162 protein-coding genes and 2 riboswitches (1 of these 164 cut by a window edge) are annotated in these 182,687 nt (G+C 38.0%); of the genes, 47 read left to right on the top strand and 115 right to left on the bottom strand.

Translation table 11 applies throughout. The features are described 5' to 3' along the window. The 10 genes from BN999_RS15400 to BN999_RS15445 form a co-directional block, all read right to left on the bottom strand. Nucleotides 1-151, bottom strand: the 5' portion of a protein-coding gene (locus BN999_RS15400) for a 3-hydroxybutyryl-CoA dehydrogenase (protein WP_176482001.1). It extends 695 nt beyond the left edge of the window; 151 of the gene's 846 nt are visible here — the first part of the coding sequence; it begins with the start codon at nt 149-151; the stop codon falls past the left edge of the window. 451 nt (nt 152-602) lie between these two features. Continuing rightward, complete coding sequence (locus BN999_RS15405; RefSeq protein ID WP_096272774.1) at nt 603-1,790, bottom strand: acetyl-CoA C-acetyltransferase; 1,188 nt, start codon at nt 1,788-1,790, stop codon at nt 603-605. 130 nt (nt 1,791-1,920) lie between these two features. After that, nucleotides 1,921-4,029: a (Fe-S)-binding protein gene (locus tag BN999_RS15410; RefSeq protein WP_096272776.1), complete on the bottom strand. Its 2,109-nt coding sequence runs from the start codon at nt 4,027-4,029 to the stop codon at nt 1,921-1,923. 339 nt (nt 4,030-4,368) lie between these two features. Next, nucleotides 4,369-4,926 (bottom strand): cysteine hydrolase family protein, encoded by a 558-nt coding sequence (locus BN999_RS15415; RefSeq protein ID WP_096272778.1) that lies wholly within the window; start codon nt 4,924-4,926, stop codon nt 4,369-4,371. Nucleotides 4,927-5,204: 278 nt separating this feature from the next. Next, entirely contained in the window at nt 5,205-5,441 is a 237-nt protein-coding gene (locus tag BN999_RS15420) for a hypothetical protein (protein WP_096272780.1), read from the bottom strand. Between the two features lie 110 nt (nt 5,442-5,551). Next, on the bottom strand, nt 5,552-5,836 hold the full coding sequence (locus tag BN999_RS15425; RefSeq protein ID WP_096272781.1) for a hypothetical protein: 285 nt from the start codon (nt 5,834-5,836) through the stop codon (nt 5,552-5,554). Nucleotides 5,837-6,002: 166 nt separating this feature from the next. Continuing rightward, nucleotides 6,003-6,881 (bottom strand): alpha/beta fold hydrolase, encoded by an 879-nt coding sequence (locus BN999_RS15430; RefSeq protein ID WP_096272783.1) that lies wholly within the window; start codon nt 6,879-6,881, stop codon nt 6,003-6,005. Nucleotides 6,882-7,111: 230 nt separating this feature from the next. After that, nucleotides 7,112-7,705 carry a DUF2441 domain-containing protein gene (locus BN999_RS15435; RefSeq protein WP_096272785.1) on the bottom strand — a complete coding sequence of 198 codons (594 nt, stop codon included), beginning with the start codon at nt 7,703-7,705 and terminating at the stop codon, nt 7,112-7,114. A gap of 311 nt (nt 7,706-8,016) precedes the next feature. Continuing rightward, entirely contained in the window at nt 8,017-9,687 is a 1,671-nt protein-coding gene (gene argS / locus BN999_RS15440; protein WP_096272786.1) for an arginine--tRNA ligase, read from the bottom strand. Then, nucleotides 9,687-10,115: a DUF1934 domain-containing protein gene (locus BN999_RS15445; protein WP_096272788.1), complete on the bottom strand. Its 429-nt coding sequence runs from the start codon at nt 10,113-10,115 to the stop codon at nt 9,687-9,689. Before BN999_RS15445 ends, argS begins: the two co-directional genes overlap by 1 nt. A gap of 152 nt (nt 10,116-10,267) precedes the next feature. Here BN999_RS15445 and BN999_RS15450 point away from each other — a divergent pair, with 152 nt between their 5' ends. Together BN999_RS15450 and BN999_RS20345 are read left to right on the top strand one after the other, a co-directional pair. Then, nucleotides 10,268-12,310 (top strand): transglycosylase domain-containing protein, encoded by a 2,043-nt coding sequence (locus BN999_RS15450; protein WP_096272790.1) that lies wholly within the window; start codon nt 10,268-10,270, stop codon nt 12,308-12,310. A 294-nt stretch (nt 12,311-12,604) separates the two neighbouring features. After that, on the top strand, nt 12,605-13,054 hold the full coding sequence (locus BN999_RS20345; RefSeq protein WP_141249080.1) for a hypothetical protein: 450 nt from the start codon (nt 12,605-12,607) through the stop codon (nt 13,052-13,054). Nucleotides 13,055-13,177: 123 nt separating this feature from the next. Here BN999_RS20345 and BN999_RS15460 read toward each other — a convergent pair whose 3' ends face one another. The 4 genes from BN999_RS15460 to BN999_RS15475 form a co-directional block, all read right to left on the bottom strand. Beyond that, nucleotides 13,178-13,669, bottom strand: coding sequence for a hypothetical protein (locus BN999_RS15460; RefSeq protein WP_096272794.1), 492 nt, complete (start codon nt 13,667-13,669; stop codon nt 13,178-13,180). A 72-nt stretch (nt 13,670-13,741) separates the two neighbouring features. After that, nucleotides 13,742-14,242, bottom strand: coding sequence for a YwhD family protein (locus BN999_RS15465; RefSeq protein WP_096272795.1), 501 nt, complete (start codon nt 14,240-14,242; stop codon nt 13,742-13,744). A gap of 74 nt (nt 14,243-14,316) precedes the next feature. Continuing rightward, nucleotides 14,317-14,820: a YwgA family protein gene (locus BN999_RS15470; RefSeq protein WP_096272797.1), complete on the bottom strand. Its 504-nt coding sequence runs from the start codon at nt 14,818-14,820 to the stop codon at nt 14,317-14,319. 6 nt (nt 14,821-14,826) lie between these two features. Then, entirely contained in the window at nt 14,827-16,128 is a 1,302-nt protein-coding gene (locus tag BN999_RS15475; protein ID WP_096272799.1) for an HD domain-containing protein, read from the bottom strand. 102 nt (nt 16,129-16,230) lie between these two features. On the opposite strand from BN999_RS15475, the gene BN999_RS15480 reads away from it, so the two are divergent. Further along, the gene (locus BN999_RS15480; protein WP_096272801.1) at nt 16,231-17,088 is read left to right on the top strand and encodes a lipoate--protein ligase family protein; all 858 of its coding nucleotides are present in this window, start codon (nt 16,231-16,233) and stop codon (nt 17,086-17,088) included. Here the strand turns inward: BN999_RS15480 and BN999_RS15485 are convergent. Next, nucleotides 17,085-17,732: a Type 1 glutamine amidotransferase-like domain-containing protein gene (locus BN999_RS15485; protein ID WP_096272803.1), complete on the bottom strand. Its 648-nt coding sequence runs from the start codon at nt 17,730-17,732 to the stop codon at nt 17,085-17,087. The two genes, BN999_RS15480 and BN999_RS15485, sit on opposite strands and share 4 nt — an antisense overlap. An 813-nt stretch (nt 17,733-18,545) precedes the next feature. Then, a complete protein-coding gene (gene pta, locus BN999_RS15490) occupies nt 18,546-19,517 on the bottom strand; it encodes a phosphate acetyltransferase (RefSeq protein WP_096272805.1) in 972 nt (323 codons plus the stop codon). A gap of 278 nt (nt 19,518-19,795) precedes the next feature. Between pta and hemQ the strand changes: the two genes are divergently transcribed. From hemQ to BN999_RS15510, 4 genes are all read left to right on the top strand, one after another. Further along, nucleotides 19,796-20,545 carry a hydrogen peroxide-dependent heme synthase gene (hemQ, locus tag BN999_RS15495; protein WP_096272807.1) on the top strand — a complete coding sequence of 250 codons (750 nt, stop codon included), beginning with the start codon at nt 19,796-19,798 and terminating at the stop codon, nt 20,543-20,545. A 372-nt stretch (nt 20,546-20,917) separates the two neighbouring features. Beyond that, nucleotides 20,918-21,340 (top strand): cell wall hydrolase, encoded by a 423-nt coding sequence (locus tag BN999_RS15500; RefSeq protein WP_096272808.1) that lies wholly within the window; start codon nt 20,918-20,920, stop codon nt 21,338-21,340. Between the two features lie 27 nt (nt 21,341-21,367). Next, entirely contained in the window at nt 21,368-21,832 is a 465-nt protein-coding gene (gene gerQ / locus BN999_RS15505) for a spore coat protein GerQ (RefSeq protein WP_096272810.1), read from the top strand. Between the two features lie 118 nt (nt 21,833-21,950). Then, on the top strand, nt 21,951-22,202 hold the full coding sequence (locus BN999_RS15510) for a hypothetical protein (protein ID WP_096272812.1): 252 nt from the start codon (nt 21,951-21,953) through the stop codon (nt 22,200-22,202). Here the strand turns inward: BN999_RS15510 and BN999_RS15515 are convergent. The 3 genes from BN999_RS15515 to BN999_RS21095 form a co-directional block, all read right to left on the bottom strand. After that, on the bottom strand, nt 22,197-22,565 hold the full coding sequence (locus BN999_RS15515) for a DUF423 domain-containing protein (protein WP_096272814.1): 369 nt from the start codon (nt 22,563-22,565) through the stop codon (nt 22,197-22,199). The genes BN999_RS15510 and BN999_RS15515 overlap by 6 nt on opposite strands. An 18-nt stretch (nt 22,566-22,583) precedes the next feature. Next, complete coding sequence (locus BN999_RS15520; RefSeq protein WP_096272816.1) at nt 22,584-22,880, bottom strand: YwdI family protein; 297 nt, start codon at nt 22,878-22,880, stop codon at nt 22,584-22,586. Between the two features lie 133 nt (nt 22,881-23,013). Then, complete coding sequence (locus tag BN999_RS21095; RefSeq protein WP_255247490.1) at nt 23,014-23,145, bottom strand: hypothetical protein; 132 nt, start codon at nt 23,143-23,145, stop codon at nt 23,014-23,016. Nucleotides 23,146-23,479: 334 nt separating this feature from the next. Between BN999_RS21095 and BN999_RS15525 the strand changes: the two genes are divergently transcribed. Further along, entirely contained in the window at nt 23,480-24,826 is a 1,347-nt protein-coding gene (locus BN999_RS15525) for a YjiH family protein (RefSeq protein WP_096272818.1), read from the top strand. 111 nt (nt 24,827-24,937) lie between these two features. On the opposite strand, the gene BN999_RS15530 is transcribed toward BN999_RS15525, so the two are convergent. Together BN999_RS15530 and ku are read right to left on the bottom strand one after the other, a co-directional pair. Further along, a complete protein-coding gene (locus tag BN999_RS15530; protein WP_096272820.1) occupies nt 24,938-25,930 on the bottom strand; it encodes an acyltransferase family protein in 993 nt (330 codons plus the stop codon). An 892-nt stretch (nt 25,931-26,822) separates the two neighbouring features. Further along, entirely contained in the window at nt 26,823-27,665 is an 843-nt protein-coding gene (ku, locus tag BN999_RS15535) for a non-homologous end joining protein Ku (protein ID WP_096272822.1), read from the bottom strand. A 107-nt stretch (nt 27,666-27,772) separates the two neighbouring features. Between ku and BN999_RS15540 the strand changes: the two genes are divergently transcribed. Then, nucleotides 27,773-29,581 carry a DNA ligase D gene (locus BN999_RS15540; RefSeq protein ID WP_096272824.1) on the top strand — a complete coding sequence of 603 codons (1,809 nt, stop codon included), beginning with the start codon at nt 27,773-27,775 and terminating at the stop codon, nt 29,579-29,581. 91 nt (nt 29,582-29,672) lie between these two features. Here the strand turns inward: BN999_RS15540 and BN999_RS15545 are convergent, their stop codons facing one another. From BN999_RS15545 to BN999_RS15565, 5 genes are all read right to left on the bottom strand, one after another. After that, the gene (locus BN999_RS15545; RefSeq protein ID WP_096272826.1) at nt 29,673-30,905 is read right to left on the bottom strand and encodes a hypothetical protein; all 1,233 of its coding nucleotides are present in this window, start codon (nt 30,903-30,905) and stop codon (nt 29,673-29,675) included. Nucleotide 30,906: 1 nt separating this feature from the next. Next, nucleotides 30,907-31,452, bottom strand: a complete 546-nt coding sequence (locus BN999_RS15550) for a sigma-70 family RNA polymerase sigma factor (protein ID WP_096272828.1) — start codon at nt 31,450-31,452, stop codon at nt 30,907-30,909. 314 nt (nt 31,453-31,766) lie between these two features. Then, nucleotides 31,767-33,161: an L-cystine transporter gene (locus tag BN999_RS15555; protein ID WP_096272830.1), complete on the bottom strand. Its 1,395-nt coding sequence runs from the start codon at nt 33,159-33,161 to the stop codon at nt 31,767-31,769. A 204-nt stretch (nt 33,162-33,365) separates the two neighbouring features. Next, nucleotides 33,366-33,806: an OsmC family protein gene (locus BN999_RS15560; RefSeq protein WP_096272831.1), complete on the bottom strand. Its 441-nt coding sequence runs from the start codon at nt 33,804-33,806 to the stop codon at nt 33,366-33,368. Between the two features lie 40 nt (nt 33,807-33,846). Further along, nucleotides 33,847-35,028 carry a chromate transporter gene (locus BN999_RS15565; protein ID WP_096272833.1) on the bottom strand — a complete coding sequence of 394 codons (1,182 nt, stop codon included), beginning with the start codon at nt 35,026-35,028 and terminating at the stop codon, nt 33,847-33,849. A 184-nt stretch (nt 35,029-35,212) separates the two neighbouring features. Here BN999_RS15565 and BN999_RS15570 point away from each other — a divergent pair, with 184 nt between their 5' ends. After that, a complete protein-coding gene (locus BN999_RS15570) occupies nt 35,213-36,178 on the top strand; it encodes a DUF4003 family protein (protein ID WP_096272835.1) in 966 nt (321 codons plus the stop codon). 67 nt (nt 36,179-36,245) lie between these two features. Here the strand turns inward: BN999_RS15570 and BN999_RS15575 are convergent, their stop codons facing one another. Continuing rightward, a complete protein-coding gene (locus BN999_RS15575; RefSeq protein WP_096272837.1) occupies nt 36,246-36,611 on the bottom strand; it encodes a DUF488 domain-containing protein in 366 nt (121 codons plus the stop codon). 50 nt (nt 36,612-36,661) lie between these two features. Further along, a complete protein-coding gene (locus BN999_RS15580; RefSeq protein ID WP_096272839.1) occupies nt 36,662-38,395 on the bottom strand; it encodes a phospho-sugar mutase in 1,734 nt (577 codons plus the stop codon). A gap of 186 nt (nt 38,396-38,581) precedes the next feature. Here BN999_RS15580 and BN999_RS15585 point away from each other — a divergent pair, with 186 nt between their 5' ends. Together BN999_RS15585 and BN999_RS15590 are read left to right on the top strand one after the other, a co-directional pair. After that, a complete protein-coding gene (locus tag BN999_RS15585) occupies nt 38,582-39,670 on the top strand; it encodes an AI-2E family transporter (protein WP_096272841.1) in 1,089 nt (362 codons plus the stop codon). Between the two features lie 44 nt (nt 39,671-39,714). After that, the gene (locus tag BN999_RS15590; RefSeq protein ID WP_096272843.1) at nt 39,715-40,281 is read left to right on the top strand and encodes a hypothetical protein; all 567 of its coding nucleotides are present in this window, start codon (nt 39,715-39,717) and stop codon (nt 40,279-40,281) included. Between the two features lie 19 nt (nt 40,282-40,300). Here BN999_RS15590 and BN999_RS15595 read toward each other — a convergent pair whose 3' ends face one another. Then, entirely contained in the window at nt 40,301-41,149 is an 849-nt protein-coding gene (locus tag BN999_RS15595) for a GNAT family N-acetyltransferase (RefSeq protein WP_096272845.1), read from the bottom strand. A gap of 127 nt (nt 41,150-41,276) precedes the next feature. On the opposite strand from BN999_RS15595, the gene BN999_RS15600 reads away from it, so the two are divergent. Further along, nucleotides 41,277-41,456, top strand: coding sequence for an SE1832 family protein (locus tag BN999_RS15600; RefSeq protein WP_096272847.1), 180 nt, complete (start codon nt 41,277-41,279; stop codon nt 41,454-41,456). 66 nt (nt 41,457-41,522) lie between these two features. Here the strand turns inward: BN999_RS15600 and BN999_RS15605 are convergent, their stop codons facing one another. Beyond that, complete coding sequence (locus tag BN999_RS15605; protein ID WP_096272849.1) at nt 41,523-43,361, bottom strand: cation:proton antiporter; 1,839 nt, start codon at nt 43,359-43,361, stop codon at nt 41,523-41,525. A 295-nt stretch (nt 43,362-43,656) separates the two neighbouring features. Here BN999_RS15605 and recQ point away from each other — a divergent pair, with 295 nt between their 5' ends. Continuing rightward, nucleotides 43,657-45,801, top strand: a complete 2,145-nt coding sequence (recQ, locus tag BN999_RS15610) for a DNA helicase RecQ (RefSeq protein ID WP_096272850.1) — start codon at nt 43,657-43,659, stop codon at nt 45,799-45,801. 98 nt (nt 45,802-45,899) lie between these two features. After that, the gene (locus tag BN999_RS15615; protein ID WP_096272852.1) at nt 45,900-46,226 is read left to right on the top strand and encodes a hypothetical protein; all 327 of its coding nucleotides are present in this window, start codon (nt 45,900-45,902) and stop codon (nt 46,224-46,226) included. A 192-nt stretch (nt 46,227-46,418) separates the two neighbouring features. On the opposite strand, the gene BN999_RS15620 is transcribed toward BN999_RS15615, so the two are convergent. From BN999_RS15620 to BN999_RS15635, 4 genes are all read right to left on the bottom strand, one after another. Beyond that, nucleotides 46,419-47,123, bottom strand: a complete 705-nt coding sequence (locus BN999_RS15620) for a DUF421 domain-containing protein (protein ID WP_096272854.1) — start codon at nt 47,121-47,123, stop codon at nt 46,419-46,421. A gap of 81 nt (nt 47,124-47,204) precedes the next feature. Then, the gene (locus BN999_RS15625) at nt 47,205-47,987 is read right to left on the bottom strand and encodes a class I SAM-dependent methyltransferase (RefSeq protein ID WP_096272856.1); all 783 of its coding nucleotides are present in this window, start codon (nt 47,985-47,987) and stop codon (nt 47,205-47,207) included. Continuing rightward, nucleotides 47,975-49,861 carry a S41 family peptidase gene (locus tag BN999_RS15630; protein WP_096272858.1) on the bottom strand — a complete coding sequence of 629 codons (1,887 nt, stop codon included), beginning with the start codon at nt 49,859-49,861 and terminating at the stop codon, nt 47,975-47,977. The genes BN999_RS15625 and BN999_RS15630 overlap by 13 nt, the downstream gene beginning before the upstream one ends. A 140-nt stretch (nt 49,862-50,001) precedes the next feature. Beyond that, entirely contained in the window at nt 50,002-51,246 is a 1,245-nt protein-coding gene (locus tag BN999_RS15635; RefSeq protein WP_096272860.1) for an aminopeptidase, read from the bottom strand. Nucleotides 51,247-51,448: 202 nt separating this feature from the next. Between BN999_RS15635 and BN999_RS15640 the strand changes: the two genes are divergently transcribed. Further along, nucleotides 51,449-51,781 carry a winged helix-turn-helix transcriptional regulator gene (locus BN999_RS15640; protein WP_303621466.1) on the top strand — a complete coding sequence of 111 codons (333 nt, stop codon included), beginning with the start codon at nt 51,449-51,451 and terminating at the stop codon, nt 51,779-51,781. A gap of 511 nt (nt 51,782-52,292) precedes the next feature. Here BN999_RS15640 and hutG read toward each other — a convergent pair. From hutG to cls, 7 genes are all read right to left on the bottom strand, one after another. After that, the gene (gene hutG, locus BN999_RS15645) at nt 52,293-53,249 is read right to left on the bottom strand and encodes a formimidoylglutamase (protein ID WP_096272862.1); all 957 of its coding nucleotides are present in this window, start codon (nt 53,247-53,249) and stop codon (nt 52,293-52,295) included. Continuing rightward, nucleotides 53,246-54,454: an imidazolonepropionase gene (gene hutI / locus BN999_RS15650; RefSeq protein ID WP_217988494.1), complete on the bottom strand. Its 1,209-nt coding sequence runs from the start codon at nt 54,452-54,454 to the stop codon at nt 53,246-53,248. Before hutI ends, hutG begins: the two co-directional genes overlap by 4 nt. Nucleotides 54,455-54,503: 49 nt before the next feature. Continuing rightward, nucleotides 54,504-56,156, bottom strand: coding sequence for a urocanate hydratase (gene hutU, locus BN999_RS15655; protein ID WP_096272866.1), 1,653 nt, complete (start codon nt 56,154-56,156; stop codon nt 54,504-54,506). Beyond that, a complete protein-coding gene (gene hutH, locus BN999_RS15660; protein WP_096272868.1) occupies nt 56,149-57,675 on the bottom strand; it encodes a histidine ammonia-lyase in 1,527 nt (508 codons plus the stop codon). Before hutH ends, hutU begins: the two co-directional genes overlap by 8 nt. Nucleotides 57,676-58,543: 868 nt before the next feature. Further along, nucleotides 58,544-59,965 carry an alanine/glycine:cation symporter family protein gene (locus BN999_RS15665; protein ID WP_096272870.1) on the bottom strand — a complete coding sequence of 474 codons (1,422 nt, stop codon included), beginning with the start codon at nt 59,963-59,965 and terminating at the stop codon, nt 58,544-58,546. 132 nt (nt 59,966-60,097) lie between these two features. Then, nucleotides 60,098-60,613, bottom strand: a complete 516-nt coding sequence (locus BN999_RS15670) for an acyl-CoA thioesterase (RefSeq protein WP_096272872.1) — start codon at nt 60,611-60,613, stop codon at nt 60,098-60,100. A 29-nt stretch (nt 60,614-60,642) separates the two neighbouring features. Beyond that, entirely contained in the window at nt 60,643-62,079 is a 1,437-nt protein-coding gene (cls, locus tag BN999_RS15675) for a cardiolipin synthase (protein WP_096272874.1), read from the bottom strand. Nucleotides 62,080-62,233: 154 nt separating this feature from the next. Between cls and BN999_RS15680 the strand changes: the two genes are divergently transcribed. Next, a complete protein-coding gene (locus tag BN999_RS15680) occupies nt 62,234-62,785 on the top strand; it encodes a short-chain dehydrogenase (RefSeq protein WP_096272876.1) in 552 nt (183 codons plus the stop codon). Here BN999_RS15680 and megL read toward each other — a convergent pair. Next, nucleotides 62,757-63,971, bottom strand: coding sequence for a methionine gamma-lyase (gene megL / locus BN999_RS15685; protein WP_096272877.1), 1,215 nt, complete (start codon nt 63,969-63,971; stop codon nt 62,757-62,759). The two genes, BN999_RS15680 and megL, sit on opposite strands and share 29 nt — an antisense overlap. 769 nt (nt 63,972-64,740) lie before the next feature. Between megL and rarD the strand changes: the two genes are divergently transcribed. The 6 genes from rarD (at nt 64,741) to BN999_RS15715 (ending at nt 71,542) form a co-directional block, all read left to right on the top strand. Continuing rightward, the gene (gene rarD, locus BN999_RS15690; protein ID WP_096272879.1) at nt 64,741-65,652 is read left to right on the top strand and encodes an EamA family transporter RarD; all 912 of its coding nucleotides are present in this window, start codon (nt 64,741-64,743) and stop codon (nt 65,650-65,652) included. 69 nt (nt 65,653-65,721) lie between these two features. After that, nucleotides 65,722-65,839, top strand: a riboswitch (SAM riboswitch). Nucleotides 65,840-65,940: 101 nt separating this feature from the next. Beyond that, nucleotides 65,941-67,644, top strand: a complete 1,704-nt coding sequence (locus BN999_RS15695) for an O-acetylhomoserine aminocarboxypropyltransferase/cysteine synthase family protein (protein WP_096272881.1) — start codon at nt 65,941-65,943, stop codon at nt 67,642-67,644. Nucleotides 67,645-67,665: 21 nt separating this feature from the next. Beyond that, on the top strand, nt 67,666-68,712 hold the full coding sequence (gene metX, locus BN999_RS15700) for a homoserine O-acetyltransferase MetX (RefSeq protein ID WP_306419014.1): 1,047 nt from the start codon (nt 67,666-67,668) through the stop codon (nt 68,710-68,712). 4 nt (nt 68,713-68,716) lie between these two features. Then, nucleotides 68,717-69,724, top strand: coding sequence for a homoserine dehydrogenase (locus tag BN999_RS15705; RefSeq protein WP_255247491.1), 1,008 nt, complete (start codon nt 68,717-68,719; stop codon nt 69,722-69,724). Nucleotides 69,725-69,998: 274 nt separating this feature from the next. Next, nucleotides 69,999-70,886, top strand: a complete 888-nt coding sequence (locus tag BN999_RS15710; protein ID WP_096272886.1) for an SGNH/GDSL hydrolase family protein — start codon at nt 69,999-70,001, stop codon at nt 70,884-70,886. Nucleotides 70,887-70,906: 20 nt separating this feature from the next. Then, a complete protein-coding gene (locus tag BN999_RS15715; RefSeq protein WP_096272888.1) occupies nt 70,907-71,542 on the top strand; it encodes a YpmS family protein in 636 nt (211 codons plus the stop codon). Between the two features lie 67 nt (nt 71,543-71,609). Here BN999_RS15715 and BN999_RS15720 read toward each other — a convergent pair whose 3' ends face one another. Next, entirely contained in the window at nt 71,610-72,221 is a 612-nt protein-coding gene (locus BN999_RS15720) for a hypothetical protein (RefSeq protein WP_096272890.1), read from the bottom strand. A 228-nt stretch (nt 72,222-72,449) separates the two neighbouring features. Here BN999_RS15720 and BN999_RS15725 point away from each other — a divergent pair, with 228 nt between their 5' ends. Then, nucleotides 72,450-74,072, top strand: coding sequence for an ABC-F family ATP-binding cassette domain-containing protein (locus BN999_RS15725; RefSeq protein WP_096272892.1), 1,623 nt, complete (start codon nt 72,450-72,452; stop codon nt 74,070-74,072). 516 nt (nt 74,073-74,588) lie between these two features. Here the strand turns inward: BN999_RS15725 and BN999_RS15735 are convergent. Continuing rightward, nucleotides 74,589-75,533: an L-threonine 3-dehydrogenase gene (locus BN999_RS15735; RefSeq protein ID WP_096272896.1), complete on the bottom strand. Its 945-nt coding sequence runs from the start codon at nt 75,531-75,533 to the stop codon at nt 74,589-74,591. A 23-nt stretch (nt 75,534-75,556) separates the two neighbouring features. Continuing rightward, on the bottom strand, nt 75,557-76,747 hold the full coding sequence (locus tag BN999_RS15740) for a glycine C-acetyltransferase (RefSeq protein ID WP_096272897.1): 1,191 nt from the start codon (nt 76,745-76,747) through the stop codon (nt 75,557-75,559). A 235-nt stretch (nt 76,748-76,982) separates the two neighbouring features. Here BN999_RS15740 and BN999_RS20755 point away from each other — a divergent pair, with 235 nt between their 5' ends. Then, nucleotides 76,983-77,120 carry a hypothetical protein gene (locus BN999_RS20755; protein WP_176482004.1) on the top strand — a complete coding sequence of 46 codons (138 nt, stop codon included), beginning with the start codon at nt 76,983-76,985 and terminating at the stop codon, nt 77,118-77,120. Nucleotides 77,121-77,172: 52 nt separating this feature from the next. Here BN999_RS20755 and BN999_RS15745 read toward each other — a convergent pair whose 3' ends face one another. From BN999_RS15745 to BN999_RS15825, 17 genes are all read right to left on the bottom strand, one after another. Next, a complete protein-coding gene (locus BN999_RS15745; protein ID WP_096272899.1) occupies nt 77,173-77,922 on the bottom strand; it encodes a 3D domain-containing protein in 750 nt (249 codons plus the stop codon). A gap of 461 nt (nt 77,923-78,383) precedes the next feature. Further along, on the bottom strand, nt 78,384-80,267 hold the full coding sequence (gene opp4A / locus BN999_RS15750; RefSeq protein WP_096272901.1) for an oligopeptide ABC transporter substrate-binding protein: 1,884 nt from the start codon (nt 80,265-80,267) through the stop codon (nt 78,384-78,386). Nucleotides 80,268-80,460: 193 nt separating this feature from the next. Beyond that, the gene (locus BN999_RS15755) at nt 80,461-81,366 is read right to left on the bottom strand and encodes an ABC transporter permease (RefSeq protein WP_096273209.1); all 906 of its coding nucleotides are present in this window, start codon (nt 81,364-81,366) and stop codon (nt 80,461-80,463) included. A 16-nt stretch (nt 81,367-81,382) separates the two neighbouring features. Then, complete coding sequence (opp4B, locus tag BN999_RS15760; protein ID WP_096272903.1) at nt 81,383-82,345, bottom strand: oligopeptide ABC transporter permease; 963 nt, start codon at nt 82,343-82,345, stop codon at nt 81,383-81,385. Between the two features lie 4 nt (nt 82,346-82,349). Further along, a complete protein-coding gene (locus BN999_RS15765) occupies nt 82,350-83,282 on the bottom strand; it encodes an ABC transporter ATP-binding protein (protein WP_096272905.1) in 933 nt (310 codons plus the stop codon). Beyond that, nucleotides 83,269-84,288 carry an ABC transporter ATP-binding protein gene (locus tag BN999_RS15770; protein WP_096272907.1) on the bottom strand — a complete coding sequence of 340 codons (1,020 nt, stop codon included), beginning with the start codon at nt 84,286-84,288 and terminating at the stop codon, nt 83,269-83,271. Before BN999_RS15770 ends, BN999_RS15765 begins: the two co-directional genes overlap by 14 nt. Nucleotides 84,289-84,806: 518 nt before the next feature. Next, nucleotides 84,807-86,639, bottom strand: a complete 1,833-nt coding sequence (gene opp4A, locus BN999_RS15775) for an oligopeptide ABC transporter substrate-binding protein (RefSeq protein WP_096272909.1) — start codon at nt 86,637-86,639, stop codon at nt 84,807-84,809. Between the two features lie 203 nt (nt 86,640-86,842). Continuing rightward, nucleotides 86,843-87,745, bottom strand: a complete 903-nt coding sequence (locus BN999_RS15780) for an ABC transporter permease (protein ID WP_096272911.1) — start codon at nt 87,743-87,745, stop codon at nt 86,843-86,845. Nucleotides 87,746-87,772: 27 nt separating this feature from the next. Next, the gene (opp4B, locus tag BN999_RS15785) at nt 87,773-88,735 is read right to left on the bottom strand and encodes an oligopeptide ABC transporter permease (protein WP_096272913.1); all 963 of its coding nucleotides are present in this window, start codon (nt 88,733-88,735) and stop codon (nt 87,773-87,775) included. Between the two features lie 4 nt (nt 88,736-88,739). Next, nucleotides 88,740-89,672 (bottom strand): ABC transporter ATP-binding protein, encoded by a 933-nt coding sequence (locus BN999_RS15790; protein WP_096272915.1) that lies wholly within the window; start codon nt 89,670-89,672, stop codon nt 88,740-88,742. Further along, nucleotides 89,659-90,672: an ABC transporter ATP-binding protein gene (locus tag BN999_RS15795; RefSeq protein WP_096272917.1), complete on the bottom strand. Its 1,014-nt coding sequence runs from the start codon at nt 90,670-90,672 to the stop codon at nt 89,659-89,661. The genes BN999_RS15790 and BN999_RS15795 overlap by 14 nt, the downstream gene beginning before the upstream one ends. 830 nt (nt 90,673-91,502) lie before the next feature. Continuing rightward, nucleotides 91,503-92,483: an ABC transporter ATP-binding protein gene (locus BN999_RS15800; RefSeq protein ID WP_096272919.1), complete on the bottom strand. Its 981-nt coding sequence runs from the start codon at nt 92,481-92,483 to the stop codon at nt 91,503-91,505. Beyond that, nucleotides 92,476-93,504, bottom strand: coding sequence for an ABC transporter ATP-binding protein (locus BN999_RS15805; protein ID WP_096272921.1), 1,029 nt, complete (start codon nt 93,502-93,504; stop codon nt 92,476-92,478). The genes BN999_RS15800 and BN999_RS15805 overlap by 8 nt, the downstream gene beginning before the upstream one ends. Before the next feature lie 14 nt (nt 93,505-93,518). Beyond that, entirely contained in the window at nt 93,519-94,442 is a 924-nt protein-coding gene (locus BN999_RS15810) for an ABC transporter permease (protein WP_096272923.1), read from the bottom strand. Next, a complete protein-coding gene (locus BN999_RS15815) occupies nt 94,442-95,377 on the bottom strand; it encodes an ABC transporter permease (RefSeq protein ID WP_096272925.1) in 936 nt (311 codons plus the stop codon). Before BN999_RS15815 ends, BN999_RS15810 begins: the two co-directional genes overlap by 1 nt. A gap of 472 nt (nt 95,378-95,849) precedes the next feature. Further along, on the bottom strand, nt 95,850-97,556 hold the full coding sequence (locus tag BN999_RS15820; RefSeq protein ID WP_096272927.1) for a peptide ABC transporter substrate-binding protein: 1,707 nt from the start codon (nt 97,554-97,556) through the stop codon (nt 95,850-95,852). Nucleotides 97,557-97,878: 322 nt separating this feature from the next. Continuing rightward, nucleotides 97,879-98,787, bottom strand: a complete 909-nt coding sequence (locus BN999_RS15825; protein WP_096272929.1) for a DUF1002 domain-containing protein — start codon at nt 98,785-98,787, stop codon at nt 97,879-97,881. A 233-nt stretch (nt 98,788-99,020) separates the two neighbouring features. Between BN999_RS15825 and BN999_RS15830 the strand changes: the two genes are divergently transcribed. From BN999_RS15830 to BN999_RS15840, 3 genes are all read left to right on the top strand, one after another. Next, nucleotides 99,021-100,217: an MFS transporter gene (locus tag BN999_RS15830; RefSeq protein WP_096272931.1), complete on the top strand. Its 1,197-nt coding sequence runs from the start codon at nt 99,021-99,023 to the stop codon at nt 100,215-100,217. 381 nt (nt 100,218-100,598) lie between these two features. Further along, complete coding sequence (locus BN999_RS15835; protein ID WP_096272933.1) at nt 100,599-101,963, top strand: MATE family efflux transporter; 1,365 nt, start codon at nt 100,599-100,601, stop codon at nt 101,961-101,963. A 72-nt stretch (nt 101,964-102,035) separates the two neighbouring features. Next, nucleotides 102,036-102,281, top strand: coding sequence for a DUF1450 domain-containing protein (locus tag BN999_RS15840; protein WP_096272935.1), 246 nt, complete (start codon nt 102,036-102,038; stop codon nt 102,279-102,281). Nucleotides 102,282-102,557: 276 nt separating this feature from the next. Here the strand turns inward: BN999_RS15840 and BN999_RS15845 are convergent, their stop codons facing one another. The 7 genes from BN999_RS15845 to BN999_RS15875 all read right to left on the bottom strand — a co-directional run bounded on the left by BN999_RS15845 (nt 102,558) and on the right by BN999_RS15875 (nt 109,936). Next, complete coding sequence (locus BN999_RS15845; protein WP_096272937.1) at nt 102,558-103,730, bottom strand: iron-containing alcohol dehydrogenase; 1,173 nt, start codon at nt 103,728-103,730, stop codon at nt 102,558-102,560. A gap of 13 nt (nt 103,731-103,743) precedes the next feature. Next, complete coding sequence (locus BN999_RS15850) at nt 103,744-104,121, bottom strand: RidA family protein (protein ID WP_096272939.1); 378 nt, start codon at nt 104,119-104,121, stop codon at nt 103,744-103,746. A 57-nt stretch (nt 104,122-104,178) separates the two neighbouring features. Beyond that, nucleotides 104,179-104,784 carry a lysozyme family protein gene (locus BN999_RS15855; protein WP_096272941.1) on the bottom strand — a complete coding sequence of 202 codons (606 nt, stop codon included), beginning with the start codon at nt 104,782-104,784 and terminating at the stop codon, nt 104,179-104,181. A gap of 136 nt (nt 104,785-104,920) precedes the next feature. Further along, complete coding sequence (locus BN999_RS15860; protein ID WP_096272943.1) at nt 104,921-106,267, bottom strand: MATE family efflux transporter; 1,347 nt, start codon at nt 106,265-106,267, stop codon at nt 104,921-104,923. Between the two features lie 103 nt (nt 106,268-106,370). Beyond that, a complete protein-coding gene (locus BN999_RS15865; protein ID WP_096273210.1) occupies nt 106,371-108,317 on the bottom strand; it encodes a TRAP transporter permease in 1,947 nt (648 codons plus the stop codon). 52 nt (nt 108,318-108,369) lie between these two features. Continuing rightward, on the bottom strand, nt 108,370-108,900 hold the full coding sequence (locus BN999_RS15870) for a DUF1850 domain-containing protein (protein WP_096272945.1): 531 nt from the start codon (nt 108,898-108,900) through the stop codon (nt 108,370-108,372). Nucleotides 108,901-108,991: 91 nt separating this feature from the next. Next, nucleotides 108,992-109,936, bottom strand: coding sequence for a TAXI family TRAP transporter solute-binding subunit (locus BN999_RS15875; protein ID WP_096272947.1), 945 nt, complete (start codon nt 109,934-109,936; stop codon nt 108,992-108,994). Nucleotides 109,937-110,237: 301 nt separating this feature from the next. Here BN999_RS15875 and BN999_RS15880 point away from each other — a divergent pair, with 301 nt between their 5' ends. Next, a complete protein-coding gene (locus tag BN999_RS15880; RefSeq protein WP_096272948.1) occupies nt 110,238-111,857 on the top strand; it encodes a long-chain fatty acid--CoA ligase in 1,620 nt (539 codons plus the stop codon). Between the two features lie 269 nt (nt 111,858-112,126). Then, on the top strand, nt 112,127-113,419 hold the full coding sequence (locus BN999_RS15885; protein ID WP_096272950.1) for a hypothetical protein: 1,293 nt from the start codon (nt 112,127-112,129) through the stop codon (nt 113,417-113,419). Nucleotides 113,420-114,040: 621 nt separating this feature from the next. Here BN999_RS15885 and BN999_RS15890 read toward each other — a convergent pair. The 5 genes from BN999_RS15890 to BN999_RS15910 all read right to left on the bottom strand — a co-directional run bounded on the left by BN999_RS15890 (nt 114,041) and on the right by BN999_RS15910 (nt 121,529). Further along, entirely contained in the window at nt 114,041-117,211 is a 3,171-nt protein-coding gene (locus BN999_RS15890) for a DEAD/DEAH box helicase (protein WP_096272952.1), read from the bottom strand. A 360-nt stretch (nt 117,212-117,571) separates the two neighbouring features. Then, nucleotides 117,572-118,768, bottom strand: coding sequence for an MFS transporter (locus BN999_RS15895; protein ID WP_096272954.1), 1,197 nt, complete (start codon nt 118,766-118,768; stop codon nt 117,572-117,574). A 685-nt stretch (nt 118,769-119,453) separates the two neighbouring features. Then, complete coding sequence (locus BN999_RS15900) at nt 119,454-119,723, bottom strand: hypothetical protein (protein WP_217988491.1); 270 nt, start codon at nt 119,721-119,723, stop codon at nt 119,454-119,456. Between the two features lie 530 nt (nt 119,724-120,253). Further along, nucleotides 120,254-120,781: a hypothetical protein gene (locus BN999_RS15905; RefSeq protein ID WP_096272956.1), complete on the bottom strand. Its 528-nt coding sequence runs from the start codon at nt 120,779-120,781 to the stop codon at nt 120,254-120,256. A 202-nt stretch (nt 120,782-120,983) separates the two neighbouring features. Continuing rightward, complete coding sequence (locus BN999_RS15910; RefSeq protein ID WP_096272957.1) at nt 120,984-121,529, bottom strand: hypothetical protein; 546 nt, start codon at nt 121,527-121,529, stop codon at nt 120,984-120,986. Nucleotides 121,530-121,855: 326 nt separating this feature from the next. Here BN999_RS15910 and BN999_RS15915 point away from each other — a divergent pair, with 326 nt between their 5' ends. Further along, the gene (locus BN999_RS15915) at nt 121,856-122,362 is read left to right on the top strand and encodes a YcxB family protein (RefSeq protein WP_096272959.1); all 507 of its coding nucleotides are present in this window, start codon (nt 121,856-121,858) and stop codon (nt 122,360-122,362) included. Nucleotides 122,363-122,390: 28 nt separating this feature from the next. Here BN999_RS15915 and BN999_RS15920 read toward each other — a convergent pair whose 3' ends face one another. The 3 genes from BN999_RS15920 to BN999_RS15930 form a co-directional block, all read right to left on the bottom strand. Next, nucleotides 122,391-124,580 carry a glycoside hydrolase domain-containing protein gene (locus BN999_RS15920; protein ID WP_096272961.1) on the bottom strand — a complete coding sequence of 730 codons (2,190 nt, stop codon included), beginning with the start codon at nt 124,578-124,580 and terminating at the stop codon, nt 122,391-122,393. Nucleotides 124,581-124,973: 393 nt separating this feature from the next. Further along, complete coding sequence (locus tag BN999_RS15925) at nt 124,974-125,447, bottom strand: hypothetical protein (RefSeq protein ID WP_096272963.1); 474 nt, start codon at nt 125,445-125,447, stop codon at nt 124,974-124,976. 305 nt (nt 125,448-125,752) lie between these two features. Further along, a complete protein-coding gene (locus tag BN999_RS15930; protein ID WP_096272965.1) occupies nt 125,753-126,352 on the bottom strand; it encodes a superoxide dismutase family protein in 600 nt (199 codons plus the stop codon). A gap of 106 nt (nt 126,353-126,458) precedes the next feature. On the opposite strand from BN999_RS15930, the gene BN999_RS15935 reads away from it, so the two are divergent. Continuing rightward, nucleotides 126,459-126,836, top strand: a complete 378-nt coding sequence (locus tag BN999_RS15935) for a PH domain-containing protein (protein ID WP_096272967.1) — start codon at nt 126,459-126,461, stop codon at nt 126,834-126,836. Between the two features lie 49 nt (nt 126,837-126,885). On the opposite strand, the gene BN999_RS15940 is transcribed toward BN999_RS15935, so the two are convergent. Both BN999_RS15940 and BN999_RS15945 read right to left on the bottom strand, forming a co-directional pair. Then, nucleotides 126,886-127,392 (bottom strand): DoxX family protein, encoded by a 507-nt coding sequence (locus BN999_RS15940; protein WP_096272969.1) that lies wholly within the window; start codon nt 127,390-127,392, stop codon nt 126,886-126,888. Between the two features lie 62 nt (nt 127,393-127,454). Further along, entirely contained in the window at nt 127,455-127,961 is a 507-nt protein-coding gene (locus tag BN999_RS15945) for a DoxX family protein (RefSeq protein WP_096272971.1), read from the bottom strand. Between the two features lie 343 nt (nt 127,962-128,304). Here BN999_RS15945 and BN999_RS15950 point away from each other — a divergent pair, with 343 nt between their 5' ends. From BN999_RS15950 to BN999_RS15975, 6 genes are read left to right on the top strand one after another with little or no spacing between them, the layout of a single operon-like run. Further along, nucleotides 128,305-129,033, top strand: a complete 729-nt coding sequence (locus BN999_RS15950; RefSeq protein WP_096272973.1) for a hypothetical protein — start codon at nt 128,305-128,307, stop codon at nt 129,031-129,033. A 13-nt stretch (nt 129,034-129,046) separates the two neighbouring features. Continuing rightward, on the top strand, nt 129,047-129,772 hold the full coding sequence (locus BN999_RS15955; protein WP_096272975.1) for a hypothetical protein: 726 nt from the start codon (nt 129,047-129,049) through the stop codon (nt 129,770-129,772). A 9-nt stretch (nt 129,773-129,781) separates the two neighbouring features. After that, on the top strand, nt 129,782-130,192 hold the full coding sequence (locus tag BN999_RS15960) for a GntR family transcriptional regulator (RefSeq protein ID WP_306419015.1): 411 nt from the start codon (nt 129,782-129,784) through the stop codon (nt 130,190-130,192). 1 nt (nt 130,193) lies between these two features. After that, a complete protein-coding gene (locus BN999_RS15965) occupies nt 130,194-131,057 on the top strand; it encodes an ATP-binding cassette domain-containing protein (RefSeq protein ID WP_096272979.1) in 864 nt (287 codons plus the stop codon). 12 nt (nt 131,058-131,069) lie between these two features. After that, complete coding sequence (locus BN999_RS15970; RefSeq protein WP_096272981.1) at nt 131,070-132,002, top strand: ABC transporter ATP-binding protein; 933 nt, start codon at nt 131,070-131,072, stop codon at nt 132,000-132,002. Continuing rightward, a complete protein-coding gene (locus BN999_RS15975) occupies nt 131,995-133,230 on the top strand; it encodes an ABC transporter permease (RefSeq protein ID WP_096272983.1) in 1,236 nt (411 codons plus the stop codon). The genes BN999_RS15970 and BN999_RS15975 overlap by 8 nt, the downstream gene beginning before the upstream one ends. 559 nt (nt 133,231-133,789) lie before the next feature. On the opposite strand, the gene BN999_RS15980 is transcribed toward BN999_RS15975, so the two are convergent. Further along, complete coding sequence (locus BN999_RS15980; protein WP_096272985.1) at nt 133,790-134,581, bottom strand: RDD family protein; 792 nt, start codon at nt 134,579-134,581, stop codon at nt 133,790-133,792. A gap of 79 nt (nt 134,582-134,660) precedes the next feature. On the opposite strand from BN999_RS15980, the gene BN999_RS15985 reads away from it, so the two are divergent. Beyond that, nucleotides 134,661-135,641: a stage II sporulation protein M gene (locus BN999_RS15985; protein ID WP_096272987.1), complete on the top strand. Its 981-nt coding sequence runs from the start codon at nt 134,661-134,663 to the stop codon at nt 135,639-135,641. On the opposite strand, the gene BN999_RS15990 is transcribed toward BN999_RS15985, so the two are convergent. From BN999_RS15990 to BN999_RS16015, 6 genes are all read right to left on the bottom strand, one after another. Beyond that, entirely contained in the window at nt 135,619-136,965 is a 1,347-nt protein-coding gene (locus tag BN999_RS15990) for a DUF58 domain-containing protein (RefSeq protein WP_255247492.1), read from the bottom strand. The genes BN999_RS15985 and BN999_RS15990 overlap by 23 nt on opposite strands. Further along, nucleotides 136,928-137,857 (bottom strand): AAA family ATPase, encoded by a 930-nt coding sequence (locus BN999_RS15995; protein WP_096272991.1) that lies wholly within the window; start codon nt 137,855-137,857, stop codon nt 136,928-136,930. Before BN999_RS15995 ends, BN999_RS15990 begins: the two co-directional genes overlap by 38 nt. After that, on the bottom strand, nt 137,854-138,972 hold the full coding sequence (locus BN999_RS16000) for a DUF4350 domain-containing protein (RefSeq protein WP_096272993.1): 1,119 nt from the start codon (nt 138,970-138,972) through the stop codon (nt 137,854-137,856). Before BN999_RS16000 ends, BN999_RS15995 begins: the two co-directional genes overlap by 4 nt. Before the next feature lie 16 nt (nt 138,973-138,988). Further along, nucleotides 138,989-139,636 carry a DUF4129 domain-containing protein gene (locus BN999_RS16005; protein WP_176482005.1) on the bottom strand — a complete coding sequence of 216 codons (648 nt, stop codon included), beginning with the start codon at nt 139,634-139,636 and terminating at the stop codon, nt 138,989-138,991. Nucleotides 139,637-139,658: 22 nt separating this feature from the next. After that, complete coding sequence (locus BN999_RS16010) at nt 139,659-140,573, bottom strand: hypothetical protein (RefSeq protein ID WP_096272997.1); 915 nt, start codon at nt 140,571-140,573, stop codon at nt 139,659-139,661. An 838-nt stretch (nt 140,574-141,411) separates the two neighbouring features. Further along, nucleotides 141,412-142,188 (bottom strand): 3-hydroxybutyrate dehydrogenase, encoded by a 777-nt coding sequence (locus BN999_RS16015; RefSeq protein WP_096272999.1) that lies wholly within the window; start codon nt 142,186-142,188, stop codon nt 141,412-141,414. A gap of 179 nt (nt 142,189-142,367) precedes the next feature. Here BN999_RS16015 and BN999_RS16020 point away from each other — a divergent pair, with 179 nt between their 5' ends. Then, nucleotides 142,368-143,207, top strand: a complete 840-nt coding sequence (locus BN999_RS16020) for an N-acetylmuramoyl-L-alanine amidase (protein WP_096273001.1) — start codon at nt 142,368-142,370, stop codon at nt 143,205-143,207. Between the two features lie 58 nt (nt 143,208-143,265). On the opposite strand, the gene BN999_RS16025 is transcribed toward BN999_RS16020, so the two are convergent. Both BN999_RS16025 and BN999_RS16030 read right to left on the bottom strand, forming a co-directional pair. Further along, on the bottom strand, nt 143,266-143,736 hold the full coding sequence (locus BN999_RS16025) for a GyrI-like domain-containing protein (RefSeq protein WP_096273003.1): 471 nt from the start codon (nt 143,734-143,736) through the stop codon (nt 143,266-143,268). 81 nt (nt 143,737-143,817) lie between these two features. Then, on the bottom strand, nt 143,818-144,846 hold the full coding sequence (locus BN999_RS16030) for a MerR family transcriptional regulator (protein WP_096273005.1): 1,029 nt from the start codon (nt 144,844-144,846) through the stop codon (nt 143,818-143,820). A 123-nt stretch (nt 144,847-144,969) separates the two neighbouring features. Here BN999_RS16030 and BN999_RS16035 point away from each other — a divergent pair, with 123 nt between their 5' ends. Both BN999_RS16035 and BN999_RS16040 read left to right on the top strand, forming a co-directional pair. After that, nucleotides 144,970-146,214 (top strand): hypothetical protein, encoded by a 1,245-nt coding sequence (locus BN999_RS16035; protein ID WP_096273007.1) that lies wholly within the window; start codon nt 144,970-144,972, stop codon nt 146,212-146,214. A gap of 350 nt (nt 146,215-146,564) precedes the next feature. Further along, nucleotides 146,565-147,344: a TerC family protein gene (locus BN999_RS16040; RefSeq protein ID WP_096273009.1), complete on the top strand. Its 780-nt coding sequence runs from the start codon at nt 146,565-146,567 to the stop codon at nt 147,342-147,344. 200 nt (nt 147,345-147,544) lie between these two features. Here BN999_RS16040 and BN999_RS16045 read toward each other — a convergent pair whose 3' ends face one another. The 3 genes from BN999_RS16045 to BN999_RS16055 are packed head-to-tail and all read right to left on the bottom strand — an operon-like array spanning nt 147,545 to nt 151,210. Next, nucleotides 147,545-148,588 carry a ribonucleotide-diphosphate reductase subunit beta gene (locus tag BN999_RS16045; RefSeq protein WP_096273011.1) on the bottom strand — a complete coding sequence of 348 codons (1,044 nt, stop codon included), beginning with the start codon at nt 148,586-148,588 and terminating at the stop codon, nt 147,545-147,547. Continuing rightward, nucleotides 148,569-149,003, bottom strand: a complete 435-nt coding sequence (locus BN999_RS16050; protein WP_255247493.1) for a flavodoxin — start codon at nt 149,001-149,003, stop codon at nt 148,569-148,571. The genes BN999_RS16045 and BN999_RS16050 overlap by 20 nt, the downstream gene beginning before the upstream one ends. After that, a complete protein-coding gene (locus tag BN999_RS16055; RefSeq protein WP_096273015.1) occupies nt 148,991-151,210 on the bottom strand; it encodes a ribonucleoside-diphosphate reductase subunit alpha in 2,220 nt (739 codons plus the stop codon). Before BN999_RS16055 ends, BN999_RS16050 begins: the two co-directional genes overlap by 13 nt. Before the next feature lie 120 nt (nt 151,211-151,330). Further along, nucleotides 151,331-151,511, bottom strand: a riboswitch (cobalamin riboswitch). 147 nt (nt 151,512-151,658) lie between these two features. Between BN999_RS16055 and BN999_RS16060 the strand changes: the two genes are divergently transcribed. Next, a complete protein-coding gene (locus BN999_RS16060) occupies nt 151,659-152,384 on the top strand; it encodes an SIR2 family NAD-dependent protein deacylase (RefSeq protein WP_096273017.1) in 726 nt (241 codons plus the stop codon). A gap of 351 nt (nt 152,385-152,735) precedes the next feature. Here the strand turns inward: BN999_RS16060 and BN999_RS16065 are convergent, their stop codons facing one another. The 17 genes from BN999_RS16065 to paaA form a co-directional block, all read right to left on the bottom strand. Further along, nucleotides 152,736-153,530, bottom strand: a complete 795-nt coding sequence (locus BN999_RS16065) for an ABC transporter ATP-binding protein (protein WP_096273019.1) — start codon at nt 153,528-153,530, stop codon at nt 152,736-152,738. A 1-nt stretch (nt 153,531) separates the two neighbouring features. Next, nucleotides 153,532-154,512, bottom strand: coding sequence for an ABC transporter permease (locus BN999_RS16070; RefSeq protein ID WP_096273021.1), 981 nt, complete (start codon nt 154,510-154,512; stop codon nt 153,532-153,534). A gap of 125 nt (nt 154,513-154,637) precedes the next feature. Continuing rightward, nucleotides 154,638-155,645: an ABC transporter substrate-binding protein gene (locus BN999_RS16075; RefSeq protein WP_096273023.1), complete on the bottom strand. Its 1,008-nt coding sequence runs from the start codon at nt 155,643-155,645 to the stop codon at nt 154,638-154,640. A gap of 176 nt (nt 155,646-155,821) precedes the next feature. Continuing rightward, nucleotides 155,822-156,832, bottom strand: coding sequence for an alpha-ketoacid dehydrogenase subunit beta (locus BN999_RS16080; RefSeq protein WP_096273025.1), 1,011 nt, complete (start codon nt 156,830-156,832; stop codon nt 155,822-155,824). Nucleotide 156,833: 1 nt separating this feature from the next. Next, nucleotides 156,834-157,889 carry a pyruvate dehydrogenase (acetyl-transferring) E1 component subunit alpha gene (gene pdhA, locus BN999_RS16085; RefSeq protein WP_096273027.1) on the bottom strand — a complete coding sequence of 352 codons (1,056 nt, stop codon included), beginning with the start codon at nt 157,887-157,889 and terminating at the stop codon, nt 156,834-156,836. 149 nt (nt 157,890-158,038) lie between these two features. Continuing rightward, entirely contained in the window at nt 158,039-159,007 is a 969-nt protein-coding gene (locus BN999_RS16090) for an NAD(P)H-dependent flavin oxidoreductase (protein ID WP_096273029.1), read from the bottom strand. A 13-nt stretch (nt 159,008-159,020) separates the two neighbouring features. Further along, entirely contained in the window at nt 159,021-159,797 is a 777-nt protein-coding gene (locus BN999_RS16095) for an enoyl-CoA hydratase-related protein (protein ID WP_096273031.1), read from the bottom strand. A gap of 695 nt (nt 159,798-160,492) precedes the next feature. Next, nucleotides 160,493-161,689 carry a thiolase family protein gene (locus BN999_RS16100; protein ID WP_096273033.1) on the bottom strand — a complete coding sequence of 399 codons (1,197 nt, stop codon included), beginning with the start codon at nt 161,687-161,689 and terminating at the stop codon, nt 160,493-160,495. Continuing rightward, a complete protein-coding gene (locus BN999_RS16105; protein WP_096273034.1) occupies nt 161,686-162,561 on the bottom strand; it encodes a 3-hydroxyacyl-CoA dehydrogenase in 876 nt (291 codons plus the stop codon). Before BN999_RS16105 ends, BN999_RS16100 begins: the two co-directional genes overlap by 4 nt. 103 nt (nt 162,562-162,664) lie before the next feature. After that, the gene (locus BN999_RS16110) at nt 162,665-164,185 is read right to left on the bottom strand and encodes an aldehyde dehydrogenase family protein (RefSeq protein ID WP_096273036.1); all 1,521 of its coding nucleotides are present in this window, start codon (nt 164,183-164,185) and stop codon (nt 162,665-162,667) included. Between the two features lie 37 nt (nt 164,186-164,222). After that, nucleotides 164,223-164,999, bottom strand: a complete 777-nt coding sequence (locus BN999_RS16115) for an enoyl-CoA hydratase/isomerase family protein (RefSeq protein WP_096273038.1) — start codon at nt 164,997-164,999, stop codon at nt 164,223-164,225. 5 nt (nt 165,000-165,004) lie between these two features. After that, nucleotides 165,005-165,775, bottom strand: coding sequence for an enoyl-CoA hydratase/isomerase family protein (locus BN999_RS16120; RefSeq protein ID WP_096273040.1), 771 nt, complete (start codon nt 165,773-165,775; stop codon nt 165,005-165,007). Beyond that, nucleotides 165,768-166,073: an EthD family reductase gene (locus BN999_RS16125; protein ID WP_096273042.1), complete on the bottom strand. Its 306-nt coding sequence runs from the start codon at nt 166,071-166,073 to the stop codon at nt 165,768-165,770. The genes BN999_RS16120 and BN999_RS16125 overlap by 8 nt, the downstream gene beginning before the upstream one ends. Nucleotides 166,074-166,103: 30 nt before the next feature. Then, entirely contained in the window at nt 166,104-166,607 is a 504-nt protein-coding gene (gene paaD, locus BN999_RS16130) for a 1,2-phenylacetyl-CoA epoxidase subunit PaaD (RefSeq protein ID WP_096273044.1), read from the bottom strand. A 51-nt stretch (nt 166,608-166,658) separates the two neighbouring features. Then, nucleotides 166,659-167,480 carry a 1,2-phenylacetyl-CoA epoxidase subunit PaaC gene (gene paaC, locus BN999_RS16135; RefSeq protein WP_096273214.1) on the bottom strand — a complete coding sequence of 274 codons (822 nt, stop codon included), beginning with the start codon at nt 167,478-167,480 and terminating at the stop codon, nt 166,659-166,661. Continuing rightward, the gene (gene paaB / locus BN999_RS16140; RefSeq protein WP_096273046.1) at nt 167,477-167,830 is read right to left on the bottom strand and encodes a 1,2-phenylacetyl-CoA epoxidase subunit PaaB; all 354 of its coding nucleotides are present in this window, start codon (nt 167,828-167,830) and stop codon (nt 167,477-167,479) included. The genes paaC and paaB overlap by 4 nt, the downstream gene beginning before the upstream one ends. Nucleotides 167,831-167,847: 17 nt before the next feature. Next, the gene (gene paaA / locus BN999_RS16145) at nt 167,848-168,837 is read right to left on the bottom strand and encodes a 1,2-phenylacetyl-CoA epoxidase subunit PaaA (protein WP_096273048.1); all 990 of its coding nucleotides are present in this window, start codon (nt 168,835-168,837) and stop codon (nt 167,848-167,850) included. 282 nt (nt 168,838-169,119) lie between these two features. On the opposite strand from paaA, the gene paaX reads away from it, so the two are divergent. Continuing rightward, complete coding sequence (gene paaX / locus BN999_RS16150; protein WP_096273216.1) at nt 169,120-169,953, top strand: phenylacetic acid degradation operon negative regulatory protein PaaX; 834 nt, start codon at nt 169,120-169,122, stop codon at nt 169,951-169,953. Nucleotides 169,954-170,725: 772 nt separating this feature from the next. Here paaX and BN999_RS16155 read toward each other — a convergent pair. Continuing rightward, the gene (locus BN999_RS16155; protein ID WP_096273050.1) at nt 170,726-171,142 is read right to left on the bottom strand and encodes a PaaI family thioesterase; all 417 of its coding nucleotides are present in this window, start codon (nt 171,140-171,142) and stop codon (nt 170,726-170,728) included. Nucleotides 171,143-171,492: 350 nt separating this feature from the next. On the opposite strand from BN999_RS16155, the gene BN999_RS16160 reads away from it, so the two are divergent. Continuing rightward, a complete protein-coding gene (locus BN999_RS16160) occupies nt 171,493-172,485 on the top strand; it encodes an NAD(P)/FAD-dependent oxidoreductase (RefSeq protein WP_096273052.1) in 993 nt (330 codons plus the stop codon). Between the two features lie 51 nt (nt 172,486-172,536). On the opposite strand, the gene BN999_RS16165 is transcribed toward BN999_RS16160, so the two are convergent. Genes BN999_RS16165 through BN999_RS16180 form a run of 4 tightly spaced genes read right to left on the bottom strand, consistent with a single transcriptional unit; the run spans nt 172,537 to nt 176,213 of the window. Next, nucleotides 172,537-172,740 (bottom strand): hypothetical protein, encoded by a 204-nt coding sequence (locus BN999_RS16165; protein WP_096273054.1) that lies wholly within the window; start codon nt 172,738-172,740, stop codon nt 172,537-172,539. Nucleotides 172,741-172,752: 12 nt separating this feature from the next. Continuing rightward, nucleotides 172,753-173,484: an aspartate/glutamate racemase family protein gene (locus BN999_RS16170; RefSeq protein ID WP_096273056.1), complete on the bottom strand. Its 732-nt coding sequence runs from the start codon at nt 173,482-173,484 to the stop codon at nt 172,753-172,755. A 39-nt stretch (nt 173,485-173,523) separates the two neighbouring features. After that, on the bottom strand, nt 173,524-175,017 hold the full coding sequence (locus BN999_RS16175; RefSeq protein ID WP_096273058.1) for a Mur ligase family protein: 1,494 nt from the start codon (nt 175,015-175,017) through the stop codon (nt 173,524-173,526). Between the two features lie 11 nt (nt 175,018-175,028). Further along, nucleotides 175,029-176,213, bottom strand: a complete 1,185-nt coding sequence (locus BN999_RS16180) for a carboxylate--amine ligase (RefSeq protein ID WP_096273060.1) — start codon at nt 176,211-176,213, stop codon at nt 175,029-175,031. Between the two features lie 306 nt (nt 176,214-176,519). Here BN999_RS16180 and BN999_RS16185 point away from each other — a divergent pair, with 306 nt between their 5' ends. Then, nucleotides 176,520-177,776 (top strand): GGDEF domain-containing protein, encoded by a 1,257-nt coding sequence (locus tag BN999_RS16185; RefSeq protein ID WP_096273062.1) that lies wholly within the window; start codon nt 176,520-176,522, stop codon nt 177,774-177,776. A gap of 74 nt (nt 177,777-177,850) precedes the next feature. Here BN999_RS16185 and asnB read toward each other — a convergent pair whose 3' ends face one another. Both asnB and rlmN read right to left on the bottom strand, forming a co-directional pair. Then, nucleotides 177,851-179,653 (bottom strand): asparagine synthase (glutamine-hydrolyzing), encoded by a 1,803-nt coding sequence (asnB, locus tag BN999_RS16190; RefSeq protein WP_096273064.1) that lies wholly within the window; start codon nt 179,651-179,653, stop codon nt 177,851-177,853. Between the two features lie 107 nt (nt 179,654-179,760). Next, entirely contained in the window at nt 179,761-180,828 is a 1,068-nt protein-coding gene (gene rlmN, locus BN999_RS16195) for a 23S rRNA (adenine(2503)-C(2))-methyltransferase RlmN (protein ID WP_096273066.1), read from the bottom strand. Nucleotides 180,829-181,513: 685 nt separating this feature from the next. Here rlmN and BN999_RS16200 point away from each other — a divergent pair. Beyond that, nucleotides 181,514-182,533, top strand: coding sequence for an LLM class flavin-dependent oxidoreductase (locus BN999_RS16200; protein WP_096273069.1), 1,020 nt, complete (start codon nt 181,514-181,516; stop codon nt 182,531-182,533). The last annotated feature ends 154 nt before the right edge of the window (nt 182,534-182,687 follow it).

Here is a 182,687-nt window from a genome sequence, read left to right on the forward strand (position 1 = left end):
CACGAGTTAAAAGTTTCTCAATATTGTTCATGCCCTTTTCTAACGCTGCTTCATTCATATCATTTAAATAAACATCGAATCCAGATTGTGCACAGACCTGGGCAATTCCAGCTCCCATTTGTCCAGCACCAATTACCATTACTGTTTTCATGTGATGCACCTCCTGTTTTTTTGTGGAATGAGGCAGTGGGCTTGTGACCTTGTGGCCGGAGCTTATGACTGGTTGCCTCGAGCTTGTGACCTTCTGGCCGGAGCTTGCGACCTCTTGCCACGAACTTGTGACCTTCTGCGCGAAGCTTGTGACCTCTTGGCCGGAACTTGTGACCTTCTGCGCGAAGCTTGTGACCGCTCGGCCGGAGCTTGTGACCAACTGCCACGCGCTTGTGACCAACTGCCACGTGCTTGTGACCTTTTGGCCGGAACTTGTGACCTTCTGCGCGAAGCTTGTGACCATCCCCTCTGAACATGTGCCCTGCAACCTGGACCTTATGACCGTTAGCCCGAACCATGGGACCTCTCTACCGAATCATCTGCCCGTCTCAACGCAACATATGCCCAACACCCAAACTATTCCTCATCCCAAACCAAATCCTATTAATCTACTACTCCGCTGGTACCTCAATCAAAATAGCATCGCCTTGACCGCCTCCGCTACAAATTGCAGCGATTCCTAGTCCGCCACCACGACGTTTTAATTCGTGGATTAGTGTTAAGATGATACGGGATCCACTTGCTCCGATTGGATGACCTAGTGCTACTGCTCCACCGTTAACATTTACTTTTTCAGGATCTAGACCAGCTATAACGCCACTTGCAAGGGATACTGCGGCAAACGCTTCGTTAATTTCATATAAATCAATATCATCTTTGGTATAGCCTGTTTTTTCTAGTAACGCATTAATGACGATTCCTGGTGTTTGTGGGAAATTCTTTGCTTCTACGGCTACTTCCGCATGACCTAGAACCGTTGCTAATGGCTTTTTGCCAAGACTTTCAGCTTTTTCTTCTGACATTAACACGAATGCTGCTGCACCATCATTAATGCCAGGTGCATTTCCTGCTGTGATGGTTCCATCTTTATCGAATGCAGGTCTTAACTTTCCTAATACTTCTAAACTAGTATCTTTTCTTGGTGCTTCATCTTTATCTACTAAAACTGGTTCACCTTTACGTTGCGGTATTTCAACTGAGATAATTTCATCGTCAAACTTTCCATCTTCCATTGCTTTTATCGCACGCATATGACTGCGGTATGCCCATTCATCTTGTGCTTCACGAGTTAGATTAAATTCTTCGGCAGTTGAGTTGCCGTATGTTCCCATATGAACACCTGTGAAGGAGCATGTTAAACCGTCATGAATCATCATATCCACTACACGTTTATCCCCCATGCGGTTACCCCAGCGTGCATCTGGTAAAATATATGGTGCATTGCTCATGCTTTCCATTCCACCAGCCACAACAACCTCTTCTTCACCGAGTCGAATTAACATATCTGCTAATGTGACACTACGAAGGCCAGAAGCACAAACCTTGTTGATCGTTTCTGTTTTTACATCCCAAGGGAGACCTGCCTCACGTGATGCTTGACGGGATGGAAGCTGTCCTTGACCACCTTGCAGAACATTCCCCATAATTACTTCGCCTACTTCAGTGCCATCGACGCCAGCTCTTTCTAATGCCGCCTTGATTGCTTTTCCACCTAATTGAGATGCAGTCAGTGATTTTAAGGCACCACCAAATTTTCCAAATGGCGTTCTTGCGCCAGATACAATAACTGATTTTTTCATTATTATTTCCTCCCACTTTTATATTTTCTATGTTGTCATTCCTTATGTCACAACGATTGAACGCTCGCTCAGTCCTTATTCTGAAAATAAGAGGGGTAATCCAACTTGCTTACCCCTCTTTTCCCTGAACTTATGCGGTCTTTACTTCTTCTTCGACTAAAACGGATAATGCTAGAATTTCTGCAACATCCATTGTACTGATATCTTCTTCTACTTCTTTCGCCTTTGTTCCATCACTTAACATGGTTAAGCAGAATGGACACGCACTAGAAATCATAGTTGGTTCAACAGCTAATGCTTGTTCAGTTCTGGCTACGTTAATACGGCTTCCTGTTGTTTCTTCTGTCCACATTAAACCACCACCAGCACCACAGCACATCGCATTTTCACGGCTACGATCCATTTCTACCAGTTCTAGACCTGGTATTGCGGAAAGAATCTCACGTGGTGGATCATATACGCCATTATATCTTCCTAAATAACAGGAGTCATGATAGGTTAATCGTTCATTAATGGCTTTGGTTGGTTTTAATTTACCTTCCATAACTAAATCATAAAGCATTTGTGTATGATGGTAAACCTCCGCCTCATACCCGAAGTCCGGATATTCATTCTTAAAAATATTGTATGCATGTGGGTCAATTGTTACGATTTTTTTCACTTCATTTTTCTCAAATTCTTTAATGTTCTTCTCAGCAATTTCTTGGAACAAGAATTCATTTCCGATACGTCTTGCTGTATCACCGGAGTTCATTTCTTTGTTCCCTAATATTGCAAAGCTTACACCAGCTTGATTCATAAGTTTTGCGAATGCAATGGCAATCTTTTGACTGCGTGCATCAAATGAACCCATAGAACTAACCCAGAATAAGTATTCGAAGTCTTTTCCTTCTTTTTTTAATTCTTTAACAGTAGGAATGTATGCTGTTTCATCGGTTTCACGCCATTTAATACGGTCTTTCTTCGATAAGCCCCAAGGGTTACCTTGACGTTCAATATTCATAACCGCACGTTGAACATCCGCATCCATCTTTCCTTCTGTCATCACTAAGTAACGCCTTAAATCAATAATCTTATCTACATGCTCGTTCATTACTGGACATGCATCTTCACAGTTACGGCAAGTTGTACAAGCACTGATTTCTTCTTCTGTTATAACATCACCAATTAGGCTGATTGTTTCCATTGTAGCTGCCGCTTCATCTTTAGCAGTTTTGGCTAATTGATTTCCCTGTGTTCCAGCAAATGCATAGGATGGAACCCAAGGTGATTTCCCTGTAACTGCAGCGCCTTTTTCAGTCAAGTGATCACGAATTTTAACCATTAAGTCCATTGGGGATAGCATTTTCCCTGTTCCTGCTGCCGGACAAACATCTGTACAACGTCCACATTCTACACAAGCATAGAAGTCAATCATCTGTACTTGTTCAAAGTCCTCTACTTTTCCAACTCCAAAGGATACTTCTTCTTCACTTTCTTCATCAATATCAAAGTCTAGTTTATTCAGTTTACCCGGCACACGCTTACTTAGGAATACGTTGATTGGTGCTGCGATTAGGTGTGCGTGCTTGGATTGTGGTACGTAAACTAGGAATGTAAATAATGTCAGGTTATGGATCCACCAACTAGCAAAGAATATAACCATGGCAGCAGTTGGGGATACGAAACCACCAAATATAGTGGCTATTAAACTAGCAACTGGTTCTGTCCATGTTGCAGAATGCCCATGCCAAATCTGCGACATACCATTTCCAACTAATACAGATACCATTAACGTTCCGATGAATATTAATACTAAACCAGCTTTAAGCCCGCGCTTTAAGCGCACTAGTTTCTCAATATAACGGCGATAAAATGCCCAAATAACCGCTACTAAAATGGTTAATGTTACGATTTCCTGGAAGAACGTAAATCCTGGGTATAAAAATCCAAACGGTAAATGATTCCCAGGTGAAATACCTTTTACAATAAAATCAATGGCACCGAATTGAACGAGAATAAATCCGTAAAACATCATCACGTGAATGATACCGGACTTTTTATCCTTTAATAATTTCGACTGTCCAAAGACAATCTTAATAATTCGGTTTACTCGTTCTTTAATTTCCCCATCAAACTCCGATTTTTTTCCGAGTCTAATGTAGGCTACCCTTGTTGCTATTACTCTACCAAACAAGTAAAGAGCATAGAGTGTAACGGCGATAAATAATAGCGTGTTGATTAATAAGAATACTTCCATTAGCTGCCCCTCCTACTGAAGTTCTTTCTCCTAATGTATTAATTTTCTTGCAAAGAATACCATCTAAGGTTAAAATGATAGCGATTCCAATTATTTGAAAATAAAAAACAATGCTTCATTTACTACTATAAATTATGAATGACTATTCAGTCAACCTGTTTTTTATGGATATGCTTTATTATTTGGATATATGAATGTTCTTCTCTTACTAATTTTTATGATTGGTGTCCAAAGGGAACCTTCTTCCTCACCCTCACAAAAATTCCATTAATTTAATTGTAAAAAAATAACCCAATTCCTTAGTAGGAAATTGGGTTATTTCTATATTATATTCTCATTTTATCTAAATGTATCGTGAGTTGGATGGAATAAGTCTTCTACTGCATTTCTAACAATAGAAAAGTGTTCCACATTGTAATGACCATGAAGTGTTTCATTATGGTGCTTAATAATTTGTTCTGCACTTAAAGTATCGCTGTCTGTTGTTGAATGACCATCACCAACTAATGTAACATCAAACCCGCTTATAGTAGCCGTTCTCACTGCACTGTCTATACAGTGTTGAGTTTTACACCCCATAATAACAACATGCTCAATATTTTGATCTTTTAAGTGATTTAGTAGTCCTGTTCCATAAAAAGAATTTGTTGCAGATTTATCAAAGACCTCTTTATCCGAAGGCACATTAATTTTATCGTGAATCTGAAATCCTTTACCTTTCCCTTCTGCAACATCTAAATCCCTTATAAAGACAACTGGAACATTGTCTTGTTTTGCTTTTTCAATTACTAAATTGATATTCGTAATAAGTTGCTCTTTATTAAGAACAGCACTTTCTTCATGATTTCCATCCATTAACTCCTGTTGAGCATCAATAATTAACAATGTTTGATTCAAACAATTTTCCCCTTTCAATTTTCGGGAAACGCTATATATTACATTTATTTAGACGTATCCCCCGTAGTCTTATTCATGCCAATAACTTCATTGTTTGCCATAATATCTACCTCCTTAGTTAAATGCGTAAAAGTAGGTGTCTAAATATTTAGACAGTTAAAATTTTAACATAGATTCTTTCAAAATAATACTCTTAAAATGGAGAGTTTTTTATCTATTACACAAAAAATACGGACCATCAATTTGATGATCCGTATATCACACTTGCACCCATTAGCTTAATATGAGGGTGAATAAATTCTATCTGTATCTGTGTCAATAACAAATTCAACTTCAACATCAACGTCAAAAGGTAATGGTTCAAAGTTGTGTAACTTACAAAATACATTAGGAAGGTCTTTTATATCATAGGTTAACTTTTTCGCTTGTAAATATTTTTGCTCTAGCTGTTGTTTGGAACATTTTTTACCTGTAAGTAGAACTTGATGATAATAACTGTCAATTTCAATAATCATAATATCACGACTGGTCGCTAATCAGTCTTATAGCTTAGATTTTTATCTAAAGGCCCGTTAGCTAAAAAATCACACAATAATTGCTGTTATAAAGATGTGACAATAAGTCATTATTTCGTTCCTTTTCGATCTAAAAGAATAGGTGCTATATTTAGTAAGATAGAAACAATAGTCAGAAACCACAATGCTCTTTCCATACTAGGTACAACATCCATTAAAGCCGCCCAATCTTCCACCTCTACCCATGTCGATACAAGACTGTACTCTGCACACAGAGTTAATGCTGTGAATGATAATCCTATCGCCATAGCAAGCTTATAATCCTTTCCTGCTTTATACAAATAAAGATTTATAAAGGTTGCTACTATTGCTATAACCCCTAATATTACCCACATAAGTATACCTCCATAAATTCGTGTTACAATACCAATGTGCATCATCTATCTTTTTCATTGCTTTTTTTAGACATTATTACGTCAAATCTTATTTTATAGTAAGTACCCTTACTTTTGTGATTTTTCATTTAAACAAACATACCCCGTTAGTTGACAAATAACCATTTTACAATTGTGATATCATTCTTTCTATTGTTCTAATGATGACATCTGGTCTATCTTTATGTATTTCATGGTCACTACCATCTGCAATTATCAGTTCACCCTTATTAGTTAAATGTGATAGTTCAATCTGTAAATCTCTCCATACCTCTTCGTGTAGAAATGCTTCTTCCTTTGGGATACCATGCTCGATAAAAGGTTTAGCTGATAACTCTTTGTCTCTTGCTATCACCATCAATGGTATAGTAGGGAATTCGCCTAATTCAACTATTAATTGGCTACTTCTTTCCCAATTCATAAATTCGTTTGCAATGGTACGAAATAAGGTAGGGCTGGTAATAAAGTTCTTAAAACTTTCAGTGTCTTGCTTGAGTAAATTACTTTCATATTCTTCAATCATATTTGTAAACATTTGATATAGTTCTTCTTTTGACTTTTTTGATGAATCTATGTTGCTTTCAATCATTTTCTCTAAAGAAATCATAGAATACATGACCGGGAGATTTAGGTTATATAAGCGTTTGAAGTTTTGTGATGTCGCATCTACTAAAATGATTCCTTTAAGCTTTTCAGGAAACATTTTTGCATATTGTTGAGCACATAGACCACCGAAAGAATGTCCTATTAAAATAAACGGTTCTTCAATATGTAGTTTCTTAATCAGTTCATTTAGTTCCATTGCAATATTGGAAACGGTTCTTTGTTTCTTTGACGCTCTACTATTACCGTATCCAGCTCTATGATATATAACAATTTTATAATTATCTTTTATCTGCTCTAAAAATGAAAACCAATTATAAAAAGAATTACCTATTCCTATTTCTATAACAATGGTAGGTCCTTTTTCACCAATGACTAGATGTTCAAGTTCTAATTCATCCATATAAATACTCCTTTATAATTGCCATATCATTTAATAAATGAGGGACTTCAACTAACTAAATATATTTCTACTTACAATAGCCCGGCATGTATAAAATCTTCTAACACAATATTAACATAATATTCCAAACGCATTATAGAGTTGTTAACCATAATAAAAAGGTGACCTTCTTAGGTCACCTTCTTTTAGAATTGCACTAGTTGAACGATACTTCTCTTTTAAAAAACTTTTTATGCAGGAAAATCATCCATAATTTCTACGACTTCAATCTTTCCATTTATCAATAGTTCAGGAAGTTCGTTACTAATATTGCCGTTCCAATATTCTCTTGCTTGTTCTATTTTTTTAGAGAATGAAGTTCCGTCTTCTTTTGGTAAAAGATCCCCATCCCCTTCAAAATAATTCCCAACAACTTTTAATTTAACAATCTGCAATACCTTACGATTGAAAGAATCAAATATTTGTTTCCATTTCAATACATCCTCATAAGTTTTAGCAGCGTATAAGCAGGATAATCTGGAAGGGTATTGAGAATACTCTTTTAATCGAACCATTTCTACTATCACTTCTCTAATAGCTCTAGTTGTTTGCCCAATATATCTAATAGCTGTATCCGCATTTTCTTTATCTAAATATAAACCTTCATTGGTGTATTGACACTGTAAAATTTGAATAAAATCTTCACCTTTAGAATTTATTTGTTCCTTTTCAAAGAAGAATCGATATAAGGAATTATATTGATTCTCATCAAAGTTGATTACCTGCCCAAGACTCATTTTATTCCTAGTAACAATGTGATAAGCAAAGAATTGGTTTTCTCCCATAGTTAATCTCCTAAAATTTATATATTTTTCAGTGCTTTATTCAACTAAACTGCCCATAGTTTCAGTACTTTTCTTCAAAAACTCTTATCTGATATTAACATATTTTGTTAATATATTTTAAATTGCATTTCAATTTCTTCAATAGATTACCCCTGTTAATTACCGCTAATAATCTCATACAACCACTTATACAATATAAAAAATAGTGCTAAACCTTATGTGATTTAGCACTATTTTTGTAATGTACTATTCAATTTTCTTCAAATAAACTGAACTACTAAGAAAAAGCAGGTTTTAAATCTACTAACTTCCTACATCTTCTCTGGTGCATTTACACCAATCAACTTCAACGCATTCGCAATCGTCGTTCTTACTGCCTTCATCAATGCTATTCTCGCATTGGTTAATTCAAGATGATCGGTATCCAATACTTTCTCTGCATTGTAGAAACTGTGTAGTAAGGAAGCTAGATCAAATACATATTGCGTGATTTTCTGTGGTGCATGTTTATCAGCCGCATCTACGATTACTTGTGGGTATTCTCCCATTTTCTTAAGTAGATCTAGCTCTTTTTCAGAAGTTAGTAATGACGAATCAAACGTTTGTTTGAACTCTATACCCTTTGCTTCTGCTTGTTTTAGCATGGTACAAATTCTTGCATGTGCATATTGTACATAGTATACCGGGTTGTCATTAGACTGAGAACGCGCCAGTTCCACATCAAAGTCAAGCTGAGAATCATTCGAACGAGCTACGAAGAAATAGCGCACAGCATCAATTCCTACCTCATCCATTAGCTCTCTAAGTGATACGGCATTACCAGTACGTTTGCTCATACGAAGCTTTTCGCCACCATCAAATAGGTTTACCATTTGAATGATTTTTACATCCAGTTTATCTGCTTCATACCCAAGTGCTTGGATTGCCGCTTTCATTCTTGGGATGTACCCATGGTGGTCAGCTCCCCACACATTGATCAGTTTATCAAATCCGCGGTTTAATTTGTTTTGATGGTAAGCAATATCCGGTGTTAAATACGTAAATGCCCCATCATTCTTTACTAGCACACGATCTTTATCGTCACCGAAATCTGTTGAACGGAACCATGTCGCACCGTCTTTTTCATAAATATAGCCGCCTGCTTCTAACTTGGTTAGTACATCTTTGATTTCATCATTCTTATAAAGACTTCTTTCAGAGAACCAATTGTCAAAATGAACACCAAAGTCATTGAGGTCTTTCTTGATCTTCCCTAATGTATACTCTAGTCCGTATTCTTTAAAGAATGCTAGACGCTCTTCTTCTGATTTGTTAGCGTATGTTTCCCCATGTTCAGCTGCTAGTTCTTTTCCAATTTCAATAATATCTTGACCACGGTAGCCATCTTCCGGCATTTCCGCTTCTTGCCCTAAGGCTTGTAGATATCGTGCATTCACGGATAATGCAAGATTATCAATTTGGTTTCCAGCATCATTGATATAGTATTCACGCTCTACTTCATATCCTGCAGCATCTAACACACTACATAAAACATCCCCAAATGCTGCCCCACGAGCATGCCCAAGATGTAGGTTTCCAGTTGGGTTTACGGACACGAACTCAACTTGCACTTTATTGCCTTTACCATATTCCGTTCTACCGTAATTTTCCCCCGCTTCTAATATTGTCGGGATTAAATCAGTCAAAAAGTCATTTTTCATGAAGAAGTTTATGAATCCAGGACCTGCAATATCCACTTTTTCCACAGAAGCTTTGGATGCATCTAAATGTTCTACGATAGCTTCTGCAATTTGTCTCGGTGCTTTCTTTGCGATTCGTGCTAATTGCATCGCGATATTGGTCGCAAAGTCCCCATGTGACTTATCCTTTGGCTTTTCTAGTATAATATTTGGAATTTCAGCTTCTGTCGCAAGTTCCGCTTTCAGAACCGCTGCATGGATTTCTTCTTTTAAATTGGTTTCTGTTTGTGCTAAGACGTTCATTATGCGTCCTCCTTATTAATGGTAAGTGTTAGCTTATGTTTACGTTCCTGTTGTCCGTTCAATTTTACCGTGTAATCAATTATTAGTTGCCCCTCTTGTTGAATGTCCATCGCTTGATAGTATAGAGAGTTTGTATAAGTTTCCATATGTATGTTGCCATGTGGATGTGTGTAGACATTTTCCGTTACTTTCTCCATACGGAATTGTTGATTCATGGAGATGATTCCTGACCTTTTGATATTAACCTTTTCCGGATGTATTGTGATGAAACTTTTAATCAGATGATTATCCTCTGTCTTCTCTTCAAAGGTAATCACATCCATCTTGTCTTTTCGATAAAACTTTCCAATTTGTTTACTTGAATTGGTTTCTTGTTGGCCATTGTCTTCAATAACCGTTTGTAAATGAATTCTAACTTGTTGTTCCAAAATTGCACGCCCCTACCTTGCTCGTATTTATCTATTATAGCGACAACTGAAGCCCGTTTTCAATATATATAATTAGAAGTTTATTTCCCTGAATATTCACCCATAATGATAATAATTGACAGATTACGACAAAACCAGATGGAGTCTTGCATATGGAGAAAAAATCCCTACGAAAAAAGATTAACCGTATTCTATTAAAAACAGTGTTTGGATTTACTCTAACAGCGGTATCTGCTGTTCTATTGATATACCTTGTAGCCCTTATACTTGGACCACCTAATTTAATGAATGAACAAAATACGATTTATTATAGCATAGACAATGAGGTGATTGGAGAAGAACAAGGTGTAGAAAATCGATATTGGGTGGATCTTGAGAAAATGTCTCCTTATGTTATTGATGCAACATTAATGATAGAGGATCAACGATTTTTCCAGCATAATGGCTTTGATATCAAGAGAATTCTTGGTGCTATTCTGAAGGATATTAAAACAATGTCCTTAAAAGAAGGAGCCAGTACCCTTACCCAACAGTATGCCCGAAATCTATACCTTTCCCACGAAAAGACTTGGACAAGAAAATTAAAAGAAGCATTTTATGCGATACGACTCGAAATGTATTATTCAAAGGAAGAGATTTTGGAGGGTTATTTGAATACGGTCTACTACGGTCATGGAGCATACGGGATTGAAGCTGCAAGTATACATTTTTTCAATAAATCAGCTAGCGAACTGACTATTGCAGAAGCTGCCATGCTTGCCGGAATTCCGAAAGGGCCAACTTATTATTCTCCTTTAAATGATTTGGAACGCGCAACCAATCGGCAAAAGCAAATTCTTTCCGTAATGAATGAAGAACATGTCATATCAGAAGAAGATTTTTATTTGGCAAGTCGAGAAAACCTGGTATATGCCGATCCAAAGGAAAGAAAGAAACTTACGATTGGCCCCTACTTCCAAGATACTGTGTTGACGGAAGCCGCTAATCGGTTAGATATTGATCAGGAATCTGTACGGTCAGGTGGGTATCAGATTTATACTACATTAGATATCGATATGCAGGAAAAGTTGGAAAAGAGTGTAGCTAATACAATGGCTGACACAAGTGAGATGGAAGTTGGTGCTGTTGCGGTAGACCCAAAGAATGGCGCTATTCGTGCATTAGTTGGTGGGCGCGACTACCGCCTGAGTCCCTTTAATCGAGCAATCCAAGCAAAACGAATGCCAGGTTCCACATTCAAGCCATTTCTATACTATGCAGCATTAGAAAATGGCTACACTGCAACTACCATGCTAACGAGCAAACCGACTACCTTTGAAATTGAGGATGGCCAAGTCTATCAACCAAGTAATTTCAACGGGTATTATGCAAATGAGCCTATTACCTTAGCCCAAGCCCTGGCCGTATCGGATAATATTTATGCGGTAAAAACTAATATGTATTTAGGTGTAGAAACCTTGATTGATGCGGCTAAAGAGTTCGGGATATCAAGCGACCTACCATCCGTACCATCCCTAGCCCTCGGAACAGCAACAGTAACCGTGGAAGAAATGGTCTCCGGGTATGGGATGCTTGCGAATGGGGGGAAAAAGATTGATGGCCATACAATCGAGAAAATTGTGGACCGCGAAGGTAAAACAGTCTATGAACGTGATGATAGTAAAAAAGAACAAACACTCGATCCACAACATGCTTTTATCTTAACCCAGCTTATGACAGGAACATTTGACGAGTCATTGAACGGCTATATGTCAGTTACTGGAATTTCATTGGTCGATCAATTATCCCGCACATACGCTGGAAAAACCGGCTCAACCGATTCCGACACTTGGATGATTGGATATAGCCCATCACTCGTAGCTGGAGTTTGGACAGGGTATGACGATAACCGAACAATTACGAAAATGCCAGAAAGATCCTATTCCAAGGATATATGGGCAGACTTCATGGAAAGTGCTCATCAAGATATACCTGAAGAAAACTTTAAAGCACCAGGTGGATTAGTTGCCGTTCCAATCGACCCAGCTACCGGCTTACGCGCAACACCACACTGTCCAGTAAGTACCGTAATGTTCTTTGAAAAAGGCACAGAGCCTGATTACCACTGTTCCGAACACTTTTACGGGGAATTAGAGCATGACACTGAGGAGGAAAAAGGCTTGTTTCAGCGGTGGTTTGAGGTGTTTTTTGAGTGATGTGAGTTGGTGCTGGGTGTTTGGTTGGGCGTGGCGGGCGCATGGTCGGGAGCTTCGGGGCGCATGATTGGGGCTGGAGGGCTCATGTTTGGGTGTTTCGGGTGCATGGTTCGGATTATTGGGCACATGCTTGGGCTTGATGGGCTCATGTTCGGGGCTGGTGGGCACATGATTGAGCGTAGCGGGCACAAGGTCCGGCACTTTAGTCACATGGTCATGAGTTTGGGGCGCATGGTCAGGTGAATTGGGTACAAGTTTGATTTATTCGGGCGCATCTTCCTGATTAATGGGCACATGCTCGGTTTATTCGGGCGCATCTTCCTGATTAACGGGCTCATGCTCGGTTTATTCGGGCGCATCTTCCTGATTAACGGGCTCATGCTCGGTTTATTCGGGCGCATCTTCCTGACTAACGGGCTCATGATCGGTTTATTCGGGCGCATCCTCCTGACTAACAGGCACATGCTCGATCTTTTAGGGCGCATCTTCCTGATTAACGGGAACATGCTCGGTTTATTCGGGCGCATCCTCCTGACTAACGGGCACATGCTCGATCTTTTAGGGCGCATCCTCCTGACTAACAGGCACATGCTCGATTTTTTAGGGCGCATCCTCCTAACTATCGGACACATAACCGGCTTGCCCCAGCCACAGCCCACGTCCCACACAAATCTAACCCAACAAAAGAAGCCGACGTACTGCAAGTGTCCAGCTTGCAAGTCGTCGGCTTCTTTTTTGTCCTAGTAATACATGAGTAAGCCCATGTACTAATTAGTTTACAAATTTCTGACGTAAAGTACAACATTTTAGTTAAAGTTTCATTATTCAGACACAAATTAGTCACTTTTAGCTTTTTTCCCTTGTTTTTTACTTATTCATAATTACTATGTCCTCAATAGTTGGTTCTGTGTAGTTATAGGATACCCAGTAACTTTTAGCTAGCGTTACGCCTTCCACCGGGCTATCTATATAGGAAACGTACCGTGCTGGTACACCCTTTACTTCTACTTGTTCTATAGAGGAATCTTCAGTTTGAACTACTGTTATGTATGGTGTTTCCCCATTTCCAACGACCATGGTTCCCGCGAAAAGTGATTCTGATAAAATTAGATTCAATCCCTCCTTATTCTGCTTTAAAACAGAAACGCTTAAAGTACCTATTCCAGTTTCTCGGTAAAATACAAATACATAATCATCTTTTAGGTCGTAATCAATTATGACATCATACCCGTTGTTCAAATTCTTATCTAATTCTTTTTTAATTTGCTCTTCAAATGTGACCTCATGCTCTTTTGACTCTGTGCAAGCTGACAATGAGAGCACTAGCCCCATTAACATAATAAATTTAATGATTTTCACTGTTTCCCCCCTCATCCATCCTAATACAAAAAAAGACTAGCAACTTTTTTCTAGCTGCTAGTCCATTAAGTATTATGCTAAGCTATTTTTTAATTCATCCGTAGAGTTCTCCCAGAAATCTGGTTTAAACTCTTTTAAGAAGTCTCGTAGTAAATGTCTGGAATGTTCATCCATGTGATCGACAATGACATGACCCTTTAGAGATTTTTCCATATGTTTCACATGTTCACCCATTGATTTATAGGCGATTTTATTTGGGCGGTCCACTCGGATTTCACATCCCGTGACACCTGCATAAAATGGTCCGTTTTCATTTCGTTCTACATTCACCCACACGATCCAATACAGTAAGCCGTTTGGAACCTTGGATTTATCTCCTTGCCATTTTACTCGGCGTTCTACTTCACTGCGGGCATGCATGGCACCCATGTCTACATAGGCTTTATTTTCATTTGGATCTACAATGACGGATGACATATTTTCTAAGCTGATTGCTCCTACACCGTACCCGCCATGTCCGTCATTGGAGTCATCTTTTATTATCGTAAATTGATTCTTTTTTGGTTCGCTCATTGGTCAACCTCCTATACAAACTCATTATCCCTTATTGTAGCATAGCCAGGTAACCAATTTCACCTTTCAAAAACTTAGTGTAATTTTAGACCTAATTCACCGATTAGCTTCCAGGCTTCCGACATTTCTTCGTCGCTGTATTTCTGCTTCGGCTTTACTGCATGTACTTTGGACTCTACTTCGTCTTTAGATAAGTCTTTGAAATAAAGCATGGTAGACACAAGTTCAAGAAAGCGAGAACTCTTGCCCTGAAGTAATTCAATACTTTCTGTGCAATTTGGCATATTCACAGAAAACTGATTTAAGAATTGGGTGCCATCATTTGTTAGCGAATAATGATATTGAAAATAATTGCTCTTTACTTCTTTCTCTTCGTTGATGAATCCTAAGTTACATAACTCTTCAATGCGTAAAGTTAGTTCTTCTGAGTATGGACCGTAAAAATGGAACTGAAATCTTTCCTCAAATGGAATGCCAAATGATTGTAAAATATATACCATCTTCTGCAGTTTTTTTCTTCCGGTAACCTGCTTTGCTTCAGAAAAAAACTGCATGAGCTTTGCGTGATTTTCAAGCATGTATGATTACATCTCCTTGTGATATAGAATTGCTGTAATTTCTTGTACGATTTTTTCATCTTCAATTGCATATAAAAAGTCTTTAGGGAAATATAATTTATGATCGGTTCGTTTTTTACCCGAAATAGATTCGACAATATCCGAATGCCTCGACAGTTCTTTCAATGCACCATTCGGCATTAGTAAGTGAATTGGAAGTCTCTCTTCTTCTTCACCTGGACGGTAAAAGTCATATGGTAAATCGGAAGAAGAATCTACTACTAAATAATAATCTGGGTCTATTCCCGCTTCCTTAAATAATTGAATTAGCCGCATCAGATCATTGATTTGTTTATTCGGATTAAACTCGACATATTTAAACAAACGTCGATTCATGAATCGTTCACAAAGGTCACGTAGAACCTTATCATCTTCCTCTTGCCATAGTTGGAAGTAGTAATGAACAATCGATTCATCTAGTTTTAAGTACTCGTCCAAGGAAACATTTCCTAGGAAAAAGGATAGAAAATGTGTCGGTTGTAATTTGAAATTATAGTTAGATTCATACAAGTGTTTGGCACGATGAAGTATCTTCGTTAAAATAACCTCCGCACTTCTTGTCACTGGGTGGAAATATACTTGCCAGTACATTTGATAACGGCTCATAATATAATCCTCTACCGCATGCATTCCAGACGATTTAATCACGACTTGATCCTCAATCGGACGCATGACACGTAATATCCGTTCCATATCAAAGTGTCCATAGCTTACCCCTGTAAAATAAGCATCGCGTTGCAAATAATCCATGCGGTCTGCGTCAATCTGACTGGAGATCAAGCTGACCACTAGTTTATTAGAATGCGTTTTTGCGATTACATCTGCCACTTCTTGAGCAAATCCAGGGCTTACCTTCTCTAAGATTTTATGAACAACTGTATCACCCAGAATGATAGCTTGTGTATAGTACTCATGGTCCAGCTTGAATACTTTTTCAAAGGAATGAGAGAATGGTCCATGTCCGAGGTCGTGAAGTAATGCTGCACACATGCAGAGAAGTCGGTCATCATTATTCCAATGAGGTCTATCTTGGAAGTTATTAATAATTCGACGGACGATTTCATAAACCCCTAAGGAGTGATTAAATCTACTATGTTCAGCCCCATGGAACGTGATATTGGTCGTTCCTAGTTGTTTGATTCTACGAAGGCGTTGGAATTCCGGTGTCGCAATCAGGTCCCATATCACACGGTCACGTACATGCACATACCTATGTACTGGATCCTTGAATACCTTTTCCTCAATTAGTTGCTCATCTTTATAGGCCACACTATTTCAACTCGTTTCTATCAGGCGTTTTTGTTATTATAATTATATAATAGATACTCAAGGGAAAAAAGACATATTTCGGAACTTACGAAGGAGACCATCATGAAAAATTGGCAAGACATCATACACCATACGACATTTAGATACATAGATCATACAGATGAAAAATATTTTCATCATGTGTCGAATACTGCTCTAGCATCTTTTGCAATTGATGATGCACTGGCTACTTCCGTTAGTCTGGAACAGTCGCCACCCACTGTACGATTATGGGTACATCCAAAGACCATTGTGCTTGGTATTCCGGATGCTCGTCTGCCTTATATTGAGGAAGGCGTCAAACTTTTAGCAAGTCATGGATACCATGTGGTGGTACGGAATTCCGGCGGTCTTGCTGTTGCGTTGGATGAAGGGGTACTGAATCTTTCCCTCGTCTTACCGGGTGTGAAGCATTTATCGATTCATGAATGTTATGAGGCTATGGTTAGCTTAATCCAATACATGTTTCAAGATGTGACACAGGAGATAAAAGCCTATGAAATTGTCGAATCATACTGTCCAGGAGATTATGATTTAAGTATTGATGGAAAGAAATTTGCAGGGATTTCGCAACGACGTGTAAGGGATGGTGCAGCCATTCAGATTTATCTAGATATCGAAGGAAACAGCCATGACCGGGCTTCTCTTATTCGTCAATTCTATGATATAAGTAAAAAAGGGGAAGAAACAAAATTCGACTACCCTACTGTCAATCCCGATGTAATGGGTTCCCTGTCGAATCTGACCGGAAAACCGTTAACTGTAGATGACATAAAGCAACGTGTTTTGTCTACCCTGCAAGAATTAAGTGAAGTTGTCGAAATACCTTTTTCAAGTGATGAGCTGGAAGTGTTTGAGAAAAGGTATGAGCAGATGATAAAAAGAAATGAAAAGATAGCGGAATGGCAAGAGGAAGCTTAATCAATCTGTATTAAGCTTCTTTTATTGATGGAATAAACGCCCCCACCCTCGATTTCCTGCAGACTATCATTTTTAAAGTAAAGACCTGTGTTCTCATCGATGCCATAATTGTAGGTAGTGGGGATATCACTAGTAATCTTTCTTAAATGAGCTTCCTCATTCCATTGAGTGAAGTGAACGGCAAGCATTGTGTCTCTGAGTAATCCTAATCCAGCTCGTTTGTAATATTCCCTACGCCCACTATCCCGAGCTGAAATAACACAGACCTCTGGACTAATTAAGGCACCAGCTGAGAATCCAGCAATTGGCTTTCCCATTAGATATGCTCCCCGTACTGCTTCAGAAATAGGAGTGTCTACAATATTTTCTGCATATCTAATGGAATCCCCACCACATATAATAATCCCTTTGCTCTGGTTTATTTGTTCAATAGCTTGTTCCACGGGTGTAGATGGAAGAGGGATGTAGGAAAAGTTGTGATGATGATTTTCTTCTAAAAGATCCGTATATCTAGGAATGATCGGTTCTCCGCCATCTAAGAAAAGAATAGCAATGGTACCTCCTTTGCTTAACTCTACAAATTTTTTGGCAAACTTATTGGTAAAGGGTGATCCCCCACCAAAAAGAAATATATACTTATCCATCACAAGTCCCCCCTTTTATGATTCTCTAAAGTAATTTTTCTTTGCTTGTATCCGCAGAGTTTGTCACTATTTTTAATAGAGACTGTGCGGTAAGTAAGTATTATGGATAGCGCAACTGACCTGCTACGGAAATACACTCCGCTTTTACTGCCAGCACAGGGGCGACATCTGCTCGAAAAGACCCTCGCAGTGTCTACCTTGCCGCGGGCGGCTGGTGAGCCTCCTCAGAGCTAAAGCTCCCCGCGGGTCTCACCGATGCCTATCCTCCCGCAGGAGTCTCCGTGTATTTCCTTCGCTGAGATAGAGTTAACAAAAATGAAAGTACCACGTAAATCCAAGACATGATTCATATACTTACAATAATTAGAAAACTAAACTAGCGCAAGTAGAATACGGAGACTCCTCGAAAATAAAGAGCAATTTTCTTCGTGCGATGATTATGCTGCCGAAGCCTTCCTTGGGACTGCGATTACTCGCCCCACCGAAAACCATTGTCCTGCGGGAATAGCACGTGTCCGAAGACCCCGCAGAGGTGAACTTTCCTCGAGGAGGCTGAGGCCGTGCCCGCGGAAAGCGGAGTATTCTGCCGGAGCGGTAGCTCCAAGCTTCACTAAAGTTGTATGATTATCGCACAATCTTTATCTACTATTTGTTAGATTAAACTAACTGAAAAAACAACAATCTTTTAGAAAATAGCTATTCCTTTAAATGTAGCTTAAAATACGTTCATGTCAATACATTCAAGCTCTAACAAGATTAAAACTGAAACAAAAAAAGCTCGCAACAGATTCCTATCGCGAGCTTTCAACATTATTAAAGCGCCTGTGCAGCTGTAATTAACGCCAAATTATAAACATCTTCTGCACTACATCCACGGGATAGATCATTTACCGGTTTATTCAACCCTTGTAAAATTGGTCCTACCGCTTCAAATCCACCAAGTCGTTGTGCAATCTTATAGCCAATATTCCCTGCTTCTAAACTTGGGAAGACAAATACATTCGCATCCCCTTTGATTACAGCATCTGGAGCTTTCTTTTCCGCCACACTTGGGACAAATGCAGCATCAAATTGGAATTCTCCATCAATCACTAAAGAAGGATCCTTTTCTTTCGCTAATTGCAATGCTTCGACAACTTTTTCTGTTTCCGGGGATTTCGCTGAACCTTTTGTTGAAAAGCTTAACATGGCAACTTTCGGGTCCACACCGAATAGTTTTGCCGTCACGGCGGATTCAACAGCGATTTCAGCTAGAGCCTCACTATCCGGAGCAATATTAATTGCACAATCCGCAAAAACATACTTCTCATCCTCGCGTACCATGATGAAAACACCGGATGTTCTCTTGACGCCCTCTTTCGTTTTAATAATTTGCAGTGCTGGGCGCACAGTATCAGCAGTAGAATGTGCTGCACCACTCACCAGACCATCCGCTTCATTCATATAAATTAGCATGGTGCCAAAGTAATTCTCATCTAGTAGCATTTTTCGAGCATCTTCTTCTGTTGCTTTCCCTTTTCGACGTTCGACAAATTGCTGTACCATCTCATCAAATTTCTCATAGCTATTAGGGTCCAGTACCGTAATTCCTTCCAGATCGACAGATAATTCATCCGCCTTCTTCTGAACTTGATCTGGGCTACCAATCAAGATTGGCTGAATAATTCCTTCTTTTCCTAATCTGCTAGCTGCTGTAATAATCCGCTCATCTAACCCCTCTGGGAATACAATCGATTTATTTTTACCACTAACTTGGGATTTAACTTCTTCAAATAAATTACTCATCTTCCAACCTCCATATATCGTATGTTCTTAATATGTATCAACTATATAAAAAGTTGCATATTACTTTTGGTCCAGAGTTCATGATAGTACAATTATTTGTCTATGTGAAACGATTGGCACCTTGATTAGTTATGACAATATCGTGACAACCATAGCAAAACCCCGTTACATTAGGGTTTCACCCAGTTTAACAAGAAGTCTCTATTCATGATTATGACTTTTAATTGTGATATAGTAAACTTATGGAAAACACTTTAACTTATTAAGGAGAGATACATATGGTAGAAGCTGTCGAAACAATGGATGGTTGGTATAGCCTACATGATTTCCGTACAATAGATTGGAGTTACTGGAAGAACGCCACTAAAGAAGAACAACAAGAGGCCATTGCAAGCTTTCAAGCACTTGTAGATAAGTGGGACGCTGTTGAAGAAGCAAAGAACGGATCTCATGCGATGTACAAAATTGTAGGACAAAAAGCAGACTTAATGTTCATGTTCTTACGTCCAACCATGGAAGAATTAAATGACTTAGAAACGGAAATAAATAAATCAAAGTTTGCAGAATACTTAACTCCTGCACACTCTTATGTTTCTGTTGTGGAACTTTCTAAATATCGCCCTAGTAAGGATGGTATTGACCCTGAAACATTACCAGAGACACAAGCTCGTTTAAAACCAATCCTACCAAAATGGGAACATGCTTGTTTCTATCCAATGGATCGTCGTCGTGTCGGTGATGAAAACTGGTACACATTAGAAAAAGATGTACGTGGTAAAATGCTTTATGAACATAGTAAAACCGGTCGTAAGTACGCTGGTAAGGTAAAACAAATTATCACAGGTTCCATCGGTCTTGATGACTGGGAATGGGGCGTAACACTATTTGCTCATGAGCCATTACAATTTAAGAAAATTGTCTATGAAATGCGCTTTGATGAAGTAAGCTCACGCTATGGTGAGTTTGGTGAATTCTTCGTAGGTAATCTACTGAAGAAAGAAGGTATTTTTGATTTAATGGAAGTTTAACTCAGAATTTGGAGGCTTTCTGTTTCGACAGGAAGTCTTTTTTTATTGGGAATTTATCCTTTTCTTGTAGAATATTATCGTTCTTGTCTATTGCTGAAGAAATTTGGAAAAACGACAAAGCCTAAATTCAATCAGTGTTCAGATCAGAGTAGATATGTTCTAATAAACTAGTTCAATCCCATTACTATTAGTAACACTTTACCTTTTCAAAGATTATGTTAACCTCCTGGAAAAGCTTTTGAATAAGGCTATACAATGCCCTCCCTCATCTAATCCAGATAACTTTTTCCTAATTATTTTCTCTAGTCATATCACTTTCCGCCCACTCATACATATAATCATAGTAGACCTTGGATGAAATGAGGTGTACACATGGCAGTAATCAAACACAACACAAGTGACATTGACTTATTAGCACGTTTAATGAGAGCCGAAGCAGAAGGTGATGGAGTACAAGGAATGCTTTTGGTTGGCAATGTAGGTGTTAATCGTGTTCGTGGAGACTGCCTAGATTTTAAGGACATTCGAAATATTAACGATATGGTTTTTCAAAGTCCAGGTGGTTTCGAGGCAACAGTGAAAGGATATTTTTATCAACGGGCTAGAGAATCAGAAAGGCGGTTAGCTCGTCGAACCATTAATGGTGAAAGATTTCATCCCGCAACCAATTCATTATGGTTTTTTAGACCGGAGGGTAGCTGTCCAGCTCAGTGGTATAACCAATGGAACAGTGGAAGATTCAAATCCCATTGTTTCTATGCCCCTACTCAGGCAGATTGTCCAACGGTATTTTAGATTAAATATATTTAGGAGGGTTTTTAGATGACTGACAACCAAGGAAAGTCACAACACAGTGCAAATTTTGGGCAACAGCCTTATTATTATTTCCCGCAGGCATCCCCAGCTTTTTATCCAGTATATAACCAACGTACATTCCCACCACAACAACAAGGGCAAGGACAGCAGCAACAACAATCTCCTTTTATTAATGTACCGGGAATGCTACCTGCAGAACAATCTTATATCGAAAACATTTTAAGATTAAACCGTGGTAAAGTAGCAACGGTTTATATGACATTTGAAAATAATGCAGAATGGAATGCGAAGATTTTTAGAGGTGTTATTGAGGCAGCAGGCCGTGATCATATCATACTTAGTGATCCGCAAACCGGAAAGCGTTACTTACTGTTAATGGTATATCTTGATTATGTGACGTTTGATGAAGAGCTAAACTATGAATACCCATTTGGTAGTAATGGACAAATGGCAACCTATAATCCGCGCTAGTACACCGTGTGAAAATGGGAGATTTTCTTCTAGACAAAAAGCAATAGGATGGTACTAAACAAGCTGTACCATCCTTTTTTACATAGAACTCAATTAAGAACGTAGTGAGGCGATATCCATGCGACATCCATATGAAAAGTTTATTCGTGGTGAGCTGGTTGCCATTGGGCTAGCTCTACTTTTTGGTCTAATTGCATTAATTCAAGGGATATTCTTACTCATCATCCTTTGTCTGTACTGTATTGCAGTAAGTCTTGCCTTTGATGGATTAATTGGTATGAATATGCGAAATCAAACACACGGAGTAAAGCAATTAGTAAGAGCACTTCTCCTCTTTCTATTTGCCACATTCTTATTGATCTTTTTATAAGAATTTCATTACCGTGTATCCAAGTATTATCCACCCGATTAAGAATGCCAGCCCACCAATTGGTGTAATCATAGCAAATGTTTTAATACTCGTTGTGGAGTAGATATATAGACTACCAGAAAAGATAATAATCCCAATAAGGAATAGCCATCCTGCTGCAGCAAGACTTCCTGATTGGAATTTCAATCCGATTAACCCTGTTACCAATAACGCAACGGTGTGAAACATCTGATACGTAACAGCTGTATCCCATGTACCAAGTGCCTTTTCAGACACTTTTCCTTCTAAACCATGTGTTCCAAAAGCTCCAAGGGCAACAGCTAAAAAGCCATTAATAGCTCCAAGTATTAAAAATATCTTCATCTTTCTTTACACTCCCTATTAAAAATCAAATAATGAATCTCCATTTGCATCATCTTCATCGAGCTCGATTGACTTTCTATATGTCGATTGTGGCTTCTGACTTGTTGTTTTCCCCAACATTGTTTTTAATTCCTCTTCACTTACTTCAGGTGACTCGACTGTAGTCATTACGCTTTTTTCCTCTGGTAAAAATAAATCACATAATAATCGTATATTTTCTATATGCTTCAGCATTTCGGCTTGATCTTGTTTTCGTTTCGCCTGCTCTAATTCGTGCATCATTTTTTGCAAGATTGTATTGTTTGCTACCGCCACGTCAGACACTCCTATCTTCATTAACCATACTTCTTTATCATACCGAAAAGTTAATATCTGAGCAAAAATAAAAAGCCTTGATTACTTCAAGACTTCCACTATCATCATATAAGGGATTGGAACAATCCAACCATTATGCAGGTTGTTGGTTATTCTCTTTTAAATAGCGATTAAAAACCCATTGCAAAAACTTAATTTCTTCACTAGTTAACTGCCGCTCTAATTTTTTTTCAAAGTCTTTATACATTTGCAAGTAGTTTATCATACGCTATTTGTCCCCCAATCTATGTACTGTTACTCATATCATACAATTGTTTGAATATATGCGCAATACAATTTTGTTAATTGGTTAGTTATAACTAATAAAAACGTTACTACTTGCATTTTAAGTATGATAATCAGTACTTTTGGCTCTCAAACAAATGTTTGTTTATAAGGTATACTTGGCTTACTTATCGCTAGCGTTCTATTCTACAAATCTATTAGGTTAATAAAAATACATTTTGACAAATATATATGCGAATGATTATACTAGTAAACGTGATAGAAAAAGCAAGAATACAACATACTAATAAGATAAAGATATAAGGTGGTTCATCATGAAGAAAACCTACACATTGGGAGAAAATCTAAAATTTATCATACCTTCTATTATTGGAATCTTACTATTTATTGTTCCAATTAAAACAGACGGTGGCTTTACAATCCCCATTGCAATATTAGCCAATTGGGTACAAGACAAGTTAGCGGACCATTTATCATTTATCATGATGATTATTATTACCATTACCGCAGTTCTTACCGTCATTGCTCGAGTAATTGGCCGAGAAAAAATGGGTAAGACACCATTCTTTCAAAACCTACTACATGTCAATTGGTTTTGGACCATTGCTAGAGTACTTGCAGCTGTTTTTGCCATTATGGTTTATTTTAGAATTGGACCAGAAGCAATACATGGAGAAAACACTGGTCAATTATTACTAGATAGTTTATTACATGTCTTATTTGCTGTATTTTTATTCGCGGGTATCTTCTTACCGCTATTAATGAACTTTGGATTAATGGAACTGTTTGGGACACTGACAACCAAACTAATGAGACCATTGTTTAAATTACCAGGTCGTTCCTCCATTGATGCATTGGCATCTTGGATTGGTGACGGAACGATTGGAGTACTCTTAACAAGTAAGCAATATGAGGAAGGCTTTTATACGAAGCGAGAGGCTGCTGTAATCGGAACAACCTTTTCCGTTGTTTCCATTACATTCTCCTTAGTTGTTATTGATCAGGTTGATCTAGGACATATGTTTCTTCCCTTTTATTTAACCGTCCTTGTAGCAGGTCTAATCGCCGCCTTAATCATGCCTAGAATCCCTCCTCTCTCCAGGAAGGCAGATACGTATATTAATGGGAAAGCTGATGGGGTTAACGAGGAAATTCCAGACGGATATAATTCATTTACCTATGGGTATGAAAAGGCTGTTAACCGAGCAAAGAAGGAATCTAGTTTTTATCAGTTCATTAAGGAAGGCTGTCAGAACGTCTTAGACATGTGGATGGGTGTAGCACCAGTCGTAATGGCACTTGGATTAGTTGCACTGATCATTGCGGAATATACACCAGTTTTCCAGTGGTTAGGAATGCCATTCATTCCGCTATTAGAACTGATGCAGGTACCATATGCAGAAGAAGCTTCACAAACCATATTAATCGGTTTTGCAGATATGTTTTTACCTTCTGTTATTGGCGCTTCGATTGAGGCTGAGATTACTCGTTTCATTATCGCGGCACTTTCCGTTACACAATTAATCTATATGTCAGAGGTCGGTGGGCTTCTGCTTGGCTCAAAAGTTCCTGTTTCCTTTAAGGACCTTGCTGTCATTTTCCTTTTACGTACGTTGATCACATTACCTGTTATTGTGCTTATCGCGCATATGATTTTTTAATATTAAATGCAAAAAAACCAAACCTTGGCATAGGTTTGGTTTTTTCTTTATTTCTTCTAGAAAAAGGGGGGCTACTTATATATACGCAAAAAGTCGTGCAAAAGTTTCAAATTACTCCGATGTTTTTAGTTTTTTTCTTAATAAACTGGTTCTACATTCGATTAGGGGCTGACTGAACGTAAGGACTGGTTTACTAGATAATAATAGAACAATAATAGCTGAAACTCCTGCTAGCCCAAGTACATCCAATACATTATTCACTTCAAATACATCATATGCACGGAAGTACTGGATGATAAATCCATGCAATAAATAAACATATAACGTTCTTTCTCCTAATTTCGTCATGTTGAACCGCATTGTCGGTACCCACGCTAGCACACTAGCTGCCATGATGGTAGAAGTCAGATAAACAAGTAATCTGGCAATGCCACCAAACTCTTGCATACCTAAATCAAAATAGGATTTCGATGCTAACAGCCAACCCGTGTTAATCTCTGGTGCGATGTAAATAGCCACCGCAAAAAAAGCCATAACAACGAGAGAGGTTATCTTTACACTTTTCCGCTTCAGTAGCATAATATGCTCTTCTTTTAACCAAAATCCTAATAGGAAAAATGGGAAGAAGACAAATGTCCTGGATAAACTAAATGAGTGCCCTATTGCTGCTAAATATCCTACTGAAATCCCAAGCAAAACAGCTACCGATAAACTTGCATAGATTGGAAAACGTTTAAATAAAATCAACAACATATGCCAACAGAATAAACTGATTAAAAACCAAAGTGACCAATGTGGATAAAAGATATCTGTTAGCCAATTTGATTTTCCGATAACGTAATAATACGAAGAATAGATTAATTGAAATACTACATATGGAATTAATAGCTTTTTAGCTAGTTTTGCAATATATCCTTTATCCCCAAATCCTTTCGCAAAGAATCCAGCTAAAAAGATGAATGCTGGCATATGAAACGTATAAATCCACGTGTACAACGTATTCATACCAACAGATGCCTCAATAAAAGGCTGAATTAAATGCCCAAATACTACTAAGAAAATAAGTAGCACCTTAGCATTATCAAAAAACGGGTTACGTTCCATGTTGCTCATTCCTTTACTGTAATTTTCTTTCGGGGTACTACCTTTCTACCCATATCAGTAAAGGAATACGCATTGTCCAATGCGATTTATTGAGGTTGTAAAGGACATGTAAACGCAATGAAAGATTGATATTGGAATGTAATGGGTAAATTTGGTGGAATTGGGGAGTGGGTTGGTTTTTTGGGTTGGGCGCGTGGGTTGGCTTTTGGGTGGATGGTATTCTTGGACGGTCGCATGGTCTAGCATTTTGGGGTGATGTGTTCTCGGACGGGCTCATGGTCTAGCATTTTGGGGCGATGGTGTTCTCGGGCGGGCACATGGTCTGGCTTTTTGGGACGATGCTGCTCTTGGAAGGTCACATGGTCTAGACTTTTGGGGCGATGATGCGCTCGGACGGGCACATGGTCTAGACTTTTGGGGCGATGATGCTCTTGGATGGTCACATGGTCTAGACTTTCGGGGCGATGATGCGCTCGGACGGGCACATGGTCTAGACTTTCGGGGCGATGATGCTCTCGGACGGGTACATGGTCTAGACTTTCGGGGCGATGATGCTCTCGGACGGGTACATGGTCTGATCTTTTGGGGCGATGATGCTCTTGGATGGTCACATGGTCTAGACTTTCGGGGCGATGATGCTCTTGGAAGGTCACATGGTCTAGACTTTCGGGGCGATGATGCGCTCGGACGGGCACATGGTCTCACTTATAGGGCAGATGATGCGCTCAGACGGGCGCATCTTCTCTCTTCTCGGGCAGATGCTACCCTCAATCGGGCGCATCTTCTCTCTTCTCGGGCAGATGCCACGCCAAAACGGGCGCATGCTCCCACTACACAAAATCACCCCTCACCCCAAACCAAAAACCCCCACCATACGTGAGGGTATCCACCGCTATCCTTGTGCTGCTTTTTTCTTTGCGGGTGCTTTTCGTTTCTTTGGTTGAGTTGGTTTGGGTTTGTCCTTTTTGGCACGTTCCAATGATGCTTGTAAGGCTTCCATTAAATCGGTCACATTATCTGGTTTTGCTTTGTCTTTTGCAGTGGTAGTTTGATCTGCATTTTTCTTTTCTTCAATTAGATCTAATAATGCGGTACGGTATTCATCTTTATATTTTTCTGGTTCGAATTCTGTTGTTAATTGGTCAATTAGCATTTTGGCCGTGTCTAATTCTTTTTTTGCTGTTTCTACATTTTCCGGTACATTGGGGACTTCATTCACGTCACGGACCTCATCTGGGTAATGAATTGTCTCTACAACAATGGTGTTTTTATAAACACGAATGACAGCAAGCTGTTCTTTAGAACGAATCATCATTTTAGCGACTCCGATTTTACCGGTATCTTCTAAGGCAGCTCGAAGTAAGCCATATGCTTTACTTCCCCCTTCATTTGGGGATAAATAATAACTTTTTTCAAAGTATATCGGGTCAATGTCTTCTAATTTTACAAAATCAATGATTTCGACAGCTTTGTCTTCTTGCTCCTTTTTTAGTTCGGCAAGATCTTCTTCATCTAGAATGACGAATTTATTTTTGGCATATTCATAGCCCTTGACGATATCATCAGTCCCCACTTCTTTTTCGCAAATCGGGCATACTTTTTCATATTTTATCGGTGATTTACATTCTTTATGCAGTTGCCGCAGTGAAACATCCTTATTCTCTGTTGCTGCATGCATTTTTACAGGGATATTCACTAGTCCAAAACTAATGGTCCCCTTCCACATGGTATGCATCACAACACCTCCCTTTTCCATAGTTTGTCGAACTCAAGCCTTTTTCATTCTCAACTGATTATTTTCTTCGCGTTTAACTCATCTTAATACGGAAGGGAGTTTTCCAGATGGATGTGATGAAACCAATAGCGACAACTGATATACCAACAGATGGTGACTTTATATACGAGGTAAAATATGATGGCTTTCGTTGTGTACTCTATTGGGAGAAAAATGGTTCGGTTAGACTGATTAGTAAAAACAAGCATGATTTAACCGCACAATTCCCTGAGATCGTTATGTTTTGCCAGGAATTAGAGGATAAAGTTAGCGATTTTATCCCTCTCCAATTAGATGGTGAATTAGTTATTTTAAACAATGCCTACCAAGCGAATTTTTCTCGAATTCAAAAGCGTGGTCGTTTAAAAAATAGTGAATCGATAAAGAAAGCAGCACTAGAAAGACCAGCAAGTTTGCTAGCTTTTGACCTTTTGCAATTATCGGGTAAAGACTTAACTAAGAACCCTTTTGATAAAAGAAAAGAATCCCTTTCCGCTTTTTTCGACAAAGCAGAAATTCGTCGGGATATGTGGAATCGAATTGGATATGTCGAGTCTTTTCAAAACCCAAATGAATTATGGAAATTAATCTTTGACCATAAGGGCGAAGGAATGATTGCAAAGCGAAAAAAGAGTACTTACGGCACAGGAAAAAAGCATCGAGATTGGTACAAAATTAAAAATTGGCGGGTAATCCATGGATTCTTGACAGCTTATGACAGCAAAAATGATTATTTTGATGTTCAGGTTTTTGATAACAATGGATTACATTCTGTCGGAAAATGTAAGCACGGGATCGACGGAGAGGATTTTCAGACGGTTAAAACGTTATTTTTGAAAAATGGAGAGAAAAAGGGTGTAAACTACTATCTCCCACCAGCTGTTTGTGCGGAAATCCATACGCTAGATATTTATCAAAATGAATTAAGAGAACCGGAATTTCGTCGCATTGCTCCTGAAATCAAAGCTGATGAATGCACGACGGAAAGGCTTCAACTGGATTTGGCCATGCTCCCTGATTCTATTGATTTTGCTAATACAGATAAATTATATTGGCCAGATGTGCCGTTCACCAAAGCAAATTTCTTAGCTTATATGCGGGAGATATCACCATACATGTTACCTTTTTTAGAGAATCGAGCTCTTACAACGATTCGTTGTCCGGATGGTGTCGACGAGGAATCCTTTTATCAAAAGCACCTCCCCTCTTATGCACCTGATTTTATAAAAGGGGTTGGAACAGGGGATGAAAAATTAATGGTCTGCGATTCTCTAGAATCATTAATGTGGTTCGCAAACCACGGGACACTCGAGTTCCATGTTCCATTTCAAGACACTAATAGCGACCAGCCTAAAGAAATCGTATTTGACCTCGATCCACCAGGTAGGGAAAAGTTCGAATGGGCGATTAAGGCAGGGTTACTTATAAAGCAGGTCCTAGATAATTTGAATGTCATTTCTTTTGTTAAGACCTCTGGAAATAAAGGGCTTCAAATACATATTCCCATACCAGAAGGAAGCATGACATATGAGGATACAGGTGTTTTCACCCAAGCCATTGCCTATACGATAGAGAACCAACACCCCGATTTATTTACTACGGAACGAATGAAGAATAAACGGAATGGAAGGCTATATATCGACTATGTACAGCATGGAAAGGATAAGACCTTAATTGCCCCTTATTCGAGTAGAAAAACACCAGACGGGACGGTTGCTACTCCATTATATTGGGAGGAAGTGACTGAGGATTTAAGGCCAGAGATGTTTACAATTGAGAATGTAGTGGAGCGAGTACAATATTTGGGATGTCCTTTTCGTGATTACTTTCAGGTCGGGCGGGTGCAGAATCTGGATAGAGTATTGAAGTTGATATAATAGTGCTTGCTATATCCATAAAAAGGAAGAATGAGGCTGAGAAAAAGAGTTTAATTACCTACCAGCCTCTTTCTTTCATGATATTTAAAGACTATTGACTCTTATTAATCATCTCAAAATAATGATTCATCGTAGTTCTTAGTTCATTAAATGAATTCTCAAGTGTTAAATCATCCAATTCACTTACTCTCATTTTCTCAAATACAACATCGGTAATTTCTACTATTTTTTCAAGCTTCTTTTGCTCATTTTTTGAATCAGTCAGTTCTAAAAAATGTTTAGCATAACCATTTGCAGTTGTAACGATATGTTGCTCATACGTATACTTATCTGTTGATTCCAATAGCTCTTTATTTTCACGATTTAAAAATATTACATATTGTGCAATGAACTCATCTACTGAATAAAATTCAGGTGCAGGTAGTACATTTGGGTTAGTTTTAGCTAATTCTTCTATTTCATCTTGACTCAAAACGATCCCCTTTTCCGTCTCAGGAACTTCCAAGCTAGCTACATTAGCTAATTCCGTCGCGGTATGGAAGTCGCTAATAAGATTTAACACATTGTTAAAAAGTTGATATGCTTCTTCTTTGTCACTATTTAATAATGCTTTGGATTCTTCTAAATAATTTATTGTCTTATCAACCCATTCTTCAATTGAATTATAGTTATCAGAGTACTTTTTAACTTCATATAGATGCTCTAATTCAAGTTCAATGAATCCTAGTCGGTCCCACTGATAGGACTCTAAATCAATTTCTGCTTTAAGATTGGCTACGTGACCTAAAATTACCCCTAGGATTTGGTCTTCAGTTGGTTCTGATTGCCCAATCTCCGGGTCATACCCCACACCTATAAACTGCTTTGTAGGAACATGAAATTGATATCCGTTTTCATAATATAGAACATTTAATTCTTCCTTCACAATTCCTTCTGTAGGCAACTCATATCCCTGAAATATTTTGATAATAGCTGCATATTCTTCTATTAAATCCTTATTCTCTTGAATAAAATTAGATTCATTTTTAGTGCTAGAATCGCTCTCTGGTAATTTCACACTAGAACCTGGTTCATTATTTGTTGAAGGATTTTCTGGAGATTCTGCTGTTTCTCTATTATCGTTTGTAATATTTACTAGTAGAATGAAGGCAATTAATATGGTAGTAACTACACCTAATAAAGTAGGCATTAGCCTGAAGTAAGAAGGGCTCTTCTTTTTCCTTGTATTACACTTTATGCTAAGTACTTTCCTTTGGCTTTCCGTTGTAAAGATTGGGTCTGACCCTATAATAGAATCGATACTATCCTTTACATTATTATGCATATTAACCTTCCTCCCTTCTATAATCATGTAACCTTTCACCTATCTTTTTTCTTGCTCGAAATAGTCTTGTTTTAACTGTGTTCTGCGTAAGTTCTAATAAATGGGAAATTTCTTCAATTGATTTTTCTTGATAATAAAACAATATAATTACTTCTCGAAATTTAACAGGTAAGCTTAGTATGACTATACCTAATTCTTGTTCCTTCTCTTTTTCGATAAGTTTCTTGTCAGGGGATAGCCCGCCATGGGGAATAGACTCTTCAATTCCTTCGCTCTTAAAAAAAAGGGTACGTATTGACCACCTTCGCAATTCATCACGGCATCTATTAATCGTAATTCTATACAGCCATGTTTTTATCGCGGACTCTCCACGAAATTGATCAATCTTCTGAAAAACTTTTATAAAAACGTCCTGAACAATTTCCTCTGCACGCCCTCTATCTTTAACATATGTAAAAGCAAGCCGAGCTAAAGCTTCACCATGTTCCTCCATGAGTTGCTCTATTAATAATTCTGGATTATTTATTTTCGAGTTGTTATAAGACAAGTTACTCCCCCTCAAATCCTGCCATGTATCCTATTACACTATTTAGACGCAGAAAAACAATTTTGGTTCCCATAAAAACTTTAATTTAAACATTCACATTGAAACTTTTTCGGTTATTTCTTTGTTCCTTAAATGTTAACATAGAAGGAATAAAATGGAATCCATTCAACATTTACTAAATACTGGACATAAACATAAAAAGTGCAGTCCAACTCAGGTTGCTAATTGGACTGCTACTCTTAAATGTGATATTTTCAGTTTGAGCTCTTTAACAAACTAAAAACCGCTCCTATCTAGGAGCGGCCTTTTTTATATTAAAGTGATTTAGCTTCTTCAATTGCCGTTTTATCATTGAAAACTTTTGTATTAAAGTTTCCTAAGATACGGGAAGTTAACGTACCAGATACCATAGATCCATTTACGTTAAGTGCTGTACGACCCATGTCGATGAATGCTTCGATAGAGATTAGTAAACCAGCTAAACCAACTGGTAATCCCATAGAAGATAGGACGATTAGTGCTGCAAATGTAGCACCACCACCAACACCAGCGATACCAAATGAACTAATTCCAATGATTAGAACTAATTGTACTAGGAATTCTAGTGAGAACGGATCAATACCAACAGATGGTGCGATCATTACTGCTAACATAGCTGGATAAATTCCGGCACATCCATTTTGCCCCATTGTTGCACCGAATGATGCTGACATATTGGCAACACCTTGTTCCACACCAAGTGCATTTTTTTGTGCTGAGATATTTAAAGGTATCGTACCAGCACTTGAACGTGATGTGAATGCGAAGGTTAGTACAGGTAATACTTTCTTCAAATAGTTGATCGGATTCAAACCAAATACTCCGACTAATACTAAGTGAAGGATAAACATAACTCCTAATGCTACATAAGAAGCTAATACAAATTTACCAAGTTCTAAAATACCTGCAAAATCTGTACTTGCAATCATATTAGCCATTAACGCTAAAATACCGTATGGTGTTAAACGTAATACCAATGTTACGATTCGCATAACGACTGCGTAGATTGCATTAACTATTTTAGTGAACATTTCTGCTTGCTCAGGGTTCTTTCTTCTAACCCCAAGAACGGCTATCCCAACGAAAATGGAGAAGATAACCACCGCAATAACTGAAGTTGAACGTTGACCAGTCATATCAAAGAAGATATTAGACGGGATAAAGTTCAAAATACGTTGTGGTGTAGATACTCCTTCTACTTGAGTTGAATAACGCTCCTCAAGTGATGCTGCACGGTCTTGTTCCGCTTGCCCTACCGTAATTTCTTCTGCATTTAAATCAAAGATTGCAGCTGCACCAACACCAATTAATGCTGCTACCATGGTCGTTGTGATTAAAATTCCGATAATCCAGCCAGCCATTTTTCCTAACTGTGCTGTTTTTTCAAGGTTTGTAATTGCTTGAATGATGGATACCATAACTAACGGTACAACAATCATCATTAAGAAGTTGATGTAGCCTCGACCAACAATATTAAACCAATCTGTTGTCATCGCCACTATTTCAGAACCACTACCATAAATCCACTGTAATGCAGCTCCAAGTAAAACCCCTAATCCTAAACCAGTAAATACTCGTTTAGAAAACGAAACATGTTTACGTTGCATGTAAACTAATAAACCAATTAATGCTAATAAAATAACAATATTTAAAATGACCATTAAGTCCATGTTATTTCCCCCTGTATAGTTTTTTAATAAAGTATGCATCTTAAATAGGTATCGACACTATAAGTATATTAATCCGATAAAATTAGTATGCTTTAATAAGATACAACGGTTCATAACTTGTGTCAAGAGAATAATTTCGGCAATACTTACAAAAGGTAATTAAAAAGAGCACCCTGTTTTAATTAGAGTGCCCTTGATACGGAATTATATAATTTTCTCCTCTAGTGCCAGTTCTACATTCCCTTGGATGGCTCTAGAGATCATACAGTTCTTTTCTGCTTTTTGGACAAGTTTTCGTAATAAGGTATAGTCCTTTTCACTCGCATTATTTGTCAGTGCCACGGTAGGACGATGAATAATTTTCTTATACGTAAAAACGCCATTAGTAACATCGACAATACCTTCTGATTCTAAAGACATTTCTTTTAATGGTAGATTTGCTCTTTCAATCATAGCAGCGAGTGTAATGATGTAGCAGGTTGCCGCTGCTCCAAGAAGCATTTCATCTGGATTCGTTCCCACTCCAGGTCCTTCCATTTCAGGTGGTATGGAAATTTTAGTTTTTAAATTTCCTGCTTCAATATAACCTTCACTGTTTCGACCACCTGGCCAGTCTGCTTTTAAATGAAAATGATGTTCTGCCATTCTAACTCACCTCTAGTTACCATTCTAAGTTAATTCCATATCAAATGAAAAGGTAATGCATAACCTCACCTAACACTACTCCGATGATTACGATTAACCATGCAGGGGTTTTCCAGAAATACATGAGTGCAAATAAGATAGCAGCTAATGAAAAGCTAGCGGCATTTGTAATAGAGCTTGTGAATACAGGATCATAGAATGCAGCAAGTAATAATCCTACTACTGCGGCGTTCACTCCAGTTAATATCCCTTGAAAGCTTTTGTATTTACGAAGTTCACTTAAAAATGGTAGTGCACCAACAATTAATAAGAAAGATGGTAAGAACATGGCGATTGTTGCAATGACCCCGCCTAGCAAGCCACTGATCATGGTTCCCAAATAACTGGCAAAAGTAAATAAAGGTCCAGGTACTGCTTGTGCCATCCCATATCCTGCTAAAAACTCACTACTTGTCAGAAGACCATTTGGTACTACTTCTTGTTCTAATAGTGGTAAAACTACGTGTCCGCCACCAAACACGATGGAACCAACACGGAAGAATGTATCAAATATGCTAACGTATGGATTATTTACTACCTGAGCCATAATTGGTAAACCAATTAGTAATACTACTAATATGGATAAAGAAATTACACCTTGTGTCTTCGTTATGGATACGGAAAAAGTCTTCACCTTTGACTCTGCATCCTTTGAAAACATAAAGTAACCTAAGATTGCAGCACCGATAATAACCGAGATTTGAACAATTGCGGATGGAAATAAGAGCAATATTAACATCGCGATCACCGCTATTGCTATTCTAGGCTTATCTGGGGTTAATTTTTTCCCCATTCCGAGGACCGCATGGAGGACAACTGCAACGGCTACTATTTTCAAGCTAGTAATCCATGTCGCATCTCCAAGTGAGAAACTTTGAAAAGCTAGTGCAAATAAAATTAACACCAGTACAGACGGCATGGTGAAGCCAAGCCAAGAAACTACACCACCAAAGAAGCCGCCACGTAGCATTCCTATTGCTATCCCTACCTGACTACTAGCGGGTCCGGGTAAGAATTGACATAGGGCAATAATATCGGCATAGGTTTTATCATCTAGCCATTTTCGCTTATCAATATACTCATTTTTAAAGTATCCAAGATGAGCGACAGGACCTCCAAAAGAAGTAAGTCCAAGCTTTAAGGATGTTCCTAAAATCTCTAATAAGGAATTCTTCTGTTTCATATGTACCTCCAAAAATAATTGCTTTTTCTAAGTTAACATATAATGCCGCAGATAGCTTTAAAATTTACACAAAATTTACAATAGGAAATCCACTAGTTGTAGGTTGAAACTTTTCGGCCAAATAATCCGTATAAATAACTATCAGTCCCAATCTTTAACAGAAAGTCTAAGAAGGAGATTAACCATGAAAAATAATATCGAACAGTATGTTCAAGCCTATCAAGACTTGCAACACCATATGAAATGGAAAGTGACGGACAAACGAATATTAATGACGATTGCCTCTATCTATGTCTTAAATCAAAAACCATTACAGGTAGAGCGGTTATTAGACTTAAGTGATACTATCAAACAAAAAGCAAGTCTATTTTCCTCTTTACGTTCAAATACTAGGTTTACTACTGCTGCTATGTTAGATGTGAAGTTCGAAAATCCAGAGGCTAATATACAAAAGCTGATGGACATATATGACTTATTTCGAGAAGTTAAATTTGGAAGTGGAACGTTTACCTACATTGCAGCAAGCATACTATTAGCAAGCGATGCAGAAGAACCAATGGAAACGGTAAATAAAGCAAAGGTAATTTATGACGGGATGAAGAAAGAGCATGCATTTCTAACGTCCAGTAATGACTATCCATTAGCTACTCTTCTTGCCATTGAAGACCAACCGGACATTATCTATCACATTGAACGTTTCTACGAAGAGTTAGCGAAGAATGGGTTCCGAAAGGGTAATGATTTACAATTCCTTAGTCATATCCTAGCACTTGGTACTGATGTAGAAACTAACGTACTAATTAACCGGGCCATGTATATTAAGGATTCCTTTCAGCATACACCATTTAAGGTAAAGTCCTTGTATTATCCAATCATTGGAATGCTTGCCTTACTCCCACAAAATGAGTATTCCATTGATCAAATTGTTTCTATGTATGAAGAACTGATACAACAAAAAGAGTTCAAATGGCAAAAGGACATGAACGTTATGATAGCAGCAAGTATTTTCGTGAATGAAAAGATAGGAAACTCACAACTCGCCGAAGCAAGTCTAAGTACTATTTTAGAAGCAATACTTCAAGCACAACAAGCAGTCATGATTGCAACGATTGCTGCTGCAACTGCAAGCAGTTCAAATAATGGGAATTAAAATAATCATGCTGGGCCAAGAATGAACTTTACTATTCGTTCTTGGCCCTACATATTGTCTTTAACAGCTATTTCCCCTCCAACAACATCTTCTTCAAAATTACTGCTTGGTTATTCACTTCATCCTTAGCACCATATAGAAGTGTAATGCGACCTTTATTTTCAGCAACTAGATCCATTAATTGTTCCAGTGCTTCCTTTTGTTTTCCTTGACTGAGTTCCGCTTCATATCGGGTTTTAAACTCTTCAAAGTCACCTTGATCGTGATGATACCATTTTCTTAATTCATTTGTTGGTGCTACTTCTTTTAACCAGTAATCTAGCTTTGCTTTTTCTTTAGAAATCCCTCTTGGCCATAGACGGTCGACCAAAATACGAATCCCGTCTTCTTCACTGTATGGATCATATACCCGCTTACATTGAACGTTCTCCATTAAGATTAACCTCCTTATAAAAAAATCACCCTCTTCACGAGGGCGATTCTCTAGGCAATGATGTCATTCATTACAGAATTCATTTTTTCTTTAAGTGCTGCGAGTGTTGCTTCACTTTCTGATAGGCTAGTGCCACATGTACCATAGTAGCATTTAATTTTTGGTTCTGTTCCGGATGGTCTTAAGCAAACCCAGTTATTGTCTTCCAGTACGAATTTTAATACATTTTCTTCTGGAAGTTCAATTTTCTCTGTTTCTCCGGTCGCTACGATTTTTCTCTCACTAGTTACGTAATCCTCAACTAGTTCTACTTTATATCCAGCAATCTCTTCGAATGGGTTTTCACGAATGGTGTTCATAATTAGAGCAATCTTTTCAGAACCTTCCATTCCTTTCAAGGTTAAAGAAGACATTCCTTCACGGTAGTAGCCATGTTTTTGATAAAGTAATTCTAAAGCATCTAGCAAGGTTTTTCCTTGTTTTTTCCAATAATAAGCCATTTCACTAGCCATCACTGCAGCCTGTACGGCATCCTTATCACGGGCAAAGCTACTAATTAAGTAACCATAGCTTTCCTCATATCCAAATAGGAATGCTTCGCCAGTCGAATCAAACTCATGGATTTTTTCAGCAATGTATTTAAATCCTGTTAGGGTGTTAATTGTTTTAACCCCATAAGAAGCCGCAATTGCTTGTCCTAACTCAGATGTAACAATTGTTTTTAATACTCGTGAATTCGATAATAGTACTTTATTGGTATGGGTTAAAATATAATCAATTAGTAGAGCACCAAGTTGATTTCCTGTTAATACAGTGTAATCACCTGCATTATTTTTCACTGCGACACCTAGTCTATCGGCATCGGGATCCGTTCCTAAGAGAATATCTGCATCTCTCTTTTTACCAAGCTCGATTGCCATGGTGAAGGCTTGATGCTCTTCTGGATTCGGGGATTCCACAGTTGAGAACTCTGGATCAGGAATAGCTTGTTCTTTCACCACCGAAACTTGGCTAAAGTTTAGTTGTTTTAGCCCTTTGGTTAATAGGTCATGTGCTGTACCGTGTAATGGTGTGAAAACAATCTGCAAATCCTTGTCTTGTTTATATTCCTCTTCATTTAACTTTGTGATTTGGCTTAATTTTTCTAAGTAAGCATGATCAACCTCTTCGCCAACCCAATGTAATAATTGCTTTTCTTCTAGTTCTTTTTGTTCCAGAACGGGAATTTCCAACTCATTCTCAATGTTACTGATTGCTTCAATAATTTTATTTGCCTCATCTGGAACCATTTGCCCGCCATCTTCGTTATATACTTTAAACCCATTATATTCTGGAGGGTTATGACTGGCAGTGATCATTGCTCCTCCTGCTGTGCCTAGATAACGAACAGCAAATGATAGTACCGGTGTAGGCCTTAATGATTCAAACACATATGTCCTTATTCCAAAAGCCCCAAGTGTTTTAGCCGTTTCTACCGCAAACTCTCGTGACATATATCTTGAATCGTATGCTACAACAACTCCACGGTCTTTCACATTAACTGCGTGTTTTAACAGATAAGTTGCTAATCCATATACTGCTTTTCTAATCGTATAGATATTCATACGATTGGTACCCACTCCAAGTACACCGCGCATTCCACCGGTACCAAATGTTAATTCTTTATAAAAGGCATCTTCTAGTGCTTTATTATCAGATTGTAGTGTGTTTAATTCTTGTTTTAATTCAGAATCTAATCCCTCAAATGTATTCCATTTGTCATAGATTGACTTCCAATTAGCCATTATGTAGTCCTCCAACATGTGTTTATGTGCAAATTTTAACATAAAATATGACAATAATCTAATGGACTATGATATCCGTTTAATCTCTTGCTATTTGGGTAAGAATCTATATAGAGTATTTTGTTTTTCACAAGTGCGAAATTGCGTAAAATAATATATGATAACCTTAATAAAGAAGAAAGTGTGATGAACTTGTCGAATAAACGTTGGTTTCAAGTTTTAGTAGGGTTTATTTTAGTTTTTCTATTAATCTATTTAATCTACATAACTCGTTTTATTTTTGACCCATTATTTAAGTATGTTGGTGCGGTTGCTTTTCCATTTATTGCAGCTGGACTACTATTCTATCTAACTAAACCCATTCTCAAACTATTAATGAAATATAAAGTTCCAAAACTAGTCGCCATTCTACTTGTATTTATATTAATTATTGTGGTTGGCTATGTGTTTACCATTTTCGTTATCCCTATTGCTCAGGATCAATATACGAGGTTTATTAACAATATTCCAAGTATGATTAAAGGAGCAGAGGATGTAATCGATTATATCCAAGATAATCAAAAGATTATTCCGGATGAGGTTTATAACACGATCGATAATATTATGGCCAATCTACAGACCTATTTTGAAGGGTTTATGACGTTCTTGCTAGGTTTTATTACACAAGTTATTGGTTTTGTATTCTCTTTAGTACTAGTGCCTTTCTTCTTGTTCTTTATGTTCAAAGATGGGGATAAGTTCATCCCTTTTGTTACACAAATTTTCGAACCAAAGAAAGCTAGCAATCTACGTAATCTGTTACGCAAAATCGACCATACCTTATCTGCCTATATCCAAGGGCAACTACTCGTTAGTTTAAGTATTGGTATTATGCTGTTTATTGGTTACTTAATCATTGATTTAAATTATGCATTAGCCCTAGCCTTATTCGGAATGATGATGTGTATTGTACCATTTATTGGACCTTTTATTGCCGTTATTCCAGCAGTCATCGTTGGTGTATTCCAAGATCCAATGAACGTCGTTTGGATCGCACTGATCATGATCATCGCACAACAAATCGAAGGAAACTTTATCTCACCGAATATTATGGGGCATGTACTACGAATCCACCCATTAACCATTATTACCATCATTCTAGCTGCAGGAAGTATTGCAGGATTTATTGGAATTCTATTCGCCGTCCCATTCTACGCAGTGGTAAAAACTATCATTGTACATTTCTGGGAAACCTACCAAGATACGCGGAAGAATAAGGAAGATGCATTGATATAGTATAGCAACAGCCTGGTGCTGTTGCTTTTTTTGTTTGTGGAGGGATGTTCGCGGGGATTGAGCATATGCTTCTTGGGCACGGGCGCGATGTTCGTGGGGATTGGGCACATCCTTCTCACATTTGGGAGCATGGTCGCGGGGATTGGGCACATCCTTCTTATACTTGGGAGCATGGCAGCGTGATTCGGGAACATCCTTCTTATACTTGGGAGCATGGTCGCGGGGATTGGGCACATCCTTCTTATACTTGGGAGCATGGTCGCGGGGATTGGGCACATCCTTCTCATACTTGGGAGCATGTCCGCGAAGAACGGGCGCAGCCTCCTCATACTTGGGAGCATGGTCGCGAAGAACGGGCGCATCCTCCTCAGACTTGGGAGCATGTCCGCGGGAATCGGGCACATACTCCTCATACTTGGGAGCATGCACATGGGGATCGGGCACATACTCCTCATACTCGGGAGCATGGTCGCGAAGAACGGGCGCATCCTCCTCAAACTTGGAAGCATGTTCGCAGGAATTGGACACATGTTCTGCAGACTTGGGAGCAACTTCGCGGGATCGACCACACTCCAAACAAAAAAGAACATGCCACTCCCCTCAAAGGTTAGAGTTACATGTCCTTTCCCATTACTCAAACAAACAGTCAACCGAATCTCCAACTACATAGTAACCTATCTTTTTATATATACTATTGGAGGTTGGATTGGAGAGATCGGTATATAAACTACAAAATGTTGCTCCTTCATTTAGTAGTATCTGAGATAGAGCTGCAACAACGCTTGTTGCATAGCCTTTTCGCTTATGTTCATCAGGGGTAAATACTGCATTAACGGTAGCACCGTTTCTAGTTCTTCTGGAATTATTCGCCATGGAAACTAGTTCGCCCTCTGTTTCCCAAAAGTAGATAGATCCTTTTTGGATATAGGACCTTGCCATACTATCTGCTTGTGTTTTCGCTATTTCCATATTTGCTTGTTCTCCAAAAAGTCGCAACCAGTCCCGAACTAGAGATACATGTTCCTCTTGGCCTTGAATAAGCTTCCCCTTTGGATCTGGTGTTACTTTTACTTCATCTAACTGATAGATTAATTGTTTCATATGTGTTTGTTCACTTTTACCGGTTAAATCTTTCCATAAGCCAACAAATTCGTCTACTAACTCGGAGGAACCGATTACTCCTGGTACTGGGTATTTATGTTGAAATAGAAACTGTACTACAGCCTGTATCGCATGTTCATGTTGGTTATTTACTGTTGGTAGTATCCATTTGTTTGGAGGGGTTTGCATAAAAGCATATATAGGCTCTCCGTTTTCTTCCACTATCCCTAGTCGAATGCCATCAGTAAATACACCAATATTATTCTTTCCCCGCTCTAATAATCCTAGCATTAAATTATTATTAGTTTCTTGCTGGAGTAGTAAATCTTCTACTCTTTCAAGATACCGTTTAATCGATGTTTCCAAGAATACCTTCATTGCAAATTCCCCCTTTATGTAGATGTCTAGCTCCAAGCGTCTTCCTATAATAATTGAATCTATTTTACACCAATCAGTTGTTTTGTAAAGGGGTTCCCGTTAAACTTAAGTAAGAGGAGTGATATTCATGACAAAGAAGGAACTTGAAAATAAGCTTGATGAATTAAAATCAGATTATGTTCGTATACAAAGTGACTTAGATAAATTAGTTTATGTCAGGGGAAGAGCATCTTCAGCTGAGGAGCAGCTTATTCGCTTAGAAGGAGAAATTGCTGAGGTTCGTAAACAATTAAAAGAATTCGAATAAGAGCGTACGACCATTACGGTTCGTACGCTCTTTCTTAATAAGTACAGGGCTCACCCTGTACGCTGCTTATTCTACTTCACCATTTCCTAATCTTGCTTGAATCTTAGCTTTTTCTTTATTTCTTGGCATTAAACTTACAATTGTATCGCCTGTGCTTGGTACCGTACGCATTTCCTCTGAATAATACTTAATTTGACCAGATGGCTTAATTAAGTATAGGAATACCGTTTCTTCGTCCTTCTCATCTAAATACTGACGATACGTGTATTGATCGGTAATCGTTGTACGCCTGAAGACAAAGCCATTCTCAATCTTCTCTTTTAAATCTTCTAAGTTAACTTCCTTCTTGAAGAGGATTCTTCCGCCAACTTTAGAAACAATGTCTCCTGTCTTATAGACGGAATCAAAATGACTTACTTTAAAGACATTTGTACGGCCATATTCCGGCATAAATGTCGTACAAACTAGTGAATTATATGCTTTACTATCAGTTGCTGCTATCAAGTATTCATATGGAATAGTATCCAAATGATATTCTGTTTGCTCAGAAAGGATCTCCTCATGATAGAAAGGAACTCCCGCTTCTCTTGCAACTTTTAATCTTTCCCATGAACTATCCACGATTATTATTGGCACATTAGATTTAGCCAGTGACTTTGCCAGTTCAACCGTGAAGGTATTACTACCCACAATCAGTGTTCCTGGTCTACCTTCCATTGAAAGATTTAATTTCTTAGCAAGCCATCCAATAGAGAAACCATGTGCTAATACCGTGAAGAACACAAGTCCAAAGGTTAAGGTTGTAAGAATATTAGCATCCTCATACCCTGCTTCTAATAAAATAGTTGCAAAGTAACTAGATACCGTAAGTGCAACAATACCTCTTGGCGCAATCCATCCTACTAACAATTTCTCATTAAATGTTAGTCCCGTTCCAAATGTTGAAAGGAAGATAGATAGTGGACGAACAAGGAACATCATTAACAATACATACCCGATAATATTAGGGCTAAAGATTTCTAAAAGAGTTTCAATTTGTAATGATGCTGTCAGCATAATAAAGATTGCAGAAATTAACAGAATAGAGATATTCTCTTTAAAGTGACGCATATCTGCTACGGAGGAAATGCCCATATTAGCAAGTGTGATCCCCATCGCGGTTACAGATAGTAGCCCTGTTTCATGCATAATTTCATCAGCTACAGTGAAACAGAAGATAACTACCGTAAACACTGCAGGAGATTTTAGAAATTCTGGGATATGACCTCTTTCAAAGACGAAGCCAATACCCTTCCCACAAAACCAACCAAATATCGCAGCGAATATGGAAGCTGCAAAGAACATCATTAATGCTGTTCCATCTGGATCTGTAGCAGTTAGATAAGCTATGATTTCAAAAGCGAATACTGCTAGAAGTGCCCCAATTGGGTCAACAACAATTCCTTCCCATTTCAGTATCTTTGCAGGTCTAGGCTTTAATTTTGACTGGCGAAGTAGTGGCATAATAACAGTCGGACCGGTCACAATAAATAATCCACCAATAACAAACGCTACTGGCCAAGACAAACCCGCAATATAATGTGCTGTTAATGAACCGAGAATCCATGCTATAAATGCACCCACTGTAGAAATTCTAAAAACGGGTTTACCTAAACCTCGAAGTTCTTTAAAACTTAAATTCAAACTACCTTCAAATAAAATAATTGCTACTGCAACAGAAATAATCGGACTATATAAACTGCCAAAATCTTCTTGTGGATTGATAATTCCCAAGAATGGACCAATGACTAAACCAGTTACGGCCATGACAACAATAGCCGGCATACTATAACGCCATGCAACCCACTGTGATCCAATTCCAAGTAAGAAGATTAACATAATCTCAAGTAATAAAGAAGATACCATTACATGCCCCCTATTATAAAATAAAATATATGGTCATTCTAATTGTCCATTTAAAAAAAGTAAACTAATTGCTCCTTAAAAATTAATACGTTTTATTAACAAAATGAACTTAGTGTTACTATTATCCTCTTTTTATGAATTATTTAATTATGTCGCAAAAGAGATTTTATACTTTTCATTTTTTATTACTAAATTGTTAGCTTTTCATATCAGGGATAGGGTATATTTGCTAATTTTATCAACTCGTTTCTCACTAAAATATATGGTAGGATATACAGGTGAGAGGAGTAATGTCATGATCCTAGAACAAGAAAAAGTATTAAAAACCTATTTTGGATATGAATCTTTCAGACCGGGGCAAAAAGAAATTATCGAACGAGTTGTCAGAACAACCAACACATTAGCGGTCATGCCAACCGGTGGCGGTAAATCGATTTGCTATCAGGTACCTGGGTTGACTTTAGACGGAACCGCTATCATCATTTCCCCATTAATATCACTTATGAAAGACCAAGTAGACTCTCTCCTAGCTTTAGGAATTCCCGCAACTTTTATTAACAGTTCCTTAACCAATGAAGAACAGGACAATCGTATGGCCGGAATTGCCGATGGACGATTCAAGTTCGTCTATGTTGCACCGGAACGATTTGAGTCTTACGGGTTTGTGAATGTGATCAAGCGAATTAAGATTTCGCTGGTTGCTTTTGATGAGGCACACTGTATTTCCCAATGGGGACATGATTTTCGCCCAAGCTATCGCTCCATTGTTCCGAACCTAAAACAGATTGGTAATATTCCAGTTTGCATGGCCCTTACAGCAACAGCTACAGAAGAAGTAATTTCAGATATTCAGGAATTACTACATATCGATCAACAAAATGTCATCAATACTGGCTTTGCCCGTGACAATCTTGCTTTTCATATTGTCAAAGGGAAAGACCGGACAAGCTATATTCGCTCCTTTCTTGAAGAACACTCTGGTAAATCTGGTATTATCTACACCGCTACCCGTAAACAAGCAGATGCACTATTTGACCAGCTTGATAGTCGCGGTGTACAAGTAGCAAAATATCATGCTGGTATGTCTGAGCAAGCTCGTAAGCAAGCACAAGCTGCATTTATACATGATGAGAAACCAGTTATGATTGCGACAAATGCTTTTGGTATGGGAATTGATAAGTCAAACGTACGCTATGTGATTCATTATGCGATGCCAATGAATATCGAATCTTATTATCAAGAAGCAGGTAGAGCAGGACGAGATGGAGAAGCTAGTGACTGTATCCTATTGTTTTCCCCACAAGATATTCAGTTACAAAAGTTTCTCATTGAACAGTCCTTGATGGATGATGTTGCCAAGCAAAATGAATACCGGAAACTTCAATCCATGGTCAACTACTGCCATACACAAGGTTGCCTGAGTAGCTTTATTTTAGATTACTTTAAGGATAGTTCTCCATTCGAAAATTGTGGTAGATGTAGTAATTGTGTAGAGAAGGTCGAGAAAACAGATATTACAGAAGAAGCACAAATGATACTTTCCTGTGTCAAACGGATGGGTGAACGATTTGGTGTCAGCATGACAGCGAAAGTGCTAAAAGGATCCAAAGATAAAAAACTTCTAGAATTCAGACTGAATACTCTATCAACCTATGGGTTATTATCAGCTTACACTGAAAAAGAGATTACTGAGCGCATCCACTTTCTAGTTGCAGAGCAGATGTTAGGTACAGAGGAAGGAAAGTTTCCAACACTTAAATTAAATCAGGCTTCTATCGATGTGTTGAAAGGGAAACGAAACGTTGAAATGTATACTGCTCCTATCCCAACAAGTGAAAACGATGACTACCATAAGGACTTATTTGAAGACTTACGCGCTAAAAGAAAACAAATGGCTGACGAACTTAATGTTCCTCCTTATGTGTTATTTTCAGATGCAACACTTAAAGAGCTTAGTAGGTATTTCCCCGTTACCAAGGAGGATATGCTTGAAGTTAAAGGAATTGGGGAGAAGAAATATGAGCAATATGGTGAAGTATTCTTAGAGGTAATTAAAAAGTGGCGAGACGAACATCCAGAAGCGAAAACTAGAGTGAAAATATCCGGTTCGACACCACCTCCAAAACCGAAGAAAAAGGAAGAAGAAGGACCTAGTCATCTAGTTAGCTATAAACTATTTCAAACAGGGAAGTCCATTAAGGACATTGCTGCCATACGTGAGATGACGACCATTACAGTTGAAAATCATTTGTTTAAAGCGTTTCAAGATGGATACCCCATTGCATGGAATATCTTCTTTAATGAAGCAGAAGAAGCCACTATCTTAGCTGCAAGAGAAGAAATAGATGAACCAAAACTTAAACCACTAAAGGAAGCATTGCCAGAGGGTTATGATTACTTGAAGATAAAAGCTGTATTGGTGAAAAACGGATTGATGTAGTTCATGGAGTGCAATGGCACTCCCTTTTTTTCTTTCGACTTCTAATTATTTTCGTTTCTGTGTATAATAGATACCACCATTTAAAAGGGGGCTATATGTTGAAGAAATACTTTGCCCTAACGATACTTATTTCCGTCCTAACATACTCCTGTTTGGTTGGATTTCTGGATATGAAACTCGATAATCCATTAGTGATTCAAGAAACAGAAACAATCAGTTCCTCTGTTCCAGGGGATCTCCATCCGGTTGATGGTGATGTAAAACAAAAGGGACACCACTTTAACTATGAACTTTTTGCAACACTAATATTAATTGTTACCTTTTCCTTCAATTGTATTATTCAACTTTTCAAGAGACTTACCCTGCTTTTCCCAGTTTTCCATCAATCGAGTTATTTGATCACTTCTCCTTCGAATTTATTTTAAATATAAATTTAAGGAGGAGGAATATATATGATGTGGGCTCGTTTTATTATGATGGGGTTCTTTTCTTTATCTGCCCTAATGTTGATTTCTTACCAAGGTATAGAAATATTCCAAGCTTATTTGGATTACTTTCGTAAAAACTAATACATCATTTTGGAGAAGTGTTTTGCACTTCTCCGTTTATTTTGTATCCTAATAAAACACAACGTTAACTTCTCCACTATCATCAACGGTTGCTAGTAATATATCACTCAATTCTGCATGTTCATATATACTCGCGATTTTATGTAGAAGCCAAGCATCGTCTTTTCCAATTTGCTCTAAAGCTTTATAATCAATCTTCTTTTCTTTAATGACTGTTATAGGAAGCTTAAAGGGCTTAACCATTTTTCCAAATGTAGCAGGTGTTAGTGTCTGGTGTTCAGATTTTAGAAAGATAGAGACGGTTCCACCTGGTTCCCATAGGGCAAGAGCGACCTTCTGAATGTCCTCTGTATTATTCTTCCTTAACTCTGCCATTAAAATATCAATTGAAATTCGGACTTTCTTTAAATTCTTATAGATAATCGACCCGTTTTCTATTAGGGGTAAAGGAGAAGGAATAAATAACTTTCTTATGCCCGGGAATCGAAGACTCAGCCCTATTCCGAGTAAGTACAGCACTAAAATAACAACCATCGTAATCATAGATCCTTCTAATCCAAGCCCTTCATCTGATAGGGGGTGGGCAATAATATTACCAATTAGTAATACAATAACAAAGTCCAGTAGGCCAACTTGTGATATTGTACGCTGACCCATGACCTTTACAACCACAACAAAAAATGTAAAGCCAACCAATGCTCTTAATGTCCATTGAACCCAAGTTAATGTCTCTTGAGAACTGAAGAAATCCATCCAAACATCCACCCTAACTAGAGAATATACTCACTCTAGTTTGAACAGAATCAATAGATATTATTTTCTATTTCTTAATATCTAATCTACCTTTATTTTCATAGCTCTTGTTGCAATAAACGTATTAATATAGTGATCTAGCATCCGACTTCCACCGAAGTTATCTTCGTAGAATCCTGTAATTACAAAACCTGCATCAATTTGTCCTTGGATTTGATCTTCTAAACTATGCCCAAATTCTAATGCGCGCTTAGATTCCCTATATTGCTCCAGTTTCTCCTCTGTTAGGGTCTCTAAGTCAGAATACGGGATTTTATGTTTAACAATCAGATTCCCTTTATCCTCTTCTTCATCATCAAAAATATAGAGGAGTGGATTCGTAATTCCTGCAATAAGGATGCCCTTATCTTTTAATACTCTAGAGGCCTCTTTCCAAACCGGTAGTACATTTTCAACAAATACATTTGATACAGGATGTACAATTAAATCAAACGATTCATCCTCGAAAAAGTGAAGATCTGACATACTTCCTTGGATAGTTTGGAGTGTTAGTCCATCTCGTTTAGCCACATACTGGTCTTGTTCTAATTGTTTCAAAGACAGGTCTACAACCGTGACATCCGCGCCTGCAGCAGCTAGTACCGGACCTTGTTGGCCACCACCAGATGCTAAACAAAGTACTTTCAAGCCGCTTAAGATTTTAGGAAACCAATGTCTTGGAACCATTCTCCCTGCTGTCACTCCAATTCCAAAGTCCCCTGCCCTACTCTTTTCAATGGTTTCTGAACTTACAGGTCTTGTGTAATTGCCCCCGTCTTCCACCTTTTTGTCCCATGCTATACTGTTTTGCTTTAATACATCCATGATTCATTCTCCTCTAATATATATTCCAGCGCTCTCGTTATATATTCGTCTTCTCCGTTCTGAATTCCTTCTAACGTTCTTTCCACTAGAATGTCTGGCTGAATCCCAACCATATGAGTTTGGGTTCGATCATTATTTAGAATTTCCATCCCTGTAAATACCCCAGTCAAATTACCCGGGATATCAAATACTTGGACATTACCGTCTGCCCCAGCAGTTGGTTGCCCAATTATAGTTGCTAATTGGTTATCTTTAATCTGTCCAAGTAAGAATTCTTGGTTACTCATGTTCCCTGCAAAGGTGAGAAATACTACTCTCCCTTTAAATTTAGGATCCTTTGGTTGAAGCGAATATCTCGGTAGTTCATCAAATGTAACCTCTTTTTGATCCGGGTATATCGTTTTCATTACTCGTGCTATAGGGGATTGAACAGGTTTGTTAGTGAGTCTTGCAATAATTTCTTCCATATCTGCGGCTTTTTGTACATCCCATCTAAAATCTCTTAGGTCAAATATAACGCCCTTTGCATTGAGAAGTGTTTCCATCTGATTTTCCAATTCATCGAAACGGAAAAAGTCGATATAGTAGATCTCATCCTCTATTTCTTTAAATGATTCTTCGTTGTTACGATTAAACAAATCTAGTTGTGAAGAATTAATACTAGGTTTAACTGTTACTTCGAATATTCTCCCTTCTCGTTCTATTTGCAAATCAGCACGTTCTTCATGGCGAATCATTTGGCCCAAGATAATATCTTTAAAATGAGGAGAACCTGGAATAATCTCTCTAAGCTCTTCTAAATAGTTAGTAGTGTCCTGATTATTAATTGACAAAATAACATCACCTGGCAATAATTCCGATTCCTCACTTGCAACTGTAATAATTAGTTTATCTTCAACCATCTCCACCATAAATGGATACTTAGGATCAAATAGATTAAAGGTGTCTAATGTATGAAAGGCGTGTCCATCCCCTGTCTTTTCAAAAAGTCGCATAACGGATCGTACATAATCATTTCTATTCCCATTATCTCCAACATCTTTAAGTGCAGGTAATAATTGTTTCTCCCAATTTGAATCTGTTACATGAAAGTACGGATAGAAATGGTTTAGAGTATTCCAGGTTATGATTATATCCGCATAGCGAACATCTTCGTTTTTGGAAGTCATATCAAGATTTATAAAGTTCTCTTTAAGATTCTTGAGTTTAGCTTTACTCTCCTCACTACTTCCAACGGTTCCACTTTCATTCTTGTATAGAACCAGTGGTACGGATGTATATATGTTAGGACTTATCTTTTCGTTTATGGTTTCATTAATAGTTGGAAATTCTTCAAACAAACGATTGTTTTCTACTTCGTACCCATTATCTTTTACTATGGCAATAGTACGTTGACTCTTGTAGAGACTTTCTCCACCCTCAATCGTACCTAATCCGTAATGTTGCCAAGCAATTACTTCACTGCCATCCTTATATTCAGCAGGTTGCTCTGGGGTTTGATTATCCATATACAGTTGGATTGTCGGTGCAATTGGAACAAATAGCTCCTCTAATGTTTCTTTCAATTCTTCTTCACTTGCGGATTGTTTCACCTTACTAACTCCATATATAGCAAATTGATTCCATTCTCTTGTACTTAAACTTGCTACTTCATCACTTGGATGAAAATAACGAACATAACCATAAAGCTTCGCAAATGCTACGATATTGCTATATATCTGATCTTCTGTGATATCAACATTTACCTTCTCCCCCACTAACTCTTCTCTATCGGTTTGCGGCTGTACAACCTTGTTATAATAAAAAACAAAGCTAAGAATAAATCCCATAATACCAACGGCAATGAAAATATATTTCTTATAATTTTTAAACATAATGAGTCTCCTCTAATCCCTAGTTGTTACAATTCCATACGTTTATTTCTAGAAATGGTTTCACTATTATTAGAAAACTCCGAAAACCCTCCACATAAAAAAACCTGCTACACGTAACCGTGTAACAGGTTCTCTTTACGTTATTTATTTTTAATATCTAATGCCCAAGTTCCATTACGGAATACAGCTTCTGTTGTACCATCAGCTTTTACACCATCAATATCTAATTGCTCTGATCCAAACATAAAGTCAACATGTGTTAAGCTGTCATTTACTCCAGCTTTATCAAGCTCTTCATCACTCATTGCAGATCCACCTTTTACATTCGTTGGATATGCTTTTCCTAAAGCAACATGACAAGATGCATTTTCATCAAATAGCGTGTTATAGAAAAGTAAACCTGATTGTGATACAGGTGATTCATGTGGTACTAGTGCGATTTCACCTAGACGGCTAGCACCTTCATCTGTTTCTAGTAAATGTTTTAGGGTATCTTCTCCCTGTTCAGCTTTGAAATCAACTACTTTACCATCTTTAAACGTTAAAGTGAAGTTGTCGATTAAACTACCACCATAGTTCAATGGCTTCGTACTTGATACTGTACCATTTACACCATATTTATGTGGCATGGAGAATACTTCTTCTGTTGGCATATTCGGATTGAATGTGATTCCTTTTTCCGATACAGCGGAACCACCTTTCCAAATATGGCCTTCTGGAAGTTCCATTTCTAAATCTGTTCCAGGTGCTTTAAAGACTAACTTCTTATAATTCTTATCATTTAACACTTCGCGTGCCGTTTTTAATGTTTCATTATGCTCGTCCCATGCTTTGATTGGATCTTCTTGGTCAACACGTACAATCTTAATGATTGCTTCCCAAAGGCTTGCAATTGCATCTTCACGAGACTTGTCAGGGAAGATTTTCTGTGCCCAATCACCAGTCGGGATGGAGATAATGGACCAAGTAATTTTATCATTCATCGTATACTTGCGGAAATTTGTCATTGCTTGTGCTGCAGCTTTATTTGCTTTAGCAACTTTTGTCGGATCGATATCTTTTAAAAGATCTGGATTTGTTGAACGAATGGAAAGTACTGCAGCCCCGTCCTCAGCATACATATCGTGAAGCTTTACTCTCCACTCAGGAAATTCACCAATTACTTCATCAGGAGCATATTGATATTTCCAAAGAGTTAGATCATCGTCTCCCCAATTAATATGTACATCCTTTGCACCTAATTCGTATGCTTTTTTAGCAACGATTTTGGTGAAGTCAGCTCCCTCGATAGAGGAATTTATCATTAATGCTTGCCCTTTTTGCAAATTAACTCCTGTGCGAAGGGCTAATTCTGCATATTTCTCTTGAATTTGTTGAGATACCATTAAAAAAACCTCCAAATAAAAAATTATTTCGCATATCGTTATTATTTCATAAATTCGCAAAATATCCAACTACAAATATACGAGATTAGTCGATTTGTAATTATTGGTATTTTACACCGTTCCCTCTTTTATGATACAATTCTAGTAGTTACTTTTTGTAAGCTAATGAATTCTTTCGATTAGAAATGTGAGGTGGATTATCATGAGTGAATTATGTCCACGTTTTGAAAAAGCTATGCAAATTATTAGTAAACGCTGGGTCGGATTAATTCTTTTTGAATTACTAGATGGACCGAAGCGTTTTTCTGAGATGGAGTCCAATTTACCTGTCAGTGGCAGATTACTATCTGACCGCCTTAAAATGTTAGAAAAAGAAGGTATTGTTGACCGTAATATTTATTCTGAATTCCCGGTTCGTATTGAATATACCTTGTCTAAAAAAGGTGAGTCGTTACGTCCTGTTATTGAGGATATTCAGAGTTGGGCAAATGAATGGATCGGCTCGGATGAAGTCGATGATGTTGTAGAAAAGTAAAGTTGAATTCTAACTGTTACTTTCACAACTAATAGAAACTAAGTAGTAAATTAGCATTTTGGATAGAGCATCATGCCCGCTACGAAAATACACTCCGCTTTCCACGGGCACGGCCTCAGCCTCCTCGAGGGAAAGTCGCCTCTGCGGGGTCTTCGGACACGTGCTATTCCCGTAGGAGTCTCCGTGTATTTCCTTCACTAGTATAGAGTGTTTATAATTGGATATTAAGTTATAAAATACACTTGTATAGAAACGAATACTAGCGTAGGCCGAATATGGAGACTCCTGCGGGAGGATAGGCATAGGTGAGACCCCTAAAGAAGAAAGCACGAGGAGGCTCACCAGCCGCCCGCGGAAAGCGGAATATTCTGCCGTAGCGGTATCCTACCACTACATTCTTCAATAAACTTTAGTAGTAATAACCGCATTGAATCTATCACTTGTCTGATTAACAACATTCACACAGATAACAACCCAGGAATCAGTAGCCAAGCATAGAGATCCATGCATGCTACTGTTTATTTACTTTTTTTCCTTTCATAAACTCCAACATTACATACGCCGCTACTCTACTAGTCATATTCCGAAAGTCTATAGTTGGGTCAATTTCTACGATATCCATTGCTTTGACTGATTCGTACTGGGTTGCTAGGTTAATTCCTTGGAGTAATGTCATACTGTCCATTCCTCCTGGTCCTATTGCTGGGCAGCCGGGTGCAAATGCTTGATCAAGGACATCCATATCAACTGACAGATAGATATAATCCACGCGCTTCGCTAATCTTTCAATCTCAGTTTCTAGAATAGATTTTATTCCTTTTTCTTGAACATCTCCCATGGTATACACGGTTACATGTTTTTCTTTGGCATACTCATGATAGGCCTTAGCATTGGTAAAATCTCTAATACCAATTTGTACAAGATTCTCTCCAGAAATAATAGTATCTTCTAGTAACCTCCGAAAAGGAGTCCCGTTTGTCGGTCCACCGTCCTCCGTATTTCGTAAATCATGATGTGCATCAAATTGGATAATCCCAACCTGACCATACTGCTCCTTAAAGGCTTTAATGGCAGAATAACTAACTGAATGATCCCCTCCTAGTAAGATCCAATTATCTGCAGCTTCTGTTTGATAGATATCAAGTAGCCCTTCATATAGTCTCTTCTGACTTTCTACAATATCGGTAGGATGCATTTCCAAATCCCCAAAGTCTATAACTTGATCTGTTAAATCAAACGTTTGTTCACCAGAGTAAACCGAGTAGCTCTGTAAAGAATCTCTAATTGTTCCCGGAGCAAAGGCTGCTCCGGAGTGACTAATAGATGGCTTTGATAATGGTAAACCTACTAATCCAAATGCTCCCTTTTCATCTTTTGACCATGTCGTCAATAATTCCTTTGCCTTCTTGGTGTAACGGTCTGTAAATATTGCTTTTCCCGCAGGTTTTAAATGACGAAATTCACTCATCGTATCGCCGGCCTTTCATAGATCACTTTACCGTTTTTAATGACAGTATTAGTATGATTCACCCCATAATGATATGGTATATAGAGGTAATTCGGCGCATCCCACAGGACAATATCTGCTTTTCTTCCAACCGCTATTGTTCCAGCAACATCTCCTCGACCAATAGCATAGGCGGCATTAACTGTTACTGCATGCCATATTTCTTCTGGTGAAAGTTTTAGCTTTAGTGCAGCTATGGACATAATCAGCTGTAAATTCTCCGTCACCGAGCTACCTGGATTAAAATCGGTTGAAATAGCGATTGCTGCTCCAGCATCAATCATTTCTCTTGCTCTACCATAATCCTCTTTTCCAAGGTAAAAGCTTGTTCCTGGCAGGATAACACCAATCGTATCTGAGTTTGCTAGCTTTTCAATTCCTTCATCAGATGCTACTGCCAAATGATCTCCACTAACCGCACCAAGTTCCACGGCTAATTCTGTTCCACCTAGTGGATCAATTTCATCGGCATGTATTTTTAATCCAAATCCTTTTTCTTTTGCTTTCATCAAGTAGCGTCTTGACTCTGGTACAGAGAACACACCTGTCTCCGTAAAAATATCAACAAACTCTGCTAATTCCTCTTGTTTGATTTCATCTAGAATCTCTACCATTTCATTTAAAAATGCCTCTGGATTCTCCTTATACTCAGGTGGAATTGCATGTGCCCCTAAAAATGTAGAGACAATATCGAGTGGGTGTTTTTCATTTGCTTCTTTTGCCACTCTTAATTGCTTCAATTCTGTTTCACGGTCAAGACCATATCCACTTTTTGCCTCGACCGTTGTAATTCCATATGTCGCCATCCGGTCTAAGTGAAATAACGCTTTTTCTAATAGATCGCCGTAGGAAGTGGCTCGAGTAGCCCGTACTGTAGATAAAATACCACCACCTTGCTTTAAAATTTCTAAGTACGGAACACCTTGCTGCTTTAGCGCCATTTCTCTTTCACGAGAACCTCCAAATACGAGATGAGTGTGTGGTTCTACTAAGCCTGGTGTTACTAATCTTCCTTTGGCATCAATAGTTTGTGTGGCTTCTAAAATACTAGCTTCCTCTGTAGAGCCAAGCCATACTACTGTGTCTTCTTTTATACCAATTGCCGCATTGTTCCACACCGTTAAGTCGGACATTTCAACCCCTTTAGCAGGTCCTTTTTTGTCCATTGGTAGTAGTTCACCAATATTTGTTATGAGTATATCTACTTGCACGTGATTACCTCCTCATTGGTATGTTAATTTCATGTTCATTTGCAAACTCCCTGGCACTTTCATAACCAGCATCAGCATGGCGGATAATTCCCATTCCTGGGTCCGTAGTTAATACTCTTTCTAGTCTTTCTTTGGCTAAGTCTGTGCCATCCGCTACCGCAACCATCCCTGAATGTAACGAATATCCCATTCCGACACCACCACCATGGTGGAAGGAGACCCAAGAGCCACCTGCAGCAGTATTAATTAAGGCATTCAGTACTGCCCAATCACCAACCGCATCACTACCATCTTTCATTCCTTCTGTTTCACGATTCGGTGATGCAACCGATCCACAGTCTAAATGGTCACGACCAATAACAATTGGTGCTTTCAATTCCCCTTTTCTGACAAGTTCATTAATCGCAAGGCCCATCTTGACCCTCTCACCATAACCTAACCAACATATACGTGATGGAAGTCCTTGGAATGCCACACGTTCCTGAGCCATATCAATCCAACGAAGTAGTGCTTCATTTTCTGGGAAAAGTTCTTTAATTAACTGGTCTGTCCGGTAGATATCCTCGGGATCACCTGATAATGCAGCCCAGCGGAAAGGTCCTTTTCCTTCACAAAATAATGGACGAATGTATGCCGGAACAAAACCAGGGAAGTTAAATGCATTTTCTAGCCCCTCGTCCTTGGCCACTTGACGTATATTGTTTCCATAGTCAAATACAATCGACCCATGGTCTTGATACGTAAGCATTGCTTCCACATGTTTTGCCATGCTTTTCTTGGCAAGTGCCATATACTTCTCTGCGTCGGACTTCCGGAGTACTTCTGCTTCCTCCACCGTGTACCCAATCGGAATATACCCATTTAATGGATCATGTGCCGAGGTTTGATCAGTTACAATATCAATTTTGATATTCTTCTCTAATAGCTTGAAGTGTACTTCTGCCGCATTTCCAACTAATGCGATAGATAATGGCTTTCCTTCTGCCTTGGCCTCATTTGCAAGCATTACCGCTTCATCAATGCTATCTGTCATCACATCACAATATTTTGTTTTTAACCGTTTTTCAATCCGGCTTTTATCTACATCAACTGCAATCACGACACCCTCATTCATCGTCACGGCTAAAGGCTGAGCTCCACCCATTCCACCAAGGCCTGCCGTTAAGGTGATCGTCCCTTTTAACGAACCACCAAAATGTTTCTTAGCGACCGCAGAAAAAGTTTCATATGTGCCTTGTAAAATCCCCTGTGTACCAATATAAATCCAACTTCCTGCTGTCATTTGTCCATACATCATAAGTCCTTTTTGATCTAATTCATGAAAATGCTCCCAATTTGCCCACTTCGGAACGAGAACAGAATTAGAAAGGAGTACTCTCGGTGCCTGTATATGCGTTTTAAAAACACCAACCGGCTTTCCAGATTGAATCAGCATAGTTTCGTCATTTTTAAGGTTCCGTAGTGTGTTCACAATTGCCTCAAACGCTTCCCAATTACGAGCTGCTTTTCCAATTCCCCCGTAAACAACTAATTCCTCAGGGTTTTCTGCTACTTCCGGATCAAGATTGTTATACAGCATTCTTAAAGCCGCTTCTTGTTCCCATCCCTTACACTCCAATTCCAAGCCCTTTTTAGCTCGCACTTCTACTTTATTCATATATATTCACCTCTCCTTTTCGGTTTTTAATGTCACTTTCATTTTCTTCTTTTAACCATTGGGTTAGATTTTCTATGTCACGCGAGAAGATACGGTCCTTCGTGATGCTTGGAACAATTTTTCTAGCTTTTGTGTAATAATTGTTTGTTTCTGTGGAGAGTTTCTCCACTCCACGATATTCTACTGCTTGCATGGCACAGATTAATTCAATGGCAATGACGCGCCTTGTATTTTGCAACATAGCCAGTGCATGTCTTGCTGCAATGGTCCCCATACTGACATGATCCTCCTGGTTAGCAGATGATGGAATGGAGTCCACACTAGCTGGATGTGCCAATGTCTTATTCTCTGAAACCAGTGATGCTGCACTATATTGCATAATCATTGCCCCCGACTCCAAACCTGGATTCGGACTGAGAAATGCTGGCAAGTCATTTAATTGTGGGTTCACGAGCCGCTCAATTCTACGCTCGGCGATATTGGCAAGCTCTGCAATTCCTAACTTTAAGAAGTCCATCGTAAAAGCAATTGGTTGGCCGTGGAAATTCCCTCCTGAAATCACCTTGTTATTATCGGAGAAGATTAATGGGTTATCGGTTACGGCGTTAATCTCTATCGTTAGTTTTTCCTTGGCATAATGTAATGGTTGCCAACATGCACCGAGTACTTGTGGAATACATCGTAAGGAATAGGCATCCTGAACCCGTATTTCCCCTTGAGAAGTAGTGAGTCTACTATCATGTAGAATCTCTCGCATTCTCTCCGCGACATCTATTTGCTCCTGGTGCCCTCTTACATGGTGAAGGTCTCTGTCAAATGCATCAATAATCCCGTTGAGTCCTTCCATTGTCATTGCCGCTACCATTTCACTTTGATACAGTAATTTCTCCATTTCTAAATACGTCATTACACCAGTTGCTGTCATGGCTTGTGTCCCGTTAATTAACGCTAATCCTTCTTTAGCCTTCAAAGTCATGGGCTGTAAACCAGTTAATTGGAATGCTTCTTGTGTCACCATCCGCTTCCCTTGGTAAAATACTTCCCCTTCCCCAAGAAGAACTAATGCTAAGTGTGAAAGTGGTGCCAAGTCACCACTAGCACCAAGTGATCCTTGCTGCGGGATAACCGGACATATCCTTGCATTCACAATAGAAATTAAGTGCTCCACAAGTGCCGGCCGAACTCCTGAATACCCTTGTGCCAAGGCATTGGCCCGAAGTAATACCATACATAAGCTAATCTTTTCATCAAAGGGTTCCCCAACCCCACAAGCATGGGAATAGATGAGATTAAGTTGTAACTCCTCTAAATTTTGCTCATTAATAATGACGTCACTAAACTTCCCAAATCCAGTATTAATTCCATACATTACTCTTTTCTCTTGTAACATGGTTTCAACTGTACTGCGGTTTGCATCAATCTTTTGTCTTTGAATATCACATAGCATGACTTGTTCACCATGGAATACCACGCGTTCCACATCATCCAGAGTCAGACTTCTTCCCGTTAATACAACCATTCTTTTCACTCCTCTGTTGCATCACTTTAATATGATAAAGCAGGCAAATAAAAAGGAGGCCTTGGTATTTAAACCAAGCCTCCGATATAATTTTGATTAGATTGCGCGTGAATGAATTTCATCCTTGCACCTCATTTTAAATTTTCCTACTATTCATATTGTAAGCGTTTTCTAAAGATGTTTCAATAGGTAATTTTATGTGGGTTCTTCTATTCAATTGGGAAAAGGTGAGATGATGTATGGATTTGCTCTATGGTTCATTTTGGCAAAGAATTCAGGTTGTAATGATGTAAGAAAGTGCATCATTCTTCTTTTCATCAGGAATTTCAGGCTGAAATGATGTATAAGAGTGCTCCATTCTTCTCTTCATCAGGAATATCATATTGAAATGATGTATATGAGTGCTCCATTCTTCTCTTCATCAGGAATATCATATTGAAATGATGTATATGAGTGCTCCATTCTTCTCTTCATCAGCAAGTTCAGGCTGAAATGATGTATATGAGCACTCCATTCTTCTCTTCATCAGGAAGTTCGGGCTGAAATGATGTATATGAGCGCTCCATTCTTCTCTTCATCGGGATGTTCAGGCTGAAATGATGTATATGAGTGCTCCATTCTTCTCTTCATCAGGACTATCAAATTGAAATGATGTATAAGAGTGCTCCATTCTTCTCTTCATCAGGAATATCATATTGAAATGATGTATATGAGCGCACCATTCTTCTCTTCATCAGGAAGTTCGGGCTGAAATGATGTACAGAGTCTCCCCTTACCTCATTTGTTTACCCATTCTGAATTGAAACCACTTAATAAAGTGTTCAAAAGAAAAAAGCATCCGCCATAACCCCATACGGATGCTTTCCCCTTAATCATTACCCTTCACTTGACCCGTCTGCCAGAATTCAACTCCTGATGGGTCATCTAGGATTTCCCGGTTAAATACTGGATCTTTCCCTTCTTTACGTTGTTTTCGATAGTCGACTAACACTCGGTGGACTATTTTATATAACATCACAATTGCATATAGGTTAATTAATGCCATAATCGCCATAGTCAAGTCTGCTAATGCCCATACAAAGTCAAAGCTTGCTAGGGCACCAAATGCCACCATTGCAAGTACGGCTAATCGGTAGAGGAATAACCAGGTCGGACTATTTTTTATATACCCAATATTACTCTCGCCGTAATAGTAGTTACCTAATATGGAGCTATATGCAAACAGGAAGATAGCAATTGCTATGAAAATTCCCGACCATTCTCCAACATGTTGTGTAAATGCATTTTGAGTTAATTGGATTCCGTCTAAATCACTACCCGCATAACCACCTGCTGTTATAATGATAAACCCAGTAGCAGAACAAATTAATAATGTATCAAAGAACACTCCTAATGCTTGAATTAACCCTTGCTTAACTGGGTGAGTTACCTCAGCAGTTGCTGCGGCATTCGGTGCACTCCCCATACCAGCCTCGTTAGAGAATAACCCGCGTTTTATTCCCATTAATATAGCTGCCCCGAAGCCTCCACCTGCTACTTCTTTCAAACCAAACGCATTGGCAAATATGAGAGAAAACATTTCAGGCATTGCATCAAGATTAATAATGACGACATAGAACGCAATAAGTAAGTAGATAATGGCCATTACCGGAACGATAACTTGGGACACATTGGCGATTGATTTAAGCCCACCAAATATAACAGCTGCCGTTAATACGATTAATACAATGGCCATTGTGGTGCCTGAAACAGCAAATTCACCTTCAAATGCGAGACTAATGGTATTAGACTGTACTGAATTAAATACTAGTCCATAAGTAAAGGTAATCGTGACCGCAAAGACAACACCAAGCCAACGTTTTTTAAGACCTCTTTCCATATAATAGGCTGGTCCACCCCGGTATTGGTTCTGGTCTGGCACTTTATATACTTGTGCCAAAGTGCTCTCTACAAAACCAGATGCCGCTCCTAAAAGTGCGATAACCCACATCCAAAAGATTGCACCAGGCCCTCCGACTGCCACAGCGGAAGCAACACCAGCTAAATTACCTGTACCTACCCTAGATGCAGCACTGATTGCGAAAGCCTGAAAAGATGATGTCCCTTTTTTACCCGATGCATCGATTGCTCGCTTATCAAAGATTACCCGCAACATTTCTTTGAAGTTAACAAATTGAACAAATCCAGTTCGGATGGTGAAGTACAAACCTAAACCAATCAGGACAATGATAAGTACATAAGACCACAGTATGTCATTGGCTTCACCAACTAATCCTTCTAAAAATTCCATCATGTTTCTCCTTTCACATGGTAGCATTATATCCTACGATTTAGCATAACCAATTACGAGAATTTCCCTCATAAAGAAAGAGAGAAACCAATTAAAATGGCTTCTCTCCAATTTTTTATGATAAGGTAAACATTACATATTCCACGGATAAACGGTTCCGAACTTCGCAGCAAACTCTTTGGAATAATTTCTTCTTTCACTTCTTCGTTCTGCTCTTAATGCTGCTCCCTCATGTAAGTACTTTTCTGATTCTGACTCCGGATAAACTTCCGGAACTGGTACTGGACGAAGATTCTCATCCACAGCTACGAAGGTAAGAAATGCAGTTGCCGCAACCTTTCGATCCCCTGTGAGAAGATCTTCTGCTACCGCTTTAACAAAAACCTCCATCGATGTATTCCGTGTCCAGGTGACAAATGCTTCGACACAAATCGAATTACCTTGTTTAACAGGTTCTAAAAAGTCGACAGAATCTGTTGAGGCAGTAACGACTGCTTTGCGACAGTGTCTCACTGCTGCAATTGCTGCAACGTCATCGATATGTGCCATCAAGATGCCACCAAAGAGTGTACCGTGGTAGTTTGTATCAGGTGGTAGTACGTGTGATGTTTTAACTGCTAATGAGCTTGAGCAGGGTCTCTTTTCCATGTTGTGTTCACTCCATTTTAATTCATTACTTATAGTATAGGCGAAAGTAACCGAGATATTGATTCTTTAATACGTATTCCTATGGATCGTTTGTTATATAGCTTTTGTGTCATTTGAGTGGACTCTATGATATCGTGATTGAACGCACTAACTAATTGTGATGCTAGACTTCTATCATAAAGAAAGGCATTCACTTCAAAGTTTAAACGGAAGCTTCGAACGTCAATGTTTGCCGTTCCTACGGAGGCAATCTTACCATCCACCACAATAGTCTTAGAGTGTAAGAAACCTTTTTGATAAATATACACTTCTGCACCGGCCTCGAGCATATCCCCACAATAGGAAAGGGTTGCCCAATAAACAAACGGGTGATCCGGCTTATTCGGAACCATTATTTTCACATCCACACCCGATAACGATGCAATTCGTATCGCGTCGCGTAAGCTTTCATCTGGAATAAAATATGGTGTTTGAATAAAGACATATTCTTTGGCTGAAAGAATCATTTTGATGTATCCGTTTTTAATTTGTTCCCAATCTGAGTCAGGACCACTCGAAACAATTTGCACGCCCGCTTTTCCACTTGATTTAGAAGCATAATAGCGTTCGTCATATAAAATATCATGGCGAGATGCTTGATTCCAATCAAGTATAAATCTCGTCTGCATGCTTTGAACAGCCGTTCCACTGATTCTAAGATGAGTATCACGCCAGTATCCGAACTTCTTACTCTTCCCAAGGTATTCATCGCCTATATTAAACCCACCAATATAGCCAACTTCACCATCAATTATCGCCAATTTACGGTGGTTACGGTAATTAACCTTAAAATTAATTTTCGGGATAAATGAAGGGAAAAATGCAGCTAATTCCACACCTGATTTCCGGAGTTTCCTTAGATACTTTGGTCTTAAATACCGGGTTCCTAAAGCATCATATAAAACCCTAACTTCTACACCTTCTTGAGCCTTCTTGATCAGCACATCTGCAATACGTTGACCTAATTCGTCATTTCGAATGATATAGTAAAGCAAATGAATATGGTCTTTAGCTTTTTCCATATCATCTAATAATGACTGAAACTTAGCACTCCCATGCACGAAGATCTCTACATCATTATCTTGCGTAAAAATGGCATCATCATTACGTAAGTGTAAATAGTATAAGTCCTTATATTCCTCGAGTTGATTAAATATAAATTCATCATTTTCTATTGCCCTTAATTGTGATTGCACTATTTTCTTAACACCAAGTTTTGCCTTTGCATCCCAGGTAAAGATACGTTTTCCACTTAGCCTTCTGCCAAAAATGAGATATAGAAAGAATCCTGCGACCGGAACAAAAAGTAAGACCATTAACCATGCCCATGCTGCAGAAGCATCTTTACGTTCTAGGAACACAATTGATAATCCTAAAGCGATGTTAAAAATTATAATGGCCATCAGTAAATAGGGTATAAATTCCATTTGCATTCCCCTCTTGTTAAATTCATAGAAAAACAAAAATGACAGAAACTACCTTAGACTGGATATTCACTCTACAATAGCATACGTCTAGGATTTCCGATTATACTCGGATACAAGTTGCTATATAATACTATAACAGAAGGGAACTGAAATCGTGAGTAAATTTGCATTTGTTATTGGCGGGACCGGTATGTTAGAGGGAGTTTGTCATTGGTTATCGAATGAAGGTTACGATGTGCATGTTGTCCATCGGGATATTGATAAGTTTGAATCCATGCGTTCTCGGGGAAAACACCCAGATAAATTGCATTCTATTTCTGTAGACTATCATGATGATCATGCGCTGCAATTGAGTTTCCGTAAAGTAATCAAGCAATATGGTAAATGCCCAGATCTAATTGTTAGTTGGATTCATAATTCTGCACCGAATGCATTACCTATTATTCTAAAAGAAGTAGGACCAAGAAAACATCCTTGGAAGTTAATTCATGTACAGGGCAGCTCGTCTTTTTTTGTAAAAGAAAACACGACTGTACCCGAATCTTGTGAGTACAGACGTGTATATTTAGGATTTTCTCTAGAAAAAGAACGTTCCAGATGGTTATCCCATGATGAAATTGCCAATGGCGTCATTAAAGTTATTAAACAAGACTTTAAAGAAACGGTTATCGGGACTCTTAAGCCTTGGAGTAAGCGTCTGAGTTAATAGTAATCTTATTCAGTGCTTGCTCCAAGTCTGCCCATATATCCTGCCATGCCTCAAGACCAACAGATAATCGAATTAATTGGTCTGTAATCCCCATATACTCTTGTGACTCTTCGGGAACTACCGCATGGGTCATTGTTGCAGGATGCTCAATTAAGGTTTCTGCATCCCCTAATGAAACAGCAATCTTTAAAAATGATAAATCATTTAAAAACTTTTGTGCTTCCGCTTTTGTCCCTTTAATCTCAAATGAGATCACTCCCCCACCACGTCGCATTTGTTTCTTCATAATGTGGTAATCTGGGTGAGCGTCATCATTTGGATAATAAACACTAGCTACATTCGGATGGTTTTTTAAACGTTTAAAAATTTCTTCCGCATTATCACAATGACGGTCAACTCGAACTGGTAAGGTTTTTAATCCCCTTAGCAAAAGCCAAGCATCAAACGGCGAAATGACACCGCCGATATCCTTTAGTGTAGACACCGCAACTTCATCCAGGAATTCCTTCTTGCCAACTGCAAGTCCCGCAATGACATCCCCGTGTCCCCCAATATATTTTGTTGCACTATGCACCACAACATCACAACCAAGATCGAGTGGGTTCTGTAAATATGGTGATGCAAATGTATTGTCCACTACTACAGGAATTCCATATTCCTTAGCAACTTTAGCCACCATCTCCAAATCAATCAGTTTCATCGTTGGATTTATTGGTGTCTCCACATAAATACAAGTCGTTTCCGCTTTTATTTTTGAATGTAATTCCTCCTCTGATACCATGGTGGAAAAATCAAAGGATATATTATATTTTTCTTTCATCATGCTTAAAAGGCCGAATGTACAACCATATAGTCCTGGTGAACATAGAATATGGTCATTTGCTTTGGTTAGCGCAATGAGGATTGCCGATACAGCAGCCATTCCTGAACCAAAGGCAAGTCCCCGTTCTCCGTTTTCTAATGCTGCTATTCTCTCTTCTAATACCGTAACAGTTGGATTTCCAAGTCGTGAGTAAATATATCCATCTTCTTCTCCTGCAAAGCGTCGTTCACCTTGTTCGGCGGTGTTGAAGGTGTAAGTTGAGGTTTGAAACAATGGTGTGGTAAGGCTCCCTAACATGTCTTTTGAATCGTAGCCTTCGTGGATTACAGATGTTTCCATATGTTTATAGGTTCTTGCCATTTATTTCTCCTCCTTGATTCTTTGTTTCTAGTATTATCATATGCTATTTTTCATTATAATGAAAGCGTTTTCTTTTTGTTATGTAAATCCTTTTTATTGCGTTTTTTGTTAAGTAGTTTTAGAATTGTTTTTATTTATGAATGACAGTGTGACATAGAAATAGTGCGGTACTAAGGATTTCGGATAGCGCATCATACCCGCTACGGAAATACACTCCGCTTTCCGCGGGCGGCTGGTGAGCCTCCTCAGAGCTAAAGCTCTTGCGGGGTCTCACCGATGCCTATCCTCCCGCAGGAGTCTCCGTGTATTTCCTTCGCTAGTAAGAAGTAAGTGAATTAATATATTGGCATCTAAGTATAAAAATACGCAATTTAACCTCTACCATTAATTAGATAACTAAACTAGCGCAGGCAGAATACGTAGACTCCTCGAAAATAGAGAACAATTTTCTTCGTGCGATGATTATGCTGCCGAAGCCTTCCTTGTCCTGCGGGAATAGCACGTGTCCGAAGACCCCTAGAGAGGCGAACTTTCCTCGAGGAGGCTGAGGCCGGGCCCGCGGCAAGGTAGACACTGCGACGGTTCTTTCGAGCAGATGTCGCCCCTGTGCTGACAGTAAAAGCGGAGTATTCTGCCGGAGCGGTAGCATCAAGTCTCACCAGATGTTTTATTTTTACTACGCAATTTCTATCAACCGTGAAAGCAAAGCATTAATAATCAAGACAATTTTAATAAATAACAAATAATCTACATACAAAGAAGGGTTAATATGGAGCGGAATACGGATCGTTTGGGGATTGTTTTTGCAGTTGGGGCTTATGTGCTTTGGGGATTTTTGCCGATTTATTGGAAGTTTATTGATTATGTCCCAGCCGGTGAGATCCTGGCACACAGGATTTTATGGTCATTTGTTTTTATGGTGGCCATTGTATTAGTAGTCAGAAAGTGGCCTGGCTTTATTCACGAATGCAAACTAATCTTGAAGGATAAAAAGAAATTTATTAGTATCACGATGGCTTCCATTGTTATTAGTATCAACTGGCTTACTTATATTTGGGCAGTCAATAGTGATCATGTTCTACAGGCAAGCCTTGGTTACTATATTAATCCATTAGTTAGTATTATACTTGCAATTATCGTACTGAAAGAGAAACTAACGAAAAGCCAGACCGTGTCGGTTATTTTAGCGGGGATGGGTGTTCTTTATATGACGTTTAGTTATGGTGTTTTTCCATGGGTATCTCTCTTACTGGCTGTTACATTTGCATTATATGGCTTATTTAAGAAGGTTGTAGATATTCCTGCCATGTACGGACTAACCATTGAAACCATGATCATCACACCAATTGCCTTACTTTATTTATTCTTCTTGCCTGAAAACACATTCTCATTTCAATCGATTGGGACCACTGAGAATATTATCTTAATGGGAGCTGGTGTCGTGACAGCCATTCCGCTTCTCTTATTTGCAAGTGGAGCAAAGCGAATTCCATTAGCAATGGTAGGATTCTTACAATACATTGCTCCAACTTTAATGTTATTAATTGGTGTCTTTATTTACCATGAAACTTTCTCAACAGAACATCTTATTTCATTCGGGTTAATCTGGTTGGCTTTACTAATTTACTTAGGTTCCATTTACCGATTCCCCATTCGAAAATTGAAAAATGTCGAACAATAAATTTAAATAACGGTTGACATTTCATTTTGGAACCGATAGTATAATACTCAATAATTTAAATATTTAAATCTCTTATCAAGAGCGGTGGAGGGAATAGGCCCTATGAAACCCGGCAACCTTAGGTGAAAGTTTGACTTTCCTTAAAAGGTGCTAAATCCTACAGGTCATCTGATCTGGAAGATAAGAGGAGGAACGGTTATTGTATACACGCCCTCTTCTTAGGAAGAGGGCTTTTTTGTTTCCTCTCTCTTCCTCCAGACAACAACTACAAACAAGGAGGAATTTATCATGACCAATTTTCATGTGGAAAGACCAGAAACAACACTACTTCACGGAGGCCAGTCTCCTGATCCAACTACAGGATCACGCGCTGTACCTATCTATCAAACAACTTCTTATGTGTTCCGTGACACAGAACATGCCCAAAATTTATTCGGACTTAAAGAATCCGGAAATATTTATACAAGAATTATGAATCCAACCGTTGATGCCTTTGAACAACGGGTAGCACTTTTAGAGGATGGTGTAGCAGCTGTTGCGACTTCATCCGGTATGGCTGCTATTACACTAGCTATCTTAAATATTGCAGGTGCGGGAGATGAGATTGTTACCGACAGTAATCTATATGGCGGTACATATAACCTATTTGCCAAAACCTTACCGAAGTATGGAATCACTGTGAAGTTTGTAGATGGTACAAAGCCTGAAGAAATTGAGCAGGCGATTACTGATAAAACAAAAGCGGTGTTCGGAGAGATTATTACCAACCCTAGCTTGAATGTATTTGATGTAGAATCTATTGCAGCAATTTGCCACCAATACCATGTACCACTAATAATCGATAACACCTTTGGAACTCCAGTTTTATCAAAACCACTAACTTGGGGTGCTGATATTGTTGTTCACTCTGCTACTAAATGGATTGGTGGTCATGGAACCTCTATCGGTGGTGTTGTTGTAGACGGTGGACGTTTTGACTGGAATCATGACCGATTCCCAGAATTCACGGAACCAGATGAAAGTTACCACGGACTTCGTTTTGCTGACCTTGGTTCAGCTGCTTTTGCAACGAAACTTCGCGTTCAATTATTACGTGATATCGGGGCTTGTTTAAGTCCTAATAATGCTTTTCTTTTACTTCAAGGCTTAGAAACTCTCCATCTACGCATGGAACGTCATTGTGAGAATGCTAAACTGGTTGCCAATTATTTAGAAAATCATCCTTCTGTAGAGTGGGTTAATTTCCCTGGACTTGAAAGTCATCCATCCCATGAGCTTGCTAAGAAATATTTAAATGGCAGCTTTGGCTCAATTATTACCTTTGGTATTACTGGTGGTCGAGAAGCGGGAAGGGTTGTCATTGATTCTATTAAACTATTCTCCCATGTAGCGAATGTTGGAGATGCTAAATCATTGATTATCCACCCTGCTTCCACCACACATCAACAATTAAGTGCAGAAGATCTGAAGAAAAGTGGTGTATCAGAAGAGCTTATCCGCTTATCCATTGGTATTGAGTCCATTGATGATATTATTCACGATTTAGACCAAGCCATTGCTAAAGCTACGAATAATAAGTCAGCATCATCCGTTTCAGAGGAAAGTATTATCAATTGGTTATTATCATCTCCATTTGACAGAAGCACCGGTGCAGCACGGAAAAAGGTCATTGCTACCTTAGAAGAGGACGTTACAACAGAATTCAAACAAACGATTGAGCGACTTAAACAGTTTGGTTATGAGATTCAAGATTTGAAAGAGTCAACCGCACCTGACTTGGTACTTGTAAAACAGGGATCACTCCCATCAGATGCTATTGAGGAGTTAGTAAATAAGCAAGTTAACGTTCTATGGATTGAACAACCAACTGTCAATGACCCAGTTTTACAGAATTTGAAAGCAACGGGAATATCTACTGTTTCTAATAAGAATATTATCGATGAATTACTAGCATTACGTGGTATAAAAAAACAACCAGTTTCAATTGGTTAACAATTAATAGGAGGGCTAATTTTGATTAAAAACATGTATAAGGAAACGAACAAGATTGAAATTGGCCCGCTCCTATTAGAGAATGGAGAATCAATTCCTGTAGTTTCCATGCAGTATGAACGAGTTGGACCTGTAAACGCACCAATCATCTTAGTATGTCATGCGCTTACCGGCAATCATTTAGCTGTTGGCAGCGAGGACCAACCAGGTTGGTGGAGTGGCCTTATTGGGAAGAATAAATCCATTGATACTACTGATTTTCAGATTATTACATTCAATGTACTTGGTGGGTGTCATGGCTCAACAGGGCCTACTTCAATAAATCCAAAAACCAAAGAACCTTATCGGACTGACTTCCCTAACATATCTATTCGTGACATCGTTCAGGCTCAGTTCCTGGCACTAAATCAAATGAATGTGAGCAAGCTATATGCCGTTATTGGTGGCTCACTTGGTGGAATGCAAGCATTAGAATGGGGCCTCATTTATCCTGATTTTGTCGAAAAGATGGTAGTACTTGCTGTTACCCCAACTCTTTCTGATTATGGAATTGCTTTTAATCACATTGCCGAACAAGCAATCACACGTGACCCTGCTTGGCAAAATGGTAATTACCCATCCCCTATTCCTCTTCAAGGATTAGAAATCGCTAGAATGATAGGTATGGTTACGTATCGTAGTGCAGAGCTATTTACAGAACGATTTAATCGGACTAAAACGGATAATAAATTCTCAGTGAATTCCTATTTAGATTACCAGGGCAAAAAATTAGTAAAACGTTTTGACCCGAATAGCTATCTATATTTATTACAAGCGATGGATACACATGACATAGGTCGAAATCGCGGCGGATGGAAAGAAGCTTGTAAAAAGTATACTTGTCCCATACTAACGTTAAGTTTTGAACATGATCTAATCTATGAACCAAACGTAATCGCTGAATTTGCAGAATGTACTCCAAACAGTACGTATCATCATGTCCAAACAAAATTTGGGCATGATGGCTTTTTAACGGAGTTTGAAAAATGGAGTTGGACGATTAATGAATTTCTAAATCATAAGGAGTGATGATTTGAAGAAAAAAATCAAGATTGCATTACTTGGGTTTGGAACAGTTGGAAAAGGAATTTATTACAGTTTGAAGAATCATCCGAAACGAATTAGCAAGACAATTGGTTTTGAGATTGAAGTTGTTTCTATCGTTGTAAAACACTTAGAAAAGCACCAGGATTTTGAAGATAATAAACTGATCACAACTGATTTCGAGACGGTTATTCAAAACCCTGAAATCGATATTGTATTAGAAGCAATTGTCGGCAAAGAACCTGCCTTCAGCTATTTATCCCAAAGTATCAAAGCCGGCAAACATATCATTACAGCCAATAAAGAAATGTTTGCTCATCATGGCGAGGAGTTACTTGAACTCTCCCAGAAACACGATGTCAACATTGGCTTTGAGGCTACAACTGCTGGTGGAATACCCGTTATTAATACAATTGGAAAACTGTTTCAGTTTAATGAAATAAAAAAAATCACCGCAATATTAAATGGAACATCCAATTACATCTTGACCCAAATGCGTGTACAGAAGCTTCCATTTAATATTGCACTGAAGCAAGCACAAGAGTTAGGCTATGCAGAAGCAGACCCTACGAATGATATCGAAGGTTATGATTCGTTTTATAAGCTTATGATTCTAGGCCAACTAATCTATGGTAAACAACCGGATTGGAGTAGTGTTAATCGGGAAGGTATCGTGAATATAACAGCTAAGGAGATTGAGGATTATAATCTTGAAGACAAACGAATTAAACATATAGCATCATTAGAATTACAAGATAATACCCTCACAGCAAGTGTTAAGCCAGTTGTTATATCTTCAGAACATCCATTGTACTCTATCGAAGGGGTTGAAAATGCAGTTGTGATAGAAGGAGATGTTGTCGGGCAAATTACCCTTTCAGGTCCAGGAGCAGGAGCATTTCCCACAGCAAGCGCTATGTTAGAGGACTTATGCTTGATTCTCCAATCTGAACGAAGTACTACCTCATCCCCTATTTTGGCTAAGGCTATTTTGTAAGAGATTGTTTATAGACTGGTGCCGGAGCGGTAACGTTTCACAATCCCGCTTTATTGAATAGCAACATACTTTACACAATCAGCCTTTGTTGGTTAATCCCAAGCGCCTTTATGAGGCGTTTTTTTCTTTTATATGACAAATTGTTAATCCACTTTTAAAACTCATCAAAATTGGGTATACATAATAAAATCAGTAGATTTATGTTTTTACCACACATACATTATAGTAACGAGCGCAATTTAAAGATATAAACTACTCGCATAGGTGTGTTCAAATGACAAAAAAGACAATCATCATGACCTTCATTTCTATTTTTATCATTGTCTTAGGGATTGGAATATATAACTTTCAGCGCCAGGAAACCTCCCCCCTACATCCTGATTCAGAGAACCATACAGTTATAGATGAATCTAGTGAACAAGACGAGACCTCAGAAACAAAAGATGAAACCAACGAAAAGCCTAGTACACCTGCAGCAGAATTATCAAAAGAATTTTCAATGGCTATTCAAAATACAATCAAATTCTTCTCTGGAAATAATACGAAAATTGTAGCGATTGGTGATTCATTAACGCAAGGTGTAGGGGATAGTACGGAGCAAGGTGGGTTTGTGGGGATTTTAGATAACCATATTAATCAGAACAAAAAGATAGCAACATTCGAAAACCTTGGAAAACGTGGTAATCAAACCACTCACCTAATAAAACGTATAGAGGATCCAGATATTAAGAAGTCACTGAAAAATACAGATATTGTCCTGATTACTATTGGTGCCAATGATATCATGCAAGTAGCTAAAGAAAACTTCGCTGATATGACCTATGATATTTTTGCAGCAGAGAGAATAAATTATGAGGGGCGGCTTCATACAATTCTTTCCACTATAACTAATCTAAATCCTGATGCTTCTATTTATCTAATTGGATTCTACAATCCATTCCAGCAATACTTTGAGCATATTAAAGAGCTCGATATGATTGTAGACGACTGGAATAATACAAGTAAACAGGTTGCCGACGTTTATGGAGCCACATTTATTCCTACAAAGGATTTATTTACGAATGAAGAAGCTAACTTATTTGCTGATGATCATTTTCATCCAAATAAAAACGGATATCAATTAATTGCTGAAAGAATATTAGACTATTTAGTTGTAGATTGAAACAATAGAAGGTGAACAGGTTGGAAAACAATAAAAAAAATAAGAATAAGTGGAAGAGATATTTTTATACGCTTCTCCTTTTAAACATATCCGTACTACTTATTATTGGGTTACTCATTTTTTGGCCTGTTAATCAGTCCGTAGTTCCTTTTTCAGAACATGATGCAACCCATGAGAGTTCTGAATTTATTATCAGAACGACAAAAAAGAATTTAAATGAGCTGATCAATGCATATATGTATGAATATCTAAAGGACTCCAAGCACCAATATCGTGTTTCTTTAGAGGAGGATGTTCATTTAATAGGAGAATTACCAGTCTTTTCTACTACCGTGCCAATCCAAGTTCATCTGGAACCCATTGTTCAAGACAACGGGGATGTCATCCTAAAACAGAAGTCAATATCATTGGGTTTAATGGAATTACCTAACAAAAAGATTATGGAGTATATGGATAAGTACTTACCAGTTCCAAAATGGGTTTCTATTAATCCAGAAGAAGAAGAGATTTATGTAGCCGTTACCCAGATGGATATAAAAAGTAACTTCCGAGTAAGTGTGGAGCAAATGGATTTGGAAGCAAATAACTTAGCCTTTAAACTAAATGTACCATATGAGACTTTGGGTATTGAGACATTATTAATGAAAGAACAATAAAAGGGTCATACCGCCACTTAGGTGAGGTTGACCCTTTTTCGATCGATAGATAAATATAATCTTCTTTCTATCTAACTACAAATTCCTTAAGCTTACGTGAAATAGAATAAATAAATGATTGCTTTGGTAATTCGAGCGTTTCCTCTCGCAACTTGTGCTTGGGATAATCTCCTAATCTACCTTGAAAGATTAATTGTAATTCTGAGTTTTCTCTGATGTCGGCAGGAGTTACGAAGTTAGTAGGTTTTGATAGTTTAAATGACTTTGTATCTTTCATAAGCGTAGCAACAAATTGAGAACAGAAGTAAGCATTCTTTCTATTAATCTCAACCTTAAGGGGTATTGCAACTAATCCAATAAAATTATATTTATAATCTGAAGCATTTGTTTGAAATACACTTATATGATGTCGAATACTTTCATATTCCTGTTCTGTAATATTTAAGGCATAAACAGCACTCTTGGAGTCCCTTAGGAAATCGCCTCGAATATCTTCTCGAACAAATCCACCACTAAATGGATTTTTAGGATTAATTCTCCCGAAGCTATAAACCTCTTTCAATTCATGGTCAAATCCAATGGATACATGATTTAAAGGCTTATTTGTATATAAATTTATCATTCTTGAAAGGTATGTCCCTGTATCAGTAAAGATAAAGTAGATTGTCCTTCCTCTCATGTCTTCCCCTCCACTCAGGCCTTATGCCGAGCATTTCTCTTTTTAAAACAAGTTCATAAACGGATATAACAAAACTTTACCGAAAAACTTACAATTATACAAGACAATTTTGCAAAAATCTTTGTTAGAATCATCCAAATAGTCGTAAATCCAGTGTTTTACATTGACGAAACCCCTTAAATTTCGTAAGCTTACGGTGAAGTACTTATTTTGGAGGAAAACCAATCAATGATAACTGTTACTAATGTAAGTTTACGATATGGCGATAAGAAATTATTTGAGGATGTAAACTTAAAGTTTACTCCTGGAAATTGTTATGGTGTTATTGGCGCAAACGGTGCCGGTAAATCCACCTTTTTAAAGATATTATCTGGTGAAATAGATCCACAAACTGGTAATGTTTCCATGTCCCCTGGTGAACGCTTAGCAGTTCTAAAACAGGACCACTTTGCTTACGAAGAACACCCTGTTTTAGAGGTTGTATTAATGGGGCATGAAAAACTATATGCAGTAAAACAAGAAAAAGACCAAATTTATATGAAGGCTGACTTCACCGAAGAAGACGGAATTCGCGCCGCTGAACTTGAAGGCGATTTTGCTGAAATGAATGGTTGGGAAGCTGAATCTGATGCTGCTGTCCTTCTTAAAGGTCTTGGTATTGGCGAAGAACTTCACACGAAACTGATGTCTTCTCTAACAGAAGATGAAAAGGTTAAAGTATTACTTGCTCAAGCTATATTCGGTAACCCTGATATCTTACTTCTGGACGAGCCGACTAACGGTCTGGATATTCAAGCAATCCAGTGGCTAGAAGAATTCCTAATTAACTTTGAAAACACGGTTATCGTTGTTTCGCATGACCGTCACTTTTTAAATAAAGTATGTACGCACATTGCAGATGTTGACTATGGAAAGATACAAATTTATGTAGGTAACTATGATTTTTGGTATGAGTCAAGCCAATTAGCATCTAGAATGGCACAAGAATCCAATAAGAAAAAAGAAGAAAAAGTAAAAGAATTACAGGCCTTTATTGCCAGATTTAGTGCTAATGCCTCTAAATCTAGACAGGCTACTTCTCGTAAGAAAATGCTCGAAAATATTACACTAGATGATATTAAACCATCATCCAGAAAATATCCTTATATTGCTTTTACACCTGAGCGCGAGATTGGAAATGATTTATTACGTGTGGAAGGTCTATCAAAAACAATTGATGGAGAAAAAGTATTAGATAATGTGAGCTTTATCGTAAATAAGGATGATAAAGTTGCATTTGTTGGTAGAAATGACATTGCCAAAACGACACTTTTCAAAATATTAGCTGGCGAAATGGAACCTGATTCAGGATCGTTTAAATGGGGTATTACCACCTCACAATCTTACTTCCCTAAGGATAACAGTGAATACTTTGAAAATGGTGATTTAACACTGGTTGACTGGCTACGCCAATTCTCACCAGAAGATGAAACAGAAACATTCCTACGTGGATTTTTAGGAAGAATGCTATTCTCCGGTGAAGAAGCACTTAAGAAAGCCAATGTTCTATCTGGTGGTGAAAAAGTACGCTGTATGCTATCTAAAATGATGCTATCCCATGCTAACGTACTATTACTAGACGAACCTACCAACCACTTGGATCTAGAATCTATCCAAGCATTGAATAATGGATTAATTAAATTTAAAGGCTCTATCCTATTCACATCACATGACCATCAATTCATCGATAGTATTGCAAATCGCCTAATTGAAATCACACCAAATGGTATCATGGATAAAGAAATGCGCTATGATGAATACGTTCGTGATAAAGCAATACAAAAACGCGTTAAAGAGATGTATGCTGGATAAGTTTTTAGGTGAACCCCCTGCTTTGGTTGCAGGGGGTTCTTTGTTTGTCTTTTTGGTGGGGTGTTCTTTTTGGGTTTGGTTTGGGTGCATGTGCTGACTGCGTGGGTGCATTCTTTTCTGTTTTGGGCACATGTGATGGCTGCATGGGCGCATTCTTTTGCGATTTGGGCACATGCACTGGCTAAACGGGCGCATCCTTTACCATTTTGGGCACATGTACTGGCTAAACGGACGCATCCTTTCCTGATTTGGGCACATGCACTGACTTGGCGGGCGCATCCTTTCCTATTTTGGGCACATACACTGACTGCGCGGGCGCATCCTTTCCTATTTTGGGCACATACATTGAATAACCGGGCGCATCCTCTCCTATTTTGGGCACATACACTGACTGCGCGGGCGCATCCTTTCCTATTTTGGGCACATGCACTGACTACCAGGGCTCATCCTCCAACCACAAATATACTTTTCCACATAAAAAAAGACGCTCTCATCAAATTCGAGAGCGTCTGTATTCTATTTTAACTTCTCAGCAATCTTCTCCAGCATATCCTTTGTCATGCTATTGATATCATACTTTGCTTTAAATCCCCATTCCGCTTCTGCTGCGGAGGAGTCTATGCTGTCTGGCCAGCTATCTGCAATCTTTTGCCTTACTGGGTCGACATCGAATGATATTTGAAATCCTGGGATATGGTGTTGAATTGCTTTTGCAAAGTCCATTGGTTCTGCTGATATCGCAGAAATATTAAATGCGTTTCTGTGCACTAGTTTCTTAGGGTCTGCTTCCATTAGTTGAACTATTGCTTCTAGTGCATCTGGCATGTACATCATATCCATATAAGTGCCTTCTGCAATATATGAAGTATACGCTTTTTGTTTGATTGCTTCATAATAGATTTCTACTGCATAATCCGTTGTCCCGCCGCCTGGAGGTGCTACATAGGAAATTAGTCCAGGGAAGCGCACGCCACGTGTATCTACTCCATAGCGTTCACAATAATAGTCGCAAAGTAATTCCCCTGCCACTTTGTTTACACCATACATCGTTGTTGGACGTTGAAGTGTATCCTGTGGCGTTTGAGCTTTTGGTGTAGATGGTCCAAATGCTCCAATTGAACTTGGAGTAAAGAACTGTAAATTAAGTTCTCTAGAGACTTCTAATGTGTTTATAAGTCCTCCCATATTGATGTCCCATGCTACTTTAGGCATTTTTTCGGCAGTGGCAGAAAGTAGTGCAGCTAAATGCATAATCGTATCGACTTGATGTTTTTTTGCAACTTCATATATTCGTTTGTCATCTGTCACATCTACTACTTCATAAGGTCCTTCAGCAAGTTCACCCTCTGCTTCACGAATATCAGTCGCGATAATATTACTATGTCCGTAAACGTCTCTTAATTTCGTTATTAGCTCGGAACCGATTTGTCCGCGAGCACCAGTAACTAGTATTCTTTTCATGGCTTTCCCCTCTTTTTAGATGACTAGATTAATCCCATTTCCTTTCCAACCTTCTCATATGCGGCAATTGCTTGGTCTAGCATTTCCTTTGTATGAGCAGCAGTAGGCATGTTACGAACACGACCTGTACCTTTTGGAACTGTTGGGAATACGATTGATTTAGCGTAGACACCTTCTTCGAATAGACGTTTACTAAATTCTTGTGCAGCCTTTTCTTCACCGATAATACATGGTGTAATTGGTGTCTCGCTTTCCCCAATATTAAATCCTAATTCTTTCAAACCAGCTTTTAGGTAATTGCCATTTTCCCATAATTTGTCATGTAATTCTGTGCTTTCCATTAGAATCTCCACGGCTTTTCTACTTGCAATAGCATCTGCAGGTGATACTGCAGTAGAGAATAAAAATGGACGTGAACGAACTTTTAGCCAATCAATTAGATTAGCTTTACCAGCCACATAACCACCAATTACGCCAATTGCTTTGGATAGTGTACCCATTTGAAAATCAACTTTATCTTGTAAACCAAAGTGTTTAACTGTTCCAGCACCTTTACCAAGTACACCAGAACCATGTGCATCATCCACATAGGTAATTAAATCAAATTCCTCGGCTATTTCTACAATTTCAGGCAACTTAGCAACATCACCGTCCATAGAGAATACACCATCGGTAATCACCATAATTTTATTGTATTGTCCTGACTCAACTGCTTCTTTTGCCTTTTGACGTAAATCATCCATATCGGAGTGTCCGAAACGAATAATTTTAGCTCTTGATAAACGACATCCGTCAATGATGGATGCATGGTTTAATTCATCGGAAAGGATAGCATCATTTTTATCCATAACTGCTGAGATTGCTGCCATATTACAGTTAAATCCAGATTGGTACGAAATTACTGCTTCTGTTCCTTTGAACTCAGCTAATTTTTTTTCTAGTTCAATGTGTAAATCAAGTGTTCCATTAATAGTCCTTACTGCACCTGCACCAACCCCGTGTGAGTCAACTGCTTCTTTTGCAACGGCCTTTAAACGTTCGTCAGTTGCAAGTCCTAGGTAATTATTTGAAGAGAGATTGACTACATTTTTTCCGCGAATATTAATGACTGGCCCATTTGCACCTTGAACCGGATCAATTTCATTATATAATCCATTTGCTTTTAAATCCTCAAGATTTTCATTTAAAAACTTATCTAAAGTTTTACTACTCATGATTGAATCCTCCTAAGTTTATAGAGTAACGATAATGTAAGCGTTACCAAGTTGTTCTCCATATTAAGTTTATCATAATCTATTTTAAATGTTTAGGCTAATAACTAGCTACTTTTTTTCATTTACACGGTATCTACAATAATTACCTTTTATTTTTTAAAAATTATCATTGAATCTAGGTATTGCTTTCTATTATACTAGTTTCTAGGGCATATTTATATGGAGGAAGGCAGCTATGAGAAAGCTATTAGTTGTGTTATTTATTATGATTATTTTAGGTTTTGGGGTTGTGGGTGTTAATCAACAATTTAACGAACCGGAAGAGGTTATTAAACCTACTAATCCAAATACTATTAATATACATTCTTATTAAAATACTATCAAAAAGAGGAAGCATTCATATGAATGCTTCCTCTTCATTTTGATTATTCTACTATTGTTACCTTAACTTCTCTTACGCCCCAATTAAATGCTTCTTCTTTCGTCGGAACGTGAATGTCAATTCGATTTCCTTTGATTGCACTTCCGATATCTCCTGCAATTGCGTAACCATAACCTTCTACATATACCTTAGATCCTAGTGGAATTACATTTGGATCTACAGCAATTACTTTTGCATTTCGATCTTCATTTAAATTAATTCCTGTATAGGTAATTCCAGAACAGCCATCACATTCTGCTGTATATGCTGTGGCAACAACTGAAAGAGTTTTTCCTTCCGGTTCTTTTTCTTCTTTTTCCTGTTTAGTTTCTTTTGTCATGGTGCTTGATTTAACCTCTGTAGGTTGAATGGATTTAGCAGCAGCTACTACTTTATGTTCTTCTGCTTCCTGAATTAAAAGTTCTTGTCCAACTAAAATCAGATCAGATGTTAATTCATTCCATTCTTTAATCTCATCAATCGTTACACCATGTTCTTTCGAGATGCCATAAAGCGTATCTCCTTTTTCTACTAGATACTTTTTATAGACAGCTAGTTTTTGTTTTGGATATATTATATTTGTTTCTAAGTCGTTAAGTTCAGTTAATGAGTCTACAGTTGTGTTATGGTCCATTGCGATTCCCCATAGGGTTTCTCCTTTTAATACTTCATGTTCTAGCTCTTGTGCAAAGGCATTTGTAGTTGGAGCTAGTAGCATAATTCCTGTAGCTATTGTCGCTACCATCTTTTTCATAGTAGTCCCTCCTTAATTTCCGGACAAGCACTATCGTATCATAGTTTCATAGGCTGTACGGTTACAAGACTTTTATAAGTCTGTTACAAGGATTGCCAAAACTACTATGATTTATTACAAAATTAATAGATTTGAGACAAAAGTAGTATATTACTAGAAAATATTTCTATTTTATAGTTAATAGTCTTGAAAAAACAAATGGTTGTATTTAAAAAATATTGTTATTTTCGGGTAGATTAATCTGACAAACAGTATATAGAGACTGTGCGATAATTACTGATATAATTCCACTCGAGGAGGCTGAGGCTGGGCCCGCGGAAAGCGTAGTGTATTTCCGCAGCGGATATGTTGCTCAGACCAAAATCCTTAGGTATCGTTCAGTTTCTATAAATAGCAAGAATCTTTTGCTGAATACAAAAAACGAAGAAGCGACTAGGCTTCTCCGTTTTTTTTTAAAATTATTACTCGTGCTTGAATGGCTCTTCTTGAGTTACTGCTAACTCATGACGACCCATTGTGCTACCGTAATCGATTGCGTAGTTAAGTACTCGGTTGTTTACAGGGATTAATACAGCACGGTAAAGTGTAGGGAATACTGGGATATCCTCTACCATTAATTCTTGCCATTCTTTGTAGACTTCTTGACGGTAAGCTACATCAAATGCTTCTGGTGAGTTACCAGCAGCAAGTAATTCGCTACTCTTCTCACTTTCATATCTTGGGAAGTTGAACATTTGGTCTGGACCGTATAATCCATAAGGGTTTACGTCAGTTCCTGTTGACCAAGCACCTTGATAGATATCAATGTTCGGATCATCTTCACCATTTTGACCTACACGATCATAGAACGCGTTAAACTCTAGTAAACGACCATCGATAAGCTCAACTTTTAAGCCTACAGCTGCCCATGATTGGATGTAGTATTGAGCTAGAGGCTCTGCCACATCTCCACCTGACATAGAAGCGAAGTTGATTACTAACTCTTCACCGTTTTTATCTTCACGGATTCCATCACCATCAACATCTACGTATCCAGCTTCGTCAAGAAGCTTCTTAGCTTCATCTGGATTGTATGTTGGTGCTTCTACATCTGCATTATGATAATCTTTGAACGGTGGAATGATTAGTGAATTTGCTTGCCAACGAAGTCCATTATAGAACTTCTCACCTACAGCATTGTTATCCACTGCATACCACATAGCACGACGAAGATTTACGTCAGCCATTTTCTTGTCTGGATCCATTACAACTTTCTTAGCTTCTGCATCCCAATGTCCAAGTTTAAATCCGATGTAAGTATATGCAAGGTCAGTAATTCCTAACCATTCCACGTTACTCATATCCGCATTATCAACGAACTGATCAACAGGGAAGCTGTCAACCATATCTACTTCACCAGTTTGTAATGCTTGAACAACAGTTGAAGGAGATACTACTTTTAATACAACTTCATCTAGGTTAGGCTCTCCACGCCAGTAGTCTGCGAATTTTTCGTATACTACAGACTCACCAGGAGTGATACTCTTAACTTTAAATGGTCCCATACCAATTGGGTTTTTACGAACTGCATCAGATTCTTGCATTTCTGCTACAGGAATATCTTTGAAGATATGTTTAGGCATTGCGTAAGACCATACACCACCAGTTAATAGTGATGGTTGAGACTCTTTATACGTAATCTTAAGTGTCTTTTCATCTACAATTTCAATACCAGAGATTGTATCTGCTTCACCAGCATTGTATTCTTCCATACCTACAATGTTAGAGAAATCAGGGCCGTAACGAACTCCAGTGTAATCTGGGTGTCCAATTACTTCAAATGAGAATGCCCAGTCTTCTGCTTTAACTGGCTCTCCATCATGCCAATTTACATTGTCTTTAATTTTGAATGTAAATGTTACACCATTTGGATATTCATCAGTTTCGTAAGGCTCTGTAGTAAATTCTGCAGGACCTTCGTTTGTGAATGTGAAGTTTCCATCAGTGTATAGCATTGACTCATCAAACCAAGCAATTACTTCTGCATCAGGAGCACCTGAATAGAAGTTATAGTTTAATGTACCTTCAAACACTGTGTCAGAAACTAGACCGAAAGTAAGCGATCCACCTTCGATTGCTTCACCTTCGTTAGTCTTTGATGTAGCAAAATCGTCGATTGAGTAAAGGCCGTCATCTTCAACAGGCTCTTCCTCATCTTCTTTTTCATCATCTTTTGGATCCTCTGTTTCAGTCTTCGGATCGTCTTTCTTCTGGTCATCATCACCAGCTGTGTTGTTGCCACATGCAGCTAATACTAGTAACATTGCAAGCATTAGCGCAAATAGCCACTTTAAACTCTTGCTCATGCTAAATACCCTCCCTTTTTTATAAACCCTTTTGTTTTGTCGATTTTCTCGACATTTTATACTCAACATTAATACCGTGAAGTACTAATGTAGGTAACAATTAATTATGATAGACTATTCTTCCAAGCCTCACCTCCCTAAAATCCTATGCTTCACACTGCTGAATTATTTAGAAAGCCTTGACTTCTTTCTATTATCCTCTTCTTTGTCTAGCGTCGACGGCACGTCTAAGTGCAGTACCTACGTTATTAACAGCTAGCATTAAAAGAAGAATCATGAGAGATGCAGGTACCCAAATCCACCATCTAAATTCTAGAGTTTGTGGGTTTCTAGCATAACTTAGTAGTGTACCTAAACTAGGTGTACTTTCTGGAAATCCAAATCCTAAGAATGAAAGTCCTGATTCTAAGCCTATGTTTCCTGCTAGATTTATAGTCATGTTAACAATAATGATTGAACTTACGTTAGGTAGTAAATGTTTAAATACAACTTTAAAATTAGATGTTCCAAGCGTTCTTGCAGCCTGGATATAGTCCAATTCTTTTTCGGCAAGCGCTTTTGATCTCACTAGTCTAGCTATTCCCATCCAGAGAAATGCGGTCATAATGAGTGAGAAAGTCCAAACACTATATTTTGGTACAATGGCTACGAAAGCAATAACAATCATCGTGAATGGTAAGATTAGGAAGAAGTCTAGGATACGCATCATAATATTATCGATATGACCACCAAAGTATCCAGATACTAATCCATAAATGATTCCAATAATCCCAGTCATGAGTGTAACTAGTATTGCAATCGATAATGAATTTCGTGTCCCAATAATCAACTGACCAAACACATCACGTCCACCATAATCTGTACCTAGAATAAATTCTTCTCCTGGTGGTTCGTAGATAGAGAATAAGTCAACTTTTACTATTTCCTCTTGATCTAGAAATATTGCCGTCCCATATACAAAAGCCGTAACTCCTATAAGGAATATTAAGGAAATTAATGCTAATTTATCTTTAATTAATTCTCGCCAAACTACACTAAATCCTGAAGGACTCTTAATGACTTCTTTTGCTTTTACTTCAACATTTGCTTCCACTTTCATCACCTCACTATTTACCTTATTTAATTCGAATTCTTGGATCCACTAGACTTAAAATGATGTCCGAGATTAGCGCTCCTAGTATAGATGCAATACCAAATAATAGAGTGGTCGCTGTAACTACACTAAAGTCTCGAAGGCTAATAGATTCTATCAATAATTGTCCCATGCCGGGATAACCGAAAATATTTTCTATAAAGATAGAACCCCCGATTAGTCCAGTTATTTCAAATCCAAAAAATGCTGCTATTGGTAAAAGTGAGTTTCTAAATATATGTTGATTGTAAACCCTTGATTCAGAAGCACCTTTAGACCTCGCTAATAGTATAAAATCCTTTTGTTTCGTATCAATAATTTCATTTCGCAAGTACAAGATGGTATTAAACGTTGTAATTAATGCCATCGACAGTGCTGGTAAGAGTAAATGATAAAATTTACTCATAAAGTAATCGAACGTACCTGGTTCCATCCCCGGTTCGACACTACCACTGGTAGGGAACCACTGAAGTTGGAATCCAAATACCCAAAGCATTACGAGAGCAAATATAAATAATGGCGTTGCGAATCCAACATAGGAATAACCGGTTATCAGTTGATCTCTGAATGTATCATTATATCTACCACTGGTAATCCCTAATGGAATAGCGATTAAATAGGTTAAGATTAATGTTGCTACAGATAACCAAAACGAGTTAACAATCCGTTGTCCAATTAATTCTGTAACCGGCATCTTAAAGCGGAATGACATTCCAAAATCACCTTGCATAACACCGCCTACCCATCTTGCATACTGCTCGTGCCATGGATCATACCAACCCATTTCTATACGTAATTCTTCAATACGTGCTGGGTCAATATTCGGGTCGATTTGTCCAGAGAGTGCATCCCCTGGCATCATCTTTGCAAGAACGAATATTAATAAACTCAGAACAAAGAGTTGAGGAATCATTATTAAAATACGGCGTACACTAAATTTCCACATAATATCAACCTTTCTCCGGTAAAGCCACTAAATGAGTATCAGTGATAGGTTTTAGCCCATATGCTAAACCTTCCTCATTGAAGTAATCATTATAGGATTGTTCATATTCTGAATTGACCTCTGCACGGAATTGTTTCATCTCTTCACGTTTCCTTGGATCAATGTCTGGAATCGCAGCAACTAGTCGCTTGGTATAAATATGTTGTGGATTATCAAATATCTCTTTTGCAGTTCCTTCTTCCACATAACGACCTTTGTACATGATTCCAATATGGTCACACATATGTTTAATAACTCCCAAATCATGGCTAATGAACATATAAGTTAAATCCAGTTCATCCTGAATTTCCTTCATAAAGTTCAGTACTTGGGCTTGTACAGAAACATCCAGTGCAGATACTGGTTCATCGGCAATGATTAATTTAGGTTTTAAAGCAACTGCCCTAGCAATTCCAATACGTTGACGTTGCCCTCCTGAGAATTCGTGTGGATACTTTAGAATACTTTCCGGATTTAAACCTACTAATTCTAGTAATTCCTGCACCCTTATACGTTCTTCTTTTCTTGATAGTTTTTCAAAGTTTCTTAATGGTTCAGCGACTAAATCAATCACTCGCTTTTTCGGATTTAAAGATGAATATGGATCTTGGAATATCATTTGTATATCTTTTCTAAAATCAGATTTTGCTTTTGTCACTCCAGTTATTTCTTTATCCTCAAAATACACCTTTCCAGATGTAACATGATTTAATCCAATAATTGCTCGACCAGTAGTAGATTTACCTGATCCAGATTCTCCTACAAGCCCGTATGTCTTCCCTTTTTCTAATGTGAAAGAAACACCATCTACCGCTCTTACATGATCTATAGTTCTTCCAAAAAGACCACCCTTAATAGGAAAGTGAACTTTTAAATCTTCAATTTTAAGAAACCCCATGGTGTTCTTCCTCCTTGCCTACTTCTTCCGGGAAGCGGAAATGCTTGTAACATGTACAACGAACAAAATGTCCCGGTTTTACCTCATGTAGTTCTGGATGTGCCTCATGGGCGGATTCATCTATCCATGGAATCCTTGGGGCGAATCGACATCCGGTTCTAGGTAGATTTTGCAGTGAAGGTACAATACCTTGTATCACGTGTAATCTATCCTGTTCTTCACTTGCATTTGGAACAGAATTAAATAATGAACGTGTATATGGATGTAATGGTTCTTCAAATAGCTCTGTTACCTCGGCAATCTCTACTATTTCTCCGGCATACATCACTGCTACTCTGTCCGCCATTTCAGCCACTACTCCCAAGTCATGGGTAATAAGTACGATTCCAGAGTTCATATCATCCTTTAGATCTTTAATCAAATCTAGAATTTGTGATTGAATGGTTACATCTAGAGCTGTTGTTGGTTCATCAGCAATTAATAATTCTGGTTCATTCGCAATTGCTGTTGCAATAACAACTCTCTGCCTCATTCCACCAGACAACTCATGTGGGAATTGCTCATATACATATTCCGGACGAGGTATCCCTACTTTATTTAACAAGTCAATAACTTTCTCTTTTCGCTGTGTTTTAGACATTTCTTTATTATGTAAAAGTAGTGCTTCACCAATCTGATCACCAATTATCATTAGTGGGTTTAGTGCAGTCAACGGGTCTTGGAAAATCATCCCCATATGTTTTCCGCGTAATTTATTTAACTTAGAAGGAGAGATACCGACGATATTTTCGCCTTTATAAAGAATATCCCCTTCCATTTTTGCTCTAGTATGTAGTCCCATAATCGAGAAAGCCAGCGCACTTTTTCCACAACCAGATTCTCCAACTATAGCTAATACTTCATTCTTATTAACGTTTAAAGAAACATCATCTACTGCTGCAAAATAATCATCCTTAATACGGAAAGATGTTTTTAGGTTCTTGATTTCCAATAACTTCTCTGCCAAAATAATCCCCCTAACTAAAAATTGAAAAAATTCAATGTATAATCTGGTCATTTAATAGTAATAATAGCTTTCAAACATATTAAAGAGCAGAATTTCATGATGTGTATCAGTTCCAATATGTGTGGTCTGCCCTATGAAAAGTTATTATAATTTAAATTTTCCAATAATTATTTGTTGATTTCATTACGGTATCTAGGTATTTTTCCGCAATTTCGTAATGTAATTGTAATATGTGGTCGATTTTTTTAAAGTATATATTATTTTCTGATTTTTAACAAGCTTTTTTTAAACATTTTATTAAAACTTTTAGATAATTGCTATAACTCTGTACAACTTTTAGCGCTTTCATTGTTGATGTTAATTGGGATATTTGATATATAGTAAGTTAACTAATATAGATATAATTTATTAGTGAATTTTACCTATATTCTACATCCTTTAGTAGATTATGAGGGGATAAATTGAAGGAAGACAAAAAAAGAAGCGAATAATCGCTTCTTCCTTTTTGTTATGTTTAATTATTCTGCAACCACTGGTTCAGCTTCAGTTACACCAATTTGGTAACGTAGAAGATCTGAAGATGGGTCTAGTGTGTAGTTAACAACACGGTTGTTAACTGGAACTAGTACTGCACGGTATAGAGTTGGGAATAATGGAATTTCATCCACCATTAATTGTTGCCACTGATCATAAATTTCTTTACGATACTCAGTGTCCATAGCTTTCATAGAAGCACCATCAGCAAGCAATTTATCGTTCTCTTCGTTAGTCCAACGAGGGTAGTTTGCAGGTGAGTTACCACCGAAAATACCAGCTGGGTTTACGTCAGTACCAGTACCCCAAGCACCTTGGTATACATCATATGCCGGGTCATCAGCTTCTAAACGATCATAGAAAGTGTTGAACTCAAGTAGACGACCATCAACAAGTTCTACATTAAGACCTACTGCTTTCCAGGATTGCATATAGTATTGAGCTAATGGCTCAGCAGTGTCTCCACCAGACATAGATGCGAAGTTAATAGTTAATTCTTCACCATCTTTGTTTTCACGTAATCCATCTCCATCAACATCTACATATCCAGCTTCATCTAAGATTTCTTTAGCTTTTTCTGGATCGTATGTTGGTGTTTCAATATCAGCATTGTGATACTCTGGGAAGAATGGGATGATTAAAGTTGTTGCATTCCAACGTAAACCATTGTAGAACTTATCTCCAATAGCGTTGTTATCAACAGCATACCACATAGCACGACGTAGGTTAACGTCAGCCATTTTAGCATTTGGATCTACTTCTACTTGTCCAGTATCAGCATTCCATTTACCTAATTTAAAGCCCATGTAAGTGTAAGCATTATCAACTGCTCCTAAGAATTCAACGTTAGACATATCTGCATTGTCTACGAATTGATCAACTGGGAAGCTATCAACCATATCTACTTCACCAGATTCTAGAGATTGTACAACAGTTTTAGGGGAAACTACTTTAACTGTAACTTGCTCTAGTGCAGGAGTTCCTCTCCAGTAATCTTCGTTACGAGTAAGTACTACAGACTCACCAGGTACGATTGATTCTACTACATAAGGACCGAATCCGATTGGGTTTTTACGAACTGCATCAGATTCTAACATTTCAGCAACTTCCATTTCACCGAATACATGCTTCGGTAATGCATATGGCCAGATTCCTCCAGTAATAAGAGAAGGACCGCCTTCTTGATACGTAATTTGAAGAGTTTTCTCATCAATTACTTCAATACCAGATATAGTATCAGTTTCACCAGCGTGGTATTCAGTCATACCAACGATGTTTTCAAATTCAGATCCATAACGGATACCAACATAGTCAGGGTGACCAATTACATAATGAGCATAAGCCCAGTCTTCAGCTGTAACAGGTTTTCCATCATGCCAGTTTACACCATCTTTAATTTTTAATGTGTAAACAGTACCAGTTTCATCTACTTCCCAAGTTGCAGCGCCATCTTGAGTGTAGGCATAGTTAGCATCAGAGTCGAATAATGGCTCATCAAACCATGCAATTACTTCATAGTCAGGTGCACCTGAATAGAAGTTGAAGTTGAATGTACCTTCAAATACAGTATCAGAAACGATACCATAAGTAAGTTTACCATCTTCTAATGCTTCAGCATCATTAGAAGTTGTCATGCTGAAATCTTCAATATTGAAAACTCCATCTTCATTCTTTTCTTCAGCATTTTCAGTAGTCTTCTTATCTTCTGAATCACTAGCTTTGTCAGAAGAATCTTTATCGCTACCGCCGCCACATGCAGCTAATGCAAGAAGTAATACTAGCATAAGAGCTAAAAGCCATTTGCTTGTCTTTCTCATCTTTGTTGCCTCCCTATTTTCTTAATCTTTTTCTTGGCCATACCAATTGGACGCGACCAAGATATATACTAAAACACCTAATTGGATGTCTAGTAGCAATAATCAAAATTTTTACGATATAGAGGTGGGACAAAAGGATTAATTTAGCATGGTTTAAATTAACCCTCTTAGTTTTTTCCAATCCTCTTAATACTATGTGCTGATTAACCTCTTCTTTGTCTAGCGTCTGTCGCACGTTTAAGTGCTTGTCCAACGTTATTGATAGACATCATTAACAGAAGGATTAGAACAGATGCTGGTACCCAAATCCACCATCTATATTCCAGTGTTTGTGGGTTTGTTGCATAACTCAATAGTGTACCTAAACTTGGTGTACTTTCCGGGAAACCAAATCCTAAGAAGGAAAGTCCGGATTCAAGTCCAATATTTGCTGCTAAGTTAAGTGTCATCGTCACAATAATTAGCGAGCTACAGTTTGGTAATAACTGTGTAAAGACAATCTTTAAGTTCGAGCTTCCTAAAGTCTTAGAAGCTTGTATATAATCTAGTTCTTTCTCTTGCAATGCTTTAGATCTTATCAACCTTGCAATTCCCATCCAGAGGAATGCGGTCATAATAAGCGAGAATGTTAACGTATTATATTTCGGAACAATTGCTACAAAGGCAATTACAATCATAGTAAATGGTAAGATCATGAAGAAATCTAGAATACGCATCATAATATTATCGATATGACCACCAAAGTATCCAGAGACTAATCCATATCCAACCCCAATTATTCCAGTAAGAAGTGTTACCAGTAATGCAATCGTTAAAGAGTTTCTAGTTCCAATGATTAATTGTCCAAACACATCACGACCACCGTAATCAGTACCTAATAAGAATTCTTCATTAGGTGGTTCATAGATGGAGAACAAGTCTACCGTAACAATTTCTTCTTGATCTAAGAAAAGTGAGATCCCATATACAAATGCCATAATTAAGATAAGAAAGATTAACGATATTAGCGCAAGTTTATCTCGAACAATCTCACGCCAGATTATACTAAAGCCAGAAGGACTTTTTATTGGTTGATTTGATTTTACTTCTTCTACTTTGCTTTCCATTTATTTCACCTCACTGTTTACCTAATTTTATTTAATACGAATTCTTGGATCCACAATACTTAGGATGATATCGGATAATAATGCACCTAGTATTGATGCAACACCAAACAATAGTGTTGTAGCTGTTAATACTGTGTAGTCACGAAGAGTAATGGATTCTACTAATAATTGTCCCATTCCTGGATAACCAAAAATGTTTTCAATGAATATTGATCCACCAATTAACCCTGTGATTTCAAATCCAAAAAATGCTGCAATTGGTAATAGTGAGTTACGTAAGATGTGTCGGTTATAAACTCGACTTTCTGAAGCACCTTTCGCACGTGCTGTTATAATAAAGTCTTTTTGTTTTGTATCTACGATTTCATTTCTTAAATACTGAATAGTACTATAAGTCGTAATAAGTGCCATGGATATTGCAGGCAATAGTAAATGATAAAGTTTACTCATCATGTACTCAAATGTACCTGGTTCGAGCCCTGGCGTTACACTACCACTAGTCGGGAACCATTGTAATGTAAACCCGAATAACCAAAGCATGACTAATGCAAATATAAATAACGGTGTAGCGAATCCAACATAGGAGTACCCTGTAATTAACTGGTCACGCCATGTATCATTGAAACGACCACTTGTTATCCCTAATGGAATAGCAATTAAATAAGTTAAAATTAGTGTTGCAACAGATAACCAAAATGAGTTCACGATTCGTTGCCCGATCAAATCTGTTACAGGCATTTTAAATCTAAATGATTCTCCAAAATCTCCTTGGAGGATTCCGCCCATCCATCTACCATATTGCTCATGCCATGGATCATTCCAACCCATTTGTTCACGAATCTCATCCAGTCGTTTTGGATCAACATCTGGTCCAACTTGTCCTGATAATGCGTCACCTGGCATTAATTGTGCTAGTACAAAAATTAATATACTTAGAACAATTAATTGAGGAATCATGATTAACGTACGGCGTACTGAAAATTTCCACATATTATCAACCTTTCTCAGGTAAAGCTACATAATGCGTGTCAGAAATCGGCTGCAATTTGTAAGCTAAACCTTCTTCATCAAAGTAATCATTGTAGGACTGATCATATTCCGTTTTTACTTCTTCACGGAATTTGCGCTTTTCTTCACGTTTATTTGGATCAATATCTGGAATAGCAGCAACTAGACGTTTTGTATAGATATGCTGTGGATTACTAAAGATATCGTCCGCAGTCCCTTCTTCTACATAGCGACCTTTGTACATAATACCGATGTCGTCACACATGTGTTTGATTACCCCTAAATCATGACTGATAAAGAGATACGTTAAATCAAGTTCTTTTTGAATTTCTTTCATAAAGTTAAGTACTTGTGCTTGAACAGATACATCAAGTGCTGAAACAGGTTCGTCAGCGATAATTAATTTAGGTTTTAAGGCAATTGCTCTAGCAATCCCAATACGTTGACGTTGTCCACCAGAGAATTCATGTGGATACTTTAGAATACTCTCTGGGCTTAATCCAACTAATTCTAGAAGTTCCGATACTCTCTTGCGTTCTTCTTTACGAGTTAGGTTTTCAAAGTTTCGAAGTGGTTCCGAAACAATATCAACCACACGTTTTTTAGGATTCAATGATGAGTATGGATCTTGGAATATCATTTGAATGTTTTTAGTTGCCTCAGATTTAGTACGTTTTACATTTGTAATATCTTCACCTTCAAAGATGACTTGACCTGAAGTAATGTTATTTAATCCAATAATTGCTCTACCGGTAGTGGATTTACCAGAACCAGATTCTCCTACTAAACCGTATGTTTTACCTTTTTCTAATGAGATTGAAACCCCATCAACAGCTTTTATATGGTCCACTGTTCTTCCGAAAATACCACCCTTAACTGGGAAGTGTACCTTTAAATCATTAACCTCAAGATAAGACATGTTGTTCCTCCTTCGACGCATCAGGGAAGCTAAAGTGCTTATAGCATGTACAACGCACTAAGTGCCCTGGAGCTACCTCACGTAATTCTGGATGCTTCTCATGTGCCGAATCATCCACCCAAGGAATTCTTGCACTAAAACGACAACCTTCTCTAGGTAAGTTTTGTAAAGAAGGTACGATACCTTGAATTACGTGTAATTGATCTTGCTCCTCATTACCACTTGGAACTGAATTTAATAACGATCTAGTATAAGGATGCTTTGGATTTGCAAATAAGGTTTTCACATCTGCTACTTCCACTATTTGACCAGCGTACATAACGGCAACACGGTCTGCCATTTCTGCAACAACACCCAAGTCATGTGTAATCAGTACAATACCAGAATTCATTTCATTCTTAAGTTTATTGATAAGATCAAGAATTTGAGATTGTATGGTTACATCCAGTGCAGTTGTTGGCTCATCTGCAATTAATAATTCGGGCTTGTTTGCAATTGCCATCGCAATCATCACACGTTGACGCATACCACCAGATAACTCATGAGGGAATTGATTCATCACATATTCCGGACGAGGAATCCCTACTTTATTTAATAAGTCCAACACTCTTTCTTGGCGAGCTGATTTAGACATTTCTTTGTTATGAAGTAATATTGTTTCACCGATTTGCTCGTCAATCTGCATTAATGGGTTTAAAGAAGTTAACGGATCCTGGAAGATCATCCCGATATCTTTACCACGCACTTTATTTAATTCAGCTGGTGTCATCTTCGCAATGTTTTTGTCACGATATAGAATGTCACCATCAATTTTCGCACGTGTATGAAGTCCCATAATGGAGAATGCTAACGCACTTTTTCCACAACCTGATTCTCCTACAATTGCGAGAACTTCATTTTTATTAACTGTTAAGGAAAGATTATCTACAGCAGCGTGATAATCATCTTTTATACGAAATGATGTAGTTAGATTTTTAATTTCTAATAATTTATCTGCCATTATATTTCCCCCTATTGATTGTAATCGGCCCAAGACATCATGCCTTTTTAGGGTTTACGTTTTTATAGTATTTATGATACAAGTTCAAGTTGTAATTGTTTATATTTTTCTGATAATTTAGTGTTATTGGAATTACGTGATGAAATCTATTATACTACCTTCTCCCTAAAAAAGTCACCCCCTATCTTTAAAAAAATTTATAAAATTTTAATATTCTTGTATTGTTTTGTAATAAACCCCTTATATTTATTGGGTTTGTTGGTACTTATGTAATAGTTTAATTTCTCTATATTTTTTAATGCATTTATATTAAATGATCCTTCGTTTAAATTTTCATAATATTTCGTGTCGCTAAATAATTGTTTTTTCTTACTATTTTAACGATTTTGTGATTTTTTATTGATTTTGATTCTCCGGTATATCTGAAGGTGTATTAGAACCAATTTTGTACGTTTTCAGGGATTGTGGTTAATTGCATAATTGATAGAAGCTATGTGATAAAAGTTTATTGCCCATTTAAAGAAGATAGTGGTAGAATCCCGCTCCGGCAGAATACTCCGCTTTCTGCGGGAGGATAGGCATCAGTGAGACCCCTAAAGAAGTAAGCGCGAGGAGGCTCACCAGCCGCCCGCGGCAAGGTAGACAATGCGACGGTTCTTTCGAGCAGATGTCGCCCCTGTGCTGACAGTGAAAGCGGAGTGTATTTCCGAAGCGGGTAAGTTGCGCTATCCATAATACTTAGTTACATTATCAAAAATAAAAGCAAAGAAAAAAAGATTAGTGTTGGAGGATGGTCCTCTTACACTAATCTTCTATTAAATGTAATCTATTTACTTTTTATTTGTGTATAAGTGACATGCTACCCAGTGGTCTTGTTTGTGTTCGATAAATTCTGGTACTGCTTTGGAGCAGATTTCCATTGCCATCGGACATCTTGTACGGAACGGACAACCACTTGGTGGGTTTATTGGACTTGGTACATCCCCCTCAAGAATAATACGCTCTCTACTCCGTTCAACCTTTGGATCTGCCATTGGAATGGCACTTAATAGCGCTTGTGTATAAGGGTGTAATGGTTCTTCATACAAATCATCACTTGTTGAGATTTCCACCATGTTACCTAAATACATTACACCTACCCTATCACTAATATGCTTCACCATAGATAGGTCATGCGCAATAAATAAGTAGGTTAATCCTCTTTCTTTCTGTAGCTTTTTAAGCAAGTTTACAACTTGTGCTTGGATTGATACATCAAGCGCAGAGATAGGCTCATCCGCTACAATAAAGTCCGGATCTACCGCAAGAGCTCTTGCAATCCCAATCCTTTGTCTTTGCCCACCACTAAATTCATGTGGATAACGATTAGCATGTTCCGCATTTAATCCAACGGTTTCTAATAGCTCTATTACACGATCGTCTCGTTCCTTTTTAGTTTTTGCAAGGCCGTGTATATCAATACCTTCTGCAATGATGTCCTTAACTGTCATTCTAGGATTTAACGACGCATATGGGTCTTGGAAAATCATTTGCATACTACGAGTAAGTTCTTTTAATTGTTTCTTGGACTTCTTCGCATGCACACTTGCCCCTTTAAAGGAAACTTCTCCATCTGTCGCTTGATACAGTCCCATGATGGTTCGACCAGCAGTTGATTTTCCACATCCAGATTCACCAACTAGTCCAAACGTTTCTCCTTGGTAAATATCAAATGTTAGTCCATTTACTGCTTTTAACACGTTTTTACGATCTACTTTGAAATGTCTTTTTAAATCTTTAATCTCAAGAATTTTCTCTTTAGGTTTAGCCATTTACCTTCAACCCTCCTACATTCACAAACTCCGGTGGTTCCACTTTTGGCGCACGCTCATCTAATAACCAGCATGCTGTCTTTTGTGTTTCGGATAGTTCAAAGTACTCCGGCATATGAGTTGCACATGCTTGCATCGCATAAGGACAACGAGCAGCAAATGGGCATCCCTTTGGAGGATCTGCTAAATCTGGTGGTGAACCAGGAATTGCTTTTAATTCCTCTTCATCACCGTCTAATTTAGGCATTGAGCCAAGTAATCCCCATGTATATGGATGTCTTGGATTATAGAAAATCTCATCTACAGAACCCGTTTCCACTATCTTACCACCATACATAACCGCAACTCGGTGTGCTGAATTAGCTACTACACCTAGATCATGGGTAATTAGGATAATGGCTGTACCGGTTTCTTTTTGTAATTCTTTCATTAAATCTAATATCTGAGCCTGTATGGTTACATCTAGCGCAGTAGTAGGTTCGTCTGCAATTAGTATCTTAGGATTACATGCTAATGCGATCGCAATCATCGCACGTTGACGCATCCCACCAGAGAATTCATGAGGATATTGACTGATACGCTTTTCTGGATTTGGAATCCCAACTAATTTTAGTAATTCTACCCCACGTAAATGTGCTTCTTTTTTCGTCATATTTTGGTGCTTGATTAGACCTTCTGCAATCTGTTTACCAATTGTCATCGTTGGATTTAAAGAAGTCATAGGATCTTGGAAGATCATACCGATTTCTTTCCCGCGGATACTTTCCATTTGCTTTTCCGATTTTTCTACTAGATTTTCACCATTAAATTCTATCGATCCATTAACAAATTTTCCAGGAGGCATAGGGATAAGCCGCATGACAGATTGTGCTGTTACACTTTTTCCGGAGCCAGATTCCCCTACAATTGCAAGTGTTTCCTCTTCATGTAAATCAAAGGATACATCACGAACTGCTTTTACCTCTGCTTTATATGTTTCAAAGTTTACAGAAAGGTTTTTTACACTCAGTATCTTTTTCATTTAGATCTCCCCTCCTATTTACGTTCTTTCGGGTCTAGTGCATCTCTCAGACCATCACCAATTACGTTAAATGCCAGCATCGTTAAACAAATAAAGAACGCTGGGAAGAATAGTTGGTATGGATAGTACTGGAATGCACTAAGCGCATCATTTGTCATGACACCCCAACTAGAGTGCGGAACCGGTACACCGAGTCCCAAGAAGCTAAGGAATGCCTCTGTAAAGATTGCACTTGGTACTGTTAATGTTAACGTAACTAGGATTGGGCCAAGCGTATTAGGAATTAAATGTCTAAACATAATTCTAGAATTGCTTGCTCCAAGTGAACGAGAAGCTAATACATATTCTTCTGACCTTAGTTGCATCACTTGACCGCGAACTATTCTGGCCATATTAATCCATCCCGTAAATACCATCGCAATGATCATTGTCCAAATACCTTGTCCCATCAGAACCATCAATAGAATAACGACTAAAAGATATGGTAGACCAGATAAAATATCGGCAAACCGCATCATATATTCATCTACTTTTCCACCAAAGTAGCCTGCAATGGCTCCCCAGATAATTCCAATAATAAGGTCTAGAAATGCAGCCATCAGACCAATAAATAAGGAAATCCTTGCCCCATCCCAAGTTCGCGCAAAGATATCGCGCCCGATATTATCGGTTCCAAACCAGTGTTCAGCTGACGGAGTTAAGTTGGTCGACATTAAATCGGTATCTTTATAGTTTTTACCAGAAATTTCGGCACCGAATATTGCCATAGCCCCTAACATAATTAGTACTAGAATACCTATTAGAGCTAATTTATTTTTTCTAAACCTTCTCCATGCATCTTTCCAATAAGAAGTACTCTTCCCTACTATCTTCTCGGATTCTGCATGATCAATATGAAGAGGGTTAAAATCTGCATTAGAAAGTTGTGGCTGTGCCATTACTTCTCACCACCCTTTGCTGCAATTTTAATTCTAGGATCAACTAATCCATAAATTAAATCTACTATTAGAATACTAACTAATAATAGTACACTATAGAACACCGTGGTTCCCATTATAACGGTATAGTCACGATTGGTAATACTCGTTACGAACTCACTACCGAGACCAGGGATACCAAATATCTGTTCAATAATAAAACTCCCTGTTAATATCCCTGCAACTAATGGGCCCATATAGGAGATAACCGGTAACATTGCATTTCTGAGACCGTGTTTATAGGTTACGACACGCTGACTCATTCCCTTAGATCTTGCTGTCTTAATATAATCTGAGCTTAACACATCTAGCATGCTTGAACGCATTAAACGTGCAATAAAAGCAAGTGGTGTTGTTGCCAGTGCGAGCGCAGGAAGAATCGTATCAGAGAAAGATTCCATCCGTGCAACAGAGAACATTTCTAGTTTGATGGCGAATATATATTGTAAGATCGTCGCCATGATAAAGCTTGGTACCGATATACCCAATACAGCAATGACCATTGCGGTATAGTCTCCAAATCGATTGTGTTTCAGTGCCGCAAACACCCCAAATAATACACCTAATCCTAATGCTATAAATACGGCCTCAAGTCCTAAGACAAGGGAATAAGGGAAACTACGTAAAATAATATCCATTACATCTTGTCCAACAAACTTAAAGGATGGTCCAAAGTCAAATGTAAGTGCATTTACAACATAGGTAATATACTGTTCATGAATGGGATCATTCAGTCCGTATGCTTCTTCCATTTGTGCCTCTAATGCAGGTGTCATCTTACGTTCTGATGCAAATGGACTACCAGGGGCTGCCCGCATGATAAAGAATGTTGCACTGATGATTAAGAATAGGGATAGGACGATATAGCCAACCCTTTTTAAGATATACTTTGCCAATACATACACCTCCAATTAACTCGTTGCAATCAATATTTTCCTAGAAAACTTGTAATCGCTCCGTCCTTAGCGAAGTAACCACCTGTATAACATCGTGTGTTACTTCCGAAGAGCAAATTTTGTTAGATTTTATATATATATGGAGAAAGTTGTTATACTTTCTTATTTACTAAACTAAAAAAAAGAGGTGAAACATTCCACCCCTCCTATTCCCTTTTCCTTTTCAAGAAAAAAAGAATAATCATCTTGTGTCTATGCGAAAGAAATACTCATGTCCTGTATTTCTAAGAAGGCGTCAACGGTTTCTTTTTGCATGTCGTCTAGTATATTCAGTTACTATTCTCTAAATCTCTTGAAAAGCCTTGTTTATACAAGTTACAAAAGGTTTCCAATTTATAAAGGATGAACCAAGATAAGGAAAACGTTAGTTGTTCCCTATCTTGGTTTAATTCATGACTTTTCTTTTAATCTATTACTTTTCGATGTAGCCCCACTTGTATTGAACTCCACCAAGTCCAGATACCTCAACATTTTTCACGTAGTCTTTAGCAGTCCATACGTTAGTGTAGAAGTATACAGGCGCGATAGGCATAGCATCCATAAAGATTGCTTCTGCTTCTCTTAAGATTTCTTTACGAGCTGCATCATCAGTTTCAGTTCTAGAAGCAGCTAACAATTCTTGATACTCAGCATCTTCCCAGTTCGTGTAGTTGTTTCCACCTACAGATTGGAAGATTTCTAGGAAGTTGATTGCATCGTTAAAGTCTGCAAGCCATCCCATACGTCCAACTTGGAAGTTACCAGATCCCATAGAATCTAGATATACGTTCCACTCTTCATTACCAAGCTCAACTTCAACACCTAGATTCTTACTCCACATATCTTGAACCGCTTGAGCGATTACTGCATGTGCTTCACTAGTGTTGTAAGAAAGTTTAACTGGTGGTAACTCGTCTAAGCCAAGTTCTTCTAAACCAGCTTCTAAATATTCTTTTGCTGTTTCAACATCGTTATCAGCAAAGTATCCTTCGTTACTCTCTTCCCAAATTGAAGGTGGTACTAATGCCATCGCAGGTTGTTGTTCACCTTTTGTGATGTTATCAACAATACCTTGACGGTTAATAGCTAAAGCAAATGCTTTACGGATATTCTCGTTATCAAAAGGTTCTGCTTCTGTGTTAAATGCATAGTAGTAAACACCTGCAAGAGAAGAAATATTTAATCTACCTTCCTCTTTTAATGCAGGGATTGCAGCTAATGGAACTGAGTCAGTTGGAGATCCAACCCAATCAAGGTCACCAGCTTCATACATTTGTAATGCTGTATTTTCGTCATCTACCATGAACATGTTAATTGTTTCTAACTTAACAGTTTCAGCATCCCAGTATCCTGTGTTTTTCTTAAGTACGACTTTGTTTTTATGCTCCCAAGTGTCCAATACGAATGGACCGTTAGTTACATAATCATCACCTGCATCAAGTGCCCATTCAGGGTTAGCTTCTGCAACAGCCTTGTTAACAGGGTAATAAGTATAGAAAGCAGTTAAATCTAAGAAATATGGAGTTGGCTGAGCTAAAGTAACTTCTAGAGTCTTGTCATCTAGAGCTTTGACACCAACATCATCTAAAGAGCCGCCCTCTTCTTTAGCAGCTTGAGCTCCTTTAATTACATATAGCTGATATGCATAGTCTGTATCAGCGTTAGCAGGATCTAATACCCATTTCCAAGCAAATTCGAAGTCATGAGCAGTAACAGGGTCACCATTAGACCATGTTGCATCATCACGAATTGTGAATGTATACGTTAATAAGTCATCTGAAACCTCAGGCTCAGCTGCTGCCATAGCAGGCTCAACTACACCCTCTTGGTTAATACGCATTAACCCTTCAAATACTTGGTCAAGTACAGCACCAGAAGTTGTATCTGTTGCTAGACCAGGATGTAATGAAGGCGGTTCCGATTTAATATTTACGTTTAATACTTGCTCCACATCGCTAGAGTCTCCTGCGTCCTCTGACCCCTCAGAATCGCTAGAATCTCCAGTACCTTCACTTTGTTCTTCTGTTCCCTTATCGCCACCATCGCCATTTGCATCTTTGTCTCCGCCACCATTACATGCAGCAAGAACTAGGCCAAGTGCAAATAAAAGAACTAAAAGTAATGACCATTTTTTCCACATATGTGTAGACCCTCCTATTTTTTAAAGATTTCTTATAATTCAAGATAGTCAAAATCCTGAACTTGTTTTCCATTATACAACCTATTCAAAAAATTTTCATTAACTTTTTTTATAAATTTTGATTAATTGTAATTAATTAACTAATTCTAATATGACTAAATAATTACTTTAAACAAAATTATTAGTTAATTAGTATTGGGTAGTAATACTTAATTTAGCTAAAAAAAGAGAGACCAATCTCTAACAACTAAATTAGCTATTAAAGCTAATTCCCATGTTAAGAGATTAGTCCCTCACTCAATATCTTAAATAGTAAATCAATCTACTTGAATAAATTGGTAAAGAATTCGGCAATTGCTTCAAATATCTTTTTGAAAAAGTTACCAACACTGTCCCAGAAACCTTCATCTGCTAATAAGTCTCCAATTTGTTCTTGAACTTTTGAAGCAATATCATTTAATTGATTTTTAACCTGATCGAAATCAATGTTTAGATTACGCATTTTATCGAATAAGTCTATTAATAATTGACGATCCTTTTCACTTAATGAGATTTCAAGTTTGTCTAATTGTTCTTGTACAATTCTCTCGACATCTTCTACGGAAGCAGGTTTTTGTTCTGCTAGCGCTTGTTTAATCTGAGTAATTAATTCACTTACCTGTTCCTTACTTAGTCCAGCACTTGATACTAAGTCTGTTGCTACATTAAGCTCCTCATTAGCAAGCTCCATTCGCTCTTTATCAAGCTCTACACCCTCAACATCGTATGCTTTATAGATCCCTGTCAACGCTGAATGCCCTGTAACCTTTACAGGAGATGCTACAACAACCGTTGCATTTTCTACACCCGCAGTAAGTAACGCATTTGCATACATTTCACTGGTTACTTCCGTAATATTATCTGGTGTGATAATGGAAACATTTAATCCTTTACCTTCTTCTTCCATAGTGATTTTTGCGGAAGAAAACATTCTAGAATTTGGATTGCCACCAATATATTTAGCCAGGTCTTCACCGGTTACAGTATATTCATCCACCATCTCTGGGTCTGTTACTTCAAGTAGTTTCTGTGTTTCTGTTTTTTGTTCTTCGGTTAAATTCCCACCATAGACAACAATTGGAACACCTAGTTTTTCATTAATTACTTCATCAGCACTTACCGGCATGACAAAAGCCGCAACCAAACTAATCATTAATGTAAACAGAGCTGTTAGTTTTATAAAACGTTTCATATTCATAGCTCCTTTTCTTTTCATTTTCTTTTATACTACTTGTCTACCAAAATATTATTTTATAACTTAGATTATACCCATTCTCCAAAAAATAACACCTTTTAACTATTAATCTATAATACTTTAAATTTATTTCGATTTCCGTTATATTTAGGGTAACGAAATAATTTATAGAAAGAAGGCAACGATCAATTAATACCGAAAACTTCTATGTTAAACGTAATCTAATTATTATGTGGTTTGCTAATTTCTTCATTGCTGGAAGCATGACCATGGTTATCCCCTTTCTCTCACTTTATATTGATTCCTTCGGTAACTATTCGGATGTGTATGTTCAAAACTGGGCTGGATGGGTATTTCTAGTTACATTCATTGCTGCATTCATTTTTTCTCCTATTTGGGGACGTTTTGGAGATAAATTTGGAAGGAAGAAATTACTAGTTTTCTTCGCAACTGGAATGGGAATTTCCATATTTTTAATGGGATTTGCCACAAACGTATGGCAACTATTTATATTACGACTCATCATGGGTATCTTTACCGGGTTTATACCAATGTCTCAAGCACTTATAGCAACCCAAACTCCGAAGAATGTGGCCGGAAAAGTTCTTGGAACACTGCAAACGGGTAGTATTACTGGCTCATTAATGGGGCCACTACTTGGTGGGGCATTAGCCGATATATTTGGCTTCTCGACAACCTTTAAATGGACTGCACTAGCCCTTTTTCTCTCCGCCCTTATTGTGCTTTTTGGAGTGCGGGAAAAGCGATTAGAATTCAGTTCAGATAAAGAACATAAATCCTACTCGAGCAAAGAAGTCATCTTACACATCGTGAAGCATCCTGTACTATTAGTAGTGATGATTATTTCTGCACTTGTACAAATTGCTCACTTTAGCGTTCAGCCTATCCTATCCTTATATGTAGAAGAAATCCATGGTCCTCTTCATATTGCCTTTTTCTCTGGAATTGCATTCTCTGCTGCTGGAGTTGGCAATTTATTAATGACAAGAAAATGGGGGAAGCTTGGAGATCAATATGGTTATATTAAATACTTAATCCTTCTTCTATTCATGGCAGGTATTGTTTATTTACCAGGGGCATTTGTTACATCAATTTGGCAACTTGTCATTGTTCGTTTCTTATTAGGGGTATCAATTGGCGGGATCATCCCATTACGAATTGCCTATATACGCCAGGAGGCACCATTATCCATGCAAGGTGAGGTGCTTGGATATAATACTAGTTTGAGATTCTTAGGAAACATCATTGGCCCTGCTATTGGTGGTGCTATCGCTGGATTTTATGGAATTTCTTCTGTCTTTTTCGTAACAAGTGGCATACTTATTTTGAGTGGTGTCATCTTATTAGTCGCTTGGTATCGGTATGAATATGCTGACAGTAAGGGGCATTCATTGTCTTCTAGGTAATGCAATATCATTCTGAATGAAATAGTACTCTAACAAAAGTAATCCGAGCTATCAATCCCTAATCATCCATTGGACCTTAAATGATAGCTCGGATTTTTCTGTTTCTTTACATACTTAGTGCATATTTGATAGAAACTGCGAGGTAATTTAACCATAGTTAATGAGGATAGCGGAGCAATACCGCTAAACTAATAAATTATCGGATAACATACAGTAGTTAACTCGCAGTAGTTTCTATCTATCACCCATTCTCCTAACTAGCAAATCACATAACTACCAATGCATCGTTATTTTTTTTACAAATGTAACGATATCCTCTTTTTATTTCCACTATTTCGTTGTAAACTATTCCTATTGTTTTTACAGAAAGAAGGAACCGTTATGGACAAAAAGACTACGAAGAATTTAACGTTATTTTCGTTAACGTGGCCAATTTTCATTGAAATTTTACTACATATGTTAATGGGGAATGCAGATACACTGATGCTAAGTCAGTATTCAGATAAATCAGTTGCCGCTGTTGGGGTTTCTAATCAGATACTTTCTGTAGTAATTGTGATGTTCGGTTTTGTGGCACAAGGGGCGGCTGTTTTAATTGCACAAAATATTGGTGCGGATAAACCAAAAGCTGCCGGACAAATTGCTCTTAATGCTCTAAGTATGAATTTACTATTTTCAATCCTACTTAGTCTGGTTTTATTTGTTTGGGCTAAGCCAATCTTGAATGTAATGGATCTACCACAAGAGTTAATGGGTGAAGGATTAGCCTATATGCAAATTGTTGGTGGCTTAATATTTGTTCAAGCATTAATCATGACTACAGGTGCCATCTTAAGAAGTTATGGCCATACAAAGGATACCATGGTTGTAACGATTGGGATGAACATCCTCAATATCATTGGAAACTACTTCGTTATTTTTGGACCTTTTGGATTTCCTGTTTTAGGGGTGGAAGGAGTAGCATATTCTACAGCTATTAGTAGATTGATAGGATTTGTTGCGCTGGTTTTCCTTCTCCTTAAACGTGCAGATGGGGAAATTAATTTTAAACACTTTTTCAGATACAACAAAATGCATGTGAAAAGTTTATTAAAAATAGGGATTCCCTCTGCAGGGGAACAATTATCTTATAACGCCAGCCAAATGGTGATTACCTATTTTGTTGCACAACTAGGAACCATCGCAATTACAACAAAGGTATATACGCAAAATATTATGATGTTCATTTTCTTGTTTTCTATTGCTATTGGTCAGGGAACACAAATTTTGATTGGCCATATGATTGGTGCAGGCAAAATTGAGCAAGCGTATGAACGTGCACTTAAGAGTCTACAGATTTCTATCTTTATATCACTTGCTATGGGTGGAATAGTATACCTTATAGCTAAGCCGTTTCTTGGGATTTTTACGGATAACGCAACGATCATTGAGTCCGGTACATTTCTACTACTGTTAACCATTATTTTAGAGCCTGGTCGTGCTTTTAATCTTGTTATGATTAGTTCATTAAGGGCTGCAGGAGATGTAAAGTTTCCAGTATATATTGGTATTATCGTGATGTGGGGTGTAAGTGTTACTTTCAGTTGGTTTTTCGGAATATATCTTGGACTTGGTTTAATTGGAATATGGATTGGATTCATTGCTGATGAGTGGTTACGCGGTGTATTAATGCTTCGCCGTTGGAAGAAACGTCATTGGGTTAATATGAGTTTTGTTCAGAAGAACAGTGTCACCAATGATGCATGATATTTGAATTGGTGTCCTGATAGTGCTATCATGCAATCATTCCATTTAATTCTTGAAAGAAAGTGATGGCTAATGGGTATTGTTGTTGTCGAGATATGTGATGGTAATTTAATCACTACTTTAAATATAGAGGAGATTCTAGAAGAAGAATTTCCTGAGGTTGCGGTTTTAACGAGCGATTGTCTATCGTTTTGTGGATTATGTCGAGTGAAGCCGTATGCAATTGTAAATAATCGGAGAATTTTTGGGAAGAGTCCTGAGGATTGCTTGGATAAGATTAGGGAAGTTATTAAAGAAGAACTGGCTATTTATCAATAATAGCCAGTTCTTTTGTGTTTCGACAATTTTTATTTCCAGGGAAATATTTTGTCAGTTATTGTTATTATTATGCTTTCTGGCCAAATCCGTGGCCCGGATACACTCCGCTTTCCATGGGCGGCTGGTGAGCCTCCTCGTGCTACACGCACTGTGGGGTCTCACCTATGCCTATCCTCCCATAGGAGTCTCCGTGTATTCGGGCCACACAGTAGAATTACAAAAAGTTTATATCCTCACGTCCATCACTATTCCATTACTTATCAAACTAACTACCCGTTACAAGCTTGCTCTAAATATCTCTAATGAATCGTCTTTTGTTAGCTTTTTAAAGTTGCCGTATGTTGGTGATGCCACTACGGTTTTTTCTGCCATGATTTCTAAGGAACTCTGGTCTATTCCGTAGTCTGATAGTTTAGACGGAGCCCCAATGCTGTTCCAGAATTGTCGTAGATTTTCTATTCCTTCTAAGGCTATGTCTTTGTCTGATTTCCCTTCTGAGTTTACGTTGAATACGCGAATTGCTAGTTGCTTGAATCGCGATACGTTTCCCTCGTCTAGTACGTGTTTCATCCAATTCGGGAATAGTATTGCTAGACCACCACCGTGCGGTATATCATGTACAGCACTTACAGCATGTTCTAGGTTATGGGTAGCCCAGTCACCGCGGAATCCCATATTGAGCATATTGTTTAGGGCTAATGTTCCGGATAACATAATCGTTTCCCTTAACTCGTAATTTTCTAGGTCTTTTAGAAGTTTTGGAGCTGCTTCCATTACGGTTAGCAATACAGATTCACAAAAGCGATCTTGCACCTTGGTATTGGTAGTTTGGTGGAAATAATGCTCCAATACATGTGACATCATGTCAACAATACCGTAAATGGTTTGGTCCTCGGGTACAGAGAATGTATGAGTTGGATCTAGAATAGAAAACTTCGGATAAGTATACGGAGCCGCACCCCAACCATGCTTTTCATTCTCTTCCCAATTGGTAATAACAGAACCACTATTCATCTCGGAACCAGTTGCAGAAAGAGTCAGCACGGTTCCGAATGGTAGTGCATCTTTTGCTGTTTCCTTTTTGGTCACAATATCCCACATATCCGTTTCTGTTTTTGCCCCAACTGCAATTGCTTTTGTACAATCAATTGTACTACCACCACCAACAGCTAGCAGAAATTCAATACCTTCTTGCTTACAGATTTCTACCCCTTTACGCACGGTAGATATCCTTGGATTTGGTTCAACACCAGGCAACTCGAAAACCTCTGCATTAATTTCTGCAAGTTTTTCCATGACATTATCATAAATACCATTTCGTTTAATGCTGCCTCCTCCATATATAAGAAGAACCTTTCGTCCATAGACTTTCACTTCCTCAGGCAGTGCATCTAATTGTCCTTTACCAAAAATAAGTTTGGTTGGGTTGTAATATGTAAAGTTATCCAATTCATATTCCTCCTTAGTCATTTACTACGATAGCATCAATCTCTACTAGTACATCCTTCGGTAATCGACTCACTTCAACAGTCGCACGTGCAGGATAGGGCTTCTCTAAATAGCTGCCATATATTTCGTTTACAGTAGCAAAATCATCCATGGAGGATAAGTAAATAGTAAACTTACCTACTTTAGAAAAACTAGAACCGGCTTCTTGAAGTATAGCCTTTAAATTTTCCATCACCTGCGTTGTTTGTGCCTCTATTCCTGTTGCAACCTCACCAGTTGCTGGATTAATTCCAATTTGCCCAGAAACAAATAGTAAATTTCCTATTTCAACCGCCTGAGAATAAGGTCCAATTGCTGCAGGAGCTTTTTCTGTAAATACTTCTTTTCCCATTCTATTTCCTCCTTCATCTTTTGTTTCTATTTTAGCGTTTTTGAATCTTGATATCCATTATTGCTGTTCTCTAATATGGTCTACATAGCTCATGACTGATTTCACATAATAAATATCACCGTAACAGGCATCAAACTGCTTCGCTTCTTTTCTTAAGCAAGTATAGATGGATTGGTCTGGGGCATTTTCATACATCTCTTGCGAAAAAGCGATGGCTACCTCTTGTGTATAGTGTCCACTTGTTTCCTGTACATAGTTAATAAACCCTCTGCCAAAATTATAGGACTGAATAGCTAGTTCTAAATCATAACCTGCATCTTTTAATGTTTCCGAAAAATAATACACACCTTGTTTAATAGAATGTTCCGGATTATCAATACAACCAATTTGTCCACAATAACTTTCCGATGATTGCATAGGGTCAGCGCCTCTCCCACCGGATTCCTGCATCATCATCGCAAGTAAAATATCCACATATCCAGCTATCTGATAGTCCTCCGCATACTTTTCAACAAGTGGCTTATATTCTAGGACTTCTTCGGTTATTGTAGGATTACTCCATTGATTATTATCCACAATAAGGGACAGTACCACAAATCCTACAACAAGACCAATAGCCAAATATGTCGTCTGCTTAATCGCCTTTTTCGTTTGCTTTCTCATTCCCCATCACTCTACATCTATAATTTAGTTATCCACAGATAAGATACATACTATGTCAATATTTCGTGTCTTTTGTCAAAAGTGAATACAAAATATTGAGGTTATCCTCATCCTATCCACAATTTGTGTATAAGTTTTAATTTTTTCTCTCTTTAAACAATACTTTTTCTCGCCATTTCCCAAATTTAAAGTACATATAAGCAAAAATACTACTAATCATGAAGCTTACACCCATCCCCAACGCAATCCCGTTCTCCCCAAACCAATGAGAAAATAGGAATGTTAAAGGATATCTCAGGATCCAGAATGAGATGATATTGAGTATTAACACTTGATACATGGCTCCAGCTGCACGAACTACTCCGTTTAATATGAAGTTTATCCCCAAGAATGGATAACAAAGTGCAATTATTTTTAAGTAAGTAGCTGCAAATGAAACAGCTTCTTCTTCTTGAATAAAGAGACGAACTGCATGTTCTGCTAACAATACAACTAATAATCCAATGAAAACCATGACAGTAAAATTATAGATTACACCGTATTTAGCAATTTTATTTACACGGCCCCAATTCTTTACTCCAATATTCTGTCCACTCATACTTCCAACTGCAGTACCTAGTGCATGTGCCGGAAGCATAATGATACTATCTAAGCGCTGCGCAGCACCGAATCCACCGACGACAGAAGGACCAAACGAAGTGACAACACTCATGATGGCAGCAGAACCTGCAGATATAACGGACATCTGTAACCCTGAAGGAATACCTAAATGGAGGATAAGCTTAATTTCCTCCCACTTCGGTAATCTTGGAACAGTAAACGGCGCAAGCTTTTTACGAAGGACATGGAAAATTCCATATAAAAATGCAAATCCCTGTGAAATAATCGTTGCATAGGCTGCACCTTCTACCCCTAAATCAAATACGGAAATAAACAACGGGTCTAGTACAAGGTTTAACAACACTGCTATTGATACAAATTGTAATGGGGTTTTACTATCTCCTAACGCTCGAAGTACAGTGCTAATAAAGTTGTATCCAAATAAGAATATCATCCCAAGGAAGTTAATTTGTAAATAGGATTTAGCTAATCCTAATATTTCACTTGGTGTCCCTAGTAATCGAAGAAGTTGCTCTGCGAATACAAATCCAGTTACCCCTAGGGATACAGACATGACCGTCAAAAGTACAACAAAAGCATTTAAATACCTTTTTAATCCGTCCTGATTCTTCCTGCCTTTTTGCTGTGAAAGAATCGTCAACGCTGCATTATTTAACCCAATGATAAAGGCTAGGACAGTAAATATAAGGGTACCTGAAACAGCCACTGCACCTAATGCATTCGCTCCAAGTAAATTACCAACCCATAAGCTATCGATTAATTGATAAGATGTCTGGAGTAAATTCGCTAGCAATATAGGTCCAGAAAAGACAATAAGCTGCCTCCAAATATTCCCCTGTGTAAAATCATGTTGCTTTTTCATCTAAAAAACAACCTTTCCAATTATGATCCAAAACAATTGTACCATTTCAAAATCAAAAAGGAAGGTTTCTCCTATTTTCGAGAAACCTTCCCATATTCTATTATTATGCTTCCGCTTGTAATTGCTCACCTGAACCTCGATTACCTTTAAATAGGAATTGATAAGCTAGCATAAGAACAAATAATACTAAGCCAATAATATCACTATAGCCTTCTGGATACATGAGTAGTAATCCGGTAACAACGGAGATAACTCTTTCGATTCCGTTCAACTTCTTATACCAGAATCCTATCAAACCCGCCCCAATAGCAATCATCCCTGTTAGGGCAGTGATTAAAATCCACACTACCCCTCCGATAGTTGTATCAATCATAAGCATTTCTGGATTTAACACAAACATATACGGAATGATAAAGGCTGCAATCGCAAGTTTTGAAGCATTAAATCCGGTACGTATTGGTTCTCCTCCAGATATCCCCGAAGCAGCAAATGCGGCTAGTGCTACCGGTGGTGTTATATCTGCAACAATTCCAAAATAAAACACAAACATATGTGCAGCAAGTACTGGGATTGCAACATCAAGCTGAGAGTTCAATGCTAAGATGGCCGGTAAAGCAATGGTAGATGTGATAATATAATTTGCCGTAGTTGGTGAACCCATTCCTAGAATAATAGATGCAATCATCGTAAATGCTAGAGTTAATAATAACTGAACATTGATGTTGGATGTAAGTGCACCCGCAATATCAACAATTCCATTTCCAAGCTTTAATCCTAAACCTGTTTTTGTAACTACCCCAACAATCATACCCGCACTTGCTGTCGCAGCAGCAACACCTAATGCAGTACGAGCACCTGAAGTAAGTGCATCTACGAATTTCCTCGGAGTAATACGGGTTTCTTTCATAAACAAGCTGACAATAATCGCTGAAAGAATACCTAATAGTGCTGTTCTTTCAATACTATAACCCATAAATAATAGAACGATAATAACAAAGATTGGAATTAATAGATGGATCTTCTTAAGAACCTCTTTCTTCGGAGGTATTTCACTTTCTGGTAAACCTGTTAATCCAGTCTTTTTCGCTTCCAAATGTGTCATAATCCATATCCCTGCAAAATAAAGGATAGCAGGGATTAGTGCAGCTTTTGCAATTTCCCAATATGGAACGCCTGCAAATTCAATCATTAGGAACGCAGCAGCACCCATAATCGGAGGCATTATTTGACCACCTGTTGAAGCGGCAGCCTCTACAGCTCCAGCGAATTCCTTTCGATAACCTAGACGTTTCATTAATGGAATAGTGTAGGCACCAGTCGTTACGGTATTGGCAACCGAACTCCCTGAAATAGTCCCGTTCAAAGCACTTGAGAAAATAGCAACTTTTGCTGGACCTCCAGTTCTTCTTCCAGCTAGAGAAATCGCTAAATCATTAAAATATGTTCCAACACCTGTCTTCACTAGAAACGCACCAAATAATAGGAATAAGAAGATAAATGTGGATGATACCTTTAATGGGGTACCAAGAATACCTTCCGTAGTGAAGAACATGGTATTAATTAACTGATTTAAACTTAAACCTCTGTGCGCAAGCATCCCTGGCATAAACTGCCCAAATAGTGCATATAGCAGCGCTAAACCTGCAATGATGGTAATTGGAAGGCCCACAGCACGTCTGGTAGCTTCCAATGTTAGCAGTATGGCAATACCACCTATAATCATTTGTACTGTATCAATGGAACCAATTTGTTGTACAAGTTCTTCATAAAATACTGGCCAGTATAAACACACGACGATAGATAATCCCGCAAGTATATAATCAAACCATGGAACCTTCCGTTTATTTCCACCCTTTTTAGCAGGAAAAAGAAGAAAAATCAGTACCAATGCAAATCCTAAGTGAATGGTACGTTGAATATAAGCAGTATATGCCCCAAAGTATCCCGTCATGAGTTGGAAGACCGAGAATGCAAGTAACAGTACAAAAACAATGATAGCGGCGGTGCCTGTCAAGTTACGTGTATTGGATTCTTGATCGTATTTCTGCATTAGGGCTTCTTGTTCATCTGGTGTTAGTTCTACGTTTGGTTGTTTATTTTTATCAGTCACGTATTTTCACTCCTTTCAGTAATTGCCATAAGGATAAATTATCAATTTTAATGGTAAAACGGGCACCAGGTTCAAAGTAATCTTTAAACCATACCATATGTTGGTTTTGGTCTCCCCAAACCAGGCGATGCCTTGGAACTGTTTTTCCATTTCGCAAATTAATAAAAGGAAAAACTCTATTCATATCTTTTATATGAATTTTTCCATCTTCATATTCTAAAGTTCCCTCTTCGGCAGCATTAGAGGGCATACCAATACCATAATGCTCGTAAATCATACCATTTTGTCTAATCGAATGATCTGGTAAGACTTCATAGATTTCGACCACATCTGTCAGATGGATAGAGTGCGTAAATATAATTTGAAATGAGTCCCCTTCTTCAATTGGAAGGAACGCCTCGATATTGTTTGTATTTTCTTTGTAAAATACTAGGGCAGTTCGGAAGGGAACAAAAAGTATCAATGATAGGGCTAACAGTAGGAGAAAGATAATAATAAATCGTTTTTGTACTAGTTTTTGCATGCTGACACAACCCAAAAAATGGACAGACCGGCTATCTGATTCTATATCAGGCAATAAGCCGGCCATTCCATCATACTATATTTTTTTAAAATTAATCTAATAATCCTGCTTCTTTGAAGTATTTTTCCGCTCCTGGGTGAAGGTCGATTCCAATACCATCAAGCGCAGATTCTTTCGTAATTAATTTACCTTTTGCATGTGTAATCTTATCTACATTATCATAGATTGCTTTTGTCATTTCATACACTTCATCTTCAGATAAACTATCTGTTACAGCAAGCATTGCAAGAACTGCCACTGTTGTAACATCACTTTCTAGACCATACGTACCTGCAGGAATTGTATCTGCAGCATAGTAAGGGAATTCTGCTACTAACGCATCGATTTTATCTTGTGCAATTGGAACAATAGTTATCTCATTAGTAGCTGCTAAACCTTCCACACTACCAGTTGGAGTACCTGCAGTAATAAAGGCTGCATCAATGTTCCCATCCTGAATTCCACCAGTTGACTCATCAAAGTCAAGGTCTTGTGCATTAATATCGTTATCAATGTCTAGTCCATGTGCTGCTAAGATTTGCTCCGCATTTACGCGTGTACCTGAACCAGGTGCACCAACAGAAACCTTTTTACCAGCTAGGTCTTCAACTGATGTAATTCCAGAATCCGCAGAAGTTACAATTTGGATAGTTTCTGGATATAGAGAACCTAATGCTAGTACATTACTTACAGCTTTTCCTTCAAATGAGTTCGTTCCATCAACTGCATTTGCCATTACATCTGTTTGGGTAAAGGCAATGTCTGCTTCTTCATCTGCAAGAGCTTGAATGTTATCTGCAGAAGCATTAGAAGATGATGGTGTTACTTTCATGTCAGTTTCCTCTGTAATTATCCCAGCAATTTCCCCACCTAATGGGTAATAAGTACCACCAGTACCACCTGTTAACATCGTTAATTGTTTACTTCCACCACATGCAGCTAGTGCTAATGAAAGAACTAGTAGCACGGCAAAAGTAATCATATACTTCTTTTTCATATGAAAGACTCCCCCTTTAATAAATTCCTAACTAGTATTCTACTTAAAAATGCCTATCATTGTCAAACTATTGTTAAAACTGAAAGCGTTATTTCATGAAGAATTCCTTTTAAATTGGGATTTCTAGATAAATATTAATTTTATTACAAATTATCTAAATAATGTGATATTATATAATCAAGCATCTATTCTTATGGTTCTTTATACTTAGATCATTGACATAGGAGTCCTTTGTTCTTTTGGCACTTGTCAATAAATCTAGTAGAAGTATTCAAATTTATTAAAGGAGATGATGATAAATATGATGCAGGTTCCGTTATCGGTTGGATCATTGATGGAGCACGCGGAGAGTTTTTTCCCTAAGAAAGAAGTTATTTCTCAGACACATGATAAGCTTCACCGGTTAAATTACGGGGAAATAGGCCAGAGAACTAGGCGGCTAATGAGTATTTTGAATGAACTTGGTATCCAAAAGGGAGATCGAGTAGGAACACTCGCCTGGAATCACCATCGACATTTGGAAATTTATTTTGCAGCACCAGGTATGGGTTCTGTCTTACATACTATCAATATACGTCTTTCCCCAGAAGACATTATTTACATCATTAATCATGCCGAAGATAAAATTCTATTTATTGACGAAGATATTTTGCCTCTCATTGAACACATTCACACACATTTAACTACTGTAGAAGCTTTTGTAGTCATGACAGATAAAGCTGAACTTCCAGATTCTACTATTCAACCACTCTACTCTTATGAAGAACTGCTTTCAACTGGTGATCCATCCTATGAATTTGCACAAGATATCGATGAAAATCAGCCTGCTGGTATGTGCTACACATCTGCGACCACAGGGAAACCAAAAGGTGTCGTGTACACCCATAGAGCAATTGTACTGCATAGCTTTGCATTAGGTCTTGCTGACACAGCGGCTATTTCGGAATCTGATGTATCTATGCCAGTTGTACCACAGTTCCATGTTAATGCTTGGGGTACGCCTTTCGCTTGTACATGGTTCGGTTCTACACAAGTAATGCCTGGTCCTCGTTTCACACCTAAACGACTGGCAGAGTTTATTGACCGATTCAAGGTAACTATTACAGCAGGTGTACCAACTATTTGGTTAGGTTTATTACGAGAGTTAGAGCAAGGTGACTATGATACTTCTAGTTTACGAGCTGTTTTATGTGGAGGGTCTGCAGCACCACTCGGACTAATTAAGGCCTTTGAAGAAAAACATAACATACCATTCTATCACGCATATGGTGCAACAGAAACGACACCACTTGCAACGATATCTCGCTTAAAGAGTTATCAACAGGATATATCAGAGGAGGAAAAGTTCCAAGAACGTGCCCGTCAAGGAATCCTTGTCCCTGGCCTACAAATGAAGGTTGTTACCGATAAAGGTGAAGTAGAGTGGAATGGTAAAGATATGGGTGAGTTATTATTAAAAGGCCCGTGGATTGCAAGCGAGTATTATCAGGACTCCCGAAGCGAAGATGCCTTTAAAGATGGCTGGTTCCATACCGGTGATGTTGTAACTGTTGATGAAGAAGGAACGATTAAAATTGTCGACCGTACAAAAGATTTAATTAAAAGTGGTGGAGAATGGATTTCTTCGGTCGAAATTGAAAACGCTATCATGGCTTACGATCCTGTTTTTGAAGCAAGTGTTGTTGCGATACCAGATGAAAAATGGCAAGAACGACCAGTTGCATGTGTCGTATTACATGAAGGTTATGAGGAAAAAACAACAAAAGAAGATATACTAGAGTTCTTAACACCACAATTTCCGAAATGGTGGCTACCAGATGATGTGCTATTCTTTGATGAAATACCTAAATCGTCTGTTGGTAAATTCTTAAAAAGAGAGCTTCGAGAACAGGTGAAATCCAGGTACAGCCCACAAGAATAAGAAAGATTTACAGAGGAGTCTCTTTAGATTCCTCTGTAAGATCAGTAATAATAGAGAGTTATTTTATCAACTTGACAATATTATGAAAATTCATTAGACTGAGATAAATTGACAAATCTGTCGCTTATTAGTTCGCTTAATAGGCGTTATTCTTTTACAAATAATTGACTGAATTTTCATTATTATATAATGATATGACCCTTTCTATAGGTAGTATCATCATATAACAGTTGATATTGCCTCAATCTTACATTTGGGAGGGATAATTGGTGAAAATAAAGGTTGCTTTATTCGGAAGAAGTGAATTAGTTGACCGCTTTCAAGAATATGTTAAGAACCATAATGAAATAGAAGCAATTCCTTTTATATATAGCAAAGCAAGTGAAGCTAGAGAACTAGTTGAAAAGGCCTTTATGTGTGATGTTTATTTATTTTTAGAATGCCTTCCATATCTACACGCACAAGATAAAATTAAAAAGAAACGATTACCAACTATTCAAGTGGCCTTTGATGAATACATGATTCTAACATCGTTCTACCATGTTAAAAACAAATACCAACAACAATTAAGCCGTTTATCCATTGATGTCCAAGATGAGATTCACGTATCCGAGGTATTGAGTGAATTAAATATAACTGATGATGACATTTATACATATAGTTATAAGCAGGATGATAAAGTCGATATTAAAAATATCGTAAATTATCATAAACAGCTCTTTGAAGAAGGAAAAATAGATTATGTTCTTACCTCATTACATGAGATAGAAAAGCAACTTAACGAGCATGGTGTTCCGACCTATCAAATGGTGATTCCAAAACGCAATATGGATCGTGCTATTCAGGAATGTAAAACTATTGCAACGTTAAATATGAGTAAGAGCGCTCAGATTGTTGCTGGCTATATCCGAATAAAGGAAATGGAAAAGATTGTTGAGGAAAAAGGAGAATCACATTTAAAAGAACTTCAGTTTAAGCTATACCAAATTCTTCTCAAATTTGGTCATAAAACATATGCTTCCGTACTTACCAATAACGAGAATCAATATGTTATCTTTGGTACTCGAGGCGTTTTAGATCATATTACGAACCATTATCGGGATTTCCCATTAATCAAAGAAATCGAAAATGCGTTAGATACAACGATTGAGATTGGTTTCGGTCTTGGGTTAACTGCTAAACAAGCCGAGGATCATGCAAGACTTGCACTCGATGCTTGTACCCATAATAGTAATAGTAGCTGTTATATTATTAATGACCGCGGGGAAACAATTGGTCCACTCGGTGTGAAAAAGCATTTTGACACATCTAGGCTGTATCAGGCACTTATACATAAAGCAAAGTTAAATAATGAGCTCTCTTATAACTTTATTGATTTTGTACAACTACGAAATAATGAGCCATTCTCATCCAATGACATTGCCAACTACTACCGCGTTACCAAGCGTAGTGCTGAACGAACTGTTAATAAGCTATTAACGGGGAATGTTATTAAAGTTGTTGGGGAAGAGAAACCTTATGTAAAAGGAAGACCTAGGAAGTTATTTCAGATTAATATGTAACTACTAATCGTGGAATGAGTATTAAGGGACAGGCCCCTAACATTTGCTGTTACAGGGCTGTCCCTTTCATGTTATTATTCTATCGCGCATGTATTAGTTATCTAAAGATAATTAAAGTGGATAGCGGGACGATACCGCTCCGGCAGAATACTTCGCTTTCCACGGGCACGGCCTCAGCCTCCTCGAGGAAAAACCGCCTCTGCGGGGTCTTCGGACACGTGCTATTCCCGTAGGAGTCTCCGTATTCTGCCTGCGCTGGTTTAAGCTTTCTAATTGAAGGAAGCAAATGATTTTTGTGTTGGTTTTTATTGCATTTAATTTAACTCAACACTAGCGAAGGAAATACACGGAGACTCCTGCGGGAGGATAGGCATCGGTGAGACCCCGCAAGAGCTTTAGCTCTGAGGAGGCTCACCAGCCGCCCGCGGAAAGCGGAGTGTATTTCCGTAGCGGGTATGAAGCGCTATACAAAATACTTATTCACCTCACAGTTTCCATCATAGAAACAATCTGTACGAAGTAAGCCTTTTAATACAAAAAACACCCCAAAAGTTAAGCTTTCCTATTACTTTTGGGGGTTCTTTCATTTAAACTTTACAGACACTGTTATACAAAGCGCTTTTAAATACTCAATAATTCCCTCACATCATCCTCACTTAACGAAGATAACATCTTCTCTCCCGGTTGGATGACTTTATCAATTAGCTCTCGTTTCTTTTGTTGTAATTCATATATTTTCTCTTCAATGGTGCCTTCTGTAATGAGACGGATTACTTGAACAACGTTCTTTTGTCCAAAACGGTGGGCTCGGCCTGTTGCTTGGTCTTCCACTGCTGGATTCCACCATAAGTCATATAGAATGACCGTATCTGCACCGGTTAGGTTTAATCCTGTTCCACCGGCTTTTAAGGAGATTAGAAAGACACTATTCTCTCCCTGATTAAAACGGTCACTCATCTCTACTCGTTCATGAGAAGGGGTTTGACCACTTAGATAGAAATAACCAATACCCGCTTCCTTTAACTTCTCTATAATGATCTCATGCATGCTGGTAAATTGAGAGAAGATTAGCATACGCTTTCCGTTAGCAATAGCTGTTTCGACCGTTTCCATTAATAAATCTAGCTTTCCAGACTTACCTTCATAATTCTCGATAAACAGTGATGGGTGACAACAAATTTGTCGTAGACGTGTTAACCCTGCTAATATCTTCATTCGATTTTGTTGGAAGCCGCTTTCCTGGATAGATTGTGCCGCTTCTTGTTGGACCTGCCTTAAATAACCAACATATAACTCTTTTTGTTCATTTGTAAGTTCGGATACACTTACAGATTCAATCTTATCAGGTAATTCTTTTAGTACGTCCTTTTTCAAACGACGTAAAATGAATGGACCTGAAATTGATGCAATTTTTTCATGGGACAATTGCTTGAACGCTTTTTGATTGGGCATGAGTCCTGGTAGCACGACTTGGAATATGGCCCATAATTCATCTATGGAGTTTTCAATTGGTGTACCACTTAAAGCGAATCGTCGTCCCGCCTTTATTTCACGGATAGCTTTTGACGTTTTCGTTGCATAGTTTTTAATGAATTGTGCTTCATCCAAGATTAAGGTTTGAAACGTTAGTTCACGGTATTGTTCGATATCTTGTCTTAAGGTTGCATAGGATGTAATCCACACGTTAGCATTTTTAAATAGGTTTATTTTCTCTTGACGCTCTTGTGGTGTTCCGGTCATAACCGCTACTTTTAGTGTAGGAGTGAATTTCTCAAATTCATTTTTCCAGTTATAAACAACGGATGAAGGAACGACAATTAAATGCGGATGTTCTCCAAGCTCTGATGCTAAATATGCAATACTTTGTAAGGTTTTCCCAAGTCCCATATCATCTGCTAAGATTCCTCCGAGATGATAATGACTTAAGGATTTGAACCATTGGTATCCCGTCATTTGATAGGACCTCAACGAAGCATTCAGTATGCTTGGCAGCTCAAAATGCTGTTCTTCAGGCTCCTTTAAGTGATGCAGTAATTGTCTAAACGCCGGATCATAGTTTTTCTTGGTATCGATTAACTCGTCAATCTGTGTTCCACGAAAAACCGGCATTTGAATTTTTCCGTCTTGGACATCACTTTTATGAATATCCATGTCTCTAAAGAAGTTATGGATGGAAGTAAACTCCTCCCCTTCTAAAGATAGCATTTCACCACTTTGCAGGCGGTAGTACCGTTTTTTCTCAATAACAGCATCTAGGATTTTATTAATTTCTGAATCATCCATCCCATCCATATCAAAACCAATTTCTAGTAAATTACTAGAGGTTTCCATTCTCACACTGGTTCTTGGTATTGGTTCATTCTCGATGATAAACCCACGAACTTCCGATGTTAAGAACAGTTCTACATACTCATCCATTACTGGTAAGACCTTGTATAGGAAATCATACAATTCTTCTTCATCCGCATCGATAAATAATTCACGACCATTATAATGGAAGTTAGCATATTCAATTAACTGCATGATTTGTTTTTCTTTGTCTACATCTCGAATGATGATGACGTCATGATCCTCACGACTTCCGAATGGATCAATAATATGATTACCATAATGGTATTCCAGCTTACCGGTTATCCACTCTTCCTTCGCCTCTAAATACAGCTTCGCTCGTAAGGGAACTTGAATGATTTCAGATGAAACTTTTTCGGAAATCTCCACCTCTCCAACTTTCTTTAGAGACGGGAGTACTTCTGATAAAAACGCATCCGCTTGTTTTTTAGAGATTGGAAGCTGTTGATCGATTTTCCCGAACTGGCTAACAAGCTCTAAAATCGGTATTTGTTCTTTTAATGGGAAATAGAACAATCCATTATAGAAAAGCATTTCATAGTTGCTGAAATACACACTGTCTTCTACTTCATGCATCGTTAAAAGCAAATCATCCCGTTCATTTTTGTTTAATGCAAAGTGGAAAGGAAGCTTCCCTTTTTCAATAGAAACATTTGAATACGACTTGGAGTTTGCCTCCACCACTAAATCACGTTGAATTAACTTCTCCAGTAGTTGCTCTGCAATTAATGGAGGAACGACAATCGACCGTTTATCACTTACATTGCCACGATAATGATAGACATGATAACCATCATATATTTTTTCATTCTTTTGGATAGAGCCTAGAAGTTCAAATATTTCTCGGTCTTCTGGCAGTAAGAAGTGCTGACTGGGTGCATAAGCAAACAATTTGGTAAAGAAATGCTCGTTACCATTTAATACATCCCGCAAAAACTCATGAACATCTTTCACTACATAATCACGGTTTACTCCTGCTTTCAATTCAATTAATAGATTTCTGTCATAGGACCACTTCACAATATATTCCACATGAAGAGGTGCTTTTTCCGGCAAAATATCTGACATCTCTGCCGGCTGCCCAACATTACTAAGTGCTCGGATAAATCGATTGGTCATTTCATAATCATAATTGGAGTAAGACAATTCCTGTGGCGTTTCTTTATTGGCAATGCCAATTAACGTAGCAGCAATATGTTTACATGACCCGTAAGAATCAAAAGCTGGGCAGTCACAATATGTATCAACCGAACCTTTTTCATAGTCCTTCATATTGATCTCAACAAAGTAATCCTCTGATCCTTGTACCGTTGCCGTCCAAACATTGTAGTTGATGTCATAGGATAAATCAGTTACAAGACCTTTATTATAATATTCTAATCCACGCTTATAGATTAATGATGGGAATAGCCTTTGGATATCAATCTCACTTAGTTTTTTCAAAATCTATTAACCTGCCTTTTACGAACACAATTATATACTTATTGTATAAGAGATTTGGATAAATTTAAATTGATTCGTTTCTATTCTTATAGGATAGGAAAAGCAAAGATAGAATATACCTTTTTGATAAGAAAAACTCGGCATCACCTCGTACTGTTCCGAAGCAACTACTTATATTGCAATGTGATTTGTTTCTCCCCCGAGTCTACTCCATGCAGCTTTGCGAGGAGATTTACTTCCTCGAATATGCTAAAGTACGACGAGCACATCCTGTGTTAGTTTTTTCTTATGCCGCGGGAAAGATTGTTATACTTTCCTGTCTGCGAAAAAAAACGAAGCAACCACTTAAATTGCTTCGTTTTAATGACTAGCTTCCAGTTTTCTCGCTCTCATTACTAGAAAAATATAGACCAGCATAGATATGAGTATGGAGAAAGCTCCTGTTGCATAAATCGTACTGTAATTAAATAGAAAAGCAATTTGACCAAATATGATCGCGCCCAACCCAATTCCAAGATCAAAGAAGGAAAAGAAGGTAGCATTAGCCATCCCCTTACGATTGCCAGCCGCTTTCTCCACTGCCCATGCTTGTAAGGCTGGTTGAACAGTTCCAAATCCAAATCCATATAATCCTGCCGCAACTAGTAAAATAAACGTAGTTGGTAACCATGCTAATAGAATCATAGCAATAAGAATCATAATGGTTCCTGGTAAGAATACATACAGATGCCCTTTTTTATCATAAATTTTACCTGCAAAGGTTCGAGAGATTAATAGTAAAGCTGCATATACAAGAAAGTATGCTTCAATGCCAGCAACATTTCGTTCTATGGCATGTAAAGGCAAAAATGTTGCAATTCCTCCAAATGTAAACGTGATAAATAAAACTAGAATAGAAGGTTGTATTGCCGTCTTCTCAAAGATATCAAATCTTGGTGTAGCAGCTTTTTCTGGTATCTCTTCAACTTTTTTGTAACGAACTTTGGCCGAAAGAAGGAAAGCTACTAAACCAAAGGCTGCACAAATTAAAAATAAAGACATAAAGGATATTTTCCCTACCAATGCAAGGCCAAGTCCTGGTCCAAAGGCAAGTGCGATATTCCCGGATAGTCCGAAGTAACCAAATCCTTCACCACGTCGGCTAGTGGGAATAATATCCGTTGCGATCGTACCCGTTGCCGTTGTTGATAAGCCCCAGCCCACACCTTGCAGAACTCTCACGATTAACAGAATAGCTATACTACCTATAAATGCAAAGGAACCAACCGAAACAACAAAAATAGCTAAACCAGTCATGTACACAAATTGGCGTCCTTTAGATTCTAATGCATGCCCCGCATATGGTCGTAATACAAGCGCTGAAAAAGTGAAAATCCCAACAATAACACCAATTAACTGATCACTACCACCTAATTCTTTCACGAATAAAGGTAAGGTTGGTAAGGTCATTTGAAATCCAAAAAAGATAAAAAAATTAGCCAGACATATTAAAATAAAGTCCCGCGTCCATATTTTTTCTTTTATTACTTCTTGTTGTGCTTCAGCATGTGCCCCCATAGTTATCTCCCTTCTTTCGATACTCGAAACATATTATACAGGAGTCTTATTGGAAATGGAATGGTAGACGAGTAATAATTTTATTGACCAAGTTCTACGTTGTAACCTCTCCTTAATAAACTTGGAAAAATGCCATTTAGTAGCATCTCTCAAAACCTCTTCAGTGTCTACCTTCAATTGGAGAGGAGTGGTACAATATGTTTTATAAATGAAAAAGAGTCCAGCTGCAACTGGACTCTTGACAAGTGGTTCCTTTAGGGTTCTGCGATTAAGGGTAAAATAGGTTCTCCAATTGAGTGGAGCTATTTATTAATTTTTATTTATCATGGTTAATACCAAGGCAATAAGAGTAAGTAACAAAGTACCAAAGTTTCCTAGTACTATCATGACTTCATACATCCTCAGTGGCATCACCTCCAATGAAAGCTTTGCTAACCCCTAAACTGAACATTATCTTGTTCCCAATCATAGCATAGCTTTGCCAGGAATACGAACATATATTCCTATTTTGATTTATTTCTTGTTACCCTATTAATTCATTGATTCCTTGTTAGATGGTTTCCATAATCATTTTCATTATTGCTAATTAAGAAAGAACTTTTCTCAATTGCGAAGATCATTAATCCTGAAAGTACTTTCAATTGGATACTAGTTATATTAGGTTACCGATGGATTCTCTTCAAAATTAATCTACCTTATCCTGATTGATTTGCTTTATTGTCTCATGAACACTTCTTGTACCACTATATAATCCACTTGCGGATAATCCTAACATTATTCCCATTATAATTCCTCTTTTTAAATCAGTAGGTCCTGCATAAATCATTCCAAGTAAAACTCCAAAAATTATAGACAAGATGGAACTATATTTTTTTGGAATCCCTACTTGTTTAATTACTTCTACAAGACCAGAAATAAGAGGCACTAAAGTGATTTCATAAATCGAAATTTCCATTTTCTCTTCCCCTTTGAATATTTGGTTTAGGAATATTATATTAGGCATTAAAATTGCAAAAGTATTGAAATAGTAATGTGAAAATAGTGTATTTGATAAAAAAAGACCCTTAGATGGAACTAAATTCATCCATAAGAGGGCCTTTTCAATCAAAACTTATAATTAATTCATTTATGTTCATTAGACCAATCATATATTTGGAGCAGAAAACAATGTTACCTGGGTCTATTCATACATATTAATCGTTGAATATCCACACTAACCTGACGAGCGATAATATTCACTAACTTTTCGCTTGATGTTTTTCCATTCGTATTACCACTTTACATATTGCGATTAGATATATAACTAAAATTCATTTCAATATGGCTTATCATAACCATTGAAGTTAGAAAAGAAGTTGTAAGTACCTTCAACAATGTTTTAATTGATCGAAGCTTAATCCTATTTTGCTTTAAATCAAAGTAAAAAGGACAATCTTATAGATGATCCAAATCTTCATAACGAAATCCCTAAACAAAAATAAATTACTAATTACTTAAATAAGTTCTTAGTTCCTCATAGGTCCTCTCGAGTGTTGCTTCATCTAACTTATTAGCTTTCATTTTTTCATATACTACTTTAACTATTTCTTGGATACCTTCTAGTTTTTCTTTAGCAACAGTATCATCTTTCAATTCTAAAAAATGTGTAGCATATTCATTGGCTGCTGTAACGATATGATGCTCATAAGTGTATTTATCCGTAGCTTCAACTAATTCTTGGTTCTCACGATTCAGCAACTTAATAAAATCTGAAATAAAATCTTCTGCTTTAGCATACTCAGGGGCTACCAAAATGTTTGGATTGTTCTTTGCCAATTCATCTATTTCTGCTTGTCTGTTAACACCATCAGTTTTTCCATTAGAAACTGGAGTTTCTTTCTCAGCTTTTTGTTGTTGAGAGATATCGTGATTGGCTGCATATGCTTGTTTATCACTATAATGACTTTCATTCAAGAGGAATATAATAATTACACCTAGAACAACTACTCCAATAATCCCGTTGATTTTTTTCATAATTTGCTCCTTTTCCTTTTCTTCTCACTTAATCATAGCAATTTAATTAAATTTGTACAACAATTAAATCGGACATTTCTGAATTGTTATTTAATTTTTCGTCAGTTAAATTTAGCGATGGCTACCACTAAATTGCATTATTTTGGAATAGTCATCTTGAAATTTAAAAAGGACACCTATTAAGGTATCCTTCTTAAGTAACTTATGGCATTTTGGATGAATAAATAGTAGGTCTTGTTGGATATCCGAATAGAACATCAGTGTCACACCACAAATCGGATTGTTCATTCCAAATACCGTTCTTGTAATAACCTTCAATGTGTAGTCTGTCTGGGTATGTGTAACCTGCATTAGAAGCGCCACTTGTTGCAATTAGTCCTCCTGAACTTCCATAAGTAGCGTCAAATGAAGTTGCACTAGCCCCTTTATAAATCCTTGCTCTCATACCGCTACGAACCTGAAAAACATATTGAGTATTTCCGTTTTTCCCAATTCGCTTATAATATGCATGGTAAGGCGAATAAGCATCAGCACATTGGCCATGATCGTCATAAGAAATTTGTCCGCTTCGGTATTGTCTCCAATCTGCATTATAATACCAAATGTCATAAGTGAAATTCCCATCAATATCACCACGACTCACAAATACTTCGTCAGGTACGATAATGCCAGCTTCTCTATTTCCGTTATAATCTGCCACATAAATTGTTCTTCCTGTTCTGTTAACTTTAAAAACTGGTTGAGCCATATTTACACCCCCCTTTCTTAATTTTGAAAGTATTGTACCCACTATGGATATTCATAATAGGTTTAATTAAATGGTAACTGATAGTGTTGTGTTTTTTGTTACCCAAAAGGTATTAAAAAGCTGTACATAACTATCCCCTCCTGAAACTTATTAATTTAGTCTATAAATTTCTGTTGACTAGTTGTAGGTTTATATTAAACTAGAACTAGTTCTGAAAAGTTCAAAAAAAATTTAAAGAAACTACTATATAGCTACAAAAATGCAACAAAATACTCGCATTACTCGATATTTAGGTCAAGTTTTTTTATTAAATAAGGAGTGTTTATATGGTTGTAGAATTTGAAGTTAATTTAGAAGATCTTAAGGCTTTACAAAGGATTTCATTAAGAACAACTAATTTTCATAAAAGGAATAGAATATTGAACGGATTTTTCGGTGCAATATTAGCATTTATTCTTTCGTTTTCTTTTGGATTTGGTACTATTGTTTCCCTCTTAGCTTCCATTCTCTATTTTATTTTTGGAAGCATTTTATATAATGTGGGATTAATATACCAAACAGAAAGGCTAGCTAGAAAGAACGATTCGCTTACAGTAGGAGATTGTAAATTATATATTTCAGAAGAAGGTTTCAGGGCAGAGTTTAAAAGAACAACACAACATTCTACTTGGTCAGAAGTTAAAAAAGTATATGAGGATGAAAAGAGATACTTTATATATTTATCTGATTTACAAGCAGTGATAATTAAGAAAGAGTCAAAAAACACATCTAAAGATGAATTAATTAATTTCAATAAGTTAATTTCTGGATACATAAAAGAGAAAGAGGTGTAGAAAGTAACTTCCTACACCTCTTTCTCTTTTATGTTGCCGGTTCATCTACCCCTACCATTAATAGTAGTACTAAAGCTGTTACTGTACCTAGTCCCATTATTACTGGTGCAGTTAGGGCCAAAAGTGCCAATAGTGCTAGTGCCGCAATTGAGTAGAACGCAACTTCCAATACTGGTTCTAAATCTGGTGAAGATGGAGGAATCCTAAATGTAAAGGTTACTGTAACACTTAAATGAACTTCATTTCCACCTTCAACTGGGATGTTTTGCTTATGAGCCGTCACGTCTATTTTTACTTCATTTGGATTTGAGGTATTAACGTTCATGCTAATAAATCCATTGCCTATAGATAATGAAAAATTGTTAACTATTTCTTCTATATCTGAAAGTTTGTCTGAACTTATTCTTTCGAACATTTCTCCAAGCATTTCTGTCAGACTTGCCGAAACTTTACCATCTTGGACAGTAAAGGCGACTCCATCCACTTCTCCTGTATTACTATACTCAGTGGACGTAGTAACGTCAACATCAACATAGTAACCCCTTAGTAATGCGTAGGGTTGGTTAAAAACAAAACTAGTTGTAAATAGGTTTGGTTTATCCTTTAAAAATGGAATTTGTTGTCCGATTTCTACCCATTTATCGAATAGGGCATAATATTCAGGTAATTTTCTACTCGGCGGAGAAAGATATAAAGATCCTGAATCTCTTCCAGAGTAATCATTTTTGTCAATTCTTAGTGAAACAAATTCATTATTCACAACAGATTCAATATCAGTTTCAAAAAACTGCCCAAATGACCAGTTATAAGGCATAGGAAACCCTAAATTTCCACTAAACCCTGTAGACATATTGGCAACAAAACTATAATCTGTTCTAACTTTAGAATCCTGCAAACATTTTAAACAGGTATTCCGAGCTCCATAAACACCTAATTTATATTCAGGTAAGGGTATTTCTTTTCCAAGTTTATCAAACACTTCTCTTATTTCCCACATGTAAGGAATAATAAGGCCGTCTACTTGATAATCATACGCATCAAAGTCAACAGCAAAATAAATAGTTGTTCCTTCTTGAAATCCTAGTTCATATGCAGCATTTATAGCCTTATAAGCATCTATTGTTCCACGACCTGGCATAAAGTATTCCGCGTACCATCCTCCATCTTGATAAATTGGGAATACTCGTATGCCATTCTCGGTAAGAATGGACAACTCCCTACGAGTCATTGCTTTGGATCTTATTCCACCAACAGTACCTGTTAAGTAGCGTCCAATTATTCCGTAACCATTGGCTTTTAATACTTTAACAGTATCTTCGTCAATAATGGTTGATGCATCACATGCCATTGCAGTTCGTCCAGTATATCCATTACTAGTTAATAGCTGCTTTATAGTTGGCATGTCAGCTATGCCGGTTTCGGGTAATGTCATAAAACCTTGAAAATTGCGTACAGCTCCCTCTACCTCGGGTGTATAATATCCCCCAAATTCATCATAGAGACTTGTATCATATTCTGGACCATTACAAACCAGTGCATATTGTAAAACTTTTATAAATGCTCGAGGTGCATAGTCCGGACTTAAAGTAGGGCAATTAGCAATAGTTGAAGGACCAAAGTTTCCATTTGCAATGTGACCTATGCCCTCCTCATGTTGTAATGCATATATTAAAGCTGTATTTGTTTTTCGTTCATAGATCCCGTTAGTTGGAATGTAATCAAAGTAATTACTGTATTCTCGATTCAAAATTTGTTGTACTTTACGAATTGCTGGTCTTCCATAAGGAGAGCTTAATCGAAAGCCATCGGTATTAAGAATAACTTTCATTAATTTTCCATCTACTATTCCATCGGGATTTGTAAATCCTACATCCCCCTGAAACTCCATTACTGCTCTTTCTGTACCTTCATAGAAATTTCCTGTAAAGCTTCCGGGGCTATAGCCTTTACACCAAAAAGCACCTTGTAGAATATAGTTTAAATTCGTTGGTTGCGATCCTTCTTCTTGTTTTCTTAAGTTAGGGAACCTTCGCATAGTTTCTGGGCCAAAATTATCGAATGTTGGAAAGATTCCCAACTCAATTTGGACAGCTCTAATTAAAGCATGAACAGTTTGAAACCCTGTTTTACCATTTTCCTCTACAATGTTATATCCTGGATTGCCGCTATATGTTTCGTTTAACCATCGTTGTGTTTGAAGCACTCTTATATCTGCCATTGCTTACTTCCTTTCTCCTTGAAATTTGATTCTCAATGAATTGTGTAATACCTCTTAGAGGAAATATTTTATCGACATGTTATAAGCCTCCTTTATTCGCTTTCATTTATAATGCTAAAATAAACTTGACTTATAAAAATGTCTAAAAGGTAATCAAAATATGTATAGAAATTGATAAAAACTATTGTTACATTGTCCATTAATGTGGTGGAAGGAAATATTAGTTGGGTTAGCTAGCACACTAATTGGGATTTTTCCCTAATTTCATCTGCATTGGATTAGGGAGGCTTTTAATAACATTAGTGAGCTTATATATTCAAATAAGATACACCTATACCAAAAATAAAAAGTGCACAGAAATGAAAATTTCATTATCTGTGCAAATGACCAAGATTAATATTCACTTATTAGTAAGCTTTTTAAAGAAATTCGTAATTTATTTAATGTTTTCTTCCTTAAATTAAAAATGTATTTTTCACTATATCCTAAATCGAAAGAGGTCTGTACTATTGACTTTCGTTTAATATAACGAGAATCTATAAACTTTATTTCAATATCGTCTAGTTCACCTAATGCTTCACCAATAGCATTAATAATCAGTTTATAACTTTCCATGTCCTCATATAACATAAATGATTTCTTACTAATATTTCGATTGATGATATATGTTCCATTATCTAATTGGAGATAATACTTTCCATCTAAGTTTTCACTCACATGTAATTTGTCAATGCCGGGGATGAGATACTCTAGTTGTTTTTCTAAGTTTTTTATACCAGCTTTATAGTTATTATAATTTTTTAGGTATTTTTCTATAACTTTTAAATCGTTTGATTCATTTACAGTACTAATACTAGATTTACCCATAATTGCCCCTCCTGAAATAATTGTGACTTCAGCTTATGAATTTTCATGAATAGATGTGCAATAATGTCAGTATATAACCACAGTGCATCACATCCAATTAAAAGCTAAGATCCAAACGGAATATTATCTTATTTTCAATAATAACATACTTTGAACAAAATGCGAACATATATTCCCATTTTGTTGACATAATTTTCAATAAGGGTTGTGTAAGGCTATATTATTTCATATAAACTACAGTAATAATTAAATAACCAAAATAAAAAAAGGCTCTGAGAATATAACTCAGAACCCGTTACTTCGCATTATTCTGCAATCACACCACAAGCAATACGTTCACCTGCGTCACCAGCGGGCTGTGATTTATAATCATCTGCTTTCGAATGAATTACTAATGCCGTGCCACCTTCTTTTAATAAGGAATTTTTCTTCCCTTTTTCCAATGTCACCATATTCGCTAGAACAGTCGTGGAAACAAATCCATAATTTGTTGCGTTTATATTAGGTAAATCACCAGCATGTGGACCTTGTGGATGATCGAAGCCGTGCTTGGCATTGGTTGGGTTAAAGTGTGCACCCGCCGACTCGAAGGATGGTGCCTCACAGGAGCCATTTTCGTGAATATGGAATCCATGGGTTCCTTGTGGTAGCTTTGATGCATCTAGGCTAATACTGACACCGTCCGGCTTTTGTTCAAGCCTCGCTTCACCGATTGTTTCCCCATTTGTATTCACCATGGTAACCAATACTGATTTCCCAGATTCCTTTAGCATACTAGTTGTTTCGATACTTGGGTTCTCTTCTTCATTGCTTGTTGCATCATTATCTGCGCTCGTGGCCCCGTATGCTATAAGGTATATCACGAGAAAAGAAGCTACAATTACGAACCAATGTATTTTTTTCATGTTAATCCCTCCAGATGTGTATGGTAATCGTTTACATTATTTACATGAATAGGTATCATTAAACATACAATAGAGACTAATTTTCTGAATCATGGAGGTGATTATTATGGGTTTATTTGATGGTATGATGGGTAATGCCTCAGAGATTAAGAGCACGGATGCTGAAAAGGAGCTGAAGGAATTACTCTCGGAGTCAGAGCGTGTAGAGCATGCATACAAATTAATCCGAGATCTGATTGTCTTTACGGACAGAAGATTAATTTTGGTGGACAAGCAAGGTGTTACAGGGAAAAAGATGGAGTACCATTCGATTCCTTATAAGAGTATTACTCATTTTTCAGTTGAAACTGCAGGAACATTCGACTTAGAAGCTGAGCTGAAAATATGGTTGTCGGGAAGTGGTACACCGATCCAAAAGAACTTCAATAAACAGCTAAATATCTATAAGGTACAGAGTGTATTAGCTGAATATGTTTGTAAATAAACCAAAAAGCGGACCTTCATATTGAAGATCCGCTTTTACTCTTGTTCGGTTAAGCAACTGCCACTTTTTTATTTTGTTTATGGTTTGGTGTGTGGTCTTTTAAGAATGGGATAACCCATCTGTCTAGACCGTAGCGGCCTGCGTTGAAGCCTGCAACTACTAGGAATACTGTTAATAATACCATTTGAGCGTTTGTGCTTACTGTACCACTGAATAGGAATGCGAAGTTCATGGTCATACCCATTAATGCTGCGAAGTTAGTAAAGATTCCAAGGATGAGTGCTGCACCAACTAGGATTTCTCCCCACATTACCATGAAGCTGAACAGTTCTGCATTTGGAAGGGCTACTGCTTCTAAGAATGTTGCCCACCAGCCTTGTACCGCTGGATGTTCTCCACCTGCATTTGCTATCGCACCTTGGATGAATCCACTTGCATCAAATCCACCACCTGTTAATTTACCAATTCCTGCTGTGATCCACGCATAACCAATATAGATACGAATGAATGTTAGGATACCTGCGACTACTTTATTTTCACGAATGAAGTTTAACATATAGATACAACTCCTTTTGATTGTTTATTTTTTAGTCTTTCGTATGAAGTCTGTTGAACAACTTACGCCATAGCTACTTTTTTAGTTTGTTTTCTGTTTAGAGTATGGTCTTTTAGGAATGGGATAACCCATCTGTCTAGACCATATCGCCCTGCGTTAAAGCCTGCTACTACTAGGAATACGGTTAGTAGAACCATTTGAGCATTTGTGCTTACTGTGCCACTGAATAGGAATGCGAAGTTCATGGTCATACCCATTAAGGCTGCAAAGTTAGTAAAGATACCAAGAATTAAAGCTGCACCAACAAGGATTTCTCCCCACATTACCATGAAACTGAACAGTTCTGCATTTGGAAGTGCTACTGTTTCTAAGAATGTTGCCCACCAGCCTTGTACAGCTGGATGATCTCCTCCTGCACTTGCAATGGCACCTTGGATAAATCCACTAGCATCAAATCCACCACCTGTTAATTTACCAATACCTGCTGTAATCCAAGCATAACCAATATAGATACGAATGATTGCTAGAACACCTGCGACTACTTTATTTTCACGAATGAAGTTTAACATAATAGATACAACTCCTTTAGATTGTTTATTTTAAATGCTCATTGTTTCACATAGATTTTTAAATGTTCACCATTTCACAATATATTGTAAGTGTGTTTCCTTATTACACTTTGATAATAGCATGGATTATTTTATGTGTAAATATGTTTTTGCTCATTATTTCACAATATCTGTTACGAATTTGTGAACTGCCTACTAGAAGCCCATTCTATCTAGTATCTAGCGTTTTTTCCATGCTTGTTCGATTCATTCACACCTAAAAGTATTGACATCCTTTTCCCGTGTAGTTATACTGTGTATATAGACATACACACTATAACACTTGGTTAGGAGGAGTACTCTATTGAATAATTGGCGATATGCGTTTGAAATTACAAAATTAGAGTTACAAAAATCCATTTATAATATTCTACTTGCTTATCTGGTAACAGGGCTATTTATGGCTGTATTTATTACCCAATTGCCTTCTTACTTAGAAGAAGGAACAGCTTTCATTGACTTTTTATTTCTAACGGTATTTGGCTTATCTCCACTGATACCGAAGCCCAAAAGCTTTGAAACTCAACATATTAATTACCGGTTTATCGCTTCCCCTATGGTTGTCATGCAGCAACACTTAGCCCTAAATCATGATACCATTATTAAAAGCAGGTTGATTATACATAGTATCTATACTTTCCCTGTTCAACTGATAGGGCTTATTGCCATCTACTTTGCAACACCACTTTTTAGCATATTATCAGTGGGATCCTTTATCTCCTTTGTTGCTATGTGGTTATCCCTTTCCTTCTTAAGTGGATATCTAGTTCCTAGGCTGAGTTTAGGTGTACGAGGATTTTGGGTATCTAATTCTGGTTTAAGTATTATTTTAATCATACTGTGTGTTTTATTATTCTTCTTCATCATCATGGTTCATTCATTATCTGGTCATGGGATCGTATATTGGTCCATTATGATTGCAAAAGAGTTGCCAATATTAGTAACAGGAGTATCTATTATTCTTATCATGATTAGTTATATTCTATGGAATTCTAAAATGAAGAAAGTACTTAACACGATAAGCTATAGTTAGTGAGGTGTTTTTCTTGCGTAATCATTTGTTTCTTGCTTTACATTTATCGAAACCGGAGTTAAAGGTATCTTGGATTAATTATATCGGACAGTATCTGTTCTATTCTCTTTTTACTTTTCTCTTTATCCAAGGTTTCCAAGCCCAGGAATCAAGATTTGTTGGATTGGATTTGTTTCTCTTGATGCTTTTTGTATTTGGACCTGTTTGGTTCCGGGTAAAAGGTTTACAGTTACAACAAGTAAGTGGGAATACTTGGGTATCCCCAGCCACCATTATGGGGCTACATTTACCAGTTGCAAATAGGGTAATTATTTTAAAATCAATTATTATTTATCTAATTAGTTCCCTACCATTCCAGTTATATATGTTAATCATGTTATATCTATTTAGTCCGGAAATAAGAGACTCTATGAGCTTAGATGCTTATATATCGTTTGTTATCATCTGGTTATCTTTTGGTATATATGCGGGGCTTAGTGTACTTACTGCGGATGTTGGGACCAATATGAACAACAAGAAATCAACCTATATTTTAAGTATTCTATTGATTGCTTCCATCATCGGTTTCATTTTCTTTATGCCCTATTTATTTACTTATGGAATAGTGGAATGGTCCATTATCTTCGCTAAGAAGTGGAGTTTGGCATCAGCAATCCTATCCATTATGTTTGCAGTAATTGGTCTTCATTATTGGAAAACGAAAATGCTAAAACAAATGAAAAAGACGGACTATCTCTAATGGAAAGGAGTGTATGCATTGGAGCTTCCAATCAAGATATCTAAAGATTCACGAGAGCCAATTTATCATCAGATTGTTAATCAGTTCAAAGCGCTGATAGCTGGTGGACATCTCACAACGGGAACACCACTCCCTTCTATCCGAGCATTATCCAAGGATCTTGAAATAAGTATTATCACAACTCGTCGGGCATATCAGGATTTGGAAGTACAAGGCTTTATCCAAACACTTCAAGGCAAGGGGACGTTTGTTGCTGAATTAGCAGATGATCTTAAACAAGAAGTCAAAGTATCCTCTGTTCACAAGATAATGGAAAATGCGATAGAAACAGCACTTAACTATGATTATACTCTCGAACAAGTGAAAGATATTTTTCTTGAAATACTTCATACATATCCAAAGGGGAAGGGAGATCACTAATATGGAGCCACTATTGTATATAGCGGATTTAGAGAAACAAGTTATGGATGATTTTCATCTTGGACCAATTAACTTAAAACTAGAGCCCGGAACCATTACTGCCTTAATAGGAAATAACGGTTCCGGGAAAAGCACCCTACTAAAAACCATTATGAATCTTGTAAAACCAGATCACGGAAACATTAAGATTGATAACATGTTTGTCCACGGAGAAAATGAAAACTGGAAACGATTAGTCGCCTATCAACCACAAACCATTATCGGATGGGATGCATTTACAGGTGAGATGCTCAAGAAGTTGATTGCTCCACTTTACCCGGACTGGGATGAGGCGCTTTTTCAAAAAATGGTTGAACTATTTGAAGTTCCACTTGGCAAGAAATTCGCCAAGTTGTCTCAAGGTGTTCAACAAAAATTAAATCTTGCTCTTACCATTCCAAGAAATGCACCATTACTGATTTTAGATGAACCAACATCCTTTATGGATATCCCTTCTAAGAAATTATTAATTGATTTACTTGTTGAATGGATGGAATCTGGTAATCGATCTATTTTAATTGCCAGTCATCAAATTGACGATATTAAGAAACTTTCCGATTACTTATTCGTATTACATAACGGGAAAATGTTAGGTCACTTTGAAAAAGAGGAACTTACTTCTACCTATGCCCGTTATTGGCTACGTGATTCACTTTCAGACACAAGGATTCCGGGTGAAGTAACCCGTGAAGATAGGATGATTATATCTGATAATCCAATGGAAACAGAAGCTTACCTTGAAGCGAAAGGGATCCAATGGAGTAATCGTAGTTCTTTAGAGTTAGATGACATTATTACCATCTTGCTAAATAATAAAAAAATGTAGGAGGAATACAACATGGAAGTCATGTTAACAGTGAATGGCCTTGAAAAATCCTTTAAAAATAAGCAGGCCTTAAAAGGAATTACCTTTGAAGTAAGAAAAGGCGAAATCATTGCTATTCTTGGGCCTAACGGTGCTGGGAAGTCAACGACTATTAGAAATATCATGGGAATTATGTATCCAGATAAAGGCTCTATTACTTTCCATAATCACGAAGGAAAGGAAATTCCAAGACATAAGATTGGCTATTTGCCAGAGGAACGCGGCCTTTATAAGAACGTAAAGGTAATGGATATTTTATTATATCTTGCAGATTTAAAGGATTATCCACTGGATAAGGCTAAAGAGAGAATTTTAATGTACTTAAAGAAATTTGATTTAGAAGGAAAAGATAAGGTTTCTATCGATGAATTATCCAAAGGAATGGGACAGAAAGTACAATTTATCGGTTCTATCCTACATGAACCAGAACTACTTATCTTAGATGAGCCTTTTTCAGGCTTAGACCCTGTTAGTCAGGAATTATTTAAAGATGAAATCCGAAATTTAGCAGACAATGGGACAGCGATCCTACTATCTTCACACCAAATGAATTTAGTAGAGGAAATGTGTGACCGATTATTTATGATCCAAAATGGACAAAAGGTCATTTACGGTACATTGGATGAAGTGAAGACAAAATATGCGAACTTTAAATGTACGATCCGAGGTAAAAATAATCTGGAATTATTAGAAAGTATTCCTCATGTACAAAGAGTGGAACAAAAAGACGAATCAGCCGTACTATTTCTAGAACAAGATGTTGAGCCAACTAGCTGGCTAAAAGCCTTACCTAGCAATGTCGTGGTACATGAATTAAAGATGAATCGTATTTCACTACATGAAATATTTATTGATATTGCCACCAATAAAAACTTAATCCAGGAAGCAGGTGAACTAGATGCGTAACTCGATGAAAGTAGCAAAATGGGAAATAAAGCGAAATATGAAGAATAAATCATTTGTCATTGGCCTATTCCTAACACCTATCCTTATTCTTGGATTTGGATTTTTAGGAAGTTTATTTGGTTCAGATGATGAGTCATCCGAGACAACTGTTTTTGTAAATGATCAACTGGATGTTTTTGCAATGCTTACAGAAGCAGTTGACCAATACGAATTAGATTGGGATTTACATCAAACAGATTTATCAGAAGGCGACATAGCTGCTGAATTAGAAAACAATGAGGATACCGCTTATATCTTCCTAACATCTGAAGCATTAGAAAATGGCGTTATTCCAGTATATACAACAGATGAAATCGAATCAGGGTTCAGCTCTCAGGTTCAATTACTAACAGGTCCTCTACAACAACTTAGAATCTCTCAATTAGATTTAACAGATGAGGAGTTAGCAATCATCTCTAGTAATGTTGTGTTTGAAGAGACTTCTGCCGAGGATTATGTAGCAGAACAATCAGGAGCAGAGGAGTCTATTTCCTTAGATAGCCCACTTGAGAAATTAGTACCGGGTCTCTTTGCAGGTATTATACTATTTGCAATAGTTGTGACTGGTATGATGATCTTCCAAAGCGCATCCCAAGAGAAAAAAGATAAAATTGCAGAAATCATCTTGTCCTCTGTAACTCCTGGCGAGCTTATGAATGGTAAGATAATTGGATATTTCGTACTTGGACTGATCCAAGTTGTTGTCTTACTCATCTTCGTTGTACCATTCGCTGCAACTAAAATTGATGAACCAATTATTGAGTATTTATTCGTACCTGAAACATTATTGCTAGTATTCATCGCGATACTTGGTTATCTATTATTTGCTGCCATCTTTGTTGGAATTGGGGCTACAATGGCTGATATGACAACAAGCGGAAACTTCCAAGGATTAGTTATGATGTTACCATTCCTATCCTTTGTATTAATGGCACCGGTATTAAGTAATCCAAGTGGCATAGTTGCAAAAGTTGCATCCTATGTTCCATTCACATCACCGGGTGTGCTAATTATGCGATTAACCGCTCTAGATGAATGGCCATGGGTGGAAATCATCATTGCCATCGTCGTTCTTGTGATCAGTATTCTATTATTTATGAAATTAGCAGGTAAGATATTTAAGGTTGGTATTTTAATGTATGGTAAAAACGCTACACCTGGTGAGATTTGGAAGTGGATTCGTTCATAGGATTCTAGGGAGATGGGGTTCGAATAGACCTTAAAGTCACCTGATTATTCTCTTGCAACATGGGCAAAATGAAGATATGTAAAGCGTTGGTTAGCAAGAGTGAATAGACATTTTCTGTAGCAATATGTATAATATCAGTTAGAGAGTAATAATATAAATAAACCGAGAATGTTGGTAGCATTCCCGGTTTAGCATGATACTGATGTTCAGGTGGATTCCCCACTGGACAAAATATTCCTTTGAAGAACCTCACCCTTATTTTGTTTTAGCGAACAAAGGGTGGGGTTCAACCTTTATTAATCAAATCTTTGATTAATTGTCTAATGAAGTTTAACAGTGTTACTAAAAAAGTCCCACCTGCAAATAGTACAATCATATACGATAGTACTATCTCCATAGACATCCCCTCCTTTCACCATACAATGGCGTCCAGAAGGGAAAGAGTCCCCACCCGATCCAGCGATATCATGCCTGTCTATATTCTATCGCAAATCGTTTGTTATGCAAGGGATTGTTTTGAATTTACAGACCCCTACTCCAAAGGTAACTCTAACTACAGTTATAATTCATACTCCCATTCATCCTTCGTAATCAGATAAAGTGTAAGGAGAATATTTTCTAGTTCTAGAATTTCTTTATCTCTTGCATCTAACCCGATTTTTGGCAATAGTTTTGTGGCAAGTTGTCTTGTAAGCTGTACTCTATCATTCAGTTTAATATTCAGGAATTTCCCACTGTAAATCCTTAGTAGCTCCCACTCTTTTTTCCCTAATGAGCGAAGCGCGAAATCTTTTAGCGCCAAACTATCTTTCGTTAAACCACGTCGCAAAATTTCTTTGTCAATCTTAGAGGTACCCTCTTTTTTAGCAGCACGTTCATGTACAACAATCGTGCCTGCAACCATATCACCTAGTCGTTTATGTTTAGAATGAAAGAAGATAAACACCATCCCTAAGAAATAACTAGTTGGAAGCATGTCAATAATACGCAAGAGATTTCGTATTAAACTGGATAACAATGTGATACTATGGCCATTTTCTTGAATTACTCGAATACCGATTAACTTCTTACCAAGAGTTTTTCCACCGAAGAAAAACTCGGCCACAAAGAAATATCCCCAATTGATGATAAATACAAGAATGATGGCAACTGCAACTGGTACCCATGAATCGGATAGATAAAATATGTCTGATACATTTGCCATTAGAAAGATTAGGTATATGACAATGTTTGCTACAAGTAATAATAATTGATCGATAAGCATTGCAGCTCCGCGACTACCTAGTCCTGCTATTTGATAGTTCAAGGAAACAAATTCCGGTGTCTTTATTTCTATTTGTCCCTGATTCATTTCGGACCCCCCTGTTGATGTTTCACTATTTTAAATTATAATAAAAGATAATAACTAATCCCGGAAAGAAGGTTCTGAAGTGGATATTAAACAATTCATTAAGCTTCACCGCGAAGAATGGAAACAGCTTGAACAGTATATAAGCCAATTGAATAAAGGGAGAAAACATCTCTCCAGTGAGACTATTTCTGAATTTGACCGTTTATATCAGAAGGTAGCTCAGCATTTATCCTATAGTCAGACCTATTTTCCGAATGAAGATGTTACCTATTATATAAATGATCTGGTAGCGAAATCTCACAATCTACTTTATAAGGACCAGATTACTAGTGGTAAACAAATACGAGATTTTTTCACTAGGAAGTTCGTTGGCTTATTATATGAACAATGGAAGTTCATTGTTGTTGCCATGCTCTTATTCTTTGCTGGTGGCTTAGCAGGGTTCCTGGCTATTGTTGATGATCCACTTCATATCTATTCTGTTCTACCTGCTGATGTTTCTCAAAATGTTGATCCTGAACGATTAGGTGAAGGACATGATGCCATTGACTCTTCCCTTGTGTCCGCTGAAATCATGACGAATAATATTCAAGTTGCCATTCTAGCATTTGCAAGCGGCATTACGTTTGGAATATTAACGATTTACTTAATGGTATTTAACGGTCTATTAGTTGGTGCTTTGGCAGGCCTTTTCTGGCACTATAACATGACCTATGAATTCTGGGCCTATATTGTTCCACACGGCATGATTGAGTTAACAGCCATTTTCATTGCTGGTGGGGCTGGACTATTAATGGGTTATAAACTTTTCGCACCAGGAAAGTATTCCCGTGCCTATCAATTAAAATATCACGGGAAACGTGCCGTACAGCTATTTCTTGGTACTGTCCCATTATTTGTTATAGCTGGTATCATTGAAGGCTTTATCACTCCTGCTTCTATTTCATTAGAAGCAAAATATGCGGTCGCAGGAATAACTGTAATTGGTATGGTCTCTTATATTGCCCTAGGGAAATGGCTACCGAAACAAAAGCAAACTAAAGTAAGCCTTGATTCATAATATGAATATAATGGGAGACGGCATCGGTTGCGAGCCGTTCTTCCTTTGCCTCAACCAGTACAAATCCTCTTTTCTCCCATTTCGCCTTCTGTGTTTTCTTGTGTAGTATTTGCTGTTGGGCAACACCTTTTACCATGGCTTGATGGATACTGGTTGGATCTTCTTTAGCTCGTCTTGCTATCAACTCATCTTCCACTGTGACTAATAAGAATAAATGCCGCTTCTTAATCCCTTCAAAGTATGATAGTGTCAGGTCTTCTTGCAAAAATGTTTGAATATCACTAAATAATAGTATTAAACTACGCTTCTTTTGAACGGATTGTAGATATTGTAATGCTTGTAGATAGTTAGATTCTGATGCATCGACTTCCAATTTATAAACAGAGTCCAAAATCTTTTGTAATTGTCCCATTCCTTTATCAGGAGGAACAAAAACAGAAACTTGTTTTGAGAAGGCAATAACTCCTACGTAATCACCATTACCAAGCGCAGCCGCTGCAACTGTAATTGCCGCTTCCAATGCTTTTTCTAGTCGATTAGTATGGCGTAATTCCGCCCCCATCATCCTTCCACAATCAATTAGAATCAACACATGTTTCCCGTGTTCTGGTTCAAATTCATTGGTCATCACCTGTTGCAATTTAGCAGTTTGACGCCAATTGATTTTTCTTGGATCATCCCCAACTACATAGTTACGAATTTGTGCGAACTCTCCAACACCCGTCTTACGCTTCCGAACCTTCATCCCCTCATGCATGAGGTACTTTTGTGCATCCTCTAAGTATTTCTTTGTCTCGGTCAAGTCTGGAATAACATGAACCTCATCCATTACCTCAACAGCCGTTTGCTTTTTCCACAACCCCAAATTACTAACATATCGAATATATAGCTTATTAAGCTCATATACACCTCGGACCGGTGCACTAAAGTCATAAGATAGGTTTACTGTCTTTTTCTTTGGTAGTACGCCATTCAATGGAAATTTCACCTCAAAGGACTGAGGTGTCCCATCGATTAATTGAACATTACAAGTTAAGTCAGATAGGTTCTCTACCTCAATCCCAACCGAATAGGTAATTCCTCTTTCCAGTTGCTTAGGCATACTACGTCTGAAAATAAGCTGCTTTCTTCTTGGTGTAAAAAATAAATCTATGAAACTGACAAGTAAAACCATTCCATTTAATGCAAGTAGAGCTACCCAGGATATACCAACTAAAGTTAATAACGTAATAGTAAACGAAATAATGAGATAGCAGACAAGAAATCTCTTCGTCGGTACAATCCCTCTATCTTGGAACAGGAACCGACCCCACAAGTTCTTCAATAACTTGGTCAATGTTCACTCCCTCCAATTCCATATGTGGAGATAGCTGAATACGATGGCGTAATGCTGGTTTTGCTACCATTTTGACATCATCTGGTGTTACATAATCACGCTCTTGTAAATAAGCCCAAGAACGAGCCGCCTTTCCAACTGCAATGGCAGCCCTTGTACTAGCGCCGAAACGAATAGTGTCGGTTTCCCTTGTACGACGGACAATTTGCATTATATAGGCTAAGACCTCTTCACTAACTGTCACTGCTTCGATTTCTTCTCGGATGGATAAGAATGTATTCATATCCATTACAGACTGTAGTTCTTTAATGAAATGCTTATTTTCTAGTACATTTTTTAGTACATTAGTCTCCTCTTCTAAATTGGGAAATTGAATATGTAATTTAAATAGGAAACGGTCCTGTTGTGCCTCTGGAAGAGGATACGTCCCTTCAAATTCGATTGGGTTTTGTGTTGCAACAACAAAGAAAACTTCTGGAAGTTGATAGGTTTCCCCTTGAATCGTAACTTGCTTCTCTTCCATTGCCTCCAGTAATGCAGCTTGAGTCTTAGCTGGAGTACGGTTTATTTCATCTGCTAATAACACATTGGCAAATATAGGTCCTTTCAAAGTCTGGAATGTACTATCCTTCATGTTGTATATCGTACTACCTGTAATATCACTTGGCAGTAAATCCGGTGTAAATTGAATTCGATTAAATTCACCACCAAGTAGATTAGCAAGTGTTTTCACCATCTGTGTTTTACCTGTACCTGGCACACCTTCTAAGAGTACATGCCCACCTGACAAGATTGCAGATAATAACAAACGTAGATTGGTAGATTGTCCTAGTATTCTTCTTTCATAGTTTTCGATTAAGGATGTTAATTCCGCTCTCATCCTTCCTCCACCTCTTTCCGTAATCGGTCCAAACGCTTAGACCATAATAAGTATTCTTGCTTCGTTATCTGTTGTTTTTTCAGTACCGACTCTATCTCATCTAAGAGTGTAGACAAATCTTCACTCGTCATCTCATTAACTTTTGTTATTAGTAGTTCTTTTAGATCCTTCCATTCCTTTTGATGGGATATGCCCCATTTTTCTCTGAGGATTAATCGTAGATACTCTGCTTGGTTATTCAGTGATTCCTGGTAAGCCTTACCCTTTTGATACCAAGTAGCAAGTGCCGTTATTCGCTCATCACTGAAACGAACATAATCCTCTCTTGGAATCTGGATTGGCCCGAATCGTTTTCCTTTATAGAGCAACCATAATAGAGTTAATAGGATCAATTGTAATCCTGCTACTAGTAACCACATTGGATAGACCTCTATCACACCGTTTCCTTTGGATTGATGGGTATACTCATCGAATAACACACCATTCCAACTTTCTTCTTCTAGCAATCCGAGAACGACGTCAAGATTATCTTCTTCCAAAATATATTGGTTAACTAACCAGTCAGGGGAATTTACTGCTATTAAATGTCCATCACCAATTTCACGCTTTATGGCAATAGCACCTAAATCATCTTGCAGTAAGACTTGATCACCATCTTCAGGTATTAGTCGTACCTGTGAGAACATTGTTACGTTAAATTTAGTTCCATCATCGCTTTTTAATGTGGTAGTTTCACTATCCATTACACCAAAGTCTGTACTTATATCGAACATTCCTTCTAAATTACGCTTAAAAATCAGGATTGTATTCCCCGCTTCTACAAATTCAATGTAATCTTCCATGATAGCCTGTTCTGTAACTAATGCAGGCTCAACCATAAGAAGAAGTTTACCCTCTTCTTTCTGTAATAGAGAGGGCTCATGTTTAAAGAGCTGGGTACCATTCTCTTCTTCCATATATGTATAAAAACCTTTCACCCCTGATGGTGAGGGCGAGGTAGAAAGAAATGGTGGGTAATCTTTTGGCTTATTTGTATTAAGCACAACGCTAACGGTGACGAAGATGATTAACAGTACCGCGAGTCCAACCCATGTTTTTTTATTTGATTTCTGCAATTCTAAATCGCCCCCCTTACCCTTCTACCATTCCACTTTCGGGTGGCTCTTCCATCCACTGTAGAACCATTCGCTTGTAGCTTTCATAGGATGCTGTTTCTACCTTTCTTTCTCCATAAACAACATCATCAAATTCCCTAGCCAACTGATTAAAGCTCTCTGCTCGTTGATTATCTAAACGCCGCAATTCCTCGAAGTACTCCCAATTGGTCTTCCAAATCCTTGCTTCTAAAAAGCCATTTTCATGGAAATACAATAGTAAAGCAAGAAATAAATGGCGTGTTGAAGCTTGAAGATCTCCTTTTTTCTCCTGTTCCTTGGACTTCGCTATATGATCATGATAGGTCCAGTCTCTCTCACTCTTATGATATAACGGTGTCTGCTCTTTGAAATTATTTTTTCTCTTGAAGTACCGAACAAAAAAGAAGATCGCAATAATCACCAAAATGAGGACAACTAGACTTATGATGATGACTAGACCTGTCGCAAATCCATTAGATGGTTCGAGCGAAGTGAAAATCTTCGCTAATAGTTCTTGAAACCATTCCACAACCGAGTCCCACCATTTCTCTAGGAAATTTCGGTTGTCTTCGTAGTATATCTGGTATTCTCCAGTATTTATTATTTCTTCCAATGTGTCTCTTGCTTGGTTTACATCTATCATTCTCATCACCTTAATTTAGGGGTTATGGATTGGGAGATTCATAGTCTTCAATCATTTCCATTAAATCATCGCCATCATTACGTAATTTCAAATCTAAATAAATAAGGGCATAACCAACAGAGAAAAACACTGTTGTAATAATGGTAACGATATTAATAATAATGGAGTATAGGACACTATATCCTAGAAAAGCAGTACCAAGTAAATCAAATACGACACTAATAATGATGGTAATCGCACCGATGACCACAATCAGTCCAAATGTTCTCCAAAAGTTCTTCCGTGTTAAATGCCAGCTTCTACCAAGACCAGGTGCGCATGGTTCAAATGCTACTGCTGGAAGGTAGAGGCTCCACCTCGTGAGAAAGTACGCAACCACACTACCAAAAGCTAAAAATAAGAGGATAAAATAGATCACTCCTGCTAATGGATTTACAAGCGCACCACCCGCCGTAATGACAGTGATGATGATGACCGATACTAATATCATTCCAAATACAATGACTCCAAATAAAAGAGAACTAGCAAAAATTGGCCAGAATCGTGAGAATGCTTGTTTAATGACAGAACCTGCAGTAAATTCTTCTTTATCACGTATCGCTTCAATTGCGTAAATAACTGCTGCTTGCGCTACTGGATATAATACAATAGTTGCAAGGCCCACTATTATTGCTCCGAGGTCCTCAGCAAGTGTAGTTGTTCCGTAAAGAGAGTCATCGACTGTGTTGGATAATTGTTCGAAGAAAGAACCTCCACTAGACACCTCACGAAAGAAGCTTGAGCCAGCTAATAGCGAGACTATTGCATCCAATATTACTATTGGTCCTACAACGATTAACATGATCATAAAAAATGTTGAGAAGTTATTTTTGCTTAAGCGGAATGTTTGGTCTAACACTGCCCCGAAGCTTTTTGGTTTTGTAAAGTGATCTTCCATAATAATCCCCCTGTTTTAAGTAGATAAAATATTTTTAACTTTTACTTTCTATTTTACCATTATTCGTATTTTATTCGATAAATTTATTTTATGTTGTTTTTGAAATGTTTGGTGCTTCTTATAGTTGATAGAAACTGTGCGATACATATTCATAACTCTTCCACATAATTAACGGGGGGTAGTGGAATGTTACCGCTTTGGCAGAATACTCGGCTTTCCGCGGGCCCGGCCTCAGCCTCCTCGAGGAAAGTTCGCCTCTCTAGGGGTCTTCGGACACGTGCTATTCCCGCAGGAGTCTCCGTATTCTGCCTACGCTAGTTTTGATTTCTAATTATTGTTAGTTATTGAATCGTGTTATTGATTTAGAGATTCTAAAACCTTTTAAATCGTTACTAGCGAAGGAAATACACGGAGACTCCTTGAAAAAGAAAAACACTTTTTCTGCGTGCGATGTATCGCTTTCGTAGCGTCCCTTGGGACTGCGATTACTCGCCCCACCGAAAACCATTGTCCTGCGGGAGGATAGGCATCGGTGAGACCCCGCAAGACTAAATAGGGGTTCAAAGGCTAAGTGCGCCTCATCCTGAGGCAACGCCTTTGTGACCAACATCCTGTTGGCCCGCGGCAAGGTAGACACTGCGACGGTTCTCTCGAGCAGATGTCGCCCCTGTGCTGACAGTAAAAGCGGAGTGTATTTCCGTAGCGGGTACGGTGCTCTATCCAAAATACTTAGTTACTGCATTGTCTCTAATCAATTATGCGATTAACAATATTCTTTAAAAAGATAGCAAAATAAAGATACCTCATTAGGGGAATTTTCCACTTATGAGGCATTTTTTTATTGAGCTGTGTATCCTCCGTCTAATACTACTGCTTGTCCGGTTATTCCTCTTGCTTTTTCGCTTGCTAGAAATACTGCGTAGTTTGCGATTTCTTCTACATCGAGGAGTCTTTTCTGTGGTACAAGTGGGTAAATTACCTCTTCTAATACTTGGTCTAGTGCTACATTTCTTGTTGTTGCTAAGTCCTGTAATTGGTTCCGAACTAGTGGTGTATCTACATATCCTGGACATATTGCATTAACGGTAATTCCATGTTCTGCTGCCTCTAAAGCAGCAACTTTAGTTAATCCAATTAGGCCATGTTTGGCACTATTATAAGCTGCCTTTCCTGCAAAACCGATTAATCCATTTATAGAAGCCATATTAATAATCCTTCCGCTTCCTTGCTTTTTCATAATAGGTAGTGCATATTTAGTAGCGACAAATGGTCCAACTAGCATGATTTGGGTCATTTTTTCGAAAGTTGAGGTTGGAAAATCTTCAATCGGAGAAACATACTGCATTCCAGCATTATTAATTACTACATCTAACCTTCCAAATTCAAATACTGTATGCTCAATAGCTTTTCCAATATCTTTTTCACTGGTGACATCACATCGTATTCCAGATACTTCATATCCTAAATCCTTTAACCCTGCCACTGCCTCATCTAGTTTTTCCTGATTCATGTCTGAAAGCATAACCTTTGAACCATGTTCTGCGAATTCTTTCCCGATTGCATACCCAATTCCACTTGCTGCTCCTGTTATGAATACCACTTTATTTTCTACCATCTTTTCTCCTCCCGAATTGCCTTGCTATTGTAAGTCTGTTGTTTACTTCTTCATTCTTTAATCATTTCGACAGTACCTTCTATTTTCCTGCCAATTCGCTTTGAGAAAATTGTTTGTTTAAAAATAGGGATTTAAGGAAAATCTTACATTGGAGTACTTTTTTATTTAAGGAGTTTCACATGTACTATATAAAACATATCTCTTTACTAGTAACTTGTTTACTTTTTCTTACGGTCACCTTAGCTACTACTGCACACGCAAAAGAGGATCAAATCTATAAAGTCAATGCAGATTGGTTAAATATCCGTAATGCCCCGTCTGAACAAGCAGAAATTGTTGGTAAACTAAAGAGAGGGAATCAGGTTAAGATATTCGGTGAAAATTCCGGATGGGTTCAAACCTATTACAATGGAAATGCGGTTTGGGTAGCTTCAAAACATTTAGAACCTATTCAAGAAAAGGAAGTCTTCTTACCAGATGGATTGCTTGCAGGGTATACAATTGTAATTGATCCCGGACATGGTGGGAAAGATCCTGGTGCAATTGGACATAACGGTGTTCTAGAAAAAGATCTCATACTTGTAACATCACTTAAGATTGCAGAGCAACTAACAAAGAGTGGTGCTGCGGTTATTTTAACAAGGGCAGACGATTCCTTTGTCCCCCTAAAGGATCGTGTATTAATTAGTAATAAAGCGGAAACAGATGCCTTTATTAGTATTCATTTTAATGCTTTTTCCGAGGAATATGTTGGTGGTATCAACACCTATTATTATCAAAGTGGGCAAAGACTTGCGAAGCATATCCAACATGCACTATCACAAGAGGTACCGTTACGAAATAGAGGGGTTATCCAAACTAATTATCGCGTCCTTAGGGATAATAAAAGTCCTGCCATATTAGTTGAGCTAGGCTTTATAACCAATACAACAGAACTTGCAACACTCCAAACGGAAAGTTATCAAGAGAAAGTTGCTAGAGCGATTACTATGGGACTAATTGAATACTTTTGGGAATAAAAAAATATGTCTCGTGATAGGCACCTGAAAATTACCGTAACACGAGACATTCTCTTTTTTATAGTGGCTTTACTGGAATATTTATTGTTAATCTTGGACGTTCGTTAATTGGATGATAATCAGACGGATATATTTCTAAATGTTCAAGATTAATTTGATCATTCAATTGATAGCCTTTTTCTTTAATCCAATTATAGACAGCTGTGTAGGACTCACTAACATCTTCTTCAGGTTTGTGTTGATAGCTTGCATAGGTTAAAGCAGGTACATTGACTTCCACCATATCCTCAAGTACTGTATTCTCCTCATTTACTTCACAGCAAAGATAGTATGTAAATCCTTTATCATCTATATCATAGGACACACCAAAAATAGATTCTTTATTAATCGTGTCAGGCAGTTCCGCTAACCTCATGCGAAATTGCTGCATGATATCTTTGATTTCACCAGCTTGTGCTTGCTGAAATGTTCCTTGCCAACGGACACCAACCGCTTTAATGGCCTCACGCTTTTTAATTGTAATATCCATTCTCTCATCCCCTTAACTAGTTTCGTATGCTCTAGTAAACGTCTGTCTCTTTTTCTATATTAAGGGTAGTTAACATGGGTTTCAATATTTTTTTGCGTAAATCAGCCCTAAGATATCATTAAATTGAATTATTTCTACTTGGTATCCATTTTCACTTAACCAATTAGCCAGTATTGACTTATCTGCAAAGTATTCATCATGAATTACTTCAATTGCAACTTGATTACCTGCTTCTTGGTAGGCTTCTAATACCTTTTTACGATTGGCTTGGTTTTCGAACATTAGGTCTGCGATACAGATTTGACCATTGCTTTTTAGTACCCTTGTCATTTCTATTAATGCTAGTAACTTCTCTTCGTCTGGTAGGTGATGTAATGCATAACTAGAGACTATTGCATCGACAGAATGATCCAAGAGGGGTAAGGCAAGAAAATGGCCTTTTCTTGTTTCAATCTCAGGATGTTTTCCCTTACATATTTCTAGCATTTTCTCAGATTGATCAACTCCAATTACATGTGCCTCTTTCTTTAAGAACCTGGAACCTAAGTTACCAGTTCCAATGCCTATATCTAACACAATATCCTCCGCTTGTATATGCACCTTTTCTTCAACTGTAGCTAGCGCCTCGTCATATCCTTCGTGGACATTAAATACATGCCCTTCTTTCTTGATGTTTTCATCATAATCCATTGCCTGGTCATCAAAATTCCAACGGTCTTGCCATTTACTTCGAATTTCTTTCAGATTTTTTAAGTGATTGGCTAGTTGATGGATGTTATCAACGGAATTACTTCCTGAATCTAACATTTGATCAATCGTTTCAATCATATCACGCATTTCAATCCATTGTTCAAACAGAGCAGAACGTTGAATGTCTAGATATTGACTCATGCTTAAATTCGGGTTATTAAGTAATGTTTTTATTTCCTCAACAGAAACACCTATTTCCCTCAATGCTAAGATCGTATTAATCCGGTACAAGTCATATTCCGTATAGATACGATATTGATTATTTTCATCCTTCTCCGGTGTTATTAACCCTTTACTCTCATAAAACCGAAGTGTCTTTGTGGTTGTGTTTAAGATTTTAGCCGCTTCTTTTATTTTCATAGTTACAATTCCCCCTTGATACAACTATAAACCTTACCCTAAGGGGAAGGTAAAGTACTTTTTTAAAAATTTTTATCTATTCTGTTATAATGTTATCGAATCCAGGCAGAGAGAGGGATAATAATGAATGAACATATTCAAGCCATCGCGGCAGAGCTACAAGACAAGTATGGCTTAGAACATTATGAATTGAAACGAAATCATATATTCTCAGAGACTAATATGGATAATAAAACTAGCTACATCCTTTCATTAGAGTGGTTTCCAACTAATCAAGTAGATAAGGATGATGAGGACTTTAATCCTGATGGTTCTGCTGTAATGGATGTCGATCTTCATACAAACAAATTAAGAAGGATCATTTTTGTAAATGATGTTTCTTATGCTATAGAAGGAATTTTCCCTACGCCTGAGGTGGAGGAAGTAATCGATTGGGTTGAGGGAATGACCGACATGATGTTTGGAAGACAATTCAAGCTGATTGAAGAAAGCGAGAGAAAATTTACCTTCCATGCCACCGTCGATAATATGGAAGTAGCACCAACAGGAAATATAGAAGTTGCCTTTAACGATCGCAATCAACTTACCCTTTTCTCAATAGATGGTGTTTTTCCAACAGAGGATGATATAGAATGGGAGCCGTTCTCTCTAACAAAAGAGGATCTACTGGAAGAAATGAAACAACATGTAGAATTAGTTGAAACGCCAATTGAAGAAGAAGAAAAGTGGGTTAATATCTGGCACTTAAAACCATTCTTCATCCGTAATGATAAGTCAGAAATAATTTTACCTGAAGAACTATTTAACTTGAACACCTTTGTAGACTTAGATGTCAATTTAAAATGGGAGAGTTCTAGTACATATAAGTTCACACCTAAAGACATCGATTTTTCTACCGAAGTTTCTTATGAGGAAGCAATGAAAAAGGTGACTGTAACACCAATCTCAGAGGAAGAGGTCGAGCACTGTTTAGAGGAAACGAAGAAGCTTGTTAGTAGTCTTTTCCCTAAGGATTCAGGAATTTGGACTGTAACAGGTATGTATCCAGAGAAGGACTATATTATTACAGAACTGAAGGGTGATATGTTTAAACCCTATCAGCGAAAATTAAAGGTCATCATTAGTAGAGATCATTATAAGGCAGCAAATTATTGGGATAATCAATTTATTCTTGATATGTACTCCTCTTATAAGGAGTCTGAGGATACATCCATCACTAAAGATGATGCACTAGAAAAGATGTTTAAACATATTAACGTTACGCCGGTATATGTGAAGGAAAACAAATCGAATCGTTATGTATTATGTGCAAAAGTAGATTGCGACATAGTGATTGATAGTGTAACAGGAGGTACTATTAGGTTCTAGCAACTTTTATCCCACTTCCAGAAATTGCAATTGGGTCCTGATGACATACTGGTATAAAAGAAATTTAGTAAAACAAACTATAGTTAGGTAAGGGCACTCACCCAAGTAAAGACAATCTATTGACATACATCCACATTTAGGATTATAATAATACTATAATTTCAAAGGGGAGTAGCTTTAACAGCTATGTCGTCAATTCAGAGTATCTTTGTACTCTCGGCATACCTGGCAACCCACGGTGTTGTTAGCAAGACCTTTGCCAATGTGGTAAAGGTCTATACTTTTTTAGAGGCCTTTATCATGTTAAATGGTAATAGCCTCTATTTTTTATTTTGGAAGGAGAAGGTTTGATGGAAGGAATTTGGCTAGAATATGCCTGGACTTTATTAATACTAATAGGGTTAGAAGGTATTTTGTCTGCTGACAACGCACTTGTTTTAGCAGTTATTGCAAAGCATTTGCCTGATGATCAGAAAAAGAGGGCAATTAACTATGGTATTATCATGGCATTTGTGTTCCGTTTTGCTGCACTATTTGCTATTTCGTTTATCGCAAACGTATGGCAGGTTCAAGCAATTGGTGCCGCATACCTGATTTACTTAGGAGTTAAACATGTCATTCAAGGACCAGAAGAACATAAAGAAGATGCAGCCGAAGAAACTGCCGGAAAAGGTTTCTGGCCTACAGTTGCTAAAATCGGTTTAGCTGACCTGGCATTTGCAATTGACTCTATCCTAGCTGCCGTTGCACTTGCAATTGTTCTACCAGTAACAGGTTTAGGACAATTTGGTGGAATGGACACTGGACAGTTCTTAATTGTTGTTCTAGCTGGTATCGCTGGATTAATTCTTATTAAATTTGCTGCAGGTTGGTTTGTAACCCTATTGGATACACGTCCTGGTCTTGAAACAACAGCTTATTTAATCGTTGCTTGGGTTGGGGTAAAACTTGCTGTTATCACGTTAAGTCATGATAAGGTTGGCATTTTACCACATGACTTCCCACATAGCACTGGATGGACTATCGCATTCTGGGTAATTCTACTTGGAATTGCGGTGTTTGGTTGGATACTATCTGGTAAAACCGCTAAAAAGGAGAAAGAAGTTTCGAGAGAAGGTTCTTCTTCTTAAGCATTATGAAGATAACAAGACAATAGTTCTTAATTAGAGAAAATCCGAACAGTAATGATAAATTCTTTTATTGGAATTTACATTAGTTCGGATTTTTCTTTTTGCTTTTGATAGATGCTGTTCGGCTAATAATTAATACTTGAGAGCATCATACCCGCTACGGAAATACACTCCGCTTGTAAGAAGGAGACGAATAGATTTTATAAGTCATCGAACCCATTTAAATCGCTGGTTTTTGTATACTGTCTGGATTTTTGCTCAAAGAAATCTGTTTTTGTCCCATCTATATTATCAACATAAGCACTGATCCATTTCATTGGATTTTCCACATAGTCAGGATAAGTTTCACTTAATCCAAGTAATCTGAGCATTTTGTTTGCTCGGTACTTGATATATCCTTGCATTTGCTCTAAATCTATTCCCTCTATCGCCGATAGAACATAAGTAGACCATTCGATTTCTAGATCGACCGCGATTCTGAACTCCTGATATACCCAATTCACAAAATCCTCATTGTTAAGATCAGGATATTCTGTAAGTGTTGCACGGAACAGCTCTGATATAAATCTCCCATGCTCCAGTTCATCCCGATTAATGTAACTTATCATTGTAGAAGTTCCAACCATTTTATTATCCCTTGCCAGGTTATAGAAAAAAGCAAATCCAGAGTAGAAGAATAATCCCTCTAATAGAGCAGTATATACGAGGGTCTTCAAGATGTTTTCAACACTAGGCTCTTCAACAAAAAGATTGTACCCTTCGATTAGTCTTTCATTTCTTTTTAGTAAAATAGGGTCCTTTCTCCCGAGCTGGAATGCTTCATTTTGCTCCATTAACGATACAACCGATGAAAGGACATATGAATAGCTTTCATTATGTACCGCTTCCTGTTGAGCAATCACAGCCATTATCGATTGTACGGATGAATCTGTTGCATGCAATGAAATGAGCAATGCCGTTCTGGTCTGCGGTGCATCTAAAGTTGATAACAAGCCAATTATTTTTAAGTATGCGTCTTGTTCCGCTTCTGTTAGCATCGGAAACTGTTTTACATCGGAAGACATATTAATTTCATCAGCCTGCCAGTAGTTTCCCACTAACCGCTTGTACATTTTATACCAATGTGGATACTTAATATCATTCCAATTCAAGATTCCACTAGACTCTCCGCCAAATACCTTTGTTGATTTATTTGGGAATCGCGGTTCCATTGTTTTCGCCTTATTAAGCAATACGCTTGCCATGCTGCATTACTCCTTTCAACCATGTATCGATTAAACTTTCTTGAGACCCTCTAGGTGATTGCTCAATTTTTAATCCTGGCCATTTACAACCATAGAATTTAACAAGCTTATCTACTGCACCACAAAAGTATCCAAATTGCGTATCTCCTGTACCAAAAACGGCAATGTTAGTTGGCTTATAACCAATTTCCAGGACAAAGTCCTTCACTTCATCCGGTGTAGAGCCGTTTGCCCACGTAAAAGTTCCAAGTAACAGAACGTCATAATTAGATGGATGGATAGGTGCATCAATACCAATCCGGTGCATATCCACCGATGCTTCCCGAGAAAGAAGTTTTTTCTGAATAAGCTCTGCCGTTTCTTCCGTATTTCCACTGTATGATAAATAAGCTATTGCTACTCTCAACTTTGACACCACTCACATTCTTCGACATCATTTGAGGTTGACCTTACATAATAGGTTGTTTTCAACCCTTCCTTCCATGCTTGAAGATGTAAATCGAGTAAGACAGAAGCTCGGATTGTGTTTGGAACGTAAAAGTTAAAGGAAATACTTTGATCAATATGTTTTTGACGAGCAGCATTCTGTTTAACTGACCAGCGTTGGTCAACAATATAAGCGGATCGACGATAAATATTGTACGTATGATGATCCAATTCCGGTGCAGTTGTTGGAATCTTAAAGTCCTTCTTTTCTTCATGGTAAAAAGACTTAAAAACTGGGTCGATGCTCGCCGTTGATCCTGCAATCATAGCAGTAGTAGAATTCGGTGCGACAGCCATTAAGTATCCGTTTCGCATTCCATTTGCCATTACTTGCGACTTTAATTCCTGCCATTCGGGACTGGTATATCCTTTATCGTCAAAATAGGCACCTGTATTCCACTTACTTCCTGAAAAAGCAGGATAACTTCCTTTTTCTGCACTTAACTCCATACTGCTTTGAATCGTTAAATAGGCAATTTTTTCATAAAGCTCGTCTGCAAATTCAACAGCCTCTTCAGATTCCCATTGAATGTTCTTCTTGGCGAGTAAATGATGCCAACCAAAAGTTCCCAGGCCAATTGCGCGGTATTTTTGATTGGTCATTTGAGTTTGCATAATAGGTAACGTATTAATATCAATCACATTATCAAGCATTCGTACTTGGATTTTGATTAATCGTTCTAGTACTTCTTCTGTAACAGCCTTCCCTAAGTTAATGGAACTCAAGTTGCAAACAACGTAATCACCTGGCTTATACTTTTTCACAAGATAGCCATTTTCGTCAGTATGTTCCTCCAAAAACTCAGTCGGAGATTGGTTTTGCGTTATCTCTGTACACAGATTGGAACAATAAATTATCCCATTATGATTATTGCTATTTTGTCTATTCACTTCATCTCGGTAAAACATAAACGGGGTACCAGATTCTAATTGAGACTTCATAATTCGCTTCATGATATCAATTGCTGGCACTTTTTTCTTGGATAACTGATTACTCCCGACACACTCAACATATTTTTCTCGCCAAGAAGCACTCCCCTTTTCTTCGTCGTAAAAGTCTTCTAGAGAAAACCCCATCACTTCACGAACTTCATGTGGATCAAATAAATACCAATCACCTCGTGCTTCCACCTGTTCCATGAATAAATCCGGAATACATACTCCGGTAAAAATATCATGGGCACGCATACGGTCGTCACCATTATTTAATTTTAAGTCGAGAAAAGATTCGATATCTTTATGCCATATATCCAAATAGCATGCGATTGCGCCTTTGCGAGTACCCAACTGATCGACACTTACCGCAGTATTATTTAACTGCTTAATCCAAGGAACCACACCACTTGACATTCCTTTAAATCCTTTAATGGAGCTTCCCCTTGCGCGAATTTTCCCCATGTAGACACCAATTCCGCCACCGTTTTTGGAAAGCTTTGCGATATCGGTGTTGCTGTCATAGATGGACTGCAAGCTGTCATCCACTGTATCAATAAAACAGCTCGATAACTGACCATGAGTTTTCCCCGCATTAGCCAGGGTGGGTGTTGCCACTGTCATATATAAATTACTTAAGGCCCAATATGACTCTAGTACCAAATTTAATCGCACCGATTGATCTTCGTCTTGCATGAGATGCATGGCAATAACCATCCAGCGCTCTTGTGGTAATTCATAAACATTCTTTTCGTGATCTGTTGCTAAGTATCGATTTGCTAAGGTATATAGTCCTAAATATGTAAAAGTGAGATCCTGTTCTGGATTTATTTTTCCAGCAAGAAAATCTATTTCTTCTTTACTGTATTTATCTAATAACTTAGGGGTATAAATGCCACCTTCCGTTAACATTTCTAGTAGGTTATAGAAGTTTCCGTATTTTTTTGCTCCATCATAACCACGATTATTAGCTGCTTGATGATACAAGCTTTGTAATAAAAATCTACTGGCAACAAATGTCCAATTAGGATTTGCCTCATCCATGTTTTCCAGTGCTTTCTTCGCAAGATAATCTGCAGCTTTTTCAATTGTAAATTCATCAGGAATATTCACATTCCATTCCGCGGAATTGATTTGTAAGTCTTTCATAGCAAAACTAATTAGTTCATCAATACTTTCTTTCGTTGTTGTTTCTGTTAACATCCGTATAACCTCCTAAAATATAAAAGCCGCTCACCCAAGGGATGAACGGCACATAAAAACGACAGAAATTATCCAATATGCATAACTCCATCGTCTCATGTTCTTTCAACCCGAAGAAAAATGAAACTTTAAGTGATGGCAGGTCTCCTGGCTTGTGCTTCAATCTACTAGAGTCCTTCCCATATCATGTGGATACAGTGGATATCTCGTTCGTCGACACTTACAGTTGCGGGGACAGCTCCAGCTTCTAACTGAATTCCCTTTTCAGACAATATTTGTCACCATTACTTATGGTACTATATATAGTATTTAATTTTCAGTACTATTACAATATATTGTATTAATAGACTATATCATAGTCTTATATTCTTTGCAATCCAATTTAATAGATTAGGAAAATAATTATTTATTGGATACAATAGCATTAATTATATGGAGGTGTAAAGTAATGAAAGAAATAATTAAACTTATACGTTCATCTTCTTATACCATTGTCTTTACCGGGGCTGGGATGTCAACCGAGAGTGGATTACCAGACTTTCGTTCCAAAAATAGAGGACTATGGACCAAATTTAACCCAGATGAGCTAGCGAATGTGCATGCTTTAGATAGTAATTTTGAAGAGTTTACAGAGTTTTATCAGTACAGGCTTCGGGAAATTGATAAGTATCAACCACATGAAGGACATTTCGTGCTCGGAAAGTGGGAAAAAGAAGGCTTAATAAATGGAATAATCACACAGAATGTTGATGGCTTTCACCATGATGCCGGCAACCAGAATGTGATGGAACTACACGGGACATTTCGTAACTTTTACTGTAATCAGTGTAAGAGAGAACAGGTTAGGGAGGAATATTTGAACGGAAAGAGCCAATGTGAATATTGTGATGGGCCGATACGCCCTGGTATTGTTCTCTTCGGCGAAATGCTACCGGAGGATGTTTTTTACAAGGCAGAAATTGAAACGTCAAAGGCAGACTTATTTATTGTACTTGGCTCCTCGTTAACCGTGACACCCGCTAATATGTTTCCTATGATTGCGCATGAGCAAGGCGCTAAGCTCATTATCGTTAATCGCGAAGCAACGCCAATGGATCATTATGCAGATTATATTGTGCGGGATAAGAGTATTAAGGAGTTTTTGGTAGAGGTTGATGAGGGGTTAGCTCCTTAGACTTGTTGTCATAGACATTTTGACTCGATTTCTTCTCAAAGTGTCCTTGAGACTTGTTATCATAGACATTTTGGCTGGATTTCTGCTATAAATGTTCATGAGACCTGTTCTCAGATACATTTTGACTCGTTTTCTTCTATAAATGTTCATGAGACCTGTTCTCGGAGACATTTTGACTCGACTCCTTTTATAAATGTTCATGAAACTGGTTTTTAGTGGGGAGGGTGGGAGTATGATAAGTGTAGTTTCATCAATGACAATAAGTTTTAATCCTTCTAAATCTTTTACAAACTTCCTCCCACCCACATAAGGAAAAGAAAAACAGGAACGCGGTAAGCGCTCCTGTTATCATCATCCCAACACAGCACGGTCACTTTCAAACTGTTCTCCGCGTATTCGTTGGAATTCTTTTAATAGATCCTCAATGGTTAGATTTTGTTTCTTTTCGCCATTGATGTCTAATATAATTTGTCCTTTGTCCATCATGATTAAACGATTCCCTAAATCAAGTGCTTGTTGCATGTTATGGGTTACCATTAATGTGGTTAATTCATGTTCATCTACAACCTTCTTGGTAAGGTTCGTAATCAATTCGGCACGTGCTGGGTCAAGTGCAGCAGTATGTTCATCAAGTAAAAGAATGTTAGGATTAGTGAAGGTTGCCATCAATAAGGAAAGGGCTTGGCGTTCTCCACCGGACAATAACCCGACCTTAGCGTTCAGACGGTCTTCTAATCCCAGATTCAATGTACGCAAATGCTCTTTGAATTCAGCTTTACGCTGCTTGGTAACACCTGGCTTTAATTTTCTTTTTCTGATTCGAGAATAGGCCATTGCTAAGTTCTCTTCAATGGTCATGGAAGGTGCAGTACCAGCCATCGGATCCTGAAACACACGCCCAATGTAAGCCGAACGCTTAAATTCAGGTAGCATTGTGACATCCTTTTCTGAGATAATCACTTCACCGATATCGGGTACTAAGTTTCCAGAGATTACATTCATAAGAGTAGATTTTCCGGCTCCATTACTTCCGATAACTGTTACAAATTCACCTTTATGGAGTTCAAGATTAATCCCTTGTAATGCCTTCTTTTCATCGGGAGTACCTTCATTAAATGTAATGGCGACGTCTTTTACATGTAGCATTTTATGCACCCTCCTTTAATCCCGCAAGAGCAGCGCGCTTTTGTAATCGGCGCTTCTTATCTTTACGAGCTTGAATAATTCTAGGTGCTATAAGAGCTACCATTACAATAAATGCAGTTATCATTTTCATGTCCCCAGTTTCCAGGAAATCAACGCGAAGGGCTAAGGTAACGACCATACGATACACGATTGCTCCCCCGATGACCGCGATGGTAGCAATAGCGATGGTTTTTTTACCAAACAATGCCTCCCCAATAATAACGGATGCTAATCCGATAACAATCATCCCAATTCCCATGGATACATCAGCAAAACCGCCAATTTGGGCAATCAGGGCACCACTTAACGCAACCATCGCATTGGAGATTCCTACTCCTAATACAATTAGGTTATCTGTATTTGCCGAAAGACTACGAATCATTTTTTGGTTATCTCCAGTTGCACGTAATGCTAAGCCAACTTCTGTTTTCAAGAAATAATCAGTAAAGAATTTAATTCCTAGCGTTACGATTATCATGAAAAATACAATGACCCATGTAGCTGGAGCTCGTTCTGATCCCAGTGCAGTAAAAATGCCATTAAAGAAACTATCGATACCAGCAGGCCATATATCACGAAGCTGGGAGAAGATAGTTGGACTATTGTGTAAGGAAACTGTAGGTGAATCCATAATACGTAGATTAATAGAATATAATGCAATCATCATTAAGATTCCCGATAATAAAGCATTAATTTTTCCTTTAGTATGCAGTAGCCCAGTAATGCAACCAGCAATAAATCCTGCAACAATTGCCATTAATGTCGCAATAACAGGTGAAACTCCATTAGAAATGGATATTGCCGCAACTCCGGCACCAGTTACAAAACTACCGTCTACCGTTAAATCAGGGAAGTCCAATACTCGGAAGGTCAAATATACCCCTAAAGCCATGATTGCATAGATAATTCCAGATTCAACTGCGCCAAATAATGCTAAAGCCAATTTTCATTTACCTCCTCTTCCACCTATCCATTTGGACAAATGTGGAAATTAACTCCTTTAGAATAGAGAAGCAGGCCATCTAGCCTGCTTCATGTTTGGACTTATAGGGTACATCCGTTTCTAAATTACTCAGCTGTTTCTACAAATTGAGCATCTTCATCCCAATCAGCATTCCATTCAATACCTTGTTCTTCAGCAGCTTCTTTGTTGATGAATAATTGAATTTCTGGTGGATACTCGACAGGAATATCTTTCGTTGATTTACCATCTTTTAGGATCTCAACTGCCATCTCACCAGTACGTTTACCAATGGTAAAGTAATCAATACCAAATGTTACAAATCCACCCTTTGCAAGTGAATCTGGCTCACCAACAACTAATGGAATGTCTTGTTCATTAGCAACCGCAACAACACTTTCAAGTGCAGATACTACCATGTTATCCGTAACAATATAGAATAAATCAACTTCACTAACTAATGACTGTGCTGCTTGTTGAACTTCAGAAGAGTTCCCTACAGTACGTTCTTCAAAAGTTAAAGAAGTACCTTCACCAGCAGCTTTTACTGCTTCGATTTGTGTAACAGAGTTAGATTCACCAGCGTTATAAATTAAACCAACTGATGCATCAGGGAAATACGTATCAATGAATTTAACTGTCTCTTGAATGGCATCTGGATGAAGATCCACAACACCGGTAATGTTTTCACCTGGTTTATCCATTGCTTCTACTATTCCTGACTCAACGGCATCGGTAACAGATGTGAAAAGTACCGGAATATCTGTTGCATCTTTAGTAGCCTCAAGTGCAGATAGTGCTGCAGGTGTAGAGTTTGCAAAAATAAGATCTACGTTATCCGCAACAAATCCATCCGAGATTGGCTTAAGATTGTTTTGATCTCCTTGGGCACTTTGGTAATCATATTCTACATCAAGACCAGCTTCTTCTAGAGCAGCTTTGAAACCTTCGAAAGCTTTGTCCAACGATGGATGTTCAACAATTTGTGAAGCACCAATCTTATACGTCTTTCCACCATCACCATCTGAACTATCCCCATTTGAACTTGAACCACATGCTGCTAATACAACTAAACTAATGATTCCTATGACTAAAACTTGAAGTCCTCTTTTCATTTCTGTACTCCCCCTTATTCTCCACTAATCTGAAACTATAATTTGAGAAATTATAACATACTGTAAACTCTAGTCAAGCCTATTTTTTGATAATTCTTTAATTTTGGAAACGCTTACCCCTAAGTCCTTCAAAGTATTTAGACAATAAAAATAATTTTCTATAATTACCTCCTTTTCTAAAAGTTAATTACTTTTTCAATTCCTTTTAAAATTCTTTCTGGTGTTGGAAGATAATGATTCTCTAAACTGGAGAAAGGAACTGGAACATCAAATCCTGTCACTCTTTCTATTGGAGCCTTTAAATACAGAAAAGATGTATCATTGATAATAGATACAATATCATTTCCCAAGCCTCCAGTTCTTGGTGCTTCATGTATGACAACTGCTCTACCTGTCTTTTTGACAGATTCGGCAATTAGTCCCTCATCAATTGGATATAGCGTTCTAAGGTCGATTACCTCACAGCTAATCCCATTTTCCTTTGCCTGTTTCGCAACTTTTTCCACTAATGGAACCATTGCTCCCCAGGTGATTAATGTTACATCTTCACCTTCTATTCGCCTTTTTCCTTTTCCTATCTCAATCGTATAGTAATCGGTTGGAACTTCTTCACGAAATGAACGGTAGCTATGCATTGGTTCCATATAGAGAACTGGATCGGGATCCTCTACTGCAGCGATAAGTAATCCCTTCGCATCATATGGTGTTGCTGGACAAACAACTTTTATTCCCGGCATATGTGTAAATAAACTTTCTGCACTATCCGAGTGAATCTCCGGTGCACGAACCCCAGCACCATATGGAGCACGTATGACCATTGGAACGGAGAATCGTCCCATGGTACGCATTCTAATTCGAGATGCATGTGTCATAATTTGGTCATATGCTGGATAGATAAACCCCATAAATTGAATCTCGGCAATTGGCTTCATACCATTCACCGCAAGTCCAATGGAAGTCCCAATAATTCCTGATTCCGATAAAGGCGTGTCAATAACACGGTCATCACCAAATATTTCTTGTAGCCCATCCGTTGCCCGAAACACCCCTCCGTTTTTCCCGACATCTTCTCCTAGAATTAACGTAGTTTCATCACGTTCTAGAACGGTCTTCATCCCATCATTTATTGCTTGAATTAGGGTAATATTCTTTGTCGCAATCTTTGTTTCTGTCATGTTGCTTGTCATATTACTTCCCCCTTAACAATTGCAGATAAGTATCTTTTTGACTTGCTAATTGATTTGGAAGCTCTGCAAATACATGATCAAATATATCTTCTACATTTGCCTTCGGATAGGACTCCATTTCTTTTACAGCTGCTTCAATTTCCTTCTCCACCTCTTGATGGATGTTTGCAGCAAAATCCTCATCCCAAAAACCTTCATTTTTCATAAATCGCTCGAATCGAACGATAGGATCCACAATATCTTGCCCTAATTCCTTTGGACGATATTTTGTTGGGTCGTCTGCAGTAGTATGGGCACCAGTGCGCCATGTCACTGCTTCTATTAAGGTTGGACCTTCTCCATTTCTAGCTCGATTAACCGCCTTTTGCATTTCAAAATAAACAGCAAAAAAGTCGTTTCCATCTACACGAACACTAGGAATCTCATAAGCTATCCCTTTTTGAGCTATGGTCTTCGAATTCATTTGTCTTTCAAATGGAACTGAAATAGCGTAACCATTATTTTGGTTAAAAAATATGGTTGGTGTTTGAAATACACTTGCGAAGTTCAGCCCCTCATGAAAATCCCCTTCTGATGTTGCACCATCACCGAAATAGGCAATGGCAATATTCTTGGTACCCTTTCGTTTTTCTGCCCAGGAAGCACCTGTGGCATGAAGTAATTGAGTTGCGATTGGTACCGCAGCAGGGAAAATTCTTTTACCATCTGGCGGAACACAACCTTCTAATCTACCATTCCAATATAGAAATGTGCGAGTCATATTAGCCCCAAATGTTAACATGGCCCCATGATCTCGATATGTAGGAAATAACCAATCCTCTTCTCCTAGTGCAAGTGCACTCCCGACCTGTGCAGCCTCTTGCCCTTCAAAAGGTGGATAGGTTCCAATTCTTCCTTGTCGCTGTAAGCTTTTAGCCTTCTTATCAAATGTACGGATACGGTACATGTGATAATATGCTGTTTGTACTAAATCTTGGTCAATCAATTCCCGTTCACTTGCCATAACCAAATTCCCTTGATCATCGATTACCTTTTTCATTGGAAATGATTCTACCATCAATAAACCTCCAATACTCTCTAGTAAACTAACATCTTTCTTCATCCTATAACTTTAGAATTAGGTAAATCGACGTATTATTAACGTCATTTTATCACTGCGCCCATGCTCGGTCAATGAAGTATTTTGAAAAGTTTAAATTTTATAAATCAATTAGTTTGTGTAACTAACGCAAGTAATGTTGCACCTATTTTCATACGGTTATTTGCTGTTTTCATCATATCTTCTACTAATTCTTTCACGGAAGGTATATCGTGTATTAACCCTGCGACCTGTCCGCTATTTAAGAATCCCTGACGCAAATCTCCCTTAATCGCTCCAAGTACATGATGTTTTTCAGAAGTGAGTTTTCCAAAGTCTTGTAAACTTACTCCATTCTTCTCCTGTTCTACTATTTCCTGTACATAGGTAGTATTCAGGACCCTTCTTATTCTCCCAAGACTTCTTCCAATAATAACGGCATCCGTTCCACTAGCTTCTAACAGCTGCTCTTTATAGCTGTTGTGAAATGGTGCTTCTTTAGTAGCTATAAACCGTGTACCGATTTGAACCCCTTCTGCCCCAAGCATTAATGCAGCCGCAAGACCGTTACCGTCACCCACTCCTCCGGCAGCAACAACGGGAATTTTCACCTTTTGAGCAACTTGAGGAACTAGTGTAAATGTAGTGAGTTCATATGGAGAATTAATTCCTGCCGCTTCATAGCCCTCTGCTACCACAATATCTGCACCAGCCTCTTCCGCCTTCAATGCGTGCTTCACGGAAGCAACAATGGCAAGTACCACCTTCCCGTGTTCATGAAGTACAGGAATAAATGGCGCAGGATTACCGGCAGATAGCGAAATTACGGGTATGTCATGCTTAATAGCTAGATCAATTAATTGCTCTACATGAGGGGAAACATTAATGGCAATATTCAAGGCGAATGGTTTACTGGTTAAATCTTTAGTCTGGAGAATAATTCTTTCTACTTGCTCCCCCGACATTGTTCCGCAACCAATTGTCCCTAACCCACCTGCTTCAGATACCGCAGCTGCAAGCTTTGCGTTCGAAATATTCCCCATACCACCTTGAATAATTGGATATGGAATGTTTAATAGCTTCGTTACCCGGTTCATGTGTATACCTCCATTATTCCCCTTTAAAAATAGGTGCTCTCTTTTCACTAAATGCTTGTAAAGCTTCTAATCTATCTTTTGTCGGAATGGTCAGTTCATATGCTTTTGATTCAAGATCTAAACCCGTTTTCAAGTCGGTATTCATTCCAACAGAAATCGCGTACTTGGCCTGTGTTACCGCTACTGGACCATTCTTGAGTATTCTGTTCGCTAGCGCCTCGCATTCCTCTAATAAGGAGTCCTTTTCTACTACCTTCAAAATTATGCCGAGTTCCAACGCTTCCTCAGCGGTAATCTTTTTCGCTGTTAGAATCAGTTCTTTCGCCTTCATCTCCCCAATCAATCTCGGTAAGCGTTGTGTACCACCTGCACCCGGGATTATGGCCCAACTGGTTTCGGTTAACCCCATGCTTGCTTCTTTAATAGCTATCGTAAAATCACAAGCTAACATGAGTTCGAATCCACCACCAAAACAGTATCCATTAACCGCGGCAATGGTTGGTTGAGGTAGATTAGCAATGGCATCAAAGCAATCACGTATGGCTTTGACATTTCTCCTTACTTGTGGCTCTGTTAAAGTCTTTCGTTCTTTTAAATCCGCACCGGAACTAAAAGACTTTTCACCTGTGCCGGTTATGATTACTGCGCGGATATCTTTGTCTAGATGGATTTGTTGGATGGTCTCTTGGAGTTCTGATAGCATTTGATAATTGAATGCGTTGAGTGCTTCTTTTCGGTTTAGTGTGATGTAGGCGATATGATGTTGTTTGTGATATAGAATGGTTTGCATTGGATCACTCCTTTCTTGCTATGTCCGCTTTATTGGTTCATTTACTGTTATTAGCTGATTATTTTGAATGCTTTTGAGTTTCACGATTATTTATATTTGGGAGCAACATACCCGCTACGGAAATACACTCCGCTTTCCGCGGGCGGCTGGTGAGCCTCCTCAGAGCTAAAGCTCTTGCGGGGTCTCACCGATGCCTATCCTCCCGCAGGACAAGGAACGCTACGAAAGCGATACATCGCACGCAGAAAAAGTGATTTTCTTTTTCAAGGAGTCTCCGTGTATTTCCTTCGCTAGTAACAATTGAAAAAGCTTTTAGAATATCTTAATTGATTAACATGATTCAATAACAAACAATAACCAGAAATCCAAACTAGCGCAGGCAGAATACGTAGACTCCTCGAAAATAAAGAGCAATTTTCTTCGTGCGATGATTATGCTGCCGATTTCTTCCTTGTCCTGCGGGAATAGCACGTGTCCGAAGACCCCTAGGGAGGCGAACTTTCCTCGAGGAGGCTTAGGCCGGCCCACGGCAAGGTAGACACTGCGACGGTCTTTTCGAGCAGATGTCGCCCCTGTGCTGACAGTAAAAGCGGAGTATTCTGCCGGAGCGTTAGCATCAAGCTTCGCATAATCTAATAATGTTAGTGCACAGTATCTTTCAATTTACCTTCTATAAGGCTGTCATTTTTAAACCGCTACAAACCCTCGACAATCACGGAGATTCCTTGACCGACTCCGATACACATGGTTGCTAAGCCGTATTGGACTTTTCGCTTTTTCATTTCATGTACCAGGGTTGTTAATATTCTTGCACCACTTGCTCCTAAAGGATGGCCGAAGGCAATGGCACCTCCGTTGACATTGACAATTTCGGTATCTAGTTCAAGTTGGTGGATGCATTCTAGTGATTGGGATGCGAATGCTTCATTTAATTCTACTAATCCAATTTCAGATATGGATAGACCGGCACGCTTCATTGCCTTTCTTGATGCATGAATCGGGCCTAACCCCATCACAGCTGGTTCCACCCCAGCTGTTGCACTGGTTACATAGCGAGCCAATGGTTTTAATCCTAATTCCTTTGCTTTATCAGCACTCATTAAGAGTAGCGCTGATGCTCCGTCATTCACCCCAGATGCGTTACCGGCTGTTATCGTGCCGTTATCAAATAGTGGTCTTAACTTGCTAAGTTTCTCCATCGATGTCTCTGGACGAGGATGCTCATCTCGATCCACACGTATTTCATTTCCTTTTTTGTCTTGATAAATTACCGGAACTAGCTCATCTGCAAATTGATTATTTTCCATTGATTTTTGCGCACGCATTTGACTTTCATATGCGAATGCATCTTGTTCTTCACGACTAATCCCATATCTTGTTGCTACATTTTCTGCTGTCTGTGGCATGGAATCAGTGCCATACATTTTCTCTAAATTTGGATTGACAAATCTCCAGCCAATCGTTGTATCATAAAGCTCCATATTCCCTCTCGGAAATTCTTTATTAGGTTTTGCCATTACGAGCGGAGCACGGGTCATACTCTCGGTACCCCCAGCGATAAACACATCACCTTCACCTACTGCAATAGCACGCGCAGCATACATTACAGCATCTAAACCCGACCCACACAAACGATTTATGGTTGTTCCCCCAACCTCAATTGGGAGTCCAGCTAATAGGGCAGACATTCTAGCAACATTTCTATTATCTTCACCCGCTTGATTGGCATTACCTAAAACCACCTCTTCAATCTCTTCTCGTGGAATTGGATTTCTGTCTACTAGTGCTTTAATAACTATCGCACCTAAATCATCTGGGCGAATACTTTTTAGGGCCCCTTTATATCGACCGATAGGTGTTCTTACTGCATCTACAATAACAACTTCTCTCATTTATTAACCCTCTCACCATTATTTGTATAATCATATACTCCGCGTCCTGTTTTTCGACCAAGTCTTCCTGCTTTTACATATTGTTCAAGCAATGGTGCAGGACGGAACTTTTCTCCTAATGTTTCATGAAGGTATTTTAAGTTATTCAATCTCGTGTCTAAGCCTACAAGGTCACCAAGCTCTAGTGGACCCATTGGGTAATTTAATCCAAGCTTTATTGCTTTATCAATATCTTCCGCCGTAGCTACACCTTCTTGGAGCATATAAAATGCCTCATTACCAACCATTGCAGATATTCGACTTGTCACAAAACCCGGAAATTCATTTACTTCCACTGTTTCCTTGCCCATCTTTTCTGCTACTTCACGAATGATACTTACGGTTTCGGCATTGGTTTCTAACCCTTTAACAATTTCGATTAAACGCATACGATGAACGGGGTTAAAGAAGTGCATAGCGGCAACCTGCTCTGGTCTTTTCGTATAGGAACCTAATTCTGTTGGGCTAATGGTTGACGTATTGGATGCTATAACAATATGTTTTGGTGCATATTGGTCAATCGTTTCTAGGACACTTTTTTTCAAGTCTCGTTTTTCCGGTACAGCTTCAATGACATATTCTGTTTCTTTTATTGCGTCAACCAGATCTAGTGAGGTATGTAGATTGGAAAATAATACACTTACTTCCGATTCGGATAGTTTACCTTTGGAGATTGCCTTTTTGGCTAGTTTTCTCATTTCTTCAATGGCGTTGTTTAATTGTTCTAGTGATACGTCAACGAGTGTCGTTTCAAAACCGGCTTGGGCTGAGACATAAGCTATGCCTCGGCCCATTACACCTGCTCCAACGACCGTTATTTTATTAATTGTCATTGGTGGCCTTCCTTTCTTTCATGAGAACTTATTCTTTAAATTCTCTGACTGGAACTTCCGTTAAAAATAACGAAGCTAATCTCTCCAAGTGGGCGGGGGCCACTTAAACTCCAAATGGATTAATTGGTTTAGGGCCGTAGTAAGAAAGGACGCTTTTGTCCTCCATGTATAGATCTAGCGTTTCTACCGTTAGTTCTCGACCGAAGCCAGATTGTTTGTAGCCTCCAAATGGTGTACCCGGGAAGGCTGAAAATGGACTGTTAATCATGACGATTCCAGCTTGAATTTGATGCGCTACTCGAGTTGCTCTTGCTTGGTTTGTAGTCCATACCGCTGAACCTAGGCCGTACTCGGTATCATTAGCACGTTTAACTACTTCGCGTTCATCCGTGAACTTCTCCACAACGACAACGGGTCCGAATATTTCTTCCTGCACTACTTTCATATCTGGAGTGACATCAGCAATAATAGTTGGCTCATACCAGTATCCATTTTCAAAGCCTTCTATGTTCATTTCTTTCCCACCAGTTAAAATGGTTGCTCCGTCCATTCGTGCGGATTCAACATATCCATCAATCTTCTCTAATTGGCTACGGCTAATAATAGAACCTACATGTGTTGCCTTATCGAATGGATCACCAAGCTTTAACTTCTTTGTTCTAGAGACAAATTGTTCCATGAACTCCTCGTAAATATCTTCATGGACAAATAGGCGTGATCTTGCTTCACAAGACTGTCCAGTATTAAAGAAAATACCAAAAATGGATCCAGCAACAGCCGCTTCTAAATCGGCATCTTCGAAAATAATACTTGGTGACTTTCCACCTAATTCTAGTGTCAATCGTTTTAATGTACCTGATGCTTTTTCCATAATGTCTCTACCTGTTGGAGTAGACCCTGTGAAAGCAACTTTATTAACATCCTTATGTGTGACCAGGTAATCACCAACCACTTGTCCCGCACCAGGTATCGTATTCACAACACCTTCTGGCACACCAGCTTCATGACAAATTTCATTTAATACAATAGCTGTAATTGGCGTTAAGCTTGCAGGTTTTACGACTACGGAACAACCTGCTGCAATAGCCGGAGCGATTTTCCACGCTGCCATCATCATGGGGTAATTCCAAGGAATGATTTGAGCACATACTCCTACAGGTTCTTTATGGGTGTAATTAAAAAATCCATTCGGCATATTGTTAACTGTCCCGCGGTGGCCAACAATTGCTCCAGCATAGAATTCAAAGTCCTCGATAGCCTGATTAATTTGTACTTGTGCCGCACCAATCGACTTCCCACTATTCAGTACTTCCAGTTCACATAATTCCTTAAAACGACTACGCATGATCTCAGCAATTTTATTTAAAACTCGCGCACGCCTTCCTACTGGATATTTACGCCATTTCCCGTTATCAAAAGAATTGCGTGCAGCACTAACTGCTCTTTCTGCATCCTCCGTTGCCGCCTTTGCTATAGTGGCAATCACTTCACCCTTCGCAGGATCAAATGTTTCAAACACTTCACCAGATACACTCTCTACTCGTTCCCCATTAATAATCATGGAATAATGAGTTCGCTTCATTTCTCCAACTGTTGTTATTTTTTCAGCTACTACTTGTTCCATTGGTTTCCTCCCTCTCTCCTTCGAAAATCAAATCCATTTATCTTCCAGTGAAATTTGGTTTGCGCTTTTCTACAAATGCTCTTAGCCCCTCCTGATGATCCTCCGTGAGACCTGCAATTCTCTGAGCAAATGATTCTTGTTCTAAAAATGTTTCATATTCGGTATGCATGCTATCAAGCATATAACGTTTAATTAATGAGAATGCCTTGGTTGGTAAGTTTGCCACTCTTTCTGCAAATTCTTCCACTTTGTCATCCCATTCATCTTCATCAAATACTTCCGTCACTAAACCAAGTTTTAATGACTCTTCTGCTAAGAGTGGTTTCCCTAGGGCTGCTATTTCCAATGCCTTTCCGTAGCCAACTAATCGAGGTAGCATATATAGAAAACCAGAATCTGGGATGAGCCCTATATTCATAAATGCACTTACTAACTTCGCATTATGCTTCATCAAACGAAAATCACATGCAAAAGCTAACCCCATTCCTGCTCCTGCTGCTGTTCCATTAATAGCTGCTATAACGGGTTTTGGGGTTTCCTTTAAAGCTTGTAACATGGGATGATATCGTTCTCTTAAGAAACTTGCGTGATTGGTATTTTCATCCACTCCGGCCAAATCCTGACCAGAACAAAAGGCTTTCCCACTCCCCGTAATGACAATACATGTTACCCTTTCATCCTTAGTCGCTGCACGCAATGCCTTTACGATTTCTCGGTTCATTTGTTCAGTGAACGCATTGTAAGCTTTTGGGCGATGAAGTGTAATGGTTAGTACCTTCCCTTTTTTCTCCACTAAAAGCGTTTCAAAATTCATCTATATCACTTCCCTCTAAATGAGGCTGGACGTTTTTCCGAAAATGCCCGCATTCCTTCTTTTTGATCCTCTGAAGCAAATGCTAAATAGAAATTCTTTCGTTCTAAATTCTTTCCTTCTTGCAATGTTAAATCTGTTGCAGCATGAACCGCTTCTTTAATGAGTCGTAACGAAATGGGTGGTTGCTTTGTTAACTTAGTAGCAAGTCTCATCGTTTCCTCTTCCACTAATTCTTTGGCAACAACTCGGTTGATGACCCCGTAGTCATAGGCAATTTTTGCTGACATGGACTCTCCTAACCAAATCCATTCCAGCGCTTTTCGTACACCCATTGCCTTGGCTAAAAATTGTGTACCACCAGCACCAGGCAAGACACCAAGATTTACCTCTGGAAACCCAAATTTGGCATCTTCTCCGGCAATAATCAGATCACAATGAAGTGCTAGTTCAAATCCCCCACCCAATGCAAAACCATTAACAGCTGCAAGGATAGGCTTTTTTATCAAACTAATTTTGTCCCATTCCGCAAATGGATTTAATAGTTCCAATGATAAAGGCGTCGCTTCCATCATTTCTTCTATATCTGCCCCTGCGGCAAATGCTTTTTCATTTCCTTTTAATACAATGACATTGATTGCTTCATCGTTGTCAAAGGTTTCTAGTTGGACAACAATCTCATGAACCATGTCACGATTCAGTGCATTGAGCACGTTAGGGCGATTGAGTTGAATAACACCAATACCGTCCTCTGAAAAAGATTTAATATACTTACTCATTTACCTCTTCACCAATCATTAAGGTGACTATATCGCCAGCAAATTTCATTACGTCTCTCCCAGAAGCCTTCCCTTCGTCCGTTCTCATTGCCTTTTGCAAGGACTCATGATCGTCGTAGTACATTTCACATAAGAGATAGAACTCACTCTCACCCATTGGAGAACCTACTATTCTAGTAACCTCCATTTTTCTTAAACCTGGAATCTTGCTCGTGATAGGTGCATGTGTATTAAAATAATGCTCATCAAATCTTTCTTTATTTTCCGGTTGTTTGTACAATGCAATTAGCTTTACCATTATAATTCCCCCTAATATTTATGGTGAGTTTCACTTTAAATGGAGTGGTTGAACCACTGGTTTCATCGCTTCAAATGGATTCTTACATGCGCTGCAATATAAAATACTTCGGCAAGCAGTCGGTCCAAAGACATTTTCCATCGATGTGTAATCCGAGTTACAATATGGACAGTTCACCGTCCATTCATCACCAGGTTGATAGTTTTCTGGTGGCGGTGCAATACCGTGTTTCTTCAGTTCTTCTTTTCCTTTTTCCGTAATTGCATCTGTGGACCATTGATGCTCCATCGTAAATTTGACATGACACTGATGAACCCAATCCAGTTCCTCAACGGCTCTTTTTACTTTGATTTCAATAAAGTCTAGTGCCGGACACCCAGCGAATGTTGGAACCATCTTAATTTCCACTTCATTTGCTTGAACCGTTACATCATGAACCATTCCTAAATCGTAAACACTGACTGAAGGGAGTTCTGGATCATCAACCGTTTTTAAAATGGCAGTAATCTCATCTTGTCTACTAATCTCGTACATGTCTCTCCTCCTCTCCACCTATTTTATTCGCGAGTATGCAGAGACATACCATTACCAGGCAGCCGTTTTATCACTGTTATACACTTCAGCAAGCGTTTGGATTGCCTGCTCCAAATCTTGTGTATGTTCACCATTTCGCCCATTACCATATTTCTTTCCCAATGACCCTTCAGGCACATCCGCCAAAACGGACTTAACCTCGTCTAACCACCTATCCTTCATTTCTTCCTCACCAATACTAACTAAACCAAAGCTTCTTATATCATTGGCATGTTTCCCTAATTCCAGTACATCCTCAAACTCTTCCCAAGCTTCCTTGACTCGGTCCTGAATTCGCTTCTTCGCTTCTTCTGTTGAATTACTTAATTGCTTTATCCATAGCTTCCAATGTGCCAAGTGATAAGGGTGTTCCATTAGTACTTTCCTAGCAACATTTGCTAATGGTTTATAACTAGAATTTGCAACCGCTTCCAATTTAATCTTTTTAAAGGTTTCATAGAAGTAATTTCGGACTACCGCTAATGCCCAATCATAATATGGCTCATCTAGGTAATTCCCTTCTCCGTTTCTTTTTTCTATATAAATACCATTTCTTCTTTCCTGTGGTTTGCGGTCATGTGCAAGTATATCTGCCTTCCCTATTCCAAGCTCTTCTAAAAGGTTATAATACATCACAGCATGCCCCATTGTATTTTGCGTAATAGAGGAATATGCAACATCTTCTTCTACGTGTGGTGCTAATCCTAACCACTCCGATCCTCTAAAAGCAATTAATAAATCATCATCTCCTAATTGGAAAAGAAGTTCGGTTAGGGCTTGTAAATAGGTAGCGTCCTGTTTAGCAAGTTCTGCTGTTTCAACGACATGGCTCATCTTTTCTTCACCTCTTTCCAAGACATGATCTCCTTCTCATCTAGCATGCCTTGTTCTTTCTCCTTCCACTTTTGGCGTAAGTAGCCATAGCCCTTTGTAGTCCGATATTCCTTATTGTCTATACGATTGGTCATATGTTGTCTTTCTTCGCTTGTCATTTTCCGAATATCACTTTGTTTCACAACCCATACATCAATTACTTCTTCCCGACGCATAAAGTTCTCTTGGGCCATGATCATTGCCATTTCACGATTCGGGGCAAGAAGACTAAACTGGTGCTGCATAGGTGCTTTATTCCCTCTTCTACTAAACACTTCATAAACTTGATAAAAATCAGATTCCTTAGACACTCTTGTTCCTCCTCCGTTTAAACACTAACCGGTTCAGTTGCAAGTGCTTGGCGTACCCAGCGGTTATTTTCATAAGCGATTTCTCTTAAACGCAATCTTTCTTTTGAACGTGGACCATTATTTCGGATAATTTGCTTAAACTCATCCCAATTGGGTTGCTTATAGATCCATTTTTCTTCTTCCTCGTCATAGCGAATCGTCTCATCTGGGACGGTTAATCCTAATGAAAATACACGAGGCATATATTTAGTCAAAAATGCTTGGCGTAACTCTTCGTTTGTACTCTTCCGTATCTTGTACTTAATCATAATATCTTGCTTAGATGAACCAGTTGTTTCCGCAGATGCTGGTCCAAAGAACATGAGTAGTGAAGGCCACCAGCGGTTCAATGATTCTTGTAAAATATCTCGTTGGTACTCATTTCCTTCTGCTAATGCCATAATAATAGATTCGCCATGTTGGGCATGGAAGACTTCTTCTTGGCAGATTCGTTGTAAGGCTCTTTGGTATGGACCATATGATGCATCCAACATATTAGTTTGGGATATGATGGCAGCTCCGTCTACTAGCCATCCAACCATCCCAGCATCTGCCCATGTTTTCGTTGGCATATGGAAAACATTATGAAACTTTAAATCTCCGTTTAATAAATCTTCCATCAGATTTTCTCTTGTCTTACCATATGGTTTCATTAGATCCTCAGCAACTCGTAATAATAATTGTCCATGGCCCATCTCATCTTGAACCTTTGCCATAATTCCTAGTTTCCTTCTTAATGTTGGTGCTTTTGGTACCCATTCTTTTTCAGGTAGGGCTCCCATTATTTCACTGATTCCATGCATCGATATTAGTTTGATTAGAGCCATGCGATAATCTTCAGGCATCCAGTCATCGGCTTCAATTTTTTCCCCCGCTTCAATACGAGCCATAAATGCATCATATTTAGCTTTATCATGCTCTACATATGCGGTTGTCTTGGAATCTCCATCTTCCACATAGTTATACATGGTACCACCCTTTCATAACGTTTCTTTAACGTTATGATATCAAAGTGTCATATAATTGACAATATTATTTTAAATTTTCCTAATAATTTGTGATATACTTCATAGACAAATCGGAGTATACACCCGCCATTCAAGTAAAAATTATTATTTTACTTGAAAATAAATACATGCTATTCAATTTCAATTATTTTTGTTAAAATTTGAACAAATGACGATATTTACGTGTGACGTATAAATTGGAGAGGGAGTTTATTAGTGGATAAGCAATTTAATACTAGATCAATGATATTCACTTTATTTGGTGATTACATAAGACATTATGATAACCTCATTTGGATTGGTAGCTTAATCCGGCTACTACAAGAATTTGGACACAATGAACAGTCCGTACGTGCTGCCATTTCAAGGATGAGCAAGCAAGGATGGGTTCAAGCTGAGAAGGTTGGAAACAAGAGCTATTACTCTCTCACCGAACGGGGTAAAGCAAGGATGGATGAGGCATCGAAACGTATTTACAAAACGGAACATCCATCATGGGATGGCAGTTGGCGTATCCTTGTCTACACAATCCCAGAAAATAAGCGTCATCTTCGCGATGAATTGCGTAAGGAGCTTGTATGGAGTGGATTCGGGTTACTATCCAATAGTTGCTGGATTACACCAAATCCTCTGGAAGAAGAAGTAAATCGCTTAATCGAAAAGTATGATATTAGTGAGTATGTATCCTTTTTTAATGCATCTTATATTGGAACCAATGACCAAGAAGAGCTCGTCCAAAAATGTTGGAACCTCGATGAGGTCAATGATAAATACCAGCTATTCATTCAAGAGTATAGCCAGAAGTACATTATTGATAAAAACAAGATTGAAAAAGGAGAACTAAGCGATGGTAGTTGTTTTGTAAAATCTGCTCTATTAGTTCACCAATATCGTAAATTCTTGTTTATTGATCCAAACCTTCCACAGGAACTATTACCTAAAAAATGGCTAGGTGATTCTGCGGCTTCTTTATTCACGGATTATTATCAATTGCTTATTGAGCCTGCTACTCGTTTCTTTGAGAAGGTTTATAAGCAAGCTGAGATTGATAAGGTGATGGAGGAGATTAAGAAGTAGCTAATGGGTATTTTATAATCAACAAAATGGCACACCAAACACCGTATTGTTTACGGTGTCTTTTTTCAGTTGATTAATCTAAATAGTAGATAGTAAACTGTGCGGTAAATAGGCATTTTGGATAGAGCATCATACCCGCTACGGAAATACACTCCGCTTTTACTGCCAGCACAGGGGCGACATCTGTTCGAAAAGACCTCACAGTGTCTACCTTGCCGCGGGCGGCTGGTGAGCCTCCTCGCGCTTACTTCTTTAGGGGTCTCACCGATGCCTATCCTCCCGCAGGACAAGGAACGCTACGAAAGCGATACATCGCACGCAGAAAAAGTGATTTTCTTTTTCAAGGAGTCTCCGTGTATTTCCTACGCTAGAAAGTAGTGAATAATTTAGACAGCAATTAAACCAAAACCAACACAAAAATAATTTGCTACCTTAAATTAGAAAAACAGTACTAGCGCAGGCAGAATACGGAGACTCCTCGAAAATAAAGAACAATTTTCTTCGTGCGATGATTATGCTGCCGAAGCCTTCCTTGTCCTGCGGGAATAGCACGTGTCCGAAGACCCCGCAGAGGTGAACTTTCCTCGAGGAGGCTGAGGCCGGGCCCGCGGAAAGCGGAGTATTCTGCCGGAGCGGTATCGTTCCACTATCCTCATTAACTTTTGGTTAAATTACCGCGCAGTTTCTATCAAAATAGCAACTAACCTTACACAAAAAGCCGATAATAAAAATAACCGCCCTATTGAACGATTGTTTTTATAAATATATATCCCTATTTTCCTTGAATAAGAAGAGATGACACACAAGTTGCTACTTTCTTTTCATTTTGAATTAGATCGGCAACTACATATGCTAATGTTCTACCGATTTTTTCTACTTTTGCTATTACTTCTACCTCTCCTTCAAATGCAGGCCGGTGAAAGGTCGTATCTAGATCAATGGAAACAAACCCTTGGTTCTCGGTTAGCTTTGAAGCTATTGCATATGCCATCATAATGTCTGCTGCAGAGGATAGGAATCCTCCCATTACGACCCCAAGACCGTTAATAAATTTCTCCTCTACTTGCCATATCCCTTTTGCAACACCATCTTCAGCATAATGCACCTTCACTTGCATTGTCTCATCACATGGAGGAGGGGTAAGTCCATGAGAGACAACTTGTTGCAAATCCGTAATAGAATATTTCATTCTTTTCACTCCTGAATCATCTATTTTAGAAAATCAATTCATTCCGTAATAAAAACGTCAATAAAATACTAAGGTTTAGTTCACCATTTGTCAATAGATTCTGAATTTACTAAAGTATATACCTATTATACAAATTGGTATAATCAGGTAATTAATCTAGATATCTTGCATTTTTTCAAACAAATGTAGGAGTAAGAGCCAATGTTTTTATACTTTTATAAAATATATTGACTTTTTTATATATTATTTTTATTATTTATATAACAATATTTAATTGTCCGTCAAATAAACGTTATATTATATAACGCACTACTTATCATGGTGTCAAAAACAAAACGGGAGGCATACAGATGGAAAATTATGAAGTAACAGATATTACAATTATAGGTGCTGGGCCAGTAGGGTTATTTACAGCTTTCTATGCTGGTATGCGTGAAGCCTCTTTGAAGATTATCGACAGCTTACCTGAGGTAGGTGGCCAGTTAACAGCACTATATCCAGATAAATATATTTATGATGTTGCTGGTTTTCCTGGAGTTAAGGCAAAAGACTTAATTGCAGAGTTACATAAGCAAGCCTTGACCTTCTCTCCAACCATCTGTTTAAATGAACAAGTTCAAGATATAATCCAATTAGAAAATGGGACTTATAAGATTTTCACTTCAAAAGGTATCCATCTTTCTAAAACGATTATTCTTTCTGCTGGAGCAGGTGCTTTTGAACCGAGGAGATTGAAGCTAGATCACGCTTCGGAATTTGAAGGAAATACGCTACATTACTTTGTAAAACAATTAGATCAATTCACTGACAAGCAGGTATTAGTCTGTGGAGGCGGTGATTCTGCAGTAGACTGGGCACTTGCTTTAGAACAGGTTGCAAGGAACGTAACACTGATTCATCGGAGACCTGAATTTCGAGCACATGAACATAGTCTTACACAGCTAAGAAAGTCATCTGTACGTATTCATACTCCATTTGAATTAACAGAGATAAAAGGTAATCAAGGAAAGGTGGAACAAGTAGTTATTCAAGAGGTAAAAGGTGACAATTATCTCACCTTCGATGTGGATGAAGTGATTGTTAACTATGGTTTCATTACGAATATAGGGCCTATAAAAACGTGGGGAATTGATACAACTAAAAATGCTGTACATGTAAATGGAAAAATGGAAACATCTCTTCCGGGAATTTTTGCTGCAGGTGATATTTGTTTCTATGATGGGAAGCCTAAGTTGATTGCCACTGGTTTTGGAGAAGCTACCATTGCAGTGAATCATGCTAAATCCTACCTTGATCCAAAAGCTAAACTGAGCGTGCATAGTACACATTTATTTTCCAAATAAAAGGAGGATGTTTCAAACTGGATTATTATCCGCTTGAAACATCCTCTATACTCATTTAGAACGTCTTGTATCTACTTCATACCATTCTTTAGATGCTGTGTTCAAATGGTCCGTTATCTTTCTGAATTTCGCTTTTGGCACTTTAAACTTAATGTAATTTGCTTCTGCCTCAGAAAGTCTGAGTTCACGAATAGTTCTTCCGTCTTTGAAAGACTCGAGTAAGAATTCATCAAATTCATCTTTATTTGATATCATGAATCTCCCCCCTTACTCTACGTGTGAAACAACTTCTTCCTTCTTTAATTCTTTACCAGATAGCATAATGGATTCATTCACTAGTACCTGCATCGCATCCACCGCATATGGTTTTAAATGTGTTGCTATCTCAATACATGAAAGCTCTGTGCATCCCAAGATAACACAATCACACTTTTCTTGATGGATCATTTTTTCTATAATTTGCTCAAAACCTCGCACATCTACTGGTTTATCCGCTTTAAAATCATAGATGGTATGCATGACTTTCTCTTGATCATCGACATTGGGAACTAGTGCCTTCATATTATATTTATGACATTCATCCTGATATATACCTGTATTTACTGTACCATCTGTTGCTAAAATACCTATTTTAGCTGTTTGTCCAAATTTTTCACGTATATATTTTACTGTTTCTTCAATCATATTAATGATTGGAATAGATGTCATTGCCTGCATCTCATCATAAAAATAATGGGAGGTATTACAAGGTATCGCGATATGGTCAATCTCTGCCGCTTCAAATATCTTAAAGTCCTTATGAACTGCTTCTAAAAACGGTTCCTTATGATCCTCTAAAATCGCCCTTGTCCGATCCGGAATGGTGGCATGGTTAAGAATAACCATGTCAATATGATCCTGATCTTTACTAGCATCCGTATTATCAATTACTCTCTCAAAAAATAACGATGTTGCTGCAGGTCCCATTCCGCCTAACACACCGAGCTTCTTTTGTTCCAATTGTTCCACCTGCTTTATCTTGCGCTGCCTGAGACAACTTTATTTTACTTCTGCATTCTCTTTATTCAACGCTTCCAGTGCAATACCTGCACCATAATCCATGCCTTGGCAACCAGCAAGTAATACTAAATCTCCATCAGTTGCTTTTGAGAATGCATCATGAATTGCATCTGGTAGTTCGTCAAACAAGTGAACCTTAATATTCGCTTGATTCATGACCTCTAGAAATGCTTTTACCTCATCATCTGTCACTTCATCTTTAGATGTTGTATGGGAAACACTTCGAGTTGCAATAACCTCACTAATCTTGAGTTTGTCAGCCCACTTCACAATAACTTCTGCATTTTCTCGATTGATTGTTGCACCTCTTTGGCCCCTAATTGCATATACTAATTGGAGATTGTCATAATCCATAAAGTCTAGAGTTTGAAGTGTTACATTGATATTTCCAGGATTTGCGAAGTGGTCATCCACCACTTTAATTCCATCCTCATAGATAAACTCAAATCTTCTAGGTACACCGGAAAATTCTTTTAGTGTTTGCTGAATGGTAGATATTCTTACGCCACTTAGAAGCGAAATCGTAATTGCCACCATGGCATTATATACAGAATGAAGACCAGGTACAGCTAATTCAACATCGAATTCACTTGGTTCATATTTAATACCATTTGCATCAAACGGTTTTAAAATCTCAACAGTAAATTTACCTCTTCCTGTGCTTAGGTCAAGATCTCGACAATGTAAGTATCCTTCTTTACTGTTCAGTCCGAAAGAAATAACTGATGCTTTCGTTTGGTCAACCAATGAAGCTGAATATTGATCATCTAAATTTAATACGGCATAGCTATTTTCAGAAGCATTTCGTATTAGGCTTGACTTTGCTTCAAAATACTTTTCAAAGGTACCATGCATCTCCATATGTTCTTTACTCATATTGTTTAGGGAAACAATATCAAAATCAACACTCTCGACACGATTTAACTCTAATGCAGCTGAAGATACCTCCATCGTTACATGTGTTACATCGTTTTCAACCATTTCACTTAGATATTGTTGTAAATCCAATGATTCAGGCGTTGTTAATTCAGCTGGGAATGATTTATTTCCATTTTTCACGATTACGGTCCCTATTAGCCCAGTTGTACGACCTTCTGCCTCTAGGATTGCGTTTGTCATATAGGAAGTTGTTGTTTTTCCATTGGTCGCCGTAATACCGATCATCGTCATTTTGCTAGATGGATTTTGATAATATGTAGCACCTAATCTTGCTAATGCCACACGACTATCACGGACAACATATTGCGGAATGGAGATGTCTTCTTGGAAGTCTTCTACTACAGCAGCCACTGCTCCACGCTTTACTGCATCTGGAAGATACTTATGGCCATCTGTCTTGAACCCCTTCACACATACAAATAAATCTCCTTTTTCAACTTTTTGCGAATGATAGGAGACTTTATTTATTTCTAGGGCCTCTACTTCCCTGTTATTCGTTACTTCTACTACTTTCAATAATTCGCTTAATCGCATGAGACTTCCTCCTAATTCTTTCTTCGGCCACCAAATAATTTACTAACCCTATTTCTCATAAAGGCCATACCTGGTTTGGGATCACTTAAACTAAAGATTGCGTATGCTTTTGGTCTAAACAACGATTTTACTACTTCCGAAGACTTAAGTTGACCCGTTTTAATATAATCTTTCACAGCTAACAAGTCCTCATACCCATACCAAAACGCTCGATTTGTAGTCTCCATTAATGCTTTTGGCTCCAATGGGGAACCGATCATTTCACGATACGTAATATACGGGAAATTCAATCCAACTTTATAAAGCAACTGATTAAAGTTAGTAATCCGAGCATTTATTTCAATTAAATAGTACTCTCCTGTTTCTTCATCTTTCTTGAACTCTATTTCTGCAAATCCCTTATAATTAATTCCCTCTAAAAACTTCGAACCAATCTCGAAAATTTCAGGGGTGTATTTTTGGATTGTATAAACAGATGCACCAAAGTTAATTGGGTATTGTCGTAGCTTTTGGCAAGTAGTCCAATGTGTAACTTTAGAATCCTGGTTCAAATACGCATCAAAAGTATACATATGGTCATCAAACCCAGGAATAATACGCTGTACGAACACTTCAAGATTTGCTTCTTTTGATTGGTTTAGCGCATCATGTAGCTCTTCCATATTATGAACTTTAAAGATTTTTTTCCGGAACTTCTTAACAAAGGCTGGAGAATCAAAAGGCTTCACCAGACAAGGAAACTTTATTTCTTCTTCTATCCGCTTTTCGAAATTAGGCTCGTTTACTCGAACTGTTTCGGGCACTTTAACTCCATGCTCAACCGCTAAGGCATGTAAGGTATCCTTATTCATTACCCTACTTGCAAGTCCAGGCTCTGTTTGTGGAATCAAGTAATATTCTTTTATGTCCTCTAAATACGCATCTATTACCTCCAGATATGTATCATGGCAAGGTATTAGTACAGGCTTTTCATCTTGTCTTTTTGCATAATCAATTAATGCTTGAATAAATGCTTCTGTTTCTTTTTTATAATGTGGAACCAGTATCTTCTCCGAACAATACTTTGATGCAGCACCATACCGGTCCTCTTCTGAATAATCAACCGCTACTGTATGGACACCTTCTTTTCCAAGGCCCCTAATTGCACTAAGTCCTATATAATAATTATTACCTAAAACAACTGCTTTATTATTCATATACTTTTCTCCTATTATAGGTGTTATTAATCCTATTCATGGGTTTGTATTTTTATTAGAGAATATCATTTGTTTATTGGAGCTCTTTACTATTCTCTCCTTATTATACGCGTGTATAGATATTACTTCAATAAGTCAATCTACGTAGAAAAATAACCATTTGCATATTATAATATACAAAACTATTAGGTTTAGGAAATAGTTTAATCAAGACGATAAAAGTATGATATATTGTATACATAGGAATTTTTACCCATTTTTTCAGTAATTTTGATAGATCTATTTAGAAAAGGAGGATTGTGATCGATGCGTATAGATAAAATTTTCATAATATTTCTATTTGTCACTTCCGTTGTGGTAGCTGTCAGCTCCGGTAGTATTAAAACGGACATGCCTAGTTATTTGATTGCACTCTTCCTTTTTTATTTTTTCTCTACGTTATATTATCATTTGAGGGTTGCGGTGAAGCATGGGAATGCAAGGGTCGATTATACTATTCCCTATAGTCTTGCCATCGCACTCTACGGTGGACCGCTTGGTGTATTTGTCTATGAAGTCCTATATATGTCGACTGTTTTTTTCATTCATAAAAAGAAGAAAATAGCCGATGACGAAGAATTACTACATACATTTTATAATATTGGATCGTTCGCACTAAATGGTTCTATCGCATATTATCTTTTCCATGGGCTATACCCTACATTTGAGCATGTACCTTTTGGCTTTTGGATTTTAATTATCACCATTGCGATTGTTATGATCTTATTATCTCATGTATATTTAACAATTGTCTTTTTAGCAATGGGTGAGATCAATAGTTTCAAGGATGCTATGGCCTTTATTAAAAGCAGAAGTATCTTAGATATAGGGAAAATAGCATTCTCTAACGGACTACTCTATTTCTTCCTTCTTGAAGAACAATGGGAAATGGTTATCGGCTTATTCCTATTAAATTATCTAGTAAGTCGTTCAAATATCGCAATCAATCAATCGATTCAGCATAAATTAGAGCGAGACAAGTTTGAGCAAATGGCTTATACCGATTTCTTAACTGAAGTATATAACCGTGCATATATGGATAAGAAAATGGCAGAATTAAATAACGCGAAGGAGAAACTAGGTATCATTGTGACCGATATTGATTCGTTTAAACAGATCAATGATACATACAATCATGCTGTAGGGGACCGCGCTATTCAACATTTTGCTGCCGTCCTACAAAATCATCTCTCAGAGGAAGACTATTTATTCCGAAGTGGCGGGGAAGAATTTACGATATTCCTAAGAAATAGAAATTATGAAGAGTGCTTATCTCTACTAGAAGAAATTCGAAAAGGGATTGAAAATACTCCAGCGGTTGCCGAATACAACAATAAAACGATTAATATTTCCATGACTGCCTCATTCGGACTTTACTATTATAAAACAAATGAAGCACTGGAAATTAAGAAAGCTTATGTCTATGCTGACCAGTTGTTAATCCAATCAAAAGACCAAGGCAAAAACCGTATCTCTGCTAAAAACGGAATGGTTGATATTCCTTTATCAGCTAGGTTTCAATAAAAATGCTTGAGTAGAAATATTCTATTCAAGCGTTTTTATTGAGACTGCTTTTACAGTATTTTCATAAAATGCCATTATTCTTGTTTCTCCATATGCACTTGATGCCAGACCATAAACACTAATATGGTCCAAATTTTACGAGCGTTATCTCGTTTACCAGTAGCATGGTCGATTAATAACTTTAGGCAATATGATTTATCTAGTAGGTAACCCGTTTCACTAGCCAGAATGATTTCTTGTGCCCAATCAAATAATTCATCACGTAGCCATTTCCGAGTCGGCACTGGAAATCCCAGCTTTTTTCGTTCGACCACATGCTCCGGAACAAAATCTTTTGCTGCTTTTCGTAGTATTTGTTTGGTTTGCTTTTCTGATATCTTATACTTAACTGGAATTTTACGAGCAACTAGAAATACCTCTTTATCTAAAAATGGTGCTCGCAAAGACAACGAGTGCGCTCTAGACATCCGGTCCGCTTTTACTAATATATCTCCAGGGAGCCATGTATGGATATCGATATATTGCATTTGATGGGATGGATGTTCCTCTATCATTTGCTGAAACAGGTCATCTGTAATAAGCCGGTAATGGTTCTCTTCTTGATATGTCTTTAAAAATTGCTTTTTATCCTTTTCCTCGAAAATCTTCGCATTACCAATATATCGCTCTTTCAATGGTGTTGTACCACGTGCAAGGTAGCTCTTCCCTATGACGCCTTCAGGGATAATCTTTGACATTCTATTAAGCCACTTTAGAAGTGTTGCTGGCAGATGTTGAAATAATTTTAACGATTCAAATTCTCTATAGATATGATAACCACCAAACAGTTCATCTGCTCCTTCTCCTGAAAGTACTACATTCGTATGTTCACTAGCCATTTTAGCGGCAAAGTATAGTGGGACACAGGACGGGTCAGCTAATGGATCACCCAGAAAGCGTATGATAGTGGGCAAACTGTTGACATATTCTTCTGGTTTAATAATATAGGAACGATTCTCTACACCAAGTTCGGCTGCTGTTCTTTGTGCAATAGGAATCTCTGAAAACCCGTCTTCTTCAAACCCAACGGAAAAAGTTTTAATAGAGGGATCAAATTTCTTAGCAATTCCCACTAAGAGACTAGAATCAATTCCACCAGATAAGAAGGCTCCTATCTTATCCACATCTTGAATATGAGTGTTAACAGAATCCACTAGTACTTCTTGAATTCTATTAATGATTTGTTTTTCATTTCCATCTACAGGTTGGAAGGTTGCATGAAAATAGCGGTATAGTTGAAGTGGTTGTTGAGGTTTTTTTATCAGGTATTTTCCTGGTTCTAATCTTGAAATTTCCTTTGTTAACGTCATTGGAGTGGGTACATATTGGAATGAAAGATAGTGCTGTAATGCTTGGTCATGAAAAGATAATTTCCCTTTTACATTTATAATCTCCTCTTTCAAATAAGAAAAAAGAAACTCTTCCTCTCTATCCATATAATACAAAGATCTAATACCAAATGGATCTCTTGCGGCAATTAATGTTTTTTCTTGATTATCCCAGATTACAATGGCAAACATCCCTCTTAGTTCACGGAAGGCATCTACACCCTTTTCTGCAAATAAAGCAGCGACTACTTCTATTTCAGAACTCGTTTCAAAGATACATCCTTTCTTCATGAGTTCTGTGCGCAATTGTTTATGATTATAAATTTTACCATGTAGTACTACTACAAAACGTCCTTTATATAGTGTGAAATTCTCTTCTTTTTCTAAATCTAATTCGAGTTGATAAATTGAATCATTATATATGCTTGCATTATTCGATGTTTTAAAGTCAAAACTGACCTGAGCATTCTCGGTTGGTTCACTCTTTGGAACACCTATTAAACCATACATGCTAATTTCCCCTTTTTACATATTAGACGAATTATTTTTGATATTATATTCAAATAAAAAAAGACTGACTCAAGTAAACGTCCTGAGCCAGTCTTTCTCGTGGAAACTTATACAATTTTTTGCTTCTTAATTTGCTTACTTCTTAACTGTCCACATGCAGCATCAATATCTGCTCCATTTTCCCAACGGACACCACTGTTAATACCATTTTTCTTCAATACTTCGTGAAATTCTTGAATAACACTTGTTTCACTTCGTTGGTACTGACCATGTTCCTCTACGGAGTTGTATGGAATTAGATTCACATAAGATAAGTGGCGCTTGCTTCGTAATAACTTAGCTAGTTGTAATGCTTCTTCCTTATGATCATTAACGTCCTTCAACATAATATATTCGTAGGTAATACGACGATTGGAATTCTCAAGGTAGTAGTCTACTGCTTTCATAAGCTTTTCAATTGGGAATGCTTTATTAATTTTCATAATACGTGTTCTAAGTTCATTATTTGGTGCGTGTAGCGAAATTGCTAAATTCACCTGTAACCCAGTATCAGCAAACTCATAAATCTTATGAGCCAATCCACTTGTAGAAACCGTGATATGACGTTGACCAATTTTAAGTCCCTTTTCATCATTGACTACATGAATGAAATTGAGAAGGTTAGTGAAGTTATCGAATGGTTCACCAATCCCCATTACTACGATGTGACTAACTCGTTCGTCTTTACCTTGCTCATCTAGATGCTTTTGTACTTTCATAATCTGTTCTACAATCTCTCCGCTATCCAAGTCTCTACTTTTTCTTAATAGTCCACTGGCACAGAATGTACAACCGATATTACAACCAACTTGTGTCGTAACACAAACAGATAAGCCATAATTGAATCGCATTAACACGGTCTCAATTAAGTTTCCATCTTGTAACTTAAATAGAAATTTAACAGTACCATCCTTTGATACCTGTTTGATTTCCTCATCTAATGTTTCCACGACAAAGTTCTCTTCTAGTAAAGAAATAGTTTCTTTGTTAACGTTTTTCATATCCGCGAATTGACGGATACGTTTCTTATATAACCAGTCCCATACTTGTTCTGCACGGAAACGTTTTTGTCCGTTTTCGATTAACCAATTAGTTAATTGTTCAAAAGTTAATCCGTAAATGGATTTTTTTGTCATTGTATTTTCTCATCTCCAACATGATATATATCGTACTGTTATCAGTATTATCATTACCTAAATCACTTTACTATCATACTTGATTCATAGGTTTGAATCAAATTAAATTTTAATACTGCTTTCGTATCGTTTGTTGCTATTGATATTACATCTGTTAATTAAATGAGGGTAGTGGTAATATACCGCTCCGGCAGAATACTCCGCTTTCCGCGGGCCCGGCCTCAGCCTCCTCGAGGAAAGTTCACCTCTCTAGGGGTCTTCGGACACGAGCTATTCCCGCAGGAGTCTCCGTATTCTGCCTGCGCTGGTTTAGTACTCTATTTATAGATAGTTGTTACATTTTGTTTACCGATATTAGTGCAGTTAACTTTTCCCACCCATTTTAGCGAAGGAAATACACGGAGACTCCTGCGGGAGGATAGGCATCGGTGAGACCCCGCAGTGCGAAAGCGCGAGGAGGCTCACCAGCCGCCCGCGGAAAGCGGAGTGTATTTCCGTAGCGAGTATGATGCTCCCCAATAAAAGTAATACCGCACATTTTTTATCTACTATTTATTAAATAAAAGCACCTATTAGAAAATTAACCAAATTTAATTAATAAACCAAGAGCTAAGCTAATCATTGGACTCTTTCATGCAAAATATTTATCATTGCTTATTAATGGTAAGTATCGAAAGGAGTCTTTATGTTGAAAGCTGTAAATGCGAAGACGTTTAATCATGTACCCTTATCCGTTCTGGATCTTGCACCGATAACAGAGGGTAGTAATGCAAGTGAGTCCTTTAAGAATAGTGTGGAATTGGCGCGTAACGTTGAGAACTGGGGTTATAACCGTTACTGGTTGGCAGAGCATCATAATATGCCTGGCATCGCAAGTTCCGCCACTTCGGTTGTCATTGGCCATATAGCAGGAGCAACGGAGAGTATTCGAGTAGGGGCTGGTGGGGTCATGCTACCAAACCATGCAACATTAGTGATAGCTGAGCAGTTTGGAACCTTGGAAGCCATGTATCCGGGGCGGATTGACCTAGGGTTAGGAAGGGCACCTGGTAGTGACCAAGCAACTGCCTATGCTTTAAGAAGAACATTAAATATGAGTGTCGAGGATTTCCCTATGCAGGTGAATGAATTACAGGATTATTTTTCCGATGAGCCTGTTTCACGTGTGAAGGCTATACCTGGACAAGGCATGAAATTTCCTCTTTGGTTATTAGGTTCTAGTGGCTTTAGTGCCCAACTTGCAGCACAGAAAGGATTACCTTTCTCGTTTGCTAGTCACTTTGCTCCAGCCTTTCTACATCAGGCATTAAGATTATACCGAGATAATTTCAAACCTTCCGATGTATTGGAGAAACCATATGTAATGCTTGGAATAAATGTTATTGCTGCAGACACAAATGAAAAGGCAAGACTTATTGCCACTTCACAACAACAACAATTCCTAAGTCTACGTCGTGGAAACCCAGGAAAACTACAACCACCAGTTGCTAATTTGGAGGAATTGTATTCACCTATAGAACTTGCTGCTGTTATGGAAACATTGGATCCAAAGACAACGATCGTTGGAGATCCCGAAACCGTTCGGAAGGGATTAGAGAGCTTTATCGAAGAAACAAAAGCAGATGAGCTTATAATAGGTTCACAAATTTTCCATCAAGAAGACCGTTTACGTTCTTATGAGATTGTGGCGGAGATGATGGAATAAAGTTAAAAGAGGCTGGGACAAAAGAGCTTTAGTTGATTAAAATCCGAACGAACATGAAAAGCGCATAGACCCGCTCCGGAAATATACTACGCTTTCCGCGGGCGGCTGGTGAGCCTCCTCAGAGCTAAAGCTCTTCCGGGGTCTCACCGATGCC

The sequence above is a fragment of the Paucisalibacillus globulus genome, from assembly GCF_900184735.1.
Taxonomy (GTDB): domain Bacteria; phylum Bacillota; class Bacilli; order Bacillales; family Amphibacillaceae; genus Ornithinibacillus; species Ornithinibacillus globulus_B.

Excerpts from the sequence above, each read along its gene's own strand:
- BN999_RS15820 (WP_096272927.1), bottom strand. The coding sequence starts at position 97,556 with ATGTGGAAAAAATGGTCATTACTTTTAGTTCTTTTATTTGCACTTGGC.
- BN999_RS20755 (WP_176482004.1), top strand. The coding sequence starts at position 76,983 with ATGAGAAAGCTATTAGTTGTGTTATTTATTATGATTATTTTAGGTTTT.
- opp4A (WP_096272901.1), bottom strand. The coding sequence starts at position 80,267 with ATGAGCAAGAGTTTAAAGTGGCTATTTGCGCTAATGCTTGCAATGTTA.
- BN999_RS16120 (WP_096273040.1), bottom strand. The coding sequence starts at position 165,775 with ATGAGTAAGTATATTAAATCTTTTTCAGAGGACGGTATTGGTGTTATT.
- BN999_RS15925 (WP_096272963.1), bottom strand. The coding sequence starts at position 125,447 with ATGGGTAAATCTAGTATTAGTACTGTAAATGAATCAAACGATTTAAAA.
- BN999_RS15560 (WP_096272831.1), bottom strand. The coding sequence starts at position 33,806 with ATGGCAGAACATCATTTTCATTTAAAAGCAGACTGGCCAGGTGGTCGA.
- BN999_RS15625 (WP_096272856.1), bottom strand. The coding sequence starts at position 47,987 with ATGGATGTATTAAAGCAAAACAGTATAGCATGGGACAAAAAGGTGGAA.
- asnB (WP_096273064.1), bottom strand. The coding sequence starts at position 179,653 with ATGTATGGTTTAATAGGTGTTCCAAAGAGTGAACCAACCGAGAATGCT.
- paaC (WP_096273214.1), bottom strand. The coding sequence starts at position 167,480 with ATGAGCCATGTCGTTGAAACAGCAGAACTTGCTAAACAGGACGCTACC.
- ku (WP_096272822.1), bottom strand. The coding sequence starts at position 27,665 with ATGCATACCATGTGGAAGGGGACCATTAGTTTTGGACTAGTGAATATC.
- BN999_RS15725 (WP_096272892.1), top strand. The coding sequence starts at position 72,450 with ATGATAACTGTTACTAATGTAAGTTTACGATATGGCGATAAGAAATTA.
- BN999_RS15765 (WP_096272905.1), bottom strand. The coding sequence starts at position 83,282 with ATGGGGTTTCTTAAAATTGAAGATTTAAAAGTTCACTTTCCTATTAAG.
- BN999_RS16180 (WP_096273060.1), bottom strand. The coding sequence starts at position 176,213 with ATGAATAATAAAGCAGTTGTTTTAGGTAATAATTATTATATAGGACTT.
- BN999_RS16125 (WP_096273042.1), bottom strand. The coding sequence starts at position 166,073 with ATGGTAAAGCTAATTGCATTGTACAAACAACCGGAAAATAAAGAAAGA.
- BN999_RS16185 (WP_096273062.1), top strand. The coding sequence starts at position 176,520 with ATGCGTATAGATAAAATTTTCATAATATTTCTATTTGTCACTTCCGTT.
- rarD (WP_096272879.1), top strand. The coding sequence starts at position 64,741 with ATGGAGCGGAATACGGATCGTTTGGGGATTGTTTTTGCAGTTGGGGCT.
- BN999_RS15630 (WP_096272858.1), bottom strand. The coding sequence starts at position 49,861 with ATGTTTAAAAATTATAAGAAATATATTTTCATTGCCGTTGGTATTATG.
- BN999_RS16155 (WP_096273050.1), bottom strand. The coding sequence starts at position 171,142 with ATGAAATATTCTATTACGGATTTGCAACAAGTTGTCTCTCATGGACTT.
- BN999_RS15970 (WP_096272981.1), top strand. The coding sequence starts at position 131,070 with ATGGAAGTCATGTTAACAGTGAATGGCCTTGAAAAATCCTTTAAAAAT.
- argS (WP_096272786.1), bottom strand. The coding sequence starts at position 9,687 with ATGAACGTCTTAGCACAAACAGAAACCAATTTAAAAGAAGAAATCCAT.
- BN999_RS15965 (WP_096272979.1), top strand. The coding sequence starts at position 130,194 with ATGGAGCCACTATTGTATATAGCGGATTTAGAGAAACAAGTTATGGAT.
- hutG (WP_096272862.1), bottom strand. The coding sequence starts at position 53,249 with ATGAGTGAATTTCGTCATTTAAAACCTGCGGGAAAAGCAATATTTACA.
- paaX (WP_096273216.1), top strand. The coding sequence starts at position 169,120 with ATGATATTCACTTTATTTGGTGATTACATAAGACATTATGATAACCTC.
- BN999_RS15805 (WP_096272921.1), bottom strand. The coding sequence starts at position 93,504 with ATGAAAAAGATACTGAGTGTAAAAAACCTTTCTGTAAACTTTGAAACA.
- BN999_RS16055 (WP_096273015.1), bottom strand. The coding sequence starts at position 151,210 with ATGTTAACAGAAACAACAACGAAAGAAAGTATTGATGAACTAATTAGT.
- BN999_RS16110 (WP_096273036.1), bottom strand. The coding sequence starts at position 164,185 with ATGGAACAAGTAGTAGCTGAAAAAATAACAACAGTTGGAGAAATGAAG.
- BN999_RS15580 (WP_096272839.1), bottom strand. The coding sequence starts at position 38,395 with ATGGCTAATTGGAAGTCAATCTATGACAAATGGAATACATTTGAGGGA.
- BN999_RS15465 (WP_096272795.1), bottom strand. The coding sequence starts at position 14,242 with ATGAGCGAACCAAAAAAGAATCAATTTACGATAATAAAAGATGACTCC.
- BN999_RS15745 (WP_096272899.1), bottom strand. The coding sequence starts at position 77,922 with ATGAAAAAGATGGTAGCGACAATAGCTACAGGAATTATGCTACTAGCT.
- BN999_RS16080 (WP_096273025.1), bottom strand. The coding sequence starts at position 156,832 with ATGACAAGCAACATGACAGAAACAAAGATTGCGACAAAGAATATTACC.
- BN999_RS15420 (WP_096272780.1), bottom strand. The coding sequence starts at position 5,441 with ATGATTATTGAAATTGACAGTTATTATCATCAAGTTCTACTTACAGGT.
- BN999_RS15790 (WP_096272915.1), bottom strand. The coding sequence starts at position 89,672 with ATGTCTTATCTTGAGGTTAATGATTTAAAGGTACACTTCCCAGTTAAG.
- BN999_RS15510 (WP_096272812.1), top strand. The coding sequence starts at position 21,951 with ATGCGACATCCATATGAAAAGTTTATTCGTGGTGAGCTGGTTGCCATT.
- BN999_RS15825 (WP_096272929.1), bottom strand. The coding sequence starts at position 98,787 with ATGAAACGTTTTATAAAACTAACAGCTCTGTTTACATTAATGATTAGT.
- BN999_RS15980 (WP_096272985.1), bottom strand. The coding sequence starts at position 134,581 with ATGAATCAGGGACAAATAGAAATAAAGACACCGGAATTTGTTTCCTTG.
- BN999_RS15780 (WP_096272911.1), bottom strand. The coding sequence starts at position 87,745 with ATGGAAAGCAAAGTAGAAGAAGTAAAATCAAATCAACCAATAAAAAGT.
- BN999_RS15895 (WP_096272954.1), bottom strand. The coding sequence starts at position 118,768 with ATGGGGGCACATGCTGAAGCACAACAAGAAGTAATAAAAGAAAAAATA.
- BN999_RS15450 (WP_096272790.1), top strand. The coding sequence starts at position 10,268 with ATGGAGAAAAAATCCCTACGAAAAAAGATTAACCGTATTCTATTAAAA.
- BN999_RS15860 (WP_096272943.1), bottom strand. The coding sequence starts at position 106,267 with ATGAAAAAGCAACATGATTTTACACAGGGGAATATTTGGAGGCAGCTT.
- opp4B (WP_096272903.1), bottom strand. The coding sequence starts at position 82,345 with ATGTGGAAATTTAGTGTACGCCGTATTTTAATAATGATTCCTCAACTC.
- paaD (WP_096273044.1), bottom strand. The coding sequence starts at position 166,607 with ATGTACGAGATTAGTAGACAAGATGAGATTACTGCCATTTTAAAAACG.
- BN999_RS16030 (WP_096273005.1), bottom strand. The coding sequence starts at position 144,846 with ATGAAAATAAAAGAAGCGGCTAAAATCTTAAACACAACCACAAAGACA.
- BN999_RS15795 (WP_096272917.1), bottom strand. The coding sequence starts at position 90,672 with ATGGCAGATAAATTATTAGAAATTAAAAATCTAACTACATCATTTCGT.
- BN999_RS15595 (WP_096272845.1), bottom strand. The coding sequence starts at position 41,149 with ATGAAGGTATTCTTGGAAACATCGATTAAACGGTATCTTGAAAGAGTA.
- BN999_RS15735 (WP_096272896.1), bottom strand. The coding sequence starts at position 75,533 with ATGAAAAGAATACTAGTTACTGGTGCTCGCGGACAAATCGGTTCCGAG.
- BN999_RS15410 (WP_096272776.1), bottom strand. The coding sequence starts at position 4,029 with ATGGAAGTATTCTTATTAATCAACACGCTATTATTTATCGCCGTTACA.
- BN999_RS21095 (WP_255247490.1), bottom strand. The coding sequence starts at position 23,145 with ATGATAAACTACTTGCAAATGTATAAAGACTTTGAAAAAAAATTAGAG.
- BN999_RS15875 (WP_096272947.1), bottom strand. The coding sequence starts at position 109,936 with ATGAAAAAGAAGTATATGATTACTTTTGCCGTGCTACTAGTTCTTTCA.
- BN999_RS16010 (WP_096272997.1), bottom strand. The coding sequence starts at position 140,573 with ATGGAAGATCACTTTACAAAACCAAAAAGCTTCGGGGCAGTGTTAGAC.
- BN999_RS15425 (WP_096272781.1), bottom strand. The coding sequence starts at position 5,836 with ATGTGGGTAATATTAGGGGTTATAGCAATAGTAGCAACCTTTATAAAT.
- BN999_RS16065 (WP_096273019.1), bottom strand. The coding sequence starts at position 153,530 with ATGCTACATGTAAAAGACGTCGCCATTACATTTAATGAAGGTACTCCC.
- BN999_RS15870 (WP_096272945.1), bottom strand. The coding sequence starts at position 108,900 with ATGCAAAAACTAGTACAAAAACGATTTATTATTATCTTTCTCCTACTG.
- pta (WP_096272805.1), bottom strand. The coding sequence starts at position 19,517 with ATGAGTAATTTATTTGAAGAAGTTAAATCCCAAGTTAGTGGTAAAAAT.
- BN999_RS15570 (WP_096272835.1), top strand. The coding sequence starts at position 35,213 with ATGAAAAATAATATCGAACAGTATGTTCAAGCCTATCAAGACTTGCAA.
- BN999_RS15635 (WP_096272860.1), bottom strand. The coding sequence starts at position 51,246 with ATGGTATCTCAACAAATTCAAGAGAAATATGCAGAATTAGCCCTTCGC.
- BN999_RS15800 (WP_096272919.1), bottom strand. The coding sequence starts at position 92,483 with ATGGCTAAACCTAAAGAGAAAATTCTTGAGATTAAAGATTTAAAAAGA.
- hutU (WP_096272866.1), bottom strand. The coding sequence starts at position 56,156 with ATGAATAAAGTAGAAGTGCGAGCTAAAAAGGGCTTGGAATTGGAGTGT.
- BN999_RS16020 (WP_096273001.1), top strand. The coding sequence starts at position 142,368 with ATGTACTATATAAAACATATCTCTTTACTAGTAACTTGTTTACTTTTT.
- paaA (WP_096273048.1), bottom strand. The coding sequence starts at position 168,837 with ATGTATAACTATGTGGAAGATGGAGATTCCAAGACAACCGCATATGTA.
- BN999_RS15840 (WP_096272935.1), top strand. The coding sequence starts at position 102,036 with ATGGGTATTGTTGTTGTCGAGATATGTGATGGTAATTTAATCACTACT.
- BN999_RS16045 (WP_096273011.1), bottom strand. The coding sequence starts at position 148,588 with ATGGCAAGCGTATTGCTTAATAAGGCGAAAACAATGGAACCGCGATTC.
- BN999_RS15590 (WP_096272843.1), top strand. The coding sequence starts at position 39,715 with ATGTTCGCGGGGATTGAGCATATGCTTCTTGGGCACGGGCGCGATGTT.
- BN999_RS15470 (WP_096272797.1), bottom strand. The coding sequence starts at position 14,820 with ATGCTTGAAAATCACGCAAAGCTCATGCAGTTTTTTTCTGAAGCAAAG.
- BN999_RS15945 (WP_096272971.1), bottom strand. The coding sequence starts at position 127,961 with ATGTTAAACTTCATTCGTGAAAATAAAGTAGTCGCAGGTGTTCTAGCA.
- BN999_RS15620 (WP_096272854.1), bottom strand. The coding sequence starts at position 47,123 with ATGGATTTCTTCAGTTCTCAAGAGACATTAACTTGGGTTCAATGGACA.
- gerQ (WP_096272810.1), top strand. The coding sequence starts at position 21,368 with ATGACTGACAACCAAGGAAAGTCACAACACAGTGCAAATTTTGGGCAA.
- BN999_RS15935 (WP_096272967.1), top strand. The coding sequence starts at position 126,459 with ATGGGTTTATTTGATGGTATGATGGGTAATGCCTCAGAGATTAAGAGC.
- BN999_RS15545 (WP_096272826.1), bottom strand. The coding sequence starts at position 30,905 with ATGCATAATAATGTAAAGGATAGTATCGATTCTATTATAGGGTCAGAC.
- BN999_RS15855 (WP_096272941.1), bottom strand. The coding sequence starts at position 104,784 with ATGAGAAAGCAAACGAAAAAGGCGATTAAGCAGACGACATATTTGGCT.
- BN999_RS16040 (WP_096273009.1), top strand. The coding sequence starts at position 146,565 with ATGGAAGGAATTTGGCTAGAATATGCCTGGACTTTATTAATACTAATA.
- BN999_RS16165 (WP_096273054.1), bottom strand. The coding sequence starts at position 172,740 with ATGATATCAAATAAAGATGAATTTGATGAATTCTTACTCGAGTCTTTC.
- rlmN (WP_096273066.1), bottom strand. The coding sequence starts at position 180,828 with ATGACAAAAAAATCCATTTACGGATTAACTTTTGAACAATTAACTAAT.
- BN999_RS15555 (WP_096272830.1), bottom strand. The coding sequence starts at position 33,161 with ATGGACTTAATGGTCATTTTAAATATTGTTATTTTATTAGCATTAATT.
- BN999_RS15530 (WP_096272820.1), bottom strand. The coding sequence starts at position 25,930 with ATGGAACGTAACCCGTTTTTTGATAATGCTAAGGTGCTACTTATTTTC.
- BN999_RS16025 (WP_096273003.1), bottom strand. The coding sequence starts at position 143,736 with ATGGATATTACAATTAAAAAGCGTGAGGCCATTAAAGCGGTTGGTGTC.
- BN999_RS15880 (WP_096272948.1), top strand. The coding sequence starts at position 110,238 with ATGATGCAGGTTCCGTTATCGGTTGGATCATTGATGGAGCACGCGGAG.
- BN999_RS15665 (WP_096272870.1), bottom strand. The coding sequence starts at position 59,965 with ATGGAATTTTTAGAAGGATTAGTTGGTGAAGCCAATGACATACTGTGG.
- BN999_RS15810 (WP_096272923.1), bottom strand. The coding sequence starts at position 94,442 with ATGGCACAGCCACAACTTTCTAATGCAGATTTTAACCCTCTTCATATT.
- BN999_RS16035 (WP_096273007.1), top strand. The coding sequence starts at position 144,970 with ATGAATGAACATATTCAAGCCATCGCGGCAGAGCTACAAGACAAGTAT.
- BN999_RS15915 (WP_096272959.1), top strand. The coding sequence starts at position 121,856 with ATGGTTGTAGAATTTGAAGTTAATTTAGAAGATCTTAAGGCTTTACAA.
- BN999_RS15900 (WP_217988491.1), bottom strand. The coding sequence starts at position 119,723 with ATGGAAATTTCGATTTATGAAATCACTTTAGTGCCTCTTATTTCTGGT.
- BN999_RS16175 (WP_096273058.1), bottom strand. The coding sequence starts at position 175,017 with ATGCGATTAAGCGAATTATTGAAAGTAGTAGAAGTAACGAATAACAGG.
- hemQ (WP_096272807.1), top strand. The coding sequence starts at position 19,796 with ATGGTAGAAGCTGTCGAAACAATGGATGGTTGGTATAGCCTACATGAT.
- BN999_RS15720 (WP_096272890.1), bottom strand. The coding sequence starts at position 72,221 with ATGAGAGGAAGGACAATCTACTTTATCTTTACTGATACAGGGACATAC.
- BN999_RS15485 (WP_096272803.1), bottom strand. The coding sequence starts at position 17,732 with ATGGATAAGTATATATTTCTTTTTGGTGGGGGATCACCCTTTACCAAT.
- BN999_RS16095 (WP_096273031.1), bottom strand. The coding sequence starts at position 159,797 with ATGCAAACCATTCTATATCACAAACAACATCATATCGCCTACATCACA.
- BN999_RS15430 (WP_096272783.1), bottom strand. The coding sequence starts at position 6,881 with ATGGATGAATTAGAACTTGAACATCTAGTCATTGGTGAAAAAGGACCT.
- BN999_RS15640 (WP_303621466.1), top strand. The coding sequence starts at position 51,449 with ATGAGTGAATTATGTCCACGTTTTGAAAAAGCTATGCAAATTATTAGT.
- BN999_RS16105 (WP_096273034.1), bottom strand. The coding sequence starts at position 162,561 with ATGACAATTAATAAAATAACGGTCGTTGGAGCAGGTGTAATGGGCCGA.
- hutH (WP_096272868.1), bottom strand. The coding sequence starts at position 57,675 with ATGGTTGTATTAACGGGAAGAAGTCTGACTCTGGATGATGTGGAACGC.
- BN999_RS16090 (WP_096273029.1), bottom strand. The coding sequence starts at position 159,007 with ATGAACCGGGTAACGAAGCTATTAAACATTCCATATCCAATTATTCAA.
- BN999_RS15975 (WP_096272983.1), top strand. The coding sequence starts at position 131,995 with ATGCGTAACTCGATGAAAGTAGCAAAATGGGAAATAAAGCGAAATATG.
- BN999_RS15575 (WP_096272837.1), bottom strand. The coding sequence starts at position 36,611 with ATGGAGAACGTTCAATGTAAGCGGGTATATGATCCATACAGTGAAGAA.
- BN999_RS15670 (WP_096272872.1), bottom strand. The coding sequence starts at position 60,613 with ATGGAAAAGAGACCCTGCTCAAGCTCATTAGCAGTTAAAACATCACAC.
- BN999_RS15500 (WP_096272808.1), top strand. The coding sequence starts at position 20,918 with ATGGCAGTAATCAAACACAACACAAGTGACATTGACTTATTAGCACGT.
- BN999_RS15515 (WP_096272814.1), bottom strand. The coding sequence starts at position 22,565 with ATGAAGATATTTTTAATACTTGGAGCTATTAATGGCTTTTTAGCTGTT.
- BN999_RS15930 (WP_096272965.1), bottom strand. The coding sequence starts at position 126,352 with ATGAAAAAAATACATTGGTTCGTAATTGTAGCTTCTTTTCTCGTGATA.
- BN999_RS15565 (WP_096272833.1), bottom strand. The coding sequence starts at position 35,028 with ATGAAACAGAAGAATTCCTTATTAGAGATTTTAGGAACATCCTTAAAG.
- BN999_RS15405 (WP_096272774.1), bottom strand. The coding sequence starts at position 1,790 with ATGAAAAAATCAGTTATTGTATCTGGCGCAAGAACGCCATTTGGAAAA.
- BN999_RS15585 (WP_096272841.1), top strand. The coding sequence starts at position 38,582 with ATGAACTTGTCGAATAAACGTTGGTTTCAAGTTTTAGTAGGGTTTATT.
- BN999_RS15710 (WP_096272886.1), top strand. The coding sequence starts at position 69,999 with ATGACAAAAAAGACAATCATCATGACCTTCATTTCTATTTTTATCATT.
- BN999_RS15905 (WP_096272956.1), bottom strand. The coding sequence starts at position 120,781 with ATGAAAAAAATCAACGGGATTATTGGAGTAGTTGTTCTAGGTGTAATT.
- BN999_RS15435 (WP_096272785.1), bottom strand. The coding sequence starts at position 7,705 with ATGGGAGAAAACCAATTCTTTGCTTATCACATTGTTACTAGGAATAAA.
- megL (WP_096272877.1), bottom strand. The coding sequence starts at position 63,971 with ATGGCAAGAACCTATAAACATATGGAAACATCTGTAATCCACGAAGGC.
- hutI (WP_217988494.1), bottom strand. The coding sequence starts at position 54,454 with ATGGACAAAAAAGGACCTGCTAAAGGGGTTGAAATGTCCGACTTAACG.
- BN999_RS15830 (WP_096272931.1), top strand. The coding sequence starts at position 99,021 with ATGTGGTTTGCTAATTTCTTCATTGCTGGAAGCATGACCATGGTTATC.
- BN999_RS16005 (WP_176482005.1), bottom strand. The coding sequence starts at position 139,636 with ATGATAGATGTAAACCAAGCAAGAGACACATTGGAAGAAATAATAAAT.
- BN999_RS15695 (WP_096272881.1), top strand. The coding sequence starts at position 65,941 with ATGACCAATTTTCATGTGGAAAGACCAGAAACAACACTACTTCACGGA.
- BN999_RS16160 (WP_096273052.1), top strand. The coding sequence starts at position 171,493 with ATGGAAAATTATGAAGTAACAGATATTACAATTATAGGTGCTGGGCCA.
- BN999_RS15525 (WP_096272818.1), top strand. The coding sequence starts at position 23,480 with ATGAAGAAAACCTACACATTGGGAGAAAATCTAAAATTTATCATACCT.
- BN999_RS15605 (WP_096272849.1), bottom strand. The coding sequence starts at position 43,361 with ATGGTATCTTCTTTATTACTTGAGATTATGTTAATCTTCTTACTTGGA.
- BN999_RS16015 (WP_096272999.1), bottom strand. The coding sequence starts at position 142,188 with ATGGTAGAAAATAAAGTGGTATTCATAACAGGAGCAGCAAGTGGAATT.
- BN999_RS16200 (WP_096273069.1), top strand. The coding sequence starts at position 181,514 with ATGTTGAAAGCTGTAAATGCGAAGACGTTTAATCATGTACCCTTATCC.
- BN999_RS15920 (WP_096272961.1), bottom strand. The coding sequence starts at position 124,580 with ATGGCAGATATAAGAGTGCTTCAAACACAACGATGGTTAAACGAAACA.
- BN999_RS15740 (WP_096272897.1), bottom strand. The coding sequence starts at position 76,747 with ATGAGTAGTAAAACTTTAGATAAGTTTTTAAATGAAAATCTTGAGGAT.
- recQ (WP_096272850.1), top strand. The coding sequence starts at position 43,657 with ATGATCCTAGAACAAGAAAAAGTATTAAAAACCTATTTTGGATATGAA.
- pdhA (WP_096273027.1), bottom strand. The coding sequence starts at position 157,889 with ATGGTAGAATCATTTCCAATGAAAAAGGTAATCGATGATCAAGGGAAT.
- BN999_RS16115 (WP_096273038.1), bottom strand. The coding sequence starts at position 164,999 with ATGAATTTTGAAACGCTTTTAGTGGAGAAAAAAGGGAAGGTACTAACC.
- cls (WP_096272874.1), bottom strand. The coding sequence starts at position 62,079 with ATGGAATTTATACCCTATTTACTGATGGCCATTATAATTTTTAACATC.
- BN999_RS15480 (WP_096272801.1), top strand. The coding sequence starts at position 16,231 with ATGAAAAATTGGCAAGACATCATACACCATACGACATTTAGATACATA.
- BN999_RS20345 (WP_141249080.1), top strand. The coding sequence starts at position 12,605 with ATGCTCGGTTTATTCGGGCGCATCTTCCTGATTAACGGGCTCATGCTC.
- BN999_RS15600 (WP_096272847.1), top strand. The coding sequence starts at position 41,277 with ATGACAAAGAAGGAACTTGAAAATAAGCTTGATGAATTAAAATCAGAT.
- opp4B (WP_096272913.1), bottom strand. The coding sequence starts at position 88,735 with ATGTGGAAATTTTCAGTACGCCGTACGTTAATCATGATTCCTCAATTA.
- BN999_RS15910 (WP_096272957.1), bottom strand. The coding sequence starts at position 121,529 with ATGGCTCAACCAGTTTTTAAAGTTAACAGAACAGGAAGAACAATTTAT.
- BN999_RS15940 (WP_096272969.1), bottom strand. The coding sequence starts at position 127,392 with ATGTTAAACTTCATTCGTGAAAATAAAGTAGTCGCAGGTATCCTAACA.
- BN999_RS15850 (WP_096272939.1), bottom strand. The coding sequence starts at position 104,121 with ATGGGAAAAGAAGTATTTACAGAAAAAGCTCCTGCAGCAATTGGACCT.
- BN999_RS15835 (WP_096272933.1), top strand. The coding sequence starts at position 100,599 with ATGGACAAAAAGACTACGAAGAATTTAACGTTATTTTCGTTAACGTGG.
- opp4A (WP_096272909.1), bottom strand. The coding sequence starts at position 86,639 with ATGAGAAAGACAAGCAAATGGCTTTTAGCTCTTATGCTAGTATTACTT.
- BN999_RS16075 (WP_096273023.1), bottom strand. The coding sequence starts at position 155,645 with ATGAAAAGAGGACTTCAAGTTTTAGTCATAGGAATCATTAGTTTAGTT.
- BN999_RS15755 (WP_096273209.1), bottom strand. The coding sequence starts at position 81,366 with ATGAAAGTGGAAGCAAATGTTGAAGTAAAAGCAAAAGAAGTCATTAAG.
- BN999_RS15540 (WP_096272824.1), top strand. The coding sequence starts at position 27,773 with ATGGATGTGATGAAACCAATAGCGACAACTGATATACCAACAGATGGT.
- BN999_RS16100 (WP_096273033.1), bottom strand. The coding sequence starts at position 161,689 with ATGAGAGAAGTTGTTATTGTAGATGCAGTAAGAACACCTATCGGTCGA.
- BN999_RS15865 (WP_096273210.1), bottom strand. The coding sequence starts at position 108,317 with ATGCAGAAATACGATCAAGAATCCAATACACGTAACTTGACAGGCACC.
- BN999_RS15995 (WP_096272991.1), bottom strand. The coding sequence starts at position 137,857 with ATGAGAGCGGAATTAACATCCTTAATCGAAAACTATGAAAGAAGAATA.
- BN999_RS16060 (WP_096273017.1), top strand. The coding sequence starts at position 151,659 with ATGAAAGAAATAATTAAACTTATACGTTCATCTTCTTATACCATTGTC.